A 227,581-nucleotide genomic window follows, 5' to 3' on the forward strand; every position below is an offset into this window, starting at 1 on the left:
CGATGGCGGGCTTTCTGGATCATTTTTTGCTGCTCGGGCGGCAGTTCTGAAATGACCTGATGCAGAAAAAGACTGACTTCATCGAGAAGGCGCTCGGGCGATTTTGCGCCTTTGATGATGATGGACTTGGAGTAACGGCGCAGCTTTTGCTCATTTTCCGCTGAAAGCTCCCGGCCGGTATAAACAATAACCGGCGGGAACGAGTAAATGTTTTCCTGGCTGAGAGTTTCGAGCAACGCAAAGCCGGAAGTGTCAGGCAGCGAAAGGTCGAGAACCATGCAATCAAAGGTCTGCTCGCGAAGGAGGTTCAGACATTCCGCAGCGCTCGCTGCCGTAAAGGTCTCGACGTCCCCGGAGCCAAGCAGATTGGCAACCGCCTCTCGATGGTTCTTGTCATCTTCCACAATCAGGACGCGGTTCGCACGCCGGGACAGCTTTTTCTCAAGTCTGGCCAGAACATCGACAATTTGTTCGCGGCTGACGGGCTTGCGGAGATAACCGACAGCGCCCAGCGAGATCGCGGTCCGTGTATGATCGCCTGCAGAAATGACGTGGACCGGGATATGCCGGGTGCGAACGTCATTTTTCAAGCCGTCCAATACCGAAAGTCCCGACTGATCGGGCAGTCCAACATCGAGTACGATCGCGTTTGGCGAAAATTCACGCGCGGTTTTGACAGCCTCCTCTGCGGTGCGCGCGACAACACAATGAAAACCCATTTCCCGGGAGAGATCGCGGACAATCTCTGCAAATGTCTCATCGTCTTCAATGACGAGGAGTACCCGCTTGTCTCCCCCAATCTCCTCGCGATCATCTGAAAGCTGGCGCGCAAGTGCCGCCTCTGACACCGCCCCAGGCATCTCACCAGGGCTTCTCGTCGGCAAAAAGGACGAAGTGGTTGGAGAAACGTCTCTGGCAGACATTTGCCTTAAGGGCAACGTAACCGAAAAGCGGCTGCCCTGTCCGGGCTTGCTCTCGACTGCGATAGTTCCTGCAAGAAGGCGCACAAGCTGCCGCGAAATCGAAAGGCCCAGACCGGTGCCGCCAAATCTCCGGCTAATCGTGCTATCAGCCTGATGAAACGCCTCAAAAATGCTGTTGAGCTGATCTTCGGCAATACCGATACCACTGTCGGCAACCGAAAACACAATCTTGTCGGAGCCTTGCGGCCGGACCGATAGCTCCACTTTACCCTTTTCGGTGAATTTGATTGCATTGGAGATCAGATTTTTGAGGATTTGCTCGAGTCGTCGCGGATCGGTCTCGAACGTTTTGGGCAGATGCTCGTCGAGCGAGATGATGAATTCAAGCTGTTTTTCGCTTGCGACAGGCTCGAACATTTGCCGCAGTCCGTTTGTCAGACGGACGACCGATGCCTCCTCAGGCTGTATCTCAACATGTCCGGCTTCAATTTTTGAAAGATCGAGAATATCGTTGATTAGATTGAGCAGGTCATTCCCTGACGACTGGATTGTCCGTGCGTACTTGACCTGTTCGTCCGTCAGGTTTTCATGCGGATTATCGGCCAGCAACTTCGCCAGAATGAGCGAAGAGTTAAGCGGCGTACGTAGTTCGTGCGACATATTTGCGAGGAAGTCAGACTTATACTGGCTTGAACGCTCAAGCTCAGCGGCTTTCAGCTGAACCGATGCATTTGCCCTCTCAAGATCGGATCGCTGAATTTCGAGCTGATTTGCCTGCTCTTCAAGCTGAGTGTTTGTCTGCTCGAGCTCTGCCGCCTGTAGCTCGAGCCGCAACTGCGATTCCTTGAGAACACGACTTTGCTCTTCAAGTTCCTCATTGTTGACGCGCAATTCCTCGCCCTGCGCTTGCAGCTCTTCCGACTGTTGCTGGGTTTCCTCCAGAAGGTTCTGCAATTCGCCCCGATAGGATGCAGCTTGCACACTCAGTCCTATTGCTTCGGAAGCTTGCTTTAAAAGCGAGAGAACCTTCTCATCCACGGGCTTGAGAAAACCCATTTCCAGCACGGCATTGGTTGAGCCTTCAACCACAGCGGGCAAGATGACGAGATATTTCGGCTTGTCCTGACCTAAAGCGGAACCGAAAGAGAGATAGCCATCAGGCACGTCATCGAGAACGATCAGGCTTCCCTGCGTCGACGCTTGCCCGAGCAGGCCTTCGCGACCGACAAACTCTAGGGGAACGGATTTGATGTCCGGGATTCCATAGACAGCCGTACGTCGGTAGTGACCGCGCACTCCACTAAAGAAGGCTCCCGCCACGGCACCGGTGTATGCGACGAGGTAGTCCAGAATATTTTCGCCGAGCTCATCAATCCGCTGGTCTCCCATCATGGCGGATCCCAGGCCGATTTTTCCTGTTTGCAACCATTCTTCGCGCGAACGGCTGATTGCAGCCTTGCCCAGAAGATAACCGATCACCACCGTTAGCAGAATTCCAAGAGCGGCAGTTAGCACAGTACTAATCAATGCCTGCTGCTGTGCGCTGTCCATCTCTGCAAGGCGACTGGTTCGAACCTCGTTTTCAGTCTGGGACATAGCGTCAACCAGGCCCCGGATAGCATCCATCTCGACTTTACCACGATCAGAACGGACGAGGTCGAGCGCTGCGCTCAATCCCTGTGTTTTTCGCAGATCGATCGTTTGGGCCATTTCATCGAGCTTTGCCGCGATGCGCTGCTTCAGAAAGCCTAGCCGGTCCCTCTGGCCGACATTGTCACGCGTCCTTTCAGCAACTTTTTCAAATTCAATCGCAATCGCGCCGCGCGCATTCAGGTAAGGACCGAGATAACCGTCTTCGCCCGTCAGAAGGTAACCTCGCTGGCCCGTTTCTGCGTCCTGAAGTTGTAAAAGCAGGTTTTTAAGGGAGACAATCGCGCGATGTGTTTCAACAATTTTCTGATTGGCAACACGTATACTTTGCGTGTTCAGATAGGCGACCAAACCACTTCCGACGAAAAAAAGAACGGCAGCAATCAAACCAATCAGTATGCCTGGCGCAAAACCAAACATGCCCATGAAAGGCCTGCGTTGGGTGGAATTCATAACTGGCTCACTGCAAGAGAAAAAGAAGGAGTGGAAGGCGCACGGCCCCTATCGAGCCAATTAACTATACATCGCACGAAATCACTTCTTTATCATCAGCAAACATGATTCTTGTCCCTAGGCACTACGCCAAAAAATAGCTTATATCGGGTACCGCGTCCGTGCACTAGTGGACTTAATGGGCCTTGGGTTCGACTTGCTTGCGGCGTTTTGACCGCTGTTCGCAGCTTGAACCCGTGTTCAGATAAATGTCCCGACTATTCCCCCGGCCAATGCCCGTATGCAAACGAGCTCATCTGGAATGCAGCCAAGTATCTAAGGTTGCCCGACCAACAGGTGAAATGCCGCAGCGAGCAGATCAGTCACCGTCCATTTCATTCCAAATGGTAAATCCGATAAGGCCAGTCATTGTGAAAACCATCGTGCCGTAGAACCAATAAAACCAAACCATTGTGCACCTCCAGCGATATAACGCTTTGCGTGAAAAAAGGTTCTTCAGCAATGTTCGAAGTTCGACTTCGCGGAGAAGTTAAGCTAAACATGGCGTCAAGCATGAAAAGCCATCTGGCATGAGCGGTTGCACTGATCAAGAGTGGAGTTCTCCCCATTTCACCGGACAAGTCGGCTAGTTTGATTTAACCCTGATGAACTGCCGAGGGGAAGCTATCTCGAGCGCAAAATGAGAATGTATTTGGTTGTAATCTTCGATCCATCCGTGGATGAGCGCGGAGCGCAGTTTCGGCGTCCGGTAGAGCTGATATGTGGATATAATCCCGCTTCGGGGTTTTAACGAAGGCTTCTGACATGCCGTTCGAGTGCGGGCTAGCCACTGGCGAAAGCAGGGCGTCAAATTGATCGCCTGAGCGAACAGCCTCGTGTTCCTTGCTGTGTAGGCCGAACCATTGTCGGAGAGACAACGTGGTCGAAAATCGCCTTAAATCGATTTAGATGCAGGACGGTCTATTGACCGAGGAAATGGCTCGGACCATCTAGGATCGATCTTTCTCGACCAAATTCAAGAAAAATAGAATGATGTTGTAAGGGATCGAGCGACTTCCAGCCGCCCGATCCGATTTTAAGATTCAAAGTTGTCCGGCTCAGATCGGACCGTTTTGTATTTAGTTTCGAAACATCTCTTCACATCAGCGGCGACCGTAAAATCAAAGTTTGACCACATCTTCCCTCGCCCATAGCCGGAGCTTGCGGCAAGATGCAACAAACTCCTTGGCTGCCTGTGCATTGTCGAGCGGAATAAGTCCTTCGTCCATTTCGGGTTCGATACCGGCCTTGGCAAGCAACGGCATTGCGCCTGCGGTAAAGCCAATGAACTTGCAGTGCGCGAACGCATCGGCAACAAAGTCCCGCGCTGTGGACTCGCCGATGAGCTGGTTGGCCGATTCTTCACACAACACAAGGGCTACAGCATCGAACAATACGGATGGACCGCCGTCAATCATATGGTCGGCCTCCATCCATTCGCCGCCGGAAGCTTCGAACCCTCCGACCGTTGGTGCGACCAACTCCACCATGGCACCTTCCTCATCGGCGGCGTGCCGGATACCCTTGAGTACCTGCGCATCCGTGCCATTGGCAACGAGCACTCCGATCTTTCTGCCCTTGAAGCTGCCGGGTCCGTTCTCAATAATGCTAAGTGCAGGAGACGGAGCAAGATCGTCACGCACGGGCACCATCGCATCCGCGGCCTTAGGCATCTTGCGGATGCCGAGCTTACCGGCGACCGTTTCCGCGAGGTTGGCATCGATGTTCAGCAAATGTGACACAATACGCTCGCGGATCACAGGTGTTTCCACCTTCGATAGCTCGAAGGTCAGTGCCATCGCAATATGCTTCTGTTCCGTCGCGGTCTGGCTCGAATAAAACTGACGCGCCTGGCTGTAATGGTCGGCGAAGCTCTCCGGTCGGAGGCGAACTTTCTGTCCGTCTTCCTGCGCGGCAAACGACCGGAACCCACGATTTGGGTCAGGCCTCGAGCCTTCGCCCCATGAATTAGGCTGGTAGTTTGCGCGTCCGACAGGATTGCGCATCGCCATATGGCCGTCCTGCTGGAAATGATGGAACGGACATTTAGGCGCGTTTATCGGAATATGGGTAAAGTTAGGACTACCAAGTCTCTTCAACTGCGTGTCGAGGTAAGAAAAATTCCGTCCCTGCAGCAATGGGTCGTTGGAGAAATCGATGCCGGGAGGGACGTTCTGCGTCATGAACGCAACCTGTTCCGTTTCGGCAAAAAAGTTGTCTGGCATACGATCAAGTACCAGCCGCCCGACTGGGATAGGCTTAATAATTTCTTCGGGAATGAGCTTTGTCGGATCGAGCACATCGAAATCGAAGCTGTCGGCGAAGTCCTGATCGAAGAGCTGGACGCACAGTTCCCATTCAGGGAAGTCGCCAGCTTGTATCGCAGTCCACAGATCGCGCCTGTGAAAGTCCGGATCCGCACCGTTGATTTTCACCGCCTCGTTCCAGACAACGGATTGGAGACCAAGTTTTGGCTTCCAGATGAATTTGACGAAAGTCGACTTGTCCTTGGCATTCACGAAGCGAAAGGTATGAACCCCAAACCCCTCCATGAAGCGGAAGGAGCGCGGAATTGCACGATCCGACATGACCCACATGATCATGTGCATGGATTCCGGTGTCAGACCGATGAAATCCCAGAAATTATCGTGTGCAGATTGCGCCTGAGGAAAAGCCCGGTCCGGTTCCTCCTTGACGGCATGAACCATATCGGGAAATCGAATGGCATCCTGGATGAAGAAGACAGGAATATTATTGCCTACGAGATCCCAGTTGCCTTCCTTGGTGTAAATCTTAACGGCGAAGCCGCGCACATCGCGAGCAAGATCGAACGACCCTTTCGATCCTGCGACGGTGGAAAACCGGACGAAAACTGGCATTTTTTCGCCAACCCGTTGAAAAATGTCGGCCCGCGTATATTCCTCAAGCGACTTCGTCGTCTCGAAATAGCCATGCGCGCCATAGCCTCGGGCATGGACAACGCGTTCAGGAATACGCTCGTGGTCGAAGTGAAAGATCTTTTCCCGAAAATGAAAATCCTCAATCAGCGTAGGACCTCGATCGCCGACCTTGAGCGTATTGAGGTCATCCGATACTGGCCCCCCTTGGGCGGTCGTCATGATTTGGGTCTTGTCGTCGGCGAGTTGATGAAGGTCTCCGCCTTGACCTGCGTCGAGCTTCTGATCATGAAGCTTGAGCGACTTCCGTCCATTTGTGGCCTTGTTGCTGGCTGACATGGCTGGCTCCAATTCTTTCGCGATCTATGTTCAAATGAAAAGGGTGCCACTCGGCACCCTTAGCTGATGATCACGCTGCTTTGGCGCGTTGGTTAGCTGACGCATCCGCAAGTTTCGTCAGATCACTGTCCGTCTTGGATTCCTCCTGCAGCGTCTGATCGAGTAGTTTTGCAGCATCGGTCATGCCAAGCTCCGTCGCCCACCGCTTCAATGTCCCATAACGTGTGATTTCGTAATGTTCGACCGCCTGTGCAGACGAAATCAGGCCGGCGTCAAGCGCCGCGGTATCCTTGAATTCCTCCATGATCTCTTCGCCTTCGGCGATAATTCCCTCGATCGCATCGCAAGTCTTGCCTCTTGCCGTCTTGCCCATGATTTCAAACACTTGGACGAGCCGTTCAACGTGGCCTTCAGTCTGTTCACGGTGCTTTTCGAAAGCCGCTTTCAAATCTTCTGACTGTGCCGCACGCTTCATTTTTGGCAGGGCTTTGAGAATTTTACGTTCAGCGTAGTAGATGTCCTTGAGAGTATCGTGGAACAAGTCTTCGAGATTTTTTTCCTTGGCCATAGTTCATCTCCTCTTATGAATTTTTTACGTCAAATCGCCGGTAAAATTCCGGTAGTAAGATGGTTTTGGCTGATAAGACAGGCAGGAAACTGGGTCTCTGCCTCTTCGAATAACGCAGTTTCGGAATTTAGGTTCCTCGGCCGGATAGCCACGGTTTCTAATCCGACAGAATCGTTTGATGAGATATCTGCGATTGACATTTGGGAGTCCCAACGCGCCTATTTATCCCGACCTTTACGTCGACGCCCGAGACCTCCGCGGCGGTAGCAAGAGCTATTACCAGTTGCTAGATGGTGCGAAAGAACTCAACGACCTGATCGAGCATAAAGGCATCTCCTTCGCGCTCGGAATATTTAAGGCTTGTTATCGGTTCGGCGAAAAGTCACGGCCAGTCGAATCTATGATTTGAACAAGATCATATACGTCGCACAGATACTTAGGGCTTTGGAGAAAAGGCGGGCGGCCTAAAAAAGAACCCCGCAGCGAAAACCGCGCGGGGTTAAGGCTACTGAGCCCTCTCTCCCAAGGGCAGTGAAAATTTATCCAATTGGGCAAAAAAGTAAATACTAGTCATTCGACCGATCCGGATAGGGTTCTTTTGGAAGTCTGATATTAGGATGGCCGGGCGAGTTTGTCTGCTCATGGGTAGGCTTTTCTTGATGATCGCTGGGTTCGACAGGAGAGGGATCAACGGCTTCTTTCTCCCGCACCAGCTCTGGATCTGACCAAGGATTTACAATTCGGGGTGTTTTCTTTGCTCTGTCTCTCATCGATATCTCCTGCTCGCACAGAGACGAACCCCGAATGGCCGTTGCGAACCATCCGGGGCGCGTGAGTTCGGTGTGCCCAAACTCAGCGGTCGCTCTCTTTGGGGAAGCGATGGTAAAACTATTTCTGATCAATTTTGTTCCTTAGAAAGGTAAGTCCCTGATTCTTGTGGGAGCTGCGCCCCAAGGCACCGCGCGCATATCGAAAAAAAGCCCCGCTTAATAGGCGGGGCAATTGGTGTCATTGCGATGGTATTAACCCGCGACTGGGTTATTTGTTCCTTCAGCTATGTCGGAATTGGTCCGCATTTCGCGTAGGTCGAGCCGAATAGTATATCTCTGATGCGCCAATCTGGCAGCAAGTTCACTTAGTCGAGACATGTCACGAAGTCCGTGTTCGTAGAGCATTAGGATACAGGATGCGAGTTCACTACCCGAATAGTTGCGGTCACTTTGTTCCAATAAGACAGCAGCGTTGGTGAAGCAGCTGCGTAGGAAGTCCACTTCAGCAGGCATATATATTCGGCTCGCTTCGTTGAAAAACGGCATGTCAGCCTCCTTATATTTAGAAGGCAAGCGTACTCTATTCAGAAATATTAGATATCTAATTATTATCACTAAATATTAATTTAAAATCGGACTCAAAAATAATGAACCCCGCCAGCCGTTTAGCTGACGGGGTATGCGCCTGCCGAAGCGAGCCACGCCGTTAACAGGCGCATGGGCATTGCTGGAATGAGCGACAGAACCAGCGAAGCAGGGGAATGTTCCAATATGGGGCTCCGGGGCTATTCCTCCGGGTCTGTTCCTGTCACGCCGCGGTGCATGTTCTCAGCAACTACCCTTATTGCGGTTGCCGCTTCCTCTTCGGACCATCCGGCTTCTACAGCGTCCTGGATGAGTTCGGGCACGCCGATCACCTGAGTGCGGGCTATGGCCGCAGTGACCTCCGCGTCTCTGGCGCCGGATACCACAGCTCGCTCGACCAGCTCCGCAATTCCTTGCGATACCGCTTCTTGGCAGTCGATTTCGCGTCTTGGATAGTCGCCGGGTTGTTTTGGTCCAAACATTCCTTCCTCCTCAGAATAAACTCGCCTATACTTCCTTGTTGTCATTGCTTGTCGTTAGGTCGACCAGATCGGCATCGGGCAGGGCTTTTGCATTTCCCTGGCTTCATTCCACGGAGCACGTAGCCATGTATCAATTTCTTCCGTGGTGCGGGGAATGACGGGCATTACCTTTGGATGAACCGGCCAGACAACACCATTTGCCTCGGTCGTAAGCAACGCAAAGATATCGATCTCTACAGGGCCTTCCTTCCGTTTTCGGATTGTCTTCCATCGTGTCCAAATTCCAGCAAACGCGGACAAGGGTTTTTCCTCGTTCAGAGCAGACCAGTGAGCGGGAAGCTTTCCTGTTCTCGTATCTCGGATTTTACCGTACTCAGAGAATGAGGTGGCTGGTACTACGCAACGATGCTCGACGCCGAACCATGACGGCCAATGCCCTGACTTGAGATTTCGTATATTGGTCACGCTAATGTCGACGTCAAATTTCAACTTCTCTGGAGGTGTGGGCATTCCCCAGCGGAGCAATGCCAGTTCAGGCTCGTCGCCTTTGATGTTTCGCAAAACTGGTGCTGGATAGTCTGGGAAGATATCCATGTGCGGATCGGTGCGGTTCGTCACGTCACCGAACTTCGGGAACAGACGGCGCATGGCCTCATGTGTTGTGGTGATGTTGTACAGATTGCACATGCACGCCTCCTTATCTCCTGACTATTCGTCGGCCCGGATTTGGGCGTGCGAAATCAGCCCGAAGATGAACGTGCCTCCGACGATGTTTCCAAAAAGCGTGGGAAGCCCGAATTTGAAGATGCTGTCGAAAGTGGAAACTTCGCCGATGAACAGCAAGAACAGCACCTCAATCGACCCGACTACGATATGGGTGAGATCACCGATTGCAATGAGATAGGTGATCAGGAAAATAAGAAAAATATGTCCTTGTTTGGTGCTGTGCAGCATCCAGACCAAAGTCGCAACCAGCCATCCAGACATGATGCCTTTGCTGAATAGCTCATTACTTGTGTTCTCCATAAGATGCTTGCCCATATCGGTAAATGTGCGCGTAACCTCATCGGAGAAGATGGGCATCAAGACTATGACGAGGGCGGCAATCGCTCCTCCGATCAGATTGCCCAAAAGAACGATGCTCCACAGCCTTATCATCATGAAAAAGTGAGACGCTGTCGGTTCTGTCATAAAAGGCAGAACCGGGGTGATCGTGTTTTCGGTGAACAATTGCTGGTTGGCGATGATCACGATTATAAAGCCCACGGTATAGCCGGCTGAACTGAGCAGAAAGAACAAGTTGCCGCCGGGAAGGTAGGCCTCCAGAATGCCCCGGGCGATCATCGAGGTACTCATCGAGATACCACCGGCGATTGCCGACCAGAACAGCGCCATCGCCTCTCTGTTCATTTCCTTTTCGCCTTCGCGGCGAATGAGTTCATGAATAGCTGCGGCTTTGGAGGGGAGACTTTCTTTCAGGACCTCCGCTGATTGGCCGTCTTCTTTCGGTTCAAGCATGAAGGCGTCTCCTCGTTGCGCCCTATTGTTGCGTCCTTTTTGGAACGCATCGGTGGGTATAAATTAACTAGGGCGCTTATTTTATGCGTCCATACGTCGATGGAACATCACTGCGATCAGACAGTTACCTTAGAGCCCGACTCAAAATTCTAACCTTGCGATACGGCGTGTCATTCGTCTGATGGATGATATGAACATCCAAGCCTCTGACGATGCAATCGAGGCCTCCCAATCTTTTGCCAACCGACGGCAGCGGTTAAGCCACGCAAAGGTCCGCTCAACGATCCACCTTTTGGGCAGGATTACAAAGCCTTTGGCCTGATCAGAGCGCTTGACGATTTCGATCGCGAGCGCTTCGATATGTGCTACAGCCGTTGTCAGCTTTTCGCCAGCATAGCCGCCATCGACGAAGAGTCTCTTCACGGAGGGATAGTTCGCGCGGGTTCGCTCGATCAGATCCGGCGCGCCGTCCCGGTCTTGAACATCGGCACCATGCACGATGCCTTCCAGCATATTGCCGATCATATCGGCTGCGATATGGCGCTTGCGCCCTTTTATCTTTTTACCTGCATCATAGCCTCGTGGACCGCCAGCTTCCGTCGTCTTGACCGACTGGCTATCAATAATAGCGGCTGTCGGCTCCGCCTTGCGACCTTCCGCCAGGCGTGTCACCGCAACCAGCATCTCATTGATAAGATCAAGCAATCCGCTGTCTCGCATCCGGTAAAAATGGTACTGCACCGTCGTAAACGGCGGAAATTCCTTCGGTAATTGCGCCCATTGGCAGCCGGTTGTCGCGATGTATTGGATTGCGTTCCACAACGTGCGGGAATCGTGCTCGCGCGGACGACCGACTTTGCTCATCGGCTGTAAAAGCGGCGCAATGATAGTCCACTCATCGTCCGTGCAATCGCTTGCGTAACGCAAGCCTCGTCTGGCATAGTCACGCCGAGCGGTTTCAGTCCAGGCCATGTGATCCTCCGTAGTCTTGGTAAACCACAGAGAATCATAAACTCCTGAAATCGCTCAGCTTAATTTTCGGTTCGGCTCTTAGACGATTGAACATGACGAGGAGCCGGTCGAATGAAATGGATAGCTGCAGCAGTTGGCTTCGTGATCATGTCCAGCGCGTCATTTGCGCAAGGATCTGGAGCGCCATCGCAATCTGGTGGGCAGGAACCTGAAGTGCCAGGCAATTCTCCAGCAGCACCGGGCCAGCCACCATCCGATCCTGACAGCACCCAAGTCCCGCCGTCGCAAAAGCAAGATCAGATACAGAAGCCGAAGATAGACGCATGTTCTCCTGGGCAGGAAGCAAAAACTGCGTTGAAAAACAGCGTGGCACCAAGTAGCGCTTATTTGCGCCGTCCAACCAAGGCGTCTTCGCCTTCCTGATTATGCTCGCGGCAGAACCAGAGTTGGACAGTAGCGGTCTTGTAGCTGATCGATCCCCACGCTTTGCAATCCTTCGGCTCGCAGTAGTGTTGGAATAACTTGTTGCTTTTGGCGCTGGCAGTACTGTCGGTCTTGCATCCAGTCATTTTCTATCTCGGTGGTTTTATATCCCTCAAGCCTTTCCTGGATCGGGTAGGAGGGCATTTTAGGCCCTCCTACCACACCACCGTACGTACGGTTCCGTATACGGCGGTTCATGAAGCGTAGTATAGGCGTCGGTGTTCCTTCAGGAACGAGATCAGCCCGATTTTGGTGAAGTAGGCATTCGGTAGGGCTTCGTGCATGTGTGAGGTTCTGGCATTCCACCATGGTCCCCGGCCATTGCTGGCACTTATCCATGCACGCTCCTTCTTTATGCCTCGTTGCATCAGGTTTCTTGCGCGCGCGGCTGGTTTCGTCCATTGCCGCCACAGGGTAGCCCGCAGCTTGCGGTGAACCCATCCATCCATTTCCTCGAACGTCCCCTTCACGTCAGCCAGCTTAAAGTAAGCTGTCCAGCCGCGCAGGATCGGCGCTAGGTCCTTGATGGTGGCGTCAATGGCCCGGCCACGCCCAGCCCGGAACTGGGCTTTCAGTTTGCCACGAAGACGCTTCACACTTTGTACCGCCACCTTGAGGCGGGGCATACGGTGGAACGTCATCGTATAACCCAAAAAGACCCGGTTCCATGGATGGTCAACAGCACTTTTGGTGGCGTTGACCTTCAGCTTCAGTCTCCTTCCAAGGAAGGCGGTGAGCGAAGCCATCACCCGTTGACCGGCACGTATTGACCGCACATAGATATTACAGTCGTCGGCGTAGCGGCAGAAGCGATGTCCGCGCTGTTCCAGTTCCTTGTCCAGATCGTCGAGCAGGACGTTCGATAATAGCGGAGACAGGGGACCGCCCTGCGGCGTTCCCTCGCTTCGCATTGTCGTCATCCCGCCCATCATCAACCCGGCTTGCAGATAACGGCGGATCAACCGCAGCACCCGTTTGTCGTAGACCTTGCGTGCCACTCGTGCCATCAGCACATCGTGGTTTACCCGGTCGAAGAACTTCTCCAGATCAAGATCAACCACAACGCGGTAACCGTCGGCCACATAGGACCGTGCGGCAAGGATCGCATCATGGGCACTCCGCTCCGGCCTAAAGCCGAAAGAGGAATTGGAGAAGCCTGGGTCGAAGATCGGCATCAGCACCTGATGTATCGCCTGCTGGATGAGGCGGTCGAGAACCGTGGGAATGCCAAGAAGGCGTTTCCCGCCGCCGGGCTTGGGGATTTCCACCCCGCGCACCGGCGCTGGCTCATACCGACCCGCCAGCAGGTCTTCCCTGATGCGCGGCCAATGCGATACGAGATGCTGCTTCAGGTCGCCAACGCTCATCTTGTCGATGCCCGCCGCTCCCTTGTTCGACACCACGCGGTGTAAGGCCGCTATCATGTTATCGCGACTGACGATCATTTCCATCAGTTGCATCGCGTCCTTCGGTTGTGAGTTGGACGATCCTGCCGTGACGTTTGATGCGCCCAAGGCATCCTCTCGCAGCTTCCGGCCACTACCTTCCGCATGGGCATGGGGCGTTTCAGCTCCATTATCTGCATCTGCTGTCGTCATCGAAAGATCGTTCTCCATCCGACACTTCATGTTCAGCCCTTCGCCGTCCGGTACGGCTACTACGGCATCTGCTGACTTCTGCCGCCCTATTCCGTCGCTTCTCAGCGGCGGTAGCACACCGTTGCCGGTGGCGAGGCGACAGATCTCCCGAGGTAAGACGCGTGACCTTCATGCCATATACCTGTCGCATCTACAGCCGCATCATCCGGGTGATATCGGGCTTTGGGTAAATGGGCCCCCTTGCCCTGATGCGACTGCCTCTTATGCGCTTCCTGTTCGTCAGGCCGGCACTTTGCTTACAGCTTCCTTCAGACCCCGCCTTACGACAACGCCCTTGCTGTTCGGCTAACGGTTCCCATCACCAGGGCCCGTAGAGGACTTTCACCTCCAAGTCATCGAACGGATACCATCCCGGTCGAGCGATGCTTGAGCACCACGCGCCATGCTCGGCGCACCCATTAAGCATCTGAACCAGATGCGTGCGATGCCATTCGGTAAGTAAAAGAACGACCTGGAATGGGTATTCCTTGCTGATCAGCGTCTTGGACGGCTGGCACGTGAACGATTTCTTCAACAAGGCGTCGCGAATATAGCGTTTTAATTCGTAACCCGTCACCGTCGACCCATAGATAGGAACTGAGGATTGGCGTGACTTTCAAACGAAAGACTTAAACACTTCGTTGGAACAAATTTGGGCCCCTCCTGTTTGGAAGAGCTATTTCCGCTTTGGGCTCGCGCCTATCTGCATCGATCTTCTCGCGCAGTTGGCTCAAATCGCTGCCAAAATAATGCAAGCCCGAAAACTTGCTGTCGTCACGTCGTTTCATCCAGTCGGGATGATAGATATATTGCTTTCTGTCACGCGCATCACGGCCTGTTGCCTGTATATGCCCATATTCGCTCTGACATATCCAAACGTCCTTCCAAGCAGGTGGAATGGAAAGGGCCGCAATGCGCGCTTTATTCGCCGCACTAACAGCACGTTTTTGGCTATCGACACAGCGAAAACCTTTGCCACAGCGAATACGCTTCAGCCCAGGTTCGGCATCACTGGTATGAATCAGGCGTGAACGGACCGTTGATTTCTTCGCCAATGCGATCCCCGATTTTTCTGTCGTGATTTTATCGGTGAGATAACACCCCAAAGGGGTTGTGTCGCAAATTTTCAGCGGGTTAAAGGCAGGCGTATCTCCGGGCGCAATTATGCTGCGAGTTCCGCAAAGACCATGAATGGTGAACAATTGTCGTTTGCGAATTGCCTCTTGCGGATCATATGCGCAACTTCGATACCCGCGATTGTCGCTGCGGCTGAATGAAATGCCTTGAACCCCAACATCTGATTGGTAATCCGCTTGATGAAACGATGGTCCTGTTCAAGAATATTGTTGAGATATTTGATCTGCCGGATTTCAATCATCTTGCTGTAACCTGTGATTTTAAGGATTGTATTTACAGCTTGGGCTCCCGCCAGATTGGCGCCGCTTTTATCAATGACAATCTTGTCTGGAACACCGTTGGCTGCGATGGCTTTCTTGAAGAAACGTCGTGCAGAACCGAGATTTCGGCGTACGGAGAGCATGAAATCAAGCGTTTGTCCGTCACGATCAACGGCCCGGTACAAATATGTCCATTTGCCTTTGACCTTTAGATAGGTTTCGTCAACACGCCATGAGCCAAGCGTTCGACGCTTACGTCTCTGTGCCTGATCTGCAATCTGTGGCGCGTAACGGACAACCCAGCGGTTCAATGTTGCATGGTCAACGTTCACGCCACGTTCGGCCATGATTTCTTGAAGGTCACGATAGGAAACGGAATAACGAACATAGAAGAACACCGCATAAAGGATGACATTTTTGGGGAAATGAGACCCTTTGAAATCGATCGCCATACCCAGTCACCTCGCCCAATTATGCGCACCGAAGCGACAATAACGCAGCAGAAGTGAAAAATTCGCGACAGAACCATCGCGAAAAGGCCGGATTTCATTTTCGACGGCATGACGCGCATCGCCTTCCCCTATCACCATCCCGGCGGCGAAGGCAGCGAGCGCCGGAGAGAGCCCGGCGGATGCTGCGGCGATAGCAGAGCCGAGTGCGATCGCGAGCGCGAGAAGCTGTGCAAGCTCTGGGTCGCCAGAGGCTGCAATCCACTTGGCGATCACCTGCAAAGGTCCCCGCGCGATGAAGAGAAGAGCGACCAGCGCCACGGCTCCAAAAATTACGGTAATCGCTCCGAATCCTTCGGCGGCGCCGTTCGATGCATCGTGCAACAACAGGAATGCCACTGCGGCAACATCCTGAAACAGAAGTACGGCGATCGCCATGCGCCCCTGCAGCGATCCAAGGGCGTTCACGCTCGCCAACACCTTGAGGCATAGCGCGGTGGATGACATCGCGACGGCTCCGCCGACGAGGATCGCGGGGATGATGTCAAGCCCGAACAGATAGATTGTCACCGCGGAAACGAGGATCGTCGTGACGGCAACCTGCCCCAGGCCGAGACCGAAAACGTGACGCTTGAGAGACGCGAGTTTCTCGAAGGAGAACTCCAAGCCGAGCGCAAACAACAACAGAATCACCCCAAGTTCCCCGATGGCGGTCAGGGCGGCGCTCTCTGAAATCAGACCGAAACCCGACGATCCGATCAATAGCCCCGTGAGAATGTAGCCCACAAGGCTTGGAATGCCAAAGCGTGCGCAGATCGTCACGAGCACAAATGCTGCGACAACAAGAAGAGCGCCACTTTCAAGAAAGCCGGTCGTGCCGTGCAAATCGATTACTTTCCACTTTTCTGCAAGCGATGGCCAAGGTCGACAATCAGCCTCGTGACTGAGAGCGCACCCAGGCCGCTATTTGCGAAGCCGTCATTGCGCCGCTGGTTCTGCCAACCTCGCGGCCAGCCTTGAACAGGATCATGGTGGGAATGCTGCGGATTCCGTACCGACCCGCAATCTGTTGTTCCGCCTCCGTATCGAGCTTGCCGAGGCGGACATGCGGCTCCAGTGAACGTGCGGCGGCTTCGAACTGGGGCGCCATCATCTTGCATGGCCCGCACCATTCTGCCCAGAAATCAACGAGCAATGGCAGTTCGGCGCTGGCGTGACGGTCGAAATTGGATGTAGTGAGGATGACCGGCTTTCCCTGGAAGAGCTGAGCCCCACAGCGGCCGCACTTTGGATCGTCGGTCAGGCGCTCTTCGGGCACACGGTTGGTGGTGTTGCACTGCGGGCATGTAAGTGTCGGCATCGCTTTTCTCCAATTGAATTGCCGTCCTGAATGACGCGGCGCTTCTTTCTGCCCCGCAGTCATAGGAGCTATTGTCTGCGTGTTTCCCTCTGTCGTGGCTTTGGAAGGTATTCGACGCCGCCACCCTGGCGCCGCAGGGGCTGCGGATAGAGCGTCATGAGCTCCAGGATCTCGTTGGGCATGTCGGTGCTCACCGGCAGTCCCATGCTCTGCGCCTCTTCGGCGAAGATGGGGTAATCGTGGGTCCAGGTTCCGGTCGCAAGCTTTTCGGCCAGCGACCGGGCGCGGTCCTGGTCCGTGTTTTCCGCGAGCAGCTGCAAAGCCATGGTCTGAACCTGGGTGATCGCCTTGCGGCCGATGTCGGCCATGACCAGCGTCTGGTCATCGACCTCGGCGATCGGCTTCTCCTCGGCAACCTTGATGATTGAAGCCGCCGGCATGCCGCCGAGCTGGGGGTCGATCGGGCCGAGCACAGAATGGCGACACATCACGATCTCGTCGGCCGCAATGGCGATCAGGGTCCCGCCTGACATTGCATAATGCGGCACGAAGACCGTCACCTTGCCCTTGTGCCCCTGGATCGCTTGGGCGATCTGGGTCGCCGCCAGCACGAGGCCGCCAGGCGTATGGAGCACGATGTCGAGAGGAACCTCGTCGCCGGTCATCTGGATGGCGCGCAGGACCTCCTCCGAGTCGTTGACGTCGATGTAGCGCATGAGGGGAAAGCCCAAGAGGTTCATGGTCTCTTGGCGATGGATCAGCAGAATGACGCGGCTGCCGCGCTTCTTCTCGATCTGCGCGATCTTTCGCGTGCGCATCGCTTCGAGATACCGCCGCAGCAGCACGGGCTGTAGCGCCGACACGATGAAGAAAAGCCAGAAGACTTGCATCACGTCCATGGACCTTGTTCTCCTTTCCGGCGTCCATCCGGCAGGAAGCCGTAGACGCCTTCGTCCCGATAGTACTGGCGATAGGCTGCGCTCGGCCTGCGCAACAGTGGCGTGATGAGCCAGCCGGCGACGAAGCCGCCGATATGCGCCCACCAGGCGTCCCGCCCGATGCCTGGACACCCAATGAGAAGAAGCCCGGTACGAGCTGCATGAAGAACCAGATTAGGGCGAACGCGATTGCCCGCACTTCGAAGAACAACGGTATGAACACGATGGGCACCATCACGACCAGCCGGGCCGCCGGGAACATCCGCGCGTAACACCCGATCACGCCAGCGATTGCGCCGGATGCACCGAGCGCGGGCACGGCCGAGTCGGGATTGGCGAGCGCATGGGCCAGCCCGGCCGCCACGCCGCAGAACAGGTAGAACAGGATGAACCGCCCGGGGCCGAGACGGTCCTCGACCGCGGGACCGAAAATCCAGAGTGTCCACATGTTGAGGATGAGGTGCAGCCACCCCCCGTGCAGGAACATATTCGTCAGGAAGGGAGTCCAATCAGAGGGGGCGACAAGACTGAGCTGCCCGAAGAAGCGCGATGGCACAAGCGCGAACTCGAACAGGAACCGATCCAGCAGGCGCTGGGGCAGGCTGATCTGGTAGAGGAACGCGAGGACGTTCACCCCTAAGAGTGCCCAGACGATGACGGGAGGATATCTCCGCGCGACGGTGTCGAGATAGGGAAACAAGTGCTCCGTGCCTGCTTCAGTTTAAAGTTCGAGTCACGGTTTCTTCGCCGCCACGGTAACACCTGTCCATGCCGGCGGATCGGATGCGGGGAAGGACTCGAGGCTCGCTTCGAGCACGGGATCGAGCTCTGTGTGCTCGGGTGCGGCCAGGTCCACTGCGCCGTCTCGTTCCACTGCCGGTTTCAGGCTGTGGCCCGACCTTCCCGGCCTCTGCCGAGCGTCGATACGAAACGCCCCCGGTGCGTCAGCGCCCTTATAGAGCTTATGTCTCTCGGCCCCCCGCCAGCGACTATTTTGCGCACGTCCCGGCGCCTCTTCGCGAACAATGTAGGTCCAATCGTTATGCTCTGCAAAGGCGATCGCGCTTTGCCGATCAGGAAATCGAAGCCGTATCGGGCGATAGGGATCGTCGCTGGACGTATAGCCCATCAGCGGTTCAATCCGAAGCGCCCGTGATGGTTCAAACTCGAGGATCCAGTGGTTCGGCCGGGGTGCGGAGGTCATCACAGAGCGCGCCGGCCGGTAGATAATGGCCGTGGGAACGTCCCACGACCACATGTTGGTCCCCGGCACCTTCGGTAGAAACGGAGGCCGATTATGTCCGCGCATTGGTGTTCTCCTTTTGATGTAGTTCCCTTTCGGAACCACCGTGTTCAATCCGGTCGAGATGTTGCATACGGTTCGAGTTTCGAAGAATGGCTTCGCGCGTTGTACGCACGTTCCCGGCAGCAATCTCTTCGAGAATATCTCTGCGCATAGCAGAGGTCATTTCTGCGACAGCTTTCATGATATTTGATCCGTCTTCTGAATTCAGTTTTCCGTCCCGCAGACCCGAAATGAGGGTGTCAAGGACATTCTCGAAAGAGGCGATGACGTCAGCACTACCCAATACTGCCAACTTGTGGCTGAGGACGCGCAATTCATTGATCAGGTCGTCGTTGTGCAGAGCGACTTCCACGATCTGGGCGACCGTCTCGATGCAGGCCATGTAAATATCATTTTTCTGCTGCAGGATGATGACCTGTCCTTCCTTGCGGAGCTCCAGCTCAGTTTGCCTGTTGAGCAAAGCAGCTGTCAGATAGATTGTCGCAACTGCTCCGAGAAACACCAGCACTACTTCCCGGGCGAACGGTACAGGTTCGCTCTCGACGAACATCTCGCGAAAAGCGAGATATCCTGCTCCCACAAGGGCGATGGAGAAAAGCATATAAGCCAGGTCGTGAGCTCTATACATGGAACGCCTATGTACAAATTGTTTGCTGATGTTAGAGGGACTGCCATCATTCATCTCTGCAATCTCCCGTAGGTTGATTCGGGAGATTGTGCGCCGCCGTCACTTCTATTGGCATGTGCCGCAAGAAAACAGGCGTCGGCCCGGACCCGAAGGGATTGAAGCCGACGCGCAAACATCGCTCGAAGATCGTTTCATCCCAACGAGTGAGATCATCGTCTTCGTCGCCAACGGATCGGTCGTGTTCGGTCGCCACGCTCACGCTTCACTGGGTTTGTTCATCATGTCACCGGAGATGGGGCCATCGGATCTACGAGCCTTGCGAAGCCGGAGGCCGAGCAACACCATCGTCACGCCGAAGAAGGCAGCGTAGAAACCGAGAAGCCAACCAAGCGCAAGAAAGGTCTCGACCGGGCGGCTGAGCAACAGCCAGATTACCGCTACGCTCAGGGCAACGGAGAGAAGACCGCTGAGAATGAGCCAGATTTCGCCTTTGATTTCCTTGCGCAGTCGGATCGCAGCGACGATTTCGAAGATGCCGGAGAACGCTGACCAGAAAGCGATGCTCGCCCAGAGGAAGGTGGCCAGTACCAGTGTGGCGACGAAGGGCGAGACCGCCACAACGACACCGGTCGCAATTCCAAGGATGCCGCTGAACATCAGCCAGCCCCAACGTTCGCCCTTGCGGAGGTGCCGTACGGCGGCAATTAGTCCGAACACACCGTCGGCAAAAGAGAATGCGCCGAAGACGAGCGTCAAAGCAAGGAGCGACTCTGCCGGCATGATGAATGCCAGCACTGCAATCAAAAGCGCGAGAACGCCGCGCAGCACGAATGCCCACCAGTTCTCGGAGAGGCTGCAAAGAAAATCCGCGCGGCCATGCACACTTCGTTTCGCGTCAGTGTTCATTTCTTCTGTTCCTCCTTGAAATTTGAGAAGTTTTCTCGAGCCGAGTTGCGACGGCATTTTCTACACTCACTACCGAGCGCGCCGGCCGGTTGATGATAACCGTCGGCACGTCCCAGGACCTCATGTCGATCCCCGGCATCTTCGGTTGCAGGGGAGGACGATTATGTCCGCGCGTCATGACGCTTCTCCCTTCACGTCGCCCAGGAGACCCCTCTCGATCCGATCCCGGTGCTGGAGCGGCTGCGGAATGCGCGACGGCTCTCTGACCGTCCCGGCGATGTCAGCCGGGTATCCGGACGCATGCATCTTCTCACGAATTTGCGCGCGTGCAGATTCGGCAACACGTCGGACGTCTTCTTCCGGAATGCCGAGGATGTGGGAGACGTTCTCCGCCGTGTCTTTCTCCAGTTCGAGCCGCAGCAGCACCCTGCGCCAGAGCGACGGCAGCGCCGCGATGGCCCGGTGTAGCGCCAGTGCCTCTTCGCGCCGCGCCGCTTCGGCCTCAGGATCGGCGGCGGAGCTGTCGGCCACAAGGTCTTCCAGACGTGGGACATCATCGGGCTGATAAAACTCGAACATCTCCTGGTCGGCCTCAGTCGGATCTTGCGCCGGGGCCTCGGGCGCGGCGTCGAGAGAGGCGGCGCTGTCGGGCAGAGCATGGCTGGCCTCCCGTGCTGAAGCGTCGATGGTCTCGAAGGCCAGCCGCGTCAGCCAGTCGCCGGTCGAAAACTTTGCGGGCCGCTGCTCGAACCGCTCGAGGCCTTTCAGAATCGTCGTATCAACCAGATCGCCGACATTGAGAAGGCCTTCGCGAACCGACCCGTTGGCTTCCAAATAGATCAGCTCGCGCCTCACGGTGTCGTAGACCGCATCGAGATTATTTTCGATAAGGCCAAAATAGAGCGTGCGCCGTTCGGCCTCGGCTCTGTCCCGTGCGGGCGGCAGCAGCGCTTTGATCCGGGCGCGACGTGCGGGGCGCTTCCACTGCGGCTCGCCTTTCAGGAGCGCGACCTTGCGATCGACACGGCGGCGTAGATCGGCGAAAGCCTTGCGTAGAACAGGTTCGATCTCGAATCCATCTTCCTGCGCCGCGATCACCCCTGAGGGCAGTTGCAGGCGCAAGCTGACGTGGATGCGCTTCTTCCCGTTCGTCTGCGAGGCAACGATCTCAAGCCTGACCAGCCCGTCGCGGAAACGTACAAGATGCGGTTCAAGTTGTCGCACCTCTTCCTCGATAACTTCAGGCGCGCGCTGTTGCCCGTGCCGGTCAAGATTGCGAAATGCTCTGATGACTTTCATGCCGTGGATCCTTCCTGTAACCCTCCGACGAAATGGCCCGGCGCGACCGTCGTCGCGCCGGCCAGTCCTTCACGACGTCACCCGGTAGACTTATCGTCCTTAGACTGCTCCTTATCCTTGGCGTCGACCGGGACATCGGGCGTCGGAGCGTCCGCCTTGTTTTCGGCAACTTCGCTGGACTCGTCGATCCCGGCCTCGGCCTGATCGTCCGGGCTGTCGTCACCGGTTTGCTTTGCGATCTTTTCGAACACGACCTTCTGTTCGTCCGCTGACCAAGCGACGCGGACCTTGTCCCCATCCTCGATCCGCCCCGAGAGCATTTCGCGAGCCAACTCGGTCTCCAACTCCGACCGGATCAGCCGGCGCAGCTCGCGGGCGCCGAATTCGGGACGGAAGCCGACCGAGCCGAAGTGATCCACGACGCTCACATCGAATTCGAGTTCGACACCCTGGGTAAGGGCGGTCCGCTTCACCCGGTTGAGCTGCAACTCGACGATCTGGCGGATCTCCGACTGGTTCAGCGAATGAAAGACGATGATCTCGTCGATCCGATTGATGAACTCTGGCCGGAAATGACCGCGCAACACCTCCATCAGTTCGGATTTCTGCTTGGCCTCGTCGAACTCCCTGCTGCCGCGTTTCGTGAGGTTGCGCTGGATGATGTCCGAACCGAGGTTCGAGGTTGCGATGATGATGGTGTTGGTGAAGTCCACCACGCGGCCCTTGCCGTCGGTCAGGCGGCCGTCGTCGAATACCTGCAACAGGATGTTGTAGACATCCGGGTGTGCCTTCTCAATCTCGTCGAGCAGCACCACCGAATAGGGCCGGCGGCGGACCTTTTCGGTCAGCTGCCCCCCCTCGTCATAGCCGACGTAGCCCGGAGGCGCGCCGACGAGCCGTGCCACCGCGTGACGCTCTCCATATTCCGACATGTCGATACGGATCATCGCGTCCTGATCGCCGAAGATCACCTCGGCGAGCGTCTTGGCCAGTTCCGTCTTGCCAACCCCGGTCGGTCCGAGGAACAGGAAGGTCGCGGTCGGACCGGAACCTTCGCGCAGACCCGCACGCGCAAGGCGCACCGCATCGGCCACGGCGCGGATCGCTTCTTCCTGGCCGATGACGCGCTCGTGCAGCTTCTCCTCGAGCTTGAGGAGCTTGTCCTTCTCCTCGGCGGTCAGCTCCGTGACCGGAACACCGGTGATCTTGGAGACGATCTGCGCGACATGATCGGCGCGCACCTCGGCGGTCGCCGAAGCCTGGTCGCGCTTCCAGATCTCCAGAAGCTCGTCAAGCTCCTTCTGCTTCTGCTCGAGTTCCTTCTTCAGTTCCGCTGCCCGGTCGAATTGCTTGCGGGCTGCGGCATAGTCCTGCTCGCGCTTGATCTGCGCGGCTTCGGCCTCCAGCTCCTGGACGTCCACAGGGCGCGCCGTGGCGCTGATCTTCACCCGAGCGGCTGCCTGATCGATCAGGTCGATCGCCTTGTCGGGCATGAAGCGGCCAGTGATGTAGCGATCAGAAAGCTCGGCCGCCGCGACGATGGCCTCGTCGGTGATCGTCACCTTGTGGTGCGCCTCCAGCGTGTCGCGCAGGCCGCGCAGGATCATGATGACCTGAGCTACCGTGGGTTCCTCGACATAAACCGGCTGGAACCGTCGCTCGAGCGCCGCGTCCTTCTCGATGTATTTCTGGTACTCGTTGAGCGTCGTCGCACCGATCAGGTTCAGCTCGCCCCGCGCCAGCGCCGGCTTGAAGGTGTTGGCGATGTCGAGACCACCTTCGCCACCGCCCTGGCCGGCGCCGACGATGGTGTGGATCTCGTCGATGAACAGGATCAGGCTGTCCTTCTCCTCGGTGATCTCCTTGAGGATCTTCTGGACTCGCTCCTCGAACTCGCCGCGATACTTCGACCCGGCCACCATCGAGTTGATGTTGAGCTCGACCAGCCGCTTGTCGCGCAGCGCCTCGGGCACTTCGCCCGCGACGATCCGTTGTGCAAGTCCCTCGACGATGGCGGTCTTGCCCACGCCGGGCTCGCCGATCAGCACCGGGTTGTTCTTTTTCCGGCGGGCGAGCACTTCGATCGTCGTCTCGATCTCGCGGGCGCGGCCGATGACGGGGTCGAGCTTGCCCTCGCGGGCGAGCTTCGTCAGGTCACGGCTGAACTGGTCGAGATCGGGCGTGCTGGAAGGCGCCTCCACGCGGCCCTCCTCGGCACCCTTGCCCACGACCTTGGTCACCTGCTGGCGCAGCGCCTGCGGCGTCAATCCGTATTTGCGCAGGATCGACGCGGCCAGGCCTTCACCTTCCTCGGCAAGGCCGATCAGCAGGTGCTCGGGACCGACATAGGAATGGCCGAGTTCGTTCGAGGCGATGAAGGCCCGGTTCAGCGCGTCCTTCAGGCGAGGACTGACGCCGATTTCGCCCTCCGTCCTGGCCTCTCCACGCTTCGCTTCCTTCTCAACCTGGCGCCGCAGGTCGTCCACATCGACCTTGAACTGTTCCAGGATCGTTTTGACGACGTCGGACGAGGTCAGTGCCAGAAGCAGATGTTCGGTATCGACCTCGCTGCGCCCGAATTCTCCAGCCTTCTGTGCGGCATCCTGCAATAGTTTGTTGCCCTGTTCGCTCAGCCGATCGGCGATGGTGCGTCCGCCGCCGCGCCGCGATCCGCGGCGCGGCGCTTCCTCCCCGAAGGTGGCATCCACGACGTCGTCCTCACCCGCGCCCGTGGCGCCCAGTGCGCCACCCCGCAGCGGGCTGTCGCTGAACAGGCTGCCGAACCCGCTATCGCCGAAGAATTCGTCAAAAAGGGAATGTCGTCCGAACAGGGACTCCAGCGGCGATGCGCTGCGGCCCGACCGGCGCACCATTTCGCGGTAGTGCTGATCGCACAGCTCCATGTTCTGAACTTTGCCGTTCACCGAGGCGCGCACGCGCGCCGTCGCCGGGCGACCGCAAATATCGCAAGCTCCGTTTGCCATTTTTCCTCTCCGTTTCTTTATCCAGTCAGGGTTGTCCGCCGATCATCTGCGTCAGTGACGGTGTCACGCAGCGACCGCTTCCGTTCTTTTCACCTTGGCCCCAATTGCCACCAGATCGGGCTCGTCCAGTGTCTCCCGTTGCAGGAGATCCTGCGCCGATTGCTCGAGCAGCGCCCGGTTGGCTTCGAGAAGCGAGAGGGTGCGCTTGAACACGCCATCCACGATGTCGCGCACCTTCGCGTCCATCCGCTCGGCAGTGGCCTCGCCGTAGCGGCGGTTCAGCCACGACGACTGGTCACCGGTGCCGAGAAAGCCTGGCCGATCGGTGTCGTAGCTGACATGCCCGAGGTCTTCGTCCATCCCGTACCGCGCGACCATGGCGCGGGCGATATCGGTGGCCTTGACCAGATCGTCCGCCGCCCCGGTCGAGAGGTGGTCGTAGACGATCTTCTCGGCCGCGCGCCCGCCCAGCAGCACGGCGATCTTGTTCTCCAGCTCGTCGCGGGTCATCAGGAAGCGGTCCTCGGTCGGCCGCTGGATGGTGTAGCCGAGCGCGCCGATGCCGCGCGGTATGATCGAGACCTTGTGCACCGGATCCACCCCCGGCAGAGCCATCGCGACCAGCGCGTGCCCCATCTCGTGGTGCGCCACGATCTCGCGTTCGCGCGGATTGAGCACGCGGTTCTTCTTTTCCAACCCTGCGATGATGCGCTCGACGGCATTGTTGAAGTCGTCCATCGTCACCGCATCAGCCTTGCGGCGCGTGGCGAGCAATGCTGCCTCGTTGACGAGATTGGCGAGGTCCGCCCCGGAAAAGCCGGGAGTAAGCGCTGCGACCTTCTCGGCATCGACGTCCGGGGCGAGCTTCACCTTTTTCATGTGAACGCCGAGAATCTGCACACGTCCCTTCTTATCCGGCCGATCCACCAGCACCTGCCGGTCGAAGCGTCCCGCACGCAGCAGCGCGGGGTCGAGGATCTCTGGTCGGTTGGTGGCGGCCAGGAGCACGATGCCCACCGAAGGGTCGAAGCCGTCGAGCTCGGTCAGAAGCTGGTTCAGCGTCTGCTCACGCTCATCGTGGCCGCCAGCGATCTGGCCGGAGGAGCGCGCCCGCCCGAGAGCGTCGAGTTCGTCGATGAAGATGATCGCCGGCGCGGATTTCCGAGCCTGCTCGAAGAGGTCGCGCACCCGCGCGGCACCGACGCCCACGAACATCTCGACGAACTCGGAGCCCGAGATCGAAAAGAAGGTCACGCCGGCCTCGCCTGCCACTGCGCGCGCTAGAAGCGTCTTGCCGGTGCCCGGCGGCCCGACAAGCAATATGCCTTTGGGGATATGTGCGCCCAGCTTTCCGTATTCGGCGGGGTTCCTGAGGAACTCTACGACCTCCTCGAGCTCGGCCTTGGCCTCGTCCACACCGGCCACGTCGGCGAAGCTGACGCCGGTTTCTTTTTCCATGTAAACCTTGGCCTTGCTGCGGCCGACCTGCATGAACCCGCCGAAACCCTGTTTGTCGGCGAACTTACGGAACAGCAGCATCCAGATTCCGAAGAAGACAAGCGCTGGCGCCACCCAGGAAATCAGCGTGCCGAGAAAGGTGTTCTGAGGAACGCCCGTGATCTCGACGCCGGAGCGGTCGATCCGCTGCAGGATCGCGGGATCCACGACCGTGGTGACGAACTGGCTCTTGCCGTCGACGGGGTCGGTGAAGGTGCCGGTGATGGTGTCCGCGCCGACCGCGACGGACGCGACCCTGCCATCCTCGAGATAGCTCTCGAACTGGCTGTAGCTGATCGGTGCGACGGATTGCCAGCCGGCGATCAGGTTCTGGATGAAAAGCACGGCTATGAAAGCCACCACCCAGTACCAGATGTTATATTCGGTCTTCCTTTCCATGCCGCTTGTCCCTTTCACTGGCGCCCGAGCCGCGCTCTGATCCGCTCGAGCAGCGCCAGCAGGATGCGCCTTTCGTCTGCCGACAGATCCTGCAGGATTTCATGTTCGAGCGCCGATTGCCGCGGCGCGAGTTCCTCCAGCATCGCCCGGGCCTTCGACGTTGCGGTGACGATCTGCGACCGCCTGTCGTCGAGCGAGGGCGACCGCTCGACCCAGCCGCCCCGGACCATGCGATCGACGAGCTGGCCCGCAGTGGCCGGGCCGACCTCAAGTCGGTCGGCCAGATCGCCGATGGTCAGCCCGGGCGCATCCTCGACATGCGCCGCCGCCATCCAGGACAGGCGGGTCAGGCCGCTGTCGCGGATGTCTTGGTCGATCCGCTGCTGGATGAGCTGCGCGACCCGGTGGATCGTCGTCCCGATCAGCGCGATGTCCGAAGAGATCATAGGTATCCTTCCTCCGGTTGCATGAGACACAGGATAGACCGCACTCCATCCAAAGCGCAATGCACGCATCATATATGCTTGCATAATAAATGGAACCGCCTATCTTGATGGGCGGTCTCCGAACCCACATCCGGCCGGCACCGTTGCCCGGTCCCTCCATGCCGACGGTTCGGGGGCATCGATCAGCAACAGGAGGCCAGCAATGCTCTACCCGACATATCTGCGCCGCAGCGATCCCTTTGCGCTGATGCGCTCCATGATGCGCGATCTCGACCGCGGTTTCTGGTCGCCGTTTCGCGCGGCATTCCCGGCAGTGAATGTCTGGCAGGGTGCGGAAGTCGTCGCCGTTACTACCGAACTCCCTGGCATTGAGCCGGGCGATATTGAAATTTCGGTTAAGGACAACGCCCTGACGCTTTCGGGCGAACGCAAGGCGCCTGAGGTTCCCGAAGGTGCGCGCTGGCACCGCAACGAACGCGGTTACGGCAGGTTCTCACGCGCAATCCGTCTGCCGTTCGCGGCCTCGCATGACAAGGTCGAGGCGAGGATGACGAACGGCGTATTGCGGATCGTCATCTCCAGGCCCGAGGAAACGAAGCCGAAGAAAATCGAAATCAAGGCAGCCTGAGAGGAGCTGGAACGATGAGCACCGACATCACGCAAGCCGCCGAAAAGACGCCGACCGACGCGCCTGAAACCGCCGCCGGCGGCCGCATCTACCGCCCGCTGACCGATATCGTCGAGACCGATCAGGGTGTCTCCATGATGCTTGAAATGCCTGGGGTCGCTGCCGATGCGGTCGAAATCACGCTCGAAAATCGTGTGTTGACGATCCGCGGCAAGGTTGACCCGGTGCGGCCGGAAAACCTCGAACTTGCCTATGCCGAATATGGCGAGGGCGATTTCGAGCGTACCTTCACGCTTTCCGAGAACTTCGACCCCGACCGGATCGAAGCCGAGATGCGTGGAGGCGTCCTCACTTTGACGCTTCCCCGAGCCCCAGAAGCGCAGCCGAAAAGGATCGCCGTCAAGGGCGCCTGAAAACCTAAGGAGACCATGTCATGCAGATTAAAGACCTCATTCCCTGGGCGCGCAAGGACGGCGCGCCAGACGCCAAAAGCAGCGAAGACAACCCGATCGCAACGCTTCAGCGCGAAATGAACCACGTGTTCGAGAATTTCTGGAATGGGGTCGGTCATTTCGAATGGCCCTGGGGCAGCGGCGAAGCCAAATCCGACATGGTCGAGACCGACGACGCGATCGAAGTGTCGATCGAGCTGCCGGGCATGGAGATGAAAGACATCGAGGTAACGGTCAACGATGACATGTTGACTGTGAAGGGGGAGAAGAAGATCGAGCGCCAGGAGAAGAAGACGGGATACTATCTCTCCGAGCGCAGCTACGGCGCGATCTACCGGACAATTCCGCTCCCCCCCGGTGTGGATGGCGAAAAGGCGCAAGCATCCTTCAAGAACGGGGTTCTGACGATCAAGCTGCCCCAGACTCCCGAGGCGCAGGCCAAGGTCAAGCGCATCGAGGTCAAGAACGGCTGATATGCCACATGGGGTGTCGCCGGTTTGCGGCTCCCCTCCGCTCCGTGCGATATCGCACCGTCTGGCAAAGCCCCGGGGAGCTTGTCTCTCCAGGGCGGCTTTCGAGAGGCAATCATGAAAGACTTGCAACGATCTGGGCTGACCCGTGAACAATGGTCGGCGATGACGCTCTACGAGAAGTTCGAGCAAGTTGTCATCCTCGTCCTCAGCGTCATCATTGCGGCGATCGTCGTGGCGTCGGTCTGGGCGCTGATGCGCGAAGTCGTGAACCGCTTGGTTCTGGGGGCATTCGACCCTCTCGATTACGCCACCTTCCAGGTGGTGTTCGGCATGATCTTCACCGTGGTGATCGCGCTCGAGTTCAAGCGCTCCCTTCTCGTTGCGACCGAACGCAGCTTCGGGATCCTCCAGGTCCGCACGATCGTGCTGATCGCGCTCCTCGCCATCGCGCGCAAGTTCATCATCCTGGACCTCGGCGAGACGGAATCATCCAAGATTGCCGCACTCGCGGGCGCGGCGCTTGCGCTCGGCGCTGTCCACTGGCTGGTACGCGATCAGGACCGGCGCGAACTCGGAGGCTACAAGACGCGATGACCGCGGCCTCCGCCAGCGACCGCCTGCTCAATTTCGTGCAATCGGCGCTGCTGCTCGGGCTCATGGCCGCGATCGCCTGGATCGCGGTGACAGCGATCGTCGGACCCGAGACCAATCTCCTCATGGCGCTCGCGATGGTCGGGGGGCTCCTGTTTGCGCCCGGGCACTGTTACTTTAACGAGAGTGCAGACGTAACGTATTCTTTGGCGCATCTGTCATGCGGATTTCAGGCACGTGATTTCGCGCCACATGTCAGTGGCGGCTTGTCGTAACTCACGATGATCGGCGGCATTGAATTGGTTTCGGGGGAAATAATTTAGGTTGTAGATCGGATCATGTATCGACGTGAAATTCTGCACATGTCGCGCCAATTTAAAGCGCTTCATAACCCGCTCTCGTCGTCGGATCGGCTGATGCGAATTCTCTGCCCGATTGTTCAAACCCTTATGCTGGCGATGATCGCAAACGCTAAGTCCCATCGTTCGTTTGGCAGCGCCATATGATCGTAGTTTATCGGTGACCATGATCCGGGGTGCACAGCCCTGTGCAGAGAGAAGCTTGCGCATGAAGCGCTTGGCGGCCTTGGTATTACGGCGTTTCTGGACCAGAACATCCAAAACAAAACCATCCTGATCAACTGCTCGCCAAAGAATGTGATGCTCACTTTTGATAGATATTACACATTCATCCAGGTGCCATTTATCGCCAAGCCGCGGTGTGCGGCGACGGATATTACTGGCATAAGCACGTGCGAATTTCTCCGCCCATTCGTACACGGTCTTATATGTGACGAAGATGCCACGATAAGCCAGCATGTCTTCAACCATGCGAAAGCTTAGCGGAAAGCGGAAATACAACCACACCGCCTCTGCAATAATCTCAGATGGATAACGATGGCGGCGGTAAAGCGAAGAACGAGGTTCGGTCATCACCCGTTATCGCAACTGATGTTTACACTTAGGTTAAGGTAACAGTGCCATGCTGCACCATGGGCGAATGTCGACTGCCGACCTCACTACATCGGCGTCCGCATAATCTCACGGATCAGATCATTTGTCTCTGGTCTCGTCGTTTGGTGCCGATATCGGAGGGCCAGAACAGTCCTCGATAATTGAAGGCCCTCGATGGGCTTCGACACCAGGCCCATGTCCGAAGGAATAGCAGTGGCCGGCAAGATCAGCGCACCTGACCCTTGCCGAGCAAGTTCAACTAACCAATCCACGCGGTTGGACCGATACGCCGCGTAGAGTTCATGACCATAATCTGCGCAGGTCCCATGCAAAGCGTCCCGCATTTCGCAATTTAGTCGGTCGAGCATGTCGGTTTTTGCGAGAGCCGAAAGAGAAATCGCATCTTGTTCAGACAACGGATGCGACTTTGACATTACGACCTTGTAGTCCTCTTCATAGAGACGGTCTATGCGATAGAGGTCTTCACTGACCTTCTCTGCGGTGACTGCAACGTCGAGTTTGCCGTCTCGCAACCCGGCAAGAAGCTCGGAGGATGATGCAACGATCAATTCGATTTCGGCTTGCGGTAATCGCTTACGCGTACGCTCCATAGCTGCCGAAATCAGGTTGTGGCCAATCGTTTCGCCGACACCGACAGAGATTGGAACCCGCTCCAAACGAATGTAACGGACCGCCTCAGCCTTCGCCTGGCGCGTCTCATCGTAAATCCTCTGCAACCTTGGCTGCATGAGTTTTCCGAGGGCTGTAAGCCTGCATCCCGCACGGTCCCTGACAAACAGCTCACCTCCAAGCTCGTCTTCAAGTTTCTTGATCGCAGTCGTCAAGGAAGGTTGGGAGACATTGGAGGCACTGGCTGCGTGGGTGAAGTTTCGGTGCTCGCAGACAGCGAGAAAATACCTGACCTGGTTCATTTCCATCGCCGCATTCTCCGCCACATTTCAACGCAGGCCATCAAAGCAACTTCCATAGTCCATGTCTATTAAAAAATAGAACTTGGAAATTGGAGTCCGACCCATCCGCCATGGGACAAGAGTGCATCGAAACCAAACACGACGAACTTCAAGTCAGGAGACGACCATGAACACGCAAATCCTTCCGATATGCGTCGCACTGGCTCTGATCACAACTTCTGCAACTGCACAGGACAATCCAATGGAAAATCATACTGCCAGCTACATCGCCATGCCCGCCGTCGAAGGCCAGACCGTAGCCTTCGCGGAGTTTCTGGCTGGTGCTGCACCTATCGTGCGAGAAACAGAGCCGGGCACTGTACTGTGGTTTGCTCTGCAAGCCGGTGATACGTTCGCAATCTTTGACATCTTCGTAGACGAAGAAGCACGGGGCGCTCACTTCTCAGGAGCAGTTGCAGCTGCCTTGAGCCAAAACGCAGACGCGTTGGTCGACGGAGGATGGGACGCCGGTGTTGTCGCGAACATCAACAACTCCGATGTCCTTTCGGTAAAAGCGCCGGTTGACCTCCACAAGGCAACAACCGCAACTTATATCAAGCTCGAAGCTGCTCCAGGTAAAGGTCCCGAATTGGCAGCCTTGTTGACCGCCGCTGGTCCGATCGTTGCAGATACCGAACCAAAAACTTTGTTCTGGACGGCGCTGCAGATTGACGAGAACAACTTCGCCATCTTTGACATCTTTGCCGACAGCTCTGGGCGCGAAGCGCACTTTGCCGGACAAGTCGCCGGGCTCCTTAATGCAAAGGCTTCAGAATTGGTCGCAGGCGGATGGGACGACGGTGTTGTGGCAAACGCCCGCAATTTCAACATCCTTGCTACCAAGTAATCTCACAGGGTGACTTGAGAAAGAAGTGCCCGGTGCAACCTGGCCTGACCCCATAAGGTGGTCCGGTTTCAGTCTTAATGTATGATCGGCTTTTCGGCCATGGCCTGGGCAGATGGCGGTGTCGATCCGGGCGGCGGCGCAGGCCAGATGATAGCCTGCGGTGCCGGCGGTTTATATCCGAGCGATGAGTGCGGCCGCTCGGTGTTGTACAACACGACGACAGAACACCCACGGGACCGAGGTTCGCGAGCTTTTGTATCCGTGGCATCCCTGGTTCGGTCAGCATGTGCATGTCCATGCGGCGCTGGCCAAGCGTGTGGATATTTTCCGCTGTAGCCTCTCTGGTGTTCCCTCTGATCGGCTTCTTGAAGTCCCAGCATGGATGTTCGACCGCGCCGTAAGCGGAAATTGGCGCAGCCTGCCGGTTCCGCACGTCGATCTTGCAGCCCTCCATGTTTTGGCAAAGTTACTGGACGACGCTGATACCTCATCGCAATCTGGGGGAATGAGCGCAGCATTGATCTCTCACGAAGCGAGTCGGAGAGATGTCCATGCCAAATCAACCCATGACATATCAGTTCGATCTATTCTTGAACCCGCGCCAAAAGGCGCTAGCAGGAATGCCTCAATGGCCGGAGTTACCGGAGGAGACCCGTCAAGCGCTGACGGGGCTCATCGTACGGCTATTCATCGATCACGCAAACTGCCGACACGTCTCCCAGCAAAAGGAGGCCGGTCATGATTCATGAGAAGATCGGTCGGCATCATCTGGAGCGGAAGGCTATTCTCTATGTTCGACAGTCCTCGGCTCATCAGGTCCTGCACAATCGCGAAAGCAGCGCCCTTCAATACGCCATGCGTGACCGGCTGGCAGCGCTTGGATGGTCGTAACGTCCCGATTGCTGCCGCCTTTTGAACCAAGGCCTCGTGGCATAAGACACGTGTTTAACGACGTCGTTAGCGACGTGTCTTATGCGAGGATTGGATGCGAGTTGAGGTTCTTGGCGCGGAACGGCGTCGTCGCTGGGGCGATCAGAAGAAACTGGATATCGTCATGTCGATTGGGATCGGCGGTGCGACGGTCACGGATGTGGCTCAGCGGTACGATGTGACCCGTCAGCAGATTTACACATGGCGACGGGAACTGAAGAAGAAGGGTCTTCTGCTCTCTTCGCGGGAAGCCGTATTTCTTCCTGTTGATATGGGTAGTGAGCAGATCCCTTCTGGGGTTAGCGATGACGCTGATGCTTCGTCCTCAATGATTGAATTGCACTTGCGCTGCGGTCGCAGCCTTCGTTTCACGAGCACGCTGGAGGATACGGTGCTGGCACGGCTCATCCGGACGGTGGAACAGGCATGATTGGACCGGGCACTGGCGTTCGGGTTTACCTTGCCTGCGGCGTGACAGATATGAGGAAAGGTATTGAGGGCCTTTCGATGTTGGCGCAGGATGTCTTGCGCCAGAAGCCGACAGGTGGAGCTGTCTTCGCCTTTCGCGGGCGGCGTGGTGATCGGGTGAAGCTGTTGTATTTTGATGGCCAGGGATTTTGCCTTTACTATAAAATCCTGCAGAAAGGGCGTTTCCCCTGGCCTTCAGCGGCCGATGGGACGGCTCGACTGACAGCAGCGCAGCTGGCGATGCTATGGGAAGGAATAGATTGGAGACGTCCGGACTGGGGTGCTCCGCCCGCCCGCGTCGGTTGATTTTATCTTACTGAAACTACTTGTTTTTATGGCGTTCTGTCCTGACTTATGCTAGTCAGGATCATGTCGAATGCGAGCTCAATTCTTCCTGATGATCCAGCCTTTCTGAAGGCAATGATCACCGCCTTGCAGGCGGAGAATGCGAAGATGTCGGCGGCGTTGAAAGCACACGATCACCTGATCCAGGGTCTGAGGCTACGCATTGCGCGATTGAAGAAACAGGTCTTCGGCAAGTCTTCTGAAAAAATCGAGCGGGAAATTGCGCAACTGGAACTGGCGCTGGAGGATCTGTTGATTGCCAGCGCCGAGCAGGAGGCCGGGCCCGTCGAAGAGCTTGAAAACGATACGGCTTGCGGTCCGGAGGAGACTTTAAAGCCCAAGTCATCACGTCGGCGTCCACGTGTGTCGGAAAATGCTGTTCGCGAACGTCGTGAACTGGATCCCGGTCATTGCTGTCCTGCGTGCGGAGGCGAGTTGCGTTTTGTTGGAGAGGATGTCAGCGAAATCCTCGACATGATCGCAGCGACGATGAAGGTCATCGAGATCGCCAGGCCAAAGAAGTCATGCCGTTGCTGTGAGAAGATGGTGCAGGTTCCTGCTCCCAGCCGCCCGATACCGGGCAGTATGGCTGGTGCCGGGCTTCTGGCCTATATTCTGGTCTCCAAATTCGATGATCATCGTGTGTCCTGAGTACCAACATGGAAAGGAGGTACGTAACTGCAAGAGAGATGAGGGTGGGCCCCTCGGGTTCGGCGATCAGGAGCCGATCCCAAACCACCACAAGCTGCTGTCGTAAAGAGCGATGGTGGTGAGCGTTGTGGAAACGGCGGGACATGATCCCGTCAGGTAAGATCCAGAGAGACGAGCGAAAGCGAACCGTCGATGAACTGCCGAAAGCGTATGGTTGATGTCAGAACCGGGGGTGGTGGTCATCCCGGGATGAGTATGGGCGGTGCCCTGAAGTCCGGCCCACACGGCATCCGGCTCGAAGGCGGCGTGAATCTGGGTCAGGCTCTTTTGCGGAACAGGAGAACCTGTCGTCCCGATGCCAAGGGAGAGGACCGATCGGGCAGCCCCCGAAAGGGCCAGAGTACCGATGCGGGGCACAGGGACAGAACAGCTCGTAGTAGGGTTGAAGGCGCTGTAATGGTGCTGGACCAAAGGGGCTGTGGTGTTCAGCCGCTGCCACTGGCCAACTGGTAACAGGATGAGCTGGATGACAGAGGCAAGACCGTTTACAATTGAGAAGAGAGAGATCTGGGAGGCGTTCCAGCATGTGAACGCCAATCAGGGAGCAGCTGGTGTAGACGGGCAGACGCTCGAAAGCTTTGGGGAACGGCTTGGTCCGAACCTTTACAAGCTTTGGAACAGAATGTCTTCGGGCAGCTACATGCCATCGCCGGTACGCCGGGTGATGATCCCCAAAGCAGACGGGACCCAACGGCCGTTGGGTATTCCGACTGTCACGGACCGCATCGCGCAGGAGGTCGTCCGGCTTTATCTGGAGCCGCTTGTGGAACCAGTATTCCACAAGGATTCCTATGGGTATCGGCCTGATCGCTCTGCCATTGACGCCATCCGGACGGCGCGTCAGCGATGCTGGCGTCACGATTGGGTGTTGGACATGGACATCAAAGGGTTCTTTGACACTATCGATCATGGACTTTTGCTCAGGGCGGTCCGCCATCATACGGATTGTCGCTGGGTTCTGCTCTATATCGAACGGTGGCTAAAGGCACCAGTGATGATGGCGGATGGCAGTCTTGTCTCGCAGGAACGCGGAACGCCGCAGGGTGGGGTGATCTCGCCGCTGCTGGCTAACCTGTTTCTGCATTACGCTTTCGACAAATGGATGGATCGAGAGAATCCGCAAGTGCCGTTCGAGCGCTATGCGGATGACATCATCTGCCATTGTCGGACGGAAGATGAAGCACGCAGGCTATGGCAGCAGGTCGAAGATCGTCTCGCTGACTGTGGACTGACGCTTCATCCGCAGAAGACAAAGATCGTCTACTGCAAGGATACCAACCGGAAAAGATCGTTCCCGACGGTTGCTTTCGACTTTCTCGGCTACAGGTTCCAGCCCCGGCTGGCGATCTGGCGTGGAGGGTTGTTTGGCGTATCCTACCTTCCGGCGGCCAGCCCAAAAGCGCTCAAGGCGTTTCGACGTCGGGTACGCAATTGGGGATTGCAGCGGCGTAGCGACAAGGGGCTGATCGATCTGGCCCGTATGTTTAATCGACAGATTAAAGGTTGGATCGGCTACTTCAGGTGTTTCTACAAATCGGCGCTTTATCCGACACTTCGTCTGATTGACGCTCATTTGCTCCGATGGGTGATGCGGAAGCATAAACGCTTTAAGCAGCGGCCCCGGCAAGCGCGACTCTGGCTCGCCAGACTTGTGAAATCCACGCCGGGGTTGTTCGCCCATTGGTCTCTTCTTTACGCAAATGGTTGAATACTGGGAGCCGTATGAACCGAGAGGTTCACGTACGGTTCTGGGAGCGCGTGAGGGTGAAATCCCCTCGCGCGACTCGCTTGCCGCTCTATCGCCTCAACGAGATATTCGCGCGGATGGGGGCCGATATACCTGACAGCACACTGGTGGATTGGTGCGGTCGTGCCATGCAGGTGCTCCGTCCGCTGATCGAGCGCATTGAGATTGAGATCATGAAAAGCGATCTCCTCCATGCTGACGATACGCCGATCCGGGTGCTGGATCGCTCATTGCGCGACAAGGGATTGGGCAAAGGTGTGAAGAAGGGCAGGATCTGGACATATGTCCGCGATCAGCGTCCATGGGCAGGTAGTGCGCCACCAGGTGCGGTTTATTACTTCGCGCCCGACTGGAAGGAAGAGCACGTTCATCGCCATCTCGAAAAGGCGAGTGGCATTCTTCAGGCCGATGGCTACAAAGGCTATACGAAGCTATATGAGCCGGGATCGGACGGAAAGCGTCGGTTCTGGGAAGCTTCATGCTGGGCGCATTGGCGGCGTGACTTTCATGACATCTGGACCGCGAACAAATCCGGGATTGCGCGCGAGGCTCTCGATCGGATCGGTGCGCTGTATGATATCGAACGGGATATTGTAGGCCGGCCCGCCGATGTACGGCTCGCCACGCGTCAAAAGCACAGCAAGCCAAAGATCGATGAACTGCACGCATGGGCAGAAAAGCAGTTGCTTCGCATTCCGGGAAAAAGCGAACTTGCGAAAGCTTTGCGCTATGGGCTGAGCAGATGGCCGTCACTCTGCCTGTTCCTGGAGGACGGACGCGTGGCCATGGACAACAACGCTGCGGAACGAGCCCTCAGACCGATAGGAGTAGGACGCCGGAATTGGTTGTTCGCAGGCGCTGACACCGGCGCGGAAACCTTGGCACGCGCCATGACGATCATTGAAACAGCGAAGATGAACGGCATCAACCCGCAAGCTTATCTGGCCGATGTGCTCGACCGCATTCACGACCACAAGATCAATCGGCTCGATGAGTTGCTCCCGTGGAATTGGAAGCCCCTCGCAGCTGAACATGCAAAGGCAGCCTGATGACCACGGTCAGATTTGTTTACACGCTCGACTATGTCGCCGAAATGCTCGAAGAGGATGTCGATCTTCTTCAGGCGATCATCTACAATGATGACAACTTGACCTATGGCAATATCATCAGTGTCGTGACCGGAGACGACCAGTCTACAAGCGCCCTGACGGACGACGGCATTGATGAGCTAAGACAGATGCTGGCTGACGCCCGTAAATCAGTCGAAAAATGGCAAGAATTCCTCGAATGCTTTGTCGATGACGAAGAGATCGTCGCCCGCCTCAAGACATATTCACCACGGTAACAATCGGGCGGTTACGGATGGTCACACATAGAGACAGTGGATGACGATCTCGGTCGTTCAGCCGCTGGCGGCGTGACCCGCGTCGGATTTGACCGGATGGTGGCGGAAGTATGCCTTGGCAGGGCACTGTTACTTTAACGAGAGTGCAGACGTAACGTATTCTTTGGCGCATCTGTCATGCGGATTTCAGGCACGTGATTTCGCGCCACTTGTCAGTGGCGGCTTGTCGTAACTCACGATGATCGGCGGCATTGAATTGGTTTCGGGGGAAATAATTTAGGTTGTAGATCGGATCATGTATCGACGTGAAATTCTGCACATGTCGCGCCAATTTAAAGCGCTTCATAACCCGCTCTCGTCGTCGGATCGGCTGATGCGAATTCTCTGCCCGATTGTTCAAACCCTTATGCTGGCGATGATCGCAAACGCTAAGTCCCATCGTTCGTTTGGCAGCGCCATATGATCGTAGTTTATCGGTGACCATGATCCGGGGTGCACAGCCCTGTGCAGAGAGAAGCTTGCGCATGAAGCGCTTGGCGGCCTTGGTATTACGGCGTTTCTGGACCAGAACATCCAAAACAAAACCATCCTGATCAACTGCTCGCCAAAGAATGTGATGCTCACTTTTGATAGATATTCCACATTCATCCAGGTGCCATTTATCGCCAAGCCGCGGTGTGCGGCGACGGATATTACTGGCATAAGCACGTGCGAATTTCTCCGCCCATTCGTACACGGTCTTATATGTGACGAAGATGCCACGATAAGCCAGCATGTCTTCAACCATGCGAAAGCTTAGCGGAAAGCGGAAATACAACCACACCGCCTCTGCAATAATCTCAGATGGATAACGATGGCGGCGGTAAAGCGAAGAACGAGGTTCGGTCATCACCCGTTATCGCAACTGATGTTTACACTTAGGTTAAGGTAACAGTGCCCTCGGAAATCCATCCCGTTCGATTGCCGTAAGTGACGCTGAACCATCCGGAACGATAGTTCATAACCTGCACTCTTCTACCTCTATCGATAACCGTAATGACCCGTGCGGTTAATGACGGCTCGGATCTCATATTTACCTTGGTGGTCGAATATAGCCCCTTTCCGATGAAAGGGTGCTGGTCAGCCGATGGCGGTGGCTGGTTTGTCAGTCGGTGAGTTGTCGCCTGCACGAAGCCTAAATGCTGCGGAACCTGCTCGGTTGCCTGGACTGTAGTCTGTGGTTGAACTGCGTCTGGTGGCGATACTGGGGTCGGCGTGTCATTCCCGAAAAGTCTCGTGAGAATGAACAGGGCAACTGCCCCAAATATCCAGTTCATCGCCTTCGACAATTTTGGATCCCCCAATCCCTCAAAAGATCAAAGCAAAATTTTAGGGGGATGTCGAGATAAAGCCTCGCTCTCCGCACTGTATCACGGTATGATACAAGTCGCAGGGGTAACTCATGGTCCGTTCCTACAAAGACGCCAGAACCAAAGCCGTTGCAGGCAGCAAAGCGCCAAAGGGGTTTCCGGCAGATTTGATAAGAACAACTGTTCGCAAAATTACCGTGATCGATAGTGCTTTAATTCTTGATGATCTTCGCTCTCCTCCCGGTAACAGGCTGGAGGCTCTGAACGGAGACCGTAAAGGGCAGCGCTCGATCCACATCAATGATCAGTGGCGCATCTGTTTCGTTTGGACCGATGCTGGCGCTGAACAAATCGAAATTGTTGACTACCACTGGAAGGAAGAAGCCATGACCAGTATATTGCCCCCGGTCCATCCCGGCGAAATTCTTCGGGAAGAGTATCTCATCCCGCTTGGGATGAGTGCAGGTGCGCTTGCCAGGAATCTGAATGTCCCTCGCACTCGCATTGAGCGTCTGGCGACAGAACAGACCGCAGTTACACCTGATACGGCTCTGCGCCTTGCAAAGTTCTTCCGGACCACGCCCGAATTCTGGATGAATATGCAGTCAAGTTACGACCTTAAAACGGAGGCAGTAGCCATTCAGGATCAACTCTTAGCTATCCATGAACTGAAAGCGGCCTGATTTACTATACATTTGATGCAGATCAGGCGCTTGTTTTCCAGAAATCCCCAATGTTTCACGCTAACAACGAAACCGCTCGGCATGATACGCGACAGGTTCTTTTGGTAGCCTGTGGTTCCTTCTTGTCAGGGAAGGGGCACCCCTCACCAGTGGATTGTTCGACTATATCCTGAAGGAGAGAACCACGGGCTACAGATTTCCCTTGAATTTGGTAGAGAGGCCGCAAACGTCGTGTTTAGGGTCAGGACCCATTGATTTGTCACGCTGATTGTGATTCAGACGGGCTCGAAGGAGCCTGAATGATGAGTGATCTCTTTTGGCTGACAGACGAGCAAATGGCACGTCTTCAGCCGTATTTCCCTAATAGCCACGGCCGTCCTCGCGTTGATGATCGGCGCGTTCTGAGCGGCATCATCTTCGTCAATCGCAATGGGCTCAGATGGCGCGATGCGCCGAAGGAATATGGCCCCTCCAAGACACTTTATAATCGCTGGAAACGCTGGGGCGACAAGGGCATCTTCCTGCGGATGATGGAAGGTCTGGCAGTGCCTCAAGCTCCAGAGCGCAAGACGATCATGATCGATGCGACCTATCTCAAGGCCCACCGCACGGCTTCCAGCCTGCGGGTAAAAAAGGGGGCGCGGAACGCCTGATTGGACGCACCAAAGGCGGCATGAACACCAAGCTTCATGCTGTAACGGATGCCAACGGTCGCCCGATCAGCTTCTTCATCACGGCAGGTCAGGTCAGCGATTATACCGGTGCAGCCGCCTTGCTTGACGAGCTTCCCGAGGCCCAATGGCTGCTGGCCGACCGTGGCTATGATGCCGACTGGTTTCGCGACGCCCTACAGGAAAAGGGTATCACTCCCTGCATCCCGGGCAGGAAATCCCGAAACAAGACCATTAAATACGACAAACGCCGCTATAAACGCCGCAACCGCATCGAGATTGCGTATTTCAGAATTCGCGGACAGCGATTTCATTAAATCGCGGACACTTGTTTCGCTAATTCGCGGACAGTTCAGCCGCAGCGTTTTTCAGGTCTGTTGTTAATCAGCCTTCTGTTCTTTCGTCGTGCATATTGGGTATGGTGTCAATTCCGGATTTGGCTTTGCGCATACTATCTCCTTCCAAATTGATGCGATGAGCATTGTGCACGACGCGGTCCAATATTGCGTCGGCGACCGTGGCGTCTGCGATGAGGTCATGCCAGGCATTCACGGGGACCTGAGCCGTGATGAGCGTTGACCTGCGCTGGTATCGTTCTTCGATAATCTCGAAGAGATGGAAGCGCTGCTGTTCGCTGAGGACATGAGTGGCGAAGTCATCAAGGATCAGCAGTTGCACTTTCATCAGTCGGTTCATGAGCCTTGGATAGCGGCCATCCAACTTTGCCATGGCGAGATCCTCGAAGAGACGAGGCGCGCGGACATAGAGAACCGAATGGTCATGTCGTGCGGCCTGACGGCCCAGAGCACAGGCCAGCCATGACTTGCCCGTACCGGTTTTCCCGCACACGATCAAATTCTCATGGTTCTTAAGCCATTGCCCTTGCGCCAGCGCCATTGTCGCACGGCGGTCGAGGTTTCTGGCCGCGCGGAAATCAATGTCTTCGACACAGGCTTCCGGGAAGCGTAGCTTTGCGGCCGCCAGACGTGTCGTCAGCCGCTTGTCGGCGCGTACGGCGATCTCCCTGTCGAGCATAAGGCCCAACCACTCTTCTTTGTTCATCGCCCGGGCGTCTGGCTGTTCAGACAGTTCCCGCCAGGCCATTGCCATGCCCGACAGACCAAGCGTGTACATGTTTTCAAGCGTTGGATTGGTCAGCATTGTCATTCCTTCTTTCTTGGGGGGTGCCGATACTGATAGACTACGTTTAGTGCTGTCAGCTCGATCGATAGGCCTGAAGCCCCTGGGGCGCGAAGCTTCCCACATTGCGTAGCGCTTCAGGGCTTCAGGCAGGGCGCCAGCATTATTGCCAGCGATTTCAATGGTAATAGCCACGACCGCGAATGTTGGAATGAGTGGGCAGTGGCTTTCTGACTTCCTCGGCCGGGCTTGCCCGGTCGAGACCCGCCTGCAGAATGGAACGGACGGAGGTGTAGGTCAGCGCATTGATGACAAGCGCCCGCTCGCAGGCGGCGTCGAGGCGATCATGCTCGTAGCGCCGGGCAAGGGAAAGAATGCCGAGCGCCGCACGGTATCCCTGTTCGGGATGTGGTTTGTCGCGGATGACCCGTTCAACGAAGATACCTGTGTTGACGCTGATCTTGCTGGCATCCCGGATCAGGCTTGCCGCATTCATCCCGGCATGCCGCTGATGGGATTTGGGCATATGCTCCTTCACCGTGACGTGCCCGTTGCGCTCGGAACGACGGCGATGAGATGCGACCCGCTTGTGGTTAAAGAATATTTCGACCACTTGATGTGTGAGGCGCACGGTAACCTTTTTGCCGATCAGTTGGTGCGGTACCGAATAGAAGGTTTTGGCTACATCAATATGGTAATCGGGGTGAACCTTCGCCGATTTCCACTCCGCATATTCGAAGTCTGTCGCGGGCAGTGGAGCAAGAGCAGTGCGCTCAAGCTCCTCGAACAATTCGCGCCGGGATTTGCCGTAATGGCGCATGGGGCGGTTGTTGATATCTTCCAGAGGTATTGCCAAGTTATTTGAGGTAGGCGGCACGACCCCGTTGAGCTTTTGCTCATGCGTTCATTTCAGCAGTGTAGTCGTGCCATAATGCAAATGCATCGATACGTGCATGGCGGTAGGAACAAGCTGTGAGTTTATGGCGATGTGGACGGAAAATCAGATTAATCTGATCGTGAGCGGCAAGGAACCTTTGCGCATGTCGCGCTGACTTGAACCGCCCAAATATCTTTTCCCGTTTTCGCGTTGGCCTATGCGAGACTTCGATGGCGTTATTCAGGCCTTTATGAGCCCGATGATCCGCATCTGGTGAAAGATTTTGTATTGGCTTAATGTAACTGCGCAGCTTATCCGTCACGACGACACGTGGTTGACCGAATTGCTTCACCAGTCTGGAGAAAAAGCGTTTGGCAGCCTTGGTGTTACGACGTGTTTGAACCAGAATATCAAGAACATCGCCGTCCGCATCAATTGCCCGCCAAAGCCAATACTTCTTTCCTCCGATAGTGATGACGGCCTCATCAATGTGCCATTTATCATTCGGCCTTGGTCGGTCCCTGCGGATACAGTCGGCAAAATGGCGGCCGAAGCGATTAATCCAGACGCGAACGGTTTCCCGGCTGACAAGCACGCCACGCTCAGCGAGAAGATCTTCCACATCGGCCGTGCTTAACGCAAATCGGTGATAGATCCAGACAGCGTAGCCAATAATTTCACGCGGAAAACGAAACCCCTTCAACCGGGGAAAGGAGCTGGGTAATTTCATGCCATATTGATACCGGAAACGCCAGGCTCAAACAACTTGGCAATGCCATGATACCACCTCCGATGAACTCACCAGCAAGCCACCAGTCGACAAGACCGGAACTGGCATAATTCAGAGCCGTGGCCAGTCCGAAGGCCCCACGGAGAGAAGGGATGTGCCGACTGCGTTGATCATCGGCATACCTGTTGCCAACATCAAGCCGGGCACAATCAGGAAGCCGCCGCCGATACCGAAGAATCCTGATGCCGCACCCGAAGCGAGAGCCACTGCTGCCGTTACGAGACACATTCTTAAATCGATCGGGCGGCGCTCCACGTCCAATCTCTTTTTGGGCTTCAACATGAACAGACCGACGACGATCATGAGGATACCGAACAAAAAGATGAGGCGATCACCGTCTAGAGCTTTTCCGAGACTAGATCCGATAATTGCCCCTATAACGCCAAGTGCGGAGAAGACAACACCACAACGCCACCAGACGTGCCCCTTCAGAGCATGGCTCGTAAAATTCGCGAACGCGTTGACTGAAACAGCAAGTGCACCCGTACCGATGGCGACATGGGGCTGGCTCACACCGACGACGTAAAGGAGCAACGGTGTAGCGAGGATGGAGCCGCCGCCGCCAAGCAATCCCAGCATAAAGCCAACAACACTTCCGGAACCCACCGCCGCAAGGATGGAATTACTCAACACCATAGGATCCTAACTCTCTCACGCACTGTCAGCGCTCATTTCGCCTTCTCCACGCAGAAGATGTCGTAAAGGGAGGCGACCAGTTGCGCTGCCTTTTCTTCTGTGAGGCGATAAAAAATCTGTTTCCCCTCCCGTCGCGTCTCGACTATTCCGGAACTGCGCAACACCGTTAGATGCTGCGACAGGTGCGGTTGATGAACCCCGATCTTTTCTTCCATCCTACCGACGGAATACTCGCCTTCCACCAGGCTGCAAACGATCATCAGACGCGCTGGATGGGACAGCGTCTTGAGCAGGTCTGCGACTTCGTTCGCGCGCAGAGATAATTCAACTGAAGATAGTCCAGCTTTCATCATCGTTATGCTGTTCACGGTCATTCCCATGCAGCCCCTTCCAGAGCATCCAGCGGAAACTTCAGATAGCGCTTACCGTTGGCTTCTGGCTCAGGTAGACGTCCACCACTTATGTTCACCTGCAACGCATGCAAGATGAGCCTTGGCATTGGCAGCGTTTTGTCGCGCTTGGTCCGTAAGGCAACGAAGGCTTCTTCCGATACGCCCGCCAGGTGCGAATTGTACTTCTTTTGATCCGCCACAGTGCTTTCCCAACGCGGCGCACGCCCCCCCGGCTGGTAATCATGTCCGGTGAATATCCGTGTCTCATCTGGAAGTGCTATGATATTCTGGATTGACCCCCACAATGCTCGCGCATCGCCGCCGGGAAAATCGGCCCGTGCCGTACCGCTGTCGGGCATAAAAATTGTGTCGTGGACAAATGCCGCGTCGCCGACCACGTAAGTGATTGAAGCGAGCGTATGTCCCGGCGAGAACATAACTCTGGCATCGATGGAACCAACCTTAAACGCCTCACCATCGGCAAAGAGTCGATCCCATTGCGAGCCATCTGTAGCTAGTTCGGGCCAGTTGTAGATCTCCTTCCACAGCTTCTGGACTCTGATTACATGCTCGCCTATCGCCGTCTTTGCGCCCGTTTTCTCCTTGAGATACTGAGCTGCGGAAAAGTGGTCGGCGTGTGGATGAGTGTCGAGAATCCATTCGACCGTCAGGCCACTATTGCGGACGTAATCGAGAATTGCGTCTGCATTGATCGTCGCCGTGGCCCCCGACTTTTCATCAAAGTCGAGAACGGGATCTACAATGGCGCAAATACCGGTTGCCGGATCGGACACCACGTACTGAACACTGGAGGTTCGCTTATCGAAAAAGCCTTTTACCCGCGGTTGATGGTCAGCAAAGCGTTTAAGCCACGATACTGCGACACTGGTATCAAAGCCGAGCTGATGTCCGAATGGTACGACGTCTTCAACAGACATGCGTCCGTCCAATACCTCGCCGATCAGATAAAGGCTGAGCGAGCGCATACCCGTCTTGCAATGCGCAAGCACTGGGCCATCGGATTTTCTGACCGCCGCCTGAAACGCACGCACATCGGCTTCAGTGATCGTATTCATTGTGGCTGGAATATATGCATAAGAGAGATCGCATTGGTGGGCTGCATCGCATTCCGCTTGGCTTCCGGGCTGGTCTGCGCTTTCATTATCGGGACGGTTGTTGATCAGCGTTTTGAAGCCGCTTCGATCGAGTACACTGAGTTCTTGCGCGTTTGGCTGCGAAGACACCGACAGCTTCTCAGTTATTTTGGTGACGGGCATCTCTACCTCCGACGTTAATATTATATAATATACTATAATGTATAATATTAAGCTTTTCAAGCCTCCCTCGAAAAGGAAGATTCTCAAAACCTGCGCAGAAACTCTAACGAAAAAGGCAAAAGCCCAATCGCCGGAGAAGAATTCTATAACTTCAAATTTTCAGTCCACTGGCAAAGGGTCTCGATAGCGGTATGATGATATGAATCCAACGTCCGGAGGTAGCTCAATGAGCCGATTGCATACAGAAAACCACCTCGTATCTCGGATCGGATGGCTTCGCGCAGCGGTACTCGGCGCCAATGATGGTATTGTCTCAACGGCCAGCCTCATTATAGGCGTCGCATCTGCTTCGACGGGAACGACGCAGATAGTGGTCGCTGGCATCGCGGGCCTTGTCGCAGGCGCGATGTCCATGGCGGCGGGTGAGTATGTTTCTGTCAGTTCTCAATCCGATACGGAGTTGGCAGATCTTGCCAGAGAACGCAAGGAACTCGAAACTCAGCCCGAAGCAGAGCTCGATGAATTGATGCAAGCCTATATTGATCGCGGCCTAACCCCGGAACTGGCGCGGCTGGTGGCAGTACAGCTGACCTCACGCAATGCTCTGGAAGCGCATGCCCGTGACGAGCTGGGAATTGTCGAACACATGGAAGCACGGCCTGTGCAAGCCGCGCTGACCTCAGCGGCCACGTTCTCGATCGGGGCCGCCCTACCCTTACTGATGGCGGTCATCGCGCCTCCATCCATCTTGCTTTACGCGGTTGCTATCTCTTCCTTGTTGTTTCTGGCGTTTCTAGGCGCTATCGGCGCCAAGGCGGGAGGAGCTAATATGCTTAAGGCAACCGTTCGCGTCACCTTTTGGGGCGCATTGGCCATGGCAATCACGGCTGGTATTGGGGCTCTGGTCGGCACAGCGGTCTGATGATCGCTGTCAAACTTTTTGGATCGAGTTTTACCAAGAAGAATGATCATCGTTGGCAAGACGCCGGACAATGCGCATTATAATACGCTCATTCTGTAGCTTGGAAGACCACAAAGATGCGGTACTTGGGTGAAGATCGATCAAAGACAATCCTTTTGATTTTTGCCTTGTGCGGACTTGTGATCGGGCTTGGCTTGCATTTCTCCGGTTACTCATACGGGGCACGGCTAAGTTGGACTATAGCCACTCTGCCTGTGCTAGCGGCTTTGCTCGTCGAAATTCTCCGAAGTCTATTGCGAAAGGAGTTCGGGCTGGACATCGTCGCGGCGATGTCGATGTCGGCCGCTCTGGCATTTGGGGAAATGCTGGCAGCTTCGATTGTCGCCCTTATGTATACCGGCGGGGCCTTTCTTGAAAGCTTTGCCGAAGGACGGGCACGCCGTGAGATGCACGCTTTGCTGTCTCGTGTACCCCGAACGACAATGCGTTATATCGATGACCATCTCGACGAGATTGCCGTTGATACTATTCGCCCGGGTGACCGCCTTTTGATCCGTCAGGGAGACGTCATCCCCGTTGACGGAAGTGTAACTTCAGTAAAAGCTTTCGTAAACACGTCTGCTTTGACGGGAGAGTCACTTCCGATTTCGCTTACATCCGGAGCCGATGTGTTGAGCGGATCAGTGAATGCTGGCGATGCCTTCGATATTGTTGCCAGACACGAAGCAAAAGATAGCACCTACGCTGGCATCGTTCGCCTCGTAGAAGAGGCCCAGCATTCGAAAGCCCCAATGTCGAGGCTGGCAGACCAATGGTCTATCGGCTTTCTGATAGTGACTGTCTTAATCGCCTTCTGCGCATGGTTTTTCACGGGAGACCCGATAAGGTCGGTCGCCGTTCTCGTCGTGGCGACGCCATGTCCTCTCATCCTGGCGGTACCTGTCGCTCTTGTTGCCGGACTATCGCGCGCCGCTCATTTCGGCGTACTGGTGAAGGGTGCTCGTCCATTGGAGAACATGACTCGTATCAACACGTTGGTGCTGGACAAGACTGGAACACTGACAGACGGCCGCCCACAAATTACTTCAATCAACGCGCAGCCAGGATTGAGCGAAAATGATCTACTGCGTTTCGCCGCCTCCCTTGACCAAGTGTCCAAACATCCGATGGCGCAGGCTCTTGTACTGGCCGCTCAGCGGCGCGGTATAGATCTTGTATTGCCGACCGATGTAAGCGAACTGGCCGGAGATGGCGTGGCGGGCTGGGTCGATCGCAAAAGCGTCGTTGTCGGTGGACATAGCTTCGTTGAGAGACAGGTCAATGCAAAACTGAGTGAAATCCCCCATAGAGAAGCTGGAGCGGCCCTGGTTGCAGTCGCAATAGACGCCAGGATTGCGGGCTATATCATCATGGCCGATCCCTTGCGCGGCGAAGTTGTCGATACGTTACGGGGATTGCGCAAGGACGGCGTAAAGCGAATAGTGCTGGCGACAGGTGATCGTACTGCAGTGGCCAAACGTATCGCCAAGGGTTTGGGGCTCGATGCCGTCTACTCGGAGCTTTCGCCCGATCAAAAGGTGCTGACCGTGCTCAGCGAGCGTAAGAACGGCCCCGTGATGATGGTCGGAGACGGCGTCAACGACGCGCCCGCACTTGCAGCGGCTGATGTTGGCGTTGCCATGGGTGCGAGGGGAGCGGCAGCCTCGGCAGAAGCGGCCGATGTCGTTCTTCTCGTAGATAGAATAGATAGACTTCGCGCCGGGATTGAAATTGCCAAGAGGTCAAGGCGCATTGCTGTCGAAAGTGTAGTGGTTGGGATTGGTCTTTCTGTAATCGCCATGATCGCAGCCGCGTTCGGTTATCTAAAACCTGTTCAGGGTGCATTACTCCAGGAGCTGATTGACGTCGCTGTCATCCTCAATGCGCTTCGGGCGTTGAGAATCTCCCCCAAGATCGGCTAAAGGGCGTCGTGGTACACCAGAATTTAAACTGGTGAATAAGTCACCTACAGCGGCGTTGGTGCATCAATCGCCGGTGAGTTTCAGAGTTTTTATAGCATTGGCTTTTAATGTTTTGGTTCGTTGAGAATTTGGATCAAGCCAATGCCTTTCAAGCACAATTCCGCCCGTCGTCACCGGATACCCAAGCAGAAGTTCAAGGTCACGAACTGGGCGGAGTACGAAGCAGGCTTGCGTCAGCGCGGGAGTGTTACTTTGTGGATCAGTGAAGCAGCTATAGCCGGATGGATTGCACCACTGCGCAAGACGCGCGGTGGTCAATGTCGCTATTCTGACCTGGCTATTGAGACGACGCTGATATGTGGCAAAGTGTTTAACCAGCCTCTGCGTCAGACAGAAGGCTTAATGGCCTCGTTGTTGCGGCTACTCAATGTTGAACTGCCGGTGCCAGATCACACAACATTCAGCAGACGCTGCGCCAATCTTGTTGTTTCCAGCTTAACCCGGTGCACCAGGAGGGATGGAACAGATGAACCTCTTCATGTGATCGTCGATAGCACTGGTATGAAGATATATGAAGCTGGCCAATGGCTTGAAGAAAAGCATGGCGCTAAATCTGCCCGAAAATGGCTCAAGCTGCATCTTGCTATTGATGCAGATAGCAATCAGGTCATTGCAGAAACACTGACTGATCAAAATACAAGTGACCTCAGCCAGGTTCCTGATTTGCTTGATATGATTGATCGCCCCATCGCTTGTTTCATGGCAGATGGTGCTTATGACAGTGATCAAACCTATCAAGCTTTACGCAGTCATAGTCCCGGTGTGAGCATTATCATTCCGCCACGAATACGAGACTTACAAGAAGCGTCATATGGCCCACCTGATCAGCGTGACTGGCATAGCCGCACAAATGCTCAACGCGGTCGGATGGAGTGGCAAAATCTTACCGAGTATGGGAAGCGAGCGAGAGTAGAAAACGCCATAGGCAATTATAAATCAACAAACGGGCCAAAGCTAAGATCACGCAAATTCACCAACCAGAAGACTGAAGTTAAACTTGGATGCGGCGTCCGTAACCGCATGCTGCAGACACCACGCCCGAAATCCGTCCGCGTCAAAGTTGAAACCACATAAGCCAGCATCAAAGATCGGAATCCGCCACCAATTCGTTTCATGCAACAACGCCGCTATGCGGCCATTTCCAATCGTGTACTTCCGGCATGTCTTCGCCATGTTCACGCACATAGTCATGATGCTTTTGCAGCTTCTCATTGAGCGAAGTGATCAGAGGCTCGGCAATATCAGCGGCCAAAGGCAGGCGGTAGAGTGCTTCAATTGCCAGATGATAACGATCCAGTTCATTCATGACAGCCATATCAAACGGCGTTGTGGTTGTGCCTTTTTCGATAAAGCCACGCACATGGAAGTTCGGATGATTGGCGCGCTTATAAACCAGACGGTGAATGAGATATGGATAGCCGTGATAGGCGAAAATCACCGGACGGTCGGTGGTGAAAAGCGCATCAAATTCACTATCGGCAATACCATGCGGGTGATGCTGCGGTGATTGCAGCGCCATCAGGTCGACAATATTGACAACACGAATGCGCAAATGTGGCAATGCTTCACGCAGCATTGCGGTGGCGGCCAATGTTTCCATGGTCGGCACATCACCAGCACAAGCCATCACCAGATCTGGTTCCATGCCATCTTCGCTGCCTGCCCAGTCCCATTTGCCAAGACCGGCTTCACAATGTTTTTCTGCCTCATCCATGGTGAGCCATTGTGGTGATGGCTGCTTGCCAGCCACAATCACGTTCACGCGGTTCCATGTTTTGAGGCAGTGCTCACCCACCCAAAGCAGCGTATTGGCATCCGGCGGGAAATAAACACGGACAATATCAGCGCTCTTATTGGCAACCAGATCGACAAAGCCCGGATCCTGATGGGAGAAGCCGTTGTGATCTTGACGCCAGACATGAGACGTCAGCAGATAGTTAAGCGATGCAACCGGCTTGCGCCATGGCAGTTCGCGTGCCACTTGCAACCATTTAGCATGTTGGTTGAACATGGAATCCACAATATGGATAAAAGCTTCATAGCAGGAGAAGAAGCCATGGCGTCCGGTCAGCAAATAACCTTCCAGCCAACCTTGACACAGATGTTCACTCAGCACTTCCATCACGCGGCCATCAGCCGCCAGATGGTCGTCACTGCCTAAAGTTTCAGCCATCCAGACACGGTCGGTTGCTTCAAAAACACTGCCCAGACGATTGGAGGCGGTTTCATCAGGCCCGAAGACGCGGAAGTTTTTCTCTTCGTCATTGAGGCGGATGACATCGCGCAGATAGTCGCCGAGGATTTTGGTGGTCTGTTCTTCAACCGCGCCCGGTTCGGTGACATTGACCGCATATTTTCGGAAATCCGGTGTGTTCAGTTCCTTACGCAGCAAGCCACCATTGGAATGCGGAATGGCGCTCATGCGCTTTTCACCATCCGGTGCTATTGCGCGTAATTCCGGTTTGAGCTTACCGCTTTCGTCAAACAGGTCTTCCGGCTCATAGCTGCGCATCCAGTCTTCGAGGATTTTGCGGTGTGCATCATCAGCACGGCAATTGGCAACCGGCACCTGATGGGAACGCCAATGGTTCTCCACCATTTTACCATCAACCACTTTGGGTCCTGTCCAGCCTTTCGGGCTGCGCAGAATAATCATCGGCCAGCGCGGACGCTCCGGCGATTTAAGATCGGCCTGCTCTTTAATGGTTTTGATACGGTCAAAAGCCATGTCAAAAGTTGCTGCCATCAGCTGGTGCATTTTTTCCGGTTCATGGCCTTCAACGAAAAATGGCTCATAGCCATAGCCGGTGAAAAGACTGTGCAGGTCTTCATCCGACATACGGGCGAGCAGGGTCGGATTGGCGATTTTATAGCCGTTCAGATGAAGAATCGGCAGCACCGCGCCATCGCGCTTCGCGTTGAGGAATTTGTTGGAATGCCATGCTGCTGCCAACGGGCCGGTTTCGGCCTCACCATCACCTACGACACAGGCAACGACGAGATCGGGATTGTCAAAAGCTGCGCCGTAAGCATGCACAAGCGCATAGCCAAGCTCGCCGCCCTAATGGATGGAACCCGGAGTTTCGGGTGCCACATGGCTTGGAATACCGCCCGGAAACGAGAACTGGCGGAAGAGCTTTTGCATACCTTCAACATCTTCGGTAATGTCAGGATAGGTTTCAGTATAAGTGCCTTCCAGATAGGTGTTCGCTACCATGCCCGGGCCACCATGCCCGGGACCGCAAACATAGAGCACATCCTTGTTGCGTTCTTTAATAATGCGGTTGAGATGCACATAGATGAAGTTCAAGCCGGGTGTTGTCCCCCAATGGCCCAGCAAACGCGGTTTGACGTGGTCAGGCTTTAAAGGCTCGCGCAGCATCGGATTTTGCATCAGATAAATCTGGCCGACGGAGAGATAATTGGCTGCACGCCAATAGCGGTCGGTCAGTTTCAGCTGATCTGGAGTAAGCGGCTGGGCGCCAGTCTGATTATTCATTCCGGAATTCCTTAACCTATTGGGAGGATTAGTTTAAAACAGTGAGAGTTTCAGAAGCAATCACTTGCTCTTCATCAGTTGCGAGCATGAAGGCCGCGATTTTGCTTGATGGCGTGGTGATGCGGAAAGCATTGTTGTTGTTGGCCGTATCGTCCAGCTCAAGGCCGAGCCATTGTAATTTGCGAGCAATGCGGGCACGGATTTCCGGTTGGTGTTCACCAATGCCGGCGGTAAAAATAACGGCATCCACCCCGCCAAGGCTGGTCGCCTGTCGAGTGATTTCACCGGCAATACGGGTGGTGAAAAGATCAATCGCTTGCTTCGCCTCAGGTGCATCACTTGCCAGCAAGTCTCGGCAATCACCACTGATGCCTGAAACACCGAGCAGGCCGGAGCGATGATAAAGCATATCGGTCACCTCATCGGCGCTCATATTCTGCCGGCTCAACAGATGCAGCAGCACACCGGCATCAATATTGCCGCAGCGTGTTGCCATCGGAATACCGTCAAGCGTGGAGAAGCTCATGCTGGTATCAACACTTTTACCCTGATCGAGTGCACAAATGCTGGCACCGCTGCCAAGATGCGCAACAACAAGTTTCTTACGGCCTAAATCGGGCTGAAGCTCGTTAAACTGTTGCGCGATGGATTGGTAAGAAAGGCCATGAAAACCATAACGCTTGATGCCCTGATCGTGCATCGCCCGTGGAATGGCAAGGCGGCGGATCACATCCGGCATAGTGCGATGGAACGCTGTGTCAAAAGAAGCTGTTTGCAGAATATCAGGGAAAAGCTGACGGATTGCTTTAATCAGCGCCAGACTTTTAGGCTGGTGGAGCGGCGCATAGGCCGACAAATCGTCAATGGCCTGAATTGAGCGATCATCAATTAATGCAGGACCTGCAAAAATATCGCCGCCATGCACGACACGATGGCCAATTGCTTTGACACGGGAAAGTTCGATATAGGCTGAAAGCTTGTCAAAAACTTCGCTGAGAACAGCAACAATATCGGCTGACTCTTGCGTCTGCAGTTCAATATCCAGCCGTTCCTTGCCGCGTTCCATATGAAAATTCAACGGAGTCGCGGCAAAATCGATGTCTGCTTTTGCCGATTTTTGCAAAGACGAACCATCATATTCAAAACTGCCGATTTTGACGGTCGATGATCCTGTATTGAACGTCAGCAAGACGCTGTCCATAAAACCTCCATTATGAAATATAACCTCTTTGACTGATCGGCAAATGCGATGCATTGAGCGTAATCAACATTAGTGGCTTTATCCCTGGTTCAAGCTAAGGGCTCACTGTTTCAAAACACCACATTCTAGGCATTTCAGTCCTTCGGCTTAACCCCATAAATAATTGAATCACATAAGGATATTAATGAGAACGCGACTTGCAGTTCATCCCATCCGGCATTCTTTGCTTCAGAAACCAAGCACACAAAGCTTGGTTCAAGTGCAAACTTGCATTCGATCTCATCGCCCTCCGCGCTGATTAGCTTCGACGGAGGATTGATTAAAGCTCCCATGATAACTGACTCCTCACTGTAATTCCTTTCCTCTAATTTCTATCACTCGAGGGGAGAAAGAATCGAGGAAGACCTGACTTGTTCCAAAATAAAGTGTGGTTGGCGCGAATTGTTCACGAAGAATACTGCACAAAGCTGCTGCGGTTTGTGTATCGAGACCTTCGAAGGTATCGTCCATGACAACACATCGGGGCCGACGGATGAGTAGTCTGGCAAAACTCAAACGCATCTGATCTTCATGATTGAGTAGCCGATCCCACCGGAAAGGTTTTTCTAATTGCTCGCTTAGTCGCTCCAGACCAACTGTCTTCAGCGCCTTACGATATACTTCCATGTTGTCAGTTCTCGGATCATCTGGGTATTCCAGCACACTACCTATCGACTCCTCCGGCAACCACGTGTCGCGGGACAAAAAGAGCGTGTCAGCATCTGCCGGGAGGGCGATTGTGCCGCTGCCCCACGGCCAATTTTGAGCCAGAGTCAAAACGATAGTGCGGAGATTGGCGGCGCTACCTGTAAACATCACAGTTTCCCCGGTCTTGACGTCCACAGTTCGCTCTGAGAGTTCTAGTGTGCCCAGCACGGAAGGTCCAAAGACGTTGCACCGCACTTCGATATCCTTGAATACAACGCTACCGTCGTGAGTTGTTTTGAATGACAACATCGTGTGAGACGCCGCAGCTTCCATTGTTGCTAGGGTCAGGACTTCGGTAACGGGGCCGTTCCAGTCAAGCAAAAAGTGACGACCGCAGCCGCGCCGTCATGGTGCCATTGCGGTAAATAATCCCGACAGATCCCCTTTCGCCGCTGCCTGACTTGCTTTGCCCTTCGTTTGAGGTCCGCCCGGGCTCATGCTTCGGTCCGTGGTCAGCGCGATAGCTGCCAACATGATGCTGGTCCAGTGCGGTAATTCCGATGTGCCCATCTCATTGGCGTGCTCGGCAGAGGCCGGCGACAGTCCTGACCACGGCATCATCGGAACCGCGTCCCGGTTGGGACCTCGAAGGTCTGCGGTCAGGCAGACGTCAACGATATGGTTCTGATGTGAAGGCTCAGGCCGACTTGGCGAGCAATCGGTCTGAAGAGAATTCGGTGCCATCCGTCCACATCCGGTGAAGGATGGTACCGATGCGCCTTGCCAAAGCCACCATCGCACGCTTTGCACCTCGGCGTTTGGCGACTTGTGCGGCCCAGCTTCTCAGCCATGTCGAGCGACCCCGATGTATCATAACGGTAGCCGCCTGACACAAGGCTCTTCGCAGATTGGCGTCGCCAGCTCGCGTAATACCGCCGATCACGTCGCGCTCACCGGACTGGTTGCGCGAGGGTGTAAGGCCGACCCATGGACCCACCTTCTTGGACGATGAGAACCGCGCGGGATCATCGACCGCGGATCGGAAAGTTAAGGCGACGACCGCCCCGATGCCAGGCATCGTCATCAATAGCCGGCACACCGCGTCGTCCTTCGCAAGCAGACGGACCTGACGTTCGAGTCCCGCCAGTTCATGGCGAAGGCTGGTGCGCGCGCGTAACATCGGTCCGGACGCTGCTTGCAACATGGAATTGCCTTCCACCAACTGTTTGATCCTGGCGTCGAACTGGCCGCGCGAGATGGCGCCGACCTTCAGGCCGAAGTTTCTCAGCAATCCGCGCAATGACAGTTCCAGCGCGATCATGCCTTGTTGGATCGCCTTGCGGGCAGACAGAAGTGCACGAACTTCCTGTGCCGACACGGATTTACAATGTACGGGCCTGAACCAGCCCAGATGAAGCAGTCGGGCAATCCCTTCCGCGTCGCGCCGATCCGTTTTGATCGGCATTGCCTTCAGAGCACCCTTCACCTGTCGGGTTTCCATCAGAACAACTTCCAGCCGGGCATCGGCCAAACCGCGATGCAGCCACTGGGACAGCGGCCCGGCTTCAAGCCCTATGATAGCGACCGATCCCTCCAGGGTGTTTGCAAAATCCACGATCGCTTGGGGATCACTGAGAACCTGCGCTTCTTTTACGATCTTGCCGTGCTCATTGATTACACAGACCGCAGTCTTCGCCAGTGATACATCCAGTCCTATGAACAGCTTCATCCCATATTCCTCCGATTGAGACCGATACGGGAACAACGACAGCTTGCTGCGGGCAATTTCAAGATGCGTCAGCCGGTGGCGTGGCGCAGGCCCCGTTACAGCATCTCATTGATCACAGCCAGAAGATTACGGTAGCGGCGAGTGCGATGGCTGAGAGGAAGACCATAGGGCACCTGTCATAGCGTGTAGCGACGCGCCTCCAGTCCTTGATGCGGCCGAACATGATCTCGATGCGGTTGCGGCGTTTATAGCGGCGTTTGTCGTATTTAATGGTCTTGTTTCGGGATTTCCTGCCCGGGATGCAGGGAGTGATACCCTTTTCCTGTAGGGCGTCGCGAAACCAGTCGGCATCATAGCCACGGTCGGCCAGCAGCCATTGGGCCTCGGGAAGCTCGTCAAGCAAGGCGGCTGCACCGGTATAATCGCTGACCTGACCTGCCGTGATGAAGAAGCTGATCGGGCGACCGTTGGCATCCGTTACAGCATGAAGCTTGGTGTTCATGCCGCCTTTGGTGCGTCCAATCAGGCGTTCCGCGCCCCCTTTTTTACCCGCAGGCTGGAAGCCGTGCGGTGGGCCTTGAGATAGGTCGCATCGATCATGATCGTCTTGCGCTCTGGAGCTTGAGGCACTGCCAGACCTTCCATCATCCGCAGGAAGATGCCCTTGTCGCCCCAGCGTTTCCAGCGATTATAAAGTGTCTTGGAGGGGCCATATTCCTTCGGCGCATCGCGCCATCTGAGCCCATTGCGATTGACGAAGATGATGCCGCTCAGAACGCGCCGATCATCAACGCGAGGACGGCCGTGGCTATTAGGGAAATACGGCTGAAGACGTGCCATTTGCTCGTCTGTCAGCCAAAAGAGATCACTCATCATTCAGGCTCCTTCGAGCCCGTCTGAATCACAATCAGCGTGACAAATCAATGGGTCCTGACCCTAAGTCCAGGGTGTACTCCAAGCGCCGGGACGCTAGCCGACCTTATATTTTTATCACTGTGCCAGCCCGACCGAAAAGGAGCGCTGCCGCATCTTCGAGCCGTCCTATCCCCGCGATGCGGCCGGGATGGGAAGCAAAAGCGCAGGCCGCTTCGACTTTGGGGCCCATTGAACCGGAAGCAAACTTATGCGTTGAGAGTTCTGCTGGCGTCGCCCTGCTGATCGGATGCTGGGCCGGCGTTCCCCAGTTGCTATAGACAGCGTCCACGTCTGTGAGCATCAGGAAAGCGTCGGCATTGAGTTCTTCTGCGAGAAGCCCTGCTGCCCGGTCCTTATCAATCACCGCTTCTACGCCCTCGATTTCCTCCTGCTCGTTACGTATAATCGGAATACCGCCACCGCCCGCGCAGATGACGACAACGCCAGATTCAACCAGCAGTCGGATGACTTCGATCTGAGTGATCCGTTGCGGACGCGGCGACGGCACGACGCGCCGCCATTTTCCCTCACTCTCTTCGATGAGCGCCCAGTCATGTTCCGCCCGTACATGATCGGCATCTGCTTTGTCGTAGACGGGACCGATGGGTTTTTCCGGATGGGAAAAGGCCGGGTCGTCACTATTCACCTCAATCTGGGTCAAGAGCGTGGCGAGCCGCGTTTGCGTGGGCAAGGCATTGGTCAGTTCTTGCTCTACCAGATAGCCGATCATACCGACGCTTTCTGCCCCCAGAATATCGAGCGGATAAGCGGGGACATCCGCATAAGCGGAAGCCTGGAGTGCCAGAAGCCCGACTTGCGGACCGTTGCCATGCGCAACCACGATGTTGTGGTTACGTGCAAGCTCGGCCAGCGCTTTTGCGGCTTTCCGTACATTGGCGCGCTGGACCTCGGCGGTCATTGGCTCTCCACGTTTTAAAAGCGCATTACCTCCCAGAGCCACAACGATCCGCATGTCAACTTCCCAACGTTGCTACGAGTATTGCCTTGATAGTGTGCATGCGGTTTTCCGCCTGATCGAAAACGATAGAAGCGTTTGATTCAAAGACCGCCTCGCTCACCTCCATGCAGTCGATGCCGAATTTCTCGAATATCTTCTCTCCGATCTCCGTCTCGCGATTATGGAAGGCTGGAAGACAATGCATGAACTTCGCATGCGGATTGCCAGCCGCCGCCATGATCTCCGGCGTCACACGGTAGGGCGTCAGCAGTTCAATACGTTCTGCCCACACCGAATCCGGCTCGCCCATCGATACCCAGACATCCGTATAGATAAAATCACATCCCTTGACGGCGGCTACGGGGTCTTCGGTGAGTGTAATGCGCGCACCGGTCTGAAGCGCGATTTCCCGACAGCGATCGATCAGTTCCTGTTCTGGCCAACAGGCTTTCGGTGCGGCAAGGCGCACATCCATGCCGATCTGTGCCGCCCCTGTCAGGAGTGAATTGCCCATATTGTTGCCGGCATCGCCGAGGAAGGCGAAGGTGACTTGCGACAGGTGTTTGCGGGTATATTCGCGCATGGTAAGAAAGTCGGCCAGAATCTGGGTCGGATGAAATTCATCTGTCAGACCATTATAAACCGGCACACCCGACCATTTCGCCAGAATCTCCGCCTGTTCCTGCCCGAAGCCGCGATATTCGATAGCGTCGTAGACACGACCAAGCACGCGGGCTGTGTCTTTCATGGATTCCTTCTTACCTATCTGGGTACCGGTGGGCCCCAGATAGGTAACATGTGCACCCTGGTCATAGGCGGCGACCTCGAACCCGGTACGCGTGCGAGTGGAGTCTTTTTCAAAGATCAGCGCAATGTTCTTGCCTTTCAGCCTTTGATCTTCATAACCGCCATATTTGGCCTGTTTCAATGAGGCCGAGAGCTTTAGCAGGAACCGGATGTCATCCGGCGTGAAATCGAGCAACTTCAGGACGCTACGGCCCTTGATATTGACTGGCATTTTCGTCTCCTCAAACTGGATCGCGTATTAATGGACAGGTCATGCAGTGGCCGCCGCCTCGCCCGCGCCCGAGTTCTGCACCGGGCACGGTGATGACCTCGACGCCTGCCTTGCGCAATTGTGTATTGGTGTAGGTATTGCGGTCATAGGCAATGACCACACCCGGCTCCAGTGCAACGACATTGTTGCCGTCATCCCACTGCTCGCGCTCGGCGACGTAAGCATCACCACCCGTTTCAACAACGCGCAACTTCTTCAGTCCCAGCGCTTCAGCAACGACCTCGGTAAGCTTGCGTCCTTCCGCCCTGACGTCTATTTCATCTTTTGTCTTGCCCGGACGGATCGAATAGGGCTCGATCTTTTCTGCAACATCGGCAAAGAGCGTCACGAGATCACGATCGCAAAAGCTGAACACAGTATCCAGGTGCATGGATGAACGCTCTACAGGCAGCTTGCAGGCGATCACATGCTCAGCCCCCCCCTTCTGAAACAATGCGCGCGCCAGTTGCCCCACCGCCTGCGGCGTGCTCCTCTCACCCATACCGACAAGAACAATGCCGTTTCCAAGTGGCATGACATCTCCACCCTCCAATGTGGCAAGCCCATAATCCGTATCGGGATCACCCCACCAGACCGGGAAGCCCGCATCGCGGAAATCCGGATGGAAACGATAGATGGCCGTGATATTGACTGTTTCCAGCTTGCGTGCATTCCAACGCATCGGGTTGAGCGTGACACCACCACCGATCCAGCAGGTTGTATCGCGAGTAAACAAATGATTAGGCAGAGGTGGCAGGACGAAATCCTCCGGACGCAATGTTGGCGCGAAAAGCCCACGTCCCTTGATTGGCAGTTCGGCTTTACTCAAGCCGCCCATCAGGATCAGCGACAAGGCATCGGCGTCAATCTCCATGAGGTGGGCTCGCAAATCGTCAGCCAGACCAACGCCTACGGTATTCTCGTTGACACGACGCTCCAGAAGCCAGCGCCGGGCCTCGGCATCCTGCATCGTCTCTGCCAGCATCTCTCGCAGAAAGACGACATCCACGCCACGATGTCGCATGGCGTCGACAAAGGTGAGATGTTCGACACGGGCCTGCTTGACCCAGATGACATCATCGAAAAGCAACTCATGACAGTTCGACGGCGTTAAGCGGGCAAGTGCCGAGCCCGGACGATGGACGAGGACACGGCGCAGTTTGCCAACTTCGGAATGAACACCATAGGTCAAGCTCATATCGTAATCTCCTTCAAGCAAGCAGAACAGCGGCGCTCAGGCACGCCATGATGATAATGGTCAGGATCAAAAGCAGCGGCCACATGAAGCGCAACCAGCGTTCATAGGGGACGCGACCAATTGCCAGTGCACCCATTACGACCGCAAAAGTCGGATTGATCAGGTTCACGAGCCCGTTTGCAGACTGATAGGCGGTGACCACAAACTGGCGGCCAACGCCGGCGAAATCTGCCACAGGTGCCATGATCGGCATGGAAAGGACCGCCAGACCGGACGAAGACGGCACGAAGAAGGACATAAGTACCTGAAGCCAGTACATCACGTTGATGAAGGCCACCTTACCCAACCCGGAGACGGAAAGCTCCGCCCAGTGCAGGATGGTATCTGTGATCTTGCCAGCGTCCATGACCACGACGATGCCGCGCGCCAAGCCAATGATCAGCGCCACGCCAAGCAGGTCGCGTGCACCGTTGACGAAACTGTCGACAAAACTTGCCTCACCAGGGCGTGTGATAAAGCCGATCAGGATGGCTGAAGCGAGGAACAACCCGCTCATTTCCCCCATCCACCAGCCGCCTTTCAACACGCCCCAGATCATGACGACAAAGGTGACACCAAAAACCGTGAGTACGATCTTGTGCAAAAGTGTAAAGTTAGCCTTTTCACCTTCATGCGCACTTAGAAAGTGCTTTTCGTTAGCCGCCTTCATGTCATAGACAAGCGATTTTGTAGGATCTTGCCGCACCCGTTCGGCATAGCGCATCACGTAGATCACACAGGCCAGCCAGCAAAGTCCCAATATGATGCAGCGCAACACGAGGCCGTTAGTGAAAGGTACGCCCGCAGCATCCGAGGCAATGACCGTAGCGAATGCATTGACTGTCGAACCAAGAACGCCGACGCCTGCACCAAGCAAAATGACAGCGACCGCAGTTACTGCATCGAAACGCGCCGCTATCATGATTGGAAGCAAAAGCATATAGAAGGCAAGCGTTTCCTCTGCCATGCCATAGGTTGTACCGCCGAAGGCGAACAGTGCCATAAGCACAGGGATTAGCCATTTCTCTCGCCCCTTGAGCGCAACCATGGCGCTGCCAATGCCAGCATCAATCGCGCCAGTGGAGGTAACGACACCAATAAAACCACCAATAATGAGAACGAACACCGCCACATCAATGGCGTTGGCCTGATTGGTCGAAGGATTATAAAGCCCTCCGATCGGTGCCATGAATATATCTGTAATACCTTGCGGATTGGATTCAGCGACCTTGTAAGTCCCAGCAATAGGAACTTCCTTGTTCAAAGCCGCATTCATGGTTCGCTCGTACTGGCCAGCTGGAATGATCCAGGTCAGCGCCGCGACAATGACAATGAGGCCAAAAAGAATGGTGAATGCGGTAGGAAAACGAAATCGTTTTCCATCGCCGTCTTGTGCGATGTCACTCATGCATTAATCCCGCTCTCTTTCAATGCAACCGACCTGAGTTTATGGGTTGCAAGATAAGCCGCATTGACTTCAATCAAGAAGCATCAAGTATAGAAAAATATCACTCGGATAGTTCTGGTTCCAGATGCTGTCGAAGTCTTGTGTGAGGTGTTCGCCGAAGCGAAAAACCGGAGCCTGCCTCGAAAGTTATACCCCATCACATCAAAACCCGATATACTTCACCAGTCTGATCTTCTCATCTCTACCCCAAATGGATAGTGGGATTTCGCACGATGTTAGTGATTAGATTTATGGAGCCATCCACTTTGAGAATAAGACACAATATTAACTCTTCAGGTCATCGAAATGAGTTCTGAAAAAACGAATGTTATAAGCCTTGACGCGTCGACTGTGGTCAGGAAAACACTATTCAAGGAACTCTCTGGAGCGATCGCATTCTCGCAATGCAATGGTGTTGATAAAACCATTCCCCAGAACGTTACCATAGCTCGAGAGGGTGACAAAATCGGTCGGATTTACATGGTGAATGAGGGCTTATTAAGAGCTTTCAGAGTCTTGCCCGACGGTCGGCGGCAGATAACACACTTCATATTCCCAAGAGAACTAATAGGAATTATCGACGATGAACACTATTCATCGACAATTGAATCCATCGTAACAAGCAATATTACCTCCCTATCTAAAATTAAATTCCAGGAGTGTATCGTTAGAGATGAAAGAATTAAGCAATATTCTCACGCCGAGACAAAGGATTCGTTAAGGAAGGCGAACTTTATTCAACTCATACTGGGTCGGCTGGCACCAGTCGAAAAATTATCATGCTTTATCATTCTTCTCGCTCAACGGTCCCCCAACAGAGGCTTCGTTCATATTCCTATGCCAAGACAGGATATCGCCGACTTCTTAGGTTTGACTGTTGAAACCGTGAGTAGAAGTTTCACGAGACTGCGCAATCTTGGCCTCATCACCTCGCGGGATCATAGCTGCATAGAGATACCCTCGCTATCTGCGCTACATCAGGTGGCAGGTGTGAATTTGTCTTGATCAGATAGTTTGGTTTGAAAACTTGGAAAAAGCTATTGCCTTTCAGGATTCCCAATGGGTTTGAAGTATAAACAGAATGTATCTTTTAATGAGATGTCAAGGCCGATAAATTGTTTCATGGTTGCTTCCTGTTTGATGCTGGGCCTGGTGCCCAGTCGTAAGCCAGTATTTCATCTTATCGGGAAGCAACCACCTTTCCAATGAGAAGCAAAACAAACGCGCGATCACACTATGTAATCGGAAGACGATCGATGTCGAAATCACTAGGCGGCGTGGACGAATTTGAGCCAGTATCTTGCGGTAGCAATATGAACCATGCTGATGAAGCTCTCGGCGAGTTGGTCGTATCGAGTAGCAATGGCGCGGTTGATTTTCAGTCTGCCAAACATCCGTTCGATTAGGTTGCGCTGTTTATACAGCGTGCGATCATATTCAATCTTCACGCGGCGGTTTGCTCTGCCAGGAATGACGGGCTTGATATTGCGGCTGGCAAGATCATCACGAATGGCATCCGCATCATATCCCTTGTCAGCAAGAAGCGCCTGTGGCGCTTGCTCGGGTAAGCTGATCAGAGTGTCGTAAGCCTTGCAATCTGCGGCTTCGCCAACCGTCAGATGGAAGGCAAGCGGTCTTCCTCTGGCATCAGCCAGACAGTGAAGTTTACTGGTGAACCCGCCCCGCGAGCGGCCAAGAGCGCGTCGATGAATCCCCCCTTTCCGCCCGCTGCCGAAATATGGGCCCGAACTGTGGTGCTATCGATGCTGTAGTGGCCGCTGTCAGCCATGATCTCAGCGAGCGTGATCGAAACAGCCTCCCAGACCCCGGCTTCGCTCCAACGCCGAAACCGCCGATAGATCGTATTCCAATTGCCGTATTTGGGTGGGACATCCCGCCAAGGCGTCCCGCAGCGAAGTCTCCAAAGTATGCCGTTGATGATCGCACGATTTTGCTCCGGACGACGACCGCGTCCCCGATTGACTGCTTCAATCGGCAATAAATCCTTCAGAACAGGCCATTCGGATTCGCTCAGATCGCCTCGGCTCATGACTGCCTCCAAAAAGCAGTCTTGAATCAAGCTGCGATCAATTCGTCAACCAATTCGTCCACGCCGCCTAATCCCGAACTTGTTCGATTGATTATTCAAAATGCTTTCCGGATTGTGCTTCAGCTCGCGCGAACATCGTTTTCTACCGCATTGCGAACAACTCTTGATGGAACCGTTTCGCGACCGGTAGGCCCTGCGCCTCAAAATCTCGGCGTAATGACTCTCCGAAACCTGCCGGACCGCAGAACCAGATACTGGCCTCACGCCAATCTGGTACGGCAGCCCGAATGCGATCGCCGGTCAAGAATCCGTCGCGCGAGTCTACCAGGATATGTAGCCGGATGCCGGCAGCCAGCGCATCGGCCTTCAGCTTATTGATAGCGTTCTCGTCGTAATCGGTCGTGGTGTGAAATAGATCGATCAGCTTGTGTGGCGCATCTGGATTTGTAATCCGCTCTTGCGCCAGATGTTTCATGCCGGCAATGAAGGGCGTGATGCCAATACCGCCACCGATCCAGATCTGGCGTAGTTGGCCGTTGTCAAAATCAAAACAGCCATATGGGCCCTCGAGTTTTACAACCTGCCCGACCTTTAACTTCTCGTACAGGCGGTCGGTGTGATCGCCCAGTTCCTTGGTGATGAAGGTGATATGTTTATCTTCTTTATTCCACGCGGAAGCTATCGTGTAAGGGTGTGCTCCTTCTGAACTGTCCGATGTCGCGAATGCGAACTGGCCCGACTTGTGACCTGACCAGCCTTGTGGGACGTCGATTTCGACCTCAAGTGTCCGTACGCCGGGATAGTAGTGAATTGATGATATCTCGCCCAGAACCTGCTGTTTCACAGCCACACGTCGCAGAAGTACTTTCACTGCCGCAAAGGTGCCTGAAGCCAAAAGCAATGCCATCACGATGCCGATGGGTGAAAGCCAATATCTGAACGTCATCAGCACTACGGTATGGAAAACGAGCACCAGATAGACGACGGCCAAAAGCCGGTGTGTCTTGTAAAAAAGCCGGTAGGGAAAATACTTGACCAGAGCCAGAACGATCAGCAGAGCTGCTATATAAAATGCCCATTCACCCAGATCTTCTGCAGATCCGCGCAAGCCCAATAAAAACTGCTCGACCGGGTTTTCCAGCGGCGGTCTCGTCCCGCGTACCGGGCGCTCAATCAAGCCCCAGCCAACAGCCCATTTCGGTCCCTTGCCCCACAGCCAGTGAATAGACGAGACGATGAGAACCTCAATGCCTAGCCATTTGTGTAGGCGGTACATCTTATCAAGTCCGCCGAACCACCGCTCCGGCCAGCGGGGGCGAAGTGCCAAAACCATGGCTACGCTCATAGAAGCCATGGCGATAATTCCGCTGTACTGGACCATGGTCCCACGAAGCGCGAAGAAAGTTGTCGTCTCATACACGTGAGGTTCTTCAATCAGCCACAGGACGGTCAAAACTAAAAAAATGCCCCAGAATGTGAACTTGATATGTTGCACGACTGAATACCTTAGTGGTTCGAAATGCCAGCATATGGCGCAAAAGCCGGATGTCGTTGATACAAGTCAATAAATGCATACCTACAGCAATTAGTCACGGCCGATGCCATTCACTGCCAGGAAGAAACCGCGCAACTGATCCTCGATCAGGGCGGAGATTATTTGCTGCGATTGAAAGTGAACAGACCCGCCTTGCACAAGATGGTTGCCGATTATTTTGCAGTGGACGAGGTGCTCCAGACTTTACCGAGCGCCGAAACGAGCGGTGCAGATCATGGCCGCCTCGAAGTGCGGCGCGCCTTTTCAGTCAGGATCTCAGTTGGGTCTGCGGAACCAAAACCGCCAGTACCGAACCCGCGCTCTTCTCCCTGAAACCTATCTTGCCGCAGCCCGCTCGCGCTGGTCGATCGAGTACGTACTCCATTGGGGCCTCGACATGGTCTTCGACGAGGACCAGAAGACCGCAGCCGCAAGGACAACGCACCGGAAAACCTTGCAATCTTGCGAAAACTCGCCCTCAACTTCCTACGACGTAGACTCATAAACTAATGCACCAGATGCGGATAGCGATGAGTTTGACAGCTGCCAGGAAATTGGCGGGGTTCTTGTCGTAACGCGTTGCGATACCGCGATAGTGTTTGATGCGGTTGAAGAACCGCTCAACCAGATTTCTCTGACGATAAACCCACGGTGAGAACGACAAGACGCCCGTGCGGTTGGATTTGGGTGGAATATTGGCCCATATTTTTTGGTCTGCTGCCGTCTTGCGGATGGCATCGGTATCATAGGCCTTGTCTGCAAGCAGCGTGCCGCCTTCTTTAACACACGCCATGAGGCCCTCAGCCTGAGAGCAGTCAGCAACCTGGCCACCCGTTAGGCAAAAATTGATCGGACGGCCTTCCGCATCAACAATTGCGTGGATTTTGCTTGTGAGGCCGCCACGGGAACGTCCCATGCAACAATCGTCGACATCCCTTTTTTTCCTGTGGCTCCGTGCTGGTGAACACGGACACAGGTGCTGTCGATCATCACGATGTCGCCGTCATAGGCCTCCGAGACGGCCTCAAGTAACCGATCCCAGACACCGGCACGTCGCCAGCGAACGAACCGGTTGTAATAGGTCGTTGCAACACCATAGCGTTCAGGGATTTCCGACCACGATGAGCCAGTGCGGAACCGCCATAGCATGCCATTGAGAACCATGCGATCGTCAACCCGAGGCACACCACGAGGTTTGCTGGGCAACAGCGGCTCAATAATCGACCATTCCCGGTCTGTCAGCTCATAGCGGCGACGTGACATCAAACACCTCCAATTTTGAGGCCATTTGAATCACTAATCCTTTCAAATAACTAGTCTATTTATGAGTGTACGACCTAAGAAAATCAAGAACCGATGTCTCGATCCGAGCCAAGAGAAAACGGGCCGGATGCTCCAATGACTTCGCTCGATCCATCATCGGCCAAATGCGATAGCCCTGGGCCTTCCCTCACGGCACGGAATCGAGGTTAACGGTCAATTTTGCTGGAGGATTTCGAGCAAGTAATTTGGATCCCAGCTGGCGGTTTTGCGCTTTGTCTTGACGCTCCCCTTTGCTTTGTTGGCGCGCACGAGGCCGAGCGCGAAGCGGCGCACTACGGCCATGTTCTTGGCACCGTGTTCAGCGCGATAACGGGACAGGTCGTCCTTGAAGGCGACGTCGAGCAACCAGTGCATGCTCTCGACGCACCAATGTCCGCGCACGCCAGCGGCGAGGCGCTCGATATCGAGCACAGCGGAGCAGATGAAATAGCGTGTCTGAGAACTGCTGCTTCGGTCGGCATATTCGAGGCGGGGGTGAACCTTGAGGATGGTCTTGATGTTGCGAAAGCGCGGCTGCCCAGGATAGCTGCGCTGCGAGGAGATCCAGGAGACATTGTCGGAAGCTGTATAGGTGCGGGTCTCAATGCGCCCATGAGCCTTTTCGAGCGTGGTTCTGGTGACCAGCTCGACGGTCGGCGCATCGCTGAAATAGGCAGCGACGTCGGCCTCCAGGGTCGGGTGATTGCCCTTGAGGGCCAGCAGATAGTCGGCGCCATGGCCGACGATCTTGTCGGCGATCTCGACCTGACAGCCCATGGCGTCGATGGTGTCGAGCGCCCCTTCCAGTTGCCTGGCCTCGGCAAGCTGATCGAGCAGATCTGGGATGGCGGTGATCTCGTTGGTCTTTTCGGGGACCGAGAGCTGCGCCAGGGTCAGGCGCGCTTTGGTGGCGTAGGCCGAGAGTGTATGGAGTGCCTTCAGCCCCTTGCGTTTGTCGAGGGTGCGTCGCGCCGTCTTGCCGTCGATGGCGATGAGGTCGTGGCGATCGGGCCACAGTGCCACAATCCAGCTTTCGAAACAGCGCCCGAACAGGATCGGATCGATGCGGTTGACCAGGATACGCAGCCAACGCTCGCAGGGAATGCCGAAATGGAACTCCGAGAAGCGGCGCAGAAAGGTCAGATGATGTTGGCCCCAGGCGACGATATCGTCGAAATCGTCGCACGAGCAGATGGTGGCGCAGGTCACCAGCAGCAGCATTTCGTTGAGCGGATACATGATCCGTTGCGGTTCGCGATCGTCCGAAAGATCGGAAAAATGCTCCAGCAACAGCGCCAGCCGCGCACGAGGGGCGTCCTCGCCAACAAACCGAACAACCAAGTCATCCATCGCAGTGCTCCCAACCGAATCAGAGCACCTAAGGAATCACACCGTCACGTCAATGCAAATACAGCCCGAAATCTCATTAACCTGAGTTCCCTGCCGTGGGCCTTCCCTTACCGGGGCTTTTCCGTTTTATAGAATCATGTCACTGTCAAAAAGTGCGCTGCTTATCAGTTGCCCTCCAACCCAAGCGCAGTGCACTGCCCAGGCAGATACCCGCATTTGCCGGGGCACCTCAGCCTATTGAGTGATGTGGGGACTGCGCGCTGCGATGCCGAAACGCTCACGCTTCGCCGTCGCTCAGTTCGACACATTGCGGCTGCGCCTGATCAAGATCGCAGCGCGACTGATCGAAATGAAGACCCAGATCCGTCTCCATCTGCCGACCTCTTGCCCAGGCCAGAATATCCTGCGCCTCGTGCTCGAACGCATTTCAAAGCTTGCAACTTAAAAAAAGGGCATAAACGCCCCGAAACCTCAACCCGTTCGTCGCAACTTCCAAACCCAGATAACACAACGACCGTTTAAAACCGGCGAATGTCCCCCTGTGAAAAACGCTTACTTCGGCACACGGTAATTTGCACGATGCGCGCCATATCCATTCCGCTATGAATTAACCAGGTTAGTAAACCACAGAGAATCATAAATTCCTGAAATCGCTCAACTTAATTTTCGAGTCGGCTCTCAATATGCGAGACAACTGAGACAACCCTTCCACAATCTGTGAAAGACAGTTACATCTATGCATCAAAAGCAACCCGCGCAGTTCGTAATATCCGCGCGGGGGAGGGGGAGATATCCTATCATTCATCGGCATGACGATTCCACATGTCCGATCATCTTTAGAAAGCTGCCCGTCTACCTATAGTTGTGACAGTGCTTTATCGACGCGCTCGCGGGCTGGTTTTGGAAGTTTGGCGTCCTTGATGGATTGGAGGTTCGAAGTGTCGTCTCCGACTATAACGAGGGCAACCATACCCATGCTGTAGTGCGGGGTACATCTAATAAGATAGACACCGGGTTTCTCGAATGCGTAGGTTTTCGTCTCGTTCATTTTGCTCTTGAAGGGCTCAGCCCCCTCTGGCATGAGTTTTTTTATAGTCTCTGCGTTGTGCCCCTTGTCCTTTGGGACAAAAGTAATCGTGTCACCGATCGCAATCTTACTCAACATCGGTTCAAATACCATGGGACCATCTGCACCCTTATTAAGCATATCGACCTCATGATCCGCTGCGAAGGCCGAACCACTCATAGTCGTCGCTAGAAGGAAACCAATAATGTATTTACGGTAATTCATTTCATTTCTCCTTTGGCATATTGCGATTGACATATTCATGCATATTTCCCGTTTGTTAACTTTATTGGAACCGAGATGTTCCATTGATCCCTTGGTGCCGCTTTCTGTGTTTGCAGTACAAACTGATCACCTCAAACCGAATTGGATCAATCAAGCAGGAAAGCGAAGGTTTGTACCGTTGCGGGTAACGACATGCGCGGAAACTCCCCGCAGTTTTTGTAGCGTATCCTCTATCTGTTTTGAGTCCATGAGATTGAAGGCCGTGGCAAGAGCATCGGCCATTGCGGCGCTTGCGGCGGTCACCGTCACGCGACCATAAAGTGCTGCTGAAAATCCGGTTTTTGGGTTGAGCAAATGGTTAAACCGTCCGGACTCATCGAACTGAAAGCCCGTGAAGCTGGATGTCGCGAGCGCCTGATCGCGGATATCAACATGTTCTTCGGTTCTAGCTCCGGCTTCAAGATCGGCAATGCCGATGCGCCATGCCGTACCGTCCGGTCTCGAACCAAGCGCGCGATACTCTCCCATATCGACCAGCGCATGTTCGACCCCTTCCCTTTGCAACAATGCCGTCACCCGGTCAGTGACATAGCCCTGCGCAATGCCGTTTAGCGTCAGAGACATCGACGGTTTTGAGAAGGCAATACGGTTCTCATCGAATAGAACGTGACCGAACCCTACCTTTGCAAGCGCTTCGTCCCAAAGCTGTCGCGATGGTCCGTCGGGAGAAGGACGTTCTTGCGAGAAATGCTTTTTCAGACAGTTCCAAAGGGGCTGTACTGTCGGATCGAAAAGGCCGTCGCTGGCCTGCCAGCATTCATGGCAGATACGCAATACCTCGACCAGATCAGGCGAAGGCGATGCCAGCGCCCCATTGCGATTAAGTTTGGTGAGTTCTGAATCCGAGCGATAGAGGCTGAAGATGTTCTCCAACCTTTCCGCTTCTTGAGCAGATTCACGTAGCAACCGTTCGGCAGTCGAACGATCAGGATGATAGAGTATGATCTTGGCAGGTGCCCCCATCGCCTGGCCACGCCAGATGATGGGCTCAGGAAGGTCGAGTGAAACTGCGTGTTTTGGAATGGCCCAGAACACTACTCCAGCCGCACCACCCGCAAGTACAAGCCGACGACTGAGACGCTGTCCACCTTCAATGCGCATGGCTTTCGGCTCCAAGATCGGAGGGCCGCACCGACTGACCGCCGAGAACGTAATCCTCCGGTATTTCCGTAAAAGTGCTAATACGGCCGCCCTTTTCCGCAACGAACTTCTCCGCTGCTTCTCGTGTCGAAAACGGTACGGCCTCCTGTGCCCCCATTCCACCTACAGCAGCGCTTTCAATCACGAAAAAGGCTTTGCGCGCGTCGACCCAGTTTTCCGCTCCCGGCTCTTCCCAGCTTGGCGCTTTAGCCATATCTGAAACGTAGATCGCCGCGATCCCCTTCGGCTCCTCAGGCAGCATCGTAAAGGCGAGTGTATCGCGGGCGGAAGAGAACCATACCGCCTCATTTGCCGGTTCGAGAATGATCTGGCCCTTGGGGCCAGGATGCTCCAGAACATTCATCCCGCAATAGCGGCCCATTGCGCTTTCTGTCAGGGCGAATGGAGCAACGACGGCATCTTTCTTTTCATCCGGAGAACATCCGGCAAGCAGAACAAGAAACAGAGGGGCCAGAAACAAAGCGCGTTTCATAATTCTTTCCTCGAGAAAACCAACATGGAAAGGGACAACGGCAGCATGACCCAGAGGCCGAGCGCTAGCGTCAGAGCTGGAGCCGAGAGTGTGGCGTTACCGGCTATTCCGCCCATGCCAGTTAAAGATCCGGCCTGTCCGAGACCGAAGTTGAGAAGCCGGTAGGAGTCGGCTGGATTGAGAAGAAGCAGACCGTTGAGTATGCCACCGCTAACAATGCGGCCCTGATCGAAAACCAGCAGAGCAAGAAGTGCTGCGTCATAGATCAGCACGAAGAACAGCCAGACGCCGATGGCGATACCTGCTGCCGTGCTCCGCTCCCGCACCAAGGTGCTTGCAAGAAAACCGATGGCGATGAACACGGCTCCCAGCAGGACCGACGAGATAATGAGTTTGAACAGCGACAGCCAGCTTCCAGCATCCACGCCGGACCCGGTCACGATCAGCGCCACAGCCGCCGCGCCGTACCCGAACAATGTCGCAAAGGACAGAATAGCAAGCTGACCAACGAATTTTCCAAGAACGAGCTGAAATCGGCTTATCGGATAGCTCAGAAGCAACAGCATCGTGCCGCGTTCCATTTCACCGACGATTGCATCATGCGAAATGAGAAGGGCAATAAGAGGGATGAGGAAGATTGTCAGGCTGGAGAGACTGACTATCACAACGTCCAGCTTGCTCGCGGCAACCGAACTGCCGGTGGGTGCGCTGCCGAGAAAAGTCATGCTCAAGGCTAATGCCGCAAGCAATAGCGTTGTCGCCAGAACCCAGCGATTGCGCAACCCTTCCTGAATTTCCTTGGAAGCGATTATGAGAATATTGTTCATTCCGCTGCCTCCGCGAGGGCCGCTTCCCCGGTATTGAGGAAGTGGGCGTAAAGTTCGTCCAGCGTCGGCGGAACGAGATCGAGTTCCGTGAGATTGTCGTTCATGGCCACGATTTCACGGACAAGAGCCATCTTGCCTTCCGTCGGAGCTTCCGTTTCGAAGATATCCGAGCCGAGACGATGCCAGCGCAATGCAGCATTGGCGGTTGTCGAAGGCAACCGGGAAACGTCTGGCGTCTGCACCCGTATGCGAAGCGGTAATTGTGAAATCCGGCGCAACGCATCGATGGAGCCATCGGCAATGATCTTGCCCTTGTTCGCGATGATGACGCGCCCGACTTTGGTTTCCAGTTCGGTCAAGGCATGGGATGACATCAGGATTGTCGCGCCTTTGCTCCGCAATTCTTCAAGAACTTCATAGAAGCTCTGACGCAAGGCGGGATCGAGACCGGTCGTCGGCTCGTCAAGCAACAGAACGGACGGTTGCCCGAGCAATGCCTGAGCAAGCCCCAGTCGCTGGCGCATCCCCTTCGAATAGGTGCCGACCCGCCTGTTTGCGGCATGGGCAAGGCCGACGCGCTCCAGCAGTTCTACATTTTGGGCAACCGGCATTCTCTTGAGCCGCGCATAGAAGCCGAGCGTTTCCGCTCCAGTCAGCGCCAGATTGAAAGAGACGTGCTCAGGCAGATAGCCAAGCCGCAATCTGGCGGCAAAGGCACCGGTCGCCGGATCTTCGCCCAACACGCGAACCGCGCCCTTGGTCGGGCGGATCAGACCGAGCATGAGCTTTATCATCGTCGTTTTTCCAGCACCATTATGGCCGACCAGCGCAATGCTTTCTCCAGCGTGGAGGCGGAAACTCGCATCGCTGATAGCATTGAACCCGCCATAGGACTTTGTGACCTGATCAAGAATGACAGTCTCAGTCATTTGGTTTTCCTTTCGCCGGATCGGCCGGATGCGGCGGCTTCATAAGGGGATAGCTATCGACGACACCGCCCGGCAAAAGCGCCGGGAACTGGGTCTGTGCCCAGCGGATTGTCTCGATTGCCGGACTATTGATGAGAATTTTTGCCTGTGGCGCAGTCCACAAAACCTTGTCGATCAGATCATTGGGCCGGTAAGGGCTGTCAGCGATACCATCGCCATTGAGATCGAAGGCCGGATTGTCGCTCCAATAATTGCCGCGTCCATTGACCGACCAGTCGAGGTTGCGCGTGCCGACATATTTCACCTGATTGCGGTTGTTGATGAAGGCGTTGCCGCTCATGGCATTGCCCTCGGAACCGGCAGTAAAGTGAATGCCTATGCTGCAGTTCTCGAAACTGTTTTCGGTGAACTTGTTCTTGTTGGCGTTGTAAATGAAAACACATTTTTCCGGACCGAGCCGCGAGGTTTCGCCCGTCTGGGTTTCCGTCTGGTCGTCCGCAGGAAGACCGTGTTCAGCCTTCTGAACACCGGCATCAAGCCAGCGATCTATCGGTTGCATGCGCCCGATCACGCGATTACCGGAAATGACCGAACTGTTTGCATAATTGAGCAACAAGCCATGATCCCGGTCGCCGTCGGACAGGTTATCCATCACCTTGAGGCGATTGGTGTACATGATCGCGAAACCGACAGAATTGTTGCGCGAAACATTGCCGATGACCTGGCTGTCGTCCGTGTACATGTAATGGACGGCGAACCTGACATCCTCCATCACATTGTTGCGGAAGACGTTTTTGCGGCTGGCATTGGTATAGATGCCGTCGCGCCCGTAGCGAATGACGTTGCCGATAACCTGTGCGCCGGGCGCATTCCAGATGGAAACGCCGCTACCCGTTTGTGCCATGCGCACGCCTCGACGGCCAACGATCTCATTGCCGCTCGCGATGGAATTTGCGGCGCCATGCAAATAAATCCCGTATAGGTTATCGATTAGTCGATTGTTCTCGACGCGTGCGCCCGTGGCGGTTTTGGCCACGAAAACTCCGGAGTTGAGGTCGGGCATGTTATCGCCCGAACCGCGCACTTCCAGCCCGCGCACAATCGCGTCCGGCGCGTTGACCGTTATGGCATTGCCCGAGCCAAGTCCGTCCACAATGGCGCCCTGCTCGCCGGTCAGTTCAATGGCGCGGTCGATCGTAACCGCGCCATTGTGCTTGCCTTTCAGAAGCCGGACGACATCGCCCGGCTCCGCTTTGTCGATAGCCGCCTGTACGCCTTCGCCTGCTACGACATCGATCTGCCGTGCCTGCAAACCGTCGCAAAGAACGACGGTCAGCAGCATTGCGGCACTGAAGGACTGAAACCGGCGGGGGAACCTCATGGCAGTCAGGCCTTCTTCGGTTCCACGAGCATCCGGCCCTTCATTTCCATGTGCATGGCGTGGCAGAACCACGAGCAGTAATACCACCACACGCCCGGCTTGTTGGCCGTGAAGGTGACAGACGCGGTCGCCTGTGGTCCGATCTCCATGTTGACCCCGTAATTGATGATGGCGAAGCCGTGCGTAAGATCTTCGATCTCGTCGATATTGGTGACATACACCGTCACCTCATCGCCCTGCTGGACGGTGAACTCGGTTAGACCGAAGGCTGGCGCGGCAGACGTCATATAAACGCGCACCTTATTGCCATCCCGGATCACCTCATTCGCGTCCATCAGGTCGAGGCCATCGGCTTTCGCCTGAGTGACAGCATCGGCGAAGAATGGATCCTCACGGCTCCAGAAGTTGACGGGATTGATCTTGGAGCGATGAACAATCGTTGCATCGTGCGGTTCGGCAAAACTTGGTCCGTCATGGACAATCACCATCTTCTCACCGGAAATATCGATGAGCTGGTCATTTTCCGGCTTGAGTGGGCCGACATTGAGATAGCGATCCTTGGAGAACTTGTTGAGCGAGATCAGCCACTGACCGTCGGCTTCCTTGGTTTGCCCCATGGAAGTGTGATTGTGACCGGGCTGATAATGCACATCGAGTTTCTGACGGATCGGATCGACCTTTTCACCCTTGAAGGCTCGCTTGGCGTCCTCGATATTCCATTTGCAGATCTGGCTGTCGATGAAGAGCGTTGTATAGGCGTTGCCCTTGCCATCATAAGCCGTATGCAATGGCCCAAGTCCGAGTTCAGGTTCCGCAACCACAGCATCGCGGGGCTTGATCTTGTCGTCGAAAAGCTCATCGAACTTGCGAACGTCGAACACGGTAACGGTCGGCGACAACTTGCCGTTGGCAACCACATGAATACCGTCTGGCGCAGTGTTGATGCCATGCGGGCTGTTCGGCACAGGAATGTAACGCGTATATTTGGAACCGTGACGTCCATCGATGACCGGCACACCGTTGATTTCCTTGAAATCACCCTTGGCAACCGCCTCTTCGATACGCTTCAGGTTGAAGATGACGATCCAGTCCTGCTCGCTCGACATCATTTCGGCGAGCGTCGTACCCTCTTCCGAATTGTAGCAGGTGGCAAAAGCATATTTGCCCTGATAATCGCAGTCGACATTATCCAGATTACCATCGACCATGATCTGCCAGGCAACCTTCATGGTCTCGCCGTCAACGGCCGTGAAGATCGCGTGATATTGCTTGGTATCGGTCAGATTGCTGCCGTCGTTCGGGATCGGCGCGCGATCTTCACCGTTGCAGAAGACATATCCGGTTTTCGGATATTTCTGCACGCGCAAGCCATGCACGGTATGCTGGTTCGGAAGCTGAATGATCTTGTCGCATTTCATCACATCAAGACGGATGCGGCAGACACGCGTATTGGCCTTGTCATTGGCATAGAGATAACGCCCGTCATAAGTTCCTTCAGTGAAGGACGGATGCGGGTGGTGCAAGTCGCCATTCAGGAATATGCCGCCACGATCCTTGAGGAACTCTTGATCTTGCGGCAGAAGGCCCTCGGTCAGCACCTTCAGGCTCTCATTTGTCTGGCCCCAGCCGGTCGCGCTATCGCGATTGAACACTGGAATGCGCATCAATTCGCGCATCGATGGCAGGCCGACGATACGGACCTCACCGCTCTGGCCGCTGGAAAAGAAGACGTAATATTCGTCCAGTTCTCCAGGCTTCACTTCCGCACTGTGACCAGCGTCGCCAGCAGCAGCCAATGCCGGCTCGGTTGAGCCTGCAAACAGCGCCCCCCCTAGACCGCTTGCACCGGCGGCAGCCACAAAGGCCGACGTACCGAGCAGCTGTCTTCGACTGAGCTGCGTTTTCTTGGTTTCTTCAGACATGCTTCTCTCCTTTAGAAAAGTCAGGCAGCAGGACCGGTATCGGCAATGCCTTCAACCGGTTTTCCTTTGACTGAGATGACGGGTCTGGCCGGTCCACCGCCACGTTCGGCAGCCGCTGCGAGGGGGGCATTACGGGCTGCGAATTTTTCACGCTTCACACGCACCTGGATCATGTGCGGGCAGCGCTGGTCGTCGTGATAGAGTTCCTGACAATGCATGCAGTAGATGCATTCGTTGACGTTGATCTGGCCTTCAGGGTGGATCGCCTCAACCGGACATTCCTTGGCGCAACGGTGGCAGGGCGAACCGCATTCTGGCCAGCGTTTCAGCCATTCGAACATGCGGATGCGTCCGGGAATGGCGAGTGCCGCACCGAGCGGGCACATATAGCGGCAGTAGAAGCGCTCGATGAACAGGCCTGCTGTCAGAAGTGTCAGTGCATAAATGACAAACGGCCACTCACGCGCGAATTTGAGAATTATCGAGGTCTTGAACGGCTCGACTTCCGCAAACACTTCAGCCAGCGCAACCGAATAGAGCGACAGTCCAAACAGGCCGAGGAAGATCATATATTTGAGGGGCCAGAGGCGCTCGTGCAGTCCCCATGGCAGCTTGACTTGCGGCACCTTTAGCCATTGGGCGAGATTGTTGGTGAGTTCCTGAAGGGCGCCAAACGGGCACAGCCAGCCGCAGAACGGTCCGCGACCCCAGAACAGCAGCCCCGCCGCCACCGATGCCCACAAAATGAAGATCAGTGGCGATGTCAGGAAGAATTCCCAGTTGAAGCCGGTAATCAGGGAGTTGGTGAAGGTCAGGACATTGACCACCGACAATTGCGCATTGTTGTAGAAGCCAAGCCAGACAAGGATGAACAGGAGATAGCTACGCCGCAGCCAGGTGAAGAAGCGCGGATGCCTGACCAGACTATTCTGGAAGAAGAAAATACCGACAAGAACCGTGATGGCAAAAGCGGTGATGACCACATTGGCACGATTCATCTCCCACATCCGGACCCAGAGCGGATTGCCCTCGCCCAGAATGTCGGCTGCATTTGCTTCGCCGACCGGCTGCGGCTGACGCGGCGCATCAGCGCTTGGTGCAGCAGGCTGGACAGGCGCCGGTTCCGGTTGCTTCGCCAGATATTTATCCGGTAAACTATAACCGAGATCATAGCTGACATTGGCCTTGTCCCGCGCACCGAAGCCGCGCTGCACCAAGAGCTGCAAATCCCACGGTTCCGTTACGTCGAAGTCGAAGCCGTCCGGGACCTGAAACAGTGCTATCTCGCGCAGCCGCGGCGCGCCGTTGGCCATGATGTCGCCGATACGGGTATGGTTCTTGTCACGAAAGCGTACGCCCTGCCCGTCCTGCATCAACTCGATACGGTCAAAGATACCGCCGCGCACATATCCGGAGCCTTTGAAGGAATAGGCTCCGTCGCCGGCGACCAGGATCGCCTGACGCCCCGGCTTCAGTTGCTTTTGTAACCGTTCATAGCCATCTTTCCCGAGTAGGCTGATACCGATCGACGGTACTGAGACCGGCGCGACGTAAAGCTCAATGAATTCGTCGTCGGGATTGGTTGTTTCAGGGTTTTCGGCGGCGCGATCATGTTTGGCGTCACGAAACGCCTGCGTCACGTCACCAACCGACAGTTTCAGGCTGCGAACCGAGCCGTCGCCGATCAATGTTTGCCAGTCGTGTTCTTCACGAATCTGCAAATCAACCGCGCGTTGCACATTGGCTGCGACAGCCTGCACAGGAGTATTTCCGAGCCTCCCACTGCGGATAAGGCCGACTGCCGAGCGAACGACGCTGTCCCCCATGACGAGCACGGTAACCGTGGCACCGCTGACGATTTCCACCTGTGGCGGCTTGCTCTGGCCGGCGGCAACAGCACTCATGTCACTATCGACCAACGAATTCAGCGCAGCCACAACCTTGGCTTCGGGAATGCCGATCAGCACGATCGGCTCTTTGTGGTCTACCAGTTTTATGCCGCGTATGACGCCTTTGGTATCGATGCCGACGACAATGTGGATCGGTTTGCCGGAATAGCCGATCGTGCTTGTAAAATCCGAACTCAGATACGCATAGCCGAGGAGCTCATTCCCCTTTTTTACCGGCGCAATGGGCGGCTCTCCCTGTGGCTTGCCGATACTGTCAGCGCCTTGGAACAGGGTCTGCGGATCAACGACCGGCAGGTATTTTGCGAGGTCCCCAGCTCTTGCAGGCACGGCGACCAGCATGGTTAGAAGAAGGAATGTGAACAATGATTTTAAATGAGGCGTCATCGGACAGTCGTTCTTTTGAATATGAAACGAGAAAGGTGATACCTTCAGGCAATGTAGGCGGACCATGATTCAAATCAAATGCGAATGCAAATCTTTCTAAAAACCAGACAAAAATCTTGAGCTCAATCCATGGAGGAGATTGGAATGATAAAAGTAAACCGTGAGCCTTGGGAAATTGCATCGATGGACGAATTGCTGGCTCTTGCCAGAGCGATGGAACAAGAATCGATTGATCATTACATAGCCCTCGCTACGCGCATGAGGGAGATGGAACGGCCGGACCTAGCTCTGGTCTTCGAAGTGCTAGTTGCCGAAGAAACCGAACACCTGGAACAGATCGAGGTATGGGAACAGACGAGCGGCCAAGGCCATTCGATAATTATATCACCTCCGGAAGCTGTATTTGACGACGAAGGTACCGAAACCGTGCCCGCAGAACTGTTAAGCGCCTATCGGGCTTTCTCGTTAGCGGTCCGCAATGAGGAACGCGCCTTCACCTTTTGGACGTATGTTGCTGCGAACGCAAAATCCGACGAGATTGCAAAAGCTGCGGAACGCATGGCACATGAAGAGCTCACTCATGTTGCTAGGTTGCGACAGCAACGTAGGCGCGCGTTTCACCTTGAACGCGCAGAGACAACGAACGCGGCGAACCTTGATCTTCCGGCGCTGGAAAACCGACTTAGCGAACTTCTTTATTCCCTTGCTCAAAATACCGAACCTTCTACGGCAACGGAAATACGGGCGTTGGCGGCACAGGCGGAGCATAGGTCCTCAACGATTGACCATCAGCCGTTTCAATCTGTTCCGGGGCTGGAGGCAGTACCCAATACGGCCTCGAACGAAGCTTTACCCCTATGTGAGCTTCTCACCGATTATTATCTGGAACTTGGCCAGACCGCTCGTAAAGAAGAAGACCAAAAACGTGCGCTAGCGTTCGCAAGCGAAACAATAGCTTTAATGAGGATGATTAGACAACGCGGCAGATCGGTTGGTATATCGAACGAGGGTTTGAACACATTGAATTGAATCTTGTCAATCGGCGTTTAAACGGGGGTCTGACTCATATTTGATGATTTCGCGGTCGAAACTGACGCAGTTATCAGAAAGGAGTCAGCATCATGGCGACCAAGTTTCGTCTGTCGTCCCTGATCCCGGTCGGATTGATTGTTGAGCGTTCCGACGAGGACAACGGGGTAATCATTGTTTCAGCGCGGGCAGCCGCTGATCAACGTTCCTGCCCTTTATGCAACCAAATGTCAGATCGTGTTCATAGCCGCTACGTTCGGATAGTTGCTGATTTGCCTTGTGGTGGCACCAAGGTCCAGCTACGATTAACAGCAAGGCGCTTTATTTGTGAGATGACACTTTGTCGTCGCCGGATATTCGTCGAAAGGTTTGGAGAGCTTATCGTTCCGGAGCGCAGCCGTCGAACCGCTCGGCTTGATACCATCGTACATCATCTCGGGTTGGCTCTGGGAGGGCGGCCTGCAGCAGCCATTGCCAAACGCTTGATGATCCCGGTTAGCAATGACACACTCATCCGTGCGGTGAGAAGAAAATCCATGGTGCCGGATGATGCTCTAAACGCCGTCGGAATTGACGATTGGGCTTTCCGCCGCAATCACCGCTATGGCACCGTCGTTTGTGATCTTGAGAAGCGAAGGATTGTCAAACTTCTGCCTGATCGGGAGATCGCGACAGTTTCGACGTTCCTTGCTCAGCACCCCGAAATAGCGATTGTTTCACGCGATAGAGGCGGCGGCTATCGTGAAGCTGCTGCCAAGGCTTTACCCCATGCCATGCAGGTCGCAGATCGTTGGCATTTGATGGAGAACGCCAGCGCAGCGTTCCTTGACGTCGTGCGCAAATCCATGCGGGCGATCCGTACCGCAATTGGTGCTACGACGATCAATCCTGCGCTACTCACTTGCGCTGAACGACTGCAATATGAGAGCTATCTACGGCGTGAGGACGTGAATTCGACAATCACCAAGCTGGCTTCCGATGGCGTGCCAATAAAGGAAATCGTGCGACAGACCGGCTATAGCCGCGGAACAGTTCGCCACATCGTCCGCGGCCACAGAACTGATGTGTTCCGTGTCAGACAAAGTTCCCTTGAGGCCTATCTGCCGCTGTTGGATCAACTCTGGGGGTCTGGGCAGCACAACGGCGCTGAACTCTGGCGACAGCTAAAGTGCAAAGGCTTCCGTGGTTGTTCTCGTGTCGTTGGGGGGTGGGCCGCAAGGCGACGGCGGTCTGAGCGGGTCTGCGAACAGCAACTTCAAAAAGTGCCATCCGCCAGAAGGATTGCCCGATTGATGACAACTGCTCGCGATCAACTGAGTAAGGCTGACACAATCACTATTGCGGCCATAGAAGCCGGCGTTCCCGCCTTGATCCAAGCTCGCAACCTAATTGATCGTTTCCAGACAATGATCCGAAGGAAGGCCAAGACAGAACTCGACCCGTGGATCGCTGATGCACGCGATAGTCTGTTTGCTCCCTTCGCCAACGGGATACTGAAAGACAAGGCCGCGGTGTCTGCCGTCATCACCGAACCTTGGTCGAACGGCCAGGTCGAAGGACAGATCAACAAGCTAAAACTCATCAAGAGGCAAATGTATGGACGTGGGAAGCTCGATCTGCTGGAAGCACGTGTCATCGGAGCGACCTGATGTCAGCGAGATTGCGTCAGAGCCCCGTTTGGATGCCGATAACCCCTCAAATGGGGTCCTTATTACATGCTTAATGACAATAGCCTGAGCGCTCCGGTAAACGTCGTTGTCTTCCAATGGCCGTGCGGGACCGGTGAGCGGCATCGATCTCCGCAAGGGGCCCGTCCGCGAAGCCGAGACATATTCGTGCTCAGTCCGGTTTTATCGATGAAGACGAGCCGCGCCGGATCGAGATCGAGTTGGCCGTCGAACCAGTCCTGACGACGTTTCAGGAGGTTAGGACGGTCCTGCTCCAGTGCATGTGCGGTCTTTATGGAATGGTGGCCTGCCCCTTTCCCCAGCGTCTGTTAGGATGCTGTCGTGTGCGAAGAAGAAAGGAACGAGCCAATGACTATTGTGATCCTCGGAGTTGATCTGGGCAAGACATCTTGCAGCGTCGTGGGTGTTGATGCAACTGGCGCGGTAGTTGCTCGCAGGACGATGCGTCGTCAGACACTAATTGATTACGTAACAAAACTCCCGACTTGCGTTGTAGCGATGGAAGCGTGCTGTGGAGCTCATCATCTGGGTCGGCTGTTTGCGGCACAAGGCCACGAGGTCCGGCTGATGTCGCCGGAATATGTTCGCCCGTACGTCAAGGCCCAGAAAAACGATGATCGGGACGCTGAGGGTATTGCCGAAGCTGCATCTCGACCGACAATGCGGTTTGTCGACCTTAAGAGCCACGAGAAACTGGACATTCAAACATTACATCGGGTGCGTTCTCGCCTTGTGGCAGAACGAAGGAACCTGATCAATCAGCTTCGCGCAATTCTACTGGAACGTGGGATTATCTTCCCAGTCGGACGGCGTAAACTCGAACTTGGCGTGGATAGCTTGCTTGCCGAGGCTGTAGAGGTAATGTCACCGCGTGTGTATCAGCTGGTTGGCGATTTGCGCACGGAATGGAAGGTACTCGATACAAAGATTGAGGCCCTGAATACCGAGTTTATCCAGTTGGCGCGCAACGATGCTGCCATGCGCAGACTGACGTCGATCCCCGGTATAGGCGTACTTAACGCGACGGCTCTGGTTGCAGCAGTGGGGGATGCGAGCAGCTTTGCCAAAGCGCGCGATCTGGGTGCCTGGCTCGGATTGGTCCCCAGGCAATACAGCACTGGCGGTAAACCCCGGCTGCTTGGGATATCGAAACGTGGCAACACTTATTTGCGCACTCTGCTTATTCATGGCGCTCGCGCGGCGTTACCATCGCTTTCAACGAGTGACACGCCTCTCGGACGGTGGTTGAAGGCCATGATAGAGCGAGGCGTACACCGTAACGCCGTGATTGTAGCGCTGGCAAACAAGTTGGCGCGAATAGCATGGGCTGCCTTGCGCAAGGAAACAGGCTTTGACCGCAGTTACCCGGTAGCTTGCGCGTAGTCAGATCGGCTACGCACCATCAAAAGCGTAGCCCAACGAGGTTTGCAGGAAGGATCGTGAAGATGGCCTGACAGTCGAACGGCGTTTGGAAAGCCCGGTCAAAAAAATGGCACTTGTTGCCGAAGTCTTTATTGGGGCTCTGAACGTGCGGATGTCCATCTTGGCCATGAGCTGGCTCATGAGACCGTATACGTTGACGCAGACTGATCAGTACACCGTAAAATCCTCTTGCAACGGGGCAGGCCATACGTTTTTGAAAGTCCAGCCGCGCTTTCGCAGCCAGACGTCAAGCGCGCTGCGGCCGATCGATATGGTTCTGTCCTCACGCAATCGCAGAACCATCTCGTTGAGCGTGATATCCTTTTCCTCTTCGATCATGCCGATGATGAAGTCCTCGTGAGCATCGAGGCGTGAGCCACCGCGTCGGCACTTCTTCGCAGGCGTCAACTGACCCACCCGTGCGCTGGCGATCCAGGCCGCCGCTGATCGCGCCGACATGCCATCGCGTGACGCAGCCAGAACGCGGCTACGCAGATCATCACTGAAAGCTCGGGTCATATTGCCTCCGACCAAATCAACAGTCGGGGCGATGGAATCAGATCGGCAGCCAAGGGAATCCTCAACCCGATTTCGCGTTCGATGGGCGTGCTCTAAGTGATATCTAGCCATTGTGTTTTCCTTGATTTATGAGATGATTTTCGAGGCGTGATAGCAATGAACGGGAAACGTCGGATCGCGCAGCCCCGGATGTGACACCCCTCCGTCCGGGGTTTCCTTATTACAAACCGCTATATTCTACATTGTTGCAAGGTTTCCTTGTCATTAACACTTGCGCGCGCGTTTCTCTTCCGCTCTCCGGTGTTCCTTTCAGGAAGCATCCGAGCTCCCGGACGGCCTCGAAATACAGAGTTCCGCGGGTGATTTTGCGCAAAAAGTTGGAGCTTATTACCATCGGTTCGACCGTCAACTCCAGCGCCGTGCACTAGCGGGGCGAGCATCTGTCATCGATGCCGATACAATTGAAATTCATGGTCAGCGCATCCGAATATGGGGCGTCGACGCTCCTGAGGGTGGACAGACGTGCCAAGATACATCCGGTAACGAATATCGATGCGGCCAGATCGGCGCGATGAAGCTGGCCAGTTATCTCAATGATGCTCAGCCCATCGTATGTGCTCAACGCGATACTGATCAATACGGAAGAATCGTAGCGACCTGCGAGAATATTTACGGTCAGGACCTGGCAAGATGGCTTGTTCGTAACGGTCACGCGCTTGATTGGCCCCAGTTCTCGAAAGGTGCCTATGCCGACGTTCAGAAGGATGCACAAAGCCGTAAGGCAGGCATTTGGCAGGGGAGTTTCATGGAACCGTGGGAATGGCGGAAAACAAGCAAAGGGGCGATGTAATGAGGCACTGGTTTTCATCTATTCCTATCGCTTTGGCCATCGCATCCGCCGTGTCGCGGGCGCGTTACGGATGTAGCACGACGGCCACTCCCATGACCGCTTTCCCAACTCCGCTCTCAGAACCGATGGGGCAGGAAACCAGCCTTTTTGAGTGTGGCGCCCGACTGAAGCAAGGGGCGGTTCGCTATTCCTCAGGTAGAATTATAGAACTACCTGAAACATCGTCTTCAAACGATCCCCCACGCCCGAAACCGCCCCCTGCCGGTCAGCTCGCGGAGGTTCAGCTCTTCGACGAGGCGAAGGGCAGCGCGCGGCGTGATGTTGAGTTCCGCGGCGATCATGCCAGCCGAAACCAGCGGCCTCGCCAGCACCAGCTCGATCAGGCCCGGGAGTTTGGACGAAGCCCGCCTGCCAGTAAGCCGCCGTTCCAGCATTTGCCGCGCCAGCAATAACCGGTCATGCTCTTTAAAACCGAGTTCGATGCTGGCCATCAGTCCGTCGAGACTGGCCATAAGCCGGATTTCAAAATTGCGATGACGCCGCCGTTCAACGCGGATGGTCTTCAGTCCCGCATTGAAGACCACCAGATGCGCGTTGGTGGTCAGCCCTTCGCGCCGGAGCAGGGATGCCGCCAGCAAACGACCCAGCCACGGCGCCCGCTGCAAGACCGCCAGTTCATTCCAGGCATCAAGCGCCAGGACGGCTTGCAACACCGGCGGCTGATCACGGATCGACCGCAACACGGCTCGCCATTCCTCGAGCCGCTCCTCTTCATCCCAGTCGGGATCGCGGATCAGCGGGTCAGTCTCCGGCTTCGGCCACCGCTGCGGCTGTTTCGCTTTGGCCAGAACGTCTTCGGACCGTGCCAGCACCGCGTCGATGGCCTCAAGATCGATGCCAGGCAGGTCGAGCCCGTTATCCCCACGATTTTTCTTCCCGTCCCGGTCCTGCCAGTCGACCGCCGCATCGGACACCGCCATGCTTTCGCTCTCCACGAGGATGCCACTACCAGGCGATGCAGCAGGCCACGCCTGCCCGCCAATCCGAAGACTACGCAAGCCGTTCGCACTCAGCGCCCAATCCGGTGCCTGCACTGCAATGCGCCGCCTTGTCTGCAACACGTCGCGGGCAATGGTCAGCGCGTGACTCGGCGAGCGGATATCACGCGCTGCCTCATGCAGCACCAGATCTTCCATTTCGACCAACTCGCCATCGAGCCACAGCGAGGCGCAGGCATCGGCACAATGCAACCGTTCGATCAGCCCCGCGCCGACCGGCGAAGAAGCAAGACGCTCATCGAGACGCGCCAGGGCTTCACTGGCACGGGCCAAGGGCGACAGCAAGGTCTTCAGGGGCAGTTGGTCAAAATGGTAACGCATTGAAAACATGGTAAACAATTTCTATAACGGACACTAGTCGTTATTTAATGTCTGGTACTGATGATGCTGTTGGGTTGGGCCTATCACCATCGATAATTATACAGTATCGATGGTGATTGATTTGAAGCCGCAAATCGGTAAAAGTCGGGCAAAGGCGCGCGAAAGCAGCGCCTCTTGACCGATCACGGAGGCTGTCTTTGGCCCAATTGCCCGATCCCGCCAGTGAGTGCCGTGCGCTACAGCTCGATACGATTGCCGCCGTGCTGCCGATGAACCGGCGCGACATGCTGGCGGAGATTTTGACCGATCAGGACGTCGAGACGCTCCGCCATCTGGTCAAGGAAGGCATGGGCGAGAATACGCTGCGTGCGCTAACCTCGGATCTGGCCTATCTCGAAGCCTGGTCGCTGGCTGCCACCGGTAGCCCCCTGCCCTTCCCGACACCCGAAGCCCTGTTGCTGAAATTCATCGCCCATCATCTGTGGCGACACCAGCAACGCGAGATCGATCCCGATCACGGCATGCCAGCCGGCGTGGAAGCGGAATTACGCAGCCAAGGTTTTTTGCGCGCATCCGGACCGCATGCGCCAGCAACCGTGCGGCGGCGTCTGTCCAACTGGTCGACATTGACCCGCTGGCGCGGGCTGGAAGGATCGTTTTCGGCACCGTCCGTCAAATCCGCTCTGCGTCTTGCCGTGCGCGCCACCAATCGTCCGCGCAGCCGCAAGAGTGCGCAGGCGATTACCGGCGACATCATGACGAAACTTCTGGAAACCTGTGTTGGCGACGATTTGCGCACGCTGCGCGATCGGGCCATCCTGATGGTCGCTTTTGCCTCTGGCGGCCGCAGGCGCAGCGAGGTCGCACGCCTCGCACTGGAACAGTTCACCCTGGAAGAGCCCGTAATCGACAAGGATGGCAGCCCCCTCCCCTCTTTGTCGATCCGCCTCGGGCGCACCAAGACGGCCAGTGCCGAGCAAGACGAGGTCGTCTATCTGACCGGTCGCCCCGTCGACGCGCTCCATGCATGGATTGCAGCGGCGAAGATCGAAAGCGGCAGTCTGTTTCGCGCCGTCGATCGATGGAACAATGTCGGACGCCAGGCAATCGATGCCCAAACGGTCAATGCAATCGTCAAAGCACGGGCCGCGAGCGCCGGTCTCGATCCGAAGGCGTTTTCGGCGCACGGGCTGCGCTCCGGCTATCTCACCGAAGCGGCCAATCGTGGCATTCCGCTCCCGGAAGCGATGGAACAATCACGCCATCGCTCCGTGCAGCAGGCATCCGACTATTACAACAATGCCAAGCGGCGCAGCGGACGCGCGTCACGATTGCTTTAGCCCCGGAAGCGTAGAGCTTGGATCAGCATGGAAAACCCGGAGGCGCGGAGGAATGCTGCCTGCGGCTCGGGTAATAGAGATAATAGCCGGGGAACAGCGGACAGCAATCATCAAGCACGCGATCGATCAGTCCGTCGGCTATGAGCGGAAGCACCTGATCCTCAGTGATATCGGCATTGAAGTGGCGCATATGATCCGCAAGGGCTGCTGGCATGCCACCTATCTCTGCTGTGGCAGGATCAGGATTGCCCTGAAATCGTTGACGTTCGTCCCTGTTGGTCCAGTCACGAACAGATCATTCAGCATCGAAAAAACAGAATAGCTATCGTGCCGTGAGAGCATGTCTCTTACATCCATGCCATTTTCCAGAATGCGCCTCGCCGTCGTCCCATCGATGAACGCCCCTGCATTCTCCTCAGATCCGTCGATACCATCCGTATCCGCTACCAAAGCATGCACATCTAGGCCATCGATCCACGGAGAGAGAGCAAGTGCGAACTCGCCGTTTCGCCCGCCACGACCGCCCTTGCTTCTGACAGTGACCGTCGTTTCTCCACCGGAAAGAAGAACGCAGGCTGAGACAAACGGCTGGTTTCGCCGGGCAATCTCAGCCGCAATTGCACCATGTACTGCCGCGACGTCGCGCGCCTCGCCTTCGATGGCGTCAGACAGAATATGAGCTTCGATGCCGGATGATCGGGCCAACGCGGCGGCGGCCTCAAGCGATACGCGAGCCGAAGCGATGACCTGATGATGATTGCGGGAAAAAATCGGATTCTCAGGCTGCGGGGCGTCCGCATCAGACGAGCCAATGAAATCGAGCACTCGATCCGGTATTGCCAGAGAATACTGTTTGATCACACGCAAAGCGTCATGCCGCGTCGTCCTGTCGGGGATTGTAGGCCCGGACGATATGAGCGCCGGATTGTCGCCCGGTATGTCGGAGATCACCAGACTGACAACCTTCGCCTTTGTGACGGCAGCGAGACGCCCTCCCTTGATGCGGGAGAAATGCTTTCGAACGGCATTCATGGCGGAGATGGGAGCGCCGGATGCCAGAAGTGTACTGTTGAGTTCAATCTCGTCTTCCAGCGTAAATCCAGAAGGAGCGGCTGGCAGCAGTGCGGAGCCGCCACCGCAGATCAGCGCAATCACAAGATCATTTTCAGATAGGCCTGCGATCGTGTCCAGCAGCCTTTGGGCCGCCGTGATACCGGCTTCGTCAGGAACGGGATGCGATGCCTCCAGCACGTCGATCGACCGTGTGGCACATCCATACCCATATCGTGTGACGACAGTTCCCGTAAGCGGACCTGGCCATAAGTCTTCAAGAGCACGCGCCATCTGCGCAGAACCTTTTCCGGCACCGATAACGACGGTCCGACCATTTTCAGGCGGTGACGGAAGATGCGCAGCCAGGCTCAAAGCAGGGTCTGCAGCCTTGACGGCGACACTGAATAAGCTCCGCAGAAAATCTCTAGGCTCTGAGAGCTTCATGATGCAGAACCACAAGGAGAAAAGTCTTCAGGCAGATCGCCCCTAAGGTTGCTGGCACGCCGCTCGCGTAGCGCTGTGACGATCTGATCCACAGCTTGCTTTGCCCCTGCTACCCGTGAAGGATGATCCGTGTCTGCCGCTACATGAGGAAGCAAAAGCAACCTACCCGAATACTTTCGAGCAAGCGGGATAAAAGGAACCAATGGTCCGCTCTGCACGCCATCATCGGATCGAAAGATATCGGCGTCGATCGCGGCCGAGGCAATTTTGCCACGTGCCATGGCCCGGTCCAGCGCCGCCACATCGACAACCTCGCCCCGGTCGAAATTGATCAGGACGCCTCCATCCGCCATAGCGGAAAGTATTTCGTCTCCGATGAAGCCAGCATTACCGTAATGCTTTAGCTGGGGATCGAAGCTACCCAATCCAACGTGAACGGAAATCGCATTCGCGCCGGATGCGGCAGCAGCGGCATCCCCGGAAAATTGAAAACCTTCAGCTTCGATTTTATGGCGGTAATGCTCGCGAGCATAGACCGTGACCGACATCCCGAAGGCCTTGCCGAGGCGGGCAACTTCACGCCCGATATTTCCATAGCCAAATACCGTGAGGCGCTTGCCATCGGCCTTTTCAGTTGGAAAACTGCGAAGATCGCGTCCAGTATCGAAACTCCCAGCCATGACGAGATGATGAAGGGTGTCGAAAGGCAGGTCGGGTGTGAATCGTAAAAGTGCCCGTATCGCCATCTGCGCCGTCGCCCGGCTGTTGATACCGGGCGTGTTCATGAGCACGGCATTTCCGCCACGGCCATCACCACCACCCCAGGAAGATGATTGCATATTACCGGTGCCGGCACCTATGCGCACGCCTGCAACGCTGAACACGCTCTGTTTCGGGATCACGGTTGCGGCAGCGATGACCGCGTCATAGCGGCCATCGCTCGTTTCAGTTAGCAGTTCGTCTTCCGTGCTGAGGTTGGGCTGATAAAAGAAATGGATGCGACCAGCATCGAAGGTGGCGGCGGTTTGAATGCCACCGAGGTGGAAAACTTCGCCAAGCCCCTCGATATATTGCCGAACCTCACCGGGATCAGGTTCGCCTTTCTCGTCAAACTTAAGGCCTATAAGGTCGCAAATCAGGACTTTATAGGTGCCGTTTGCATAGTTTTTTGCATCCATTTCAATGTCCGTCAGTCTACGAGATCAGGGTCGGTGCGGATGATCCAATCATAGATCGGCTGGAAATGCAGCCACCCCATGAAGGGTGTGGCCAAATGTTTCGCAGAGTGTGCTGCTTTTTCAGGAGCTACCAGCTTCAGCGGTGAACCGGTTGCCTCCGCTTTCAACTGAATCTCGCAGGCGCGCTCAAGTGCGATAAACCACCAGGCCGCCTCATCGATGCTATGGCGTCCGACGCTGAACAGGCCGTGGTTCTGGTGTATTGCCACTTTCGAATCCCCGAACGCCTTGGCGACTGCAAAGCCCGCGCCGCGCTCCACGACGACGGCTCCTGCCTCTTCCGTAATCACCGCCTGATGACCGAAGAAGCCGCATGCAGTCTGGGTAATTGGATCGAGCGGACGACCCAAAGCTGCCCATGCCATTCCGTTGACGGTATGCGCATGGCACGACGCAATGATGTCCGGGTTTTCCTCATGGATCGCCGAGTGCAGAACGAAACCGGCCTGATTGACGGCCCATGTGCCTTCGACGACCTTTCCGACATGATCGACAAGGATCATGTCGGAGGCCTTGACACGCGACATGCTCATCCCGAACGGATTCGTCCAGAAAAGACCCGGATGCTCGGGATCACGAACGGTTACATGGCCTGCAAATCCATATTCGAACTTGTAGCGCGCGAAAATTCTGCACACGGCCGCAAGGCGCTCGCGGCGATGCTGCCGCTCCTCGGCAACCGTCGAGAAGACAGGCGGTCTGGGAAAATACAGCCCTTCCTGATCCGGTTCATAGATGGATTGCTTTTTCGCAGAAGCAGACATGGCATTCCTCCATTATATGTCTCAGGAAATCTCCAACCGCTATTTGAGTGCGGTTGGCAACCATAGACTTAGTTCGGGAAGGTAGGTGATAATCGCCAGGCAAATCAGCAGTGCCGCATAGAACGGCAGCATGCTCTTCAGAATTTGCTCCACTCTCAATCCCGCGATCTGACAGGCGACGAACAGGTTGACCCCGACTGGCGGTGTGGTCATGCCGACAGCAAGATTGACGATCATGACGATACCGAAGTGAAGCGGATCTATGCCAAGCTTCACCGCAACCGGCGTCAGGATCGGAGCAAGAATGGTGATCGCAGCTCCGGTTTCGAGAAACATGCCGACTATCAGCAGCATCAGGTTAATCAGCGCCAAGAATACCAACGGGTTGTCGGAGATCGCGATGAAGAACTGAGACACCATTTCAGGAATACGGTTTGCAGTCAGCACCCAGCCGAACACGCTGGCCGCAGAGATAATCAGCAGCACCACGACCGTGTTGAGAAGCGAAGATCGAAGCGCGGTCATCAGGCCATCGAAGCTGATGCTGCGGAAAATCAGACCACCGACAACCAATGCAAAACCGACTGCAGCAGCCGCTGCTTCGGTCGGCGTAAAAATACCGCCATAGATGCCACCAAGGATCATGACCGGTAGCATGAGCGGAAGAATGGCAGCCTTGAAGCTCTTCCACACTCCGTCACGCTCACCGGGAAGCAGACCGTCTTGCCCCTGCGTCTTACCGTAACCGTTCCGCTTACTGATGATGTAGACGGTGAACATCAGGCCACCGGCGACCAGAAAGCCTGGGAAAATACCGGCAAGGAAGAGATCGCCGATCGAGACCGGGACGCCAGCCGTCAAGGCGAAGATGATCATCGGAACGGACGGCGGGATGATGACGCCCAGTTCACCGGAAGAGGCCTGCACCGAGGTTGCGAACGGACGTGGATAGCCGCGTCTGGACATAGCCGGGATAAGGATCCCGCCGATAGCCGCCGTGGTCGCAGCGCTCGAACCGGAAATAGCGGCGAAGAACATCGCCGACATGACGGCCACGAGACCGAGACCGCCTGTTGCGCGCCCGACAAGAGCCTGGGCGAAATTGACGAGACGGGTCGAAATCCCGCTCACTTCCATCAACGCGCCAGCGAGTACGAAGAAAGGTATGGCGGTCAGCGGAAAGGAATCCAGCGCGGCGAACATGCGCTGAACCATGGCCTGCAATGGAATTCCAGAGCTATACATGGTGATGGCCGACGTCATCGCGAGCGTGATCGCGATGGGAACTGCCAGAATAAAGAATGCGAAAAGTGAGAAGCCGATGGCTATCGGATACATGGCGCGCCCCTAGCTTGCGGCTTGCGTGATGACCTGCTCAGGCGGGTCGATCGCAACGACGATTGTATTGATGAGCGCGAGCGCAGCACCGGCAGGAATGGCGAGATAGACAATGCTCATCGGCAGTTCGAGCGAACCTGACATGAGGCTTCCAACCATCCCGCGTACGGTCCAGCCGTAATACATCAGCACTACCCAGAAAAATCCGGATATGCCTAGGCTGATGAAGCCGATGGCCCTTGCTAGCTTGGACGGTGCGACCAGATAGATCGCCTCGACGGCAACCAGCATCCCGTGCCGCACCACGATGCCCGCGCCTAGAAAAACGCTCCAGATCAGCGCGAAGCGGATGACCTCTTCCGACCATGTCAAAGGTGAACCGATGATATAGCGGGCAATGACCTGCGCGATACCAAGCAAAGCGAGTACGCCGAGAGTCAAAGCTAGAATATTAAGCACAAGCTCGTTCAATCGATCGATCCAGCGGATCACCGCCCATCTCGGGCGATGATCTTCCTGAACCGGCCGAAGGCCCGGCAAGGCTTCTTCGGACGCGGAATGCTTCATATATTCCTCCCTAGTATGTTATACGGCCTTACTTTGCGGCAGGCACTCCAGCACCCGCAACCGTATTGTAGAGCTCGGATACAGCCGGGAAGTTGGCCTTCACGAAATCCGCACTGACCTTCTGCTGGAAGGGCTTCTTGTCGGGTTCGACAAGCGTCATTCCAGCGTCCTGAAGCGTCCTCACAAAGTTCTGCTCACCCTTCAGAACCTCATCCAAGGAGTACTTCTTTGCAGCGCCATTCGCCGCATCCATGATTGCCTTGCGCTGTTCCTCCGGCATGGCTGCAAGACGCTTGGCATCCATGACCACGACAACCGGCTCATAGGCATGTTCGGTGCGGATCAGGAACTTCACCACCTGCGCAAACTGCGAGGAAACGATCAGAGACAGCGGATTTTCCTGGCCGTCGATGACGCCCTGCTGGAGCGCATTGAAAACTTCGCCGAAGTTCATCGGAGTTGCCGCAGAACCCAGCTGATTCCATGACTTGACCGTGACAGGGCTATCCGGCACGCGGATCTTGAGGCCCGACAGGTCTTCCGGCTTGTTGATCGCCTTTTTCGTGGTCAACCAGCGCGGACCACGCAGCCAGTAGGACACGACCTCATAACCGGATTCTTTACGGATGCCGTCCGTGATTTTCTTGCCAACCTCACCGTCATAAACCGCGTTGTAGTGGTTAATGTCGCGGATCATGAACGGAAGCGTAAAGATACGCGCCGTTTCAGACGCTGTCGACAGAACGCCCGCACCGCCGACCCAGATGTCGTTGGTCATGAACTTGATGCCCTCGAGCAATTCACGATCGCTTCCCAGCGTGCTGTTGCCGTGAATGTCGATACGCACTTCACCGTTCGTAGCGGCCTTCACATCGTCCGCAAATTTCTGAGCGGCAGCGGCGTGAATTTCAGAATTCGGCCATACATGTCCAAGCCGCAGCACTGTCTCCGCCATGGCCGAAGACGCCATGAGGCCGCTGATGGTCAATGCCAGCCCAACTTGCTTGATAAACGTCATTTCAATCCTCCCGTTATTGAATTTCAGCTTTGGAAATAGGCACTCTTCATTGTGGTGAAGAACTCCTGGTTTGAATGGCCAATTGAGTAAGCGCCGAAGCCAGATGCTTTGACCCCTCCAAAAGGCATATGCGCCTCGCTGGCCGTGCCGTGGTTGACATGGACCATGCCGGTTTCGGATTCGCGCACGAAGCGCAAAGCCAGATCGACATCGCGGGTGTAAACAGATGCGGCTAGACCGTAATCGACCTCGTTGGCGATTCTGATGGCGTCATCTACAGACCGGGCCTTGATGACCGATAGTACAGGGCCGAACACTTCTTCAAGCGCGAGCCGTGAACCCGCGGCCACGTCGGTGAAAAGCGTCGGCTCGACAAAATGACCCTGAGCGAAGTCCCCATCTTCCAGCGAACCTCCTCCGGCGACCAGCTTGGCACCTTCGTTTTTACCAATATCGATGTATTGCCGAACTGATGATTTCTGATCGGCCGTGATCATCGGCCCCATCGTGGCGCCCTGCTCCCAGGCCGGGCCGACCTTGATCGTAGCCATTTCTGCCCGCAGCGCCTCGATAATCTCTGCGGCGCGATCTTCCAGTACGATAACGCGGCTGACGGCCGTGCATCGCTGCCCAGTGCACTGGAACGCGGCAGCGCCGATCTGCTTTGCGACGGTTTCAGCCGATGCATAATCGAAGACGATTGCTGCATTCTTTCCGCCAAGCTCAAGCTGAGTACGCACAAACGACTTGCCTGCTTCGGCGCTGATGGCCGCACCAACGCCGGTCGATCCGGTGAAGCTCACACCTTTGACCAGCTTGTGGCGGATCAGCGCTTCGCCGACCTTGCGGCCACTGCCGAGAACAAGACTGACAACGCCTGCCGGAACGCCTGCATCCTTGAAGACGTCCATAAGCTTGACCGCCGACCACGGCGTCAGGTTCGACGGCTTCAGAACGACCGAGCAGCCATAGGCAAGAGCAGGCGCGATCTTGCGGACGGGCGTGACAACCGGAAAATTCCATGGGCCGATCGCAGCAACAACACCGATCGGCTCCCGCAAAGTCATGGCCAGACCATTGCGCTTTTCGCTCGGCAGCACATCGCCGTCGATGCGGCTCGCCTCACCGGCGCAAAAGCGCATCTCCTTGGCCGCGCGACCGACTTCGCCACGTGCCTCTGCCAAGACCTTGCCCTGCTCGGCGGCAAGGATAAACGCTAATTCGTCCAGACGCTGTTCCAGGATATCTGCGGCGCGGAACAGGATCGCACCGCGCTCGGGTCCCGGCACGTTACGCCAGGAAAGCCCGGCTTCGTGCGCGACCTTGACCGCTTCGTCGACATCCGTCTCTTCGCTGTTTGCAAATGAACCCAGGCACTGATCGCGCAGCGCCGGATTGTAGATCTTGGCGGTATCGCTCTTTGGTGCCCGCCATTCGCCGCCGATAAAGTTTCCGTAGGTCGCGCCGGTGTTACCGCGCAACCAGTTCAACATGTCGCTCATGATTTTCTTCCACTATCGATCAGTTCAATTCGGCCTGCAGCAGGGCACGCATATCGTCATGCGTCGGCTGGCGAGGATTGACCGGCACATTGCCGGACTGCAACGCTTCCTCGACCACTTCATCTAAACGCTCTGGCGTGACGCCGAAATTGCTCAACTTGGCGCTGATGCCCACATCGGCTCTCAACTTGCTGATCGCATCGACCGAAAGCAGGGCGGCTTGCTCGGCGGAGAGACCACTGATATCCTCGCCGAAAATCTCGGCGATCCGCGCGAATTTCTTCGCGTTGGACAGATGGTTGAAGCGCATCACCTCAGGCAGCATGATCGCGTTGACCAGTCCATGCGGAATACCGAATTTCGCACCAAGCGGCATGGCAAAGGCGTGTACAACGCCGAGGCGTGTGTTGTTGAACGCCATAGCTGCAATTGTACTCGCGAGCAGCATGTCGCCGCGCGCTTCAAGGTTGGAACCGTCGTTGACAGCAGTTCGCAGGCTCTTGGCAATCAAGACCATTGCCTGTTCCGACATCGCCTCGGAAATTGGCTGAGTTGCCGTATTGACGTAAGATTCGAGCGCATGCGTCAGCGCGTCCATGCCTGTCGTCGCCGTGATCGCGGAAGGCAGGGACAGTGTCAGTTCCGGATCGAGGAGCGCGATCTTGGCGCAGTTCAGTGTGCTGCCGACGCTGATCTTGACCTTTTGAACCTTGTCGGAGAGCACCGACCAGATGGTCAGTTCGCTTCCCGTTCCGGCCGTGGTTGGAACCGCGATGACCGGAGCACCGGCAAGCGGCACCTTGTCGATACCGACATAATCCCGAATATTGCCCTTATTGGTCAGCATGAGGCCGATGGCCTTCGCCGTATCGAGAGCGCTGCCACCGCCGATACCGACGACAACGTCGGCTTTGTGATCTTTGCCAAGGACAACGCCTTCGTCAACTGACCTTGTCGCCGGATCGCTTTCGACATCGGTAAATACAACCGTCGCGATACCGCCTGCCTTCAGGATGGAGCTGACTTTCTCCACCAGCCCGGCGCGTTCGACGCCAGGATCACCAACCACAATTGCACGGCTCGCCTTCAGGCTGCGCACATAGCTCGGAAGCTTGGCGATCAGGCCATTGCCGAATTCGATCTGCGTGGGGATGTGGTATGTAAACGATTTCATTCTTTCCTCCCGTAAGCGCTAACGGCGCAGCTCGATCCCATAGGGTGCGCCCAAACTCTCTAGTTCCTGTTCGACTTTTGCAGGCAAGACAATGCCTTCGCGTAGCCTCTTCTGCTTGGCGCGATGCTCCAGTTCACCGGCATGAAGGATCTCGTCTGTGCCTTCGGCACGTGGTTCTGCTTTCAATTGTTCGATGTATCCGTCGAGCCTGACCCGGAATGCCGATAGCGGCATGAAACGCTCGATATCGATCGCGATGAACATGTGCCCGACATTCTGCGGGTCCTGCCAGTTATCGTACATATTGTTGACGGACGGTCCGAAACCCGCTCCGGTCAAAACGCCGCACAGAATATCGATTGCCATTGAGAGGCCGAAGCCTTTAGGCCCGCCCATCGGCAGCACCGCGCCATCAAGCGCCACATTGGCATCCGTCGTCGGATTGCCTTGCCTATCGACCGCCCAGCCCAAGGGTATTTCTTCGCCCTTGCTGGCTGCGACGATAATCTTGCCGCGTGCCACGAGGCTGGTCGCCATATCCAGAATGAACGGAACCTCGCCGCCGGTTGGAAAGCCGAACGCGATAGGGTTCGTTCCCACGAAAGGTCGCACACCACCGGTCGGTGGCATGGTCTGCGATGCGTTCGACATAACGATCAGGGCCAGACCACGCGCGACGGCTTTCTTGACATAAGATGCACCGGTTCCGAAATGGTTGGACCGTGAAACACCGAGAATGCAAGCGCCACGCTCTTTTGAACGGTCCATGGCGATGGCGAGTGCACGGTCGCCAACATAGGCGCCAAAATTATTGCGGCCATCCAGAAGCCCCATCGCGCCGCTGTCCGTGACCAGTTCCGGCTCGGCCTGCGGATCGACCATGCCCTCGGCAATGCGCCTCAGGTAAATGCCGAGCCGCACTACACCATGCGAACTGACGCCGCGCAGATCCGCCTCGACGAGATTTTGCGCAACGGCGAGTGCAACGTGTTGTGGTGCTCCATTAGCGACCAGCACATTCCGGCTAAACTCGACCAGATAAGAGGCTTGATAGGCCATGGGTGTCAAACCCCTTTAGATTTCAGCGTCTGGTCGATCCAGCTGCGATCGATCGTACCATCTGCAATGCTTTGCAGGATCGCCGCCTCCCGATCCTGTTGAGCGGTCGCAAGTACCAGAATCTCTTCAGCATGGCTTTGGGGGACAGCGATGAGTCCGTCAGTGTCTCCAATCACGATATCACCGGAGGAAACGACCATACCACCAACAGAAACAGGAACACCGATCTCGCCGGGCCCATCCTTGTAGGGACCGCGATGCGTCACGCCGCTCGCAAAAACCGGAAATCCTGCAGAGAGGATCGCCGACGTGTCACGGATCGCACCGTCGATGACGAAGCCACCAAGCGAACGAGACATGGCATAGCGAAGCATGATTTCGCCGATGATCGCATTGGTCATGTCGCCGCTGGCATCCACGACGATGATGTCACCGGGTTTGGCGATATCGAGTGCCTTGTGAACCATGAGGTTGTCGCCAGGCCGCGTGCGCACCGTCAAAGCACTACCGCACATTACGTTATCACCATGGAACGGTCGAAGACCCGAACCACCTGCAAACACACGGTTCATGTTGTCGCTGATGATAGCGGTTGGGATAACCCGGAATTTTTCGACAAGATCATTTGCCGGACGACGAAAGTCGTCCGCGACACGAAACCCTAGCAATGGAACCTCCCTTGGTGCCTCCGCACCTTTATGATGAGAGGAACCTAGAAGCTAGAAAACTTGACGTCTAATACATAATAGAGCAATTATTGATAACTTAGAGGTATCAATATGTTGGACGCGCGACAGTTACGCTATATTCAAGCGGTATCCGAAGAACTTCATTTCGGGCGTGCTGCGGCTCGTCTTCGTATCGCGCAGCCTGCCCTCTCTCGGCAGATCCAGCAAATCGAAGCAAACCTTGGAACTATGCTTTTCGCACGAACGCAGAGACGCGTGGAACTAACGCCTGCCGGTGAACTGATGCTGGATCGAGCCCGATCAATCTTGAAGGAAATGGAACAAGCGGAAATTGACGCAAGGCGCGCAGGCAAAGGCGAACTTGGTCGCCTTTCTGTCGGTTTTATCCATTCGTCCAGCTATGGCTTCTTACCGCGATTACTTCGCCGCTTTCACGATCGCTTTCCGGAAGTGAATCTGGAACTGAAGGAGATGGGAATTGCCGAGCAGATCAACAGCTTGCCGCTCGGTGCGATAGATATTGGAATTACACGGCCCGCCAAATACGCAAGCGGCATCGAAACTCTTCCAGTACTTGAAGAAGATTTTCTGGTTGCGGTGCCAGCGTTCAATCCGCTCGCATCCGTAAAGAGCACGTCATTGGCGCGATTGACAAATGAGAGCTTTGTCCTGTTTCCACGAGAAACTAGCCCCCTTTTCAATACATCCATTGTCACAATGTGCGAAAACGCGGGCTTTTCACCCATCGTTTCGCAAAAAGCGACGCAGGTTCATACGGTCGTCGGCCTAGTCAGCGCGGGAATGGGGATCGCAATCGTCCCCGCCACCGCACGAAATCTGCAGATATCCGGCGTCGCCTTCCTGAAGATCGAAGACGAACCACCTCCGGTAACAATCGTCCTCGCCTGGAAAGCAAACCGTGTAACATCCCACATGAAGGCATTCATGTCGATTGCAGTGTCGGCTGCGAGAGAACTTCAGGGCCTACCTAACGACAACTAAAACAACTTCATAAAAGGCGGGTTCTGGAATAGCCCCCTAATTTCCCGGACAGTTTCTCCCACTTAAATAAGTGATAGGACTACTGTTCACATTATGACTGGTAATAGCATTAAGATGGAAATTCTTTCCGGCCCTGAGCGGCGTCGACGCTGGAGTACAGCGGAGAAGCTTGCAATTGTCCACGAAACCTACGAGACGGACGCAACGGTCAGTGTGGTCGCGCGTCGTCATGGCATTGCGCCTAACCAACTGTTCGCGTGGCGCAAACTTGCGTCACAGGGTGCATTGGTTGCAACGGCAGCCGAAGAGGAGGTTGTCCCTGCCTCGGAATACCGGGCGCTTCAGGCTCAGGTGAAGGAATTACAGCGCCTGCTGGGCAAGAAAACGATGGAGGGGGAAATTCTCAAGGAGGCCCTCGAAATCGCCAACGGCCCAAAAAAACGGATGCTGCACTCAATCTCGCTGCCGAAGGACGTTTTGCGATGAAAACGTTATGCGAGACGCTAGGTGTTGCCCGGTCGAATATCGCGGCGCGAGCCACAGGCACCCTTTCCAAAGCCCGAGGGAGACCTCCGCTTCCCGACGCTGATCTGGTTGCTCAGATCAAGGCGGTCATTGAAGAAATGTCGACCTATGGCTATCGGCGCGTTCATGCCATTCTGCGGCGCAAGGCCCGTGAACAGGGCTGTTCATGGCCGAACGCCAAACGTGTTTATCGCGTGATGAAGCGGCATGATCTGCTCCTTCAGCGCCATACCGGAGCTGCCGGTGAACGCAGACACGACGGACAAGTCACCGTCGAGCGCTCCAATACCAGATGGTGCTCCGACGGTATTGCCAAGTTATTTGAGGTAGGCGGCACGACCCCGTTGAGCTTTTGCTCATGCGTTCATTTCAGCAGTGTAGTCGTGCCATAATGCAAATGCATCGATACGTGCATGGCGGTAGGAACAAGCTGTGAGTTTATGGCGATGTGGACGGAAAATCAGATTAATCTGATCGTGAGCGGCAAGGAACCTTTGCGCATGTCGCGCTGACTTGAACCGCCCAAATATCTTTTCCCGTTTTCGCGTTGGCCTATGCGAGACTTCGATGGCGTTATTCAGGCCTTTATGAGCCCGATGATCCGCATCTGGTGAAAGATTTTGTATTGGCTTAATGTAACTGCGCAGCTTATCCGTCACGACGACACGTGGTTGACCGAATTGCTTCACCAGTCTGGAGAAAAAGCGTTTGGCAGCCTTGGTGTTACGACGTGTTTGAACCAGAATATCAAGAACATCGCCGTCCGCATCAATTGCCCGCCAAAGCCAATACTTCTTTCCTCCGATAGTGATGACGGCCTCATCAATGTGCCATTTATCATTCGGCCTTGGTCGGTCCCTGCGGATACAGTCGGCAAAATGGCGGCCGAAGCGATTAATCCAGACGCGAACGGTTTCCCGGCTGACAAGCACGCCACGCTCAGCGAGAAGATCTTCCACATCGGCCGTGCTTAACGCAAATCGGTGATAGGTCCAGACAGCGTAGCCAATAATTTCACGCGGAAAACGAAACCCCTTCAACCGGGGAAAGGAGCTGGGTAATTTCATGCCATATTGATACCGGAAACGCCAGGCTCAAACAACTTGGCAATGCCGTACGGCGAGTTCAATGTCACATTGAACAAGCTAAAAATCGACCGCGTGACGGGGGATACCACACTCACGATGTCGTGGTTTCTAGTTCCGGCCCTACATATCAAGCATAAGTGTCAGATCTCGAGGCAGCCTGATAAAGACGCTGCCATTATGATTGGTGAGGCGTTTGAGGGGATGAAAGCCGAGATCAAACGGATCACTAAGAAGGGTGTCGAAAACCGACTTTAGCGAAACCCGAGATAGGAGAGGCCCGAGATAGGAGAGGGAGGAAGGCCTTCCCTCCATTTTCAATATTCTCAATTTTTGCGTTCCTGTAATCAATGAGGTCGGTTCGGCGCTCATATTGCTAGTGGTGAAGAGCGCAGGTTAAAGGACGTATTCGAAGCTGTCCTTGCTGCTGCACTCGGTTAGAACCGTCAGCTCCTCACATCGTCGGCTCGCAAAGAATTCGAAAAACTTTACAACTGTAAAGTCGCCCGCAACGACGGCCACCCTGTGAAAAACTTTACAGTTGTAAAGTCGAGCGTCAGCCAATGCCTCCGTTAAGCTCTCGTTAACGAAAAATTCCTTGTAGAATCGGTTGCATTCGGGTCTTATGACGGAAAGTGAACCGTATCGGGTTCAAAACCGTCCAGAGAACTAAATGCTTCAGTCGCACAATTCCGTCGTCACAGACACTGCGTCAAAGATCGAAGGCTACACCGCCAAGCTCTCGGCTGAGTTGAGGGAGATGCGTGAGGCCTTTTATCCGCCTTCCTCGCGAAAGTCATTCTCGCGCACTTTTTCGACACTCGATCTCGTCAGACTCCTCGATGTCCCTGAGAGCACCTTGCGTCAACTCACCATTGAGGGGAGGGGGCCTCAGCCTGATCGCGCGGAAAACAATCGTCGCACCTACACCATCGAGCAAGTCAAAGAACTTCGGGAATTCCTAGCTGATCTTCGTCCAGACGAAGCCGTGAGCCTGCTGCCGTATCGCCGTGGCAACGAGAAGCTTCAGGTTATCGCCACATCCAACTTCAAGGGTGGCTCCAGCAAGACGACGACTTCTGCCCACCTTGCGCACTTTCTTGGCCTGCAAGGCTATCGCGTTCTGTGCATAGATCTCGACCCTCAGGCATCATTGACGTCGATTTTTGGCATTCAACCTGAATTCGACCTTGAACCAAATTCGACCGCGTATGCCGCGCTGCGGTATGACGAAGAGCGTCTCCCTTTGTACGACGTCATTCGTTCCACATACTTCCCGGGTGTCGACTTGGTGCCGGGAAATCTGGAATTGATGGATTTCGAGTTCGATACTCCGTCATATCTGGCTGACCGAAACCGAGACGAGCTGGGCCTCTTCTTCGAGCGCCTGGTTAAGGCAATTCAGACAGTCGAAGATCGTTACGACATCGTCATTCTCGATACACCGCCTTCACTCGGTTACACGACGCTTGCGGCTCTATATGCGGCGACATCCCTGATTGTCACTGTTCATCCGGCAATGCTTGACGTCGCGAGCTGCAACCAATTCCTGATAATGATCTCGGATTTGTCGGAAGTGTTGGTGCAGTTCGGAGCAAAGTTCGAGCACGATCATTTCAAGTTCTTGCTCACCCGCGTAAACCCGAACGATGGCCCGCAGAAATATATGGCTGGTGTAATGCGCCGCCTGTTCGGGAACGACGTTCTGGTTGCTGAGGCATTGGAATCGACGGCTATCGCGGGCGCTGCAGTCGCCAAGAAGACACTTTACGAGCTGGAATCTGGAGAGGTGGGTCGAGAAGCCCTGAAACGGGCCTTGGAGAGCGCGGATCGCGTTAATTTCGACATCCTGAGCCTGATCCATAAAGTTTGGGGACGTAACCCATGAAAAAAAGCATTCTAAAGCAAATGGCCGATGTCGAGGCTAGGGGAGGGGAAGGCGCAGATAAAGCGATCCTGAACCCAATGGCGGCTCGACGTCATTCGTCACCAGTGATCTCAAACGTCGGCCGTGCGCTCACCCAGCTGACCGAGGACAGCATTGTCACGCTCGAAGCCAGCAAGATCGAGCGGTCTCCGTTCAAGGATCGTTTTGAAGCTGATGCTGAAGCCAACGAGGAACTCGAAGCCCTTAAGCTCTCGATTGCTTCCGAAGGCCAGAAAATCCCTGTTCTGGTGCGGCCGCATCCATCAAAGCCGGGGCATTATCAGCTTGCCTACGGCTATCGTCGCCTCGCAGCCATAAAGGCGCTGAACGAGGAGGATGGTCGCTCTGACCCCATCAAGGTTAAGGCCTACGTTCGTGAACTGACGGATCGCCAGCTCATCGAAGAGCAGTCCCTTGAGAATGGTGTTCGCGAAAGCCTGACCTGGATCGAGCAAGCGATGTGGACACTCCAGCTGAAGGCTGTAGGGCTGTCTCAGCGGGCGATCTGCCCCATCCTCGGCCTGACTGAAGCCGCGATCTCGCATTTTGGTAAGGTGACTTCAGCCATTCCTGAAGACGTCATCTATGCGATTGGGCGCGCGAAGTCAGTTGGTAGGCCGAAATGGACATCGCTCGCAGAGCTGATGTCGGGCGATGGCAAAGTCGAAGCCGTTCGCGAACTGATCAAGACGCCGGATTTCCAGGCGGCGGACAGCCCGACTCGTTTCTCGAAGGCCTTCGAAGTGGCCAAAGGCGAGAAGACTGTGCCTCAATCTGCGCCTGCTGCTAAGTCCTGGACATCCAAAGACAATTCGGTCAGCTTTATGATGAATCAGAAGCCGAAGAAGGTCGCTATCGAGCTAACTAGCACGAAGGCTGCACCCTTCGGCGACTGGCTATCGAGCCGTCTGGACGTCCTCTATGAGGAGTTCAGGCAATCAGAAACAGGAAATGGAGATAACTAAACCGCGAAAGAGAAAAGGCCCCACAAACACACGGTCTGCGAAGCCTTTCGGTATTCTCTAGCAAGATAACGAATCGCATTTCTCAGAATCCGTGTCAAGCGTTTTGACGTCGTTTGCGGCGAACGGATCTCTTTTGCCTTCAGTTAGGTGAGAGAAATGCAAGCTGGAGAATATGCAACGACTCCCTTTGGGAGCCGACCGATGACGCTTGCCTCGTTGGCAGCGCAACGTGTCACACGTGAATCCGAAGGGCAGGGCAGGGCGGTCGATAAGTGGGCGCTCTACAAGGATATCTGTGAAGCTAAGAGCGTGCTGGGAACGAATGACCGTGCGTTGGCGGTCTTGTCGGCGCTGTTGTCCTTTTATCCAGACAGCGAGTTGTCAGAGGAGAACGGGCTGATCGTGTTCCCATCAAACCGCCAGCTCTCGCTGCGTGCTCACGGAATGCCTGACACGTCTCTGAGGCGTAATCTAGCCTCTTTGGTCGACGCAGGCCTGATCCTGAGGCGCGACAGCCCGAACGGGAAGCGTTACGCCCACAAGAGCAGGGAAGGGGACATTGAGGAGGCTTTTGGGCTGTCTTTGGCACCATTGCTCGCTCGCGCCGACGAGATCGCTCAGGCGGCCGACCAGGTGCGTGCTGAGGCCCAACGCATCAAGCGGACAAGAGAGCGCATTACGCTCCAACGCCGCGATATCTCCAAGCTGATCGAAGTTGCCGTCGAAGAAGTCGCTGAAGGCGACTGGAGCGGTCTCTGGAGGCGTTTCCGTGCCATTGTAGACGCTATTCCGCGTCGAGCATCTATCACGGAGCTGGAGACGATTCTCGACGAACTGGTGGCAATCCGCGTCGAAGTGGATAACGCGCTGAATTCCTTTACGAATGATCAGAATATGGACGGCAATGATATCCATACTGGACGGCAACATACTGAATCAAACCCAGACTCACATTTTGAACTTGAACCTGCTCCAGAAACGAGCGGGGTCGAGGTTGAGCCAAAACCTAGATCGGTGGAGCCGCCGAAAGGGTATCCGCTCGGCCTGATATTGAAGGCCTGCCCAGACATAATCGACTACGCCGTCGACGGGATCGCGAGCTGGAGAGACTTGATGGCGACGGCCGCGCAGGTTCGTGGCTATCTCGGGGTTTCGCCGAGCGCATATGCCGATGCCTTAGACATCCTCGGGCAGGAAAACACCGCTGTCGTGATTGCGTGTATCTTGCAGCGCGCCAACCACATCAACTCGGCAGGCGGCTATCTGCGAGCATTGACCGACAAGGCGAGGGCAGGGGGCTTCTCTGTCGGCCCAATGTTGATGGCGCAACTGAAAACGAATGGGGTGACGACGTCGAGGATGGCTGGATAAAATGCGGATTTGCCACGGAACCTCGTCCATCCATCTGGATTCCATCCTGCGTGAAGGACTGAAGCCGCGTGGCCAGAAGCCTTCCAACTGGCAAGCATCCAGTCACGCCGACCTGGTCTACCTTTCACAGGCATACGCTCTCCATTACGCGGGGAATGCGGCCGACAAAGAAGGCGGAGACATCCTCCTGGTCGAGATCGACACCGATCTCCTTCCAGCGTCGAGTTCGATGCTTGCAGACGAGGACGCAATCCTCAGTGCGCTCTCCATCCTGATCCTATAATGCCAACGCGACTCTCCATCAAAGTTACGACCAAAGATCCCGATGAAGTGAGTGACAAGGCAACCCGGCAGGCTGAACGGGCACCTCTTCAGGAGGTGTTATCGTCGACTGTAGAGCCGCAGGCGCCTGAAGATCCGCCAGTGAATGTGAAGCCTGAGCAGAAGGAGGAGCAAGCGGATGAAACCATTACTTTGCCTCCCGTTCCCAAATCACCACAAAAGCGGCCTCGTGCTAAAAGGCCAAGTCCCAAGACCGAAGACGGCCCGGTGACAGACGAAGAACTGGAAGAGCTGGAAGCGGAAAATGCCCGGCTCAAGCTCTCATTAAATGAGCAGTTGAAAGCGAAGCAGGATGGTTCTGAAAACTGACAAGCTGCTAGACTTGGGATGATTTGGATTAAGACACAGGGAATCGTGATGGCTGTTACATTGTTGCATGGAACCGGAAATCTCATTTGCGACGGCGTTGATGTGGGTGGAGTCGAATTCAGCATCGCTAGTCCTGAAGATGGTCCGGATGTGACCAGGCGCGGAAAAGTGTGGGGAAACAAAAAGGCAGTTGCAGCAGCCATGAACGCCACCAAGACAGAACTCGCCGTGCCTGAATCCGGTGGCTTGCTTCTCCTGGACATTCAGGACCTGAATCGCGACGGTGGAGCGCTGTTCACGGTTTTACAACCCGCACCCGTCTGACCACGGCACGGTCGTAAACTTTTGTCGATCAACGAAAGTCAAAGATGATCGAAATTTGACTTTATGATAAATACCGCTCCCAATATGCAGGAGCGGGGTCATGCATGGTCGTCTCGATTTTCATAAATCAAAAGCGTTAAATGCGCTTCTCACCACTGAAGCCAATGAACAGGCGGGATCAGCGCGGCATCATCGTTTCGACGATTGGTTCGGCGAACTCTTTTCCGTACGATACGTCATTATGGTGTGCACGTGCTGTGTTGCGACGTTCATCATCATCGCACAAATCATCTAAATCCCCGGCGCTCTTCCCGGACCGCCGGGGATATGCAGACATCTCCGGTCACGTTATCCGCGATGTTCACACGCGGCGGATCCTATCAAGCACGATCTCAAATTTGAAGTGTGCAGGGAACAATATCCGAACACAGGCATCGGGAATTTGCTAGGCGTCCGGGGCAGCGTGTCCAGGAATAGGATAGTATTGCGGTTCATTCACCGTTAGAGCCTATATCGATTCACAAAATGCTCAAAACTACTTCGCATCGTGCGGATATGAGTCATTGTGAAAGGAAAGGGCTCTGGTGCCGAAATGTTGTTATTAGCAGGCGCGTTAATCTGGAACCGATGGGAAAAAAAGCATCCTAGGCGCGCAACCAGCTTATTTCATTCGGTCGAGGCAATACCGAGGCTGCTTTCTCGAAGAAGTCATAGCGGGGAGAAACATTGCATCGCCGGTTAACCGGATATCGCTTTGGTTGGAGTCAACCACTATAGAACCGAGCGCAGGTCCGTTTGAACGAAGTCGTCTCCTACATAGAGCAATGGACAGCCGTGCTCGTGAGCAACTTCATAGGAAAAGCAGTCACCATAGTTGAGCGAAGCTGGGTGAATGCCTTTGCCCCATCTGGCGTAAGCATTGGCGACCCGGCGTGCGGAAGCGGCTGTCACGGATACGATTTCGAAGCCGAGCCCGGAAATCAACGCGTCAACCTCTTCGCCGACATTACGTCGCGCAGCAACAATGAGGGCTTCAGTAACTGTTCCGGCGGAAATCAATAGCTCATCAGCCTGTTCGATTGCCGTCATACAAGCTTGGCCTTTCGGCTCATTGAGCACGATTGCCATGAGCGCGGATGTATCGACAGCGATCATATGGGCATTCCATCGTCGTCGTAAAGAAAGTCCTGGCTGCGCGCAGCATCAGCCCCGGGTAATGCTTTCGTCGCCGCCGTTGCCCTCACCCTTTCCATCAGTGCGCGTCGGCCTTTGGGCCCGGGCGCTGCCGCAACGGCTACGATCCGTGCAATCTCATGGCCGCGACGGGTCAAAATGACTTCATCCCCGGCTTCCGCCCGCTTTACCAGTTCGGTGAGCTGGCCTTTCGCGTCGCTGACAGATACGCGCATCGTCCATGTTCCTTTGTATTTCGCTCATACTTAGCGTAAGAAATGGTCCATGTTGTGGTCCATGTCAATAGTGACCGGCGAACAGAGTTTGGATCTGTTCATTCCTTTCTGCAAATTGACACGAAGAGAGCGAAGCGAACGTAGTTGGCCGGAGGCACCCGCGCTTTCATATCGCGCTGTAGGGTTGCCGGAGGCCCGAATCGCGCAGCGACAGATTGAATACCTCGCCGCTTATGAAAGTTACCGAAAAGGTAAATTAACTGATGCGGCACTAGGAGCATCACCGGCCATAGAACCACGGTTTCTACCTTGAAATACCCATAAAATCCCGACATATCCGCTATAAAAGCAAGATCGTTAATATGGTGTAGCACAATAAGGGTTGTCGGAGAGAGCCAAATCGGTAACATTGCACCGATGTAATTCATAACCATTTCAAGGAGAAATCTGACCAGGTTATAAAAGAAAAACCGCTCCCGAAAAAATCCGGAAGCGGGGTGCAAATTACAAACATTCAGTTCTTCATAGATCGCACTCCCAACTTCCAAAGTCAAACAAAAACGCTTTTCGGCGAACGGGAAAGCTTTGCCTGGTCCTCAATAAGGAGACGAGGAGGATGGGGGAGACCCTACAGCCAGCGCGGCAAGTTGGCCGCAAACAGACACCACAACGAACCGAGTTTCGGCGGCTGGCCCAGTCCACGGAAATTGGATCGGTGACGCGTGGGCAGCTGATCGGCCTTGCGCAGTCTCTTCCTTGCCTTGGCCTCATCAATGGCATCGAAGCGCACTTGCTTGTGGCCCTGATCAATACGGCTCCAGCTGAGAGCTATGACAAGGGCGGACGACCGATCGTGTTCAAATCCAATGCAGCGCTTGCCTTCGAGGTCGGCCGATCCGAGGGCCGCGTCAGCCGAATGTTGTCTCGGCTGTTTGACGCCGGTGTCATCACCATGCAGGACAGCGGCAACTACAAGCGCTATCCGGTCCGAAATGCGGACGGCAGTATTGCCGACGCTTGCGGTATTGATCTACGCGTTCTGATTGCCCGCTTCACGGAGCTAGACGGAATGGTCCGGCAGGCAAAGGCGGAAAAGAATGCACTCACTGCAAACCTGCGTCGCTATCGCGGCGCCGTTCGCAATTTGCGCAACGCGCTCGCCTCTGTCGAGGACTTGCCCGCGCGGCTGCGCGCCATGATCGAGAAACGTTTTGCGCGTGTTCTCGAAGCAGTAGGCATCGCGAACAAGGCATCAAGCGCTGTTTTGCGACGCGCGACAAGCTTGATTGAATGGATCGTCGAGCGGGTGATGCAGCTGCCTCGCCGTCATCAGTCTTCAGATAGAAGCGAAGATTCGACATGCCCATATGCCGAAAACGACATGCACAAACAGATTACAAACCCCTATTCCCTTGAAGATAGTAGAGAGGAAATGCGTTCGGCTTATGCCGAACAACTCGGTATCTTAAAGACCGGCTTCGCCAGTAAGAGGGCTTTCGAAAAAAGCCTGGGAGGCAAATCGAGCCTAGTCAATCAACCGCAACACCCGCCACAAACGTTAGTGGCCCTGCAGGATCTGTTACGGGCAATACCGGCGCTGAACACCTATGGAATATCGCGCCCCCGCACCTGGACTGATTTGGCCCGTCTCGCCCCGCAAATCTGCCGCATGGCCGGGATTTCCGAAGATGCACGCCGCCGGGCTGTCGATCAGATGGGGGAACAGGCCGCCGCGATTGCTATCGCAATCACGCTGCAGAAGTTCGACGAGAGGCAAGTGAAGTCGCCGGGCGGCTATTTGCGCGCCATGACAGAGCGCGCCGCTGCCGGCGAACTGCATCTTGCCCGCTCGGTTTTCGGGCTTGCTGCCCGACATGGAATGGAGGGAATACATTGATCTTTCGCTACATTTTCTCCGCCGCGGTAGCCCTGCTACTGACTGTCGGGCTAGCTGCCGCTGAACAATGGTCGGGTTCCGTTGCCGGAACAGCCCGCGTCATCGATGGCGATACGATCAGCATACGACGACAGCGCGTGCGGATTGCCGCAATCGACGCTTGCGAAAAGGAGCAAAGCGGCTTTTTGAATGGTAAGACGTGGCCGTGTGGCTTGGTTGCGCGCAGCTACCTTCGCAAAATGATCGACGGCAAGCATGTGTCCTGTCGGATCGTTGATGTGGATCGCTATAACCGTTCCGTCGGTCAGGGCTTTCTTCCGAATACGGATATCGGCATTGCAATGGTGCGTGCGGGTCAGGCTGAAGCGATGTTGCGCTACTTGCCGCGAAACCACGGCATCGACATTGCCGAATATGGGTATGCCGAGAACGAAGCGCGCGAACGTTTGCTTGGAATATGGGCGGCCGACGTAGAGAGCCCGCATCTATATCGACGGACCCATGCTTCCAGATAAGCCTTCCAGCATAGCCAAATTGGCGAGGTCGAATAATCGGCGCGGAGAACCAATTTGGCTATCCGTATACTCCATGATTACACAACATCTGTTGAAAATGCGCTTTATCCGGCTATCATGCGTTGCACAATCGGTATTGTATCAACGGTCATGTGCCCATGAGACGAGTTGCCATATTGGCGCATAGAGCACACCTCTAATTCGGTTGCTTTTGACGCTCGTTCGCACGTCGACGCAGTTGCCGCAAAGCCGGAAGCCTGAAAAATTTCCCCGCCTGCGGCTCCTCGCCCGAACAAATTTTTCCGCCCACGGCTTCCTCCGCTGCGCTCCGCGCCCAAGGGTGCAACACCGCTTACCGCCGTGCCTTGGAACGATCATCGCAACCACATAGAGGAGTGAATACCATGGCCAACGAAATCACCAACTTCATCCAGTTCGATAGCGAAGACCTCGACACCGCATCCGGCAAAGGCCGTATTTCCACCCTGACTGACGACATCGACATCGAGGTCGTGCCTTTCAATTCCGACAACCCGGACGCCCCTACGCATCGCGTTTTCGCCAAGTCCCCGCGTGGCTTCAATATTGAGGTCGGTGGTATCTGGAGAAAGGCTAAGGCCGATGGCGAAGGTTTCAAACGGAACCTCTCGATCCGCCGCCTGAACTACAACGCCAACCTAGGCCGCTTCGGGGGGCAGGACGACCCAAGCCTTCAGGCCGTTCTCGAATGGGAACCGCGTAATTGATAGCACAACAGCGCCCGGCTGAGTGCCGGGCGCACTATACCGAAAGTCGCGGAAATCCCTTTGTTTTCTGGATTTTGTGCGCATTTTGTGCTAGGAGTTGTCACAATAGGAGTTTTGAAGATGAACTTTCATGCCCCCCGTCCGGATCGATCTCCAGAAGCTGTTGCCAAGCGCAAAAAGGCTACGGATCAGGCGCGTGCTGCAAACATGCGGCAGGGCTATGTCCACGACCCACTGTTGGAAGCAGCGACGGCGGCCTACGTCGCGGGCGATATCACACGCGACGAATACAGAGAGCGTGTTGTCCGCAAACCGCAATAGCTCACGCTTATCCTTTTTAATTTGATGCCGCCTGCCTTGAGTAGGCGGCTTTTTATTAGGTGCGCCGAGCATGGCGCGTGGTGCGCAAGCATCGCTCGACCGGGATGGTATCCGTTCGATGACTTGGAGGTGAAAGTCCTCTACGGGCCCTGGTGATGGGAACCGTTAGCCGAACAGCAAGGGCGTTGTCGTAAGGCGGGGTCTGAAGGAAGCTGTAAGCAAAGTGCCGGCCTGACGAACAGGAAGCGCATAAGAGGCAGTCGCATCAGGGCAAGGGGGCCCATTTACCCAAAGCCCGATATCACCCGGATGATGCGGCTGTAGATGCGACAGGTATATGGCATGAAGGTCACGCGTCTTACCTCGGGAGATCTGTCGCCTCGCCACCGGCAACGGTGTGCTACCGCCGCTGAGAAGCGACGGAATAGGGCGGCAGAAGTCAGCAGATGCCGTAGTAGCCGTACCGGACGGCGAAGGGCTGAACATGAAGTGTCGGATGGAGAACGATCTTTCGATGACGACAGCAGATGCAGATAATGGAGCTGAAACGCCCCATGCCCATGCGGAAGGTAGTGGCCGGAAGCTGCGAGAGGATGCCTTGGGCGCATCAAACGTCACGGCAGGATCGTCCAACTCACAACCGAAGGACGCGATGCAACTGATGGAAATGATCGTCAGTCGCGATAACATGATAGCGGCCTTACACCGCGTGGTGTCGAACAAGGGAGCGGCGGGCATCGACAAGATGAGCGTTGGCGACCTGAAGCAGCATCTCGTATCGCATTGGCCGCGCATCAGGGAAGACCTGCTGGCGGGTCGGTATGAGCCAGCGCCGGTGCGCGGGGTGGAAATCCCCAAGCCCGGCGGCGGGAAACGCCTTCTTGGCATTCCCACGGTTCTCGACCGCCTCATCCAGCAGGCGATACATCAGGTGCTGATGCCGATCTTCGACCCAGGCTTCTCCAATTCCTCTTTCGGCTTTAGGCCGGAGCGGAGTGCCCATGATGCGATCCTTGCCGCACGGTCCTATGTGGCCGACGGTTACCGCGTTGTGGTTGATCTTGATCTGGAGAAGTTCTTCGACCGGGTAAACCACGATGTGCTGATGGCACGAGTGGCACGCAAGGTCTACGACAAACGGGTGCTGCGGTTGATCCGCCGTTATCTGCAAGCCGGGTTGATGATGGGCGGGATGACGACAATGCGAAGCGAGGGAACGCCGCAGGGCGGTCCCCTGTCTCCGCTATTATCAAACGTCTTGCTCGACGATCTGGACAAGGAACTGGAACAGCGCGGACATCGCTTCTGCCGCTACGCCGACGACTGTAATATCTATGTGCGGTCAATGCGTGCTGGTCAACGGGTGATGGCTTCGCTCACCACCTTCCTTGAAAAGAGGCTGAAGCTGAAGGTCAACGCCACCAAGAGCGCTGTTGATCGTCCATGTAACCGGGTCTTTCTGGGCTACTCAATGACGGCTCACCGTATGCCCCGCCTTAAGGTGGCGGTACAAAGTGTGAAACGTCTTCGTGGTAAACTGAAAGCCCAGTTCCGGGCTGGGCGTGGCCGGGCCATTGACGCCACCATCAAGGACCTAGCGCCGATCCTGCGCGGCTGGACAGCTTACTTTAAGCTGGCTGACGTGAAGGGGACGTTCGAGGAAATGGATGGATGGGTTCACCGCAAGCTGCGGGCTACCCTGTGGCGGCAATGGACGAAACCAGCCGCGCGCGCAAGAAACCTGATGCAACGAGGCATAAAGAAGGAGCGTGCATGGATAAGTGCCAGCAATGGCCGGGGACCATGGTGGAATGCCAGAACCTCACACATGCACGAAGCCCTACCGAATGCCTACTTCACCAAAATCGGGCTGATCTCGTTCCTGAAGGAACACCGACGCCTATACTACGCTTCATGAACCGCCGTATACGGAACCGTACGTACGGTGGTGTGGGAGGAGGGCCTAAAATGCCCTCCTACCCGATTCTTCGCTATGGCTGAAACGGAACCCAAAGGCTCCTATATCTATCCAAACACATCTGACGATCCCGACCGCAGGGACGTGCTGCGTAATAAACTTGGAATCCGGTCTCATAAGGAACTGCGCGTCGAAGAATATCGCGCGACAGCATTCCGGATGACTGAAATTGCCGAAGGAGACGGCCCGAAAGGCGCGTTCGACGCCCAACATCTGAAAGCCATTCATGGTCATATTTTCCAAGATGTTTATGAATGGGCCGGTCATACGCGCAATGAAAGCCCTGTTGTAGATGGCCAGAGGGTGGAGCCGATTGGCAATTTGTCGAAAGGTGGGAGCTCATTTCTTCACGGTTCGCGCATCGAGATGGGCTTGGACGAAGCCTTTAGACCGATCAGGAATCCGGAAATATTGCGTGGATCGTCGGTCGAGCAGTTCGCCGAAATCGCCGGTAAAGTTTTGGCAGAGTTGAATTATGTGCACCCCTTCCGAGAAGGAAACGGACGGGCGCAGGAGGCACTGCTAGCATCCATCGGACGCGAATATGGTCATGATGTTGACTTCACCGTCATCACCAAGCCGCGCATGATCGAAGCGTCGATCGCGACGACCAACGACCCCTCCAGTCCAGCTATGAAACATGTCTTTGAAGACGCGATCGATCCAAACCGGCAGGAAGCCATAAGAGCTGCTTTCGTCGATCTTGAAATGCGCGGTGAGAATGCTTTCGAGCACAACGTGCGCAGCGCCAGGCCGGGCGAACAGATTTCAGGTCAGGTTCTCGGTCACGATATCCGCGTTGCCAGCGTTGTTACCGACCACGGGATTGTCGCAGTCGATCGCGCCGACCTTCCAGAGCGGTTGCCCGATGACAATAGCGAAATGACATTCACGGCTCGTTCTGACTTCTCCCGCCTGTTGCGTCCGGATCAGGTCAGAAATGCAGATGTTCCCGCCGTCGAACGAATGCCACCAGAGCAGAAAAGCGCAGCGGTCCCATCACGGCTTTCAGAGTTGTCGACGCACAAGCAGGCGGAGCGGGATTCCGACGACCGCGAACGATAAGCGGTACATCTTCCGCGCAGAGATCTGGTCCGTTTGCTTCGGTGGGTGACATTTGGGCCGCCCCACCCGTTGGTTGATTGACGGACAAGCTGCGATAGCCCCTCCCCAATGCAACCGCTTCGCGGTCCTCCACTTCCGTTGCGGCCAATAGGTGCATGGGCTCGTCTCGGCTATCTCCGTTTTTTGCCGTCAACCAACGAATGGAGACGGCCATGAACAACGTCATCGACACCTATCAGCGCATTACCGACCTCATCATCGAGCAGCTGGAAGCCGGCACCAAGCCTTGGGTTCGCCCGTGGCATGGAAATACCCGCCCGAGCTCCATCATCCCCCGCCGATCCAGCGGCGAAACCTATCGCGGCATCAATGTTCTCATGCTCTGGATCGCGTCGCAGATGAACGGCTACGAACAAACCACCTGGATCACCTATCGTCAGGCGCAGGATCTCGGCGGTCAAGTCCGGAAGGGCGAACGTGGATCGCTTGTCGTCAAATTCGGCACCTTTACCCCCAAGGATCAGGACGCCGATGACGACCGTTCTATCCCTTATCTCAAGGGCTACACGGTATTCAACGTAGAGCAGATCGAGAACCTGCCTTCCGACTATTACAGCCCAGCCGAACCGATGCCGATGGCGCTCGTGCCTCACAATGAAACCGTCGAGATGTTTGTTCGCCAGACCGGAGCCGTCATTCACTACGGCGGCACGAAGGCTTGCTATCGTCCTGGACCTGACGACATTCTCATGCCCGACCGGGAGCGTTTTTTAAGCGATGTCCACCTGTACTCGTCGCTTCTGCACGAAATTGGTCATTGGTCAGGCGCAAAGCATCGTCTTGGTCGCGATCTGGCTGGCCGCTTCGGCACAAACGCTTACGCACTCGAAGAACTGGTGGCCGAACTGTCCGCAGCTTTCCTTTGCGCTGACCTGGGCGTGGCCCATGATCCTCGCGAAAACACAGCCGCTTATATCGAAAACTGGCTAGCCGTTCTGAAGTCCGATAAGCGCGCCATTATCACTGCAGCAGCCAAAGCACAGGCGGTTGCCGATTATCTCCATGAGATTGCAAGCGGGTGATCATGTGAGGCCGTTTACGCGATCATCTATTTCTCAGCCAGGCTCGAGCTCTTCGAGCTTGCATCAACTTGGTTCTGAAGTTCCGCCATTTTTTTTACCAACGACAGCAGATCGCGTGTCGTACTATGTGGGAGATCGCTGACAAGTTTTGCTAGCTCGACACGATCTTTGGCTTCTTGCTCGTTTTCACCCCAGAGATGAGGTGCTGCTGCGAAGAGCATATCGATTGGCATGAAACCCAATACTTCGCAGATGTGTATCATGCGCGTAACGTGCAGTTTTGAGAATGCACGTTCGTAACGACCATATACCGGTGTAGACAGCCCCATAAGTGGCGCAAAATCTGCCTGTTTAAGGCCAGCCTGTTCACGCGCTTCTCTTAGATATTTTGCAAGTCGTTGGTCTATTTCTTCAAACGTGCTGATACCCTCAAAGCCGCGACGTCTGTAGATGGGCTTATCGATTTCCGGATCATTGGTTTTCTCCAATGAATGTTCTGTTGCGAAATCAGCAGATTCGTTATTCACCGTCAAAACCCCTTAAACTCCATGCCGCCTAATTGAATAATATGAATTATTCTCGTTGGTTTGGCACTGTAGAGTTTGATGAAACGGAATTCATCACCAAACTTTTCTGCCCCACGGATGCAGAAAGCGACCTCTTACGGAAAAAAATGAACTAGAATATGTTGACTAACGTGTTTTCGCCGCGGCCATTCGCCAGTTCCCTGGTTTTCCCTCAAAGACTGCTTCGATCAACGCTGTGTCCTTCAGCCAACTGAGTGTAGCTGACAGTTCGCAAGCAATAGTTTGCTGTTTGATATGAATGCAGCGGATAACATTAGTGATGGAATCCTTGCCGTAGGCGGCATAATTCCAGTTGGAAAAGCGAAAGAGTTCTTCTTTGGCAATCTGGTTGGTCGGCCATTCGACTGAAACGGCGGGCGTGCTAACTTGACTGTTAGCGAATGAGTTGATTGGCTCAATCGTGTGGCCAAAGCCATTAGCAGCTAGATAAGGCGCTAAATATAGACCGACTCCGATCCCGACGGCCAAGCCTAGAAGAAAGCTACGACCAAGCACGGTCAGTATCCGTTTTCTGTTAGATACTGGTCGATGGCATCTCTAAGGATAACCGACATCTTAAGTCCGTTGTCGTGGGCTGCCTTTTCAAGTCGCCTTTTGGTGTCGTAATCAAGTGAGACATTTACAAAATGCTTACTTTCTCGTTCACGATTTCTACGAAGTTCACGTAAGCGATTTCGGGAATCTTCCCGCTGGTTTGCCTGTTGGGTATCGTTCGCCCTTCTTTCTTCTGGCGTGACGAATTGTGATTTAGGACGAGCTCTTCGCGTTTCCAGTTCCGTTGACGGCCCTGTAGTTTGCATTTGTGCGTTTTCCGCCGCTGGGAGCGCAGCAGCATTGGGGCCATTCTCCTCTTCTGCTGATGGGCGTCTGCGGGATGCGACAGGGAAGTCTGACAGTGTGACCTTGCTTTTAGCCATTCACCGTCTCCATTACATTCTGGTCCCTTAAATAGTCGAGCTCAGAAACAAACGCGTTGACTTCGGTTCTGGCCTTACAGATAGCATCCGTTAATTCCAACATTTGCAATGTTCCCCAGCCGCTGCGGATCTCGCGGTAACAGTTGCGCTCGATTAGCTCAGTTTCGAGCAACGTCGTATTGTAACCATGTTGGCTTAAATTTTCTACGAATGGACGGATGATGCGATATTCTTCAAGGTGGCGATTAACGATGTTGATGCGTGTTCGCACAACCGCCTGAGGAATTACACGTTGGTTGTGATCTGTTCGCGTGGCAATGGTTTCCGCGGCTTCGCCTGCTGCCTTTATTTCATCCTGTGCAGGCTGAATGGGCGTAATCACGATATCAGAATGATCTATTATCGTATCCATGACCACGCTATCGACGCCGGGAGCATCGATAATCACGGCGTCGTACTTTTCCGCGTGTGAAGACATAACCTGTTCGATTGAGCTCTGGCGAAGTGCGGTCGTCAGAGAAATCGATTCAGGTAAGTTGCCCTTCGCTTCACAGCGCTTCCACCACTCGGCCAGGTTCTGGCGGGGATCTGCATCGATGAGAAGGACCCGTTGACCTTGGAGTGCGAATTCACCTGCCGTCAAAATGACCGTGGTCGTTTTCCCCGCGCCGCCTTTGCCACTAACTGCTGAAAATCGAGCTGTCATGAATTCTCCTTCAAACGAAGAGAGCATGAACGTTTACCCACGTCCGGTTCAGGCCATATCAGACTAACGAGCATTTGGATCGAGTGGTGATCGTTAGTTATATGGACTGAGGAACAGACTATGATATTTTCACACGATGTGACAACACACTATATCCAATGGATCACACGGTGTGTTCACATCGCATAACCACATGACATCGTCGTGTGGTTGATCTCCCCAGTTCCTTTCTAGCTGATGATGAACCCCGGAGCCGCGCAAGAGCCGTCTGTGCCGCTCGCACGCAGTCCGGCAAGGGCGAAGAGCGAAGCCTCCCTTGCTGGCGAGTACGAGGGGTACACAAAGGCGAATAAAGCGGCCTGGAGGTGAACCCTGGTGAGCGAAGCGAGACCAATTTGGACGATCTTTAATGATTTCCTATTTATTTGGTTAGGCAGGATTCGGAAAAATGTGCTACATTTTTTCCAATCAATCGCGAAACACGTCCGCGATTGATTATTGCTACTCTGTGCTGGAACTGTTGAAGCTTATGGATGAGGGAATTACCGATGGTGGGGTGGCAGTTAAAGCCAAGCCGCAAACCATTCATAGCCGCGTTTCGGCGGACGAATATGATGCAATCGATGTAGCCGCAAAGGCGGCTGACATGACGATGAGTGCATTTTTTAAAGCTGTATTCCTGCAAGGGGCAGGAGTGAAGCCAGTCTTTAATGACGAAGACCGGGCGCTTTTGTCTCTCATGCTAGAGGACATGCGTATGATTGGCGTCAATCTCAATCAGGTAGCCAGAGCTCTGAATAGTGGAAAATCGGTATCTGATAGCGAAATCCGCATGGTGGTCGGGGATGTGCAGAAGATGCAGATCGGCGTCCTCAGCGAGTTACGGCGCGTTACCAAGCGATCTGGATACAGGCATCGCAGCAAGGAATAGCAGTCGATGGAGTTTTTTCTCGGAGCCTTTGAGAGTGAATGGGAGCAGCATCGCGCGGCGCTGTTGCATGAGCTTTCTTTGGGTTCGAGTGCTGCGAGTGGCGCGGAAGAAGAGATGCGCCGAAGGCTGCGCGAACTGCAAATCGCAGGAGGTGCCACCGCAGCAGGTAGTGCTTCAGTGCCGAAAATGCGCACGGGATCCTCAAGGGCACGGAGTTTCCAGTTCTTTGGAAGTACGGCAAGCAAGCCAATTGCGGCGGCTAGGCCGATGGAAGCGCGTCTGGCCGCGGTCGCAGCAGGCAGTCAACCGTCCGTGGTAAAAATGGCATCGTACGGTGGCGGTGCACGGTTCGGCGCGATGGTCAATTACGTATCACGCAGCGGGGAAATACACGTCGAAAAGGAAAATGGTGAGCGCCTTCATGGTCGCGAGGATCTAGCCCGGTTGCGGGAAGATTGGGAGCCATTGTTTCAAAATCGTGCCGAGAGCAGGGATATTGGAACTTTCCATGTGACGATCGAAGCTACTGGTTTCGAAACAGAAGAAGCTTTGCACCAGCTCGTACGCGACAGCCTGGCGAGCGGATTAAGTAATCGCAGCTTCGCTTATGCAGTTTCGCAGCCATCACATGGAGTTTTGAAAGTTGACGGTCTGGTAGTCTTGCGCAGCGCAGAAGGGGAACGGTTGACCGGCGACCCGAAGGCGGCTGACATTATTCAGAGACGTTACAACGAAAGCGCGGTGTCCGAGCTGGCGAGGGCGCGGTTCCGTTTTACCGGGTATGGCAATGGCGTGGAATATGGCGCCGCCAAGCTGCGAAATCTGGTCGAGGATCATAAGGGAGAAGTTCGCGATGATAAGGGGCGCGATATCTCCGATACGCGTTCCGCCGGCGATCTGGTGCAAAAGCAGTGGCGTCGGGAGTTGCATAGCCGCAAGGGCAGGGATGTGATGCATGTCATCATGTCTGCTAAAGCTGGCACCAATGTTCAGGCTTTCGAAGGCGCTGTTCGGGATTTTCTGGCCGCTCAGTTCGAAGGACACCGCTACATATTTGCGATGCATGATCCGTTCAGCGATCCGAAGGAGATGGGGCAGGGCGGAAAGCGACCGCATATCCATGCCCATGCCATTATCGCTATGCGTTCGGATGCCGGTGATCGGGTAGAAACCTCGCCACAGGTTTTTCGCCAATGGCGCGAACTTATGGCTGAAAAGGCGCGCCAGCACGGAATCGCTATGGAAATGACGGACAGGCGCGAGTTTGCAAATGCTCCAGCCTACACGCGCAATCAGGTGCGGCCGGTTAATCGCGAGGGACGAACGGAACATGAGGGGACGAGTGCGGCGGCTCAGTCGCGTTATGATGCCAAGCGGTCAGGTCGGCGGAGCGTGGCGCGAAGCGTGCGCAGCCTTGAATATACCGTAAAGGTAACTCAGAGTTGGGAGAAAATTGCAATGGCAAGCGGCAATCATCAGATTGCCTCATACGCCATCCAGCAAAGAGATATAGTTGTATCAACCAGTTCGCATCAATCGGAAGCTAAAACTTCTAACATCGTTCATGCAGAATTCGGGTCACATTACCGCACCAATTTGGTAAAGTTGCAAAACATCATTTTGGAGGGTGAAAAAGTGCGCGAAATGTCGAGAAGCGATTTTGAGGCATATGAGAAAGAAGTTGAAACAGCTTTGTTCCGGCTTGGCCGCAATCTCGGACCGGAAGAGAAAGCCGATCTGGAACAGGTAGCGCAGTATACGCGCGAGCATGTCAATCTAATGCGCGAGCATATGGAACTGACTGAACAGCGTGGATTGACCGTTGAAACCCCATCTCGCGAAAGCGAGCAAGATAGCTCGTCAATGCAGATCGCTCGCGAAGCCGATTCCGAAATTGCCAAGCCAGCGCATGTTATCGTGGAAGCAGAGCAGGGTCAGCCATCGGCAGATAATGCTAACGAACCTCGTTCAAGCATTGATGACGAGGAGAAAGCAGCTGCAGCATCCTATCAGGCCGAAATGGATCGTTCATTCCCGGATGAGATCACGAGCCGATATTATATTCGTGAGGATCACGGGGGGACGCAGCGTGTCTTTGCCGATTCAAAGGGTGAGCGCGAAGTGTTCCAGGACAATGGAGAGAAGCTGCGCGCTAAATCGTTCGATGCTCAGGGCGTTCGGTTGATGATCGAAACAGCAGCGCATCGAGGCTGGACGAGCATCGAAATAACGGGGAGCAAGGAGTTCCGCCGTGAAACTTGGTTGGAGGGCCAGGCGCACGGTATTTCGGTCAAGGGCTATCAGCCGGCGGAACTGGATTGGCAAGATCTGGTATAGCGCGGCGATCAGGATGAGACGCGGGCGACAATCTGGATGAGATTCTTATGTCGCGGTCGAGTTGAAGTTATCACGTTGAATGTCGCTGGCAAGCTCTTCGTCGCTTTCTGATTGTCGCTCCGCGGCAATCACCGTCGAGGTTTTGATTGTCGCAAAAGATGCCGGTCGTCCGCGTTGGCGTTTTTCCTCCAGCGCCGTTCTTCGCCGGTAGCTTTCGACATTCATCTCGAAGATCGTAGCGTGATGAACAAGCCGGTCGACCGCTGCGAGTGTCATGGCAGGATCTGGGAAGACCCGGTTCCACTCTCCAAATGGCTGGTTTGCGGTAATCAAGACCGATCTGTGCTCGTAGCGTGCCGATATCAGCTCGAAGAGCACGCTCGTTTCGGCCTGATCCTTGGTGACGTAGGCGAGATCATCGAGGATGAGCAAGTCGAACTTGTCGAGTTTGGCGATAGCAGATTCGAGCTGCAGTTCCCTGCGCGCGACCTGTAGCTTTTGCACGAGGTCGGTTGTTCGGGTGAATAGCACGCGCCATCCATTCTCGATAAGTGCGAGGCCGATAGCGGCAGCGAGATGGCTCTTTCCTCCACCGGGTGGGCCGAACATGAGGATATTGGCACCTTTGGCGAGCCAACTGTCGCCAGCGGTAATTGCCATGACCTGGGCCTTTGAGACCATGGGCACGGCGTCGAAAGCGAAGCTATCCAGGGTCTTTCCAGGTGGCAGGTGTGCCTCAGCGAGATGCCTTTCAATCCTGCGGTGGGCACGCTCGGCCAATTCGTGCTCGGCGATGGCCGATAGGAAGCGTGCGGCCGGCCATCCTTCTCGATCGGCCTGTTCGGCAAATTGCGACCATAGAGTCTTGATTGTCGGCAGTCGGAGTTCGTTGAGCATGATGCCGAGCCGCGCTTCATCGATGACATGAGCGTTCTTCATGCTGCTTCTCCTGTCCCGATCAAGGCCTCGTAGCCATGAAGCGATGCGAGTTGGACATGGACGGTCGGCAATTTGGCTGGATCGGGACCGAAGAGCGCTTGCATTGCAGCCAGATCGGGCAGATCTCCGGCATCGAGTGTCGTGGCCAATTCTTCGGCAAGTTCGCGCTCGCAGCCGCGATCATGCGCCAGCGCCAGAAGCTCGACGGTGATCTTGCAGGCCTGCTTGTCGGGAAGATGCTCGATGAGTGTCTCGTAGGCTCTGCGGTATTCCTGCCGTGGAAAGAGCTTGTCACGATAGACGAGACCACGCAGCGCCATCGGCTTTTTGCGCAGGGAATGGATGATGTGGTGGTAATTGACGACCTGATCATGCCGCCCGTCGGCATGGCCACGTCCCCTGCGCAGCGTCATCAGGTGCGTACCCCCGACAAAGACATCAAGCCGATCGTCGAACAAGCGCACCCGAAGTCTATGCCCGATGAGGCGGGACGGCACGGTGTAGAACACCTTGCGCAAGGTAAAGCCGCCGGTGCGAGATACCGTCACGACAACCTCTTCGAAGTCCGTGGTCCGGCGCTCGGGCAGCGCCTGCAAATGGGACCGCTCGGCATCGATACGCTTGCCATGGGCGGCGTTGCGCCGGCTGACAATCTCGTCGACAAAGGCGCGGTAAGAGCTGAGATCAGCGAATTCCCTGGTACCGCGCATCAGCAAGGCATCACGAACAGCATTCTTGAGATGGCCATGGGAGCTTTCGATCGAGCCGTTCTCATGTGCGATGCCCTTGTTGTTGCGCGTCGGCGTCATGCGATAATGGGCACACAGTTCGTCATAGCGATTTGTCAGGTCGACCTTGGCATCGGCATCGAGGTTGCGGAAGGCGGCCGACAGACTGTCGCTGCGGTGATAAAGGGGCGCGCCCCCCACAGACCACAGGGCGTTCTGCAACCCTTCTGCCAGCGCAACGAAGCTCTCGCCGCCGAGAATGACATGAGCATGCTCGAACCCAGACCAGACAAGCCGGAAGTGATAAAACAAATGATCGAGCGGCTGGCCGGCGACTGTGATGCCGAGGCTGCTCATGTCAGTAAAATCCGAAAGGCCCAGCCGACCAGGTTCATGCGTCTGGCGGAAGATGACCTCCTGGGCCTCACCGTGAACAGCACGCCAGGACCGGATGCGACGCTCGAGCGTGCGGCGGATACCTTCGGGCAGTTCTGGATGCCGCCGTAGCATCTCGTTGAAAACGGCCACGGCGCGGATGCCCGGTGCTGCTTTGAGGAGCGGAACAACTTCCGTATCGAATATCGGCTCAAGCGGATCAGGACGACGACGCCCGCGTGGTGCTTTGCTTTGGGATGGAAGTTGCGTCTCCTTATCGAGACGATAGGCCGTGGCCCGGCTGATCGACGCTTTTGCAGCGGCGACCTCTACTGAATGCATTTGTCGATACTTCATGAATAATCTCATCTGATGATCGGTTACATGACGACCCGGCACAAACTGGTTCTCCAATCCAGAAAACCTGAAATGTATCGGACCGACCGCGATCATGAGACGTCGAAAATCTGCGCCGCGCCGGGATATGACTACGGTCGGGCTACGCCCTCTCTCCGTCACACCCCGGCGCGAGTCTCATCCTGATTGACGCTGAATCTCACCTTGATTGTCGCTACGCAATCTGGCGCGTCGCGAGCAGTCCTACTTGCGCAATGAAATTGTTCCGATCGAGGGCAGGGCGCTGGATGCGGCTCACCGGGATCAGGAGCAATCTGCAGGATCGGATCAGTCGAGCAAGGTCGATAGAGAGCCACAGAATGCAGATAATTCTGGAACGTCCCACTCCAAGACCGTCGACTATAAGGAGGGTGTGCAGGGCATCCTCGTTGAGACAGGCGAAAAGCCTTATCAGGATAATGAAAAAAATGAGCCTTCGCCATTTGTCGTTATTGAAACGGCCAATGGCAATCGCACGGTATGGGGTGTCGGATTACCGGATGCGTTGCATCGCGCCGGCGCTGAAATCGGCGATGAAGTTCATTTGCGGTCCACTGGGACGGAACGCGTTTTGAAAACTGTCATTCAGGAAGTCGACGGTCAGAAGCAGCGTGTCGAGCAAATGGTCGATCGCCGGGCATGGGAAGCGAACGTGCTTGAAGAGCGGGATCGGACAGATGGAAAAGTTGAAGGTTCCAAACAGCTCGACAATCAGGTTAATTTGGAAGTGAAGGGCGTTGTTCGCGATGGAGAAACCATGCGCACCGATCCACCTCAGCAACAAGTTCTGCGATTGCAGGAACTAGAACAAGAGCAGCAGCAAAAGAAGGAACGCGACGAACACGAGCGTTAAAGGACGATGCGACACGATTATATTTATAATTCACCTCCCGATCCGAAGGCCGACGACGCTTTTGCAAAATTCTTTGCGGTTCTGTTCTGGCTCGTGCTTGGACTGGTTGCAATCGTGTATGTTGCTACTGTCATTCAAGGTTGGTTTAATGCCGCCTTCGCATGGATAACTGATACCATCAGTTTCCTTGGAGGATTCTTGCCGTTTTGACGGCAAGGAGAATTAAAAATCAGCCGGGCGCTTTTGCGCCCCGGCTTTTTCGTAAGGGTTAGGCCATCAGACTCATAAACAAGGAGCGAGGCGCGTTGCACCATAGCGAGAAAGTTGGCGGCGAGCAGACCGATCCGGATCGGGAATCCTTGCGCGTCAACGACGACGTGTATCTTGGTTGTCAGCCCGCCGCGCGATCGACAGATGGGTAGCAGCGGCTTGATTACGCGGCATTCAAAGTCTGTCAGGTCATATCGGCTCATGCTGAGCCCTGAATCAGAATCGGGCGCGATATGAAAGCATCAAAGCAGTCAGTCAGCAGACGACCTTAATCCCAGCCGTTCGGGGAGTTTTCGTCGGCGCCTGAAACCCGCCATTCATCCGAGAGACACGAACGGCGGAATGGGGGCTCTTGCCGACCATCGGGTTCTGAGCATCCTCGGTGAACAGCTGCCGATTGTGAAACGAAGAGAACTAACTCTTCTCGCACTGGACAACGCGTCGCTGAAATGTAATGTCAATCCAAAGGGTAACGCTAATCGCGTAAAATGGGGGGCGATGTGGCGCTGGGGCCGACAGCGAACGAAATCTCAGTGCGAGAAGTACTTGCGAAGTTCAGCGTCGAATTCGCCTCAATGGCGCGTGCGGTGGAGAATGGTGAATTCGCGCTGTGGGTCGGTTCTGGAATCTCGCGGCAGGCTCCTAATCTTGGCAACTTGATCGAACAAGCTTTCGATTATATCCGCGCGAAGGCGATTAATCCGGCAACTGCGGCAGCCTATTTGCCCGCGTTCGAAGAAGCACTCGATCTTGCGGAAATCAAACCGGACAATGTCCAGGCGCAGTACCCACAGCCATTGGCGGCGTGGCCCGAACACGACGCAATCATCGAGCGCCTGTGGACAAAATATTCGCGCGTGCTCGACATTCGTATCCCTGGCACCGAGCCCGATTTTGTACTCTGGGATGCCATAAATATCCGAAAGGCATTCGAAAACCCGGCCGCTCCAGCCGCTGAGCATCTGTGCATTGCGGTTTTAATCCTTGAAGGAGCAGTACAAGCGATAGCCTCAGCCAATTGGGATGGCTTCATCGAGGCAGCGGTCGAACGGCTGAGCGGTGGTGTTCAGGGCGTGCTGCAAGTCGTCGTCGATCCTGATCAGCTGCGGGGACCCGCCGGACGCGCCCGACTGCTGAAATTCCACGGGTGCATTGTGCATGCCACGCGTGAGCCGGCAGTCTTTCGTCGGTTTCTGACTGGTAGTTACCCTCAGATAATGGGTTGGCCGGAAGCGGCAGAGTTCGCAGCAATGTGCAACGCAGTCGTTGGGCTTGCGACAACCCAAAAGACCTTGGTGCTGGGACTCTCGATCCAGGACAACAATCTTCAAACCCTTTTTGCGCGGGCGCGGGCCATACACGCATGGCCATGGCCATGCGCGCCCGCTTCAGCGGCTCATATCTTCTGCGAGGATAGAATCCAACAAGGGCAGCGTGACGTCCTCCGCTTGTCTTACGGGGACGCCTACAATGGCGATCCGGCTGCCGTTCATGCGGCCACGCTGTTGCGCGCGTGGGGCGAAAAGGTACTCATCGCGCTGGTGTTGAAGCTCCTTACGGACAAGCTCGCCATCTTAATGCAACTTGGCTTGGCGCCTTTGGGCAAAGCGCACATTGCTGTCGCACTTGCGCCCTTGCTGGAAACGCTTCGAGACGACATCGCCGGCCTAGCTGTCCCCGCTCCTGGGACCAAGAACAGGACCGCTTTCGTAAACCAAGCCATCGCGCTTTGGTCGCGAATGCTTTCGCTCTTCCGATCAGGTGCTCTGCCTTCCAACCCGGAGGCCTATGAAACGCTCTCCAGTTCGACACCTAATCTCCTCGCGGCCGACCAAAACGCTCAAAGCATGGGTTTTGGATGCCTTGGGATTGCCTTGTCGCTTCTGGAAAATGGGCGTCAAGCTGGGTTATGGGAGCTGCGCGGGCCTGTCTCGGACGCCCTGACGTCAGGGGCCCTTACCGCTCGCGCCCTGCGTCCAGACGGTGTCGACCGCCCATTCTTTGTGGTAAAATCGGCGACCGAAGCGATTGGCCTGAAGAGTCGCGGAGCTTTCGCGAATGACAATGCAATCGTCGTCCATGCCGACAACGCCTGGCATCAAATGGCAGGGGGTGGTGTAACTGCGCGGCGAGTTCGCTCCGCACCCGGGGGAACCGGACAGATTGGAGAAACGCATGTCAGCCTTGGCAATCTACTCGCGCGCTGTGACGATCCCGCGACGCTCCAGCGAGAATTCGTCGCGGAGATGATGTTATGAGCAACTCGCCCCTCATTCATGTTGTCCAAGAGCGCCTCCGAGATGCCGGATACAGCGACCTGCCGACGCCATTCAAAGTTGCGGGCGTCGAGTTTGCTTTCACCGGTGCTATGCGCGGACGCGACGGTCGGGCGCTGGACCTCGTGCTTCTGGTCGACACGACAACTGGAGACTATGGCGACCGCGACGGCGACCGTGTTCGCCAACGCTTGGAAGCCTTGAGCCGAGCGCTCGACGTCACCGGCTCGCGCTATGTCGTGACCGCGATTCTCGCTGGCGCTTTATTGGCGGAAGGGATCGAGGCTCTGTCGGAGACATGCCGAGTGCTCCAGGTCGAAGGCATTAGCCTCGACGATAAAGGAAAGCCTTCAGACGACGATGCCAAACGCCAACTCGATGATCGAATCCGAGTGCTTCTTCCCCTTACTCTGCCCCTCCCCATGGTTGAAGCTCAGAACGGCAGCGGCCCCGCTATGGATCAGCTCGTGCGTGCGCTTCCGGCAGACTCCGACACCTCCCTCCTTGATGCATTGATTAACGCATCCAGTGGAGGGGAGCAGGCAGTGACCGATGCGGTTGCGCTGGCAATTAACAGTGCGTTTCAGCCCGAACCGGAAGAGGACCAATCGTGAGCGACCTCGTCCTTAGAAGCCTCGATATCAGCAACTTCCGCAGCATTCGGGGGAAAATCCATGCGCCACTCGACGCCAAGGTGGTTCTCGTCCATGGCGAAAATGGCGCGGGAAAGACGAGCCTTCTGTCAGCCATTGAATTAGCACTTACCGGAATGGTTCAGTCGCTGGAGCGTGCGGACCCTGGATATGAGAAGCAGTTGCTGCATCGTTCGGCGTCCGAAGGCCGCGTCTTACTCAAGGCTTTGGCGGGCACCACAGAACAGAACTTCAGCGTAATACTAAGTGGAACTGGTCCGCGGTCGGTGAGCGCGCTTGACGAGCAGCGAGCCGCCTTTTTCCGGGAGCGGGTATTTTTGCCGCAAGCCCTGCTCGGCCAGTTGCTGCAGATCTATCAGGATGCAGGCAACGATGCGGAATCGCCTCTGGCGCAGTTCGTGACCAAACTGCTCGGCCTTGATCGGCTGGACGCTCTGGAGGCTGGGCTGAAACCTCTGGCGGATGTGCGTAACGTCCGCAAGATCATTGATGGCTGGGCGGGAGCCGAGAACGAACAATTTCGGCTGGACCGACTTCTCACCGATGAACGCACAATGCGCGAGGAGTTAAGCGAGCAAATCCAGAACACGATGGGCGACCTTACGGCGCTCTGCTCCGCGCTTCAGCTTCCAACTGAGGTGCGGGAGGATACGCTAGCCAACGTGGCGGCCGCTCTTTCGGAAAGCAGTGATATTGACGCGTTCGCACGCCTGACTGATCAGCAGCGGAGACTCGCCTCGATCCGACGCGAAATCGACGCGGCACAAAGCGCGACTCTGTCCAGTGCCGTTGTCACCCCGTCCGGATCGGAGGCTGCCCGCGCAGCGTTTGCACGCTGGGAAGCCGATTACGGCACGCGCATCACCAATGTGCGCGGTCGTATTGAGGCCTTCCTACCCGCTATCGCGTTGCCAAGCGAACCGGAACGGTTTGCTGAGGTGGCGCTAGCAGGCCTGCACACCGAAAAAAAGCAGCTGAGTGATCGCACGTCACAAGCCCGTGCCGACATAACACGGTACGCTCTAGCGCAGGATGAGCGAGATGTTACGCTGCGCCAACGCGATACAATCGATCAAGAACTCGCTCGCTTGCCGAGCAGTGCGGGTAGTCTTGGGGCCGCATTGGCGGAATTGACGTCGTTCATTACTGACGACGTCTGCCCGGTATGCGATCGAGATTTCAGAGAGCGAGGCGAAGGGTCGCTCAGCGACCATGTTCACGACAAGGTAAGAACACTATCCGCTTCGGCGGAGAGGTTACTCACCTTAGGGCGGACCCGTAGTGAGGTTCAGGTTACGGCTGAACGTCTGGCACGTGAGATCGAGACCATTGGATCTCGAAAACTTGACGAAGAAACTTTGGCCAACCTCGATCGGCGAACGGCTTCTACAGATGGGCTCATAACCGAACTTGAAAGCCTGCATGATGCGCTACACGAGGGAGCGCAATTGCGTGCGGCCGATGTAGCCGCGCGACGCGCGGTAAGCGAAGCTCAGTCGCGCAATGTTGCGCTTGCGGCCGCACGTGATACGTTGAGCGACTTTGCCCGTTCGATAGGAACGCCTGGGCTTGAGGAGGATGAATCATTCGAAGCTGCCGTCGTGCGGCTGGAAAGCATATTGGCAGCCGGCGCGACGAACTTTGAACATCGACTTGCCATGCGGCGCAAGGGCGCTGATCACGTCGCCACAATCCGTACGGCAATCTCCCGCCGCGGGGAGGTCGACCAGCGGATTGCGGCAGACCTCGCGTCCTGGCAACACGCGGATCAGGCGTTGTCACGGGCCCAGGTCCTCCGCGATCAGGGCAACGCAATTCGGAGCGCCGTCGACACAGTGCGCTCTGCCATAATTCGACGCGAGTTTAACGACCGGCTCAATCGCGTGTGGCGTGACCTATTTGTGCGGCTCGCGCCGGGAGAGCCCTTCGTTCCCGCATTCAGAATCCCCCAATCGTCTACCCAGAAACTTCAGCCCAAGTTAATCACCGAGCATCGGGACGGCGGCGAGGCTGGCGGAACTCCTGGTGCGATGTTGAGCGCGGGCAATCTCAATACCGGTGCATTGACTCTATTCACGGCACTTCATCTCTCAGTGCCCAAAGAGCTCCCCTGGCTGATCCTCGACGATCCGGTACAATCGATGGATGACGTCCATATCGCTCATTTTGCCGCATTGCTTAGAACACTATCCAAGGAGCATGGACGGCAGGTGATGATTGCTGTGCATGACCGACAACTCTTTGAGTATCTCAAACTCGAGCTCAGCCCTGCGTTTTCGAATGACAGCCTGCTGACCCTTGAACTATCGCGGGGCCCTCGGAGGGACACCGTCTGCATCTCGAAGCGGTTTTCATACAAAGAAGAGACGGTGTTGCTCTCGGCGGCATGACTGGTCGCCACTCTACGTCCACTTTCGCGAACAGTCAGATAATCAATGAACGACATGAATGAAGGCGCATCCCTGCCGAAGTTCGGCGGGCAATTGAACGACAGCTTTTCCAGCTTATGCGGTCAGCAGCGGACAGACAGAAAGCCACCCCATCTCAGTCGTTCGCGTTTATGGGTTCACGGGCTAGTTGGAAATGGTCATCAGCCCAATATCCTCTGGGTCCGGGACAGTAGCGTTGAATATGTCGAGATAACTTTTCCGCTTTCGAGGGGATGTGCCAGAAGCATCAACTTTCTCGTTGACAGCCTTCAATAATCGTTCTGCGCTCGGTTTAAGTTTCGCTTCGACTTCTTCTATCCGATCATCGATATAACCCGGTGGGATTGCTGATTTCTTGTCTATGCCAGTTGATGGCAATTTGACGTTCAGATTGACCGTCCTGGTATTTTCTTGGTTCCCGTCACCAGATTCAGGAATCGACGGGGAGGCGGTTATGCTGGCTTTCGGCCGAGTTTTCTCATCTGACTGAGGACTGTAGGGCAGGGGGCTAATTGTCTGCTCAGCGGCCCGTTGCCCGTCTTGCGCGTATTCGCTCGTGAGTGCTGGAACCGGCCTATGGGGCAAATATTCAATCGTCGGCACATCAGGAACGTGCGATTGCGAATAAGCTTCAGCAGATTTGAAGGGTTGGGTGTTGAAAAATCGCAGCTTGTCGCCATAGATCGGTCGTTGACCTTCGACGAGCAAGATCATCTTACTTTCTGGCATTTGCCGCACTTCTTGCGGCATCATCAAATCGCGTTCCCGGATTTGCTCAACTTTTGTGCGCCGAGGTAAACCGAGAATTTCAATGGTACGGGATTCCGACTTGTAGCGGATGGTTCTTTTTCCGAGTGCCCGGGATGCATATTCCGCTGTCGCCTGGTCGTTGGCACCTAGCACCAGCTGATAACCACAGTTGCCGAGAAGGGAGTGACGCGAAGTCTCGCCATAAATCTCGTCGAGATTCTTGAGATCCTGAATGATGATAGCAAGCTTGATATTATAACCAGCCACATAGGGAAGCTTCGTCATAATCTCATCCATCTTTTTAAGCTGCCGAAATTCATCCAGCAAAAAATAGACAGGAAGCGAATTGGGATCGTGTTCGAGTGTCAGAATATTCGTGACTTGCTGCACGAACAAAGTGAGAAGTGGGCGCAAGATTGTAATGTCGGTAATATTAGGTGCTAAATAAATAGAGATAGGCCGCCGTTTCATGGCGGCGATATCCATGTCGGTTACTTCTGTCGCGGCTACAATACGTTCATTTCGGAAGGGTCTAAGCGCGTTCTGGATATCCAGCAGCGCGGATGCCGCCGCCCGCTCTGACAATGCAAGAAATGCGTTAAAGCTTTCGACCGTATATTTTGAAAGGTTCGGCTCTTTTTCCTTGATGAACTTGATCTGCGCCTGAAGATCAACGCCACTGTTCACGAAGGAAACGACTTCGCCGAGGTTGCGCCGTCCGTGATAATAGGGGCTCTCCAGAACATAGCTTATAATTCCGGCTACGACCTGTTGAGCCAAGCCCTGCCAAACTGAGTTTTCAGAGCCAACATTTTCGGGAACCAGAATGCTGGCGATATTCTGAATATCCGTTGTGCGATTGCCGCGCTCGGGTCGCACAAAATCTAGAGGATTATAACGATTTGTCCTCTCCGAGCCGGGAGCAAAGAGGAAGACCTGACTGCCATTCTTCTTGCGATATCCGGCTGTCGCCTTGAAAATTTCGCCCTTCAAGTCGGATACGATCATTGAACCTTCATGCATGAGGGCGTTTGGAATGACATAGCCCGCTCCCTTACCCGATCGTGTAGGACCGATAATCAGATGATGGCGACTGTCTGCCGCTCGCAGCACATTGCGGCCGAACCGCCCGAATATGTGCCCTGTCTTTCGGAACCACTTGCCGCGACGAAGGCCCATGACGTCCTGAAAAGCAGCATCCCCTAAGGGATTTTCGTGAGCCTTAAGACCGAGATGGCCCGCAAATACGGCGGCGGCGATGGCAGGTAAAAAGGCACCGATGGCAACTCGTTGCAGAGTTGAGTTGGACGCGTAGGCCCAGACTTGCTGAAGCGGCGCAAAAGGATTTTCGGTGATGGTGATATTCAAAATTCGGCTGTCTTTATAGACTACCCCGAGTACGACCCCATAAGCTAAGGTCCAGACAAGGAAGGCTATGCCGGCACAAAATGTCAGATAGACCGCTTTGTAACCCTTGCTCATGGCTCCTCATTTCGTGCAAAAAATATCTCCGATACGCCACGTTTTCCGCCGTCGCGACGCAACTGGATGACGATGGGGATGACCATCCGGATATACGACATGAGATCATGCTTCGAGTATCCGCCAGATAGCCCCGCTTGTTGCATCATCATGGCGAGCTGTTCATAGGCACCTTGCGGCGTATCGGCATGAATCGTCGACATAGAACCCGGATGACCAGTATTAATGGCGCGAAGAAATGCAAAAGCTTCAGCGCCGCGTATCTCGCCAACGAATAGACGATCAGGCCGCATACGAAGCGATGATTCAAGCAAGTGCTGAATTGTGACGTCAGCGGTGCCCTGCCCGCCTTTCGAAGCTACCAGATGAACGCGGTTTTCTTGGATGGGAAACAGTTCGCGGGTGTCTTCCAGCGTGATAATCCGTTCCTTCGGATGGACCGATTTCAGGCAGGCATTCAGAAAGGTTGTCTTCCCCGATGATGTGCCGCCGCTGATCAGCATCGACACTCGTTGCGTGATTGCTGTGTTGATGAAATCGAAAATTCTGTTCTGCTTCAGATATTCGATGAGCACACGATCAATGTCGCTCAGTCCGCCAACAGCAACAGAAACTTTATCCAGTGAACCGCTATCTCTGTATTCCTCCAAGCTAAAATTGCTAAAGACCTGCTTGCGGATCGATATGGATCCGCCCTCCGGTGAAGCGGGTGGAAGAACGATCTGAATACGCTCACCAGTTGGTAACGCAGCGCTTAAGATGGGCGCGGATTTACTGATGAACTGGTCGGTTGCTCCGGCGACGCGTTCACCGATATTCTGAATCTCAACTGCTGAGAGTGCATGAACCTCATGTAACTCCATATGATCAGCACCAAGTCGCTCAACATAGACATGACCTGGTTTATTGACCGAGATTTCAACGACCTTTGGATCGTTGAGAAATGGCCGCAGTGGCTCAAGTGCCCGATCCAGAAAGTAATATCTGCTTTGTATGGTCGTTGTCGCTCTACTTATCCCTGCGTTCACGTTGAATTTCCTTCATCGCCTCTGTTACGGGATCGTCGTACAGCTCTGAGAAATCGAGGTACTGACGCACGAATATGAAAATGCGTTCGCCTTGATGGACGCTGATTGTCGGTTTGATGCGCAAGTTCTCGCTCAGAGCGGTATTTGCCATTTGAGAGAAAGTGTCGGCGATCGTCTGGCGGGCTAGTTCTTCTCCGCGTTTCGCATCATCATTGTTACGACCGAAGGCTTCACCGCTACCAAAACCTGTCAGATAGCTTGCACCGGCGCCGACTACGGACAACATGATGGAGGCACCGAACCGTTCACGCCATTTTTTATCGACGATGCCGGTGAGACCCGAACGACCCAAGCTGTCAGTTCCAACGGAGTTCAGGCGCACGCTTACACCATCATCACGCAGTAAGCGGGTCCAGACAACAAAAACGCGGGTCTGGCCTGTCATTACGTCGCTTTGATATTCACCTATGAGTCGAGTGCCGGTCGGAATCAAAATGCGACGACCATCAAAACTGTAGACGTCCTCTGACGTAATGGCGCGAACCTGGCCTGGCAGATCGCTTACAATCGAGGTTTCGAGAATACCGGGTATCATCGTTCCTTCCGGCACAACCGCGTCGATACGCTTGATTTTCGTAGCCTTGGCATTTCGGTCGGCCATTGCCGAGGCCGTCGCCAGAAACTTGCTGTTTCTGTCTTCACCAGCAACAGTCGGTGTTCCCTCGCCACTATCGCCACCAAGACCGCCATTCGCTCCGCCAGATCTCGCTTGATCCATCTGAATCAGCTTCGATTTGAACCGGTCTGGAAATTCTTCAACAATTTCCGGCGCGGATGCCTGAGCGGGTTCGTTCACAGCGACCGTCGGGGGAGGAGGGGGAGGAACATTAAATGTCGTGGTGTCGACTTGCTCCGGCTCTGGTGGCGGTGGAGGCGGTGGAATGTTGATGATATTTGGCTCGGGTGCGGCAGGGGGCTGATCCTGATCGCGCACGAAAGACGGCGGTCTGAACGACGTCGTGCTAAACTCCTCGTCACTGCGCACGAGATCGCGCGGCTTCTCCGAGGGCTGTTTGAGAACAAAATAAGCCATAGCTACACCGGCCAGCAGAAATACGGCCATCGCAGCCGTTTGGTTCCGCTTTGCATTCTTGTTGCTGACACCGGAGTCATCAGCCGCCGCCAGTGCTTCCAATTCGGGAGACTGTTTCATCAGTTGCCGCTCCTTCTTCTCTTGGTTGCCGCATGATCAGGTGCGGGACCCATGATGTCAGGATCGGGTGCGCCAAAATCCGGCTTTCTAAGATTGAAGATGCAGATCCACTGATTACCATCGCGGAGGGTGTATTGTCTTGCCGTTCCATCTACGACCAGATATTCGCCTTCCTTGCGGAAGTTTCGCAATGTCTCGGAAAAATCACTGTTTACTGCGAAAATTGCAGGTGTCCGACCGGTGAATTTGAAGAAGGTCTTCTTGCCGTCATCGAAGACCATCGACGGCTTCAGTTTCGTATCTCCGGTAAAGGAATAGTCGATGTTGACATTAGCCTTATCGATCTTGGAAATATTCGGATTGGCAGCACGATATTCGGCCTCTTTGCGCATCGCTGCATTCAGATCCTTTTCAGGATAGATGAAGCGCACGCCAAAGACCTTCTTGCCAGCATCTGGTGCGTAGTCGTGCAGCTCCAGAAAATAGATGCGCTTGGTCGTGACAACGTTCATGTTGGTGACGACATTCTTGGCCGTCGGCTTAACGAAGAGGATGTTTCCTTTTTCGGTTGGAGCAACCTGCCAGCTCTCTGTGTCGCCAAGCGAAATGGTCTCAAACTTTTCATCCTCATCGAAGATGATCATTGTCGATATGCCGTACGTCGCAGAGATTTTGACGACATTGTTGGGCTGATAGACGACACTGGTCACACGTGAATCCAGCGAGCCAGCCCTAGGCGTCTGGGCAGCGTGGGCATGCGAAATGAGGACGGTCGAGAACGCCGCCGCAAGAAGGAAGCGGTTTCTCATCCCTTGCTCCCTTCCGTGACGGTTTCCTGATCCCGCCTGTAATTGTAAACCTGGAAGCCGAGAGGATTTTCAAACCGCCATTCGTTCGTGGCTGGTTCGTCCGTATAGCGATAGCGCACGACTGCAATATAGTGTCTGGTGATCGCATCGGTATCGGACTTTTCAGTCGTTGAAAAACGGACAAGAGCGGTGGAATCGTTGGGGAACGTGACAGACTTCACATCGACAAGCACCCGCTTGTTTTTCCCGTATACCTTGGCCGGGTTCTTCGGGTTGGCAGCGCTGTATTGTTCCTGCAATTCGCGAGCGGCATCACCTGTCGATAACAGTGCTGCCGTGCCGAAGTTTGTATCAATCGCGTAAGGATCGTAGCCTTCACGTGTCCTAATATACCGAACGACGTTGGCTTGGGTAATTGCGCGTGAATCCGTCAGATTTTGCGCTTTTGTCAGCCCGCTTTTGGTTTCGATGTAGCCCGTAGCCTTGTCTACGACGACAATCACAGGCTCGAACGACTTTAACGGAACCAGCATAACGAGCGCGAGCAACGCGAAAAGCGCGACGAGCCCGAATATGATGGTTACGAACCATGCCACGGCCTTTGAACGTTTTGCTTTCCGGACGATTTCGTTCTCCCAACGATCACCGTCCTGAAAATAACTTCTCAATGCAGCTTCTTTGGAATCAGTCATGATCTAGCCCTTTACCTCTTATGAACCTGCAGCATCAGCGAGGCAGGCTGTTGCTGCTTATTCGGTTTTGCATTGCTTCTTTTGCGCCCTGGCTTGTCGGGGAAATCGAACCACCACCGCCGCCACCGCCAAAACGATTGTAAAGCGACCTTCCGCCGCGATAGCTCGCACCGATCCCCTTGAAGCCAGCTCGCGCAATCTGCATTGGAGCGGTGACACCGGTCATGCGAACAAGCCGTGTTGCGGCGGCGCCGATACCAACGGCCAATCCTCCTGCAATGCCCTGAGCGAGGACCTGGATGTTCAAAAGGACAAATGCCCCGGCAAAACAAAGCAGAAGGAAGGCTGAAATATCACTGAGTGTAAGGCGTCGCTCCGTGGCGGCAGCGGATACCTTCGTCAGTTCAGGGTCCATTGCAGCGATAAGGAAGGCGGCGACGACAAATACGAATAACGGGATCAGTGCATATAGAAGAACTTGTTGGAACCACGCCTGCCCGAGACTGCGCGATTGTTCAAACAACATGCAGGCGATGAAGATGGGTGCGGTTCCGATCAGTACCCATAACATCACCTTCGCAAGAACGAGTATTGCGAGAGCAACGGCGATAAAGATTGCCACGCAGGCCATTATGAGAAAGCCGATCATCGACGGCAAAATGGTAAAATAGCCTGACTGCTCAGCAAAGGCCGAAGCTGCCTGATTGGCGGTCTGCCAAATCATGGAAAGACCGTTTGTCGGTTCGGTAATTCCTGTTTTGGTGGCCGTCAAGATAGCGCGACCAACATCTTCAGGAGTATTGTTCAGCCACTTGTAGAAAAAATCGTTGAAGTAACCCCAGTTGCTGATCAATGCCAGAATGAAGACCATGCGGAATACGCGAGTAACAATTTCGGCCACGCTGATACGCGAAGTCCCCATTATTACTTGGATACCGTAATATCCAACATAGGCGACGAACATCACCTTGAGCAGCGGCGTGATTTCAGAGCCGATAATATTGTAAGCCTGCGAAGAAAAATTCTCGCCGGACTTATCAATTCTCTCCAAAAGATCGCTCAAGAAATCATGCATAGCGGCCCCCGACTATTCCGACGCTATCGAATTGATTGCAGCAATGGCGGTCGCTGGATCGCCATTGATAAAGGCCATAGGTCCGCAGTCGTGCCGAATGTCTTCGGCAAAAGACGTGAGATTTGCTGGACGTTTGCACGGAGCAGTCTTTTCCTTGACCGTTCCGCAGCCGGCAACACCGGCTGCGATGGCGGTGAGGATAAAGAACTTCAGGAAGATGTTTGCGATATTAGTTTGCACTGTACGTCAACACCTTCTTGGAATTGGAAATGTCGGTGAGGCGGCGCTGATTATCAGTCTGCAACGACGACACGGCACCGTTCATGACGCCGATCAGTTCATTGATGGTCAGCCCTGCTTGGACTTGCAGCTGCGTGTTCTGGTCGATGGAACCTTTAATGTCCTTTGCCTGACCGATACTCTGCCCGGCCTGTTCAAAAGCGCTTCGGCGCGTCGTTACCGCCTGTTGCGAGCCATTTACGAGTGCGGCGACACCAAGCACAGTGTTGACCATCTGTTCATATGACTTGTCTCCACTGAAGCTGCTATTTGCTTGTCCCGACAAGTTCTTAACGAGCTGAAGCCCGTTGATGAAAGTGGATGCCACTTTGGCGATGTCACCGCCCATGCTACCAAAATTTGGCACTCCGCCGGACATAAGGCTGTCAAAAGAGGGCATTGACGATACGCTGAAGCCATTTCCGACGGCCAGGTTTTGCATCTGGTTGGCATCGCCGCCGCGATCACCGGTAACGGCCTTCAATGTCTCCTCGACCGTTGTCAGGATTTCCTTGTTTGTCCCGAGGATTTTGTCAGTCGTGACGGAGGTTTGTTTTGCCACTTCATAATTGGCAGCATCGATGACCGGGACACCACCTGCATAAGCCGCCGTGGGAGCGAACGATGCCGAAGCTACGGCAATCGCTGACGCCGAAATGATCAGTCGTTTCATAATAATCTCCCTTATTGAGGATCGAGGTTAAGTTTGATGTTCGCCTCGCGTTCACGCTGCTGAACGCAAGCCTTTTCTTCCGGATTCCATTCGAGGCCGGTACGGGGATCACAAACGCCGGTCGTTTCTCGGGGCTTGTCGTCTTTCTTCTTGGACGCAGACGATTGTGATGCGCCAGAAATGCCACTGGCTGAAACTGCATTGCGGCTGTTGAGCAGGTCGGCCATTGAATTGCCGAGGACAATCACCTGGTTGACCATTTCGAGGTTCGCATTTCGCGCGCCGGCGTTGTGATCCCAACTGTCTTGAATTGTGCCGGATTGCATACCGCCGAGCTGCGTGAGCCATGAAGCGACGTTGGCGGTACTTTCCTGGGTTGCCTGCGTCGTTGCCATCGCATTGATGGTCGAATCCCGCATACCGGAATATGCTGTATCGCCACCGCCGTAGTTCATGGGCAGGTCCTTTGATCCGCCGAACGCCGGTGTCCATTTCTGCGTGATATTCCGGACGTACCCCTGCGTTTCCTTAAACGGGGGAATGCCGCCGTATTTTTTAACGTTGCCAGCGCCAGCATTGTACGCTGCAAGAGCGAGGTTGGCGTTGCCGTTGAAGCGCTTGAGCTGCTGTTTGAGATAACGAGCACCACCGCGCAGGTTCTGTTCAATGTTATGGGGATCTACGCCCAACTCTTTAGCGGTATCAGGCATCAACTGAGCCAAACCGATAGCTCCCACGCCCGATTTCGCGCATGGATTAAAGCGGCTTTCCTGATAAACGAGCCCTAGAAACAGATTCTCGTCTACACCCTCTTCGCGCGCCACTCGTTTGACCAACCCGGAAATTTCCTGATTGGCTTTGGCGGCTGCAACGGGATCGTCCTTGCGCCCCGGTCGGTAGACGGCACATGTTACGCTCTTGTTGAGGGAGAACCGGTCTTTATCCGTCTTCTCGATCTCGGACGTTTTTTGATCACGAACCGTTCTTTCGGACAAATTCGACCCGTCAATGACAGGAACGCCACCAGCCAATGCTGACAAAGGCATGGTCGCTGACGCCAAAAATATGCATAGAGCAGTTTTCTTATGCATCATTCCTCTCCCATCCGCAGAATTCAGCCAACCAGTTTTCAGGCTCATCGCCATATCGTTCCCGCAGCGCAGCACATTCTTCGACGGTCTCTTTTCGACCCGACAGCACTTTGACGAGATCAGGCATTTTCGAGAGATCCAGACGGGCAATGACTGAGTCATTCCCGTGCTTGACGAGAAACGTGCGCTTTTCAGGCGGAGTGTTTTTGATGAAATTGAATTCTTTAACCGTCAGGCCAAAGCGTTTGATGTAGCTCTCTTCGTCAGCGCGCGGGTTCGGGAAATGAATATTCGTGGCCGATTGCTCAATAAGGGTGTGAGACGCCTTTGCTTTGGCAATATCCGCTGCCGACTGAGTTCCGAAACCTACAATTCCGTTGAGCTTACGGATGGTTTTCATCTTATCGATGATGAAATGACTGAACGTTTCATCCATAAGCAGCTGCCAGCCTTCGTCCATGAAGAACATGACAGGCTCGCCGTTCAGAAGCTCATCGAGACGGTGATAAAGGTACATCAGTGCGGGGGTTCGGATATCCTCGTTGCCGAGGATGCTGGTCATATCGAAACCGAAGACACTACGCCCGGAGAATGACAGCACATCGTGCTGCGCATTGAACAGCCATGCTTTTTCGCCATCGATCCAAGGACGCAACCTTGACGCCAGGTCGTTCGCATCTGCCCGCGATCTGCCTACCAAGAGGCCCGAAAGGTTTGGTAAGTTGCGCTGAGCTGCCGGCTCTTCCATGATACGGGCAATTGCGCGTTCCAGCGTGTCTGCGTCCTCCTGGCTGAAGTCGCGTTGATCGCTAGATCGCAACATTGATTTCAAAAGGCGAAGCAGAAAATCACGATTGGGGCCGGTGTTTTCCAGCTGAAGCGGATTGAAACCCGTCGGTGTTCCCGGCGAGAGGACTTCGTAAGCTCCCCCCATGGCACGCACGAAAATCTCGGCACCTCTATCCTTGTCAAAGAAGACTGCTTTAGGGGTAGGGCTGATGCGCATCGCCTGCGCCAGCAGGAATGTCAGGGCGACGGTCTTACCGGAGCCAGTCGGGCCAGTGACAAGGAAGTGACCAATATCGCGACGATGAAAGTTGAACCAGTATGGGGTTTGCGAGGTGGTCTCTAGTATCGTGATCGGCAAACCCCAATGAAGATTGTCCGATTGACCGGTCGCGAAATTGTGCATTGATGAAAGGCCGGAGAAATTTGCCGAAGACAGCATGGCCTTTCGCGCACGATAGCTATGGTTGCCGGGCAATTGTGCCCAGAAGGACGCTTCAAGGTTCACGTCCTCGCGCAGCCAGTTGATGTTCATGTCGGTCAGGCAGCTACCAAGCTCGGAAACTGCTCTGCTCAAACCTTCAAGGTCGCGAGACAGGCAAAGCAAAGAGAAGTGGTGAATGCCAAAAACAGCCTCTTGATTCATGAGACTGTTAAGCGCGAAGTCGATATCGCTTTCGACTGCACTTCCGGACTCATCCGACGCGGCAATCTGGCGCTGAAGCCGGGTGATACGCTCCAGCGCAATCGGTTTGTCGGAAATTGTGAAGCTTTGCGTCAGAATGAACTCATGATTCACCTGCAACAGTCCATCCAGCATTCCGGGACCGGTGTATGGCGGATATTCTTTGATAGAGAGCATCGCGCCATAACGATTGTCCTCATCGGTGGCGGCTTGCGTTTGCATCGCTCGCTTACCGAAATGTAGGCGTGACGTTCCGACGTAATTTCGAATGCCCATCCGGGGAAGGCGCATTTTGCGCGGCACGCCGCAGTTTATAATGGTATTTATGAACTCGCATGGTTCGGAATAGGGCTCCCCATCGCAATATGTTATCCCGAGCTCGCGCGCACCATATTTCTGCAGCTCGCGCGCCATGTTGGAAACGAGCTCTTCGAGTTCGGTCACGGTTTCACGCGTTTGCTGATCTCGAACCTCAGCGCCTCCAGAACGTGTGAATGCACGACTTACTATATCGCTGAGGCCGAGTGCGCCACGCATATGAGTTCGCACGATCGAGAAATAAATTTCATTGGCGAACATGCGCTTATGGCGTAACTGGCTCATATAGCGGTTATTCAGCTGTTCGCAGAACGCATCATCGAATGCGCCGCCGATTTCCGAGTCAACCTGTCTGCGTATTACTGTCGACCAGACAGAAAAGCGGCTCGATCCAAGCGCACGAATGATCGTACTCTGAACATTCGAGCGCATATTGAGTTCGGCTTGATCTTCGGTTTGGAAAAAGAGGCCGTCGAGTTTGATGACCGACAAGAGTGCGCCGTTTTCCAAGCCGATCACTGTATCCGACATATGCCTCAGATATGGGATATGCGAAGCCATAGGCCGCTCATTATGAGCGACCTTGCTAAATCCGAGTTCTTCTCTGACGACTTTCAACATTAGCTAAGGTCCGTACGAATTTGTTCCCCAGAAGGACTTGTTGCGTGTGCGAGGCGTTTTGCGCGCGGTGACTTCAAGCACATCGAGAATTTTGTTGTCCCAAGCGCAAAGGGAGAACAGCACCGCATAGCTGATCGGGGCCAGGAGCAGGGTCCAGAACGACTTGCTGACCAGCCATGCTATGATTGTGATGCCGATAACGACGACCACTGCCATATACGGGACACCCCACATGGTGGGAGATCGAGTTAACCCGATTACCAACGGTGTCAGCTGCGGCTTTACATCCTCGTACTCAGCCATCGCTAGTTTCCAACCGTGCTAATCAGCTCGTCGACGATTGATGGAGCACCGAAAACAAGACCGATTCCGAGGATCACACCGCCCGCAAGAAACCAGGACAGTCGGCCAGCAAATGCGAGGAAACCGAGCGCCATAACAGCGATGATCGCAAACAGACGACCAATAGGGCCGCTAATGAAATCAACGATAGCTTGAAATACTGTCTGAACCGGCGCGAAGGCACCATTAACGCCACCTGACTGTGCAAACGCCAAATCCGCCCCGACAATTTGCGCAGCAGCCAGCAAACCAAGGCAGACTGCCAGCTTTGAAGCGCTGATATGCCAAACCTTATTCTGTTCGTTGATCATCCTTCTCTCCTTTAAAAATGCATCACGCCACCAACGAAGGTGCCGGTTTTCTTGACTGCAATGACCCCGGATTGAGTTTCGCTCGCCATGATCGGCGAGGATCTGCGACCGCTCGCAACGAGCTTCTTTTTCGGCGCTGGCATGGTTACGCCAAGCTGGTAATTGACGACTTTTGCGACGTATCCGACGGTTTCCCTGAAAGGTGGAACGCCGCCGTACTCATAGATGCGGCCTTCGCCTGCGTTATAGGCAGCGGCAACAAGCAGGGGGTTTTGGAACTCGTCCAAAAGCACCCGGAGATACTTAACGCCGCCTTCAATATTTGACGCCGGATCACAGACGTCGCGGACGCCGAAGCGCTCAGCGGTTCCCGGCATGAGCTGCATCGGCCCGCGTGCGCCTTTGTCTGAATTGCGGGAACGATCGAACTGGCTTTCTGCCCAGGTGATGGCGGTAGCAAACAGAGCATCGACTTGATGTCGGCGAGCGGCCTGTTCGACCAGTGTTTTGATTTCCTCTGGTGATAGCGGGGACGGGCCGCATTCGGGAGTGGATACAGCGGCCTGCTTAGTAAAACGCAAATCACCTAAACGGGCAGATTCATCCTGAAGAGAGATAGCCGGATTGGTAATACTAGCGAGAGAGCCAGTGGCTATAACGGCGCTGGAGACGTTGCCAATATGGTTATTCGTATTAGTGCCATTGCCGCTTTTATTTTCCGCAGAAACGATGCCATCGGAACCCACGACAAATTCTTTGCTTTTGCTTGTCCAGCGGCGGTTGAATACGGTCAAATCCGAGCGTGATCCGGATGCGTCGTGAGTTGCGGCCTCGGCGTCGCCATCTTGCGCGAAAGGCGCAATTGCGCCTCTTTCTTCTGCGCAAGTGGCGGCAATCCCGAACGGGATGAACAATGTGGCGCTTAACAATAGCGCTTTGATTGAAAGCCTCTCCATTCTAGCCCTTTAGCTCCTGTCGCAGACCTCACATGCGCTGTTGAGGTTGCAGCAAAAACCGATTAAGTTCATAATAGCATGATACCAATTTGGCTAAGTGATACATGCTTTTTCGCAAATCATAAACCCCCTATGAATAGGGATAACGAATAAGCAAGACGGTAAGGGCTAGAAAATGAAGAGAACCATCGCAATCGCAATGAGCAGTTGTATGTTGGCAACAGCCGCAATCGCCGCGCCTGCAATCAACAAGGACTACATCAAGTCGCTGGCATCGCCCGGGAAGACCGTGCTTGTCATTGAGTATTATGACGGCGACGGAAAAGTTACGGCTCGGAAGGGGTTTGCATCCGCCTCGGGCTATAAGGCAACTTCACCGACCGAATTTCGGGTTGATGATAAGACCCTTCTGAATCTGTACGGGCTAGAAGCCTGCAAAGGCGAAATGGTCAATCGCAAGGATGATTTTGCTGGTTCTTGCACTGACTACGCCAAGCAGCAGCTGCAGATCATGTTGCAGTCGCCGAAGGTTCTCTTTTGTCGGGCATTTGTTAGTGAAGAGAGCGCACCCAAACAAAATGTGACGTGCTACGGCTATTACAATTACCCCGGGAGCCTGGACACGGTTGATATGCTCGAAGAGCAATTGCTCTCTCTTGGCGCGCTCCGCATTGCGAAATCGAAAGACGGGAAGCTAGAGCGTCCCGATCTGGAGAACGCGCAGAAGATTGGAGAAGACGGCTCCTATGGTATGTGGGCCGATCCGCGGGTGAAGGCCCAATGAAGCCAGCCCTATTATCGCTCTGCATGGTCCTTTTATCGACGACGGCTTTTGCAGCCCCGGAGGGATATTTCGACCTCCAGCCGGGCGTTACTTTGGAAACTGGCGATACGTGGGTCTCAGAAGGCCAGCGCTATCGCCTCTATGGTGTTCAGTCATGCCTTCGAGGAACTGCTTTCACTGATACGACCGGAAACAAGAAGGACTGCGGTGAGGCGTCGCTTGCCGTATTCGCCGCTTATATCAAAGACACCAAACCCGTGTGCGCTCCCGTAGCGCAAACTGCCGATACTTCTTATGTCATTTGCTATGCCACAATCGGCGGAAATCGCCTCGATTTAGCGACGGTATTGATTACGAGCGGCTATGCCTTTGCCGCGCTGAAGGCTGACGGGCTTCCCTACTATCCAGCATACGCAGTGGCCGAACAGGAAGCTCGTGAGAAGCGGGCAGGCCTCTGGCAATTCGAAGACGTTCAGCATCCTGCCATCCTGTTGAGCAAATCGGCAAACGAACGGACGAGGAATGCCCAACAATGAAATATCTGATCGTAGCAATGTCATTTGCCCTCGCATCGACACCAGCATTCGCAGCTGACTCTCTTCAAAGCGCGCCAGCTGTCAGCTTACTGGTTCAACCTGGCCAGCCGGCACCGCTTCCAATCTTCAAGGGTCGTGTCGCGGTTATTGATGGTCGGACCCTCTGGTTTCCCGCTTATGCCCAACGAGTTCGGCTCGCGGATATTGACGCGTGCGAATTGCCTCAATGGGCGCTGGATCCGAAATGGACGAACAGAGACGTCACGAAAGCACCGCCGCCTGTACCCTGTGGCCCCTTTGCCAAAGCTTGGCTCAAAAGAACGATCGGGGCGTCTGCCGTCTCCTGCGGTGTCGTCGGCTATGATGCTGAAGGCATGGCACGAGCAAGATGCACATCACGGGGACGCGACCTAGCTCTCGAAATGCTTCGCGTGGGTTGGGCGAGGGTGGATTCACCCTACCTCAACCACCCTCAATATCTCAGCTATCAGCGTGCCGCCATGTCGGCGCGATATGGCATGTGGGGAACTTACGTTCTGGATATGAACGAGTGGCGGCGTAAGGCAGTCGACAAAACGCTCGATCGTCAGCCAATCGCGGATTTCAACCTGCTCGTAGAGCGCAAAAGCGAGATCTCTCCCCCGTTTGCCGACGCGCGCAGAAAACCAAGAAGGACAGACCGATAGTTGGCGGAGATCGCTCATATTGCGCTCAATTTCGCGCGCGATCCCATGGCCTGCTTGTTGTTGGCCATCTTGCTATCGTTTTTGCTTATCATCCCGTCGTCGAAAATCTGGTGGGTCCACGGCATAATCGCGGCCCTTTTCCTCACCATATCGCTGTTTTTCCACGAACAACGGCAAATGTCGTTCGATGCGTTCTTGATCGGCGTCTTTGCCTATCCAGCGGTATGCCGCGACATACCAAATCAGCTCTTGGTCTATCGAATTGGAATTTACTGGTTTTCTGCGTTCACACTTATCGCCCTATGCAGCTACGCGGCCGGAGATCTCATCACACGGTCCCCTTTTCACGCCCGAGACATGTTGCCTACCGGGTTGGTTTCAACCGCTACAATATGAGGATGACCTGAAATGAAGCAGCTTCTGTTTGCACTCGCTGGCCTTGGCACTATCGCCGGGACGCCATCCGCTGCAATTGCGCAAGACACGGGAGGCACGCCATCTTGGGGTTGCCAGGTTCTTTTGTGCGCAGCATCCTCAAACCCTTCGTGGCATGGCGTCCCTTATTGTGTCCCGCCAATGACCAAACTGATCAAGGCCATGGCAAAACCGGGTTTCTCATGGCCCATTTGCCACGAGGCAAAGTCTGGCAAACCCGGATATCAGCCTTACGAGGATTGTCCATCTGGTTTCAAGGAAGCCAGCAATATGAGTGATCGCGGCGCAATGCTGTCGAACCGCTGCGAAAAGACAATCAACACCTGCACCAACAAGATCAGGGAACAGAACAAAGAACTTCAGCAATACAAGGATGTTCAATATCGAGACATTGGTAACTCGGATCGCGGAAATAGTTGTCGAAAGGTCGTCTCCATTGCTCGGCCTATGCGAAAAGACCCTTACTTTATTGACATTCCCGATTATCAAGGTCTTAAGGGGCGCTATTGGTTCAACCTGAAACTTTAAGGAGCTCTAATGAATCAGAACGCACTTCTCGCACTGGCTGCTAGTGCCGGCATCGCAGTCGGTGCGGGCGGTACTTGGTTCGCAGTCTCCAACTCTACGAGCAACGCAAAAGCACTGGCCAAGGCCGACATAGTTGCGGCCATCAACGCCGACCCGACACTTTGTCCCGTTCCAGATGAGCCAGCGTCGAGCGCTAAACTCGATGTACCAACTCAAGCTGAAGCACTGATTGCCGTAAGGAAACTGGAAGAGAAAAATCCGCTTTTGTGGGATAGGAGTGAACTTGAAAAGCTTTCCGTCTCACTAGCGAATTGTTGGCCTGTTGACGGTGCCAACGGCGTAGTCGAGTGCGTTACCAACGTCAAAAAAAATCCGTCAGCGCAAGCTATTGCGAGGACGGTTGGATTTGCCAAGGATCAATCATCTGGCGAATGGATTGCGACAGACCGCAAATAAATGAAGCCCGCGAGCGGGCTTCCATCACAGTTAGATATTTTCGACACTCTTCAAAACTGTGGCCACTTCGTTTTTCGCGAGGGTTAGCCGTCCTGAGATAATTGAGGCTGCGAGATAGACCAGTTTGCCGATTGCGTCATCTACATCTTGCGGCTCATAATCAACGACCCGGCGCGGGTCGTCAGCCAAAGACGATAGTTCCAGCAGCCGTTTCGTCGGGCCAGCGTTACATTCTGGAACGCCGCCGCTTTCGTTCTCCCAACTTATCGCATTCCCAATTGCATCCATAATGGCCTCCGAAAGTCATTTTCAGAAGATGGGTTAAGCTCATAAGTGCAATTCTCAAAACTGACGCATAGTTGATAGCAGCAAGAAGCATACTCATTAGAAGATCGGGTACTTCTTACTGTACGATGCTCAGTTTCTTACCTCTATGCACCAAATTCTGACGAAACAGCCATCCCAAAATCTAAATGATAAAAACGTTGATTAAGGTATCTTGCACGCTAGGATACGAAACGAAGCGAAACGCAACGAAATTTGAGCCGGTAAGAGATTGATAAAAAACGGAAAGTTTTTTTCGTTCCACCGAAAGACGGGAGCGATTTCAAGGAATTGTTCAAGCGTATCGCCGCTGAGGGCGCAGGTCGCCCGCTCGGCAGCGACGGCGCTCGCACTGGTCCCTGGACGCCGGAGCTACTTGCGGAGGCCATAACGCTTGTCGATCCCAAGCGCGTCGGCGTTGATCTACGGACTGTACAGCTCTGGTTTCAGGAGAATGAGAAAGGCATAAGCACTACCAACATCGGTTTGCTGGCGAGAGTTCTAAGCTGCGGTGACTCGGCTGCCAGAAGTGAATGGATTATGGAGCTTAGCGCGGCTCAGTCCCGGTTGGTGGCGAAAAGACGCGAGATGAAGAGGGCCGAAAGTGTTGGGCCATCGGAGCCAGACCGGGGTGCAGCTCGAATAGCAAGATCGGATTCCGTACGCGATGACGATGGCAGGCGATGGAACCTAGCCAGACAGTCTGAGAAGCTTTTCAGCGAAGGTTCTCCCCTGAATCTGTCTGCTTCTGTTTTTGCCGGAATGTCCGCCCTTGGATTCCTTTCGTTCATCATAGGCATTCACAACGTTAAGTTCACCCGATCCGATGGCGTCATCAAGCAGGTCGGCTTCCTTTGGGCGGCGAACTGGACATTAGTGTTCATGGTATTCCTCCCGCTCTTCCTTGCCTTTGTTTTTGAACTGGTGAATTCGTGGAAGCACGAAAAACGGAGGGGGCTTGTCGATGGCGCAATCGAGGACAGCGACAGCGCATGGAAGCGAATTATTGATGCTTCATCCGGTTCATTCTGGGCAGTGTTCCTAATATGCTTATTATTTGCGGGTGTTTTCCAGTGGATTGGCGTCTGTTTGATGCCTCTCATCAAAGGCGGAGGTAATTACGCGATCGATTGGGGCACAGTCGCGATAGTCCGGCCTGAAATCGTAACGATACCTGTTGCGATCTTTTTCACGGCGCTCGCCTACCTCTATATGTGCCTATCGTTTTATCTTTTTTTCGCCGGTCTTATTCTGCTTTATTCTGTGATCAATGACTTTTGGAAAATCCGCAGCGCGGCAAAATCACGGATCCTCTTGGACGCGGGCGATCTAAGCGATACCGGGTTTTGGGTTATGCTGTGGGTTTTCCGCTGCACACTCTTAGGTATGCTGATCGCTACCGTCATGAAGCTGCAAAGCTCTTATCTGGCGTCAAATGACCCAAGCATCGTTGCATGGGTGATTAGCGACCTTTCATCGATCCTATTCGATCGTACAGACGTGCACAGTCGCATTAGCTATCGGATGCCGACACACTTCAGCAGCCTGCTCATCGCAATATCAACCTGTTTTGTTTTTCTATATGGTGTGATCCGCGCTGGATCGGGAAGTCGTTATAAAGTCGCTCTCTGGAAAATGACCGCAGTTGTGGCGCTGCTTTTCGCAAGCTATTTGTCTATCGACGCGTTTTCCGGCTTTACGGTCCTGATGTTTGCCGGGCTCCTAATCGCTATTTACTGCTTATTTGATCCGGCCTTCGGGCGCGGGCGTGCGAGTGAGGTTAGCAATCAAAGTGTTTCATAGTTGGCTTGATCAATGGGATGAGAAACGGGCACGACGCGGAGAAGATGCTAAAAAAGCAACGATCGTCAGTCTTGATGCAGAACGCGCGTTTCCGGGCGCTGCGAATGTTTCCAACATCGAAGAATTCTGCAAGCTCGGGGTGCAGGCAACTGCCACGCCATCGTACTTCAGAGCGCCACTCGGCGACGACAACGATTTTGAGCGGGCAGGGGATTTCCTCAAATTTCCATCTGATATTTCGACAGACATTGAGGAAAATAACCTGGTCTGGTCGAAGATCACCGATAGCGGCTCGCGCGACAAGGCACTGGTAATCTTTCATCATTGGAACGCACGATCCCGCAACCGACAGATAGCGGGTTATTTGTCCAAAAGGGGCATCACAGTCGTTGAGATTGCTATGCCGTATCATTTTGAAAGGAGCCGTCCGGGGGCCGACTACGCTGATTATATGCTAAGCGCAAATCTTGGCCGAACGATCCAGTCACTACGGCAGGCCGTGTGGGATGGACAGAAGCTCATTCGTTGGCTGAAAAGCGAAGGATATCGAGAAATCTCCGTACTCGGAATGAGCCTCGGTTCATGGGTCGCAGGACTGGTCGCCGCTCATGATACCAACGTTAGGAAAGCCTCGCTGTTTCTCACAGGTGGCAGTCTGGCCGAAATGGTCTGGACCGGGCGAGCAACGCGAGCAATACGCGAGAGCTTTGAACCCACGATAAACCTTTCTCAACTGCACAGGGCTTGGGCACCGCTTGATCTGGGGAACTACGCTTACAGTCTCGCCCGTCCTGATCTGGATATTCAGATCGTTTTGGGAAAAAGAGACAAGGTTGTATTGCCAGAAGTGTCAATTGCTCTGTTGGAAAGTCTGAATAATGCTGGCGTAAACCCGGATGTTCTGCAATTAAACTGTGGTCACTATTCACTGGCAATTCCGCCGTACATAATTTTCGCCGGAATTAATTTAAAACGGTTTCTGTCGAAGTCTGACAGTTCAGATCGTCAAACATGAACTATCAATTGTGAATATCCATCATCAGGTGCAGGGGTTTGTCCTAATCAAGGGGATCAATTTCACCATTCTCGGAGGGGAATTAATGGTCAAACTGCCTTTGAAGGCCCTGCTTTGTACGAGCTGCGTTGTATTGGGAACGGCCAGTCATGGTTCTGCCGGCGGACTGGAACGTGGCGGCTATAACATAGACCTTCTGTTTGATCCGGATCGGTTCGCCACGGAGGCGACCTCCATCTATGTCATGCCAAACAGGAAGCTAAATAACGTCAGAGATAGCAGTCCGTGGGACGGACCAGTTGGTGGGGGACGAACCGACGGTGTTAAGGAATCTGAGGCTTATTGGTTCCGCGGATCGGTCTCAAGTTCGGTATCATCGATTCCCTTGATTGCCTTCTCGACTATTCGCAGCCATGGGGCGCACATACAAATCCCGGTCGAAACTGGGCTGGCGCCAACGACAACACCGAAACCAAAATGAATAGCGATGGCTATTCCGGAACCTGTTCTTATAAATTCGACGTCAGCGAGAAGGGCCAGTTTCGGCTCATCGGTGGTGTGTTTTACCAATCCATGGACGGCTTCAAAGAACAGCTGGTCGCGCCTATCCCGGCTAACCCGTTTGGCTGGAACGGTCTCGGTCGATTAACGCTGGAAGCAGACGGATGGGGATGGCGCAGTGGCTTCGCCTACGAGGTTCCGGAATACGCATTTCGTGCCAGCTTGGTTTATAATTCCGAGGTTAAACTTGACGAGTTCACCGGTAAGCTCGATCTCACAGGTCTCCCACCTGGCGCTGGCGGAAATCCGCTTGGAGGAGGATCATGGGATGTAAACGGGTCCGCCAAGCTGCCACAATCCCTTGAATTGAAAATGCAGTCGGGAATTGCGCCGGATTGGCTTGCCTTCGGGTCGTTAAAGTGGACCGACTGGAGCGTTCTGCAGGATATTCCATGAGCTTCGATTTGGTGGATTGATAGGGGTGCTTACCGGCGGTGAAGTCTCGAATGAGGTCGTCAACCCTGCAACAGGCCGTCCTTATCTGGACGCGTCCTATGACTTCGATGATGATATCGTTTCTGCATTGACCTTCTCATTGAAGGTCAAAATATAATCTGGCAAAGCCCGCAATTGAGCGGGCTTCTTGCCCATCTCAGTCCAAATTCTCGACACTCCTCAGCACCTTTCTCATCTCGTCCTTTGCCAGCGTTGATCGACCAGAAATCAGAAAAGCCGCGATATAGACCAGCTTATCGATAGCGTCAGCGACATTTCCCGGTCTGTAGTCTATTACCACGCGCCGCGCGTTCGTCTCGGCGGCCGCCAGTTCCAGAAGCCGTTTTGCGTGATCGGCATCGAAAAGGTCATCCGAGTTCTCGCCAACGCCCCGCTGATCCGTTCTCTTACCAAAAGCCTGCATGTGAGCATCCGTCACAACGACGAGCCTGACAGGCATTTCCTCGCCTCTTTTTACCATTTCGCTCTCCATTTTCCCTTTTCCCGCGAAGCGGTCTTGCTCTTGCCCATGGGGCAGGAGCCCCGCTCCTGCTCCTGCGGCGTCGCAAGTCAGACCGGGAGAGAGGGGGCAAGCAGCGGCGAAGAGCGGGCAAGGCCCCCGCCCTGCCTGATGGTGCGCAACGCGGTTGCACCTGGAATGGTGCGACCGACTTGCTGCATCGAAAGGTCGAGGCGATGCTTGTGGGGAGAGAGGGCAGAGCCCTTTCTTCCCTTTAAAAACAATGAGCTCGTTGGCGCTCTTGCGCCGCCAATGCCGAACATTAAACTGGCGTCCGAATTGAGGTTCGGTGGAACCAACTCGATAGGAGGCGAAATTCAGATGACGGGTGACAGAAGTGCTTTTGTGATTAGGCAGATTGTCGAACTGCCCGCCCAATTGGATCAATTGCAGCAAGAGGCCGAAGCAGAAGGCCGCAATATGATTTCCATGCTTCGTGACGAATGGCGCAGCGGGGCCAATCGCTTTGACCGCCCCGGCGAAATTCTAGCTCTCGGAACTGTCGATGGTGAGATCGCCGGTATTGGCGGTACAACACAGGATTTCATGGATAGCAACTGGCTACGTATGCGGCGGTTCTACGTTCGACCGGCTTTCCGGAGGCGCGGGGTTGATCGACAGATTGCATTGTTTGTACTTAACCATGCGATGACATTTGATCGCCCGATCGTGCTCTACTCAGCGGGCTCTGATGCGGAATTGTTCTGGCCGACGATTGGTTTTATCCCAATCGAGCGCGAAAACACGACTCATATCTTTCCTGGCAAACAATGACTGGATTGAGAGTAAGTGGACTGCGCTCGAGATCCGTTCTGCCGCACAATTACTGACTATCTGGCCGACTGCATACAATGTTTTAGCAAGTTAGGGATGCGACGTTTTTAGCAAGATAGAAATGCGACAGGTGCTGACGTTCAGCCCCCATTCCGAGAGGCTGGTCAGGGTTGCAAGCGAGGAATGGGGGCGGGTGAATATCCACCTCTTCGGCTTTAGCTTTGAGAGTGCCAAATGTCATTAAAGATGGGCATTTCACTCGGCTGCAGCCAACCGGGCTAATGCTTTTTCCCGACGTGCAGTAACTTCAGGATCGTTCATGTAAGCGGTGCGCGATTTGCGCTCACGCTTCTGATAACCGTTGGCTGTGCTGCCGTCGCGAACACCAAACATGTGGTTCGTCTGCCCCGTTCTGCGTGGTCCACTCTTACTGCGTTGCAATTCCCGACCTGCCTGCATCTCGGCCACAATCGATAGCATGTCATCCAATCGCTTGTTCTCGACAACAGGCGACCGGTGAACAGAACGAAGCTTGTCGAAGGTTGTATAGGGCAGGGTGTCCGTTCCATGCATGATCTCCAGACGGCCATCCGGATAATCGCAGACAATCACCTTCTGTCGGGCCAGCCGCTTTGCAAGCTCCGTCGGCTCCAGGATGAACAGCACCTTGTCGTAACGCAGCGTCAGTGTTTGCGAAAGTGTCCGTACTTCCTTCCGGCACATCGCGCTGTCGATGTTCTCATGCCCGGCCAGCGGTCGATGCATATCCTTCGGATTGCGCGGCTCCTTGCCAAACCGGGCATTGAAGTCTGCAATATATTCCGGCGCATAAGCATTTGCTGCTTCGATTGTATCAATGCCGCGCAGTCGCAATTCCTTCACCAGGCGATCCTGCAAAGTCCTGTTGGCCCGCTCGACACGGCCTTTGGCCTGCGGAGTATTGGCACAGATAATATCGATGTTGAGCTCATAAAGTGCCCGACCAAACTGTGTCAGGCCGCTTGTTCGATCTTTCTCTGAACCATGTGTGGAGCGAAACACACCATGCTTGTCGCTGTAAAAGGCCAGCGGCTTGCCCCATTCCTGCAAGTAGGCCTTCGTCGCATGAAAATAATCGAATGTATTCTCTGATCCGGCAAAACGCAGATGCAGAAGCTTGCCGGTGGCATCGTCAATATAAACGAGGAGGGCGCATTTGGGACCCCGCTCCTCAAACCACCAGTGATGCGACCCGTCGATCTGCACCAGTTCACCGAAACAATCCCGCCGGCCGCGCGGCTGATGCAGTTGTCGCTTGCGTTCACGACGCGACGTCCACAACCCAGCCACCGTCATCCATTGCCGCAGCGTCTCCTTGCTGACCGAAAGCTGGTGTCGTTCGGCAAGCTTCTCACAGGCCAGTGTCGGACCGAAATCCCGATAATAACCCCGCACCAAATCCAGAACACCATTGCGGAAATCTTCGCTGTAACGATGATTGCTCAGGCGACCGCGTCTTCCCGAAACCAGTCCAGCACTCCCAAGTTTATCGTAAGCCTGTAAAAGACGATGAATCTGGCTGCGGCTGAGATCGAGCAATGCGGTGGCCTGTATAACGGTCAGGCGGCGATCCCGTATCTTCTGAATGACTTCCAATCGATTGAGTTCTCTCTGCGACATAGTAATCAAACAAGACATGGCAACTCTCTAAACTGATACACATCAATAGAGAGCCAGTCTTCCTTTCCTCGTTCGATCTGAACAGAGCACGCGACCTAAAAATGTCGCATCTCTATCTTGCCCATCTGTCGCATCTGTATATTGCTGTTATATACAAAAATCGCATAATACGCATTATGGAACTATGTTGTTGATATTGCTATATAATACATGATCGGCTTGCTAAAGTCCATTCGTAAACCGCAAGTCGCATTTTGCATCCATCCACGCCAATCACCATGAATGATACGACTTTTCGGTTTGATAAACTTGATAACCGAGCCATAGCGCCCCGCCAGTGGCGATGAGCAGGCCGAGGAAGAAACGCCCTACAATTGCGCCCACGACGAATTGCAACAGGAACATGAGGAAGCCGATAAATAAAGCCGTTTTCAGTGGAGAGCTCATTTTCCGCCCCACTTCATCTGAACGATAATGGATGCTGTTTTTCCGCTCTGTGGCTTCGCCACGGTCAGGAAATTCGGTCCGGTTTGGGGGTAAGGATGGTACTTATCGTCGCTCATTTTCCAGTCCCGGATAAGGAATCGACAAAAAGACGTCGTTGATGGAATCCTGGCAATCGGGATGCTGTTTCTTTAGAGCGATCAGGCATTGCCGGTAATAATCCTGATTGGATTTCAGAAGCCGAACCTCCTCTTCCAGATCGCCAATCCGCTCAAACATCGCTCGCGTCGCCGGCGACAGGTCTCGCGCATCACCAGTCCTGTAATCCCAAAGCGTCATCAAACGCCCGTTTTCGACGATAGCAACGACGAGCTGCGCTGTCTCCGGATAATAGCGCGGCAAAGCCGCGGCCTTCAGAGCCGTTCCAGAAAGGCCACCTTCACAATATTCGCCACCTAGCAGCCGCGGATTGTCGCCGCTATGCTCTGCCATGGCGACATACACGCCATCCTCTGGATATCCGACCAGGCCTGTCGCCTCTTCATCAGTCAAAATGCGCACGATCCAGCTCCTATTGAATCATGTGCTTGAGGACTGTTGCCCACTTGGCTTTGGATGCATCATCACCTTCAAACCACGCATCCATACCGAACCAAGCGGCCATGATGCTTGCCTTGTCGCCGTAGTAAGCACGGCAATCCTCTATGATCAGATTTGTGTCTGCCGTTCGGAACGAACAGACATCCTCAATCATGCTGCGCGCATCCTGCAGCGTCTGGCCCGGCAAAAGCACAGGTATCGCGTCCATCTTTCTTCCTCCTCAAAAAAAGGGACAATCAGGATGCGGCGAACGCCGCATCCTGATTGCCGCTTTCGTCAATGCTGTCAGGCTTGGTCTTCAAATGCTGGATGAAATTAGAGATCGCCGCAAGCGTAGGAGCGTCGAGCGTCCGCAGCTTGTCGAAAATCGATTTCGTCATTTCTGCTTCTTTATTTGTGGATCGTCGACCTGTTCAAGCCCAAGAATATCAATCCATTCTTCTAACGAACGTCCCTTCATATCTCCTGTCAAACGTTGTTTCATTCCTTTTATGGGAAAATCGATGTAGCCGATTTGGCTAGCTGAATGCGGTGAAAAATAGAGTTATGATTGAATGGACTGGGCACGTAGCTGCGCGCCGGCGCTCTATGCTTTCGGCACGGAACCTGGCATTATGCCGGTTTCTGCCCATGCGGGTGACGATCGCACTCGTGCAAGGCGCATAGCGGCTCAAAGAAATTTCAATTACCGAATTGGCTATCTCTTGTTTACACGACCCGACGACTTCAGCATAGTGCGTCAATCCGGCGACAACCGGAATAGGTGCTGACGTCTTGCTAGCCCTTGGCGTCAATCACCTGGGAGCCGTCCTGCGTGCAAACAGGTCGGCTCCCTCCCTCGTTGACAATCAGATGATGAATGGCGACCGCAACGGCGGTCATCTTTAGTTTCACTAGTGAGGGAGAAAGAGCGCTGCCCTCTCCCCCTCGCAAGAAAAAAACGGTCTCCCCGTCCTTCCTCGCATCGTCCCTTTGGTCCTCAGCTCGTGCAGGATCGATACGGATCCGCATACGCGGATCTGCACCGACCCTCCGGCTACGCCTCGGGCGGGCGAACCCCCTCCGTTTTTTTTCCTTGCTACCCCCTCTCCCGCTGTTCCGCACGAGCTCGGGAGCAGGAGTGGGGCTCCTGCCCGATGGGCAAGAGCAAGACCGCTTCGCGGGAAAATGGAGAAGATCATGATCAATAAGAACAAGCCAACAACCATCATTATCGCGTTGAACAAGCTGGATCGTGACCCGAAGAACGTGCGCAAAACCTACCGCAAGGAAGGTATTGAAGAACTGGCGGCAAATTTGCGTAGCGACGGTTATCAACCGTTGCAAAATCTGGTCGTGCGCGAGGGCGATAGGAAAGGCCATTATTTCGTGACGGCTGGTGAACGCCGCCGTCTGGCGCTGCTTTTTCTGGCAGAGGCTGGTGAGATTGCGGCAGATTTCGCGGTCGAGTGCAAGGAACGTGCCGCCGAGGATGCCACGGCAATCAGTCTTGCCGAAAACGCTATGCGCGAAGAAATGAACCCCGTTGACCAATATGAAGCTTTCAAGGCCATGGCAGATGAGGGAAAAGACATTGCTGATATCGCCGCTCGCTTTGCGATCTCTGAAACCATAGTGCGGCAGCGCCTCGCGCTGGCGCGCGTCGCACCCGAATTGCTGCAATTGTTCCGGGACGAGGAAATTGGCTATAGCCAGTTGAAAGCTTTTACCATCTGCGATGATCAAAAGCGCCAGATGGAAGTCTGGAACGCCCTGCCTGACTGGAATCGTGACGCGCACCGGATCAGGTATGCCCTGACCGAGGAAATGATACGAGCAGACGACAAGCGTTTTGAGTTCATCGGTGGCGTTGAGACATATGAAGCGGCAGGCGGAGCGGTCAAACGTGACCTGTTCGATACGCGAGACGGTGGATATGCCACGGATGCCGCCTTGCTGGAAAGGCTGGTTGCAGAGAGATTCACCGTGATTGCCGAGCAGGTGAAGGCCGGAGGCTGGCAGTGGGTCGAATGCAGCACGGGCGTTCCCGATGGGTTGCACCGCATGGAACGCTTTTATCCCGAAGACGTGCCGTTGTCCGCTGAAGATCAGGTCGCACTTGATGCAGCACAGGCAGAATATGACGAAATTGCCGAATTGATTGAGCATGATGCCGCCGACGATCAGGCCGAGGAAAAGCTTGAAGGTGTTCAGGAGCGTATTGACGCTCTGACGGCCAAGACGGAAGCTTTCAGTTCCGAAGCACTGGAACAGGCTGGTGCGTTCGTGATGATGGACTACTACGGCAAGGTTCGGATCGAGCGTGGCTTTGTGAAGGCCGAGACGGCGACGGTTGATGACGAGACTGAGAACAGCGAGACGGAACATTCGTCCGAGTTGACGGCTCCCTCCCTTCCAGTGATGACGCATAGTGCGGCTTTAATAGAGGACCTGACCGCACACAAGACAGCGGCGCTGCGCATTGAACTGGCGAACAATGCGGACATCGGGCTCGTTGCCGTGGTGCATTCGATGTTGATCGAGGTTGTTTATCCCTACGGCGGTCATAGCGCCTTGCAAATCCGCGTCAGCCATGAGCGGCTTGACGGTTCGATGAAGGATGCCGCGAACTGCGAAGGCTTGTTGGCCTTCAACGACCTGTCGGATCGCTACGGTGACATTCTTCCCGGCAATCCTGATGACTTGTTCGATTGGCTGCGTGAGCAGCCACAAGACATGCTTCTATCGCTTCTGGCTTTTGCCGCCGCTCATGCCGTCAATGCGGTTGAGCCGAAATTCTGCCAGCGCAAGGGCGATGTGGCGCAGGCCAATCAACTTGCCCGGTCACTTGACGTTGATATGTCGGATTGGTTCGAGCCGACCGCCGACAACTATTTCAATCACGTCAACAGGACGACGATTGAACTGGCAGTGGCCGAAGCCAAGGGCAAGGATGCGGAATTGTCAGTCCGTGCCGCCAAGAAGAAAGCCGAAGCGGTTTGATCGCAGAACGGCTCGCTTCCGGAAGCGGATGGCTCCCGGTCCCCGTTCGGATCGCGGATGAAGCCGCAGCCGAAACCATGGACGACGAAACCGGCGAAGAAGCTGGAAGCGTCGACGATGAAGAGGAGTTTTCCCAAGCGGCTGAATAAGCCGCAGGACGGTCGTGCGTTTCTCCCGCACGACCGGTTCCCCATTGCGAATGTAGAGAAAAGCATCTACATTAAAGTAAATATTTATCTACATGGAGTGCCAGTCATGGCAATCAATGTCACAAATGAAACCGCCGACCAGTTGACGCGCAAGTTCGCAAAGATCGCAAAGGTAAGCATTTCTGATGCAATCGTCATTGCCATGCGCGAAGCGATCGAGCGCCGTCTGAACGTCGAAACACCGGCCCAGACTGCAGCGCGTTTGCGAGAAAAATATCACGTTGCAGGCAAGGAAGCAGCAAAAAAGCCTCTACCGAAGGAAGCCTATGACGAAATGTGGGAATCGTGAGCGACATGTTTATTGACGCTTGCGCCCTCGTCGCTGTTTTGTCCGACGAACCAGAAGCCGAACGCGTTTCCACCGCGATCATGAATGCCAAAAAGCGCTTTACATCACCGCTTGTCGTTCTGGAAACTGCCCTCGCCTTATCTCGGCCAGACAAGTTCGATCTTCCCATTGATCATGTTGAGCCAATTATCATGGAGTTTCTGGACGCCCGCGCCATTGAGCTTCGCGATCTGCCGCCTGCAAGACGAACCACGACGCTTTCACTCCACGCGGCCAATACCTACCGGAAAGGCCGTCGTGGTCTGAACTTGGCAGACTGCATTCATTACGCGTGCGCAAAATATTATCGTGTGCCAATCTTGGCGACGGATAACGAATTTCGCGAAACCGATCTGGAAACCGTGCCTTAGAGTGCACGGTGTCCGATATCGCGTGCTTCAGATTGCCAGTCTAAATTCCGTATGGTCCTGACACAGCTAACCTCGCGGTTATGTCGCAAAATTTTTACTGTTTCTGCGTCCTGTCATGATCACAGCGTGTCATTGCGGGAGGTAAAGAGGAATGACGATCACTTTCAAAGGGTCTCATTTTCCCAAAAGTGTCATCCTTTTTGCGGTATTCTTCTATGTTCGTTATCCCGTTTCCTATCGTGACCTTCAGGAAATAATGGCCGAACGCGGCATAGAGATTGATCACGCAACATTCCACCGTTGGGTCGTTCGATACGCACCGCAGATTGCAGATCAAGCACAGAAGCGTAAGCGGCCAACGCTTGGCTCTTGGCGTGTTGATGAGACCTATATAAAGGTCAAAGGGAAATGGACCTATCTGTACAGAGCCGTTGATCGTGACGGCCAAACTTTGGAATTTATGCTCTCAGAGCGCCGAAATCTCGGTGCAGCAAGGCGCTTCTTTAAGAAAGCCATCGCAAGCAATGGTGTTCCGCACAAGGTCGTCATTGATAAAAGCGGAGCGAATCTGGCTGGTGCAAAGGCTGTAAACACGATCCTGAAAATCACGGGCACGGGCAAGATGATGGAAATCCTGCAGGTTAAATATCTCAACAACATCCTTGAGCAGGATCATCGCTTCATCGAGCGGATCACCAAACACATGTTAGGCTTCAAAGCCTTTGATTCAGCGTCTGCTACAATCGCTGGCATCGAAGTTGCTCATATGATCGGTAAGAAGCAATTCGCTAATGAAAATCGGTCGCCATTCGAGGTGTTTGCGGAGCACGCTGCATAACTGTGTCCGGAGATAAGGCCGCTTATACCCCACTTAAAAATTTGCGACTAAACCACTCATGCCTCTGCCGACTTTACGACGGCAGAAGCAGGCTTTGCCTTGCCCGATAATCATATTATCGGGGCTGAAACAATTGACGGTGGGTGCGGGGCTCGCAGCGCAGATACTGCGGAGCTGCCCCAATCTGCGCACCGAGATGTGCCGCCGCATGCCAGGGCCAGCGTGGATCGTAAAGAACTCCTCGTGCAAGTGCGATCATATCGGCGTCACCTGTTGCCACAATTGATTCCGCATGTTCGAAGTCCGTGATCATTCCCACCGCTACCACTGGTATGTCGACTGCCGACTTGACCGCACGAGCCAGCGGTACCTGATAGCCTGGAGCAAGCGAGATCTTCTGGCGAGTGTCCAATCCGCCGCTGGACACATGAATGGCCGCGCAGCCGCGAACCTGTAATGCCTGTGCAAAGGTGACGGTCTGATCGATATCCCAGCCGCCATCCACCCAATCCGTCCCCGAAACTCGGACAGAAACCGGGTAATCATTCGGAACAGCGGCTTTTACAGCTTCGAAAACTTCCAGCGGAAAGCGCAAGCGGTTTTCAAGGCTGCCACCATAAGCGTCCTCCCGATGGTTCGACAAAGGTGAGAGAAACTGATGCAGCAAGTAACCGTGTGCTGCGTGTAACTGGATAGCATCAATGCCTAATCGCACGCTACGGCGTGCCGCCTCAACGAAGGCATCACGGATGCGCTCCATCCCTGCCTTGTCCAAGGCTTCGGGTGCATGGTCATCCGGAGCGAAAGGTAGCCTACTGGGTGCAACAGTCTGCCAACCATTTGGCTGATCGGGCCGGATTTGCCCGCTACCGAGCCACGGCTTCTCGGTCGACGCTTTGCGTCCGGCATGGGCAAGCTGAATCGCAACCGGGATGTCAGACCATTGCCGGATTGCCTCCAGAACAGGAACCATGGCCGCTTCGGTCACATCATCCCACAGGCCAACATCGCCATAGGTGATGCGTCCTTCGGGGCTAACAGCGGTGGCCTCAATGGTCAAAAGCCCCGCTCCCGATAATGCAAGTTGACCAAGATGTATCATATGCCAGCTCGTCATCCGACCTTCTTCGGCTGAATATTGGCACATCGGAGCGATAACCACGCGGTTCGGCATTGAAAGGCTGCCTGTTGAGATGGAAGTGAAGAGCATGCTCATGTTTTGGAGTCGTCCAGCGAAATGAGAAAAAGGATGCCGAAACATAGGAGATCAGCCGGTGCATTGGAAGCCCAGTGAGTGGGCGAAGAAGGATGCGGCACCTCTCGCTGGAACTGCTCCAGCGATTTGAAATCGGCATTTGCGACCCAGCGATGCAACAAGGAGCGTGATCAACTGTGCCACATGCTGAGCTTTGCTCTTTTATGCGCCCTCCGAAATCCGGACGCAGGAGCGTTTCTGTAGTGCCAAGATGAGATTTGCAAGAAGTGCGGTTCGTGGCACAATGCTTGATATCAGAGCATGCTCATTATATGTATGAGCACCAGCGCCATCTGCACCAAGACCATCAAGTGTAGGAACTCCAATAGCTGCTGTGAAATTACCGTCCGATCCGCCACCCGTTTCCATACCTTCGAGGTGAATGCCAAGCGCCTGCGCGATCCGCGCCGCTTCGTCGAATAGCGCCCGACCCTGCTCGCTTTGCGCAAAAGGTGGTCGATTAAGAAATGCCTCGATCTCAAAGCTGATATCTAGGCGGCGTGGACGAATTGGTTGACGAATTGATCGCAGCTTGATTCAAGACTGCTTTTTGGAGGCAGTCATGAGCCGAGGCGATCTGAGCGAATCCGAATGGCGTGTTCTGAAGGATTTATTGCCGATTGAAGCAGTCAATCGGGGACGCGGTCGTCGTCCGGAGCAAAATCGTGCGATCATCAACGGCATACTTTGGAGACTTCGCTGCGGGACGCCTTGGCGGGATGTCCCACCCAAATACGGCAATTGGAATACGATCTATCGGCGGTTTCGGCGTTGGAGCGAAGCCGGGGTCTGGGAGGCTGTTTCGATCACGCTCGCTGAGATCATGGCTGACAGCGGCCACTACAGCATCGATAGCACCACAGTTCGGGCCCATATTTCGGCAGCGGGCGGAAAGGGGGGATTCATCGACGCGCTCTTGGCCGCTCGCGGGGCGGGTTCACCAGTAAACTTCACTGTCTGGCTGATGCCAGAGGAAGACCGCTTGCCTTCCATCTGACGGTTGGCGAAGCCGCAGATTGCAAGGCTTACGACACTCTGATCAGCTTACCCGAGCAAGCGCCACAGGCGCTTCTTGCTGACAAGGGATATGATGCGGATGCCATTCGTGATGATCTTGCCAGCCGCAATATCAAGCCCGTCATTCCTGGCAGAGCAAACCGCCGCGTGAAGATTGAATATGATCGCACGCTGTATAAACAGCGCAACCTAATCGAACGGATGTTTGGCAGACTGAAAATCAACCGCGCCATTGCTACTCGATACGACCAACTCGCCGAGAGCTTCATCAGCATGGTTCATATTGCTACCGCAAGATACTGGCTCAAATTCGTCCACGCCGCCTAGGTCTTCCGGCGTCATTGCATTGATCTTCGCCAGAATTTCGTCTGCGGTGGCACTATCCGGCAAACGCAGGTCAACCTGCAAGCGGCATTCTTCCGGAACCGTGTTGCGTCCAGTGCCGCCATGGATCGTGCCCACCGTCACCGTGGTAATCCCCCCACCAAATAACGGGCTTCAAAAGTAGAATTTTCTCGGGCTATATGATCGAGGAGATTTTAATGAAGACGAGCAGATTCAGCGAACCACAAATCCTTGCCATCCTTCGCCAGGCGGAAGGCGGCGTTCCTGTACCCGAGTTATGCCGGGAACATGGAATGAGCACTGCGTCATTCTACAAATGGCGATCCAAATACGGTGGCATGGATGCCTCGATGATCAGTCAGATGAAGGCTCTGGAAGACGAAAACCGTCGCCTGAAGAAGATGTATGCGGAGATGAGCATGCAGGCGGAACTGCTTAAAGAGGCTCTTGGAAAAAAGTGACACGGCCATCTCAACGCCGGGAGATGGCCGGGAAAGCAGTGGCGTTGCGAGGGGTGAGCGTTGCGCTTGCCTGCCGCACCTTCGAGGTCAGCGAGACATGCTATCGTTACAGCGCCAGGCTGAACGACGAGAACGGGCAGATTGCCGATCTCCTGATCGGACTGACGCGGGCAAAGAAGACCTGGGGCTTCGGTCTGTGTTTCCTTTATCTGCGCAATGTCCGGGGGCATCACTGGAACCATAAACGCGTTTACCGCATCTATCGTGAGCTTGAATTGAACCTCAGGATCAAGCCGCGCAAGCGGTTGAAGCGGGACAAGCCCGATGCTCTGACCGTGCCAGATGCGCCGAACATGGTCTGGTCCATGGATTTCATGGCCGACCGGCTGGAGGATGGAAGGCAATTCCGGCTGCTGAACGTCCTGGACGACTTCAACCGCGAAGGTCTGGGCATTGAGGTAGACTTCTCGCTGCCTGCCGAACGCGTCATCCGCAGCCTCAACCAGATCATCGAATGGCGCGGCAAACCATTCGCAATTCGTGTTGATAATGGGCCGGAATACGTCAGTGGCAAACTGATGGAATGGGCTGCCAACCAAGGCATCGCCTTGAGCCATATCCAACCCGGCAAGCCACAACAGAATGCGTATGTTGAGCGCTACAATCGCACCGTTCGGAATGAATGGCTCGACCAATATATCATCGAAAGCATTGAGGAGGCGCAGGAATTTGCCACGCAGTGGCTATGGACCTACAACAACGAACGTCCCAATATGGGCATCGGCGGCGTAACGCCCGCACAGAAACTGAAAATGGCCGCGTGAATTCTACTGACGAGCCCCGTTAAAAACGGGGGGATTACCCCGTGATCCCGCGATGGGGATCGTTCAGGGCTTCAAGCGCAAGCACCAGTCTGGATGCGGCGCGGACAGCCGACCGGCCATCGGCGGGCCGAACCCCGGCATGGGCGGAGCGACCACGCACGACGATATCGCACATGCCCACACCTTTGCGCGCGGTGACGATCTTGCCGCCGTCGCGGGCCGGTTCCACCACCAGAACATTGTCGGCGGTGCGTGCGAATTCCTCGATAACGGGGCGCGAACTTTTCGATCCGACCTCCTCGTCGGACACGATCAGCAGATCGACAGCGATATCGCGACAATCACGAACCACACGTTTCATCGCTTCGAAGGCCATCAAAACGCCGGACTTCATATCATAGATACCAGGGCCGTAAAGCTTGTCGCCCTCCTGGCGCAGCGGAAGCTGTTCAGCAAGTGTGCCCGTTGCGTGAACCGTGTCGATATGCGCCAGAATCAGGGTCCTGCCACGGATTTCACGGTTATGTCGCAAAATTTTTACTGTTTCTGCGTCCTGTCATGATCACAGCGTGTCATTGCGGGAGGTAAAGAGGAATGACGATCACTTTCAAAGGGTCTCATTTTCCCAAAAGTGTCATCCTTTTTGCGGTATTCTTCTATGTTCGTTATCCCGTTTCCTATCGTGACCTTCAGGAAATAATGGCCGAACGCGGCATAGAGATTGATCACGCAACATTCCACCGTTGGGTCGTTCGATACGCACCGCAGATTGCAGATCAAGCACAGAAGCGTAAGCGGCCAACGCTTGGCTCTTGGCGTGTTGATGAGACCTATATAAAGGTCAAAGGGAAATGGACCTATCTGTACAGAGCCGTTGATCGTGACGGCCAAACTTTGGAATTTATGCTCTCAGAGCGCCGAAATCTCGGTGCAGCAAGGCGCTTCTTTAAGAAAGCCATCGCAAGCAATGGTGTTCCGCACAAGGTCGTCATTGATAAAAGCGGAGCGAATCTGGCTGGTGCAAAGGCTGTAAACACGATCCTGAAAATCACGGGCACGGGCAAGATGATGGAAATCCTGCAGGTTAAATATCTCAACAACATCCTTGAGCAGGATCATCGCTTCATCGAGCGGATCACCAAACACATGTTAGGCTTCAAAGCCTTTGATTCAGCGTCTGCTACAATCGCTGGCATCGAAGTTGCTCATATGATCGGTAAGAAGCAATTCGCTAATGAAAATCGGTCGCCATTCGAGGTGTTTGCGGAGCTCGCTGCATAACTGTGTCCGGAGATAAGGCCGCTTATACCCCACTCAAAAATTTGCGACAAAACCCGCATCTGTCATGCGGATTTCAGGGACGTGATTTGGCGCCACATGTCAGTGGCGGCTTGTCGTAACTCACGATGATCGGCGGCATTGAATTGGTTTCGGGGGAAATAATTTAGGTTGTAGATCGGATCATGTATCGACGTGAAATTTTGCACATGTCGCGCCGATTTAAAGCGCTTCATAACCCGCTCTCGTCGTCGGATCGGCTGATGCGAATTCTCTGCCCGATTGTTCAAACCCTTATGCTGGCGATGATCGCAAACGCTAAGTCCCATCGTTCGTTTGGCAGCGCCATATGATCGTAGTTTATCGGTGACCATGATCCGGGGTGCACAGCCCTGTGCAGAGAGAAGCTTGCGCATGAAGCGCTTGGCGGCCTTGGTATTACGGCGTTTCTGGACCAGAACATCCAAAACAAAACCATCCTGATCAACTGCTCGCCAAAGAATGTGATGCTCACTTTTGATAGATATTACACATTCATCCAGGTGCCATTTATCGCCAAGCCGCGGTGTGCGGCGACGGATATTACTGGCATAAGCACGTGCGAATTTCTCCGCCCATTCGTACACGGTCTTATATGTGACGAAGATGCCACGATAAGCCAGCATGTCTTCAACCATGCGAAAGCTTAGCGGAAAGCGGAAATACAACCACACCGCCTCTGCAATAATCTCAGATGGATAACGATGGCGGCGGTAAAGCGAAGAACGAGGTTCGGTCATCACCCGTTATCGCAACTGATGTTTACACTTAGGTTAAGGTAACAGTGCCATTCCGCCGCTTCGCTATGCTTCCGAACTTCGGATGCGGCTTGCTAGCCAATGGCTAAACCGGGACAGGCTGGCGATTGACACTGTAGCGCATAAGCTTGGTTATACGTCTCAAGCGGCTTTCAGCCGCGCATTCAAGCGTGTTACTGGCCGTCCACCGGGCGCGAGCCGGCAGTTTTGATAGCCAGTCAGAATCATTCGTTCCTTTAAAGCGGGCATGAACTGGGGGATTTGAAGCCGGGCCAAATTGCTGACACGAACTGATCCGTTTTACCAGCTTTCCCGAGGATTTTGACGTAGAGTCAAGAATAGCCGTGCTTCAACCCGAAAGCTTGAGACGGTTGTAATTGCAGACCGCCAGTCAACACCGTATTCGCCAAGCAAATTGTGTCTTAATTTGTCAGACTATTTGCGACAATCCCGTCAATTCGAACCAGCCAGTAAACCGGGATCGGCGATGCCCGATTTTAAAGCGTCGTTAGCCTGATCATTTACTCAGACTCGAAGAAGTCACTCGGGTAGCGCGTGCCTCGTGCGAAGAACGCAGACGGTAACGATCTCCCGGATATGTGAATCGGCTTCGAGTGACAGGGATCCCATCGCGCCATGTCTGCCTATCTACAAGCAAACAAGGCTGACTGATATCAATCTGCAGATTTTCGCGAATGTCTTCATCCGCGCGTATAGCACGGATTGTATTGTCGACTGTCGTGACAATCGTGTTACGCAACAGCCAGAAATTCGGGGTAATCAGGGTGAAGTCCTGCTCGAGATAATCGGGCGCTTCAGCGCTATTCACATATCGCTCTTCGATTTGGATCGGTGTTCCATCTTCGAGGTGCAAAAGCTTGGAATAGAAGACGTCGTTTTCGGGCGAGCTCTGCAACATATTCCGCCGCGGGTTGTCCGCACTCAAAACCTCGTGCTGCAAAACACGGCTGCTATGCGCGCCGCCCGACAGGATCACTTCCTCTGAAGCGTCTGGCAAATTGAAAATCGCGCATTGCATCCGCGGGCCAATGACAAATGTTCCGCGTCCCTGAATGCGCAACAGAACCCCGTCAGCCTGCAATTCCCGCAATGCCCGGCGCACTGTCAGGCGAGATGCACTGAAGGTTCCCGCAAGGTCATCTTCTGAAGGCACCTGAAAGTTTGCCGGCCATTCTGCTGTTTCGATCTTTTTGTCGATAGCGCTTTTTATTTGAGCATATAATGGTTGGTCTGAACTGTTCATATCTCACAACAAATGATGTTATTAATAGCGCATAATCACATTCATAGTCGGGCTGGGTCAAGTCCACTTGCGTGATTACACATTGCATGAATCATGGGTTTCACCCCTAATGATTGCTTGCTAATGTTCTGGCTACAAATTCAGCGTCTGCCGGAAGTTGGTCCAGCGCCGGAAAGCCGAAGACATTCAAGAACATCAGCGAAACCGCTAAAATATTTGGTTTGTCATCAATGGAATCCACGCTGAAATAGATTGGGATCAGTTTTTCCAAAACATCAACTTCAATTCTTTCGGCGTTTAACTCAGCACTTTTGATAGTCTCGCGGAAGGCACCCGTATTTTCAAAACTTGTCGCCCACGCATGCACCTTCAGCGTCTTTCGGACAATTCTCAGCGGGATTACGACCTCTTCCCGCCATTCTTGTATTTCGGCGTATAGAGCGCTGAGCGCTTTTGCCGTGACATATCGGTCTGTTGTTACCGCGTGCAGAACCGCCAGATAAAACGGCACATCAATGGCATAATTGTCTTGCAAGCTCAGCAAGGCAGCCGGAATTCCGGGCTTGGCATAGAGTTGAAGCATAAAGCTCCAAAGTGCTGAATGACGTTCTATATCGTTCACTCGCTTGTTCCTCTGCCTTTAAGATCCAGATTTCAGCCCATCCCAACGTTTGACAGTGCCGGTTTCAATACCGAACAGATCAAGAGCGCGACCCACTGAATGGCAGACCATCTCATCAATGCTTGCGGGATGCGAATAAAAGGCTGGAACGGGTGGCATGATGATCGCCCCCATTTCAGTGAGCGCTGTCATCGTTTTCAAATGCCCGAGATGCAGCGGCGTTTCCCGCACCATGAGAACCAGTCGACGCCGTTCTTTCAAAACCACATCGGCTGCCCTGCTCATGAGTGTCGACGTCACCCCCGACGCTATCTCGGACATGGTTTTGACCGAGCACGGAGCAACCAGCATACCCATCGCCCTGAACGATCCCGATGCTATCGAAGCACCGACGTCAGCGGCCGAATGAACAACATCGGCGCGATGCGACAGCTCTGATTTTTGTATGCCAAGCTCCTGATGGAGGGTGAGAAGTGCTGCGCGCGAAACGACAAGATGTGTTTCAACGCCTACGGATCGCGCCAGTTCCAATGCTTTGAGCCCATAAGCTGCACCCGAAGCGCCAGAAATTCCTATCACCAGACGTTGAACGCTCATCAATTAAGCTCCCTCGAACCAGTCGCTGGCCTTGACACTGTCGCCAAGTCGCAATCGCTTACGTTCAAACTCCTGTTCACGCCCCCATGGCTTGGTCGCATCCACGAGCAGCCTGCCCCAATGGTCCTTCTGTTCATCTCGATAAAATGATGGTGTATCCGGGATGATCAGCATGTCCTTGTCTGGGCGACACCGCGTTAGAATGGCCCATTGAACATCATCCATGTCGTAGATATTCACGTCGGTATCCACCACCGTGATCTGCTTTGACCATATGGGTTCCGCGCCGATAGCCGCCAGCATGACCTGACGCGCATGTCCCTCGAACTGCGGCTCGATCTGAATGATGGCGTGATTGACGAATGGCTGGCAGGTTACATTGACGATACCGGGAAGCGCTGCACTCAGGCGCTGATAGATATTCGCGGAAACCGATAATTCGAGTGTGAGTACTTCTTCAGGTGAACCACACAATATCGAATGGAACATTGCGTCTTTACGCACGGTGACGCCCAGCACTTCGAAAACCGCATTCGGTCCGACAGGAACGTAATAGCCCATAAACTCGCCAAAAGGCCCTTCAGCGCGGCGTTCATTGGGAAGAAAGCGACCTTCGATCACCACTTCGGTTTCTGCGGGAACTTCAAGATCGATATGGTTGCATTTGCGCATGGAAATCGGTCGTCCACGCAACCGCGCCGCCACTTCCAATTCGTCGACATCATAAGGCAGTGGCGCTGCTGCGGTTAGAAATGCATGCGAAGGCGTACCAATCAACATGGCCGCTTCGAGCGGTTTGCCCAGTTTTTCCGCCTTCTCATGATAGATCGTCAGATGATGGCGAGGTGCCAAGCGACAGCGCAGCTCGTTATCGCTGATAAACATCGAGCGATGATAAGACAAATTACCAACGCCGGTTTCCGGATCTTTGGCGATAAACATTGCAGAGGTGAAATAGGGCGCGCCGTCGCGGTCAGAATAGGTGATCAGTGGTAGATCGGACAGTTTGACTTCTTCATATTCGGGAAGCTCGCTGTCCTCGGCAAGCTTTAGCGGCTCTTTCATCTCTGACGTGCCAAGAGATGCGAGACGGCTCCACTGGGTGCAAAAATCCTTAGCGTCAATGCCGATCACTTCGGCAATTCTGTCGCGCGTGCTGTAGACATTGCTGACAACGGGAAACCGTGTGCCTTTTACGTTGGTAAACATCACGGGCTTCGCCCATTTTTTCTGCGCAAGCTGCGTGACGGCTGCAAGTTCATGCGCAGGGTCAATCTCGCGATCAACCACCAGCAGATCGCCGCGCTCTTCAAGCTTATTGATAAAATCTCTCATCTCAAACTCCGTTCTAGGATTCAGCGGACAGTGCCCAAATTGGGTGTTAATGCGATACGGGTGGTGCGCGCGTCGTGCGCGGAACGCAGCCGATAACGGTCTCCGGGATAGATAAAACGGCTGCGCGTGACCGGAATCCCGTCGCGCCAGGTAGAACGGTCCAGAAGCAGACAGGGCTGGTTGGTATCGATCTGCAAAAGCTGGCGTATGTCGTCTTCAGCGCGAATGGCACGAATGGCATTATCAACTGTTGTGACCACCGTTTCGCGCCGAAACCATGCTTCAGGGCCTTGCGCTGAAAACGTCTGATCCAGATATCCCGGAGCTTCTGCGGCGTTGACATAGCGCTCTTCAAGCTGAATGGGCGTGCCATCTTCCAGATGAAGAAACCGGCTGTAATAAACCACCCCATCTGCGGACAATTGCAAAATGTTGCGCGCAGGATTGTCCTGCGCAAGGGTTGTGTGAACCAGAACCTGACAGGTGTGCGCGCCGCCAGAGCTGGCGATCTCGTCGCTGATATTGGGAAGGTCGAACACGGCGCACTGAATGCGCGGCCCCAGCACAAACGTGCCCCGTCCCTGCACGCGGATTAACACACCTGCCGTTTGCAGCTCGCGCAACGCACGGCGCACGGTCAGTTGTGAAACATCAAACTCTGCTGCCAGATCACCTTCCGAAGGGATCTGAAAATTCGCAGGCCATTCTTCCGTCTCAACGCGACGATCGATTTCACTTTTGATTTTTTTGTAGAGATGCTGGTCAGTGTTCACGATAGTCGCTCTTAAAAAGGTCAATGTGATAGTAAACTTCAACCATTATGATATCATAATCAAGTGCGTAAATTTAAAAATGCTATCGATTTTTCGGACAAGAATCGTTTACGCCAGCATTATCTCGATTATTCTGCGGTTTTACCGCGATTTTAGCGCAATTTCGACTTCATCACTTTTACTGTTGACTTTTAAAGTAATATCATTTTGCATAGGTAACGATATCTTTAGTGCATTGAAATGAATAATTCCGGGCCGCGCACCGCGAAAGGAAGCCATGCTTCCCGCACAAAGGCTCGCCAAGAGGAGGGGCAATGTCGACCCACGACCTGCAAAAACTTGCTATGTACATCAACGGTGAATGGGTAGAGCCGTCATCGGGCCAATATATCGAGACCATTGATCCGTTTACGGCCATGCCGTGGGCTCTGGTGCCTCGCGGCAATGCCGAAGACGCTGACAGAGCCATTCAAGCAGCGCATAATGCCTTTACCAAAGGCCCGTGGAGAAAGTTGCATCCCAGCGAGCGTGGCCGCATTATACAGCGCTTCGCCGACCTCATCGAACAGAATGCAGATGAGCTGGCTGAGATCGAAGTGCGCGATAATGGTCGCCTTCTCGCCGAAATGCGCCATCAAATTCGCTATATTCCGCGCTGGTATCACTATTATGCCGGGCTTGCGGACAAGATCGAAGGTGCGGTGCACCCCTGCGATAAGAAGGCCCTGAGCTTCTCGCGGCACGAACCACTTGGCGTCTGTGTCGGCATCGTGCCGTGGAACGCACCCCTGTTTCTTTTTTCACTCAAGGCTGCTCCCGCCCTGGCAGCCGGTTGTACGCTCGTGATGAAACCGGCCGAATATACCTCCGCTACCGCTATCAAATTGATGGAACTGGTCGAAAAGGCTGGCTTCCCCGCAGGTGTGATCAATGTCGTGACGGGTTATGGGCCTGAAGTCGGTGAACCGTTGGTAACCCACCCCCTCACCCGCCACGTTGGCTTTACGGGATCGACGCGCACAGGCGCACATCTTTATGCGCTGGCCGCCAAAGACATCAAGCGGGTTAGCCTCGAACTTGGTGGCAAATCGCCCAATATTATTTTTGAGGACGCCAATCTTGATAATGCCGTACGCGGCGTCGTCGGCGGCATCTTCGGCGCAGTCGGTCAGACCTGTATCGCGGGTTCGCGCTTGTTGTTGCAGCGCAGAATTCATGATGAATTTCTGGAAAAACTGACGGCCTTCACCAAAACGGCGCGCATTGGCGATCCCAAACACCTCGAGACCCGCATCGGTCCCATCGCCAATGCCATGCAGTATGAGAAAGTGCTGGGCTATATCGATATCGCCCGGCAGGAAGGTGCAGAACTCATCCTCGGTGGCAAACGGCCTGATCTGGATGAATGTGCGGCAGGCTATTTCGTTGAACCAACAATTTTCGCTGGCGTGAACAATGATATGCGTATTGCCCGTGAAGAGGTCTTTGGACCTGTTTTAGCTGCCATCCCATTCGATGAGCCTGAAGAAGCTGTAGCCATCGCCAATGACAGCGAATTCGGATTGGCCGCTGGCGTCTGGACGTCGGATATGCGTCGCGCCATCCTTATGTCAGAAAGCCTGGAAGCGGGCAGTGTCTGGGTAAACACATATCGCGATGTGTCCTATACCACGCCGTTTGGCGGCTATAAAAAGAGCGGAATAGGGCGCGAAAACGGAATAGAAGGAATTAAAGAATTCCTACAAACCAAAGCCGTGTGGTTATCCACCGCAGAGGAGATAGCAAATCCGTTCGTGATCGGCTGAGAAGGAACGCCAGAACAAAGCCTAGAAAAGCGAGCCATTTGAGGCCGGGTGGCTCGAAAACAATCACGGCCAAAGGGGAACTAAAAAATGCGTGTTGTAAAAACAAAGCGCTCCAAAAATGCAATGGTGCTTACCATCGGGGCGGTAATTAGCCTTCTCATGATAACAGGCTCTGTCAGTGCGCAAACCGCAGCGGAAAGCCTGCCACAGAAATATCGCGAAGCCGGTGTCATCAAGCTAGTTACTGACGCGAAATATCCGCCCTTCCAGTCTATGAACGACGCTGGCGAAATGGTCGGCTTTGAAGTCGATCTCTGGAACGCGATCGCCGCCCGTCTCAACGTCAAAGTCGATGTTACATCGGTTTCCTTCGATTCCCTCATCCCCGGTGTCCAATCCGGACGTTGGGATATTGCGATGGAAGGCATCACCGACAATGCCGAACGACAGAAAGTTGTTAGTTTCGTTGATTACGGCTACACGACATCATCAGCTTATGTCCTTGAGCAAAAAGGCGCTGATATAAACGACCATCTCGGCCTTTGCGGGCTGAAAGGTTCTGCGCAAAGCGGCACCGAATGGGTCGATATGATTACGAAGGAAATCGGCGAAGCCTGCGTTGCAGCCGGTAAGGAAAAACCTAGCGTTTCTGAATTCGGCACATCCGAAGCGACATTGCTGTCGGTTTATTCCGGTCGCAGCGACTTCGTTTTGACCTCTGCGGCCCTTGCCGGAGAAATTCAGAAGTCGGCACCGCATCCCGTCAAAGTCATTCCCATGCAGATTTTGCCAAGAATGCCCAGTGGCATCGCATTTCGCAAGAATGAAGCGGATCTCGGCGAAGCACTGCTTGCAGCTCTCAAGGAAGTCAAGGCCAGCGGCGATTACGACAAAATTTACGCGAATTGGACTGTCTCGCCAATGGCGATGGAACACGAGCCTGGTATAAATCTGGCCACGATCCCAACTTCAAAATAGCAATCTCGGCCGGTGACATAACTGATGATCGGGCTCATCGGCCGCATCAATGCGAATACGATTGAGAGACAGCCACCATGTCGGATGATTCAACTTTCGCCCCCTCGCCTTCACCTGACCGGCCCATGTTAACATATGTCCCGTCCAGCGCCTGGAAGACGCGGATTGCTGCAACGCTGCTTATCATCTTCATACTTTATTGCGTCAAGATGATTGCGGCTAATCCTAATTTTGGATGGAATGTAGTTGGAGAATATCTTTTCGACAGCCGTATCCTGTGGGGGCTGTATCTCACGCTATGGTTGACGGTAGTCACCATGGCTATTGGAGTTGTTCTGGGAACGATTTTGGCCATTATGGCAATGTCCAACAATATCGTTATTTCGAATGTAGCCAATGCCTATATCTGGTTTTTTCGTGGAACCCCCGTCCTGGTACAATTGATCTTCTGGTACAACCTCGGCGCCCTCTTTCCCGAAATGTCAATCGGGCTGCCTTTCACATCGTGGTGGATTTCGGTTCCCACCAATTCATTGATATCGCCGGTAACGGCTGCCGTCCTTGGTCTGGGTTTGAATGAAGGCGCATATATGTCCGAAATCATTCGGAGCGGCTTGATGTCGGTGGAACCCGGTCAAAAACAAGCGGCAAAATCACTTGGTATGACCAACGGAAAGGCTTTGTGGCGCATTATACTGCCGCAGGCGATGCCAGTGATCATCCCTCCGACCGGCAATCAAACGATTGGAATGCTGAAAACATCCTCTCTGGTGAGTGTGATATCGTTGGCTGACCTGCTCTATTCAGCACAAACGATCTATTCACGCAATTTTCAGACTATCCCTTTGTTGATCGTGGCGTGCATTTGGTATCTGGCGGCAACGACCATCTTGAGTGCTGCGCAGGTTCGCATTGAGGGGCATTTTGGTCGCTCCAATCAGCAGACCCATAACTCCCCACTCCGCCCAACCCGTCGTCTGTTTCGTCAGAAAGCTCAATAATATGTCTGATCCGATGATTGTCTTTGACCGGGTATCGAAAAATTACGGCAGCATGACTGTTCTCAGTAACATCAACCTTGAAGTGGCCGCTGGTGAGGTGATCAGTCTGATCGGCCCGTCGGGGTCAGGAAAGTCGACGCTGCTGCGCTGCGTGAATCATCTGGAGCGCATCGAGCAAGGTAGTATTACGGTGGACGGCGAGTTAATCGGCTACCGGCGCGAAGGCAATTTTGCGCACGAACTACCAGAAAAGCTGATTGCATGCCAACGTGCCCGGATCGGCATGGTGTTTCAGAACTTCAACCTCTTTGGCCATAAAACAGCACTCGAAAACGTTATAGAAGCGCCCGTCCATGTGCTGGGAGTTCCAAAACGCGAGGCCGAGAAAAAGGCCTTCGAACTGTTGGCTCGCGTGGGGTTGGCCGATAAATTAAACCATTATCCCCGTATGTTATCTGGAGGTCAGCAGCAACGCGTTGCCATTGCACGCGCCTTGGCAATGAAGCCCAAGGTCCTGCTTTTCGATGAACCGACCAGTGCACTTGATCCCGAACTGGTGGGGGAAGTGCTGGACGTCATGCGGTCGCTGGCAGCAGATGGCCTGACAATGATGGTGGTGACGCACGAAATGTCGTTTGCACGCGATGTCTGCAATCGGATTGCATTCATGCAGGCGGGCCAGATTGTCGAATGTGGCGCTCCGGCGGAAATATTGGATAATCCCGCGTTTGAGCGAACCCGCTCTTTCCTTTCCAAGGTTCACTAGATGACTGTTCCGCACAAGGCGCATTCTTCGGACAAATGGGACCTGATCATCGTTGGCGGCGGTATAGTCGGATGTTCAACGGCTCTTTATGCCGCACGATCAGGCTTGCGTGTGCTGATTGTCGAGCGTGATACACCGGGATCCAGACAATCCGGCCGAAATCTTGGCTTTGTACGTCAGCAGGGCCGTGACTTTCGCGAGCTTCCGCTGGCTATGGCTTCTCTCAACCTGTGGGAAGGGCTGGAGCAGGATCTGGGCCGTAAAGTGGGCTGGCTTCGTGGCGGCAACGTGGTCCTTGCCACCAGTGACGGTGACCTTGCCAACCAAGCCAACTGGCAATCCAAAGCCACACAGTTTGGGTTGGACACGGTTCTGCTCACACAAGCGCAAATTCGCGAAAAGCTTCCGCTTATCGCAGACGATGCTAAAGTGCGCGGGGCCATGTTTACCGCATCAGACGGGCGTGCCGAACCGAGCCGAGCAACGCGAGCCATGTTTGAAGCGGCGATTGAAGCCGGTGTTTCCGTTATCCTTGGCGCGCGTGTGACACGAGTGGATATTCAGGCTGGTCATGTGCACGGGGTCTGGATTGGCCGCAGGCATTATCGCGCAGATCAGGTGCTGTGCGCTGCGGGCACCGAAAGCTCCAAGCTGTTGCGCGCGGTTGGGTACATTCTCCCGCAAGAAAGAATACGCGCAACCGTGGCACGAACGGTCCCGGCCGCAGATCTCACCGTCAATCCCTGCATTTCACTCCCACTGACAGGCATTCGGCAAGACGCACGTGGAGCATTCGTTTTTTCAGTGGCGGGCGGGGAATATGACGTACGCTTCGATTCCTGGCGCACCATGCGTCACTATAAAGAAACACATAAAAACAATCCTGACGCGGCCCGCATCAATTACCTTGGCCCTCTGCAAAGGTTTGCGCCCTCGCGACCGTTGGTGCCAATTGCAGATATTGCACCGACAAGCGAGGCGGTTGAACCTGCACATTATCGCGTGCAGCAGGCGCAGGATGAATTAAGCCGCTTCCTGCCGGCGATCGCTGATCTCGAAATCGAAGCGGTATGGGCTGGCATCATCGACACACTTCCTGATGTGATCCCAGTTATGGGCCATGTGGACGGCGTCAATGGACTTCTAGTGGCCACGGGTTTCAGTGGACACGGTTTTGGCCTAGGGCCAATGGCTGGTAAAGTCATGGCTGAACTCGCACAAGGACACTCGTCTTCAGTGGATATATCGGGCCTATCACCGGACCGGTTCTAACCATCATCGGTAGATCTCAAATAGTGTAACGCCCACCCAACACGATCAACTATCAAAGACAAGGAGACGGAAAAATGGCACAGAGAATTTTTTCTGGAGTCCCTTCGGAGGCAATCGCCGGATATGCCAAAGCGGTTATTGATGGAAGCACAATTTATGTTTCGGGGACCACTGGCCGCGATAAAACAACAGGCATATTTCCCCCTGATGCAGCGCAACAGGCCCGTAACGCGCTCGCAGATATCGACAACGTGTTGAAGAAAGCAGGGGCGAGCCTCGCCGATGCCGTAGCAAGCCGAGTGTATGTTACAGATTTTGAGGCCGCCGATGCTGTAACGCCAGTGCTTGGGGAAGTGTTCAAAGACATTCGGCCGACCAGTACGTTCCTAATCTGCCAGATCCCTGCACGCGGTGCGAAAGTGGAGATCGAGATTACAGCTTCAGTCGCTAAGTAAGGCGCCCTTTCATTAAACTAGACTATAGTTCGGAGTAAAATTTCCATCCATTACTTAAAGTCTCAGACGTAGACAAGCGAGGCAAAGCTGGCGTTTGATTGCCAGTCAAGATTCCGGAAAAGATTTAAGACGCGATATTACGCGCGGCTCAATTTGCTAAGATTTCTGCCGAACATAGGGGTTTTTTCATTCGATACGAACTTTCAGCTGCTCCGCTCCATTTATGGGAACAGCGTTACTACTATGATTGAAGAGAAGCCCCTCTCGTTAACCAAAGAGACGCTTTTCAAGATTCCATAATTGCGTATAGAAGCCAAAAACGCGATCACGGACAGGGTCGCGAAGGCTATTCTTACGAACGAAAAAGCTGTGGTGGATGCTAAAACAGAACGACTGCAGGCTGCCCAACTGAAGCGCGACAACAACGAAAAGCGGGGTCGATAAAATTAACCGAAAGCATCGGAAAAGGTTCAAAGAATCTGGCTTTCCGATGAGCCGCTGCGCCAGCCTGAGGAATTGAGATGCTTGAGGCGTGGACAACAGACCGCCGAGAACTAGAACGAGAATTCTGTGACCTTGCGAAAGACATGTGCGATCACCAGTTTGCTTGGACGATTGAGCGCAATAAAGAGCAAGCCTTTAATGCCCTCGTAGCCGGGGCCAGCAACGTCAATGTGGGTGTATGTGGGTGTAACAGATCTCTTAGTCTTTGAAAATATTTGGCTTTTTCTGGTCATCTTCAGATATTTCTGAAATGCTGTGGAGGCGCGCCGGTGCAGCGAAAAACGGGCTAATGCTGGATGACATCCTAGAACGCAATGCGAGGTGTCGAGCGGTAACCTGCCTGGACCCGCAACGCAACGATCGCTGAGCCTTTCTATGAAGCAGTTCGCTGCCGTTATTCACGGTTTTTCTCTACCCAAATCATAAAGCCGATCAAGGCGAGTAGCGCCACCACTATCGTTCCGATAAACCACCAGCTCATTCTTTCTCCTCCTGAAAACATAACTCTTATTGCGCGAGAAAGTTCACGCAGCACGGATAAATAGAAACTCCCGATCAGTAGTGCACACTGACCGGTCCTATTCACCGCAATCGAGTCACGATTCCATCAGCATTGAACGGATTAAAAGGTATCACCTGATCAGAAAATATTGCCCTACACTAGGGGGTATGTAGCTAATGCCCTCGCCTGCTGTCCCAGAAATGCACCGATAGGACTCAAACAAGCGCCACGAGGATTGTCGACCGTACTCAGAAATAGCCCCTCCACTGCTTCCGCGTGAAGGGGCTCGTCATGGACATTGATGAAACTACCTACGGTAGGCTAAGCCGCTCCAAATTCGGCCTTCGTCTCGGTGACGACCACCATGCACTGCTCCGATATAGGCGGCCACTGCGGCAACTAAGGCTGAAGCAGCCAAAAGGAAGGCGCTCAGAATGCCAGCTATTTTGGTCTTCTCAGCAGTCTCCAATGCTTGTGCTTTTGCTTCCTCAAGCGCCTTGCTGGCTTGTTCTTTTGCCTCATCAATCTGCTTTCGCGCTTCATCGAGCTTCCTCTGCGCTTCCGTTCTCACGGTCTGGACCCGCTCGATTGTCTGATTGACGCGATTTTGGGCGTCGGTCTCACTCATTCCCGTTTGAGCCGTAACCTGACGGACGAGCCAAGCTTTATCTTCGTCGGTTATCTGGCCTGTCGAGAGCAGGTTGGAGAAAATGCTGCCTGCCTGTCGGGTGAAATCAGCAGCATTTTGACCCTCCCCACTAGAAGCGGGTGCTCTATCATTTCGCAGCAACGTATCTGTAAAATAGTCGACGGGATTGACCTTCAATCCCTGGGGAAGCATTTGCTCAATGGAGGGTGCTGCTGCTTGCCCAGTGCCTTGGATAATGCCGCCAGCCGCACTGCCAGCCCCAGATATTAGTCCTCCGGCCAATTGGCCAGCTCCTTGCGCCGTTCCTCCAATGACGGTTCCCCTGAGGTCGCATCCCTTCTCTGATCGAGACCTGTAAAGTCAACGACATCGCTCGCCTTACCTTTCTCAAGGCTAGACTAACCACTATCATAAGGGGCATTCCCAAAGTCGACGACCTGTTTCCATGGAACGTCAAGCAAGGACAGCTGCGCTCAGCACCGAACGCTTACTGTGATCGCACGTAGATCGGTTCAAATGTGAAGGTCAAGATCGAGCGATATGATTTTCTGGCAACCACTCTCCTGTGAATTAAAACACCGCGGGAAGCGCTGATGGTCCCTCTTTAAAAAACTTTATGGAACTTATGTCGCCAGCGGGAGTTTCATGTCTGTTACTTAATTCACTGGAGAAATACAATGAAAATCAGAACGTTAGCGTTCTTAAGCGCTTGTATCATCGCGCCTTCGGCTGTGTTCGCTCAGGACACCGGCAAAACCTCTCCGGAAACTCCAGCGGTAGCAACGCCCGATAGCAACAATCCAGACGCGCCGGTTAAGGGTGCCAATAGCTTTACAGAAGATCAGGCCAAATTAAGGATTGAGGAGGCAGGATACACGGGCGTAAGCGGCCTTAAATTGAACGAAGAAAACGGCATCTGGGAAGCCTCTGCCATGAAAGGTGACGAGAAGCTGGACGTCCAGCTTGACTACCAGGGCAATGTCACAAAGAAGCCAATGTGAAGGTTTGGCTTCCGTCCGCCATTTGAACATGGGAGATTTCTATGAAAACCGTTACCGGATTATTTGACACTTATGAAGCAGCCAAGGATGCCGTGGCACGTCTCGAAAACGCTGGGTTCCCGTCAGACGACATTTCCATTGTATCCCACCGCCGCGACGATGACGGTGAGAGTAATGCCGGCTCTGGCGCGGGGGTTGGTGCAGGTCTAGGTGCGGCTGTCGGTGGTGCCGGTGGTCTTTTGACAGGACTTGGGTTGATGGCGATTCCAGGCGTTGGGCCAGTCGTGGCCGCAGGTTGGCTCGCAGCAACATTGACCGGTGCAGTCGGAGGCGCAGTTGTCGGGGGGGTCGCCGGTGGTCTCATCGGAGCGCTCACGGAGAGCGGGGTGTCGGAAGAAGACGCTCACTTATACGCTGAAGGCGTTCGTCGCGGTGGTTCACTTGTGACCGCTCGCATTGCCGATGATCGCGTCGCGGAAGCAGACGCTATTTTAGCCGGTGCCAGCCCGGTGGATATCAATGCGCGACGCAAACTTTATGTAGAGGAAGGCTGGCAAAGATTTGACTCCAATGCCGATCCTTACACCAAAGATGAAATCGAACGGGAACGCAGCCGTTTTCTTTAAAGCTTGAGCGGGCGAAAGCCCGCTCCACCAATGTGCTAGATAATCGTTCACAATTTTTTGCGTCTTACTGCATACAGGATCTCTTTTCGTTGATCTAACCAATGTTACCGATGCAGACTGTTGACGTGAAATACTTCCGTTTCTCCTCTGCCCATGATCCGGGATTATCAATCCCGCGTTTGATAAAACGTGACGTCCGACCGGTTCGACGCGGCGCGGGCACCGGTCCATACTGAGATGAAACTCAACACTATCTGGTACGCCCGTTTTTACTTTCGATCGGGATTTTCTGGTCAAGCGGTTCTGGGGGGTTGTGTCGCAAATTTTCAGCGGGTTAAAGGCAGGCGTATCTCCGGGCGCAATTATGCTGCGAGTTCCGCAAAGACCATGAATGGTGAACAATTGTCGTTTGCGAATTGCCTCTTGCGGATCATATGCGCAACTTCGATACCCGCGATTGTCGCTGCGGCTGAATGAAATGCCTTGAACCCCAACATCTGATTGGTAATCCGCTTGATGAAACGATGGTCCTGTTCAAGAATATTGTTGAGATATTTGATCTGCCGGATTTCAATCATCTTGCTGTAACCTGTGATTTTAAGGATTGTATTTACAGCTTGGGCTCCCGCCAGATTGGCGCCGCTTTTATCAATGACAATCTTGTCTGGAACACCGTTGGCTGCGATGGCTTTCTTGAAGAAACGTCGTGCAGAACCGAGATTTCGGCGTTCGGAGAGCATGAAATCAAGCGTTTGTTCGTCACGATCAACGGCCCGGTACAAATATGTCCATTTGCCTTTGACCTTTAGATAGGTTTCGTCAACACGCCATGAGCCAAGCGTTCGACGCTTACGTCTCTGTGCCTGATCTGCAATCTGTGGCGCGTAACGGACAACCCAGCGGTTCAATGTTGCATGGTCAACGTTCACGCCACGTTCGGCCATGATTTCTTGAAGGTCACGATAGGAAACGGAATAACGAACATAGAAGAACACCGCATAAAGGATGACATTTTTGGGGAAATGAGACCCTTTGAAATCGATCGCCATACCCAGTCACCTCGCCCAATTATGCGCACCGAAGCGACAATAACGCAGCAGAAGTGAAAAATTCGCGACAGAACCTTCCGGCCTGATCCTCTGCGACGAGATCGACCGCGAGCAGGTCCAGCCTTTCGGACCTTATGCGGCGCGCATCGGCGACACGCGGTTTCATGTTTCCGGAGGGCGGCTGGTGCAAACGCCGCTGGAATCCTGAAGCGACGCCGATCATTGCGGCACGAGAACGGATTCTCCATTAAACGGCCGCGCCAAGGGCGCCGCCGCAATATTTAGAATGTCCCTGACAACCAGTCAGCGCCATAACGGCTTGCGGCCTTTCCACATATCCTTCCTTCCCCTGTGCATCCCGGCATGCGGGGTCGCCAACGTTCCGGCCTTCCGTTCAAGCCAAAGCAGTGCTCTCCATCTGAAGAGCCGTTGCGGCATCGGTCGCCTCATCAGGCATGGTACATCGGTATCAGGCCGGATCTGCGAGCGCGGCGGTCGAAGCGGTGCTGATCGGCCTATGGAGTGCGCGACGAGCTGCGCCGCGAACATCTTCATGCCGTCCTGCAATGCGCTGAATCGAGTCTCGTGCCGTCAAAACGATGATCTGACAATTCGTGCGGACAACCCGGCAGGCGTCTCGTTTTCGCGGAAATCCTGGGTTGCCTCCGAAGCCGGGGCGCGGATTGGCAGGCGAAGGGGACGTGGCCGGTGCTCCGCCGGGGCGGTGCGTCTGGCCCTGTCTCATCTGCGACCAGCAAGGATGCTGTTCTGGCCCGGTCTCCATCGGGCTTATGGAAGCACCAACCCCTCCGACTGACTGATCCCCTAAGTCCGTTCTGATTCCTTCCGGCAACCCCCGCGGTTTCCGGCCGTGTTGCCGCGCGGGGCGCGGCTGCCCGCTCCACCCGGACCTTGGGGGTCGAGCCGCCGCCGAAGGCGACGATGCAGGAGTCTCCAGACGGCCTTGGCCGGGTCTCGTCGGAGGGAATGGTTCCTCCGAGAAGCAACGGAGACCGAAAATGCAGAACATCGTCATCCTCGCTGGCAACATCGGCCAAGACCCGGAAACCCGCACCACCCAGGGCGGCACCAGGATCACCCACTTCACCCTCGCGACCTCGCGCCCCCGCTACTCGGAAGGCAAGGTCGTCCGCGACGAAAGGGGCTACCGGGTGCAGGACACCGAATGGCACCGGATCACCGCCTTCAACGGCCTTGGCACGACGATCGAGGAGCATTGCGAAAAGGGCATGAAGGTTCTGGTTCGCGGCCGCATCCACTACACCAAGTGGACCGACCAGCAGGGCAATGACCGCTACGGCTGCGAGATCATCGCGCTGATGCGGGTTACGCAGAGGCTATCACCTGTGCCAAGCGGAACAGCCTTTGGCTTCCAATGATAACGGATAGGCCTTCACAGCTGCGGTGTTAGGAAGGTACAGCTGGCGCGAGAGCTTGAAATTTTTCCTGTATTTGTCGTCCAAATGTCGGCCGTTGCTGGATGGGCTCAGTTCCGCGTGAAACCAACAGTTCCTCCAGCTTCGGCGCGGTCCTCGAGCGGATCAATGTATCACAGGTAGGCAAACTCTTTTTCGAGTTCTCTGATGACGAGCGGTTTCCGAACCAGCCGCACATCGCACGGATATTCATCGCGGAGATTGGCATCCGATCCTGCGACAATGATGAGTTTCAGCGGGCGTAGCCGTCGAAAAACGGTCAGACACTTTTCAAGATCGACGGTGTCGGCATCTATCAATACAACTGCGATATCTTCATCTTCTGACACTGCCCTGCCTGCTTCACCAGGGATATTCGCGAACAGGGCTCGGGCGCCAAAGTTATCCAAAGCCAGATCGTAGTCGATCGCGTATTCCGATTGACGTTCCACAACCAATGCTTTCGGCTTCTTGTCCCGATGATAGTGGTTAGAGGAGACACCCAAGCGGGTTCTGGAAAAACTGAAAGAACGCGCCCGGTGGCTTGCCATCGAACTCTCCATTCGGTTGATTAACGATGAACGCTTCCAGACTCGCTTGGGAGTTCATCTAACTCATCAGATCCACCGTGTGGCGTCTTCCGTCCTGTCATCGCGCGGAAGAATGCCAGCAGCATCTGCTCGCGCGGCATGGCCTGAGCGACATCGCCCTGCACAGCCATACCCGACCATAAAGCGTAAAGGCCTATGCCGATCTGCAACGGAGGCAAGGCCGGCAGAAGATTGTAGCGAATAACGAGATCCTCAATGAGCTCGCAGAACACCCGGTAGCAGGTTGCCTTGGTGGCATTGTGGCGTCTGGCGAATTTGCTGTCCCGGCGGGCATGAAGCTGCAATTCAATCGAGAGCAACGACCATTCCGGTTCAGTCGCCACATAGGCAAGTCGCTCGGTTAGAATTCGAAGCGTTTCGTCGACGTCGTTGCCGGCGGCCTCGCTTAAGATCCGACGCAGGAACGATACCTCCTCCAAAATATGCATCTCCATCAGATCGACAAGAAGATCGTCTTTGCTCGAAAAGTTCGAATAAAATGCGCCTTGCGTGCGCCCTGCTGCGGCGCAGATACTGCGGATCGAGATTGAAGCGACGCCCTCTTCAACAATCGAGGCGTGGGCAGCCTCCAGAAGCCTATCGCGGGTCTGACGCTGGGTCTCTTTTCGGCTCACCGGCATTTTCGATTCCCTCAAAGCAAATGACGCTGGAACTTTTTCGGGGCTCACGGATTTATTGTTCAGATATCAAACGATATCCGAAACTGAACAAAGAGCAAACGCTTTTGTAGCGAAACATTCGAGGCGCCGATTTGAGCGAATACGTCCACTACGGTGAAGATGTCGAGGTCCGAACAGATGATGAGGAAGAACTCACTGCCGAAATCCTCGAGATCATGGCGACGACCAACCGCCGGGCCTTCGATCGGCATCGCCACGCCGTTCGCGATGCACACGCCAAGAGTCACGGCTTCCTAAAGGGCGAACTCGTGGTACCGGACCTTCCCAGCCATCTTCGACAGGGTGTTTTCGCTCGCCCATCCACGTATCCCGTCGTCATCCGTCTATCGTCCGCCCCAGGCGACATTCATTCCGACACCATTCCCGCGCCGCGTGGCATGGCCATCAAGATCATCGGCGTCGAGGGAGAACGGCTGCTTCCACAGGATGCCGGCCGCAACCAAGATTTCCTGCTGGTCAACATTCCAACCCTGAGCTTTGGCACGATCGGCAAATACCGACAGTTGATCGGGCTCCTGGAGAAAAACGCCGACAATCCAGCTTTCCTGCAGCGCGCCATGGCTGGGGTGGCCCGCGGCGTCGAGGCAGCAGTCGAGGCGGTCGGGATCGAACCGGGCGCAACATTGCGCGGGCTCGCCCGCGACAATGATCACCTCCTTGGCGAGACCTATCACTCCATGGCCGCGGTTCGCTTCGGTGACTACATCGCCAAGATCAGCGCCGCGCCGCTGTCGGATAATGTACGTGCATTGACCGGCAAGGATGTCGGGACCGTGGGGGATTCGACCATGCGCGATCTCGTGGTCGAGCATTTCCGAAACGAGGGAGCCGAATACCAGCTGCGCGCCCAACTCTGTCGCGACATCGACAAGATGCCGGTGGAGGATGCGGCCGTTCTATGGCCGGAAGGGCTTTCGCCGCATCAGCCTGTCGCCACGCTACGCATCCCGAAGCAGGACGCGTATTCTCCGGCGCGAAGGGTCTACGGCGACGATGTCCTGTCGTTCAATCCATGGCATGGCGTCAAAGCGCACCAGCCGCTCGGTTCGATCATGCGCGTGCGTATCGCCGCCTATGAACGCTCGACTCAGCGTCGGCACGAATGGAACGCGCAGCCGCGCGTCGAACCGGAAACGATCGGCGAAATCCCGGACTGATACCCCGAACTCAAAACCGTCACGAAAGGAGGCCGCCATGGCCGATACTGAAGACACCCCGCAGATAGACGAAACGCGCCTGCAGGCAATCCGCCGCCGGATCGAGGAAGTGGTGGGCGATGCCCCGCAATTGGCCAAGCTGGCGCTTGAGCAGATGGTCACCAAGCACAATCCCGATCTGAAAGGCACTGCAGGCTCCGCCGGACGGGTCGGGGCCCAATCCGGCAATGTCTCCGAGTTGACCGCCATCGCCAATCTTAAGCCAGGTGGCGCCGATCGACTGCGCCGTATCTTCAACCTCGTGAACGGCAATTTCGATGGCGCGCAGAAAGTCGGCACGTTGCACAATATGCGCTTCGTCTTTTTCGACAACGATACGCGCATCCTGTTCGCGACCGCTTATGACGGTGATTGGGATACCTACATCAACGACTTCGCCACCAAAATTCCGGACCTGATGGACCTGCTTTTCGCCTCGGTCGAGGGCTGGCCTGGCATTGCCAGCCCGAAGGTCAAGGATTTTATCGCCGAGCACCAGATAACTGCGGCCGGCTGGTTCGTCGCCAATCCCCAGGTGACGGTCGTCGATGTCCGACGGCTCCAACGAATGGAGCATGCCGTCAATGAATTCCTGGACAAGGTGGGCTGAACCATGGCGTTATTGCAAAAATTGAAAGAGCGCTTTCGCCGCGACAGCGTGTCGCTTGAACTCGATGACATTCAGGCTTTGATCCTCAGAAGCCGGCCGGAGCCCTATGTCGGTATCCATGCTATGCTGCATTTCGACGAAGCACACGGTGCCCGCGACTTGCTCGGCAGGCTGTCACCCCATATCTCGTCGGCCGACAACTGGAGCGACGATCTGGATTTCTGGATTGGAGCGGCGCTGAGCTTCGAAGGCCTGAAGGCACTAGGACTTCCCGATGCGCAACTGAAGACCTTTCCCCTGCCCTTCCAGCAGGGCATGGCAGCTCGCCGTGAGCAGTTGCGGGATTTCGGCCCGAATGCGCCGGAGAATTGGGAAGACGTGTTCAAGCCGGGCAACTGTCATCTGGCCCTGACCATCTACGCCGTCGACGACGCGGCGCTCGACAAGGCCCTGGCGACGGCGCGCGCGGAACTCGACAAAAGTACCGGCATTACCTTGCTCGGCGAGCATCGCTTTGGCGCCCCGGACGGCGCAAAGAACCCATTTGGCTTCCGGGATTCGATCTCGCAGCCGGCGGTGGCTGGCAGTGGTGTCGATCCGCTACCCGGCGAGGAGAGACCGATCAGGGCTGGCGAGTTCATTCTCGGCTATGAGAGTGAGAATGGCCAGCCGCTGGCCATGCCGGAACCACCGGTTCTCGGTAAGAACGGCACATTTGTGGTCCTGCGCAAGTTCCAAAGCCGCGTCGGCTGCTTCAATGCGTTTCTCAAGTCGCAGGGCGAGACTGCCGAAGAGCGCGAATTCCTCGCGGCAAAAATGTTTGGACGCTGGCGTTCCGGAGCGCCGCTCATTCTGGCGCCAGAACAAGACGATGCGGAACTGGGCGGCGATCCCGAACGCAACAATGACTTCAATTTCAAGGAAGATCCGAAGGGCCGTGTCGTCCCACTCGGCTGTCACATGCGCCGGCTCAATCCGCGCGACTCCGAACTGACGCTGCTGACCGATGTCAATATACACCGGATCATCCGACGCTCGTCGACCTTCGGACCGGTCTATTCGGAGGATGTGACACCGCAGGACGACGCTAAGGGCGATCGCGGGATCTTCTTCATTTTCATCAGCGCGCGTGCGTACGATACCATCGAGTTCATGCAGCAGGAGTGGATCAATCGCGGCAACTTCGTCGATCTCGGTGAAGAGCGCGATCCGATCGTCGGGCTGCATGAAGAAAATGGCCGTTTTACCATCCCGCAGGCGCCGGTCCGCAGGCGGGTGGATGGGGTGCAGACCTTCAACGTCATGAAAGGTGGCGAATACCTGTTCATGCCGAGTCTGTCGGCGCTGAAATGGCTCGCAAACGCTGGATGGGCCACCGGCTCGAAAGAAGATTTCAACAATGACGCGCAAAGTTGATGACCCGGCTCAGCAGCCTGGTATTGAAACCTTCACCTTGCCGGCCAGTGAGATGCAATTTTCAAGGCTGGCATGCGGCCCACGAAATGGAGAAGTCGTTCTGCTCCTTCACGGCTTTCCGCAATTCGCCGACAGCTGGACCGAGGTGATGCTGGAACTGGCAAACGCCGGCTATAGTGCGATCGCCGTCAATCAGCGCGGTTATTCCACAGGCGCTCAGCCGAAAAGAAGGGGCGCCTACACCGTCGATGAACTCGTGGCGGACGTGCTGGGCATTGCCGACGCCCTAGGGTCAAGACCCATTGATTTGTCACGCTGATTGTGATTCAGACGGGCTCGAAGGAGCCTGAATGATGAGTGATCTCTTTTGGCTGACAGACGAGCAAATGGCACGTCTTCAGCCGTATTTCCCTAATAGCCACGGCCGTCCTCGCGTTGATGATCGGCGCGTTCTGAGCGGCATCATCTTCGTCAATCGCAATGGGCTCAGATGGCGCGATGCGCCGAAGGAATATGGCCCCTCCAAGACACTTTATAATCGCTGGAAACGCTGGGGCGACAAGGGCATCTTCCTGCGGATGATGGAAGGTCTGGCAGTGCCTCAAGCTCCAGAGCGCAAGACGATCATGATCGATGCGACCTATCTCAAAGCCCACCGCACGGCTTCCAGCCTGCGGGTAAAAAAGGGGGCGCGGAACGCCTGATTGGACGCACCAAAGGCGGCATGAACACCAAGCTTCATGCTGTAACGGATGCCAACGGTCGCCCGATCAGCTTCTTCATCACGGCAGGTCAGGTCAGCGATTATACCGGTGCAGCCGCCTTGCTTGACGAGCTTCCCGAGGCCCAATGGCTGCTGGCCGACCGTGGCTATGATGCCGACTGGTTTCGCGACGCCCTACAGGAAAAGGGTATCACTCCCTGCATCCCGGGCAGGAAATCCCGAAACAAGACCATTAAATACGACAAACGCCGCTATAAACGCCGCAACCGCATCGAGATCATGTTCGGCCGCATCAAGGACTGGAGGCGCGTCGCTACACGCTATGACAGGTGCCCTATGGTCTTCCTCTCAGCCATCGCACTCGCCGCTACCGTAATCTTCTGGCTGTGATCAATGAGATGCTGTAACGGGGCCTGCGCCACGCCACCGGCTGACGCATCTTGAAATTGCCCGCAGCAAGCTGTCGTTGTTCCCGTATCGGTCTCAATCGGAGGAATATGGGATGAAGCTGTTCATAGGACTGGATGTATCACTGGCGAAGACTGCGGTCTGTGTAATCAATGAGCACGGCAAGATCGTAAAAGAAGCGCAGGTTCTCAGTGATCCCCAAGCGATCGTGGATTTTGCAAACACCCTGGAGGGATCGGTCGCTATCATAGGGCTTGAAGCCGGGCCGCTGTCCCAGTGGCTGCATCGCGGTTTGGCCGATGCCCGGCTGGAAGTTGTTCTGATGGAAACCCGACAGGTGAAGGGTGCTCTGAAGGCAATGCCGATCAAAACGGATCGGCGCGACGCGGAAGGGATTGCCCGACTGCTTCATCTGGGCTGGTTCAGGCCCGTACATTGTAAATCCGTGTCGGCACAGGAAGTTCGTGCACTTCTGTCTGCCCGCAAGGCGATCCAACAAGGCATGATCGCGCTGGAACTGTCATTGCGCGGATTGCTGAGAAACTTCGGCCTGAAGGTCGGCGCCATCTCGCGCGGCCAGTTCGACGCCAGGATCAAACAGTTGGTGGAAGGCAATTCCATGTTGCAAGCAGCGTCCGGACCGATGTTACGCGCGCGCACCAGCCTTCGCCATGAACTGGCGGGACTCGAACGTCAGGTCCGTCTGCTTGCGAAGGACGACGCGGTGTGCCGGCTATTGATGACGATGCCTGGCATCGGGGCGGTCGTCGCCTTAACTTTCCGATCCGCGGTCGATGATCCCGCGCGGTTCTCATCGTCCAAGAAGGTGGGTCCATGGGTCGGCCTTACACCCTCGCGCAACCAGTCCGGTGAGCGCGACGTGATCGGCGGTATTACGCGAGCTGGCGACGCCAATCTGCGAAGAGCCTTGTGTCAGGCGGCTACCGTTATGATACATCGGGGTCGCTCGACATGGCTGAGAAGCTGGGCCGCACAAGTCGCCAAACGCCGAGGTGCAAAGCGTGCGATGGTGGCTTTGGCAAGGCGCATCGGTACCATCCTTCACCGGATGTGGACGGATGGCACCGAATTCTCTTCAGACCGATTGCTCGCCAAGTCGGCCTGAGCCTTCACATCAGAACCATATCGTTGACGTCTGCCTGACCGCAGACCTTCGAGGTCCCAACCGGGACGCGGTTCCGATGATGCCGTGGTCAGGACTGTCGCCGGCCTCTGCCGAGCACGCCAATGAGATGGGCACATCGGAATTACCGCACTGGACCAGCATCATGTTGGCAGCTATCGCGCTGACCACGGACCGAAGCATGAGCCCGGGCGGACCTCAAACGAAGGGCAAAGCAAGTCAGGCAGCGGCGAAAGGGGATCTGTCGGGATTATTTACCGCAATGGCACCATGACGGCGCGGCTGCGGTCGTCACTTTTTGCTTGACTGGAACGGCCCCGTTACCGAAGCACCAGATAACTGCGGCCGGCTGGTTCGTCGCCAATCCCCAGGTGACGGTCGTCGATGTCCGACGGCTCCAACGAATGGAGCATGCCGTCAATGAATTCCTGGACAAGGTGGGCTGAACCATGGCGTTATTGCAAAAATTGAAAGAGCGCTTTCGCCGCGACAGCGTGTCGCTTGAACTCGATGACATTCAGGCTTTGATCCTCAGAAGCCGGCCGGAGCCCTATGTCGGTATCCATGCTATGCTGCATTTCGACGAAGCACACGGTGCCCGCGACTTGCTCGGCAGGCTGTCACCCCATATCTCGTCGGCCGACAACTGGAGCGACGATCTGGATTTCTGGATTGGAGCGGCGCTGAGCTTCGAAGGCCTGAAGGCACTAGGACTTCCCGATGCGCAACTGAAGACCTTTCCCCTGCCCTTCCAGCAGGGCATGGCAGCTCGCCGTGAGCAGTTGCGGGATTTCGGCCCGAATGCGCCGGAGAATTGGGAAGACGTGTTCAAGCCGGGCAACTGTCATCTGGCCCTGACCATCTACGCCGTCGACGACGCGGCGCTCGACAAGGCCCTGGCGACGGCGCGCGCGGAACTCGACAAAAGTACCGGCATTACCTTGCTCGGCGAGCATCGCTTTGGCGCCCCGGACGGCGCAAAGAACCCATTTGGCTTCCGGGATTCGATCTCGCAGCCGGCGGTGGCTGGCAGTGGTGTCGATCCGCTACCCGGCGAGGAGAGACCGATCAGGGCTGGCGAGTTCATTCTCGGCTATGAGAGTGAGAATGGCCAGCCGCTGGCCATGCCGGAACCACCGGTTCTCGGTAAGAACGGCACATTTGTGGTCCTGCGCAAGTTCCAAAGCCGCGTCGGCTGCTTCAATGCGTTTCTCAAGTCGCAGGGCGAGACTGCCGAAGAGCGCGAATTCCTCGCGGCAAAAATGTTTGGACGCTGGCGTTCCGGAGCGCCGCTCATTCTGGCGCCAGAACAAGACGATGCGGAACTGGGCGGCGATCCCGAACGCAACAATGACTTCAATTTCAAGGAAGATCCGAAGGGCCGTGTCGTCCCACTCGGCTGTCACATGCGCCGGCTCAATCCGCGCGACTCCGAACTGACGCTGCTGACCGATGTCAATATACACCGGATCATCCGACGCTCGTCGACCTTCGGACCGGTCTATTCGGAGGATGTGACACCGCAGGACGACGCTAAGGGCGATCGCGGGATCTTCTTCATTTTCATCAGCGCGCGTGCGTACGATACCATCGAGTTCATGCAGCAGGAGTGGATCAATCGCGGCAACTTCGTCGATCTCGGTGAAGAGCGCGATCCGATCGTCGGGCTGCATGAAGAAAATGGCCGTTTTACCATCCCGCAGGCGCCGGTCCGCAGGCGGGTGGATGGGGTGCAGACCTTCAACGTCATGAAAGGTGGCGAATACCTGTTCATGCCGAGTCTGTCGGCGCTGAAATGGCTCGCAAACGCTGGATGGGCCACCGGCTCGAAAGAAGATTTCAACAATGACGCGCAAAGTTGATGACCCGGCTCAGCAGCCTGGTATTGAAACCTTCACCTTGCCGGCCAGTGAGATGCAATTTTCAAGGCTGGCATGCGGCCCACGAAATGGAGAAGTCGTTCTGCTCCTTCACGGCTTTCCGCAATTCGCCGACAGCTGGACCGAGGTGATGCTGGAACTGGCAAACGCCGGCTATAGTGCGATCGCCGTCAATCAGCGCGGTTATTCCACAGGCGCTCAGCCGAAAAGAAGGGGCGCCTACACCGTCGATGAACTCGTGGCGGACGTGCTGGGCATTGCCGACGCCCTAGGGTCAAGACCCATTGATTTGTCACGCTGATTGTGATTCAGACGGGCTCGAAGGAGCCTGAATGATGAGTGATCTCTTTTGGCTGACAGACGAGCAAATGGCACGTCTTCAGCCGTATTTCCCTAATAGCCACGGCCGTCCTCGCGTTGATGATCGGCGCGTTCTGAGCGGCATCATCTTCGTCAATCGCAATGGGCTCAGATGGCGCGATGCGCCGAAGGAATATGGCCCCTCCAAGACACTTTATAATCGCTGGAAACGCTGGGGCGACAAGGGCATCTTCCTGCGGATGATGGAAGGTCTGGCAGTGCCTCAAGCTCCAGAGCGCAAGACGATCATGATCGATGCGACCTATCTCAAAGCCCACCGCACGGCTTCCAGCCTGCGGGTAAAAAAGGGGGCGCGGAACGCCTGATTGGACGCACCAAAGGCGGCATGAACACCAAGCTTCATGCTGTAACGGATGCCAACGGTCGCCCGATCAGCTTCTTCATCACGGCAGGTCAGGTCAGCGATTATACCGGTGCAGCCGCCTTGCTTGACGAGCTTCCCGAGGCCCAATGGCTGCTGGCCGACCGTGGCTATGATGCCGACTGGTTTCGCGACGCCCTACAGGAAAAGGGTATCACTCCCTGCATCCCGGGCAGGAAATCCCGAAACAAGACCATTAAATACGACAAACGCCGCTATAAACGCCGCAACCGCATCGAGATCATGTTCGGCCGCATCAAGGACTGGAGGCGCGTCGCTACACGCTATGACAGGTGCCCTATGGTCTTCCTCTCAGCCATCGCACTCGCCGCTACCGTAATCTTCTGGCTGTGATCAATGAGATGCTGTAACGGGGCCTGCGCCACGCCACCGGCTGACGCATCTTGAAATTGCCCGCAGCAAGCTGTCGTTGTTCCCGTATCGGTCTCAATCGGAGGAATATGGGATGAAGCTGTTCATAGGACTGGATGTATCACTGGCGAAGACTGCGGTCTGTGTAATCAATGAGCACGGCAAGATCGTAAAAGAAGCGCAGGTTCTCAGTGATCCCCAAGCGATCGTGGATTTTGCAAACACCCTGGAGGGATCGGTCGCTATCATAGGGCTTGAAGCCGGGCCGCTGTCCCAGTGGCTGCATCGCGGTTTGGCCGATGCCCGGCTGGAAGTTGTTCTGATGGAAACCCGACAGGTGAAGGGTGCTCTGAAGGCAATGCCGATCAAAACGGATCGGCGCGACGCGGAAGGGATTGCCCGACTGCTTCATCTGGGCTGGTTCAGGCCCGTACATTGTAAATCCGTGTCGGCACAGGAAGTTCGTGCACTTCTGTCTGCCCGCAAGGCGATCCAACAAGGCATGATCGCGCTGGAACTGTCATTGCGCGGATTGCTGAGAAACTTCGGCCTGAAGGTCGGCGCCATCTCGCGCGGCCAGTTCGACGCCAGGATCAAACAGTTGGTGGAAGGCAATTCCATGTTGCAAGCAGCGTCCGGACCGATGTTACGCGCGCGCACCAGCCTTCGCCATGAACTGGCGGGACTCGAACGTCAGGTCCGTCTGCTTGCGAAGGACGACGCGGTGTGCCGGCTATTGATGACGATGCCTGGCATCGGGGCGGTCGTCGCCTTAACTTTCCGATCCGCGGTCGATGATCCCGCGCGGTTCTCATCGTCCAAGAAGGTGGGTCCATGGGTCGGCCTTACACCCTCGCGCAACCAGTCCGGTGAGCGCGACGTGATCGGCGGTATTACGCGAGCTGGCGACGCCAATCTGCGAAGAGCCTTGTGTCAGGCGGCTACCGTTATGATACATCGGGGTCGCTCGACATGGCTGAGAAGCTGGGCCGCACAAGTCGCCAAACGCCGAGGTGCAAAGCGTGCGATGGTGGCTTTGGCAAGGCGCATCGGTACCATCCTTCACCGGATGTGGACGGATGGCACCGAATTCTCTTCAGACCGATTGCTCGCCAAGTCGGCCTGAGCCTTCACATCAGAACCATATCGTTGACGTCTGCCTGACCGCAGACCTTCGAGGTCCCAACCGGGACGCGGTTCCGATGATGCCGTGGTCAGGACTGTCGCCGGCCTCTGCCGAGCACGCCAATGAGATGGGCACATCGGAATTACCGCACTGGACCAGCATCATGTTGGCAGCTATCGCGCTGACCACGGACCGAAGCATGAGCCCGGGCGGACCTCAAACGAAGGGCAAAGCAAGTCAGGCAGCGGCGAAAGGGGATCTGTCGGGATTATTTACCGCAATGGCACCATGACGGCGCGGCTGCGGTCGTCACTTTTTGCTTGACTGGAACGGCCCCGTTACCGAAGCACCAGATAACTGCGGCCGGCTGGTTCGTCGCCAATCCCCAGGTGACGGTCGTCGATGTCCGACGGCTCCAACGAATGGAGCATGCCGTCAATGAATTCCTGGACAAGGTGGGCTGAACCATGGCGTTATTGCAAAAATTGAAAGAGCGCTTTCGCCGCGACAGCGTGTCGCTTGAACTCGATGACATTCAGGCTTTGATCCTCAGAAGCCGGCCGGAGCCCTATGTCGGTATCCATGCTATGCTGCATTTCGACGAAGCACACGGTGCCCGCGACTTGCTCGGCAGGCTGTCACCCCATATCTCGTCGGCCGACAACTGGAGCGACGATCTGGATTTCTGGATTGGAGCGGCGCTGAGCTTCGAAGGCCTGAAGGCACTAGGACTTCCCGATGCGCAACTGAAGACCTTTCCCCTGCCCTTCCAGCAGGGCATGGCAGCTCGCCGTGAGCAGTTGCGGGATTTCGGCCCGAATGCGCCGGAGAATTGGGAAGACGTGTTCAAGCCGGGCAACTGTCATCTGGCCCTGACCATCTACGCCGTCGACGACGCGGCGCTCGACAAGGCCCTGGCGACGGCGCGCGCGGAACTCGACAAAAGTACCGGCATTACCTTGCTCGGCGAGCATCGCTTTGGCGCCCCGGACGGCGCAAAGAACCCATTTGGCTTCCGGGATTCGATCTCGCAGCCGGCGGTGGCTGGCAGTGGTGTCGATCCGCTACCCGGCGAGGAGAGACCGATCAGGGCTGGCGAGTTCATTCTCGGCTATGAGAGTGAGAATGGCCAGCCGCTGGCCATGCCGGAACCACCGGTTCTCGGTAAGAACGGCACATTTGTGGTCCTGCGCAAGTTCCAAAGCCGCGTCGGCTGCTTCAATGCGTTTCTCAAGTCGCAGGGCGAGACTGCCGAAGAGCGCGAATTCCTCGCGGCAAAAATGTTTGGACGCTGGCGTTCCGGAGCGCCGCTCATTCTGGCGCCAGAACAAGACGATGCGGAACTGGGCGGCGATCCCGAACGCAACAATGACTTCAATTTCAAGGAAGATCCGAAGGGCCGTGTCGTCCCACTCGGCTGTCACATGCGCCGGCTCAATCCGCGCGACTCCGAACTGACGCTGCTGACCGATGTCAATATACACCGGATCATCCGACGCTCGTCGACCTTCGGACCGGTCTATTCGGAGGATGTGACACCGCAGGACGACGCTAAGGGCGATCGCGGGATCTTCTTCATTTTCATCAGCGCGCGTGCGTACGATACCATCGAGTTCATGCAGCAGGAGTGGATCAATCGCGGCAACTTCGTCGATCTCGGTGAAGAGCGCGATCCGATCGTCGGGCTGCATGAAGAAAATGGCCGTTTTACCATCCCGCAGGCGCCGGTCCGCAGGCGGGTGGATGGGGTGCAGACCTTCAACGTCATGAAAGGTGGCGAATACCTGTTCATGCCGAGTCTGTCGGCGCTGAAATGGCTCGCAAACGCTGGATGGGCCACCGGCTCGAAAGAAGATTTCAACAATGACGCGCAAAGTTGATGACCCGGCTCAGCAGCCTGGTATTGAAACCTTCACCTTGCCGGCCAGTGAGATGCAATTTTCAAGGCTGGCATGCGGCCCACGAAATGGAGAAGTCGTTCTGCTCCTTCACGGCTTTCCGCAATTCGCCGACAGCTGGACCGAGGTGATGCTGGAACTGGCAAACGCCGGCTATAGTGCGATCGCCGTCAATCAGCGCGGTTATTCCACAGGCGCTCAGCCGAAAAGAAGGGGCGCCTACACCGTCGATGAACTCGTGGCGGACGTGCTGGGCATTGCCGACGCCCTAGGGTCAAGACCCATTGATTTGTCACGCTGATTGTGATTCAGACGGGCTCGAAGGAGCCTGAATGATGAGTGATCTCTTTTGGCTGACAGACGAGCAAATGGCACGTCTTCAGCCGTATTTCCCTAATAGCCACGGCCGTCCTCGCGTTGATGATCGGCGCGTTCTGAGCGGCATCATCTTCGTCAATCGCAATGGGCTCAGATGGCGCGATGCGCCGAAGGAATATGGCCCCTCCAAGACACTTTATAATCGCTGGAAACGCTGGGGCGACAAGGGCATCTTCCTGCGGATGATGGAAGGTCTGGCAGTGCCTCAAGCTCCAGAGCGCAAGACGATCATGATCGATGCGACCTATCTCAAAGCCCACCGCACGGCTTCCAGCCTGCGGGTAAAAAAGGGGGCGCGGAACGCCTGATTGGACGCACCAAAGGCGGCATGAACACCAAGCTTCATGCTGTAACGGATGCCAACGGTCGCCCGATCAGCTTCTTCATCACGGCAGGTCAGGTCAGCGATTATACCGGTGCAGCCGCCTTGCTTGACGAGCTTCCCGAGGCCCAATGGCTGCTGGCCGACCGTGGCTATGATGCCGACTGGTTTCGCGACGCCCTACAGGAAAAGGGTATCACTCCCTGCATCCCGGGCAGGAAATCCCGAAACAAGACCATTAAATACGACAAACGCCGCTATAAACGCCGCAACCGCATCGAGATCATGTTCGGCCGCATCAAGGACTGGAGGCGCGTCGCTACACGCTATGACAGGTGCCCTATGGTCTTCCTCTCAGCCATCGCACTCGCCGCTACCGTAATCTTCTGGCTGTGATCAATGAGATGCTGTAACGGGGCCTGCGCCACGCCACCGGCTGACGCATCTTGAAATTGCCCGCAGCAAGCTGTCGTTGTTCCCGTATCGGTCTCAATCGGAGGAATATGGGATGAAGCTGTTCATAGGACTGGATGTATCACTGGCGAAGACTGCGGTCTGTGTAATCAATGAGCACGGCAAGATCGTAAAAGAAGCGCAGGTTCTCAGTGATCCCCAAGCGATCGTGGATTTTGCAAACACCCTGGAGGGATCGGTCGCTATCATAGGGCTTGAAGCCGGGCCGCTGTCCCAGTGGCTGCATCGCGGTTTGGCCGATGCCCGGCTGGAAGTTGTTCTGATGGAAACCCGACAGGTGAAGGGTGCTCTGAAGGCAATGCCGATCAAAACGGATCGGCGCGACGCGGAAGGGATTGCCCGACTGCTTCATCTGGGCTGGTTCAGGCCCGTACATTGTAAATCCGTGTCGGCACAGGAAGTTCGTGCACTTCTGTCTGCCCGCAAGGCGATCCAACAAGGCATGATCGCGCTGGAACTGTCATTGCGCGGATTGCTGAGAAACTTCGGCCTGAAGGTCGGCGCCATCTCGCGCGGCCAGTTCGACGCCAGGATCAAACAGTTGGTGGAAGGCAATTCCATGTTGCAAGCAGCGTCCGGACCGATGTTACGCGCGCGCACCAGCCTTCGCCATGAACTGGCGGGACTCGAACGTCAGGTCCGTCTGCTTGCGAAGGACGACGCGGTGTGCCGGCTATTGATGACGATGCCTGGCATCGGGGCGGTCGTCGCCTTAACTTTCCGATCCGCGGTCGATGATCCCGCGCGGTTCTCATCGTCCAAGAAGGTGGGTCCATGGGTCGGCCTTACACCCTCGCGCAACCAGTCCGGTGAGCGCGACGTGATCGGCGGTATTACGCGAGCTGGCGACGCCAATCTGCGAAGAGCCTTGTGTCAGGCGGCTACCGTTATGATACATCGGGGTCGCTCGACATGGCTGAGAAGCTGGGCCGCACAAGTCGCCAAACGCCGAGGTGCAAAGCGTGCGATGGTGGCTTTGGCAAGGCGCATCGGTACCATCCTTCACCGGATGTGGACGGATGGCACCGAATTCTCTTCAGACCGATTGCTCGCCAAGTCGGCCTGAGCCTTCACATCAGAACCATATCGTTGACGTCTGCCTGACCGCAGACCTTCGAGGTCCCAACCGGGACGCGGTTCCGATGATGCCGTGGTCAGGACTGTCGCCGGCCTCTGCCGAGCACGCCAATGAGATGGGCACATCGGAATTACCGCACTGGACCAGCATCATGTTGGCAGCTATCGCGCTGACCACGGACCGAAGCATGAGCCCGGGCGGACCTCAAACGAAGGGCAAAGCAAGTCAGGCAGCGGCGAAAGGGGATCTGTCGGGATTATTTACCGCAATGGCACCATGACGGCGCGGCTGCGGTCGTCACTTTTTGCTTGACTGGAACGGCCCCGTTACCGAAGTCCTGACCCTAAAGACGCTTATTCCGATTATACTTGTGAACTTCGCGTGCTTGTGCCGCGATCAACATCGCCTTCAGCGCGGAAATATAGCGAGAAGATCGGCAGCCTTCAATGCTCGAAGTCAATCAAGTCCTGCAACGCTTCGCCGGAGGCCCACCCGTTCGAGCCATAGTGCCGGACCAGGCGGTCATCGACCCGCGGGACTCAGTGAGACAGCGGAAAACAGGGTTTGATCCGACACATCGGTGCCTCCGACCGCGACAGGACACCACTCGTAGCAAAAGCCTCATTGCGATCCGAGTGAATCAAAGGCGATTGATATCTGCAAATAGGTCCTGAGCCTAGGCGTTCTAAATGAAACCGTCGATAGGCTTCGTCATCCTGCCCAATAGCATCATCGCATATATCTCTATGGTTGGGAGTTTTGCTTTGTATGTTGACCAAGCGCGGCACCGCCTAAGCGGTCTGGATTAGCGTTATTGGCGCCATCCATCTTTTAGGGTCATGCCGATTTTCGCAGGCGTTCACGGCCGGTGCGCGCGCTGGCCCGTGACCGATAGAGTTCAGCGATCAAAACCGGTTTGCGGATCAAGCGGATAAATCGGCCGCGCCAGCCTGGTAAAGGAGTAATTATCAAAGTTCGAGCTGGTGACGCCGAAACTTGCACATTCGATTGTGGCGCGGCTCAGCGGTTCGAATACCGGACGGCAATACATGCGCGACTTTAGGATCAGGAAACGTGCCGCTAGAGGATCGATATCGGTCGAGGTGAAAACGCCCAGGTCCCATGGCTCGTGCGGACGCTCGGTAATGAGTATGATGGCATCCGCGGTGACAAACTTCACGGCCTTGCCCATCCGGCAAACTTGCCCGGTGTAAATCGGCCCGGAGACGATATATTGGCCGTCGCTCACGGCCCCGACCCGTCCGAAAAGGCGCAAAGGCGGCTCCATTCGATCAAACCCTTCGGCCTGCAGCCGGTTGCCGAGATCAATCTTCATTTGCGCACCGACGCCCGCTTCCGTCAATTGCCGTACGGTTTCTGGGTCGCAAATCGGACCAGCCACGATTCCGGCCATGCCTCGTGCCAGCGCAGACCTTAATACATCGACATTGTCGCAGGTGCCCCCCGACATGCAATTGTCGCCATGGTCCAGTAGAAGTACCGGCCCGGTTCCGGGGCTTGAAGCGGCCTTGACCGCCCGAGCAAGCGAATCCTGTAAGGGTTCCTCCCGATAGACCAATTCCTCGCGGCGCTGCCAGGCGGCTTGGGCAATGTCTCTCGCCACCTCTTGCCCCACGGCCGGTTCATTTGCCACCACCACCACGGACAAACCGGTTTCGGCAATATCGGCGATAGGAAACCCGCCAAACACAGTGACCGCCAGCACGCCGTCGCGGCGCTCTGCTTGTCTGGCCAAATCAACCAGATCGGTCATGGCGCAGTCGTTATTGGTATTCATGCACAGGGTTGACGCCAGCATCGGCGGATGGCACATGACCTGATACGGACGCATACCGCGCTCCAACATGGCGTCCATGATCCTGACGACATGTTCGCCGGTAGCATACATGTCCACATGTGGATAGGTTTTGAAGCCAACGATGCAATCACTGTTGACGATGATTGCCGGCGTGATATTGCCATGCATATCAAGTGCAACGCCGATAGGCGTTGATGGAGCCACCTGCCGGATCCGGGCCAGCAATTCACCTTCGCCGTCATCATGGCTTTTCGTCACCATGGCGCCATGCAGATCTAGCAGCACCGCGTCGCAGCCCCTTGCCACTGCTGCGACAATCGCGCCGGCCATCGTCTCAAATGCGTCGTCGTCAACCGTGCCGCTCGGATTGGCTGTTGCAGCGAGCGGAATCACCATTTCGGCTTTTATTTTCGTGGCATAGGCGATGAATGCGCCCAGCGCGGTGTTACTACCTCGTCCGAATGCAAGCGCTGCCTCGCCCCATTGGGGATCGAATGACGCCAGCGGCGTCGCGACCGGCGAAAAAGTATTGGTCTCATGATTGAGGCGGGCAATGACCAGTCGCATGAAATTCACTCTCTCAGTTAGGTTACATTCCGGCTGGAACCCGACGTAGCGCGCCCAGCTGTACAATCTTTGGTGAATCCTCCAACAAAACGCTGTAGGTGCGAATCCTTGATAGCCGAACCTGCCCCAAGGAGGGAATGACTCAGGTCGGCACGGCGAGGGCGCGCTCAATCAGCCGCACCAGCGACACCACCACCAGATTGATAAGTAGATACAGCAAACCGGCCACCGCAAAGATCTCAAAAATGGCATAGGTCTGGCTCATCAGCCGCTTCGCATATCCGGTAATCTCCAGCACTGTGATGGTTGAGGCGAGGCTCGTGCCCTTGACGATCAAAATCAGCTCGTTCCCATAGGCCGGCAAGGCCTGGCGCATGGCGAGCGGAAACAGGATACGCCGGAACTGCAGCAGCCGGCTCATGCCACAGGCGCGCGCCGCTTCCAATACTCCGGTGGGAACCGCGACAAAGCCGCCACGCAGGATTTCCGAACTGTAACCGGCGGTATTGAGCGACAGCGCCAGAATTGCACAATGGGTAGCGTCACCGATGAACCACCACATCACCGCGTTGTTCTTGATGAAGGATAACTGTGCAAGCCCATAATAAAGCAGGAAAATCTGGACGAGAAACGGCGTGCCGCGAAACACGACGCTATAGCCCCTTGCGAAGCCTGCAACGAGGCGGCGCTGTGACATGCGCATCAATGCTAGTGTCAGGCCAAAGGCAAAGCCGGCCACAATGGCGCAGCCTGCCAGAATGAGCGTCATGCTCAATCCTTTCAGCAGCACGGACAAGGCGCGGGCAATAAATTCTATATCCATGTCAGGCCCTCCTTAGGCTGAAAATCAACCGGCGTTCAAAACGCACCAAGCCCGCCTGACTGATGATGGTGATCAGGAAATAAGTAGCGGCGGCGGTGAGATAGAAAATGAACGGGCTGCGGGTCGAACCGGCGCCGATGAAAGCCACCCGCATCAGTTCCTGCAGTCCGACGACTGAAACCAGCGCCGTATCCTTGATGGTGATCTGCCAGACATTGTTCATGCCGGGATAAGCGATGCGCAGCATTTGCGGGAGGATGATGCGGCGAAATATACGGGCGCGCCCGATGCCAAGCGCACTCGCCGCCTCCAGATGGCCCTTGGGAATTGAGTTCAGGGCGCCCCGCACCACTTCGGTGGTATAGGCGCCCGATATGGTGCCAATGGCGATTACGGCAATGATGAAAGCATAGCCGCCCGCCGCCATGCCGGCATAGCCAAAAGCGCTGGCGAGTTTGCTGACAAATTCCACCGAGCTGAAAAACAGCAGATAGATGATCAGCAGTTCCGGAATACCGCGCACCACCGACGTATAGGCGTCTACAAGCAGATTGAGCGGAAAGATCCTCCCCCATTTGATCAGTCCGCACAGGGTGCCGATCACGCCGCCCAGCACCATACTGCACAGACCGATTGCGATCGTGATGGTCGCGCCGCGAAGAATGGCCCCGATCCAGCCACCCTCCCAGATTTGTAAAAAACTGATTTCCATTTTCACACCTTGCCACCGCCCGACAGAGAACCGCGCTGCTGTCGCAGCGCAGCTTTTCTTAGTAATTCATTGAAATTATTGCATTATGATTGGCATTTCACTTGCATGGCTTGCTGATGTCCATCTTGAACCAGGTCACGCTTGCCTTGCCGATCGAACCATCGGCAATGGCCGCACAGAGCGCCCCGTCAATTTTCGATTTCAACGCGCTGTCTTCCTTGCGCAGACCGATGCCGGCGGCATCGCCAAGCGTTTCGTCCGAGGCGCTGTCGATACGCACCTCGACCCGTCTGAAGCCGGCGCCATCCGGCTTGCCAAGAAAATCATCAGCCGCCGAGACATCGGAGAAAAACGCATCGATGCGGCCACTGGCCATGTCGATCTGCATCTGTTCCAGTGTGTCATAGGTCTTCAGATCGGCATCCGGAAGGTGCTTGGCGATATAACGGGCATGGGTCGTGCCCGATTGCACGCCGATCCGCTTGTCGGCCAGCGCTTTCATCAGACCGTCGAAGTCAGTCAGTGCCGCGACAGGACTTCCTTTGGGCGCGACAAAGAAATTGGGGACGTCCCCATAGCCTTTCGAGAAAGCAATCTCCTTTTTGCGCTCATTGGTGATCGACATGCCGGAAATGATGGCGTCGATCTGATGCGCCCTCAGCGCCGGGATCAGCCCGTCAAAGGCTTGTACAACAAAGGTGCATTTCACCGCCATTTTTGCACAGACGAGCTTGCCGACATCCGCGTCATAGCCGGTGACATTGCCCTGCGCATCGGCCATGCTCCATGGCGGATAGGCGCCTTCAGTGCCAATGCGCAGTTCTTCACCGGCGGCCGAAGCCGTTGAAATGCCCATCGCCATGATGCTGGCGAGCGCCAGATTTTTCCACATCACGTTTTCCCCTTGTGTTTGTTGTCGGTTGTGGTGTCAGTTAATGAATGTGCGCGCCAGAAACTGCCGCAGGCGCGGCGATTGCGGATTGCTGAATAGAGTTGTTGGTGCACCCTGCTCCTCCACCCTGCCCTGGTGCAGGAACAGGATCTTGTGCGAGACCTCGTAGGCAAAGGACATTTCATGCGTCACCAGGATCATGGTGTTGCCCTCTTCGGCGAGCTGGCGGATGACGCGCAACACTTCGCCGACCAGTTCCGGATCCAACGCTGACGTCGGCTCGTCGAGAAGAATGACCTTTGGCCGCATGGCGAGTGTACGGGCGATGGCGGCGCGCTGCTGCTGGCCACCGGAAAGCTGCGCCGGATAATGGCCATGCTTTTCTGCTAGTCCAACCTTCCTTAACAGTTCATGGGCATGGTCAACCGCATCCGCGCGGTGTTGACTGCGTACATGCACTGGCGCCTCGATGATGTTTTCCAGCACCGTCATATGCGGCCAGAGATTGAAGTTCTGAAATACCATGCCGACATCGGCCCGAATGCGCTCTACTTGGCGCTTGTTTGCCGGTGCCTGTTTGCCGTCCCGCCGCCGGCGGATCGCGATTTCTTCGCCGTCAATTACGATACGGCCGCTGTCGGGCTGCTCAAGCAGATTAACGCAGCGCAGAAAAGTACTTTTGCCCGACCCCGATGAGCCGATCATTGATACGACCTCACCCGGCCGCGCCACAAGATTTACACCGCCAAGTACCGCCAGACTGCCGAAAGACTTGTGCAAATCATGCACTTCCACTGCCGGCGGGAGCAATTCTGCCGCCATCGGTGGTACGACGTTGGCGGCGACCCGCGCCGGCAACGGGTTCTGGGCGGCAAGGTCATGCAGGCTCTGCAAAGCGCGATCAAAATAGCGCAGGCTGGCCGGGATACATGCCTCCTCCCAGGCCCGGTCTTCTGGAATGAAGCCGGTGCGCAGGCGTTGCTTGATGTCCAGACCGAGCGGGCTGGCAGGATCACCATGCAGATGCAACCAGTTGTCGGCGCTGACCGCTTCTGCCATGACACCCGGCGCCAGCGTGCCGCATTCCACCACCAGAGGCAGCAGCTTTGCGCGGGGCAACATCTTCCGCACTGCCGCCGAAACATAGCCTGTTGCGGTCGCGGCGATACCGGTATCTGTAGTGGCATTGGTTCCGGTCAGCACCACACTCATTGCGGGACCGTAGATGGTTCTACCCCAGTCCAGCCCGCCATGCTCGCTTTCCGCGATTGACAGCAGTGCAGGATAACCATAGGGCCCCGCACCGGTATGTAGATCGAAGAGGACGACGTTTTCCGCCTCACTGACATGATCCTGCATGATGCGGTGCAGCGTCAGATTGGACCATTCCGCCTGCGAGCCGCCATAATAGAGCCCATCGCTAAATTCATATTGGCCCGCTTCGACCACCGCCACCATCGCCTGTGGCCCACCCAGTTCCTGCTGTAACCTGGCATAAGCTTGTCTGGCCTGCTCGCGCTCCTGACCGTCCCAGGCAGTGAAAGCCGCAACTTCGTGTACACGGCGATAATTTTCATTGCGCGGCGGCTCTTTCGACCAGTCGATAAAATTGCGGTTTAGGTCGACATTGTTCTCGGTTACTCGGCGCATCCAGGCCGCGCCCCATGGATTGATGGCGTGGATGAGCAGGATGGCAAGATCCTCCGGCAATCCGGCTAAGTCGGTGCTCCCGACCCATCGGCTCTGACAGGCAGAGCCAAACGCCGCCTCCGCGCCATGGGTGCCTGACAGAATGACCAGCATGCGCCGCGCATCGCGACGGCCAATCAACGCCACATCGGTCGAAAGCTGCTCTCCCGTCGGTCCATGCAACGGATGAATGATCTGTTCCAGGCTTGCTCCGGCTTTCTGCGCTGCTGCGATGAAGTCCGCTCGCATGGCGTCAAAGTTCGTCGGAATGAATGATGCAACCGTTTTTGCCTTATATTTGATGAAACCTGCGTTCACGCGCGTGTCCCTTCTTACTTAGGTCGTTATAGATCAAGCACGATGGTTGATTGTGGCTTCGCGCAACACAACAGGACTTGACCCGGTTGGGGACCATCGAGCGGTTCTTCAAAATAGCTCACGGTCCCCGACACCAGTCTCTGCACGCAGGAGCCGCATATGCCTGCACGGCAGCTGAACGCCAGTTCGAAACCATTATCCTCGAGAAAGTCCAGCAAGGACGGTGACTTATCGTTCCAGGGCAGAACTTGGCCACTCACGGCGAGCGCAACGCTTACTGCGTCACCGCTCAGCGACGGTTCAGCGGTGACCACGGCTGTAGCAGTCAGAGATGAGCTAGTCTTTTTCAGCCGGCTGCCCACACCGAAAAACTCATAGGCAATGCGGTTTTCAGCGATGCCAAGATCGGTGAGAAGATCATACATGGCCTGCATGAACGGTAGAGGTCCGCACATGTAGACGTCATAGTCGTCGAGTGGCAGCAGCGCCTGCAGCGTCTCTTTCGACAACAAGCCGGTGGAGTGGAACAACTTCTCATCCTCCACGCGAGGCGTGCGGTAGCAAAAATGCACCCGGATATTGTCTCTTGCCGCCGCCAGCCACAAGACATCCTCGCGCAGGGCATGTACGCCGCCGTGATCGGTGGCGTGAATGAACCAGACCGGTCGATCACTCTGTTCCACCAACGCCCGCAGCATGGCGACCATCGGCGTCAGTCCGACGCCGCCCGACAGCAGCACCACCGGCCGGCAGCTCGTCTCATCCAAGGTGAAAGCGCCGTGCGGGCCGTCAATATCGATGTGGGCGCCGATTTCCACCCGGTCATGCAGCCAGCTGGATGCGAGACCGTCGGGATACTGCGCTGACGACGCCGTCTCACGCTTGACGGTAATGCGATAGGTTGCGGTTTCGGCTGAAAATGACGACACGGTATAATTGCGCTGTTCTGTTCCTTGCGCACTAGGCACCCTTAGCGTCAGATATTGGCCTGTCTTGAAGCTCGTCCAATGTTCACGGTCGCAGGCGGTCAGGTGAAACGAGGTTATCGTGTCACTCTCACGGATTTTTGCCGTTACCATAAATGGACGAAAACCTTGAGTTTTCGCCATTAAGACCGCCTATTCAGCTGCCACGGCGGTTGAGTTTTCCGCGGCGATCATCTGCGCCAGACGGCGGCGGAAACGCAGCGGGCCCGTATCGATCTTTAGATCAAGATTTGGCGTCTTCTTGTTGGCCATTCCCTGCTGCACGGCTTCAAGCACGACACGATCCTCTTCAAATGCACCGCGCACGGATTTGGCGAAACTTGCTGACACCGCCGGATCATCCGGCTTGAAGTTTCGAAGCTGAAACCAGTAATATTTTGTGTGGCTTTCGTCGATCGGGGTCATGAAATTATAGCTGTCCATCATAAAGGTCGTTTCGGGCAGAGACTTGCCCTCGCCACCGCTATTCGCCGGGGCAAAAATTGCCTTAATGATGGCGTTACTCGGATAACGCACTTCATAATGCTGCTTGCGATCGGTTTTGCCTGCAAATTGCAGGAAGGGTGCATAAAAAGGCGCCGGGTCTGAATCGATCATCCAGCGCCATACAGTCACGCCGTCCGCAGCCACCGTGGTTTCAAGGGGCGTTTCCTCGCAGGCTGAGCTGGCGAAGGAAGATTGATGCACCCAGGCGACATGAGACGGATCGAGTAGATTGTCAGTCATGTAGAGATAATTGCAGTTGAGCATCATCGATTCGCCACGATTGACGCCCCAGGCCGGATCATCGAAATGCTCGACATGGAAGATTTCCGCCGGGTCGGCATTGTCCGCCTCGCCCATCCAGATCCACACAAGACCATAGCGTTCTTCCACAGGATAGGATCGTACACAGGCGACATGTGGAATTTTCTCGGCGCCGGGAACGCGGGTGCAGGTGCCGGTCATATCAAAGGTCAGGCCATGATAGCCGCATTCGACCTGATCACCTTTGATGCGCCCCATGGAAAGCGGCAATTTCCTATGCGGACACGCGTCTTCAAGCGCCGCCGGCCGACCATCGCTGGTGCGATAAAGAACGATCGGCTCACCGAGAATCGTCACCGTCTTCAACTCGCGATTGACCTCATGATCCCAGGCAGCGACGTACCAAGCATTCCTTAAAAACATGATCGTTCCCCAATTTTCGATTTTAATTGCCAGCATGTTCAGGGGGGAGCACAGCAAATACAAGCTGACTAGTCCTGCGTTTTTATTTAGAGTAGCTAAAAAGTACCAACGTGAGTACAGCGGTTATGCTTAATTTGCCCTTGCGGGGATTGCAGGTTTTCGAGGCGATTGGGCGCTGCGGAACAGTGACAAAGGCGGCGCGCGAACTGGGAGTTTCACCCGGCGCTGTCAGTCAGCAGATACGCAGTCTTGAAGAGGCTATTGGCGTCACGCTGCTGGAGCGAAAAGGACGCCAGATAGCCCTGACCACTTGGGGCCGGATTTATCACGAGCAGATCTCGAAGGGATTCGAACAACTTGCCCGGGCGGGAGATGTACTCGAACGGGCGCGCAATCACGGCGTAATAATCCTGAGCGCGCTGACATCGGTAGCCAACCGATGGATTGGGCCAAAGATTTTTGACTGGCAATCACAACATCCGGAAGCACGCGTGCGCTTGAGCGGACAGGACATCGAGCCCCAGCTTGGCGTTGAGCCGGCGGATTTCCGCATAACCTATGGTAAACGCGTGCTGGCGCACGAGCACTATGTCGAGCTTTATCGCGACTGGGTGGTCCCGGTCTGTGCGCCACAATTGCTGGCTGGCGGTACGCTGCAGCAGCCGGCCGATATTTTGTCGCTACCGCTGTTGGGCATTGACTGGGAGAGCGATTATTTACCGCCGCCGAACTGGGCCGACTGGGCGCGCCATATAGGTGTTGATACATTGCATGCAGCGCCCGGATTTTCCTTTAGCCTGTCTACCGGCGCAATAGGCGCAGCTTTGAGTGGACGCGGCGTGGTATTGGCCCAAATTTCAATGATTGGAGAAGAATTAGCCGAGCGCCGACTGATTATACCCTATGACCTCCGCTTGCGGCTGTCGGAAAGCTATTATCTCGCGTGGGACCGCGCCGCGTTGAGCAAGCCATTTGGCGCGCGCTTCCAACGCTGGATCATTAAGGCTGCCAAATCGCAGGAAGCTATTTCGCGCGGGTCATGACTGCGCAGCAAGTCAGCCAAGAGATTTTAGAACGTTCCCAACCCTTTCCCTACACCCTCTGGACCGATAAACTGGTAGGAGCGCAAATATGTCAAATATGCGGCTGCCATGAAGACGCGATTTGTACAGGCGGTGTCCTTATCAACCAGGCGTTCAGAGAGCTCGGACGCGCGGTTCTTCATTTTCGCCACCTACTCCGCCCGCGGAAATTCTGAGAAGGGCTCAACGTCGTGGATGGAACAGCGCCAGCCGTATCGGTATCCTTCGAAAAGTGCCGCGAAATGGCGATCAACCTCATTGATGAGTAGGTTTCGGCGCTAAAGCTCCGCCAACTTCAAGCTTCGCTCGTCAATGGAACGCCCTAACGCTCCACACGGTGCGCACCGAACCAGCAGGGCACCGTCGATTGGTCACAGAAGGTTATCGCTTCTGATGTTGCCGATCAACTCCTACCTAAAACCCTGCTTACGGTTCGATCTCGATCCGCATAGCCGGAAACATTCCGGCAAAGTACGCCAATCGAATCGGTATACTTATAAACAACGGCGAATCCACACCATGATGTACGGCTGGATGAATTCGAGTGTATCCAGGGCACTGTTACTTTAACGAGAGTGCAGACGTAACGTATTCTTTGGCGCATCTGTCATGCGGATTTCAGGCACGTGATTTCGCGCCACATGTCAGTGGCGGCTTGTCGTAACTCACGATGATCGGCGGCATTGAATTGGTTTCGGGGGAAATAATTTAGGTTGTAGATCGGATCATGTATCGACGTGAAATTTTGCACATGTCGCGCCGATTTAAAGCGCTTCATAACCCGCTCTCGTCGTCGGATCGGCTGATGCGAATTCTCTGCCCGATTGTTCAAACCCTTATGCTGGCGATGATCGCAAACGCTAAGTCCCATCGTTCGTTTGGCAGCGCCATATGATCGTAGTTTATCGGTGACCATGATCCGGGGTGCACAGCCCTGTGCAGAGAGAAGCTTGCGCATGAAGCGCTTGGCGGCCTTGGTATTACGGCGTTTCTGGACCAGAACATCCAAAACAAAACCATCCTGATCAACTGCTCGCCAAAGAATGTGATGCTCACTTTTGATAGATATTCCACATTCATCCAGGTGCCATTTATCGCCAAGCCGCGGTGTGCGGCGACGGATATTACTGGCATAAGCACGTGCGAATTTCTCCGCCCATTCGTACACGGTCTTATATGTGACGAAGATGCCACGATAAGCCAGCATGTCTTCAACCATGCGAAAGCTTAGCGGAAAGCGGAAATACAACCACACCGCCTCTGCAATAATCTCAGATGGATAACGATGGCGGCGGTAAAGCGAAGAACGAGGTTCGGTCATCACCCGTTATCGCAACTGATGTTTACACTTAGGTTAAGGTAACAGTGCCGTGTAAGCGGGGCAAATTTGGTGGCCAAGACCCTGTTTCTGATTCCAAGTCAGGAACGTTTACATCATGTATGAAATCCAGGCCATACTGCATCGAAATCTGAAACGATCAAAGCAAAGATTAAAACGGATCCCTGACCCAATCTTCAAATGCATGACGTACCCGAATTACAAAAACTGTTCCGTCTGCTTCAATTTGATAAATAATGAGGTGGGCTTTAAACGGGTGCACCCGCACAGTTGGAGAAATTTCTTCACGTGCACGTGCCATTTGTGGGTTCTTTGCAATTAAATCCAGAGTGTTAAACAACTCTGCATGATAGCGTTTCGCCTGCACAGGCCCAAACATTGCTATACCCTGCTCGGCGATAGCAATGATATCGTCTTCCGCAAGAACAGAGAGTTTAAATTCCATCAGTTGCGTTTCAGAGATTTTTCGGCGTTAGCGAGTGCCACTGCGAAGAGTTCATCCTGTGAACGACTTCCTGGGCCACTTTGTAAGCCCTCGTCAACAAAGCGCTGCATCGCTGCGATCTTATCGCTGCGCATTTGATCTTTACGGATCAAATCGCGCACATAGTCACTCGCATTCGAATAGCGTCCCGTTTTGGCCTGAGCCTCAACCCATTCTTTCATAGGATGAGGGAGCGATACGTTCATCGTTACCATCAAATTCTCCCTTCACTGCAATTAAAATCGCAGATTGGCAAAGTTTGTCAATGCTATTTTCACTAGCTACCTATCCATTTAACGTTCAAGGCCAGACCGTTGATTATGATTGCCAGTCAACAACGGGCCTTCGCATCCATCCGGTGTTCAATATCGTGTGTGTTAAACGTGGCCCCGCCACCTCTAAAAAGTGCTGTACAGGTATTGCGCGGTAAACAGATCGAGATGCCCGCCACCGACATTCTTGTAGACCGTGATCTCGCGATCATCGCTGCGGCCCGGATGTTTTGGCTGACATAGCTCAATCAAATCAGCTTCGATCTGCTCATGCTTGATCAGTCCAGTGGCGAGCGGAATTCCGAGTTCGCCCGAACCATCACAGCAATGGCGCGTATCAACAAATACCCGTCCGGCACGACGGAACACGTCATCATCGGCTTCACGCATGTCCGGCATATAGGCACCGATCAGATCGACATGAGCGCCCTCTTTGAGGAGTTTTCCCTTAACCAGCGGATTGGTCGACATGGTGACACACGATATGATGTCCGCCATCGAGACTGTGTTATCGAGATTCTCCACGGCAACGATGTCGACGCCAGCAATGTCAAGTCGGCTGGCAAGTTTTTCCGCCCTGTCGAAGTTGCGGTTCCAGATAAAGACTTGATCGATCGACGGTCGGCTGGCGCAATGAGCCTGCACCACATGGGGCGCTAGCCCCCCGGCACCAACCACCAGCAAGGTACGGGCGTCCTTGCGCGCCAGCAGGCTGGCGCCAAGTGCCGAATCTGCCGCCGTCTTCTTGAAGGTTTCAATGGCGCCATCACAGACCATGAGTGCTTCGCCGGTCTGACCGCTGAACAGCGTTACCGTGCCCTGGATCGAAGGTTGGGCCACAGGAAGTTTGACATTCGCAGGGAAAACACCGACCAGCTTGACGGCAACCGCCTCCCCTTCGAGCCAAGCTACCAGGGACACAAACTGGTTGTCTGCGCTTTTCCGATCCTGAAGCACGGTAGTGTCGCTTTGCGGTCGTTTGCCGCTCGCATGCGCTTGACGCAAGGCTTCGATCAATCCCGGATAATCGAGCGCGGCTTCGGTTTGCTGTGCATTGAGAATTATCATCATTCGTTCCTGTCACGCCACGCGCTTCAAAAAACTTTTAGTACGCGGATGTTGTGGATTGCCCATAACCTTTTTAGGCGGGCCGGATTCAACAATCACGCCACCATCCATGAAAATCAGATGGTCGGCGACTTCGCGAGCGAAGTTCATTTCATGCGTGACGACAATCATGGTCACGCCATCTTCGGCCAACTGGCGCATCACCGCCAGAACCTCACCGACCAGTTCCGGATCAAGAGCTGATGTGGGTTCATCAAAAAGCATCAGCCGAGGCTGCATCGCCAATGAACGGGCAATCGCCACGCGTTGCTGCTGCCCACCGGAGAGCTGGTCGGGATAATAATTCGCGCGCTCGGTAAGGCCGACTTTTTCCAGCAGCTTCATCGCCGCGGCGGTGGCCGACCGGCGACCTATCTTGCGTACGATCATAGGCGCCTCGATGATGTTTTCCACCACGGTCTTATGGGGGAAGAGATGGAAGCCCTGGAACACCATGCCCATTTTCTGGCGCTGGCGTGCCAGTTCGTTGAAGGACATCGTATAAAGCCGCTCACCCTGCCAACGCATGCCGATCGGCTCGCCTTCCAGCAACACGGCACCGGAATCCGGCACTTCGAGATAGTTCAGGCAGCGCAGCAATGTGCTTTTGCCGGAGCCGGATGGGCCGACAATGCAGGTCACGTCCCCCTTTTCCACCGTCATGTCGATGCCGTCGAGCACCCGGTGATTGCCAAAAGATTTGGTCAGTCTTTCCACCTGCAGCAGTGGCAAGCTCGCGGGCGTTTCATTCATTTTTGATATCCAAGCGCAAATTTGAAGGGCAGAAGTCTGGATAGGAATGATGCGGAACGGGTGGTCTGCCGGGATTTCAGGTGGTTCTCGACATGGTGCTCGAGGATGGTCAGGGCAGTCGACAGGATGAGATACCAGATCGTGGCCACGATCAGCAGCGGAATGGTCTGGTAGGTGCGCGAATAAATCATCTGCGCCGAATAAAGCAGATCTGGCAAGGCCAGAACGCTGACCAGTGACGTGAATTTCAGCATTGAAATGGTGTCATTGCCGATCGGAGGAATGATGATGCGGATTGCCTGGGGCAACACGATCCGCGTCATGATCTGAAATCGCGTCATGCCAAGCGTCGCGGCGGCCTCGGTCTGGCCCGGGTTGATCGCCTGGATGCCAGCGCGGATGGTTTCGGCGGCATAGGCGCTTTCTGTAAAGGACAGGCCAAGCAGTGCTGCACTCATCGGCGTGATCAGCGTGTTCATGTCCCAGGACCACAATGTCGGCCCGAACGGAACGCCAATGGTCAGATTGGGAACCAGAAGCGCCAGATTGTACCAGAAAATCAGCTGAACCAGGGGTGGAACGCCGCGAAAGAACCATATCCACAGCCAGCTTGCCCATTGCAGCACCGGATTGGCCGAAAGGCGCATCACGGCCAGTATGATGCCGATTGCAAAACCGAAGATCATTGCGGCAAAAGTCAGGAACAGCGTGCGCGCCAAGCCAGCGAGAATGTCGGGATGAAACATGTAGCGCACAACAATGTTCCATTGCAGGTTCTCATTGGTCGCCAGCATATTGACAAAACTCAATGCGATCAGAATGAGCACGGCGCCGGTGATCCATCGAGACGGATGGCGCACGGGTATCGGTTTGACACTATGTATATCCGGCCGGTGCGCGACCGTCTTTGCTGTTCTTGCCATGATTTACTCCAGACTACCGTATCGTGTTTAGCGAAATTCGTATTCGAACTTACCAAACCCGCCGGCCCGTGTTCCGGGCCGGCCCTTGCGTAATGGACCGCGGCTGTATTCGCACCGCCGCCGGCTGACGGGCGTTCTCCTTCAATCGGCCCTGACTATTTTGGCTCCGGATTGTCCTTAGTAACCAGAACCGCCTTTTCCAGGGTGCCGGCGCCATCAACGCCCCACTTTGCCATGATTTCCTTGTAGGAGCCGTCATCGATCATGGACTGGATGGCATCACGGAAAACTGGCCCAAGCGCATCACCCTTGCGCACGCCAATGCCGTTGAAGACCGGATTGCTGACCAGTTCAGATACGCTGAAGCGTCCGGTAATCTTGGCCATATAATGCATTTTTGCCGATCCGGCCGCCACCATCTCAACACGCCCCGAGGACACGGCCAGCTCGGCAGCGTTCTGAGTGGTGAATTGCTGCAGGTTAATCGGCTTCTCACCGGCGGATTCGCACAATTCCGCGCTCTTTTCCTTCAGATATTGGTAGTCCCAGGCACCTGTCATCACTGCAACGCTATGGCCGCACAGATCTTTTTCCGACTTGATGGAAAAGTCCTTGCCTTTCAAGAAGGCATAGGCGGTGCCTTCCTTGCGCTGAGGAATGAAATCAAGCGAATAAAGCCGTTCCGGCGTCACACCGAAGGAAGAAAATCCGGCGTCAAAACGCTTGCTGGCCAGGCCCGGAATGATGGCGTCGAAACTGGTTGCGGTAAATTCGAATGGGACGCCAATGCGTTCCGACATGGCTTTGGCCATGTCGATGCTCCAGCCTTTCAGGACGCCGTCTTCGACAAACTCGTCCGGTGGCCAGTCATTGAAGGCAGCAATCTTGACGCCCTTCCTGTAATTCTCCGGCACAGCGTCCTGTAGTGCCTTGATCGGTGCGGCATGCACCGAGGTGATGCTGGCGGCCGTGGCCAGCGCCGCCAGCGCTACCATCATGCGCCGGGATGCGGTTTTGCGACGATTGGTCATTTATCTCCCCTTTGATTGGAACTTTATCCCCGTGCGAGGCTCGTCTTCTACTTGCGTTGCTGAAAATGATATGCGAACGTTCTCACAATATAGCCATTGATTGATCGCATCCGTCAAGTTGAAAGTTGAGATCAGGCCCATCATCGCCTATGAAACGGTACAGGTATTGAGCAGCGTGAAACTGCTTGGAAGGAACGCGCAGACATGAGTGGACGACGCGCCGACAAGACGACCATTGCCGATGTGGCGCGCCTGGCCGGCGTCAGCACCGCGACCGCCGGACGTGTATTGGGCGGCTATGGCTATACCAGCGAAGAAATCCGCGACAAGGTGAAGAAATCCGCTGATATGCTGGGCTATCGCCCCAATCTGCTGGCACGCAGTCTTATCACCGGGCGCAGCAAGACCATAGGCGTTGTCGCGGGCGACATGCAAAGCCCGTTTTACGCCAGTATTCTGCGCGGTATTTCCGATGTGGTTCGTGCGCGCGGCTTTGGCTTGATCGTCACCAACAGCGATGAATCGATCGATCGTGAGCTGGAGGCAGTGGATCTTCTGCGCGAAAAGCAGGCCGACGGCATCATCATTGCGCCCTGTGATATTCTCAAGGCGCAGCACTTGCACGATGTCGTTGCCAGCGGCTGTCCGGTGGTTCAGATCGATCGCCGCGTGAAGGGATTGAAGGCGGATTCGGTGACCGTCAATGGCCGCCAGGCCGCCCACGCCGCAGTGACCCAAATGATTCTCGACGGCCATAGTCGGATTGGCGTACTGGCGGAACTCGAGCATGGCCGCTACAAGAATCTCAACGCATTTCTTCACGACCGCCAGCACAAGAAAATCGATATTTCATCGCTTTATCCGAGCTGGCAACGTCTGCTCGGCTATATCGAAGCGCATGAGGAAGCCGGGATCGCCTTTGATCCGAGCCTCGTTGCCCAGGTGGGCAGCTATTCGATCGATATTGCCCGCCAGCACGCCATCGCGTTGCTGACCCGGGAAACCCCGCCTTCAGCGCTGTTTACCACCGATGGATTGATGTCAGCCGGCGCCATGCTGGCAATCAGCGAACTCGATATTTCCATTCCGCAGCAACTGTCCGTGGTCTGCTTCGACGATCTGGACTGGATGTCGTTCTTTACCCCTAAACTGACGGCAATCCGGCAGCCGCTGCTCGAGGTTGGCGAAGCCGCGGCTCGTCTGGTCCTGGAGCGGCTCGATAGCGCCGATCGGGCGCAGCAGGATATCGTGCTGCATGCCGAATGGCAGCCCCGTTGTTCGCTCGCCCGCCATCCCGGTTGATCTGGCCGGTCTTAACCTCAAAAAGACACGCGCAGCGAGCTCAATCCTGCAACTCGGCTATAGGCTCGCCGAGATCAATCGGCGCGGCATGACCTGTACCACCATATTGGCCACATGTCGCCGCAGCAACGCGTGACGCCGCCTGTAGCAATGTTGCGGGCGCCTCGCCTTTCACCAGGCCATAAAGGGTGCGGGCGATGAAACTGTCACCAGCGCCTAACGTGTCAACCGCCACAATCGGTGTTGCTTCGGCATGGAAAACCCCTTGCGCACCGGCAAGAACTGCGCCCTTGGTGCCGCGGGTGATCAGCACCCAATCCGCGCCGCTCTCGCGCAGGCAGGCAATGGTCGCCGTAACCTCGTCCGGCGAAAGCTCACCGCCCGAAACAGCGGCTAGAAAGCATTTCGGGCCGATGCGCCGATAGTGTTCCACGTCGCGCCGGGTGGAGAAATCATAGGACAGACGTTGCGGCGCAATGGCATCCAGCCAGCCGTCAAGGCCGCTCGACTGACCGATATGGACGGCATCGAACCGGCGCGCAAACTGAATATCGGCGGCGCTCGGCTCAAACATCGACACTCCGAGATCAAAGCGGATGAAATAGCGATCATTGTTACCGCGATGACCAATGATGCAATAGGCCGTCTTGCCTGTGGCCTCCATGCGCAGATGCGAAGTATCGACGTCCTCGTCGCGCAGTGCGGCCTGAATGACCCTTCCAGCCGCATCTGCGGCAACCACGCCGATATAGGCCGCCTCGGCTCCAAAACGGCTCATATGGATAGCGACATTGACACAGTTACCGCCCGGAAACATTTCCCGACGCGAAATGTAACAATCGACGACATTATCGCCCATCGCCGCGATTTTGATCATTCTTATTTTCCCAATTGACAAGATGTGAGAACGTTCGCACACTAAAGTAGAACTGTCAACGTATCGCGGGGTTGGTACCGGGAAATGTTGCACTGGACCGGAACGGCTGCCGATCGGCACAGCCGGGCTCTTCAAGACGCTGAAAAGAGGAATAGAATGCCCAAACAACTTCCTACCGATATTGCTGAAACCTTGAATGCGCTTGCGCAGCGGGATTTTTCGCATGTGTTTCTGGTTGCCTGCGGCGGATCGCTGTCAATCATGCATCCGGGCAAGTATTTTCTGGATCGCCATTCGGGACTGCTGACCTCTGATGTCTATAATGGCGACGAGTTCGTCACACGCGACCCGCGTCGCCTCAACAGCGATGCCATTGTCATTCTGTGCTCCCAGACGGGCACCACCAAGGAAACGGTGCGGGCGGCAGAACATGCCCGTCGCCGGGGCGCCTGCGTGATCTCCCTGACGCTGGATCCGCAATCGCCGCTCGCCGCCGCCGCCGACCACGTGCTGCAATACCAGGCGTCCTACACCACCGGCATTCCGATCGATGGTGCCGACAGCAATTACAGCGTGCTTTACATGTTGCTGGCGGGCGTTGTCGATTTACGCGACAAGTCCAGCCTGCTGCCCAAACTGCTGGAAAGCCTGCCGGCACTGCAACCGGCCATTGAACGCGGTCAGCAGCATTTTGATGAAACCTTTACCAGATATGCAGAGCGCTATGGCCGCGAAAAAGTCGTGTACACCATGGCTAGCGGTCCGGTTTATGGCGCAGCCTATTCATTCTCCATCTGCGTGCTCATGGAAATGCTGTGGATCAACTCGCAAGCTATCCACGCCAATGAGTTCTTCCATGGCCCATTCGAAGTCCTCGATAAAAATGCCTGTTTCGTCGTCATGATTGGGCTCGATGAAACGCGTGCGCTGGCCGAGCGTGGCCGGGATTTCCTGTACCGTTTCGGCGAGCCGGACAATATGTTGGTGCTGGATGCAGCGAAACTCGATCTCGCTGGCATAGATGACACTTTCAAGGGATATTTCGTGCCGTTGATTTTCTTCGATGCTCTTTGGAAATTTGCCTATAAGTTGGCGGCGAAACGTGAACAGGTCATGCTGGACGGTCGCCGCTACATGAAAAAGATCACCGACTACTAACAGCACCCCGGCTCAATCTTCGTTGAAGTTGGGCCGGGACTACTACCGTTCCCGACATTGCCATGGCTGCTCGCTATACGGTGAATGGCCTCCATAATGCGGAGCTCGCCGCTACGATCTTTTCCGACCAACACCGTACGACAATCAATTGCGTTTGCCAGAGATCACTGCGTTACCTTTTCAAAACCGCACTATATACCGCTGCGCCGAAATCACTGCCCAAAGATGATACTCAAAACTCTAGATTACTTGAACCGGAACGGCTGTTCCATTGGCGGAGAAGATATGCATGTCCTTCGTCGAAGCTGTAAATCGTAATGTATCTGAGAGCCTAAAATCCGCTTCCTCAGGGGTTTTGATCAGATATTTGGTGTCGGAACCGACCATGTCGATGTAAAGGATTTGCGCCTCGCCCAGATGCTCTACAAGATCCACGGTTCCCGAAAAGAGGGGGCTGCCAGTTTCCTCGCGGGCAATCCTGGTATTCTCGGGTCGGATTCCAACGCTCACTCTATCATCGAGCGCGAAACTTCCATCATTGGCTTGAAGTGCGAGTTTCGTCCCACAGTCGAGATGGCAGGTGTAATTGCGTCCTGCCGCCTCCGATATCGTGCCCGCAAGCATATTCATTGCGGGAGAACCAATAAACTGGGCAACGAAAAGATTGGCTGGCTTTTTGTAAAGTTCCACCGGTGTTCCAATCTGCTCGATATTGCCATCCCTGAACACAACGATCCGATCAGCCAGTGTCATGGCTTCCACCTGATCGTGGGTCACATAAATCATCGTGACATCGGGCATGCTTTGCTTGAGTTTTGCAAGCTCGATGCGTGTAGCCACCCGCAGAGCGGCATCCAGATTGGACAAGGGTTCGTCAAATAGAAAAACACGCGGGTTTCGAACAATCGCACGTCCAATTGCAACACGTTGTCTCTGCCCACCCGAAAGGGCCTTTGGCAAACGTTGCAGATAGCCATCAAGCTGGAGAATTTCGCCCGCCTTCTTGACCCGTTTGTCTATCTCTGCCTTTGCCACGCCGGCGATACGCAGACCGAAAGCCATATTCTCATAAACTGTCATATGAGGATAAAGCGCATATGACTGGAAGACCATTGAAATACCCCGTTTCGACGGAGCGACATGGTTCATACGTTCACCAGCGATGACGAGATCACCCGACGTTATCGTCTCAAGGCCAGCAATTGAGCGCAGCAAGGTTGACTTTCCACAGCCCGAAGGGCCGACAAAAACAACAAACTCGCCGGATCTGATATCAAGATCAATGCCGTGGAGCACTTCCATGTTGGCGTATGACTTACGTACGTTCTTCAGCGACAGCTCGGCCATCGTTCCCGTTCCTTTTATTCTTATTTCGCTTGGGGTGTGTTGCTCATGGAGCCAGGCTTGCCAGAAACCTGGTTATGGGGCCCGGGGCACGATTGAGGATTTCGATGTCATTCTTTCTTCGAATGGCCCCGCGGACGATTTTCGCTCCTAGATAACGCACAGGTTCGGGCGGAAGCCTGGTGCGGTTTTTGATCCCCACCAAACCGCATCCGCTCCATTTATCCACGCGACCCAGGATCAGGCTTGCAAGAATCCGTCCAGCGACAGGTGTCTGTGCAATGCCGGTCCCGTTGAAACCCAGAGCATAGAAGATATTCGGATGGTGCTTTAGATGATCGAACACAGGCAGATGCTGTGCCGTACAATCGATAGGACCGCACCAGTCATGAAGGATAGGTACGTCCTTTAGCTGTGGATATACGCGATGCAGTTCACGTATGTTGTCTGCACCGCCATCCCCGCTTCGATTAAAGCGCGCGTCGATCCGATCATTATAGGCAATTCCACCCGTTCCCCGTCCAAATACGACCTGATCCGACGTCGTGCGCTGATAATAGAGCACGTGATGCTGCGCATCGCAGATCGAAGCACCATCAGTCCATCCGATACGCTTGAGTATATCTCCAGCAGGCGCAGTCGCAACCAGCTGACTGCTAACCACATAAAGATAGGGATGAAGCTCAGGGATCGCGGAAGCCCAAGCATTGACCGTTAAAGCAACTTTGGAGGCAATCAATGTCCCGTCTGGTGTTTTAAGTTCGGGCCGCTCACCCGGAACGATCTCCAAAACAGGGCTTTTTTCATGAATGACAATCCCCTTGGAAAGCGCAAGCTTGCGAAGGCCAAGAGCAAGCTTGGCGGGCTGGACAGTCCCTGCCCGCTCCTCGACAATACCGACATATGACACGCTGGAGCCAGTGCGCCGTTCAATGTCATGCGCATTCAATGTCTGGAACGGGTTGAACCCGGATTCCTGACAGATATCCAGTGCTTTCGCCCATGCACCTTCCTGTGCGACAGAACTTGCGGTCCACAGCCAGCCATCAAGACGCAGATCCATGTCAATGGTTCCGCAATCTTGCAGCGCTTTCAGCTCATCGATTGCATCGCAGGTTGCCTGACAAAGCATGCGCGCATCTTCGTCGCCCACAAGGTCGCGCAACATATCGATTTCAGCATACCAGCTGTGGACTTGTCCGCCATTACGCCCTGATGCGCCCGAACCGCAAAAATCTGCTTCCAGGATTGTGATACGCGCATTTGGTTCTTGTTCTCGTATCCGCAGTGCCGTCCAAAGCCCGGCGTATCCCCCGCCAACGATTACAATATCGCATTGCTGCTGACCCGTTAAAGGTGCGGTGACCGGATCTGCGCCAATACTTTGCAGCCAGAATGAACGATCCTGCTTCGCCGCGACAACGGGAGGTCTCATTGTGATAGAGCTCATAGTCAGACCTTCTGCGCTGTTGCAATCACTTCGTGGTATTTGTCGAGCAGCCATTGCGGGATTGACTGCAAGGGCTGGGGAAAGCCCCCCGGGTGCGTGCAGGTTTCAGACGCACTGACAGCTGCCTTTTGCAGCGCCTCTTCTTCAGAACAACCTTCGAAGAAAAGCGCCACCAGAAATGAGGCGATAAAGCTATCACCAGCTCCACAAGTGTCGACCACGTTCACGGGTACGGAACCTGCGGAATACAATTGGCGTCCATTGTCATAGAAAGAACCGCGTTTGCCGCAGGTAATAACGACCTGTTGAGCCCCGGCCCGTTTGAATCGTGTAATCAATGGCTGCACCGGTTCGTCCGGATCGTCTGGTCCTGATGCAAAAACCAACGGGACGCCCTCAAGCGTCAGGTCAAAATGCCGGGTAGAGACATCCACACTGAACCTGACACCGTCCTCTACAAGCTGACGCACCAGTCTTTCACTGGAATTGGTCCCAAGATGGGTCCAATCAGATGAGCGCAAAGCCTGATACCGCTGCTGATCTGGAATGTAGTTTTCGCCAACACCCAGAGATTCAAACAGAAAATGCCGTTCACCGTCATTATCGGTCAAAAGCGTTACAGCTGAATTTCCCTGAATAGTTTCAATATCGCTTGGCGCAAGTCCGACATCTTCGATCACACCAAGCATGATCTCTGCTTCCCTGTCGGGTGCCAGTGCGCCCATATACCGGGCACCGACCCCAAGCCGTTTCCACTGCACAGCAACATTAAGGGCATTTCCACCAACAGTAACGACCCCCTTGTTCAAATAGGCATCAAGGCAGTTGTCACCCACAGCAACAAGATTGAGATTTGCGTTCTTCATCATCGTTCCGCAGTATCAAAGTGGGGGGAAATCGCATCAAGGCAGCGCCGCCAGACTGCAACCGGATCCAGTGCATATGAGCCGTTTCCAAATGGCTCGAAGGTCAATGTACCCTGGAATGAATGATGGGCGATTTCAGCAAGGTAGCCGTCAAGTGGCAAATTTCCGTCCCCCCACGCCAAATGTCCCGCCGGTGTTCCATCGACGACATGAACATGGGCAAGACGTTTGCCAAATCTCGAAAAGTAATCACCAACCTTATCTCCGGCCGCGGCCATGGCAACCAGATCAAGTACCAGGTCGACATTTTCCGCATTCAGATCCTGCCAGAGACGTTCAAGATCGGCGGCATTATTGACGATGTTGCTTTCAGTGCGCTGTAGAGGCTCAAGCAGACATCGAAGCCCCAGATTGGCCGCATGTGTCGTAATTCTCTCCAACGACTGAAGCGAATGGTTCCACGCGCTTTCGCGGCTCTCGCACTCAAAACCCCGTCCGGGTGTCAAGAAGAGGTAGTTCGCACCCAGTTCGGCACTTAAATCGGCTGCTCGCAGAAAGCATTCAACACTCTTTTCACGATAAGCTACGTCGCCCGAGGCTATGTTGACCGGATAAAGAACCTGTTCCGGGGTGAAGCAATGTACGCTGATCCCGTTATCATTCAGAATTGACCGAACACCTGAAAGCCGTGCCCGGTCAGAATGAAACAGATCAAGATGGGGGGCTATTCCCCATAGTTCCATACGTTGAAAGCCCATCAGCCGAAGCTGTTCGACCACCCATTGAAAGGGATAGTGCTGGAACGAAAAGTTGGCACCGATCAACTGTTCACGTTTTAACATTTTCCACCACGCTATTTGCCGATGCCTTCCGCCAGCCCGCGAATGAAGAAACGCTGTGCGGCGAAGAAGACGATCAGGATCGGAAGTGCCGAAAGTGTCATTGCAGCAAAGACAACGGCATAATTGGTTCCGTGTTTTGCCATGATCGATGTAAGGCCGACGGGCAGGGTCTGCACATCCGCACCACTGGTGAAGATCATGGCGAAGAGATATTCATTCCAGGCAAACAGAACGTGCAAGATTGCGCACGAGACGAGTATCGGCTTGCAAAGAGGTAAGGTCACACGCCAGAAAATCTGACCTTCACTGGCTCCGTCCATGACGGCGGCTTCGTCCAGATCGCGCGGAAGACCAAGCATATAGGCGCGAATAAGAAACGTGGTGAACGGGATGCGAAACGCGGTATAGAGAATAATAAGCGCCCAATAGGTGTTGTAGAGACCAAGCTTTTGCATGATCCGCACCAGCGGAATGACCGCAACCGTTGGGCTCAACATCAATCCGCCAAGCACCAGACCGACAAAGAACGGCTTGCCCGGCAGTTTGGATCGCGTCAGGCCATAAGCAGTCCAGGCGCTTACCAGAACCGTACAGACAGCCGAAACCAGCGTGACGATGATGCTCGTTGCAATATAGTTCCTGATGCCCTGGTTCCACGCCGATATATAGTTGTCGAGCGTGAAGCCTGTTGGCAGCGCAAAGGGCTCACCAAATATCTCGGAGTTAGTCTTAAAACCATTCAGGGCCATCCACACCAGCGGATAGATTACAACGATACCAAGACTAATGAGGAAAGTAACCAGACAGACACGCACAAGCGTCTGCACAAAATCCGTGGGTTGCATCTCGCGCGACTGATAGGGAGCGTTGCTCATAGTTCTACCCTCCGCTTTCTGGTATACCAGAGCTGTCCAAAGCCGGTCAGCAGCGTGATGATAAAAATTACCGAAGCGATAGCAGCGCCATAACCGAAGTCATTTTCAATAAAGCCCTGTTGATAGAGCCATGTTCCCAACACCTGACTGCTGTTGTTGGGGCCACCGCCTGTCATAACCATGACTTCGTTGAAGACCTGAAACGCTCCGGTAATCGTAACGATAACCATGAGACCGGTCATTTCGCGTGTCAGTGGAAAAGTTATGTTCCACAGCCGACGCCACATACCCGCGCCGTCCATAGTCGCCGCATCATAAAGTTCGCGCGGGATCTTCTGGATTGCTATGGCAAATAGAAGAGTTGAATAGCCAAAGCCCTGCCACTGGCTCATGGCAATGATTGAGTAGATCGCGGTCTGTTCTTCTCCCAGCCATGCCCGAGACCAAGCGGCAAGTCCCATATGGGTAAAAGCGGAATCCAGCAGGCCTATATCGGGCTGATAGATAAAGTAAAACAACAGCCCCGTCACTGTGATCGAAATTGCTGATGGTATGAAATAGACAGCGCGCCAGAACCTACGCCATGTTTCATGTTGCAGACCTTCAATGATCGCCGCGAGCACGAATGCACCGAACACCTGGAACACGACCGAAATGACAGCATAAAGCGTGTTGTTCAAGATTGCCGTCCAGATCACCGGATCGTCTTGCAGACGTCGATAATTATCCAGACCGACAAAGGCAGTTTCGCCAGTAAAAATATCCTGATTTGTCGTGCTGACGATAAAGTTGTTGATGATGGGATAGTAGACAAACCATAGGATTAAAACGAACGCGATCAGAACCCAACGGAACGACAGCAGCTTCGCCAGCAAACCGGACTTGTCGAATTGCGACCCGTCCGGCAGGGGGAAGCCGTTTTTGACAGCCTCCCCTCTATATTCACGCTTCATGACAGTCATCGGCCAATAACATCCTTATCGGGAAGAGGCTGCAGCCTTTTTTACCTTTTCCATGACCTGTTCCGGTGTCATGGATCCACCAATCAGGGCTTGCAGGCCCGAAAGCCAGACAGATGCAACGCGCGGTGGATTGGCCGTATCAAGCCACGGCATCAGATAGGACGAATCCGCGATAACCTTGAGACCTTCAACGACAGACGGGTTCATGCTCTCAGCCGAATATCCGCCAACAGTGGCGCTTGGCTGCCCATAAGGTGGGGCCGACAAAACCTTCCCGTTTTCGGGCGAGGTGATAAACTTCATGAAATCCACAGCCAGCGGAATGTTCTTCGACGCGGAATTGATCATATAGCCTTCAGGCGCACCTTCGATTGATTTGACATCACCCTTTGCGTCTTTCGCTGCTGGCAGTTTGAAAAAGCCAAAGTCTTCCTTCTTCAGTGCACCATCTGCCGTGCTTTGATCAAACTCGATAATTTCTTGATAGTACATTGCGGATTTGGCGTTGCTGAACTGCTGCAATGCCGAAGCATAGGATGAGCCGTTTGTACCTGCGCCGTCCGAACAATCGTCGATGAGCTTCTTCAGTTGTGTCAGGCTCTCAACATAGCCTGCATCCGAATATTCGGCCGTCTTCGGATTGAAATCCTTTTCAAGCGTCGCTTGTGGTACATTATAGGCAAGCAACTGACCGGCAAAATGCACAGCTGGCCAGCCTTCCTTGTTACCGAACGAAATCGGCGTCACACCGGACTTGCGCAGAGCTGCACATGCACTGATCAGTTCATCGAAACTCTTCGGTTCCGCCACACCGGCCTTGTCAAAAAGGGCTTTGTTATAGCCCATGAACTTTGCATCCAGATAAAGCGGAATTCCGTATAATTTGCCATTATACTGGAATGCGCTGACTGCTGCATGGGCAAGCTGTTTGCCCCATGGCGTGTCGGGACCAATAATCTTGGTCAGATCGACAGCACGATTGCCTCGCACAAAGTTCTCGCCCCAGCTCCCAGTCCAGGTGAAGTAGATATCTGGCAGCGAGTTAGACGCAACCAGGGCCTTGGTTTTCCCCTTCACGCTGTCGTCGCTTTCCTGAATAAGCTCGACTTTTACGCCTGGGTGAAGCTTCTCATATTCCTTGGCAGCGTTGACGAAATAGGGGGAAAGTTGCTGAAGGCCGAACTTCGTCAAAATGCTCAACGTGCCAGAATATTCGACGGGAGCATCAGGTTCCGCAACCACAGCGTCACTGGCGAGAGCTGCATTCATGTTGCCAGCCAACAATCCAAACATCAGGAGTGAAGCAAGGCTTGTTGTGCTCAAAAGCGTTTTGCATTTCATCTCGAAGTTCCTCTCTTTTTGCTATTGTTTCTTTATGTCGTCAGAATGCAGGAACCCGATCCGGCATAACCGGATCGGGGACGGCTCTTAGTACTCGACACGTTTGTAATAGCGCCGCGTGGTCAACGGGTGATCACGCAGCACTTCCAGATGAGCACTCAAACGTTCCAGCATGGTTGCCAGGATGATTGGGGAGATCAGGCTGCGTGTCTTTTGGGAGATGCCTGGAAGGCTGGCAGAAGCGGCGTCCAGAATACGAACCTTATCGGTGTAGCGCTTTGCGAAGTTTTCGACCCGGTCCGTCAAAGGACGGCATGCATCCTCGCCCTTGAATATGAACAGGCTGACGCCTGGCTCAACCAGTTCGAGCGTGCCGTGGAAGAAGTCGGAAGCATGAACCGGACGCGTGCGGATCCATTGCATTTCTTCGAGAATGCACATGCCGTAATAGTGAGCTTCTGGCCACGCCGTGCCAGCGCCGGTGAAGATGTGATACTTCTCGTCCTTTATTTCCTGCGCGAGCGCGGCTGCGCCTTCTTCAAAGTTCTCCTTCACCGAAACCAGTAGTTCCGGAAGGCGCTTCAACTCGGAGACGGTTTCGTCGTATTCTGGAAATTCACCGCGTTCAGCCAGCAGCGCCAGCACGATCAAGAGGGTCTGCAGGTAAAACGATTCTGAAGAAGTGTCGTCCTCTGCAAAATTGGTGAAGTTGTAATCGGCATCAAGGCCCAGAGGCGTGTCCTTGTGACCGGTAAGCGATAGCGTTTTAACACCCTTCTTTTTCAAGAATGCCAGAAGCTGCACGCTTTCCTTGGTCGTCCCCGACAGGGATGGAAGGATCACGAGTGCCTTTTCGTCCAGCCCGGCGGGCGCTTCTAAAACAACCTGAGCGGAGAATGCCGCTGACACCGGGAAAACGGTTGCGTTGCGGGCAATCTCGATTGCGGGCTGGGTCAAAAACTGTACGCCGCCCGTCCCCATGAAGAAAATGCGTTCCAGGCCATCGTCGAGCAGCCTGCGCATCAGAGCGCGTACATCCTCTGCAATTGCGACCGCGCCGCCCTGTATTTTTACAAAGCGATCTTTATCGAAGTTGAGCATTACTACCTTCCCGTTTGCGCAGTTGAAACCTCGAGAAAAGCCCGAACCGGTTTTGCGCCTGTAACTCGTTGAGACAATGTGAGATCGATCTCACATATATTTAGCGCACAAGATTTTTCCTGTGGCAAGTAGGTTTCAGAATTTTTTTACAGGCAGAAAATCAAGCTTCGTTGGCTCATCGACGGCTGACCGAACCCCGGACTATCAGCTTGGTTTCAAAGCTTATTTTCTCTGGCAGTCTCTTTTTTCCTGCTATTTTTTCAAGCAGAAGCCGGCCGGCAGCACGACCTATTTCCGACACAGGCTGGGAAACGACCGTGATCTGTGGATCGGTAAAAGTCGCCAGATTGAAATCATCAAAACCGATCAGAGAGACATCATGAGGAATCGATATTCCCATCGATCGGAAGGCTAAAAGCGCTCCCTGTGTCATCAAGCTGTCGACGGTAAAAAGTGCCGTTGGAGGCTTTTTTTGACTGAACAGGCGTATCGTTGCATCCACGGCATGCTCAACCGTCGACTGTGCGACGCAGATCAATTTTTCGCTGGGTTCGATGCCATGGGCAAGCAACGCAGTCTTATAGCCATTGAAACGCTCGCGCGATGTGAAGATGCGTGCATCATCTTGCAAAAGCGCAATATCGCGATGCCCCATTTCGATCAGATATTCAATGGCCTTGCGCGCGCCACCTTCATTGTCGACCACGACACTGTCGCACGCGACACCCTGCGCTGCGCGATCGATCAGGACCAGAGGTACGTTTTCGTCGATCAGCCGTTGCAGATGCGAACTGTCTTCGGCTGATGTCGGCGCGACGATGAAACCGCGTATGCTCAACGATTGCAGGCTGGCCAGCAGTGATTTTTCCTGATCCAGTTGTTCTTCACTGCTCGCAATGATGAGATTGTGCCCTTCTTCTCGCGCCAGCACTTCAACATCATGGGCAATTTTTGCAAAGAACGGATTCTGGATGTCGCCAAGAACGCAGCCGATAATTGGCAACTGCCCGCTGCGCAGAGCCTGAGCCAGTCGATTGCCTCTATATCCCAGTTTCTCCGCAGCAGCCTGAACCTTCTGCGCCGTTTCATCACCAACATAACCGTAACTGTTGAGTGCGCGGGCAGCCGTAGCGCGCGATACATTCGCCAGTGCCGCCACATCCTTAAGGGTCGCCGATTTCAGAGCCATACCATTTTCACACCTGATGAACCTTGACAGTTGTTATCATCCGGAGAGGCGCAAGAGTAGTACCGTCTATCAAATGATTTGCAGGATGATCGATCGAAGATTATTTGGGCTCTGATCTATTGTGCGGTGAAAGGCCGGGCATATCAAAACAGCCATCGTCGTACAGAATGGAACGGGACTGTCAGCCAACCAGGAACTCTCGCGATGCGATGATTGCCAGTCAAGATTCTGGGTCCTGCTACTCACCCGCAGTAATTTAGCTCCGTAACGCCATAAAGAGATATGAACCTATGCCATCGCAACTGATGTTTACACTTAGGTTAAGGTAACAGTGCCCACCGATAGGACTCAAACAAGCGCCACGAGGATTGTCGACCGTACTCAGAAATAGCCCCTCCACTGCTTCCGCGTGAAGGGGCTCGTCATGGACATTGATGAAACTACCTACGGTAGGCTAAGCCGCTCCAAATTCGGCCTTCGTCTCGGTGACGACCACCATGCACTGCTCCGATATAGGCGGCCACTGCGGCAACTAAGGCTGAAGCAGCCAAAAGGAAGGCGCTCAGAATGCCAGCTATTTTGGTCTTCTCAGCAGTCTCCAATGCTTGTGCTTTTGCTTCCTCAAGCGCCTTACTGGCTTGTTCTTTTGCCTCATCAATCTGCTTTCGCGCTTCATCGAGCTTCCTCTGCGCTTCCGTTCTCACGGTCTGGACCCGCTCGATTGTCTGATTGACGCGATTTTGGGCGTCGGTCTCACTCATTCCCGTTTGAGCCGTAACCTGACGGACGAGCCAAGCTTTATCTTCGTCGGTTATCTGGCCTGTCGAGAGCAGGTTGGAGAAAATGCTGCCTGCCTGTCGGGTGAAATCAGCAGCATTTTGACCCTCCCCACTAGAAGCGGGTGCTCTATCATTTCGCAGCAACGTATCTGTAAAATAGTCGACGGGATTGACCTTCAATCCCTGGGGAAGCATTTGCTCAATGGAGGGTGCTGCTGCTTGCCCAGTGCCTTGGATAATGCCGCCGGCCGCACTGCCAGCCCCAGATATTAGTCCTCCGGCCAATTGGCCAGCTCCTTGCGCCGTTCCTCCAATGACGGTTCCTGCTGTTTCTGCGACAGTTTGGGCAGCGCCACCAACTGCTTTAGCGCCGCCAGATAAAATTGAAAGTGCAAATAGCGCAGAGATTAATGTTCCCAAGCCCCAAACAGCCAGACCGTTCAAGCCATCACGAACGGTCAGTTCGTCCCGAGTAGCGGTACCCGCAGGTCTTCGCATGCGGCCGGCGATATAGCCTCCCAGCATATAAGAACCAACCATCGAGATGATGACAAACAGCGCAGTAATGACCAACCACGCTACGCTTATATCGCCTCCGTTATCCAACGATATCGAACTGAGACCGAGTCCGCTCGCGAACGTTGTCAAGACTGTCATGGTGGCCGATGCAACAACTGTTCCTGCAAAAATTGCTGGCCAGTCTACATAACCGCGATTACCATCGCTCTGTACTGAGTTTTGATCAACCATTAGCGTAACCCTAGAAATGACAGGATAAACAAAACGATTACAACCAGACCAACGAGATAGATTATTGAGTTCATTATCGTGTCTCCTCCATTACGGATGGCGCTAATGAACAATTCTTGCGGGCAAAAAGTTCCAAATTTTAAGAGAGACTTGCTGAATAAGCCGCGCGACGTTGTTTCAGTTTTTAGGGATATATTAGCCACTTAATGGTTCGTTCGTCTTAGTTTACGAAGGGGAGCGCCGCTATCAAATTAATATTGCTTGCTTTTTCGACATCTGTAATAGCTCCAGCTCCGGTCTATGGCCAACCGAGGGTTGGAAAAAACTGAAAGAACGTCCATTGCATACGGGAGTTGGGACTCCTGGACGGCGCAACCGTCGTTGAAATGGAATACCGGGACAAAAATGTCTCTGCCAAACGGAAACAGACACCAATCATCGGCGTCACGGTTGAAACCTGTTTTCACCCAGCGACGAAGGCGGCTTCGCCTGAGGTCGCATCCCTTCTCTGATCGAGACCTGTAAATTCAACGACATCGCTCGCTTTACCTTTCTCAAGGCTAGACTAACCACTATCGTAAGGGGCATTCCCAAAGTCGACGACCTGTTTCCATGGAACGTCAAGCAAGGAGAGCTGCGCTCAGCACCGAACGCTTACTGTGATCGCACGTAGATCGTTTCAAATGTGAAGGTCAAGAACGAGCGATATGATTTTCTGGCAACCACTCTCCTGTGAACTAAAACACCGCGGGAAGCGCTGATGGTCCCTCTTTAAAAAACTTTTTTGGAACTTATGTCGCCAGCGGGAGTTTCATGTCTGTTACTTAATTCACTGGAGAAATACAATGAAAATCAGAACGTTAGCGTTCTTAAGCGCTTGTATCATCGCGCCTTCGGCTGTGTTCGCTCAGGACACCGGCAAAACCTCTCCGGAAACTCCAGCGGTAGCAACGCCCAATAGCAACAATCCAGACGCGCCGGTTAAGGGTGCCAACAGCTTTACAGAAGATCAGGCCAAATCAAGGATTGAGGAGGCAGGATACACGGGCGTAAGCGGCCTTAAATTGAACGAAGAAAACGGCATCTGGGAAGCCTCTGCCATGAAAGGTAACGAGAAGCTGGACGTCCAGCTTGACTACCAGGGCAATGTCACAAAGAAGCCAATGTGAAGGTTTGGCTTCCGTCCGCCATTTGAACATGGGAGATTTCTATGAAAACCGTTACCGGATTATTTGACACTTATGAAGCAGCCAAGGATGCCGTGGCACGTCTCGAAAACGCTGGGTTCCCGTCAGACGACATTTCCATTGTATCCCACCGCCGCGACGATGACGGTGAGAGTAATGCCGGCTCTGGCGCGGGGGTTGGTGCAGGTCTAGGTGCGGCTGTCGGTGGTGCCGGTGGTCTTTTGACAGGACTTGGGTTGATGGCGATTCCAGGCGTTGGGCCAGTCGTGGCCGCAGGTTGGCTCGCAGCAACATTGACCGGTGCAGTCGGAGGCGCAGTTGTCGGGGGGGTCGCCGGTGGTCTCATCGGAGCGCTCACGGAGAGCGGGGTGTCGGAAGAAGACGCTCACTTATACGCTGAAGGCGTTCGTCGCGGTGGTTCACTTGTGACCGCTCGCATTGCCGATGATCGCGTCGCGGAAGCAGACGCTATTTTAGCCGGTGCCAGCCCGGTGGATATCAATGCGCGACGCAAACTTTATGTCGAGGAAGGCTGGCAAAGATTTGACTCCAATGCCGATCCTTACACCAAAGATGAAATCGAACGGGAACGCAGCCGTTTTCTTTAAAGCTTGAGCGGGCGAAAGCCCGCTCCACCAATGTGCTAGATAATCGTTCACAATTTTTTGCGTCTTACTGCATACAGGATCTCTTTTCGTTGATCTAACCAATGTTACCGATGCAGACTGTTGACGTGAAATA

The 227,581-nt window shown here is 54.9% G+C and carries 221 protein-coding genes and 19 pseudogenes; 98 read left to right on the top strand and 142 right to left on the bottom strand.

Annotation, left to right across the window (positions count from 1 at the left end; translation table 11 throughout):
- From ABDF71_RS25735 to ABDF71_RS25820, 18 genes and pseudogenes are all read right to left on the bottom strand, one after another.
- Positions 1-3,026, bottom strand: a 3,026-nt coding sequence (locus ABDF71_RS25735; RefSeq protein WP_500061992.1) for a CHASE3 domain-containing protein, incomplete at its 3' end; no start/stop codon positions are given.
- A gap of 625 nt (positions 3,027-3,651) precedes the next feature.
- Positions 3,652-3,939: pseudogene (locus ABDF71_RS25740) on the bottom strand (integrase core domain-containing protein); the annotation flags it as partial.
- Between the two features lie 247 nt (positions 3,940-4,186).
- Positions 4,187-6,301, bottom strand: coding sequence for a catalase (gene katE, locus ABDF71_RS25745; RefSeq protein ID WP_011982993.1), 2,115 nt, complete (start codon positions 6,299-6,301; stop codon positions 4,187-4,189).
- A 70-nt stretch (positions 6,302-6,371) separates the two neighbouring features.
- Positions 6,372-6,869: a YciE/YciF ferroxidase family protein gene (locus ABDF71_RS25750; RefSeq protein WP_011982994.1), complete on the bottom strand. Its 498-nt coding sequence runs from the start codon at positions 6,867-6,869 to the stop codon at positions 6,372-6,374.
- Positions 6,870-7,435: 566 nt separating this feature from the next.
- Positions 7,436-7,639 (bottom strand): hypothetical protein, encoded by a 204-nt coding sequence (locus ABDF71_RS25755; RefSeq protein ID WP_147284763.1) that lies wholly within the window; start codon positions 7,637-7,639, stop codon positions 7,436-7,438.
- Positions 7,640-8,424: 785 nt separating this feature from the next.
- Entirely contained in the window at positions 8,425-8,706 is a 282-nt protein-coding gene (locus ABDF71_RS25760; RefSeq protein ID WP_258125250.1) for a hypothetical protein, read from the bottom strand.
- 54 nt (positions 8,707-8,760) lie between these two features.
- Positions 8,761-9,393 carry an SOS response-associated peptidase gene (locus tag ABDF71_RS25765; RefSeq protein ID WP_258125249.1) on the bottom strand — a complete coding sequence of 211 codons (633 nt, stop codon included), beginning with the start codon at positions 9,391-9,393 and terminating at the stop codon, positions 8,761-8,763.
- A 21-nt stretch (positions 9,394-9,414) separates the two neighbouring features.
- Positions 9,415-10,224, bottom strand: a complete 810-nt coding sequence (locus ABDF71_RS25770) for a formate/nitrite transporter family protein (RefSeq protein WP_258125248.1) — start codon at positions 10,222-10,224, stop codon at positions 9,415-9,417.
- Between the two features lie 141 nt (positions 10,225-10,365).
- On the bottom strand, positions 10,366-11,196 hold the full coding sequence (locus ABDF71_RS25775; protein WP_151610747.1) for an IS5 family transposase: 831 nt from the start codon (positions 11,194-11,196) through the stop codon (positions 10,366-10,368).
- 145 nt (positions 11,197-11,341) lie between these two features.
- Entirely contained in the window at positions 11,342-11,521 is a 180-nt protein-coding gene (locus ABDF71_RS25780) for a hypothetical protein (protein WP_176168381.1), read from the bottom strand.
- A 352-nt stretch (positions 11,522-11,873) separates the two neighbouring features.
- A complete protein-coding gene (ltrA, locus tag ABDF71_RS25785; protein ID WP_011982869.1) occupies positions 11,874-13,277 on the bottom strand; it encodes a group II intron reverse transcriptase/maturase in 1,404 nt (467 codons plus the stop codon).
- A 668-nt stretch (positions 13,278-13,945) separates the two neighbouring features.
- Entirely contained in the window at positions 13,946-14,518 is a 573-nt protein-coding gene (locus tag ABDF71_RS25790; protein WP_258125325.1) for a DNA topoisomerase IB-related protein, read from the bottom strand.
- Entirely contained in the window at positions 14,479-15,165 is a 687-nt protein-coding gene (locus ABDF71_RS25795) for an IS6 family transposase (protein ID WP_258125326.1), read from the bottom strand. Before ABDF71_RS25795 ends, ABDF71_RS25790 begins: the two co-directional genes overlap by 40 nt.
- Before the next feature lie 6 nt (positions 15,166-15,171).
- Positions 15,172-16,047 carry a cation:proton antiporter domain-containing protein gene (locus ABDF71_RS25800; protein ID WP_500061993.1) on the bottom strand — a complete coding sequence of 292 codons (876 nt, stop codon included), beginning with the start codon at positions 16,045-16,047 and terminating at the stop codon, positions 15,172-15,174.
- Between the two features lie 46 nt (positions 16,048-16,093).
- Positions 16,094-16,522 carry a thioredoxin TrxC gene (trxC, locus tag ABDF71_RS25805; RefSeq protein WP_121986525.1) on the bottom strand — a complete coding sequence of 143 codons (429 nt, stop codon included), beginning with the start codon at positions 16,520-16,522 and terminating at the stop codon, positions 16,094-16,096.
- 68 nt (positions 16,523-16,590) lie between these two features.
- On the bottom strand, positions 16,591-17,421 hold the full coding sequence (locus tag ABDF71_RS25810; RefSeq protein ID WP_258125300.1) for an SDH family Clp fold serine proteinase: 831 nt from the start codon (positions 17,419-17,421) through the stop codon (positions 16,591-16,593).
- Entirely contained in the window at positions 17,412-17,735 is a 324-nt protein-coding gene (locus ABDF71_RS25815) for a rhomboid family intramembrane serine protease (RefSeq protein ID WP_258125299.1), read from the bottom strand. Before ABDF71_RS25815 ends, ABDF71_RS25810 begins: the two co-directional genes overlap by 10 nt.
- Positions 17,663-17,947: pseudogene (locus tag ABDF71_RS25820) on the bottom strand (rhomboid family intramembrane serine protease); the annotation flags it as partial. The pseudogene ABDF71_RS25820 and the gene ABDF71_RS25815, both read right to left, overlap by 73 nt.
- Between ABDF71_RS25820 and ABDF71_RS25825 the strand changes: the two are divergent.
- On the top strand, positions 17,921-18,100 hold the full coding sequence (locus ABDF71_RS25825) for a hypothetical protein (protein ID WP_258125298.1): 180 nt from the start codon (positions 17,921-17,923) through the stop codon (positions 18,098-18,100). The pseudogene ABDF71_RS25820 and the gene ABDF71_RS25825 overlap by 27 nt on opposite strands.
- A 93-nt stretch (positions 18,101-18,193) precedes the next feature.
- On the opposite strand, the gene ABDF71_RS25830 is transcribed toward ABDF71_RS25825, so the two are convergent.
- From ABDF71_RS25830 to ABDF71_RS25860, 7 genes are all read right to left on the bottom strand, one after another.
- On the bottom strand, positions 18,194-18,769 hold the full coding sequence (locus tag ABDF71_RS25830) for an NADH dehydrogenase ubiquinone Fe-S protein 4 (protein ID WP_500061994.1): 576 nt from the start codon (positions 18,767-18,769) through the stop codon (positions 18,194-18,196).
- A complete protein-coding gene (locus tag ABDF71_RS25835) occupies positions 18,756-19,448 on the bottom strand; it encodes a hypothetical protein (protein WP_258125297.1) in 693 nt (230 codons plus the stop codon). Before ABDF71_RS25835 ends, ABDF71_RS25830 begins: the two co-directional genes overlap by 14 nt.
- A 201-nt stretch (positions 19,449-19,649) precedes the next feature.
- Positions 19,650-20,300, bottom strand: coding sequence for an HdeD family acid-resistance protein (locus tag ABDF71_RS25840; RefSeq protein ID WP_144897395.1), 651 nt, complete (start codon positions 20,298-20,300; stop codon positions 19,650-19,652).
- Between the two features lie 174 nt (positions 20,301-20,474).
- Positions 20,475-21,599 (bottom strand): RNA polymerase sigma factor, encoded by a 1,125-nt coding sequence (locus ABDF71_RS25845; RefSeq protein ID WP_258125296.1) that lies wholly within the window; start codon positions 21,597-21,599, stop codon positions 20,475-20,477.
- 77 nt (positions 21,600-21,676) lie between these two features.
- Positions 21,677-24,583 (bottom strand): ATP-dependent Clp protease ATP-binding subunit, encoded by a 2,907-nt coding sequence (locus ABDF71_RS25850; protein ID WP_100649066.1) that lies wholly within the window; start codon positions 24,581-24,583, stop codon positions 21,677-21,679.
- Positions 24,584-24,646: 63 nt separating this feature from the next.
- Positions 24,647-26,479 carry an ATP-dependent zinc metalloprotease FtsH gene (ftsH, locus tag ABDF71_RS25855; RefSeq protein ID WP_213507467.1) on the bottom strand — a complete coding sequence of 611 codons (1,833 nt, stop codon included), beginning with the start codon at positions 26,477-26,479 and terminating at the stop codon, positions 24,647-24,649.
- 14 nt (positions 26,480-26,493) lie between these two features.
- Positions 26,494-26,925 carry a MarR family winged helix-turn-helix transcriptional regulator gene (locus tag ABDF71_RS25860; RefSeq protein ID WP_013651409.1) on the bottom strand — a complete coding sequence of 144 codons (432 nt, stop codon included), beginning with the start codon at positions 26,923-26,925 and terminating at the stop codon, positions 26,494-26,496.
- Between the two features lie 202 nt (positions 26,926-27,127).
- Here ABDF71_RS25860 and ABDF71_RS25865 point away from each other — a divergent pair, with 202 nt between their 5' ends.
- From ABDF71_RS25865 to ABDF71_RS25885, 5 genes are all read left to right on the top strand, one after another.
- Entirely contained in the window at positions 27,128-27,553 is a 426-nt protein-coding gene (locus ABDF71_RS25865) for an Hsp20/alpha crystallin family protein (protein ID WP_258125295.1), read from the top strand.
- Positions 27,554-27,567: 14 nt separating this feature from the next.
- Complete coding sequence (locus tag ABDF71_RS25870) at positions 27,568-27,966, top strand: Hsp20/alpha crystallin family protein (RefSeq protein WP_258125294.1); 399 nt, start codon at positions 27,568-27,570, stop codon at positions 27,964-27,966.
- A 20-nt stretch (positions 27,967-27,986) separates the two neighbouring features.
- Complete coding sequence (locus ABDF71_RS25875) at positions 27,987-28,478, top strand: Hsp20/alpha crystallin family protein (protein ID WP_258125293.1); 492 nt, start codon at positions 27,987-27,989, stop codon at positions 28,476-28,478.
- 114 nt (positions 28,479-28,592) lie between these two features.
- Positions 28,593-29,072: a phosphate-starvation-inducible PsiE family protein gene (locus ABDF71_RS25880; RefSeq protein WP_258125292.1), complete on the top strand. Its 480-nt coding sequence runs from the start codon at positions 28,593-28,595 to the stop codon at positions 29,070-29,072.
- A complete protein-coding gene (locus ABDF71_RS25885) occupies positions 29,069-29,344 on the top strand; it encodes a hypothetical protein (protein WP_259030578.1) in 276 nt (91 codons plus the stop codon). The genes ABDF71_RS25880 and ABDF71_RS25885 overlap by 4 nt, the downstream gene beginning before the upstream one ends.
- Here the strand turns inward: ABDF71_RS25885 and ABDF71_RS25890 are convergent.
- A complete protein-coding gene (locus ABDF71_RS25890; protein WP_213507482.1) occupies positions 29,288-30,001 on the bottom strand; it encodes an IS6 family transposase in 714 nt (237 codons plus the stop codon). The genes ABDF71_RS25885 and ABDF71_RS25890 overlap by 57 nt on opposite strands.
- 86 nt (positions 30,002-30,087) lie before the next feature.
- Positions 30,088-30,960, bottom strand: a complete 873-nt coding sequence (locus tag ABDF71_RS25895) for a LysR family transcriptional regulator (protein ID WP_100651693.1) — start codon at positions 30,958-30,960, stop codon at positions 30,088-30,090.
- A gap of 160 nt (positions 30,961-31,120) precedes the next feature.
- On the opposite strand from ABDF71_RS25895, the gene ABDF71_RS25900 reads away from it, so the two are divergent.
- The gene (locus ABDF71_RS25900; RefSeq protein ID WP_250132284.1) at positions 31,121-31,840 is read left to right on the top strand and encodes a putative quinol monooxygenase; all 720 of its coding nucleotides are present in this window, start codon (positions 31,121-31,123) and stop codon (positions 31,838-31,840) included.
- Positions 31,841-31,914: 74 nt separating this feature from the next.
- Here ABDF71_RS25900 and ABDF71_RS25905 read toward each other — a convergent pair.
- Positions 31,915-32,049 (bottom strand): annotated as a pseudogene (locus tag ABDF71_RS25905) (IS3 family transposase); the annotation flags it as partial.
- A gap of 529 nt (positions 32,050-32,578) precedes the next feature.
- Here ABDF71_RS25905 and ABDF71_RS25910 point away from each other — a divergent pair.
- From ABDF71_RS25910 to ABDF71_RS25925, 4 genes and pseudogenes are all read left to right on the top strand, one after another.
- The gene (locus ABDF71_RS25910) at positions 32,579-32,731 is read left to right on the top strand and encodes a hypothetical protein (protein ID WP_250132285.1); all 153 of its coding nucleotides are present in this window, start codon (positions 32,579-32,581) and stop codon (positions 32,729-32,731) included.
- A 94-nt stretch (positions 32,732-32,825) separates the two neighbouring features.
- Positions 32,826-33,200 carry an IS66-like element accessory protein TnpA gene (gene tnpA, locus ABDF71_RS25915; protein WP_011982989.1) on the top strand — a complete coding sequence of 125 codons (375 nt, stop codon included), beginning with the start codon at positions 32,826-32,828 and terminating at the stop codon, positions 33,198-33,200.
- Positions 33,197-33,544, top strand: a complete 348-nt coding sequence (gene tnpB, locus ABDF71_RS25920) for an IS66 family insertion sequence element accessory protein TnpB (protein WP_011982990.1) — start codon at positions 33,197-33,199, stop codon at positions 33,542-33,544. The genes tnpA and tnpB overlap by 4 nt, the downstream gene beginning before the upstream one ends.
- Positions 33,545-33,607: 63 nt before the next feature.
- Positions 33,608-34,222: pseudogene (locus ABDF71_RS25925) on the top strand (transposase domain-containing protein); the annotation flags it as partial.
- 78 nt (positions 34,223-34,300) lie between these two features.
- Here ABDF71_RS25925 and ABDF71_RS25930 read toward each other — a convergent pair.
- On the bottom strand, positions 34,301-34,651 hold the full coding sequence (locus ABDF71_RS25930; protein ID WP_124916644.1) for a hypothetical protein: 351 nt from the start codon (positions 34,649-34,651) through the stop codon (positions 34,301-34,303).
- Positions 34,652-34,760: 109 nt separating this feature from the next.
- Here ABDF71_RS25930 and ltrA (ABDF71_RS25935) point away from each other — a divergent pair, with 109 nt between their 5' ends.
- From ltrA (ABDF71_RS25935) to ABDF71_RS25950, 4 genes and pseudogenes are all read left to right on the top strand, one after another.
- Positions 34,761-36,002: a group II intron reverse transcriptase/maturase gene (ltrA, locus tag ABDF71_RS25935; protein WP_500061811.1), complete on the top strand. Its 1,242-nt coding sequence runs from the start codon at positions 34,761-34,763 to the stop codon at positions 36,000-36,002.
- An 80-nt stretch (positions 36,003-36,082) separates the two neighbouring features.
- Positions 36,083-37,090, top strand: a pseudogene (tnpC, locus tag ABDF71_RS25940) (IS66 family transposase); the annotation flags it as partial.
- Positions 37,090-37,386: a hypothetical protein gene (locus tag ABDF71_RS25945; RefSeq protein WP_012092492.1), complete on the top strand. Its 297-nt coding sequence runs from the start codon at positions 37,090-37,092 to the stop codon at positions 37,384-37,386. The pseudogene tnpC and the gene ABDF71_RS25945, both read left to right, overlap by 1 nt.
- 15 nt (positions 37,387-37,401) lie before the next feature.
- Positions 37,402-37,509 (top strand): annotated as a pseudogene (locus ABDF71_RS25950) (recombinase family protein); the annotation flags it as partial.
- A 52-nt stretch (positions 37,510-37,561) separates the two neighbouring features.
- Here ABDF71_RS25950 and ABDF71_RS25955 read toward each other — a convergent pair.
- Positions 37,562-38,275: an IS6 family transposase gene (locus tag ABDF71_RS25955; RefSeq protein WP_500061995.1), complete on the bottom strand. Its 714-nt coding sequence runs from the start codon at positions 38,273-38,275 to the stop codon at positions 37,562-37,564.
- A 28-nt stretch (positions 38,276-38,303) separates the two neighbouring features.
- The gene (locus ABDF71_RS25960) at positions 38,304-38,702 is read right to left on the bottom strand and encodes an SH3 domain-containing protein (protein WP_309600603.1); all 399 of its coding nucleotides are present in this window, start codon (positions 38,700-38,702) and stop codon (positions 38,304-38,306) included.
- A gap of 125 nt (positions 38,703-38,827) precedes the next feature.
- Between ABDF71_RS25960 and ABDF71_RS25965 the strand changes: the two are divergent.
- The 3 genes and pseudogenes from ABDF71_RS25965 to ABDF71_RS25975 form a co-directional block, all read left to right on the top strand.
- Positions 38,828-39,094: pseudogene (locus ABDF71_RS25965) on the top strand (type II toxin-antitoxin system RelE/ParE family toxin); the annotation flags it as partial.
- 27 nt (positions 39,095-39,121) lie between these two features.
- Positions 39,122-39,418: a HigA family addiction module antitoxin gene (locus tag ABDF71_RS25970; RefSeq protein ID WP_235994242.1), complete on the top strand. Its 297-nt coding sequence runs from the start codon at positions 39,122-39,124 to the stop codon at positions 39,416-39,418.
- A gap of 302 nt (positions 39,419-39,720) precedes the next feature.
- Positions 39,721-40,397: pseudogene (locus ABDF71_RS25975) on the top strand (IS5 family transposase); the annotation flags it as partial.
- Positions 40,398-40,473: 76 nt separating this feature from the next.
- On the opposite strand, the gene istB (ABDF71_RS25980) reads toward ABDF71_RS25975, so the two are convergent.
- The 6 genes and pseudogenes from istB (ABDF71_RS25980) to blh all read right to left on the bottom strand — a co-directional run bounded on the left by istB (ABDF71_RS25980) (position 40,474) and on the right by blh (position 45,201).
- Positions 40,474-41,250, bottom strand: coding sequence for an IS21-like element helper ATPase IstB (istB, locus tag ABDF71_RS25980; RefSeq protein WP_012090960.1), 777 nt, complete (start codon positions 41,248-41,250; stop codon positions 40,474-40,476).
- Between the two features lie 157 nt (positions 41,251-41,407).
- Positions 41,408-42,073, bottom strand: a pseudogene (locus tag ABDF71_RS25985) (Mu transposase domain-containing protein); the annotation flags it as partial.
- Positions 42,074-42,125: 52 nt separating this feature from the next.
- Complete coding sequence (locus tag ABDF71_RS25990) at positions 42,126-42,836, bottom strand: IS6 family transposase (protein WP_213507514.1); 711 nt, start codon at positions 42,834-42,836, stop codon at positions 42,126-42,128.
- Positions 42,837-42,881: 45 nt separating this feature from the next.
- Positions 42,882-43,532, bottom strand: a pseudogene (locus ABDF71_RS25995) (sulfite exporter TauE/SafE family protein); the annotation flags it as partial.
- Between the two features lie 32 nt (positions 43,533-43,564).
- Positions 43,565-43,912 carry a sulfite-sensing transcriptional repressor BigR gene (gene bigR, locus ABDF71_RS26000; RefSeq protein ID WP_011983043.1) on the bottom strand — a complete coding sequence of 116 codons (348 nt, stop codon included), beginning with the start codon at positions 43,910-43,912 and terminating at the stop codon, positions 43,565-43,567.
- Positions 43,903-45,201 (bottom strand): bifunctional sulfur transferase/dioxygenase Blh, encoded by a 1,299-nt coding sequence (blh, locus tag ABDF71_RS26005; protein ID WP_500061996.1) that lies wholly within the window; start codon positions 45,199-45,201, stop codon positions 43,903-43,905. The genes bigR and blh overlap by 10 nt, the downstream gene beginning before the upstream one ends.
- Positions 45,202-45,427: 226 nt before the next feature.
- Between blh and ABDF71_RS26010 the strand changes: the two genes are divergently transcribed.
- The 3 genes from ABDF71_RS26010 (at position 45,428) to ABDF71_RS26020 (ending at position 49,218) form a co-directional block, all read left to right on the top strand.
- Complete coding sequence (locus ABDF71_RS26010) at positions 45,428-46,123, top strand: VIT1/CCC1 transporter family protein (RefSeq protein WP_500061699.1); 696 nt, start codon at positions 45,428-45,430, stop codon at positions 46,121-46,123.
- 116 nt (positions 46,124-46,239) lie between these two features.
- On the top strand, positions 46,240-48,084 hold the full coding sequence (locus ABDF71_RS26015; protein ID WP_500061997.1) for a heavy metal translocating P-type ATPase: 1,845 nt from the start codon (positions 46,240-46,242) through the stop codon (positions 48,082-48,084).
- Between the two features lie 141 nt (positions 48,085-48,225).
- Complete coding sequence (locus ABDF71_RS26020) at positions 48,226-49,218, top strand: IS5-like element ISOcan1 family transposase (RefSeq protein ID WP_011983039.1); 993 nt, start codon at positions 48,226-48,228, stop codon at positions 49,216-49,218.
- A 37-nt stretch (positions 49,219-49,255) separates the two neighbouring features.
- Here ABDF71_RS26020 and ABDF71_RS26025 read toward each other — a convergent pair.
- The 9 genes and pseudogenes from ABDF71_RS26025 to ABDF71_RS26065 all read right to left on the bottom strand — a co-directional run bounded on the left by ABDF71_RS26025 (position 49,256) and on the right by ABDF71_RS26065 (position 60,835).
- Positions 49,256-51,643 (bottom strand): annotated as a pseudogene (locus ABDF71_RS26025) (phosphoketolase family protein).
- A gap of 28 nt (positions 51,644-51,671) precedes the next feature.
- Positions 51,672-52,844 (bottom strand): acetate/propionate family kinase, encoded by a 1,173-nt coding sequence (locus ABDF71_RS26030; RefSeq protein ID WP_040128197.1) that lies wholly within the window; start codon positions 52,842-52,844, stop codon positions 51,672-51,674.
- Between the two features lie 345 nt (positions 52,845-53,189).
- Positions 53,190-53,912 (bottom strand): ABC transporter family protein, encoded by a 723-nt coding sequence (locus tag ABDF71_RS26035; RefSeq protein WP_011983036.1) that lies wholly within the window; start codon positions 53,910-53,912, stop codon positions 53,190-53,192.
- A gap of 316 nt (positions 53,913-54,228) precedes the next feature.
- A complete protein-coding gene (locus ABDF71_RS26040) occupies positions 54,229-55,260 on the bottom strand; it encodes an IS110 family RNA-guided transposase (protein ID WP_011983025.1) in 1,032 nt (343 codons plus the stop codon).
- Between the two features lie 112 nt (positions 55,261-55,372).
- Positions 55,373-56,133 (bottom strand): IS5 family transposase gene (locus tag ABDF71_RS26045; protein ID WP_086000526.1). Its coding sequence is split into 2 segments (ribosomal slippage): positions 55,373-55,809 and positions 55,809-56,133, totalling 762 coding nucleotides; the frame shifts between segments, so codons are not numbered across the junction.
- 106 nt (positions 56,134-56,239) lie between these two features.
- The gene (gene arcC, locus ABDF71_RS26050; RefSeq protein ID WP_011983034.1) at positions 56,240-57,148 is read right to left on the bottom strand and encodes a carbamate kinase; all 909 of its coding nucleotides are present in this window, start codon (positions 57,146-57,148) and stop codon (positions 56,240-56,242) included.
- A 1-nt stretch (position 57,149) separates the two neighbouring features.
- The gene (gene argF, locus ABDF71_RS26055; RefSeq protein ID WP_011983033.1) at positions 57,150-58,151 is read right to left on the bottom strand and encodes an ornithine carbamoyltransferase; all 1,002 of its coding nucleotides are present in this window, start codon (positions 58,149-58,151) and stop codon (positions 57,150-57,152) included.
- 10 nt (positions 58,152-58,161) lie between these two features.
- On the bottom strand, positions 58,162-59,388 hold the full coding sequence (gene arcA, locus ABDF71_RS26060) for an arginine deiminase (protein WP_094513852.1): 1,227 nt from the start codon (positions 59,386-59,388) through the stop codon (positions 58,162-58,164).
- Positions 59,389-59,401: 13 nt separating this feature from the next.
- Positions 59,402-60,835 (bottom strand): YfcC family protein, encoded by a 1,434-nt coding sequence (locus ABDF71_RS26065; RefSeq protein WP_011983031.1) that lies wholly within the window; start codon positions 60,833-60,835, stop codon positions 59,402-59,404.
- 345 nt (positions 60,836-61,180) lie between these two features.
- On the opposite strand from ABDF71_RS26065, the gene ABDF71_RS26070 reads away from it, so the two are divergent.
- Positions 61,181-61,879: a Crp/Fnr family transcriptional regulator gene (locus ABDF71_RS26070; protein ID WP_500061998.1), complete on the top strand. Its 699-nt coding sequence runs from the start codon at positions 61,181-61,183 to the stop codon at positions 61,877-61,879.
- A 263-nt stretch (positions 61,880-62,142) separates the two neighbouring features.
- On the opposite strand, the pseudogene ABDF71_RS26075 reads toward ABDF71_RS26070, so the two are convergent.
- Both ABDF71_RS26075 and ABDF71_RS26080 read right to left on the bottom strand, forming a co-directional pair.
- Positions 62,143-62,924 (bottom strand): annotated as a pseudogene (locus ABDF71_RS26075) (IS5 family transposase).
- Positions 62,925-63,066: 142 nt separating this feature from the next.
- Positions 63,067-64,419, bottom strand: a complete 1,353-nt coding sequence (locus ABDF71_RS26080; protein ID WP_258125303.1) for a ferredoxin reductase family protein — start codon at positions 64,417-64,419, stop codon at positions 63,067-63,069.
- Positions 64,420-64,798: 379 nt separating this feature from the next.
- Here ABDF71_RS26080 and ABDF71_RS26085 point away from each other — a divergent pair.
- Positions 64,799-64,950: pseudogene (locus ABDF71_RS26085) on the top strand (transposase); the annotation flags it as partial.
- Between the two features lie 7 nt (positions 64,951-64,957).
- On the opposite strand, the gene ABDF71_RS26090 reads toward ABDF71_RS26085, so the two are convergent.
- Positions 64,958-65,721, bottom strand: a protein-coding gene (locus ABDF71_RS26090) for an IS5 family transposase (RefSeq protein WP_213507524.1) whose coding sequence is annotated in 2 segments (ribosomal slippage) — positions 64,958-65,394 and positions 65,394-65,721 — 765 coding nt in all. Because the reading frame shifts where the segments join, the coding sequence is not laid out codon by codon here.
- A gap of 213 nt (positions 65,722-65,934) precedes the next feature.
- The gene (locus ABDF71_RS26095) at positions 65,935-67,110 is read right to left on the bottom strand and encodes an ISAs1 family transposase (RefSeq protein WP_213507526.1); all 1,176 of its coding nucleotides are present in this window, start codon (positions 67,108-67,110) and stop codon (positions 65,935-65,937) included.
- Between the two features lie 241 nt (positions 67,111-67,351).
- Here ABDF71_RS26095 and ABDF71_RS26100 point away from each other — a divergent pair.
- Positions 67,352-67,555 (top strand): annotated as a pseudogene (locus tag ABDF71_RS26100) (transposase); the annotation flags it as partial.
- Between the two features lie 411 nt (positions 67,556-67,966).
- On the opposite strand, the gene ABDF71_RS26105 reads toward ABDF71_RS26100, so the two are convergent.
- The 8 genes from ABDF71_RS26105 to ABDF71_RS26140 form a co-directional block, all read right to left on the bottom strand.
- Complete coding sequence (locus tag ABDF71_RS26105; protein ID WP_094513215.1) at positions 67,967-68,401, bottom strand: pseudoazurin; 435 nt, start codon at positions 68,399-68,401, stop codon at positions 67,967-67,969.
- A gap of 150 nt (positions 68,402-68,551) precedes the next feature.
- A complete protein-coding gene (locus ABDF71_RS26110) occupies positions 68,552-69,562 on the bottom strand; it encodes an FAD:protein FMN transferase (protein ID WP_100650328.1) in 1,011 nt (336 codons plus the stop codon).
- Positions 69,552-70,094 carry a nitrous oxide reductase accessory protein NosL gene (locus ABDF71_RS26115; protein WP_151663554.1) on the bottom strand — a complete coding sequence of 181 codons (543 nt, stop codon included), beginning with the start codon at positions 70,092-70,094 and terminating at the stop codon, positions 69,552-69,554. The genes ABDF71_RS26110 and ABDF71_RS26115 overlap by 11 nt, the downstream gene beginning before the upstream one ends.
- Complete coding sequence (locus ABDF71_RS26120) at positions 70,091-70,921, bottom strand: DUF2705 family protein (protein WP_258125315.1); 831 nt, start codon at positions 70,919-70,921, stop codon at positions 70,091-70,093. Before ABDF71_RS26120 ends, ABDF71_RS26115 begins: the two co-directional genes overlap by 4 nt.
- Positions 70,918-71,850, bottom strand: coding sequence for an ABC transporter ATP-binding protein (locus ABDF71_RS26125; RefSeq protein ID WP_258125316.1), 933 nt, complete (start codon positions 71,848-71,850; stop codon positions 70,918-70,920). Before ABDF71_RS26125 ends, ABDF71_RS26120 begins: the two co-directional genes overlap by 4 nt.
- The gene (locus ABDF71_RS26130; protein ID WP_500061999.1) at positions 71,843-73,231 is read right to left on the bottom strand and encodes a nitrous oxide reductase family maturation protein NosD; all 1,389 of its coding nucleotides are present in this window, start codon (positions 73,229-73,231) and stop codon (positions 71,843-71,845) included. The genes ABDF71_RS26125 and ABDF71_RS26130 overlap by 8 nt, the downstream gene beginning before the upstream one ends.
- Positions 73,232-73,236: 5 nt before the next feature.
- Positions 73,237-75,153 carry a TAT-dependent nitrous-oxide reductase gene (gene nosZ, locus ABDF71_RS26135; protein WP_500062000.1) on the bottom strand — a complete coding sequence of 639 codons (1,917 nt, stop codon included), beginning with the start codon at positions 75,151-75,153 and terminating at the stop codon, positions 73,237-73,239.
- Between the two features lie 20 nt (positions 75,154-75,173).
- Positions 75,174-77,447 (bottom strand): 4Fe-4S binding protein, encoded by a 2,274-nt coding sequence (locus tag ABDF71_RS26140; RefSeq protein WP_373418775.1) that lies wholly within the window; start codon positions 77,445-77,447, stop codon positions 75,174-75,176.
- A gap of 144 nt (positions 77,448-77,591) precedes the next feature.
- Between ABDF71_RS26140 and ABDF71_RS26145 the strand changes: the two genes are divergently transcribed.
- Both ABDF71_RS26145 and ABDF71_RS26150 read left to right on the top strand, forming a co-directional pair.
- Complete coding sequence (locus ABDF71_RS26145; RefSeq protein ID WP_143851114.1) at positions 77,592-78,476, top strand: ferritin-like domain-containing protein; 885 nt, start codon at positions 77,592-77,594, stop codon at positions 78,474-78,476.
- A gap of 92 nt (positions 78,477-78,568) precedes the next feature.
- Positions 78,569-80,125 carry an ISL3 family transposase gene (locus ABDF71_RS26150; RefSeq protein ID WP_213507534.1) on the top strand — a complete coding sequence of 519 codons (1,557 nt, stop codon included), beginning with the start codon at positions 78,569-78,571 and terminating at the stop codon, positions 80,123-80,125.
- A 68-nt stretch (positions 80,126-80,193) separates the two neighbouring features.
- Here ABDF71_RS26150 and ABDF71_RS26155 read toward each other — a convergent pair.
- Positions 80,194-80,436, bottom strand: a pseudogene (locus tag ABDF71_RS26155) (IS630 family transposase); the annotation flags it as partial.
- Positions 80,437-80,512: 76 nt separating this feature from the next.
- On the opposite strand from ABDF71_RS26155, the gene ABDF71_RS26160 reads away from it, so the two are divergent.
- Complete coding sequence (locus ABDF71_RS26160; protein WP_258125279.1) at positions 80,513-81,547, top strand: IS110 family RNA-guided transposase; 1,035 nt, start codon at positions 80,513-80,515, stop codon at positions 81,545-81,547.
- Positions 81,548-81,802: 255 nt separating this feature from the next.
- On the opposite strand, the pseudogene ABDF71_RS26165 reads toward ABDF71_RS26160, so the two are convergent.
- A pseudogene (locus ABDF71_RS26165) lies at positions 81,803-82,105 on the bottom strand (IS630 family transposase); the annotation flags it as partial.
- A gap of 271 nt (positions 82,106-82,376) precedes the next feature.
- Between ABDF71_RS26165 and ABDF71_RS26170 the strand changes: the two are divergent.
- Positions 82,377-82,955, top strand: a complete 579-nt coding sequence (locus tag ABDF71_RS26170; protein ID WP_250132288.1) for a thermonuclease family protein — start codon at positions 82,377-82,379, stop codon at positions 82,953-82,955.
- Positions 82,956-83,182: 227 nt separating this feature from the next.
- Here the strand turns inward: ABDF71_RS26170 and ABDF71_RS26175 are convergent, their stop codons facing one another.
- A complete protein-coding gene (locus tag ABDF71_RS26175; protein WP_213507538.1) occupies positions 83,183-84,343 on the bottom strand; it encodes an RHE_PE00001 family protein in 1,161 nt (386 codons plus the stop codon).
- Positions 84,344-84,603: 260 nt separating this feature from the next.
- Between ABDF71_RS26175 and ABDF71_RS26180 the strand changes: the two genes are divergently transcribed.
- Positions 84,604-85,674 (top strand): site-specific integrase, encoded by a 1,071-nt coding sequence (locus ABDF71_RS26180; RefSeq protein WP_231771647.1) that lies wholly within the window; start codon positions 84,604-84,606, stop codon positions 85,672-85,674.
- 22 nt (positions 85,675-85,696) lie between these two features.
- On the opposite strand, the gene ABDF71_RS26185 is transcribed toward ABDF71_RS26180, so the two are convergent.
- The 11 genes from ABDF71_RS26185 to ABDF71_RS26235 are packed head-to-tail and all read right to left on the bottom strand — an operon-like array spanning position 85,697 to position 96,499.
- Positions 85,697-85,888: a hypothetical protein gene (locus tag ABDF71_RS26185; RefSeq protein ID WP_192799571.1), complete on the bottom strand. Its 192-nt coding sequence runs from the start codon at positions 85,886-85,888 to the stop codon at positions 85,697-85,699.
- A gap of 5 nt (positions 85,889-85,893) precedes the next feature.
- Complete coding sequence (locus ABDF71_RS26190) at positions 85,894-87,171, bottom strand: glycerate kinase type-2 family protein (protein ID WP_151610508.1); 1,278 nt, start codon at positions 87,169-87,171, stop codon at positions 85,894-85,896.
- Positions 87,168-88,349 carry an NAD(P)-dependent oxidoreductase gene (locus ABDF71_RS26195; RefSeq protein ID WP_151610507.1) on the bottom strand — a complete coding sequence of 394 codons (1,182 nt, stop codon included), beginning with the start codon at positions 88,347-88,349 and terminating at the stop codon, positions 87,168-87,170. The genes ABDF71_RS26190 and ABDF71_RS26195 overlap by 4 nt, the downstream gene beginning before the upstream one ends.
- Positions 88,350-88,360: 11 nt before the next feature.
- Entirely contained in the window at positions 88,361-89,173 is an 813-nt protein-coding gene (locus ABDF71_RS26200; RefSeq protein WP_151610506.1) for a class II aldolase/adducin family protein, read from the bottom strand.
- Positions 89,174-89,212: 39 nt separating this feature from the next.
- Positions 89,213-90,511 (bottom strand): TRAP transporter large permease, encoded by a 1,299-nt coding sequence (locus ABDF71_RS26205; protein WP_151610505.1) that lies wholly within the window; start codon positions 90,509-90,511, stop codon positions 89,213-89,215.
- 9 nt (positions 90,512-90,520) lie between these two features.
- Complete coding sequence (locus tag ABDF71_RS26210) at positions 90,521-91,078, bottom strand: TRAP transporter small permease (RefSeq protein WP_151610504.1); 558 nt, start codon at positions 91,076-91,078, stop codon at positions 90,521-90,523.
- 28 nt (positions 91,079-91,106) lie between these two features.
- Positions 91,107-92,096, bottom strand: coding sequence for a TRAP transporter substrate-binding protein (locus ABDF71_RS26215; protein WP_151610503.1), 990 nt, complete (start codon positions 92,094-92,096; stop codon positions 91,107-91,109).
- Between the two features lie 23 nt (positions 92,097-92,119).
- The gene (locus tag ABDF71_RS26220; protein ID WP_151610502.1) at positions 92,120-93,598 is read right to left on the bottom strand and encodes an aldehyde dehydrogenase family protein; all 1,479 of its coding nucleotides are present in this window, start codon (positions 93,596-93,598) and stop codon (positions 92,120-92,122) included.
- Between the two features lie 19 nt (positions 93,599-93,617).
- Positions 93,618-94,772 (bottom strand): iron-containing alcohol dehydrogenase, encoded by a 1,155-nt coding sequence (locus ABDF71_RS26225; protein WP_151610501.1) that lies wholly within the window; start codon positions 94,770-94,772, stop codon positions 93,618-93,620.
- Between the two features lie 18 nt (positions 94,773-94,790).
- On the bottom strand, positions 94,791-95,831 hold the full coding sequence (locus ABDF71_RS26230; protein ID WP_500062001.1) for an Ldh family oxidoreductase: 1,041 nt from the start codon (positions 95,829-95,831) through the stop codon (positions 94,791-94,793).
- Between the two features lie 5 nt (positions 95,832-95,836).
- Positions 95,837-96,499, bottom strand: a complete 663-nt coding sequence (locus ABDF71_RS26235) for an RraA family protein (protein ID WP_151610499.1) — start codon at positions 96,497-96,499, stop codon at positions 95,837-95,839.
- Between the two features lie 111 nt (positions 96,500-96,610).
- Here ABDF71_RS26235 and ABDF71_RS26240 point away from each other — a divergent pair, with 111 nt between their 5' ends.
- A complete protein-coding gene (locus ABDF71_RS26240; RefSeq protein WP_151610498.1) occupies positions 96,611-97,522 on the top strand; it encodes a LysR family transcriptional regulator in 912 nt (303 codons plus the stop codon).
- 93 nt (positions 97,523-97,615) lie between these two features.
- A pseudogene (locus ABDF71_RS26245) lies at positions 97,616-98,379 on the top strand (transposase); the annotation flags it as partial.
- A 24-nt stretch (positions 98,380-98,403) separates the two neighbouring features.
- On the opposite strand, the gene ABDF71_RS26250 reads toward ABDF71_RS26245, so the two are convergent.
- Positions 98,404-99,114, bottom strand: a complete 711-nt coding sequence (locus tag ABDF71_RS26250; RefSeq protein ID WP_151610497.1) for an IS6 family transposase — start codon at positions 99,112-99,114, stop codon at positions 98,404-98,406.
- Between the two features lie 691 nt (positions 99,115-99,805).
- Between ABDF71_RS26250 and repA the strand changes: the two genes are divergently transcribed.
- The 7 genes from repA (at position 99,806) to ABDF71_RS26285 (ending at position 104,665) form a co-directional block, all read left to right on the top strand.
- Entirely contained in the window at positions 99,806-101,020 is a 1,215-nt protein-coding gene (gene repA / locus ABDF71_RS26255; protein ID WP_151610496.1) for a plasmid partitioning protein RepA, read from the top strand.
- On the top strand, positions 101,017-102,024 hold the full coding sequence (gene repB, locus ABDF71_RS26260; protein ID WP_011983085.1) for a plasmid partitioning protein RepB: 1,008 nt from the start codon (positions 101,017-101,019) through the stop codon (positions 102,022-102,024). The genes repA and repB overlap by 4 nt, the downstream gene beginning before the upstream one ends.
- A 156-nt stretch (positions 102,025-102,180) precedes the next feature.
- A complete protein-coding gene (gene repC / locus ABDF71_RS26265; protein ID WP_500062002.1) occupies positions 102,181-103,395 on the top strand; it encodes a plasmid replication protein RepC in 1,215 nt (404 codons plus the stop codon).
- A gap of 1 nt (position 103,396) precedes the next feature.
- A complete protein-coding gene (locus ABDF71_RS26270) occupies positions 103,397-103,678 on the top strand; it encodes a hypothetical protein (RefSeq protein ID WP_192799570.1) in 282 nt (93 codons plus the stop codon).
- On the top strand, positions 103,678-104,046 hold the full coding sequence (locus ABDF71_RS26275; RefSeq protein ID WP_231771639.1) for a superantigen-like protein SSL4: 369 nt from the start codon (positions 103,678-103,680) through the stop codon (positions 104,044-104,046). Before ABDF71_RS26270 ends, ABDF71_RS26275 begins: the two co-directional genes overlap by 1 nt.
- A gap of 48 nt (positions 104,047-104,094) precedes the next feature.
- Complete coding sequence (locus ABDF71_RS26280) at positions 104,095-104,370, top strand: hypothetical protein (protein ID WP_231771638.1); 276 nt, start codon at positions 104,095-104,097, stop codon at positions 104,368-104,370.
- Between the two features lie 100 nt (positions 104,371-104,470).
- A complete protein-coding gene (locus ABDF71_RS26285) occupies positions 104,471-104,665 on the top strand; it encodes a hypothetical protein (protein ID WP_152850198.1) in 195 nt (64 codons plus the stop codon).
- Positions 104,666-105,141: 476 nt separating this feature from the next.
- Here ABDF71_RS26285 and ABDF71_RS26290 read toward each other — a convergent pair whose 3' ends face one another.
- Both ABDF71_RS26290 and ABDF71_RS26295 read right to left on the bottom strand, forming a co-directional pair.
- On the bottom strand, positions 105,142-105,525 hold the full coding sequence (locus ABDF71_RS26290) for a type II toxin-antitoxin system VapC family toxin (RefSeq protein WP_151610730.1): 384 nt from the start codon (positions 105,523-105,525) through the stop codon (positions 105,142-105,144).
- Positions 105,522-105,779, bottom strand: coding sequence for a type II toxin-antitoxin system Phd/YefM family antitoxin (locus ABDF71_RS26295; protein WP_151610729.1), 258 nt, complete (start codon positions 105,777-105,779; stop codon positions 105,522-105,524). The genes ABDF71_RS26290 and ABDF71_RS26295 overlap by 4 nt, the downstream gene beginning before the upstream one ends.
- Before the next feature lie 616 nt (positions 105,780-106,395).
- Here ABDF71_RS26295 and repC (ABDF71_RS26300) point away from each other — a divergent pair.
- The 7 genes from repC (ABDF71_RS26300) to ABDF71_RS26330 all read left to right on the top strand — a co-directional run bounded on the left by repC (ABDF71_RS26300) (position 106,396) and on the right by ABDF71_RS26330 (position 113,383).
- On the top strand, positions 106,396-107,676 hold the full coding sequence (repC, locus tag ABDF71_RS26300; protein WP_151610728.1) for a plasmid replication protein RepC: 1,281 nt from the start codon (positions 106,396-106,398) through the stop codon (positions 107,674-107,676).
- Complete coding sequence (locus ABDF71_RS26305) at positions 107,676-108,191, top strand: thermonuclease family protein (protein WP_373418777.1); 516 nt, start codon at positions 107,676-107,678, stop codon at positions 108,189-108,191. The genes repC (ABDF71_RS26300) and ABDF71_RS26305 overlap by 1 nt, the downstream gene beginning before the upstream one ends.
- A gap of 404 nt (positions 108,192-108,595) precedes the next feature.
- On the top strand, positions 108,596-108,937 hold the full coding sequence (locus ABDF71_RS26310; RefSeq protein ID WP_105545503.1) for a DUF736 family protein: 342 nt from the start codon (positions 108,596-108,598) through the stop codon (positions 108,935-108,937).
- Between the two features lie 120 nt (positions 108,938-109,057).
- Positions 109,058-109,258 (top strand): antitoxin VbhA family protein, encoded by a 201-nt coding sequence (locus ABDF71_RS26315; RefSeq protein ID WP_105529505.1) that lies wholly within the window; start codon positions 109,058-109,060, stop codon positions 109,256-109,258.
- Positions 109,259-109,772: 514 nt separating this feature from the next.
- Positions 109,773-111,176, top strand: coding sequence for a group II intron reverse transcriptase/maturase (gene ltrA, locus ABDF71_RS26320; protein WP_151649016.1), 1,404 nt, complete (start codon positions 109,773-109,775; stop codon positions 111,174-111,176).
- 75 nt (positions 111,177-111,251) lie between these two features.
- The gene (locus ABDF71_RS26325; protein WP_213507543.1) at positions 111,252-112,301 is read left to right on the top strand and encodes a Fic/DOC family protein; all 1,050 of its coding nucleotides are present in this window, start codon (positions 111,252-111,254) and stop codon (positions 112,299-112,301) included.
- Between the two features lie 212 nt (positions 112,302-112,513).
- On the top strand, positions 112,514-113,383 hold the full coding sequence (locus ABDF71_RS26330; protein WP_151649006.1) for an ArdC family protein: 870 nt from the start codon (positions 112,514-112,516) through the stop codon (positions 113,381-113,383).
- A 26-nt stretch (positions 113,384-113,409) separates the two neighbouring features.
- Here ABDF71_RS26330 and ABDF71_RS26335 read toward each other — a convergent pair whose 3' ends face one another.
- The 4 genes from ABDF71_RS26335 to ABDF71_RS26350 form a co-directional block, all read right to left on the bottom strand.
- The gene (locus ABDF71_RS26335; RefSeq protein ID WP_151610586.1) at positions 113,410-113,910 is read right to left on the bottom strand and encodes a helix-turn-helix domain-containing protein; all 501 of its coding nucleotides are present in this window, start codon (positions 113,908-113,910) and stop codon (positions 113,410-113,412) included.
- Between the two features lie 165 nt (positions 113,911-114,075).
- The gene (locus tag ABDF71_RS26340) at positions 114,076-114,465 is read right to left on the bottom strand and encodes a hypothetical protein (protein WP_105545506.1); all 390 of its coding nucleotides are present in this window, start codon (positions 114,463-114,465) and stop codon (positions 114,076-114,078) included.
- A gap of 2 nt (positions 114,466-114,467) precedes the next feature.
- A complete protein-coding gene (locus ABDF71_RS26345) occupies positions 114,468-114,887 on the bottom strand; it encodes a ribbon-helix-helix protein, CopG family (protein ID WP_105545507.1) in 420 nt (139 codons plus the stop codon).
- The gene (locus tag ABDF71_RS26350; protein WP_151610587.1) at positions 114,880-115,593 is read right to left on the bottom strand and encodes a ParA family protein; all 714 of its coding nucleotides are present in this window, start codon (positions 115,591-115,593) and stop codon (positions 114,880-114,882) included. The genes ABDF71_RS26345 and ABDF71_RS26350 overlap by 8 nt, the downstream gene beginning before the upstream one ends.
- 448 nt (positions 115,594-116,041) lie before the next feature.
- On the opposite strand from ABDF71_RS26350, the gene ABDF71_RS26355 reads away from it, so the two are divergent.
- Positions 116,042-116,524, top strand: coding sequence for a plasmid mobilization protein (locus ABDF71_RS26355; RefSeq protein ID WP_151610588.1), 483 nt, complete (start codon positions 116,042-116,044; stop codon positions 116,522-116,524).
- Between the two features lie 6 nt (positions 116,525-116,530).
- Complete coding sequence (locus ABDF71_RS26360; RefSeq protein ID WP_500062003.1) at positions 116,531-118,861, top strand: LPD7 domain-containing protein; 2,331 nt, start codon at positions 116,531-116,533, stop codon at positions 118,859-118,861.
- A 45-nt stretch (positions 118,862-118,906) separates the two neighbouring features.
- Here ABDF71_RS26360 and istB (ABDF71_RS26365) read toward each other — a convergent pair whose 3' ends face one another.
- Together istB (ABDF71_RS26365) and istA are read right to left on the bottom strand one after the other, a co-directional pair.
- Entirely contained in the window at positions 118,907-119,800 is an 894-nt protein-coding gene (gene istB, locus ABDF71_RS26365; protein ID WP_500060852.1) for an IS21-like element helper ATPase IstB, read from the bottom strand.
- Entirely contained in the window at positions 119,797-121,302 is a 1,506-nt protein-coding gene (gene istA, locus ABDF71_RS26370) for an IS21 family transposase (protein ID WP_500060850.1), read from the bottom strand. The genes istB (ABDF71_RS26365) and istA overlap by 4 nt, the downstream gene beginning before the upstream one ends.
- Positions 121,303-121,468: 166 nt before the next feature.
- Here istA and ABDF71_RS26375 point away from each other — a divergent pair, with 166 nt between their 5' ends.
- Complete coding sequence (locus ABDF71_RS26375) at positions 121,469-122,152, top strand: relaxase/mobilization nuclease (RefSeq protein ID WP_500062004.1); 684 nt, start codon at positions 121,469-121,471, stop codon at positions 122,150-122,152.
- 134 nt (positions 122,153-122,286) lie between these two features.
- Here the strand turns inward: ABDF71_RS26375 and ABDF71_RS26380 are convergent, their stop codons facing one another.
- On the bottom strand, positions 122,287-122,625 hold the full coding sequence (locus ABDF71_RS26380) for a hypothetical protein (RefSeq protein ID WP_151610590.1): 339 nt from the start codon (positions 122,623-122,625) through the stop codon (positions 122,287-122,289).
- A gap of 297 nt (positions 122,626-122,922) precedes the next feature.
- Between ABDF71_RS26380 and ABDF71_RS26385 the strand changes: the two genes are divergently transcribed.
- The 3 genes from ABDF71_RS26385 to ABDF71_RS26395 are packed head-to-tail and all read left to right on the top strand — an operon-like array spanning position 122,923 to position 127,741.
- The gene (locus tag ABDF71_RS26385; RefSeq protein WP_500062005.1) at positions 122,923-124,680 is read left to right on the top strand and encodes an SIR2 family protein; all 1,758 of its coding nucleotides are present in this window, start codon (positions 122,923-122,925) and stop codon (positions 124,678-124,680) included.
- Positions 124,677-125,312, top strand: coding sequence for a hypothetical protein (locus ABDF71_RS26390; protein WP_151610592.1), 636 nt, complete (start codon positions 124,677-124,679; stop codon positions 125,310-125,312). The genes ABDF71_RS26385 and ABDF71_RS26390 overlap by 4 nt, the downstream gene beginning before the upstream one ends.
- On the top strand, positions 125,309-127,741 hold the full coding sequence (locus ABDF71_RS26395) for an AAA family ATPase (protein ID WP_192799578.1): 2,433 nt from the start codon (positions 125,309-125,311) through the stop codon (positions 127,739-127,741). Before ABDF71_RS26390 ends, ABDF71_RS26395 begins: the two co-directional genes overlap by 4 nt.
- Positions 127,742-127,924: 183 nt before the next feature.
- Here the strand turns inward: ABDF71_RS26395 and ABDF71_RS26400 are convergent, their stop codons facing one another.
- Genes ABDF71_RS26400 through ABDF71_RS26460 form a run of 13 tightly spaced genes read right to left on the bottom strand, consistent with a single transcriptional unit; the run spans position 127,925 to position 140,891 of the window.
- Positions 127,925-130,012, bottom strand: coding sequence for a type IV secretory system conjugative DNA transfer family protein (locus tag ABDF71_RS26400; protein WP_151610594.1), 2,088 nt, complete (start codon positions 130,010-130,012; stop codon positions 127,925-127,927).
- Positions 130,009-131,040: a P-type DNA transfer ATPase VirB11 gene (gene virB11, locus ABDF71_RS26405; protein WP_151610595.1), complete on the bottom strand. Its 1,032-nt coding sequence runs from the start codon at positions 131,038-131,040 to the stop codon at positions 130,009-130,011. The genes ABDF71_RS26400 and virB11 overlap by 4 nt, the downstream gene beginning before the upstream one ends.
- Complete coding sequence (gene virB10, locus ABDF71_RS26410; RefSeq protein WP_151610596.1) at positions 131,021-132,253, bottom strand: type IV secretion system protein VirB10; 1,233 nt, start codon at positions 132,251-132,253, stop codon at positions 131,021-131,023. The genes virB11 and virB10 overlap by 20 nt, the downstream gene beginning before the upstream one ends.
- Positions 132,253-133,062 (bottom strand): P-type conjugative transfer protein VirB9, encoded by an 810-nt coding sequence (virB9, locus tag ABDF71_RS26415; RefSeq protein ID WP_151610597.1) that lies wholly within the window; start codon positions 133,060-133,062, stop codon positions 132,253-132,255. The genes virB10 and virB9 overlap by 1 nt, the downstream gene beginning before the upstream one ends.
- Positions 133,059-133,754, bottom strand: coding sequence for a VirB8 family type IV secretion system protein (locus ABDF71_RS26420; RefSeq protein ID WP_151610598.1), 696 nt, complete (start codon positions 133,752-133,754; stop codon positions 133,059-133,061). Before ABDF71_RS26420 ends, virB9 begins: the two co-directional genes overlap by 4 nt.
- Positions 133,755-133,788: 34 nt before the next feature.
- Positions 133,789-134,829, bottom strand: coding sequence for a TrbL/VirB6 family protein (locus ABDF71_RS26425; protein ID WP_151610599.1), 1,041 nt, complete (start codon positions 134,827-134,829; stop codon positions 133,789-133,791).
- A gap of 12 nt (positions 134,830-134,841) precedes the next feature.
- Complete coding sequence (locus ABDF71_RS26430; protein WP_231771635.1) at positions 134,842-135,069, bottom strand: hypothetical protein; 228 nt, start codon at positions 135,067-135,069, stop codon at positions 134,842-134,844.
- A complete protein-coding gene (locus ABDF71_RS26435) occupies positions 135,059-135,781 on the bottom strand; it encodes a type IV secretion system protein (RefSeq protein ID WP_151610600.1) in 723 nt (240 codons plus the stop codon). Before ABDF71_RS26435 ends, ABDF71_RS26430 begins: the two co-directional genes overlap by 11 nt.
- A gap of 11 nt (positions 135,782-135,792) precedes the next feature.
- Positions 135,793-136,872, bottom strand: coding sequence for a lytic transglycosylase domain-containing protein (locus ABDF71_RS26440; protein ID WP_373418774.1), 1,080 nt, complete (start codon positions 136,870-136,872; stop codon positions 135,793-135,795).
- Entirely contained in the window at positions 136,865-139,282 is a 2,418-nt protein-coding gene (locus ABDF71_RS26445) for a VirB4 family type IV secretion/conjugal transfer ATPase (protein ID WP_151610602.1), read from the bottom strand. Before ABDF71_RS26445 ends, ABDF71_RS26440 begins: the two co-directional genes overlap by 8 nt.
- A gap of 3 nt (positions 139,283-139,285) precedes the next feature.
- The gene (locus tag ABDF71_RS26450; RefSeq protein ID WP_094544258.1) at positions 139,286-139,585 is read right to left on the bottom strand and encodes a VirB3 family type IV secretion system protein; all 300 of its coding nucleotides are present in this window, start codon (positions 139,583-139,585) and stop codon (positions 139,286-139,288) included.
- Positions 139,586-139,587: 2 nt separating this feature from the next.
- Positions 139,588-139,935 carry a TrbC/VirB2 family type IV secretion system protein gene (locus ABDF71_RS26455; protein ID WP_105545309.1) on the bottom strand — a complete coding sequence of 116 codons (348 nt, stop codon included), beginning with the start codon at positions 139,933-139,935 and terminating at the stop codon, positions 139,588-139,590.
- A gap of 11 nt (positions 139,936-139,946) precedes the next feature.
- Positions 139,947-140,891, bottom strand: a complete 945-nt coding sequence (locus ABDF71_RS26460) for a lytic transglycosylase domain-containing protein (RefSeq protein WP_151610603.1) — start codon at positions 140,889-140,891, stop codon at positions 139,947-139,949.
- A gap of 175 nt (positions 140,892-141,066) precedes the next feature.
- On the opposite strand from ABDF71_RS26460, the gene ABDF71_RS26465 reads away from it, so the two are divergent.
- The 6 genes from ABDF71_RS26465 to ABDF71_RS26490 are packed head-to-tail and all read left to right on the top strand — an operon-like array spanning position 141,067 to position 144,316.
- Positions 141,067-141,675, top strand: coding sequence for a hypothetical protein (locus tag ABDF71_RS26465; RefSeq protein ID WP_105529524.1), 609 nt, complete (start codon positions 141,067-141,069; stop codon positions 141,673-141,675).
- Positions 141,672-142,211, top strand: coding sequence for a thermonuclease family protein (locus ABDF71_RS26470; RefSeq protein ID WP_151610604.1), 540 nt, complete (start codon positions 141,672-141,674; stop codon positions 142,209-142,211). The genes ABDF71_RS26465 and ABDF71_RS26470 overlap by 4 nt, the downstream gene beginning before the upstream one ends.
- On the top strand, positions 142,208-142,897 hold the full coding sequence (locus ABDF71_RS26475) for a thermonuclease family protein (protein WP_151610605.1): 690 nt from the start codon (positions 142,208-142,210) through the stop codon (positions 142,895-142,897). Before ABDF71_RS26470 ends, ABDF71_RS26475 begins: the two co-directional genes overlap by 4 nt.
- The gene (locus ABDF71_RS26480; RefSeq protein WP_151610606.1) at positions 142,898-143,293 is read left to right on the top strand and encodes a hypothetical protein; all 396 of its coding nucleotides are present in this window, start codon (positions 142,898-142,900) and stop codon (positions 143,291-143,293) included. It abuts the gene before it with no gap.
- Positions 143,294-143,305: 12 nt separating this feature from the next.
- Positions 143,306-143,860, top strand: a complete 555-nt coding sequence (locus ABDF71_RS26485) for a hypothetical protein (RefSeq protein WP_151610607.1) — start codon at positions 143,306-143,308, stop codon at positions 143,858-143,860.
- Positions 143,861-143,869: 9 nt separating this feature from the next.
- On the top strand, positions 143,870-144,316 hold the full coding sequence (locus tag ABDF71_RS26490) for a hypothetical protein (protein ID WP_151610608.1): 447 nt from the start codon (positions 143,870-143,872) through the stop codon (positions 144,314-144,316).
- A gap of 30 nt (positions 144,317-144,346) precedes the next feature.
- Here the strand turns inward: ABDF71_RS26490 and ABDF71_RS26495 are convergent, their stop codons facing one another.
- Complete coding sequence (locus ABDF71_RS26495) at positions 144,347-144,604, bottom strand: hypothetical protein (protein WP_151610609.1); 258 nt, start codon at positions 144,602-144,604, stop codon at positions 144,347-144,349.
- Between the two features lie 267 nt (positions 144,605-144,871).
- On the opposite strand from ABDF71_RS26495, the gene ABDF71_RS26500 reads away from it, so the two are divergent.
- From ABDF71_RS26500 to ABDF71_RS26510, 3 genes are all read left to right on the top strand, one after another.
- The gene (locus ABDF71_RS26500; RefSeq protein ID WP_500062008.1) at positions 144,872-146,443 is read left to right on the top strand and encodes an RcgA family putative transporter; all 1,572 of its coding nucleotides are present in this window, start codon (positions 144,872-144,874) and stop codon (positions 146,441-146,443) included.
- Entirely contained in the window at positions 146,433-147,458 is a 1,026-nt protein-coding gene (locus ABDF71_RS26505; protein ID WP_151610616.1) for an alpha/beta fold hydrolase, read from the top strand. The genes ABDF71_RS26500 and ABDF71_RS26505 overlap by 11 nt, the downstream gene beginning before the upstream one ends.
- A gap of 342 nt (positions 147,459-147,800) precedes the next feature.
- A complete protein-coding gene (locus ABDF71_RS26510) occupies positions 147,801-148,415 on the top strand; it encodes an outer membrane protein transport protein (RefSeq protein WP_500062006.1) in 615 nt (204 codons plus the stop codon).
- Between the two features lie 196 nt (positions 148,416-148,611).
- Here the strand turns inward: ABDF71_RS26510 and ABDF71_RS26515 are convergent, their stop codons facing one another.
- On the bottom strand, positions 148,612-148,935 hold the full coding sequence (locus tag ABDF71_RS26515; protein ID WP_231771634.1) for a hypothetical protein: 324 nt from the start codon (positions 148,933-148,935) through the stop codon (positions 148,612-148,614).
- A 360-nt stretch (positions 148,936-149,295) separates the two neighbouring features.
- On the opposite strand from ABDF71_RS26515, the gene ABDF71_RS26520 reads away from it, so the two are divergent.
- Positions 149,296-149,748 (top strand): GNAT family N-acetyltransferase, encoded by a 453-nt coding sequence (locus ABDF71_RS26520; protein WP_151610611.1) that lies wholly within the window; start codon positions 149,296-149,298, stop codon positions 149,746-149,748.
- 255 nt (positions 149,749-150,003) lie between these two features.
- On the opposite strand, the gene ABDF71_RS26525 is transcribed toward ABDF71_RS26520, so the two are convergent.
- The 5 genes from ABDF71_RS26525 to ABDF71_RS26545 form a co-directional block, all read right to left on the bottom strand.
- Positions 150,004-151,425 carry an ISNCY family transposase gene (locus ABDF71_RS26525; RefSeq protein WP_151610612.1) on the bottom strand — a complete coding sequence of 474 codons (1,422 nt, stop codon included), beginning with the start codon at positions 151,423-151,425 and terminating at the stop codon, positions 150,004-150,006.
- A 255-nt stretch (positions 151,426-151,680) separates the two neighbouring features.
- Positions 151,681-151,854, bottom strand: coding sequence for a hypothetical protein (locus ABDF71_RS26530; protein ID WP_192799577.1), 174 nt, complete (start codon positions 151,852-151,854; stop codon positions 151,681-151,683).
- A gap of 102 nt (positions 151,855-151,956) precedes the next feature.
- Entirely contained in the window at positions 151,957-152,412 is a 456-nt protein-coding gene (locus tag ABDF71_RS26535; protein WP_151610613.1) for a hypothetical protein, read from the bottom strand.
- A 10-nt stretch (positions 152,413-152,422) separates the two neighbouring features.
- Positions 152,423-152,659: a Y4oE-related protein gene (locus ABDF71_RS26540; RefSeq protein WP_151610614.1), complete on the bottom strand. Its 237-nt coding sequence runs from the start codon at positions 152,657-152,659 to the stop codon at positions 152,423-152,425.
- Positions 152,660-152,687: 28 nt separating this feature from the next.
- Positions 152,688-152,831: a hypothetical protein gene (locus ABDF71_RS26545; RefSeq protein ID WP_192799576.1), complete on the bottom strand. Its 144-nt coding sequence runs from the start codon at positions 152,829-152,831 to the stop codon at positions 152,688-152,690.
- Positions 152,832-153,630: 799 nt separating this feature from the next.
- Between ABDF71_RS26545 and ABDF71_RS26550 the strand changes: the two genes are divergently transcribed.
- The 5 genes from ABDF71_RS26550 to ABDF71_RS26570 all read left to right on the top strand — a co-directional run bounded on the left by ABDF71_RS26550 (position 153,631) and on the right by ABDF71_RS26570 (position 157,179).
- On the top strand, positions 153,631-155,433 hold the full coding sequence (locus tag ABDF71_RS26550; RefSeq protein WP_231771633.1) for a ParB/RepB/Spo0J family partition protein: 1,803 nt from the start codon (positions 153,631-153,633) through the stop codon (positions 155,431-155,433).
- A complete protein-coding gene (locus ABDF71_RS26555; protein ID WP_231771632.1) occupies positions 155,430-155,582 on the top strand; it encodes a hypothetical protein in 153 nt (50 codons plus the stop codon). The genes ABDF71_RS26550 and ABDF71_RS26555 overlap by 4 nt, the downstream gene beginning before the upstream one ends.
- Before the next feature lie 106 nt (positions 155,583-155,688).
- The gene (locus ABDF71_RS26560; protein WP_151610735.1) at positions 155,689-155,931 is read left to right on the top strand and encodes a type II toxin-antitoxin system VapB family antitoxin; all 243 of its coding nucleotides are present in this window, start codon (positions 155,689-155,691) and stop codon (positions 155,929-155,931) included.
- A 5-nt stretch (positions 155,932-155,936) separates the two neighbouring features.
- Positions 155,937-156,341, top strand: a complete 405-nt coding sequence (locus ABDF71_RS26565; protein WP_151610734.1) for a type II toxin-antitoxin system VapC family toxin — start codon at positions 155,937-155,939, stop codon at positions 156,339-156,341.
- Between the two features lie 151 nt (positions 156,342-156,492).
- Positions 156,493-157,179: an IS6 family transposase gene (locus ABDF71_RS26570; RefSeq protein WP_213507440.1), complete on the top strand. Its 687-nt coding sequence runs from the start codon at positions 156,493-156,495 to the stop codon at positions 157,177-157,179.
- 115 nt (positions 157,180-157,294) lie between these two features.
- Here the strand turns inward: ABDF71_RS26570 and ABDF71_RS26575 are convergent, their stop codons facing one another.
- Positions 157,295-158,395: an NADH:flavin oxidoreductase/NADH oxidase gene (locus tag ABDF71_RS26575; protein ID WP_151610739.1), complete on the bottom strand. Its 1,101-nt coding sequence runs from the start codon at positions 158,393-158,395 to the stop codon at positions 157,295-157,297.
- 201 nt (positions 158,396-158,596) lie between these two features.
- Positions 158,597-158,971 (bottom strand): M20/M25/M40 family metallo-hydrolase, encoded by a 375-nt coding sequence (locus ABDF71_RS26580; protein WP_151610740.1) that lies wholly within the window; start codon positions 158,969-158,971, stop codon positions 158,597-158,599.
- Between the two features lie 25 nt (positions 158,972-158,996).
- Here ABDF71_RS26580 and ABDF71_RS26585 point away from each other — a divergent pair.
- Positions 158,997-159,778: pseudogene (locus ABDF71_RS26585) on the top strand (IS5 family transposase).
- A 72-nt stretch (positions 159,779-159,850) separates the two neighbouring features.
- Here the strand turns inward: ABDF71_RS26585 and ABDF71_RS26590 are convergent.
- Positions 159,851-159,919: pseudogene (locus tag ABDF71_RS26590) on the bottom strand (peptidase dimerization domain-containing protein); the annotation flags it as partial.
- A gap of 74 nt (positions 159,920-159,993) precedes the next feature.
- Here ABDF71_RS26590 and ABDF71_RS26595 point away from each other — a divergent pair.
- A protein-coding gene (locus tag ABDF71_RS26595) for an IS3 family transposase (protein ID WP_086000475.1) occupies positions 159,994-161,081 on the top strand; the annotation gives its coding sequence in 2 pieces (ribosomal slippage) (positions 159,994-160,255 and positions 160,255-161,081; 1,089 coding nt in all).
- A 34-nt stretch (positions 161,082-161,115) separates the two neighbouring features.
- On the opposite strand, the gene ABDF71_RS26600 is transcribed toward ABDF71_RS26595, so the two are convergent.
- Positions 161,116-161,613 (bottom strand): M20/M25/M40 family metallo-hydrolase, encoded by a 498-nt coding sequence (locus ABDF71_RS26600; RefSeq protein WP_231771631.1) that lies wholly within the window; start codon positions 161,611-161,613, stop codon positions 161,116-161,118.
- 62 nt (positions 161,614-161,675) lie between these two features.
- Here ABDF71_RS26600 and ABDF71_RS26605 point away from each other — a divergent pair, with 62 nt between their 5' ends.
- The gene (locus ABDF71_RS26605; RefSeq protein ID WP_231771630.1) at positions 161,676-162,362 is read left to right on the top strand and encodes an IS6 family transposase; all 687 of its coding nucleotides are present in this window, start codon (positions 161,676-161,678) and stop codon (positions 162,360-162,362) included.
- Between the two features lie 62 nt (positions 162,363-162,424).
- Here ABDF71_RS26605 and ABDF71_RS26610 read toward each other — a convergent pair whose 3' ends face one another.
- A complete protein-coding gene (locus ABDF71_RS26610) occupies positions 162,425-163,138 on the bottom strand; it encodes an IS6 family transposase (RefSeq protein ID WP_231771629.1) in 714 nt (237 codons plus the stop codon).
- A 49-nt stretch (positions 163,139-163,187) separates the two neighbouring features.
- Between ABDF71_RS26610 and ABDF71_RS26615 the strand changes: the two genes are divergently transcribed.
- A complete protein-coding gene (locus ABDF71_RS26615) occupies positions 163,188-163,367 on the top strand; it encodes a helix-turn-helix domain-containing protein (RefSeq protein ID WP_210250266.1) in 180 nt (59 codons plus the stop codon).
- A 306-nt stretch (positions 163,368-163,673) separates the two neighbouring features.
- Here the strand turns inward: ABDF71_RS26615 and hutC (ABDF71_RS26620) are convergent, their stop codons facing one another.
- The 5 genes from hutC (ABDF71_RS26620) to hutC (ABDF71_RS26640) all read right to left on the bottom strand — a co-directional run bounded on the left by hutC (ABDF71_RS26620) (position 163,674) and on the right by hutC (ABDF71_RS26640) (position 167,750).
- Complete coding sequence (hutC, locus tag ABDF71_RS26620) at positions 163,674-164,420, bottom strand: histidine utilization transcriptional repressor HutC (RefSeq protein WP_011983078.1); 747 nt, start codon at positions 164,418-164,420, stop codon at positions 163,674-163,676.
- Between the two features lie 106 nt (positions 164,421-164,526).
- On the bottom strand, positions 164,527-165,042 hold the full coding sequence (locus ABDF71_RS26625; RefSeq protein ID WP_151610684.1) for a TIGR02444 family protein: 516 nt from the start codon (positions 165,040-165,042) through the stop codon (positions 164,527-164,529).
- An 18-nt stretch (positions 165,043-165,060) separates the two neighbouring features.
- Positions 165,061-165,639: a UbiX family flavin prenyltransferase gene (locus ABDF71_RS26630; RefSeq protein ID WP_151610683.1), complete on the bottom strand. Its 579-nt coding sequence runs from the start codon at positions 165,637-165,639 to the stop codon at positions 165,061-165,063.
- A gap of 3 nt (positions 165,640-165,642) precedes the next feature.
- Complete coding sequence (locus ABDF71_RS26635) at positions 165,643-166,974, bottom strand: UbiD family decarboxylase (protein WP_151610682.1); 1,332 nt, start codon at positions 166,972-166,974, stop codon at positions 165,643-165,645.
- A gap of 20 nt (positions 166,975-166,994) precedes the next feature.
- Positions 166,995-167,750, bottom strand: coding sequence for a histidine utilization transcriptional repressor HutC (gene hutC, locus ABDF71_RS26640; RefSeq protein WP_151610685.1), 756 nt, complete (start codon positions 167,748-167,750; stop codon positions 166,995-166,997).
- A 311-nt stretch (positions 167,751-168,061) separates the two neighbouring features.
- Here hutC (ABDF71_RS26640) and ABDF71_RS26645 point away from each other — a divergent pair, with 311 nt between their 5' ends.
- From ABDF71_RS26645 to ABDF71_RS26670, 6 genes are all read left to right on the top strand, one after another.
- A complete protein-coding gene (locus ABDF71_RS26645; protein ID WP_151610681.1) occupies positions 168,062-169,552 on the top strand; it encodes an aldehyde dehydrogenase in 1,491 nt (496 codons plus the stop codon).
- A gap of 87 nt (positions 169,553-169,639) precedes the next feature.
- The gene (locus ABDF71_RS26650) at positions 169,640-170,530 is read left to right on the top strand and encodes an ABC transporter substrate-binding protein (protein WP_151610680.1); all 891 of its coding nucleotides are present in this window, start codon (positions 169,640-169,642) and stop codon (positions 170,528-170,530) included.
- Between the two features lie 77 nt (positions 170,531-170,607).
- Positions 170,608-171,531, top strand: a complete 924-nt coding sequence (locus tag ABDF71_RS26655) for an amino acid ABC transporter permease (protein ID WP_151610679.1) — start codon at positions 170,608-170,610, stop codon at positions 171,529-171,531.
- Between the two features lies 1 nt (position 171,532).
- The gene (locus ABDF71_RS26660) at positions 171,533-172,297 is read left to right on the top strand and encodes an amino acid ABC transporter ATP-binding protein (protein ID WP_011983070.1); all 765 of its coding nucleotides are present in this window, start codon (positions 171,533-171,535) and stop codon (positions 172,295-172,297) included.
- The gene (locus ABDF71_RS26665; RefSeq protein ID WP_011983069.1) at positions 172,298-173,569 is read left to right on the top strand and encodes an NAD(P)/FAD-dependent oxidoreductase; all 1,272 of its coding nucleotides are present in this window, start codon (positions 172,298-172,300) and stop codon (positions 173,567-173,569) included.
- 74 nt (positions 173,570-173,643) lie between these two features.
- Complete coding sequence (locus ABDF71_RS26670) at positions 173,644-174,024, top strand: RidA family protein (RefSeq protein ID WP_011983068.1); 381 nt, start codon at positions 173,644-173,646, stop codon at positions 174,022-174,024.
- Between the two features lie 898 nt (positions 174,025-174,922).
- Here ABDF71_RS26670 and ABDF71_RS26675 read toward each other — a convergent pair.
- Positions 174,923-175,063, bottom strand: a complete 141-nt coding sequence (locus ABDF71_RS26675; RefSeq protein ID WP_162762723.1) for a hypothetical protein — start codon at positions 175,061-175,063, stop codon at positions 174,923-174,925.
- A 274-nt stretch (positions 175,064-175,337) separates the two neighbouring features.
- Entirely contained in the window at positions 175,338-175,961 is a 624-nt protein-coding gene (locus tag ABDF71_RS26680; RefSeq protein WP_151649014.1) for an ATP synthase subunit B family protein, read from the bottom strand.
- A 395-nt stretch (positions 175,962-176,356) separates the two neighbouring features.
- Between ABDF71_RS26680 and ABDF71_RS26685 the strand changes: the two genes are divergently transcribed.
- Positions 176,357-176,680 carry a PepSY domain-containing protein gene (locus ABDF71_RS26685; RefSeq protein ID WP_151649018.1) on the top strand — a complete coding sequence of 108 codons (324 nt, stop codon included), beginning with the start codon at positions 176,357-176,359 and terminating at the stop codon, positions 176,678-176,680.
- Positions 176,681-176,721: 41 nt separating this feature from the next.
- Positions 176,722-177,306, top strand: coding sequence for a general stress protein (locus ABDF71_RS26690; RefSeq protein WP_011982984.1), 585 nt, complete (start codon positions 176,722-176,724; stop codon positions 177,304-177,306).
- A gap of 362 nt (positions 177,307-177,668) precedes the next feature.
- On the opposite strand, the gene ABDF71_RS26695 is transcribed toward ABDF71_RS26690, so the two are convergent.
- Positions 177,669-178,355: an IS6 family transposase gene (locus ABDF71_RS26695; RefSeq protein ID WP_151610699.1), complete on the bottom strand. Its 687-nt coding sequence runs from the start codon at positions 178,353-178,355 to the stop codon at positions 177,669-177,671.
- 1,019 nt (positions 178,356-179,374) lie between these two features.
- Here ABDF71_RS26695 and ABDF71_RS26700 point away from each other — a divergent pair.
- Entirely contained in the window at positions 179,375-179,755 is a 381-nt protein-coding gene (locus ABDF71_RS26700; RefSeq protein ID WP_210250265.1) for a single-stranded DNA-binding protein, read from the top strand.
- Positions 179,756-179,925: 170 nt separating this feature from the next.
- On the opposite strand, the gene ABDF71_RS26705 is transcribed toward ABDF71_RS26700, so the two are convergent.
- Both ABDF71_RS26705 and ABDF71_RS26710 read right to left on the bottom strand, forming a co-directional pair.
- A complete protein-coding gene (locus tag ABDF71_RS26705; RefSeq protein WP_151610700.1) occupies positions 179,926-180,342 on the bottom strand; it encodes a hypothetical protein in 417 nt (138 codons plus the stop codon).
- A 20-nt stretch (positions 180,343-180,362) separates the two neighbouring features.
- Complete coding sequence (locus ABDF71_RS26710; protein ID WP_151610701.1) at positions 180,363-181,022, bottom strand: TetR/AcrR family transcriptional regulator; 660 nt, start codon at positions 181,020-181,022, stop codon at positions 180,363-180,365.
- 131 nt (positions 181,023-181,153) lie between these two features.
- Between ABDF71_RS26710 and ABDF71_RS26715 the strand changes: the two genes are divergently transcribed.
- From ABDF71_RS26715 to ABDF71_RS26780, 14 genes are all read left to right on the top strand, one after another.
- Positions 181,154-182,239, top strand: a complete 1,086-nt coding sequence (locus ABDF71_RS26715; protein ID WP_192799581.1) for a catalase family protein — start codon at positions 181,154-181,156, stop codon at positions 182,237-182,239.
- 37 nt (positions 182,240-182,276) lie between these two features.
- Positions 182,277-182,888 carry a hypothetical protein gene (locus ABDF71_RS26720; protein WP_142174102.1) on the top strand — a complete coding sequence of 204 codons (612 nt, stop codon included), beginning with the start codon at positions 182,277-182,279 and terminating at the stop codon, positions 182,886-182,888.
- Positions 182,889-182,891: 3 nt separating this feature from the next.
- On the top strand, positions 182,892-184,304 hold the full coding sequence (locus ABDF71_RS26725; RefSeq protein ID WP_151610702.1) for a Dyp-type peroxidase: 1,413 nt from the start codon (positions 182,892-182,894) through the stop codon (positions 184,302-184,304).
- Positions 184,288-184,623, top strand: coding sequence for an alpha/beta fold hydrolase (locus tag ABDF71_RS26730; RefSeq protein WP_210250264.1), 336 nt, complete (start codon positions 184,288-184,290; stop codon positions 184,621-184,623). Before ABDF71_RS26725 ends, ABDF71_RS26730 begins: the two co-directional genes overlap by 17 nt.
- Before the next feature lie 34 nt (positions 184,624-184,657).
- Positions 184,658-185,418, top strand: a protein-coding gene (locus tag ABDF71_RS26735; protein ID WP_086000526.1) for an IS5 family transposase whose coding sequence is annotated in 2 segments (ribosomal slippage) — positions 184,658-184,982 and positions 184,982-185,418 — 762 coding nt in all. Because the reading frame shifts where the segments join, the coding sequence is not laid out codon by codon here.
- Positions 185,419-185,530: 112 nt separating this feature from the next.
- Positions 185,531-186,562, top strand: coding sequence for an IS110 family RNA-guided transposase (locus ABDF71_RS26740; RefSeq protein WP_011983025.1), 1,032 nt, complete (start codon positions 185,531-185,533; stop codon positions 186,560-186,562).
- A 467-nt stretch (positions 186,563-187,029) separates the two neighbouring features.
- Positions 187,030-188,442 (top strand): Dyp-type peroxidase, encoded by a 1,413-nt coding sequence (locus tag ABDF71_RS26745; protein WP_151610702.1) that lies wholly within the window; start codon positions 187,030-187,032, stop codon positions 188,440-188,442.
- Positions 188,426-188,761: an alpha/beta fold hydrolase gene (locus ABDF71_RS26750; RefSeq protein ID WP_210250264.1), complete on the top strand. Its 336-nt coding sequence runs from the start codon at positions 188,426-188,428 to the stop codon at positions 188,759-188,761. The genes ABDF71_RS26745 and ABDF71_RS26750 overlap by 17 nt, the downstream gene beginning before the upstream one ends.
- Before the next feature lie 34 nt (positions 188,762-188,795).
- A protein-coding gene (locus ABDF71_RS26755; protein ID WP_086000526.1) for an IS5 family transposase occupies positions 188,796-189,556 on the top strand; the annotation gives its coding sequence in 2 pieces (ribosomal slippage) (positions 188,796-189,120 and positions 189,120-189,556; 762 coding nt in all).
- Positions 189,557-189,668: 112 nt separating this feature from the next.
- Positions 189,669-190,700: an IS110 family RNA-guided transposase gene (locus tag ABDF71_RS26760; RefSeq protein WP_011983025.1), complete on the top strand. Its 1,032-nt coding sequence runs from the start codon at positions 189,669-189,671 to the stop codon at positions 190,698-190,700.
- A 467-nt stretch (positions 190,701-191,167) separates the two neighbouring features.
- Entirely contained in the window at positions 191,168-192,580 is a 1,413-nt protein-coding gene (locus tag ABDF71_RS26765; protein WP_151610702.1) for a Dyp-type peroxidase, read from the top strand.
- Entirely contained in the window at positions 192,564-192,899 is a 336-nt protein-coding gene (locus ABDF71_RS26770; RefSeq protein WP_210250264.1) for an alpha/beta fold hydrolase, read from the top strand. The genes ABDF71_RS26765 and ABDF71_RS26770 overlap by 17 nt, the downstream gene beginning before the upstream one ends.
- Before the next feature lie 34 nt (positions 192,900-192,933).
- A protein-coding gene (locus ABDF71_RS26775; protein ID WP_086000526.1) for an IS5 family transposase occupies positions 192,934-193,694 on the top strand; the annotation gives its coding sequence in 2 pieces (ribosomal slippage) (positions 192,934-193,258 and positions 193,258-193,694; 762 coding nt in all).
- Positions 193,695-193,806: 112 nt separating this feature from the next.
- A complete protein-coding gene (locus tag ABDF71_RS26780; RefSeq protein ID WP_011983025.1) occupies positions 193,807-194,838 on the top strand; it encodes an IS110 family RNA-guided transposase in 1,032 nt (343 codons plus the stop codon).
- Between the two features lie 910 nt (positions 194,839-195,748).
- Here the strand turns inward: ABDF71_RS26780 and ABDF71_RS26785 are convergent.
- The 7 genes from ABDF71_RS26785 to ABDF71_RS26815 all read right to left on the bottom strand — a co-directional run bounded on the left by ABDF71_RS26785 (position 195,749) and on the right by ABDF71_RS26815 (position 203,826).
- Positions 195,749-197,236: a M81 family metallopeptidase gene (locus ABDF71_RS26785; RefSeq protein ID WP_151610691.1), complete on the bottom strand. Its 1,488-nt coding sequence runs from the start codon at positions 197,234-197,236 to the stop codon at positions 195,749-195,751.
- A 142-nt stretch (positions 197,237-197,378) separates the two neighbouring features.
- Positions 197,379-198,059: an ABC transporter permease gene (locus ABDF71_RS26790; protein WP_151610690.1), complete on the bottom strand. Its 681-nt coding sequence runs from the start codon at positions 198,057-198,059 to the stop codon at positions 197,379-197,381.
- A 1-nt stretch (position 198,060) separates the two neighbouring features.
- On the bottom strand, positions 198,061-198,771 hold the full coding sequence (locus ABDF71_RS26795; RefSeq protein WP_151610689.1) for an ABC transporter permease: 711 nt from the start codon (positions 198,769-198,771) through the stop codon (positions 198,061-198,063).
- Positions 198,772-198,868: 97 nt separating this feature from the next.
- Positions 198,869-199,663 carry a transporter substrate-binding domain-containing protein gene (locus tag ABDF71_RS26800; protein WP_231771646.1) on the bottom strand — a complete coding sequence of 265 codons (795 nt, stop codon included), beginning with the start codon at positions 199,661-199,663 and terminating at the stop codon, positions 198,869-198,871.
- Positions 199,664-199,699: 36 nt separating this feature from the next.
- Positions 199,700-201,670 (bottom strand): DUF2817 domain-containing protein, encoded by a 1,971-nt coding sequence (locus tag ABDF71_RS26805; protein ID WP_278423163.1) that lies wholly within the window; start codon positions 201,668-201,670, stop codon positions 199,700-199,702.
- Between the two features lie 26 nt (positions 201,671-201,696).
- Positions 201,697-202,779 carry a 2Fe-2S iron-sulfur cluster-binding protein gene (locus ABDF71_RS26810; protein ID WP_151649008.1) on the bottom strand — a complete coding sequence of 361 codons (1,083 nt, stop codon included), beginning with the start codon at positions 202,777-202,779 and terminating at the stop codon, positions 201,697-201,699.
- Positions 202,780-202,788: 9 nt separating this feature from the next.
- A complete protein-coding gene (locus ABDF71_RS26815) occupies positions 202,789-203,826 on the bottom strand; it encodes an aromatic ring-hydroxylating dioxygenase subunit alpha (RefSeq protein WP_151610686.1) in 1,038 nt (345 codons plus the stop codon).
- Between the two features lie 125 nt (positions 203,827-203,951).
- On the opposite strand from ABDF71_RS26815, the gene ABDF71_RS26820 reads away from it, so the two are divergent.
- Entirely contained in the window at positions 203,952-204,869 is a 918-nt protein-coding gene (locus ABDF71_RS26820) for a LysR family transcriptional regulator (RefSeq protein WP_151610692.1), read from the top strand.
- A 646-nt stretch (positions 204,870-205,515) separates the two neighbouring features.
- On the opposite strand, the gene ABDF71_RS26825 is transcribed toward ABDF71_RS26820, so the two are convergent.
- The 7 genes from ABDF71_RS26825 to ABDF71_RS26855 form a co-directional block, all read right to left on the bottom strand.
- Entirely contained in the window at positions 205,516-206,229 is a 714-nt protein-coding gene (locus ABDF71_RS26825) for an IS6 family transposase (protein ID WP_231771645.1), read from the bottom strand.
- A gap of 169 nt (positions 206,230-206,398) precedes the next feature.
- On the bottom strand, positions 206,399-206,692 hold the full coding sequence (locus tag ABDF71_RS26830; RefSeq protein ID WP_500062007.1) for a type II toxin-antitoxin system RelE/ParE family toxin: 294 nt from the start codon (positions 206,690-206,692) through the stop codon (positions 206,399-206,401).
- The gene (locus ABDF71_RS26835) at positions 206,692-206,946 is read right to left on the bottom strand and encodes a type II toxin-antitoxin system ParD family antitoxin (RefSeq protein ID WP_151610664.1); all 255 of its coding nucleotides are present in this window, start codon (positions 206,944-206,946) and stop codon (positions 206,692-206,694) included. The genes ABDF71_RS26830 and ABDF71_RS26835 overlap by 1 nt, the downstream gene beginning before the upstream one ends.
- Before the next feature lie 183 nt (positions 206,947-207,129).
- On the bottom strand, positions 207,130-208,074 hold the full coding sequence (locus ABDF71_RS26840; protein ID WP_151610663.1) for an ornithine cyclodeaminase: 945 nt from the start codon (positions 208,072-208,074) through the stop codon (positions 207,130-207,132).
- A 9-nt stretch (positions 208,075-208,083) separates the two neighbouring features.
- A complete protein-coding gene (locus ABDF71_RS26845) occupies positions 208,084-208,863 on the bottom strand; it encodes an amino acid ABC transporter ATP-binding protein (protein ID WP_151610662.1) in 780 nt (259 codons plus the stop codon).
- A complete protein-coding gene (locus ABDF71_RS26850; protein WP_151610661.1) occupies positions 208,860-209,786 on the bottom strand; it encodes an amino acid ABC transporter permease in 927 nt (308 codons plus the stop codon). Before ABDF71_RS26850 ends, ABDF71_RS26845 begins: the two co-directional genes overlap by 4 nt.
- A 155-nt stretch (positions 209,787-209,941) precedes the next feature.
- Complete coding sequence (locus ABDF71_RS26855) at positions 209,942-210,817, bottom strand: ABC transporter substrate-binding protein (protein ID WP_258125291.1); 876 nt, start codon at positions 210,815-210,817, stop codon at positions 209,942-209,944.
- A 204-nt stretch (positions 210,818-211,021) separates the two neighbouring features.
- Here ABDF71_RS26855 and ABDF71_RS26860 point away from each other — a divergent pair, with 204 nt between their 5' ends.
- Positions 211,022-212,119 carry a LacI family DNA-binding transcriptional regulator gene (locus ABDF71_RS26860; RefSeq protein ID WP_151610660.1) on the top strand — a complete coding sequence of 366 codons (1,098 nt, stop codon included), beginning with the start codon at positions 211,022-211,024 and terminating at the stop codon, positions 212,117-212,119.
- A 40-nt stretch (positions 212,120-212,159) separates the two neighbouring features.
- On the opposite strand, the gene ABDF71_RS26865 is transcribed toward ABDF71_RS26860, so the two are convergent.
- Positions 212,160-213,221 carry a PfkB family carbohydrate kinase gene (locus ABDF71_RS26865; protein WP_255447027.1) on the bottom strand — a complete coding sequence of 354 codons (1,062 nt, stop codon included), beginning with the start codon at positions 213,219-213,221 and terminating at the stop codon, positions 212,160-212,162.
- On the opposite strand from ABDF71_RS26865, the gene ABDF71_RS26870 reads away from it, so the two are divergent.
- Complete coding sequence (locus ABDF71_RS26870; protein ID WP_151610659.1) at positions 213,153-214,154, top strand: SIS domain-containing protein; 1,002 nt, start codon at positions 213,153-213,155, stop codon at positions 214,152-214,154. The genes ABDF71_RS26865 and ABDF71_RS26870 overlap by 69 nt on opposite strands.
- A gap of 240 nt (positions 214,155-214,394) precedes the next feature.
- On the opposite strand, the gene ABDF71_RS26875 is transcribed toward ABDF71_RS26870, so the two are convergent.
- The 10 genes from ABDF71_RS26875 to ABDF71_RS26920 form a co-directional block, all read right to left on the bottom strand.
- The gene (locus tag ABDF71_RS26875; RefSeq protein WP_258125290.1) at positions 214,395-215,501 is read right to left on the bottom strand and encodes an ABC transporter ATP-binding protein; all 1,107 of its coding nucleotides are present in this window, start codon (positions 215,499-215,501) and stop codon (positions 214,395-214,397) included.
- 43 nt (positions 215,502-215,544) lie between these two features.
- Positions 215,545-216,948, bottom strand: a complete 1,404-nt coding sequence (locus ABDF71_RS26880) for an FAD-dependent oxidoreductase (protein ID WP_312196805.1) — start codon at positions 216,946-216,948, stop codon at positions 215,545-215,547.
- Positions 216,949-216,950: 2 nt separating this feature from the next.
- On the bottom strand, positions 216,951-217,817 hold the full coding sequence (locus ABDF71_RS26885) for a PfkB family carbohydrate kinase (protein WP_258125288.1): 867 nt from the start codon (positions 217,815-217,817) through the stop codon (positions 216,951-216,953).
- Positions 217,814-218,656 (bottom strand): sugar phosphate isomerase/epimerase family protein, encoded by an 843-nt coding sequence (locus ABDF71_RS26890; RefSeq protein ID WP_258125287.1) that lies wholly within the window; start codon positions 218,654-218,656, stop codon positions 217,814-217,816. The genes ABDF71_RS26885 and ABDF71_RS26890 overlap by 4 nt, the downstream gene beginning before the upstream one ends.
- Before the next feature lie 11 nt (positions 218,657-218,667).
- Positions 218,668-219,531 carry a carbohydrate ABC transporter permease gene (locus tag ABDF71_RS26895; protein WP_151610654.1) on the bottom strand — a complete coding sequence of 288 codons (864 nt, stop codon included), beginning with the start codon at positions 219,529-219,531 and terminating at the stop codon, positions 218,668-218,670.
- Entirely contained in the window at positions 219,528-220,493 is a 966-nt protein-coding gene (locus ABDF71_RS26900; protein WP_151610653.1) for a carbohydrate ABC transporter permease, read from the bottom strand. The genes ABDF71_RS26895 and ABDF71_RS26900 overlap by 4 nt, the downstream gene beginning before the upstream one ends.
- A 15-nt stretch (positions 220,494-220,508) precedes the next feature.
- Complete coding sequence (locus ABDF71_RS26905) at positions 220,509-221,834, bottom strand: ABC transporter substrate-binding protein (protein WP_151610652.1); 1,326 nt, start codon at positions 221,832-221,834, stop codon at positions 220,509-220,511.
- Positions 221,835-221,921: 87 nt separating this feature from the next.
- Positions 221,922-222,935: an SIS domain-containing protein gene (locus ABDF71_RS26910; protein ID WP_151610651.1), complete on the bottom strand. Its 1,014-nt coding sequence runs from the start codon at positions 222,933-222,935 to the stop codon at positions 221,922-221,924.
- Between the two features lie 175 nt (positions 222,936-223,110).
- Positions 223,111-224,124, bottom strand: a complete 1,014-nt coding sequence (locus ABDF71_RS26915) for a LacI family DNA-binding transcriptional regulator (protein ID WP_151610650.1) — start codon at positions 224,122-224,124, stop codon at positions 223,111-223,113.
- 440 nt (positions 224,125-224,564) lie between these two features.
- Complete coding sequence (locus tag ABDF71_RS26920; RefSeq protein ID WP_258125251.1) at positions 224,565-225,653, bottom strand: F0F1 ATP synthase subunit B; 1,089 nt, start codon at positions 225,651-225,653, stop codon at positions 224,565-224,567.
- Between the two features lie 845 nt (positions 225,654-226,498).
- On the opposite strand from ABDF71_RS26920, the gene ABDF71_RS26925 reads away from it, so the two are divergent.
- Together ABDF71_RS26925 and ABDF71_RS26930 are read left to right on the top strand one after the other, a co-directional pair.
- Positions 226,499-226,822: a hypothetical protein gene (locus tag ABDF71_RS26925; RefSeq protein WP_011982983.1), complete on the top strand. Its 324-nt coding sequence runs from the start codon at positions 226,499-226,501 to the stop codon at positions 226,820-226,822.
- Between the two features lie 41 nt (positions 226,823-226,863).
- Complete coding sequence (locus ABDF71_RS26930; RefSeq protein ID WP_011982984.1) at positions 226,864-227,448, top strand: general stress protein; 585 nt, start codon at positions 226,864-226,866, stop codon at positions 227,446-227,448.
- Positions 227,449-227,581 lie beyond the last annotated feature (133 nt).

Source organism: Ochrobactrum sp. WV_118_8, from assembly GCF_039631535.1.
GTDB lineage: Bacteria > Pseudomonadota > Alphaproteobacteria > Rhizobiales > Rhizobiaceae > Brucella > Brucella anthropi.

Coding starts and splice junctions, on each gene's coding strand:
- ABDF71_RS26790 (WP_151610690.1), bottom strand. CDS start 198,059: ATGGATATAGAATTTATTGCCCGCGCCTTGTCCGTGCTGCTGAAAGGA.
- ABDF71_RS26325 (WP_213507543.1), top strand. CDS start 111,252: ATGGCTGAAACGGAACCCAAAGGCTCCTATATCTATCCAAACACATCT.
- ABDF71_RS25755 (WP_147284763.1), bottom strand. CDS start 7,639: ATGAGAGACAGAGCAAAGAAAACACCCCGAATTGTAAATCCTTGGTCA.
- ABDF71_RS26210 (WP_151610504.1), bottom strand. CDS start 91,078: ATGAAGCATTCCGCGTCCGAAGAAGCCTTGCCGGGCCTTCGGCCGGTT.
- ABDF71_RS26490 (WP_151610608.1), top strand. CDS start 143,870: ATGAATCAGAACGCACTTCTCGCACTGGCTGCTAGTGCCGGCATCGCA.
- ABDF71_RS26445 (WP_151610602.1), bottom strand. CDS start 139,282: ATGTTGAAAGTCGTCAGAGAAGAACTCGGATTTAGCAAGGTCGCTCAT.
- ABDF71_RS25910 (WP_250132285.1), top strand. CDS start 32,579: ATGATTCATGAGAAGATCGGTCGGCATCATCTGGAGCGGAAGGCTATT.
- ABDF71_RS26650 (WP_151610680.1), top strand. CDS start 169,640: ATGCGTGTTGTAAAAACAAAGCGCTCCAAAAATGCAATGGTGCTTACC.
- ABDF71_RS25830 (WP_500061994.1), bottom strand. CDS start 18,769: ATGCGCGGACATAATCGGCCTCCGTTTCTACCGAAGGTGCCGGGGACC.
- ABDF71_RS26880 (WP_312196805.1), bottom strand. CDS start 216,948: ATGAGCTCTATCACAATGAGACCTCCCGTTGTCGCGGCGAAGCAGGAT.
- ABDF71_RS26015 (WP_500061997.1), top strand. CDS start 46,240: ATGCGGTACTTGGGTGAAGATCGATCAAAGACAATCCTTTTGATTTTT.
- ABDF71_RS26850 (WP_151610661.1), bottom strand. CDS start 209,786: ATGGCAAGAACAGCAAAGACGGTCGCGCACCGGCCGGATATACATAGT.
- ABDF71_RS25865 (WP_258125295.1), top strand. CDS start 27,128: ATGCTCTACCCGACATATCTGCGCCGCAGCGATCCCTTTGCGCTGATG.
- ABDF71_RS25990 (WP_213507514.1), bottom strand. CDS start 42,836: ATGAAATTACCCAGCTCCTTTCCCCGGTTGAAGGGGTTTCGTTTTCCG.
- ABDF71_RS26295 (WP_151610729.1), bottom strand. CDS start 105,779: ATGCGCGTATCTGTCAGCGACGCGAAAGGCCAGCTCACCGAACTGGTA.
- ABDF71_RS26795 (WP_151610689.1), bottom strand. CDS start 198,771: ATGGAAATCAGTTTTTTACAAATCTGGGAGGGTGGCTGGATCGGGGCC.
- ABDF71_RS26865 (WP_255447027.1), bottom strand. CDS start 213,221: ATGCGAAAAATCCCGCTGCGCAAGCGCATTCAAGGTTTCAGCAATATC.
- ABDF71_RS26095 (WP_213507526.1), bottom strand. CDS start 67,110: ATGGATGACTTGGTTGTTCGGTTTGTTGGCGAGGACGCCCCTCGTGCG.
- ABDF71_RS25860 (WP_013651409.1), bottom strand. CDS start 26,925: ATGATCTCTTCGGACATCGCGCTGATCGGGACGACGATCCACCGGGTC.
- ABDF71_RS25970 (WP_235994242.1), top strand. CDS start 39,122: ATGACCAGTATATTGCCCCCGGTCCATCCCGGCGAAATTCTTCGGGAA.
- ABDF71_RS26870 (WP_151610659.1), top strand. CDS start 213,153: ATGCCCAAACAACTTCCTACCGATATTGCTGAAACCTTGAATGCGCTT.
- ABDF71_RS26800 (WP_231771646.1), bottom strand. CDS start 199,663: ATGTGGAAAAATCTGGCGCTCGCCAGCATCATGGCGATGGGCATTTCA.
- ABDF71_RS26655 (WP_151610679.1), top strand. CDS start 170,608: ATGTCGGATGATTCAACTTTCGCCCCCTCGCCTTCACCTGACCGGCCC.
- ABDF71_RS26560 (WP_151610735.1), top strand. CDS start 155,689: ATGGCAATCAATGTCACAAATGAAACCGCCGACCAGTTGACGCGCAAG.
- ABDF71_RS25835 (WP_258125297.1), bottom strand. CDS start 19,448: ATGAATGATGGCAGTCCCTCTAACATCAGCAAACAATTTGTACATAGG.
- nosZ (WP_500062000.1), bottom strand. CDS start 75,153: ATGTCTGAAGAAACCAAGAAAACGCAGCTCAGTCGAAGACAGCTGCTC.
- ABDF71_RS26780 (WP_011983025.1), top strand. CDS start 193,807: ATGAAGCTGTTCATAGGACTGGATGTATCACTGGCGAAGACTGCGGTC.
- ABDF71_RS26215 (WP_151610503.1), bottom strand. CDS start 92,096: ATGACGTTTATCAAGCAAGTTGGGCTGGCATTGACCATCAGCGGCCTC.
- ABDF71_RS26515 (WP_231771634.1), bottom strand. CDS start 148,935: ATGGTAAAAAGAGGCGAGGAAATGCCTGTCAGGCTCGTCGTTGTGACG.
- ABDF71_RS26285 (WP_152850198.1), top strand. CDS start 104,471: ATGCATGGTCGTCTCGATTTTCATAAATCAAAAGCGTTAAATGCGCTT.
- ABDF71_RS26435 (WP_151610600.1), bottom strand. CDS start 135,781: ATGAAACGACTGATCATTTCGGCGTCAGCGATTGCCGTAGCTTCGGCA.
- repB (WP_011983085.1), top strand. CDS start 101,017: ATGAAAAAAAGCATTCTAAAGCAAATGGCCGATGTCGAGGCTAGGGGA.
- ABDF71_RS26525 (WP_151610612.1), bottom strand. CDS start 151,425: ATGTCTTGTTTGATTACTATGTCGCAGAGAGAACTCAATCGATTGGAA.
- ABDF71_RS26785 (WP_151610691.1), bottom strand. CDS start 197,236: ATGCGACTGGTCATTGCCCGCCTCAATCATGAGACCAATACTTTTTCG.
- ABDF71_RS26910 (WP_151610651.1), bottom strand. CDS start 222,935: ATGCTCAACTTCGATAAAGATCGCTTTGTAAAAATACAGGGCGGCGCG.
- repC (WP_500062002.1), top strand. CDS start 102,181: ATGCAAGCTGGAGAATATGCAACGACTCCCTTTGGGAGCCGACCGATG.
- ftsH (WP_213507467.1), bottom strand. CDS start 26,479: ATGGAAAGGAAGACCGAATATAACATCTGGTACTGGGTGGTGGCTTTC.
- ABDF71_RS26545 (WP_192799576.1), bottom strand. CDS start 152,831: ATGACGAAATCGATTTTCGACAAGCTGCGGACGCTCGACGCTCCTACG.
- ABDF71_RS26720 (WP_142174102.1), top strand. CDS start 182,277: ATGGCCGATACTGAAGACACCCCGCAGATAGACGAAACGCGCCTGCAG.
- ABDF71_RS26110 (WP_100650328.1), bottom strand. CDS start 69,562: ATGCGCATTGAAGGTGGACAGCGTCTCAGTCGTCGGCTTGTACTTGCG.
- ABDF71_RS25885 (WP_259030578.1), top strand. CDS start 29,069: ATGACCGCGGCCTCCGCCAGCGACCGCCTGCTCAATTTCGTGCAATCG.
- ABDF71_RS26890 (WP_258125287.1), bottom strand. CDS start 218,656: ATGTTAAAACGTGAACAGTTGATCGGTGCCAACTTTTCGTTCCAGCAC.
- arcA (WP_094513852.1), bottom strand. CDS start 59,388: ATGAGCTTGACCTATGGTGTTCATTCCGAAGTTGGCAAACTGCGCCGT.
- ABDF71_RS26915 (WP_151610650.1), bottom strand. CDS start 224,124: ATGGCTCTGAAATCGGCGACCCTTAAGGATGTGGCGGCACTGGCGAAT.
- ABDF71_RS26695 (WP_151610699.1), bottom strand. CDS start 178,355: ATGGCGATCGATTTCAAAGGGTCTCATTTCCCCAAAAATGTCATCCTT.
- ABDF71_RS25845 (WP_258125296.1), bottom strand. CDS start 21,599: ATGAAAGTCATCAGAGCATTTCGCAATCTTGACCGGCACGGGCAACAG.
- ABDF71_RS25780 (WP_176168381.1), bottom strand. CDS start 11,521: ATGCGTCTATCTTCGGCTTCTGTATCTGATCTTGCTTTTGCGACGGCG.
- ABDF71_RS25875 (WP_258125293.1), top strand. CDS start 27,987: ATGCAGATTAAAGACCTCATTCCCTGGGCGCGCAAGGACGGCGCGCCA.
- ABDF71_RS26360 (WP_500062003.1), top strand. CDS start 116,531: ATGGAGTTTTTTCTCGGAGCCTTTGAGAGTGAATGGGAGCAGCATCGC.
- ABDF71_RS25760 (WP_258125250.1), bottom strand. CDS start 8,706: ATGTTTGGACCAAAACAACCCGGCGACTATCCAAGACGCGAAATCGAC.
- ABDF71_RS26040 (WP_011983025.1), bottom strand. CDS start 55,260: ATGAAGCTGTTCATAGGACTGGATGTATCACTGGCGAAGACTGCGGTC.
- trxC (WP_121986525.1), bottom strand. CDS start 16,522: ATGCCGACACTTACATGCCCGCAGTGCAACACCACCAACCGTGTGCCC.
- ABDF71_RS26840 (WP_151610663.1), bottom strand. CDS start 208,074: ATGATGATAATTCTCAATGCACAGCAAACCGAAGCCGCGCTCGATTAT.
- ABDF71_RS26220 (WP_151610502.1), bottom strand. CDS start 93,598: ATGAGCGACATGTTGAACTGGTTGCGCGGTAACACCGGCGCGACCTAC.
- ABDF71_RS26835 (WP_151610664.1), bottom strand. CDS start 206,946: ATGGTAACGATGAACGTATCGCTCCCTCATCCTATGAAAGAATGGGTT.
- hutC (WP_011983078.1), bottom strand. CDS start 164,420: ATGAACAGTTCAGACCAACCATTATATGCTCAAATAAAAAGCGCTATC.
- ABDF71_RS26475 (WP_151610605.1), top strand. CDS start 142,208: ATGAAATATCTGATCGTAGCAATGTCATTTGCCCTCGCATCGACACCA.
- ABDF71_RS26280 (WP_231771638.1), top strand. CDS start 104,095: ATGGCTGTTACATTGTTGCATGGAACCGGAAATCTCATTTGCGACGGC.
- ABDF71_RS26230 (WP_500062001.1), bottom strand. CDS start 95,831: ATGGCCTATCAAGCCTCTTATCTGGTCGAGTTTAGCCGGAATGTGCTG.
- ABDF71_RS26700 (WP_210250265.1), top strand. CDS start 179,375: ATGCAGAACATCGTCATCCTCGCTGGCAACATCGGCCAAGACCCGGAA.
- ABDF71_RS26485 (WP_151610607.1), top strand. CDS start 143,306: ATGAAGCAGCTTCTGTTTGCACTCGCTGGCCTTGGCACTATCGCCGGG.
- ABDF71_RS26630 (WP_151610683.1), bottom strand. CDS start 165,639: ATGAGCGTTCAACGTCTGGTGATAGGAATTTCTGGCGCTTCGGGTGCA.
- ABDF71_RS26065 (WP_011983031.1), bottom strand. CDS start 60,835: ATGAGTGACATCGCACAAGACGGCGATGGAAAACGATTTCGTTTTCCT.
- ABDF71_RS25955 (WP_500061995.1), bottom strand. CDS start 38,275: ATGACCGAACCTCGTTCTTCGCTTTACCGCCGCCATCGTTATCCATCT.
- ABDF71_RS26345 (WP_105545507.1), bottom strand. CDS start 114,887: ATGGCTAAAAGCAAGGTCACACTGTCAGACTTCCCTGTCGCATCCCGC.
- ABDF71_RS26750 (WP_210250264.1), top strand. CDS start 188,426: ATGACGCGCAAAGTTGATGACCCGGCTCAGCAGCCTGGTATTGAAACC.
- ABDF71_RS26550 (WP_231771633.1), top strand. CDS start 153,631: ATGATCAATAAGAACAAGCCAACAACCATCATTATCGCGTTGAACAAG.
- ABDF71_RS26145 (WP_143851114.1), top strand. CDS start 77,592: ATGATAAAAGTAAACCGTGAGCCTTGGGAAATTGCATCGATGGACGAA.
- ABDF71_RS26390 (WP_151610592.1), top strand. CDS start 124,677: ATGAGCAACTCGCCCCTCATTCATGTTGTCCAAGAGCGCCTCCGAGAT.
- ABDF71_RS26825 (WP_231771645.1), bottom strand. CDS start 206,229: ATGACCGAACCTCGTTCTTCGCTTTACCGCCGCCATCGTTATCCATCT.
- ABDF71_RS25850 (WP_100649066.1), bottom strand. CDS start 24,583: ATGGCAAACGGAGCTTGCGATATTTGCGGTCGCCCGGCGACGGCGCGC.
- ABDF71_RS26455 (WP_105545309.1), bottom strand. CDS start 139,935: ATGATCAACGAACAGAATAAGGTTTGGCATATCAGCGCTTCAAAGCTG.
- ABDF71_RS26895 (WP_151610654.1), bottom strand. CDS start 219,531: ATGAGCAACGCTCCCTATCAGTCGCGCGAGATGCAACCCACGGATTTT.
- arcC (WP_011983034.1), bottom strand. CDS start 57,148: ATGCGGATCGTTGTGGCTCTGGGAGGTAATGCGCTTTTAAAACGTGGA.
- ABDF71_RS26355 (WP_151610588.1), top strand. CDS start 116,042: ATGTGCTACATTTTTTCCAATCAATCGCGAAACACGTCCGCGATTGAT.
- repC (WP_151610728.1), top strand. CDS start 106,396: ATGGGGGAGACCCTACAGCCAGCGCGGCAAGTTGGCCGCAAACAGACA.
- ABDF71_RS26310 (WP_105545503.1), top strand. CDS start 108,596: ATGGCCAACGAAATCACCAACTTCATCCAGTTCGATAGCGAAGACCTC.
- ABDF71_RS25870 (WP_258125294.1), top strand. CDS start 27,568: ATGAGCACCGACATCACGCAAGCCGCCGAAAAGACGCCGACCGACGCG.
- ABDF71_RS26690 (WP_011982984.1), top strand. CDS start 176,722: ATGAAAACCGTTACCGGATTATTTGACACTTATGAAGCAGCCAAGGAT.
- ABDF71_RS26815 (WP_151610686.1), bottom strand. CDS start 203,826: ATGTTTTTAAGGAATGCTTGGTACGTCGCTGCCTGGGATCATGAGGTC.
- ABDF71_RS25890 (WP_213507482.1), bottom strand. CDS start 30,001: ATGACCGAACCTCGTTCTTCGCTTTACCGCCGCCATCGTTATCCATCT.
- ABDF71_RS26645 (WP_151610681.1), top strand. CDS start 168,062: ATGTCGACCCACGACCTGCAAAAACTTGCTATGTACATCAACGGTGAA.
- ABDF71_RS26010 (WP_500061699.1), top strand. CDS start 45,428: ATGAGCCGATTGCATACAGAAAACCACCTCGTATCTCGGATCGGATGG.
- ABDF71_RS26730 (WP_210250264.1), top strand. CDS start 184,288: ATGACGCGCAAAGTTGATGACCCGGCTCAGCAGCCTGGTATTGAAACC.
- ABDF71_RS26150 (WP_213507534.1), top strand. CDS start 78,569: ATGGCGACCAAGTTTCGTCTGTCGTCCCTGATCCCGGTCGGATTGATT.
- ABDF71_RS26250 (WP_151610497.1), bottom strand. CDS start 99,114: ATGAAATTACCCAGCTCCTTTCCCCGGTTGAAGGGGTTTCGTTTTCCG.
- ABDF71_RS26400 (WP_151610594.1), bottom strand. CDS start 130,012: ATGAGCAAGGGTTACAAAGCGGTCTATCTGACATTTTGTGCCGGCATA.
- ABDF71_RS26380 (WP_151610590.1), bottom strand. CDS start 122,625: ATGAGCCGATATGACCTGACAGACTTTGAATGCCGCGTAATCAAGCCG.
- ABDF71_RS26900 (WP_151610653.1), bottom strand. CDS start 220,493: ATGACTGTCATGAAGCGTGAATATAGAGGGGAGGCTGTCAAAAACGGC.
- ABDF71_RS26240 (WP_151610498.1), top strand. CDS start 96,611: ATGTTGGACGCGCGACAGTTACGCTATATTCAAGCGGTATCCGAAGAA.
- ABDF71_RS26330 (WP_151649006.1), top strand. CDS start 112,514: ATGAACAACGTCATCGACACCTATCAGCGCATTACCGACCTCATCATC.
- ABDF71_RS25945 (WP_012092492.1), top strand. CDS start 37,090: ATGACCACGGTCAGATTTGTTTACACGCTCGACTATGTCGCCGAAATG.
- ABDF71_RS26140 (WP_373418775.1), bottom strand. CDS start 77,447: ATGACGCCTCATTTAAAATCATTGTTCACATTCCTTCTTCTAACCATG.
- ABDF71_RS26315 (WP_105529505.1), top strand. CDS start 109,058: ATGAACTTTCATGCCCCCCGTCCGGATCGATCTCCAGAAGCTGTTGCC.
- istB (WP_500060852.1), bottom strand. CDS start 119,800: ATGAAGAACGCTCATGTCATCGATGAAGCGCGGCTCGGCATCATGCTC.
- ABDF71_RS25960 (WP_309600603.1), bottom strand. CDS start 38,702: ATGAACTGGATATTTGGGGCAGTTGCCCTGTTCATTCTCACGAGACTT.
- ABDF71_RS26160 (WP_258125279.1), top strand. CDS start 80,513: ATGACTATTGTGATCCTCGGAGTTGATCTGGGCAAGACATCTTGCAGC.
- ABDF71_RS26635 (WP_151610682.1), bottom strand. CDS start 166,974: ATGAGAGATTTTATCAATAAGCTTGAAGAGCGCGGCGATCTGCTGGTG.
- ABDF71_RS26845 (WP_151610662.1), bottom strand. CDS start 208,863: ATGAATGAAACGCCCGCGAGCTTGCCACTGCTGCAGGTGGAAAGACTG.
- ABDF71_RS26725 (WP_151610702.1), top strand. CDS start 182,892: ATGGCGTTATTGCAAAAATTGAAAGAGCGCTTTCGCCGCGACAGCGTG.
- ABDF71_RS26195 (WP_151610507.1), bottom strand. CDS start 88,349: ATGGATGCAAAAAACTATGCAAACGGCACCTATAAAGTCCTGATTTGC.
- repA (WP_151610496.1), top strand. CDS start 99,806: ATGCTTCAGTCGCACAATTCCGTCGTCACAGACACTGCGTCAAAGATC.
- ABDF71_RS26175 (WP_213507538.1), bottom strand. CDS start 84,343: ATGTTTTCAATGCGTTACCATTTTGACCAACTGCCCCTGAAGACCTTG.
- ABDF71_RS26465 (WP_105529524.1), top strand. CDS start 141,067: ATGAAGAGAACCATCGCAATCGCAATGAGCAGTTGTATGTTGGCAACA.
- bigR (WP_011983043.1), bottom strand. CDS start 43,912: ATGGGAATGACCGTGAACAGCATAACGATGATGAAAGCTGGACTATCT.
- ltrA (WP_500061811.1), top strand. CDS start 34,761: ATGACAGAGGCAAGACCGTTTACAATTGAGAAGAGAGAGATCTGGGAG.
- ABDF71_RS26205 (WP_151610505.1), bottom strand. CDS start 90,511: ATGTATCCGATAGCCATCGGCTTCTCACTTTTCGCATTCTTTATTCTG.
- ABDF71_RS26610 (WP_231771629.1), bottom strand. CDS start 163,138: ATGACCGAACCTCGTTCTTCGCTTTACCGCCGCCATCGTTATCCATCT.
- ABDF71_RS26920 (WP_258125251.1), bottom strand. CDS start 225,653: ATGGTTGATCAAAACTCAGTACAGAGCGATGGTAATCGCGGTTATGTA.
- ABDF71_RS26710 (WP_151610701.1), bottom strand. CDS start 181,022: ATGCCGGTGAGCCGAAAAGAGACCCAGCGTCAGACCCGCGATAGGCTT.
- ABDF71_RS26565 (WP_151610734.1), top strand. CDS start 155,937: ATGTTTATTGACGCTTGCGCCCTCGTCGCTGTTTTGTCCGACGAACCA.
- ABDF71_RS26745 (WP_151610702.1), top strand. CDS start 187,030: ATGGCGTTATTGCAAAAATTGAAAGAGCGCTTTCGCCGCGACAGCGTG.
- ABDF71_RS26130 (WP_500061999.1), bottom strand. CDS start 73,231: ATGAGGTTCCCCCGCCGGTTTCAGTCCTTCAGTGCCGCAATGCTGCTG.
- virB9 (WP_151610597.1), bottom strand. CDS start 133,062: ATGAGAAACCGCTTCCTTCTTGCGGCGGCGTTCTCGACCGTCCTCATT.
- ABDF71_RS26660 (WP_011983070.1), top strand. CDS start 171,533: ATGTCTGATCCGATGATTGTCTTTGACCGGGTATCGAAAAATTACGGC.
- ABDF71_RS26830 (WP_500062007.1), bottom strand. CDS start 206,692: ATGGAATTTAAACTCTCTGTTCTTGCGGAAGACGATATCATTGCTATC.
- ABDF71_RS26270 (WP_192799570.1), top strand. CDS start 103,397: ATGCGGATTTGCCACGGAACCTCGTCCATCCATCTGGATTCCATCCTG.
- argF (WP_011983033.1), bottom strand. CDS start 58,151: ATGCCAGTCAATATCAAGGGCCGTAGCGTCCTGAAGTTGCTCGATTTC.
- ABDF71_RS26225 (WP_151610501.1), bottom strand. CDS start 94,772: ATGAAATCGTTTACATACCACATCCCCACGCAGATCGAATTCGGCAAT.
- ABDF71_RS26020 (WP_011983039.1), top strand. CDS start 48,226: ATGCCTTTCAAGCACAATTCCGCCCGTCGTCACCGGATACCCAAGCAG.
- blh (WP_500061996.1), bottom strand. CDS start 45,201: ATGCCCGTCACCAAAATAACTGAGAAGCTGTCGGTGTCTTCGCAGCCA.
- ABDF71_RS26120 (WP_258125315.1), bottom strand. CDS start 70,921: ATGAACAATATTCTCATAATCGCTTCCAAGGAAATTCAGGAAGGGTTG.
- ABDF71_RS26860 (WP_151610660.1), top strand. CDS start 211,022: ATGAGTGGACGACGCGCCGACAAGACGACCATTGCCGATGTGGCGCGC.
- ABDF71_RS26105 (WP_094513215.1), bottom strand. CDS start 68,401: ATGAATTACCGTAAATACATTATTGGTTTCCTTCTAGCGACGACTATG.
- ABDF71_RS26190 (WP_151610508.1), bottom strand. CDS start 87,171: ATGAAGCTCTCAGAGCCTAGAGATTTTCTGCGGAGCTTATTCAGTGTC.
- ABDF71_RS26290 (WP_151610730.1), bottom strand. CDS start 105,525: ATGATCGCTGTCGATACATCCGCGCTCATGGCAATCGTGCTCAATGAG.
- ABDF71_RS26450 (WP_094544258.1), bottom strand. CDS start 139,585: ATGGCTGAGTACGAGGATGTAAAGCCGCAGCTGACACCGTTGGTAATC.
- ABDF71_RS26420 (WP_151610598.1), bottom strand. CDS start 133,754: ATGACTGATTCCAAAGAAGCTGCATTGAGAAGTTATTTTCAGGACGGT.
- ABDF71_RS25770 (WP_258125248.1), bottom strand. CDS start 10,224: ATGCTTGAACCGAAAGAAGACGGCCAATCAGCGGAGGTCCTGAAAGAA.
- ltrA (WP_151649016.1), top strand. CDS start 109,773: ATGACGACAGCAGATGCAGATAATGGAGCTGAAACGCCCCATGCCCAT.
- ABDF71_RS26540 (WP_151610614.1), bottom strand. CDS start 152,659: ATGGACGCGATACCTGTGCTTTTGCCGGGCCAGACGCTGCAGGATGCG.
- ABDF71_RS25795 (WP_258125326.1), bottom strand. CDS start 15,165: ATGGCGATCGATTTCAAAGGGTCTCATTTCCCCAAAAATGTCATCCTT.
- ABDF71_RS26440 (WP_373418774.1), bottom strand. CDS start 136,872: ATGCATAAGAAAACTGCTCTATGCATATTTTTGGCGTCAGCGACCATG.
- tnpA (WP_011982989.1), top strand. CDS start 32,826: ATGCGAGTTGAGGTTCTTGGCGCGGAACGGCGTCGTCGCTGGGGCGAT.
- ABDF71_RS25880 (WP_258125292.1), top strand. CDS start 28,593: ATGAAAGACTTGCAACGATCTGGGCTGACCCGTGAACAATGGTCGGCG.
- ABDF71_RS26925 (WP_011982983.1), top strand. CDS start 226,499: ATGAAAATCAGAACGTTAGCGTTCTTAAGCGCTTGTATCATCGCGCCT.
- ABDF71_RS26495 (WP_151610609.1), bottom strand. CDS start 144,604: ATGGATGCAATTGGGAATGCGATAAGTTGGGAGAACGAAAGCGGCGGC.
- katE (WP_011982993.1), bottom strand. CDS start 6,301: ATGTCAGCCAGCAACAAGGCCACAAATGGACGGAAGTCGCTCAAGCTT.
- virB10 (WP_151610596.1), bottom strand. CDS start 132,253: ATGAAACAGTCTCCCGAATTGGAAGCACTGGCGGCGGCTGATGACTCC.
- ABDF71_RS26670 (WP_011983068.1), top strand. CDS start 173,644: ATGGCACAGAGAATTTTTTCTGGAGTCCCTTCGGAGGCAATCGCCGGA.
- ABDF71_RS26605 (WP_231771630.1), top strand. CDS start 161,676: ATGACGATCACTTTCAAAGGGTCTCATTTTCCCAAAAGTGTCATCCTT.
- ABDF71_RS26905 (WP_151610652.1), bottom strand. CDS start 221,834: ATGAAATGCAAAACGCTTTTGAGCACAACAAGCCTTGCTTCACTCCTG.
- ABDF71_RS25810 (WP_258125300.1), bottom strand. CDS start 17,421: ATGGACGTGATGCAAGTCTTCTGGCTTTTCTTCATCGTGTCGGCGCTA.
- ABDF71_RS26570 (WP_213507440.1), top strand. CDS start 156,493: ATGACGATCACTTTCAAAGGGTCTCATTTTCCCAAAAGTGTCATCCTT.
- ABDF71_RS26470 (WP_151610604.1), top strand. CDS start 141,672: ATGAAGCCAGCCCTATTATCGCTCTGCATGGTCCTTTTATCGACGACG.
- ABDF71_RS26820 (WP_151610692.1), top strand. CDS start 203,952: ATGCTTAATTTGCCCTTGCGGGGATTGCAGGTTTTCGAGGCGATTGGG.
- ABDF71_RS26200 (WP_151610506.1), bottom strand. CDS start 89,173: ATGTCTGCTTCTGCGAAAAAGCAATCCATCTATGAACCGGATCAGGAA.
- ABDF71_RS26930 (WP_011982984.1), top strand. CDS start 226,864: ATGAAAACCGTTACCGGATTATTTGACACTTATGAAGCAGCCAAGGAT.
- ABDF71_RS26665 (WP_011983069.1), top strand. CDS start 172,298: ATGACTGTTCCGCACAAGGCGCATTCTTCGGACAAATGGGACCTGATC.
- ABDF71_RS26425 (WP_151610599.1), bottom strand. CDS start 134,829: ATGCATGATTTCTTGAGCGATCTTTTGGAGAGAATTGATAAGTCCGGC.
- ABDF71_RS26855 (WP_258125291.1), bottom strand. CDS start 210,817: ATGACCAATCGTCGCAAAACCGCATCCCGGCGCATGATGGTAGCGCTG.
- ABDF71_RS26180 (WP_231771647.1), top strand. CDS start 84,604: ATGAACCGGCGCGACATGCTGGCGGAGATTTTGACCGATCAGGACGTC.
- ABDF71_RS26275 (WP_231771639.1), top strand. CDS start 103,678: ATGCCAACGCGACTCTCCATCAAAGTTACGACCAAAGATCCCGATGAA.
- istB (WP_012090960.1), bottom strand. CDS start 41,250: ATGCTGACCAATCCAACGCTTGAAAACATGTACACGCTTGGTCTGTCG.
- ABDF71_RS26770 (WP_210250264.1), top strand. CDS start 192,564: ATGACGCGCAAAGTTGATGACCCGGCTCAGCAGCCTGGTATTGAAACC.
- ABDF71_RS26115 (WP_151663554.1), bottom strand. CDS start 70,094: ATGAAACGCGCTTTGTTTCTGGCCCCTCTGTTTCTTGTTCTGCTTGCC.
- ABDF71_RS26885 (WP_258125288.1), bottom strand. CDS start 217,817: ATGATGAAGAACGCAAATCTCAATCTTGTTGCTGTGGGTGACAACTGC.
- ABDF71_RS26530 (WP_192799577.1), bottom strand. CDS start 151,854: ATGAGCTCTCCACTGAAAACGGCTTTATTTATCGGCTTCCTCATGTTC.
- ABDF71_RS26185 (WP_192799571.1), bottom strand. CDS start 85,888: ATGCCAGCAGCCCTTGCGGATCATATGCGCCACTTCAATGCCGATATC.
- ABDF71_RS26810 (WP_151649008.1), bottom strand. CDS start 202,779: ATGGCGAAAACTCAAGGTTTTCGTCCATTTATGGTAACGGCAAAAATC.
- ABDF71_RS26070 (WP_500061998.1), top strand. CDS start 61,181: ATGAGTTCTGAAAAAACGAATGTTATAAGCCTTGACGCGTCGACTGTG.
- ABDF71_RS25775 (WP_151610747.1), bottom strand. CDS start 11,196: ATGGCCTGGACTGAAACCGCTCGGCGTGACTATGCCAGACGAGGCTTG.
- ABDF71_RS26460 (WP_151610603.1), bottom strand. CDS start 140,891: ATGGAGAGGCTTTCAATCAAAGCGCTATTGTTAAGCGCCACATTGTTC.
- ABDF71_RS25750 (WP_011982994.1), bottom strand. CDS start 6,869: ATGGCCAAGGAAAAAAATCTCGAAGACTTGTTCCACGATACTCTCAAG.
- ABDF71_RS26705 (WP_151610700.1), bottom strand. CDS start 180,342: ATGGCAAGCCACCGGGCGCGTTCTTTCAGTTTTTCCAGAACCCGCTTG.
- tnpB (WP_011982990.1), top strand. CDS start 33,197: ATGATTGGACCGGGCACTGGCGTTCGGGTTTACCTTGCCTGCGGCGTG.
- ABDF71_RS26520 (WP_151610611.1), top strand. CDS start 149,296: ATGACGGGTGACAGAAGTGCTTTTGTGATTAGGCAGATTGTCGAACTG.
- ABDF71_RS25765 (WP_258125249.1), bottom strand. CDS start 9,393: ATGTGCAATCTGTACAACATCACCACAACACATGAGGCCATGCGCCGT.
- ABDF71_RS25895 (WP_100651693.1), bottom strand. CDS start 30,960: ATGGAAATGAACCAGGTCAGGTATTTTCTCGCTGTCTGCGAGCACCGA.
- ABDF71_RS26765 (WP_151610702.1), top strand. CDS start 191,168: ATGGCGTTATTGCAAAAATTGAAAGAGCGCTTTCGCCGCGACAGCGTG.
- ABDF71_RS26875 (WP_258125290.1), bottom strand. CDS start 215,501: ATGGCCGAGCTGTCGCTGAAGAACGTACGTAAGTCATACGCCAACATG.
- ABDF71_RS26125 (WP_258125316.1), bottom strand. CDS start 71,850: ATGACTGAGACTGTCATTCTTGATCAGGTCACAAAGTCCTATGGCGGG.
- ltrA (WP_011982869.1), bottom strand. CDS start 13,277: ATGACGACAGCAGATGCAGATAATGGAGCTGAAACGCCCCATGCCCAT.
- ABDF71_RS26030 (WP_040128197.1), bottom strand. CDS start 52,844: ATGGACAGCGTCTTGCTGACGTTCAATACAGGATCATCGACCGTCAAA.
- ABDF71_RS26685 (WP_151649018.1), top strand. CDS start 176,357: ATGAAAATCAGAACGTTAGCGTTCTTAAGCGCTTGTATCATCGCGCCT.
- ABDF71_RS26740 (WP_011983025.1), top strand. CDS start 185,531: ATGAAGCTGTTCATAGGACTGGATGTATCACTGGCGAAGACTGCGGTC.
- ABDF71_RS26350 (WP_151610587.1), bottom strand. CDS start 115,593: ATGACAGCTCGATTTTCAGCAGTTAGTGGCAAAGGCGGCGCGGGGAAA.
- ABDF71_RS26575 (WP_151610739.1), bottom strand. CDS start 158,395: ATGAGCATGCTCTTCACTTCCATCTCAACAGGCAGCCTTTCAATGCCG.
- ABDF71_RS25900 (WP_250132284.1), top strand. CDS start 31,121: ATGAACACGCAAATCCTTCCGATATGCGTCGCACTGGCTCTGATCACA.
- ABDF71_RS26760 (WP_011983025.1), top strand. CDS start 189,669: ATGAAGCTGTTCATAGGACTGGATGTATCACTGGCGAAGACTGCGGTC.
- ABDF71_RS25840 (WP_144897395.1), bottom strand. CDS start 20,300: ATGAACACTGACGCGAAACGAAGTGTGCATGGCCGCGCGGATTTTCTT.